At 66.2% G+C, this 230,686-nt stretch carries 175 protein-coding genes, 13 pseudogenes and 1 riboswitch (2 of these 189 only partly in view); of the genes and pseudogenes, 120 read left to right on the forward strand and 68 right to left on the reverse strand.

Annotated elements, in window-relative coordinates; all coding sequences use genetic code 11:
* The 3 genes from ACCQ13_RS00255 to ACCQ13_RS00265 all read left to right on the forward strand — a co-directional run.
* On the forward strand, window positions 1-518 hold the final stretch of the coding sequence (locus ACCQ13_RS00255; protein ID WP_159406413.1) for a DUF3375 domain-containing protein. It extends 952 nt beyond the left edge of the window; the window shows 518 of its 1,470 coding nt (coding positions 953-1,470); its start codon lies beyond the left edge, outside the window; it ends in the stop codon at window positions 516-518.
* On the forward strand, window positions 505-1,209 hold the full coding sequence (locus ACCQ13_RS00260; protein WP_159406414.1) for a DUF4194 domain-containing protein: 705 nt from the start codon (window positions 505-507) through the stop codon (window positions 1,207-1,209). The genes ACCQ13_RS00255 and ACCQ13_RS00260 overlap by 14 nt, the downstream gene beginning before the upstream one ends.
* Window positions 1,210-1,752: 543 nt before the next feature.
* A complete protein-coding gene (locus tag ACCQ13_RS00265; protein WP_159406415.1) occupies window positions 1,753-5,781 on the forward strand; it encodes an SbcC/MukB-like Walker B domain-containing protein in 4,029 nt (1,342 codons plus the stop codon).
* A gap of 78 nt (window positions 5,782-5,859) precedes the next feature.
* Here ACCQ13_RS00265 and ACCQ13_RS00270 read toward each other — a convergent pair whose 3' ends face one another.
* Complete coding sequence (locus tag ACCQ13_RS00270; RefSeq protein ID WP_104603341.1) at window positions 5,860-6,678, reverse strand: sulfite exporter TauE/SafE family protein; 819 nt, start codon at window positions 6,676-6,678, stop codon at window positions 5,860-5,862.
* Window positions 6,679-6,724: 46 nt separating this feature from the next.
* Here ACCQ13_RS00270 and ACCQ13_RS00275 point away from each other — a divergent pair, with 46 nt between their 5' ends.
* From ACCQ13_RS00275 to ACCQ13_RS00290, 4 genes are all read left to right on the forward strand, one after another.
* The gene (locus ACCQ13_RS00275; protein ID WP_159406416.1) at window positions 6,725-7,114 is read left to right on the forward strand and encodes a YchJ family protein; all 390 of its coding nucleotides are present in this window, start codon (window positions 6,725-6,727) and stop codon (window positions 7,112-7,114) included.
* A gap of 224 nt (window positions 7,115-7,338) precedes the next feature.
* Window positions 7,339-7,545, forward strand: a complete 207-nt coding sequence (locus tag ACCQ13_RS00280; protein WP_159406417.1) for a hypothetical protein — start codon at window positions 7,339-7,341, stop codon at window positions 7,543-7,545.
* 347 nt (window positions 7,546-7,892) lie between these two features.
* Window positions 7,893-9,428: a DNA recombination protein RmuC gene (locus ACCQ13_RS00285; RefSeq protein ID WP_208800555.1), complete on the forward strand. Its 1,536-nt coding sequence runs from the start codon at window positions 7,893-7,895 to the stop codon at window positions 9,426-9,428.
* Between the two features lie 580 nt (window positions 9,429-10,008).
* Window positions 10,009-10,560, forward strand: a complete 552-nt coding sequence (locus tag ACCQ13_RS00290) for a glutathione peroxidase (RefSeq protein ID WP_159406419.1) — start codon at window positions 10,009-10,011, stop codon at window positions 10,558-10,560.
* A 138-nt stretch (window positions 10,561-10,698) separates the two neighbouring features.
* Here ACCQ13_RS00290 and ACCQ13_RS00295 read toward each other — a convergent pair whose 3' ends face one another.
* From ACCQ13_RS00295 to ACCQ13_RS00320, 6 genes are read right to left on the reverse strand one after another with little or no spacing between them, the layout of a single operon-like run.
* Window positions 10,699-11,751 carry an MlaA family lipoprotein gene (locus tag ACCQ13_RS00295; RefSeq protein ID WP_104603345.1) on the reverse strand — a complete coding sequence of 351 codons (1,053 nt, stop codon included), beginning with the start codon at window positions 11,749-11,751 and terminating at the stop codon, window positions 10,699-10,701.
* Window positions 11,752-11,761: 10 nt separating this feature from the next.
* On the reverse strand, window positions 11,762-12,049 hold the full coding sequence (locus tag ACCQ13_RS00300) for an STAS domain-containing protein (RefSeq protein ID WP_104603346.1): 288 nt from the start codon (window positions 12,047-12,049) through the stop codon (window positions 11,762-11,764).
* On the reverse strand, window positions 12,039-12,701 hold the full coding sequence (locus tag ACCQ13_RS00305; RefSeq protein WP_159406420.1) for an MlaC/ttg2D family ABC transporter substrate-binding protein: 663 nt from the start codon (window positions 12,699-12,701) through the stop codon (window positions 12,039-12,041). The genes ACCQ13_RS00300 and ACCQ13_RS00305 overlap by 11 nt, the downstream gene beginning before the upstream one ends.
* Complete coding sequence (gene mlaD, locus ACCQ13_RS00310; protein WP_159406421.1) at window positions 12,698-13,231, reverse strand: outer membrane lipid asymmetry maintenance protein MlaD; 534 nt, start codon at window positions 13,229-13,231, stop codon at window positions 12,698-12,700. Before mlaD ends, ACCQ13_RS00305 begins: the two co-directional genes overlap by 4 nt.
* A gap of 8 nt (window positions 13,232-13,239) precedes the next feature.
* On the reverse strand, window positions 13,240-13,989 hold the full coding sequence (locus ACCQ13_RS00315) for an MlaE family lipid ABC transporter permease subunit (protein WP_104603349.1): 750 nt from the start codon (window positions 13,987-13,989) through the stop codon (window positions 13,240-13,242).
* The gene (locus ACCQ13_RS00320; RefSeq protein ID WP_104603350.1) at window positions 13,989-14,783 is read right to left on the reverse strand and encodes an ABC transporter ATP-binding protein; all 795 of its coding nucleotides are present in this window, start codon (window positions 14,781-14,783) and stop codon (window positions 13,989-13,991) included. The genes ACCQ13_RS00315 and ACCQ13_RS00320 overlap by 1 nt, the downstream gene beginning before the upstream one ends.
* A gap of 379 nt (window positions 14,784-15,162) precedes the next feature.
* On the opposite strand from ACCQ13_RS00320, the gene ACCQ13_RS00325 reads away from it, so the two are divergent.
* Complete coding sequence (locus ACCQ13_RS00325) at window positions 15,163-15,450, forward strand: DUF6916 family protein (RefSeq protein ID WP_104603351.1); 288 nt, start codon at window positions 15,163-15,165, stop codon at window positions 15,448-15,450.
* Here the strand turns inward: ACCQ13_RS00325 and ACCQ13_RS00330 are convergent.
* The 4 genes from ACCQ13_RS00330 to ACCQ13_RS00345 are packed head-to-tail and all read right to left on the reverse strand — an operon-like array spanning window position 15,443 to window position 17,737.
* The gene (locus ACCQ13_RS00330) at window positions 15,443-16,015 is read right to left on the reverse strand and encodes a GNAT family N-acetyltransferase (RefSeq protein WP_104603352.1); all 573 of its coding nucleotides are present in this window, start codon (window positions 16,013-16,015) and stop codon (window positions 15,443-15,445) included. The two genes, ACCQ13_RS00325 and ACCQ13_RS00330, sit on opposite strands and share 8 nt — an antisense overlap.
* A 3-nt stretch (window positions 16,016-16,018) precedes the next feature.
* Window positions 16,019-16,555, reverse strand: a complete 537-nt coding sequence (locus ACCQ13_RS00335; protein WP_104603353.1) for a phage tail protein — start codon at window positions 16,553-16,555, stop codon at window positions 16,019-16,021.
* Window positions 16,556-16,614: 59 nt separating this feature from the next.
* Complete coding sequence (locus ACCQ13_RS00340; RefSeq protein WP_104603354.1) at window positions 16,615-17,142, reverse strand: phage tail protein; 528 nt, start codon at window positions 17,140-17,142, stop codon at window positions 16,615-16,617.
* 49 nt (window positions 17,143-17,191) lie between these two features.
* On the reverse strand, window positions 17,192-17,737 hold the full coding sequence (locus tag ACCQ13_RS00345; protein ID WP_104603363.1) for a phage tail protein: 546 nt from the start codon (window positions 17,735-17,737) through the stop codon (window positions 17,192-17,194).
* Window positions 17,738-17,988: 251 nt separating this feature from the next.
* Here ACCQ13_RS00345 and ACCQ13_RS00350 point away from each other — a divergent pair, with 251 nt between their 5' ends.
* The 12 genes and pseudogenes from ACCQ13_RS00350 to ACCQ13_RS00405 all read left to right on the forward strand — a co-directional run bounded on the left by ACCQ13_RS00350 (window position 17,989) and on the right by ACCQ13_RS00405 (window position 39,021).
* The gene (locus tag ACCQ13_RS00350; RefSeq protein WP_483887897.1) at window positions 17,989-23,370 is read left to right on the forward strand and encodes a putative Ig domain-containing protein; all 5,382 of its coding nucleotides are present in this window, start codon (window positions 17,989-17,991) and stop codon (window positions 23,368-23,370) included.
* Window positions 23,371-23,718: 348 nt separating this feature from the next.
* Window positions 23,719-24,147, forward strand: coding sequence for a nuclear transport factor 2 family protein (locus ACCQ13_RS00355; protein ID WP_146090321.1), 429 nt, complete (start codon window positions 23,719-23,721; stop codon window positions 24,145-24,147).
* Window positions 24,065-24,520: pseudogene (locus tag ACCQ13_RS00360) on the forward strand (IS5 family transposase); the annotation flags it as partial. The gene ACCQ13_RS00355 and the pseudogene ACCQ13_RS00360, both read left to right, overlap by 83 nt.
* Before the next feature lie 224 nt (window positions 24,521-24,744).
* A pseudogene (locus ACCQ13_RS00365) lies at window positions 24,745-25,020 on the forward strand (transposase); the annotation flags it as partial.
* Between the two features lie 92 nt (window positions 25,021-25,112).
* Window positions 25,113-26,075, forward strand: a complete 963-nt coding sequence (locus ACCQ13_RS00370; protein WP_159406422.1) for an IS1595 family transposase — start codon at window positions 25,113-25,115, stop codon at window positions 26,073-26,075.
* Window positions 26,076-26,094: 19 nt separating this feature from the next.
* A pseudogene (locus tag ACCQ13_RS00375) lies at window positions 26,095-27,210 on the forward strand (IS701 family transposase); the annotation flags it as partial.
* 67 nt (window positions 27,211-27,277) lie between these two features.
* Window positions 27,278-30,682 (forward strand): exodeoxyribonuclease V subunit gamma, encoded by a 3,405-nt coding sequence (recC, locus tag ACCQ13_RS00380; protein WP_159406424.1) that lies wholly within the window; start codon window positions 27,278-27,280, stop codon window positions 30,680-30,682.
* A complete protein-coding gene (gene recB, locus ACCQ13_RS00385) occupies window positions 30,679-34,650 on the forward strand; it encodes an exodeoxyribonuclease V subunit beta (RefSeq protein WP_159406425.1) in 3,972 nt (1,323 codons plus the stop codon). Before recC ends, recB begins: the two co-directional genes overlap by 4 nt.
* Window positions 34,647-36,833 carry an exodeoxyribonuclease V subunit alpha gene (recD, locus tag ACCQ13_RS00390; protein ID WP_159406426.1) on the forward strand — a complete coding sequence of 729 codons (2,187 nt, stop codon included), beginning with the start codon at window positions 34,647-34,649 and terminating at the stop codon, window positions 36,831-36,833. Before recB ends, recD begins: the two co-directional genes overlap by 4 nt.
* A 97-nt stretch (window positions 36,834-36,930) precedes the next feature.
* The gene (locus ACCQ13_RS00395; protein ID WP_104603499.1) at window positions 36,931-37,212 is read left to right on the forward strand and encodes a type II toxin-antitoxin system RelE/ParE family toxin; all 282 of its coding nucleotides are present in this window, start codon (window positions 36,931-36,933) and stop codon (window positions 37,210-37,212) included.
* A 17-nt stretch (window positions 37,213-37,229) separates the two neighbouring features.
* Complete coding sequence (locus ACCQ13_RS00400; protein WP_104603498.1) at window positions 37,230-37,520, forward strand: HigA family addiction module antitoxin; 291 nt, start codon at window positions 37,230-37,232, stop codon at window positions 37,518-37,520.
* A gap of 967 nt (window positions 37,521-38,487) precedes the next feature.
* Complete coding sequence (locus ACCQ13_RS00405) at window positions 38,488-39,021, forward strand: DUF3800 domain-containing protein (protein ID WP_208800435.1); 534 nt, start codon at window positions 38,488-38,490, stop codon at window positions 39,019-39,021.
* Window positions 39,022-39,225: 204 nt separating this feature from the next.
* Here ACCQ13_RS00405 and ACCQ13_RS00410 read toward each other — a convergent pair whose 3' ends face one another.
* A complete protein-coding gene (locus ACCQ13_RS00410; RefSeq protein WP_104603496.1) occupies window positions 39,226-39,558 on the reverse strand; it encodes a hypothetical protein in 333 nt (110 codons plus the stop codon).
* Between the two features lie 599 nt (window positions 39,559-40,157).
* Between ACCQ13_RS00410 and ACCQ13_RS00415 the strand changes: the two genes are divergently transcribed.
* The 7 genes and pseudogenes from ACCQ13_RS00415 (at window position 40,158) to ACCQ13_RS00445 (ending at window position 47,906) form a co-directional block, all read left to right on the forward strand.
* Window positions 40,158-40,487 (forward strand): type II toxin-antitoxin system TacA family antitoxin, encoded by a 330-nt coding sequence (locus ACCQ13_RS00415; RefSeq protein WP_159406427.1) that lies wholly within the window; start codon window positions 40,158-40,160, stop codon window positions 40,485-40,487.
* A complete protein-coding gene (locus ACCQ13_RS00420) occupies window positions 40,435-40,980 on the forward strand; it encodes a GNAT family N-acetyltransferase (RefSeq protein ID WP_159406428.1) in 546 nt (181 codons plus the stop codon). Before ACCQ13_RS00415 ends, ACCQ13_RS00420 begins: the two co-directional genes overlap by 53 nt.
* Window positions 40,981-41,046: 66 nt before the next feature.
* A pseudogene (locus ACCQ13_RS00425) lies at window positions 41,047-41,250 on the forward strand (IS4 family transposase); the annotation flags it as partial.
* 682 nt (window positions 41,251-41,932) lie between these two features.
* Window positions 41,933-43,051: an ISL3 family transposase gene (locus tag ACCQ13_RS00430; RefSeq protein WP_159406429.1), complete on the forward strand. Its 1,119-nt coding sequence runs from the start codon at window positions 41,933-41,935 to the stop codon at window positions 43,049-43,051.
* A gap of 772 nt (window positions 43,052-43,823) precedes the next feature.
* Complete coding sequence (locus tag ACCQ13_RS00435; RefSeq protein WP_159407893.1) at window positions 43,824-45,866, forward strand: TonB-dependent receptor; 2,043 nt, start codon at window positions 43,824-43,826, stop codon at window positions 45,864-45,866.
* Window positions 45,867-46,207: 341 nt separating this feature from the next.
* Window positions 46,208-46,993 (forward strand): pseudouridine synthase, encoded by a 786-nt coding sequence (locus ACCQ13_RS00440; RefSeq protein ID WP_223214377.1) that lies wholly within the window; start codon window positions 46,208-46,210, stop codon window positions 46,991-46,993.
* 433 nt (window positions 46,994-47,426) lie between these two features.
* Window positions 47,427-47,906, forward strand: a complete 480-nt coding sequence (locus ACCQ13_RS00445) for a nuclear transport factor 2 family protein (RefSeq protein WP_104603517.1) — start codon at window positions 47,427-47,429, stop codon at window positions 47,904-47,906.
* Window positions 47,907-48,142: 236 nt separating this feature from the next.
* Here ACCQ13_RS00445 and ACCQ13_RS00450 read toward each other — a convergent pair whose 3' ends face one another.
* Window positions 48,143-48,598 (reverse strand): hypothetical protein, encoded by a 456-nt coding sequence (locus ACCQ13_RS00450; RefSeq protein WP_167526790.1) that lies wholly within the window; start codon window positions 48,596-48,598, stop codon window positions 48,143-48,145.
* Window positions 48,599-48,905: 307 nt separating this feature from the next.
* Here ACCQ13_RS00450 and ACCQ13_RS00455 point away from each other — a divergent pair, with 307 nt between their 5' ends.
* Window positions 48,906-49,307 carry an antitoxin Xre/MbcA/ParS toxin-binding domain-containing protein gene (locus tag ACCQ13_RS00455; RefSeq protein ID WP_104603490.1) on the forward strand — a complete coding sequence of 134 codons (402 nt, stop codon included), beginning with the start codon at window positions 48,906-48,908 and terminating at the stop codon, window positions 49,305-49,307.
* A gap of 10 nt (window positions 49,308-49,317) precedes the next feature.
* Here ACCQ13_RS00455 and ACCQ13_RS00460 read toward each other — a convergent pair whose 3' ends face one another.
* On the reverse strand, window positions 49,318-50,934 hold the full coding sequence (locus ACCQ13_RS00460; protein ID WP_159406430.1) for an alpha/beta hydrolase: 1,617 nt from the start codon (window positions 50,932-50,934) through the stop codon (window positions 49,318-49,320).
* Window positions 50,935-51,418: 484 nt separating this feature from the next.
* Here ACCQ13_RS00460 and ACCQ13_RS00465 point away from each other — a divergent pair, with 484 nt between their 5' ends.
* The gene (locus ACCQ13_RS00465) at window positions 51,419-51,976 is read left to right on the forward strand and encodes a hypothetical protein (protein WP_167526791.1); all 558 of its coding nucleotides are present in this window, start codon (window positions 51,419-51,421) and stop codon (window positions 51,974-51,976) included.
* Window positions 51,977-52,184: 208 nt separating this feature from the next.
* Here the strand turns inward: ACCQ13_RS00465 and ACCQ13_RS00470 are convergent, their stop codons facing one another.
* On the reverse strand, window positions 52,185-53,297 hold the full coding sequence (locus ACCQ13_RS00470; protein WP_104603487.1) for a type II toxin-antitoxin system RelE/ParE family toxin: 1,113 nt from the start codon (window positions 53,295-53,297) through the stop codon (window positions 52,185-52,187).
* Complete coding sequence (locus ACCQ13_RS00475; protein ID WP_104603486.1) at window positions 53,284-53,490, reverse strand: hypothetical protein; 207 nt, start codon at window positions 53,488-53,490, stop codon at window positions 53,284-53,286. The genes ACCQ13_RS00470 and ACCQ13_RS00475 overlap by 14 nt, the downstream gene beginning before the upstream one ends.
* Before the next feature lie 231 nt (window positions 53,491-53,721).
* On the opposite strand from ACCQ13_RS00475, the gene ACCQ13_RS00480 reads away from it, so the two are divergent.
* Window positions 53,722-54,249 (forward strand): CcdC protein domain-containing protein, encoded by a 528-nt coding sequence (locus tag ACCQ13_RS00480; protein WP_159406431.1) that lies wholly within the window; start codon window positions 53,722-53,724, stop codon window positions 54,247-54,249.
* A gap of 23 nt (window positions 54,250-54,272) precedes the next feature.
* Here ACCQ13_RS00480 and ACCQ13_RS00485 read toward each other — a convergent pair whose 3' ends face one another.
* On the reverse strand, window positions 54,273-55,538 hold the full coding sequence (locus tag ACCQ13_RS00485) for a phospholipase D-like domain-containing protein (RefSeq protein WP_167526792.1): 1,266 nt from the start codon (window positions 55,536-55,538) through the stop codon (window positions 54,273-54,275).
* 200 nt (window positions 55,539-55,738) lie between these two features.
* Between ACCQ13_RS00485 and ACCQ13_RS00490 the strand changes: the two genes are divergently transcribed.
* A complete protein-coding gene (locus tag ACCQ13_RS00490; RefSeq protein ID WP_159406432.1) occupies window positions 55,739-56,290 on the forward strand; it encodes a YdeI/OmpD-associated family protein in 552 nt (183 codons plus the stop codon).
* 191 nt (window positions 56,291-56,481) lie between these two features.
* Window positions 56,482-57,843, forward strand: coding sequence for an MFS transporter (locus ACCQ13_RS00495; RefSeq protein ID WP_104603484.1), 1,362 nt, complete (start codon window positions 56,482-56,484; stop codon window positions 57,841-57,843).
* A 267-nt stretch (window positions 57,844-58,110) separates the two neighbouring features.
* Here the strand turns inward: ACCQ13_RS00495 and ACCQ13_RS00500 are convergent, their stop codons facing one another.
* Both ACCQ13_RS00500 and ACCQ13_RS00505 read right to left on the reverse strand, forming a co-directional pair.
* The gene (locus ACCQ13_RS00500) at window positions 58,111-58,896 is read right to left on the reverse strand and encodes a DUF1868 domain-containing protein (protein WP_104603483.1); all 786 of its coding nucleotides are present in this window, start codon (window positions 58,894-58,896) and stop codon (window positions 58,111-58,113) included.
* A gap of 10 nt (window positions 58,897-58,906) precedes the next feature.
* On the reverse strand, window positions 58,907-61,498 hold the full coding sequence (locus ACCQ13_RS00505; RefSeq protein WP_223214378.1) for a TonB-dependent receptor: 2,592 nt from the start codon (window positions 61,496-61,498) through the stop codon (window positions 58,907-58,909).
* A 175-nt stretch (window positions 61,499-61,673) separates the two neighbouring features.
* Here ACCQ13_RS00505 and ACCQ13_RS00510 point away from each other — a divergent pair.
* Together ACCQ13_RS00510 and avrBs2 are read left to right on the forward strand one after the other, a co-directional pair.
* Window positions 61,674-62,831: pseudogene (locus ACCQ13_RS00510) on the forward strand (ROK family protein).
* A gap of 140 nt (window positions 62,832-62,971) precedes the next feature.
* The gene (gene avrBs2 / locus ACCQ13_RS00515) at window positions 62,972-65,122 is read left to right on the forward strand and encodes a type III secretion system effector avirulence protein AvrBs2 (RefSeq protein WP_159406433.1); all 2,151 of its coding nucleotides are present in this window, start codon (window positions 62,972-62,974) and stop codon (window positions 65,120-65,122) included.
* A gap of 79 nt (window positions 65,123-65,201) precedes the next feature.
* Here the strand turns inward: avrBs2 and ACCQ13_RS00520 are convergent, their stop codons facing one another.
* The gene (locus ACCQ13_RS00520; RefSeq protein WP_159406434.1) at window positions 65,202-66,686 is read right to left on the reverse strand and encodes a ribonuclease H-like domain-containing protein; all 1,485 of its coding nucleotides are present in this window, start codon (window positions 66,684-66,686) and stop codon (window positions 65,202-65,204) included.
* Window positions 66,683-69,178, reverse strand: coding sequence for a DEAD/DEAH box helicase (locus tag ACCQ13_RS00525; RefSeq protein ID WP_167526793.1), 2,496 nt, complete (start codon window positions 69,176-69,178; stop codon window positions 66,683-66,685). The genes ACCQ13_RS00520 and ACCQ13_RS00525 overlap by 4 nt, the downstream gene beginning before the upstream one ends.
* A gap of 172 nt (window positions 69,179-69,350) precedes the next feature.
* Between ACCQ13_RS00525 and trhA the strand changes: the two genes are divergently transcribed.
* Window positions 69,351-70,013, forward strand: a complete 663-nt coding sequence (gene trhA, locus ACCQ13_RS00530; RefSeq protein WP_167526794.1) for a PAQR family membrane homeostasis protein TrhA — start codon at window positions 69,351-69,353, stop codon at window positions 70,011-70,013.
* An 81-nt stretch (window positions 70,014-70,094) separates the two neighbouring features.
* On the opposite strand, the gene ACCQ13_RS00535 is transcribed toward trhA, so the two are convergent.
* On the reverse strand, window positions 70,095-70,967 hold the full coding sequence (locus ACCQ13_RS00535; RefSeq protein ID WP_104603480.1) for a DNA adenine methylase: 873 nt from the start codon (window positions 70,965-70,967) through the stop codon (window positions 70,095-70,097).
* Between the two features lie 57 nt (window positions 70,968-71,024).
* On the opposite strand from ACCQ13_RS00535, the gene ACCQ13_RS00540 reads away from it, so the two are divergent.
* From ACCQ13_RS00540 to ACCQ13_RS00560, 5 genes are all read left to right on the forward strand, one after another.
* Window positions 71,025-71,261, forward strand: a complete 237-nt coding sequence (locus tag ACCQ13_RS00540) for a helix-turn-helix domain-containing protein (RefSeq protein WP_104603479.1) — start codon at window positions 71,025-71,027, stop codon at window positions 71,259-71,261.
* Between the two features lie 17 nt (window positions 71,262-71,278).
* Window positions 71,279-72,223, forward strand: coding sequence for a DUF7687 domain-containing protein (locus ACCQ13_RS00545; protein WP_208800436.1), 945 nt, complete (start codon window positions 71,279-71,281; stop codon window positions 72,221-72,223).
* A gap of 185 nt (window positions 72,224-72,408) precedes the next feature.
* Window positions 72,409-72,834: a hypothetical protein gene (locus ACCQ13_RS00550; protein ID WP_104603477.1), complete on the forward strand. Its 426-nt coding sequence runs from the start codon at window positions 72,409-72,411 to the stop codon at window positions 72,832-72,834.
* 10 nt (window positions 72,835-72,844) lie between these two features.
* Entirely contained in the window at window positions 72,845-73,294 is a 450-nt protein-coding gene (locus tag ACCQ13_RS00555; protein ID WP_167526795.1) for a 3-dehydroquinate dehydratase, read from the forward strand.
* Complete coding sequence (locus ACCQ13_RS00560) at window positions 73,275-73,502, forward strand: hypothetical protein (RefSeq protein WP_104603476.1); 228 nt, start codon at window positions 73,275-73,277, stop codon at window positions 73,500-73,502. The genes ACCQ13_RS00555 and ACCQ13_RS00560 overlap by 20 nt, the downstream gene beginning before the upstream one ends.
* 84 nt (window positions 73,503-73,586) lie before the next feature.
* Here ACCQ13_RS00560 and ACCQ13_RS00565 read toward each other — a convergent pair whose 3' ends face one another.
* Window positions 73,587-74,141, reverse strand: a complete 555-nt coding sequence (locus ACCQ13_RS00565) for a gluconokinase (RefSeq protein WP_104603475.1) — start codon at window positions 74,139-74,141, stop codon at window positions 73,587-73,589.
* Between the two features lie 157 nt (window positions 74,142-74,298).
* On the opposite strand from ACCQ13_RS00565, the gene ACCQ13_RS00570 reads away from it, so the two are divergent.
* The 3 genes and pseudogenes from ACCQ13_RS00570 to ACCQ13_RS00580 all read left to right on the forward strand — a co-directional run bounded on the left by ACCQ13_RS00570 (window position 74,299) and on the right by ACCQ13_RS00580 (window position 81,771).
* On the forward strand, window positions 74,299-75,681 hold the full coding sequence (locus ACCQ13_RS00570) for an MFS transporter (RefSeq protein ID WP_159406435.1): 1,383 nt from the start codon (window positions 74,299-74,301) through the stop codon (window positions 75,679-75,681).
* Between the two features lie 2 nt (window positions 75,682-75,683).
* Window positions 75,684-78,083, forward strand: a pseudogene (locus tag ACCQ13_RS00575) (GH36-type glycosyl hydrolase domain-containing protein); the annotation flags it as partial.
* Window positions 78,084-78,321: 238 nt separating this feature from the next.
* A complete protein-coding gene (locus ACCQ13_RS00580; protein ID WP_159406437.1) occupies window positions 78,322-81,771 on the forward strand; it encodes a hybrid sensor histidine kinase/response regulator in 3,450 nt (1,149 codons plus the stop codon).
* A 150-nt stretch (window positions 81,772-81,921) separates the two neighbouring features.
* Here the strand turns inward: ACCQ13_RS00580 and ACCQ13_RS00585 are convergent, their stop codons facing one another.
* Complete coding sequence (locus tag ACCQ13_RS00585) at window positions 81,922-82,497, reverse strand: manganese efflux pump MntP (protein ID WP_104603473.1); 576 nt, start codon at window positions 82,495-82,497, stop codon at window positions 81,922-81,924.
* A 12-nt stretch (window positions 82,498-82,509) separates the two neighbouring features.
* Window positions 82,510-82,672, reverse strand: a riboswitch (yybP-ykoY riboswitch).
* Window positions 82,673-82,808: 136 nt separating this feature from the next.
* Entirely contained in the window at window positions 82,809-83,585 is a 777-nt protein-coding gene (locus ACCQ13_RS00590; RefSeq protein WP_104603472.1) for an IclR family transcriptional regulator, read from the reverse strand.
* Between the two features lie 181 nt (window positions 83,586-83,766).
* On the opposite strand from ACCQ13_RS00590, the gene fucP reads away from it, so the two are divergent.
* Both fucP and ACCQ13_RS00600 read left to right on the forward strand, forming a co-directional pair.
* On the forward strand, window positions 83,767-85,068 hold the full coding sequence (gene fucP / locus ACCQ13_RS00595) for an L-fucose:H+ symporter permease (RefSeq protein ID WP_104603471.1): 1,302 nt from the start codon (window positions 83,767-83,769) through the stop codon (window positions 85,066-85,068).
* 2 nt (window positions 85,069-85,070) lie between these two features.
* Window positions 85,071-85,430 (forward strand): L-fucose mutarotase, encoded by a 360-nt coding sequence (locus ACCQ13_RS00600; protein ID WP_167526796.1) that lies wholly within the window; start codon window positions 85,071-85,073, stop codon window positions 85,428-85,430.
* A 310-nt stretch (window positions 85,431-85,740) separates the two neighbouring features.
* Here ACCQ13_RS00600 and ACCQ13_RS00605 read toward each other — a convergent pair whose 3' ends face one another.
* The 9 genes from ACCQ13_RS00605 to acs all read right to left on the reverse strand — a co-directional run bounded on the left by ACCQ13_RS00605 (window position 85,741) and on the right by acs (window position 95,438).
* Window positions 85,741-87,063, reverse strand: coding sequence for an L-fuconate dehydratase (locus ACCQ13_RS00605; RefSeq protein ID WP_104603470.1), 1,323 nt, complete (start codon window positions 87,061-87,063; stop codon window positions 85,741-85,743).
* A gap of 181 nt (window positions 87,064-87,244) precedes the next feature.
* Window positions 87,245-88,102, reverse strand: coding sequence for a fumarylacetoacetate hydrolase family protein (locus ACCQ13_RS00610; protein ID WP_159406438.1), 858 nt, complete (start codon window positions 88,100-88,102; stop codon window positions 87,245-87,247).
* 56 nt (window positions 88,103-88,158) lie between these two features.
* Complete coding sequence (locus ACCQ13_RS00615; protein ID WP_159406439.1) at window positions 88,159-88,929, reverse strand: SDR family oxidoreductase; 771 nt, start codon at window positions 88,927-88,929, stop codon at window positions 88,159-88,161.
* The gene (locus ACCQ13_RS00620; RefSeq protein WP_104603467.1) at window positions 88,926-89,798 is read right to left on the reverse strand and encodes an amidohydrolase family protein; all 873 of its coding nucleotides are present in this window, start codon (window positions 89,796-89,798) and stop codon (window positions 88,926-88,928) included. The genes ACCQ13_RS00615 and ACCQ13_RS00620 overlap by 4 nt, the downstream gene beginning before the upstream one ends.
* Window positions 89,795-90,796 (reverse strand): aldo/keto reductase, encoded by a 1,002-nt coding sequence (locus ACCQ13_RS00625; RefSeq protein WP_104603466.1) that lies wholly within the window; start codon window positions 90,794-90,796, stop codon window positions 89,795-89,797. The genes ACCQ13_RS00620 and ACCQ13_RS00625 overlap by 4 nt, the downstream gene beginning before the upstream one ends.
* 534 nt (window positions 90,797-91,330) lie before the next feature.
* Window positions 91,331-91,534: a hypothetical protein gene (locus tag ACCQ13_RS00630; RefSeq protein ID WP_104603465.1), complete on the reverse strand. Its 204-nt coding sequence runs from the start codon at window positions 91,532-91,534 to the stop codon at window positions 91,331-91,333.
* A gap of 3 nt (window positions 91,535-91,537) precedes the next feature.
* Window positions 91,538-92,101 carry a peroxiredoxin family protein gene (locus ACCQ13_RS00635; RefSeq protein ID WP_208800558.1) on the reverse strand — a complete coding sequence of 188 codons (564 nt, stop codon included), beginning with the start codon at window positions 92,099-92,101 and terminating at the stop codon, window positions 91,538-91,540.
* Window positions 92,102-92,513: 412 nt separating this feature from the next.
* The gene (locus ACCQ13_RS00640; protein WP_104603462.1) at window positions 92,514-93,182 is read right to left on the reverse strand and encodes a response regulator transcription factor; all 669 of its coding nucleotides are present in this window, start codon (window positions 93,180-93,182) and stop codon (window positions 92,514-92,516) included.
* Between the two features lie 312 nt (window positions 93,183-93,494).
* Window positions 93,495-95,438, reverse strand: a complete 1,944-nt coding sequence (gene acs / locus ACCQ13_RS00645; RefSeq protein WP_159406440.1) for an acetate--CoA ligase — start codon at window positions 95,436-95,438, stop codon at window positions 93,495-93,497.
* Window positions 95,439-95,734: 296 nt separating this feature from the next.
* Here acs and ACCQ13_RS00650 point away from each other — a divergent pair, with 296 nt between their 5' ends.
* The 6 genes from ACCQ13_RS00650 (at window position 95,735) to ACCQ13_RS00675 (ending at window position 102,501) form a co-directional block, all read left to right on the forward strand.
* The gene (locus tag ACCQ13_RS00650; RefSeq protein WP_167526797.1) at window positions 95,735-97,120 is read left to right on the forward strand and encodes a DcaP family trimeric outer membrane transporter; all 1,386 of its coding nucleotides are present in this window, start codon (window positions 95,735-95,737) and stop codon (window positions 97,118-97,120) included.
* Between the two features lie 72 nt (window positions 97,121-97,192).
* Complete coding sequence (locus tag ACCQ13_RS00655) at window positions 97,193-97,510, forward strand: DUF485 domain-containing protein (protein WP_104603460.1); 318 nt, start codon at window positions 97,193-97,195, stop codon at window positions 97,508-97,510.
* On the forward strand, window positions 97,507-99,231 hold the full coding sequence (locus ACCQ13_RS00660; protein WP_372372327.1) for a cation acetate symporter: 1,725 nt from the start codon (window positions 97,507-97,509) through the stop codon (window positions 99,229-99,231). Before ACCQ13_RS00655 ends, ACCQ13_RS00660 begins: the two co-directional genes overlap by 4 nt.
* Before the next feature lie 487 nt (window positions 99,232-99,718).
* A complete protein-coding gene (locus tag ACCQ13_RS00665; RefSeq protein WP_208800560.1) occupies window positions 99,719-100,729 on the forward strand; it encodes a glycerophosphodiester phosphodiesterase family protein in 1,011 nt (336 codons plus the stop codon).
* 95 nt (window positions 100,730-100,824) lie between these two features.
* On the forward strand, window positions 100,825-101,697 hold the full coding sequence (locus ACCQ13_RS00670; protein WP_223214379.1) for a peptidylprolyl isomerase: 873 nt from the start codon (window positions 100,825-100,827) through the stop codon (window positions 101,695-101,697).
* Window positions 101,698-101,787: 90 nt separating this feature from the next.
* Window positions 101,788-102,501 carry a hypothetical protein gene (locus ACCQ13_RS00675; RefSeq protein ID WP_372372441.1) on the forward strand — a complete coding sequence of 238 codons (714 nt, stop codon included), beginning with the start codon at window positions 101,788-101,790 and terminating at the stop codon, window positions 102,499-102,501.
* Between the two features lie 12 nt (window positions 102,502-102,513).
* Here ACCQ13_RS00675 and ACCQ13_RS00680 read toward each other — a convergent pair whose 3' ends face one another.
* Window positions 102,514-103,659: an ROK family transcriptional regulator gene (locus tag ACCQ13_RS00680; RefSeq protein ID WP_104603456.1), complete on the reverse strand. Its 1,146-nt coding sequence runs from the start codon at window positions 103,657-103,659 to the stop codon at window positions 102,514-102,516.
* Between the two features lie 113 nt (window positions 103,660-103,772).
* On the opposite strand from ACCQ13_RS00680, the gene ACCQ13_RS00685 reads away from it, so the two are divergent.
* The 4 genes from ACCQ13_RS00685 to ACCQ13_RS00700 are packed head-to-tail and all read left to right on the forward strand — an operon-like array spanning window position 103,773 to window position 108,959.
* Window positions 103,773-106,448, forward strand: a complete 2,676-nt coding sequence (locus ACCQ13_RS00685) for a TonB-dependent receptor (RefSeq protein WP_159406441.1) — start codon at window positions 103,773-103,775, stop codon at window positions 106,446-106,448.
* Window positions 106,438-107,694: a phosphodiester glycosidase family protein gene (locus ACCQ13_RS00690; RefSeq protein WP_159406442.1), complete on the forward strand. Its 1,257-nt coding sequence runs from the start codon at window positions 106,438-106,440 to the stop codon at window positions 107,692-107,694. Before ACCQ13_RS00685 ends, ACCQ13_RS00690 begins: the two co-directional genes overlap by 11 nt.
* 51 nt (window positions 107,695-107,745) lie before the next feature.
* A complete protein-coding gene (gene xth / locus ACCQ13_RS00695; protein WP_159406443.1) occupies window positions 107,746-108,525 on the forward strand; it encodes an exodeoxyribonuclease III in 780 nt (259 codons plus the stop codon).
* Complete coding sequence (locus ACCQ13_RS00700; RefSeq protein ID WP_104603452.1) at window positions 108,522-108,959, forward strand: GFA family protein; 438 nt, start codon at window positions 108,522-108,524, stop codon at window positions 108,957-108,959. Before xth ends, ACCQ13_RS00700 begins: the two co-directional genes overlap by 4 nt.
* Window positions 108,960-109,029: 70 nt before the next feature.
* Here the strand turns inward: ACCQ13_RS00700 and ACCQ13_RS00705 are convergent, their stop codons facing one another.
* Window positions 109,030-109,281: a GlsB/YeaQ/YmgE family stress response membrane protein gene (locus ACCQ13_RS00705; RefSeq protein WP_104603451.1), complete on the reverse strand. Its 252-nt coding sequence runs from the start codon at window positions 109,279-109,281 to the stop codon at window positions 109,030-109,032.
* A 132-nt stretch (window positions 109,282-109,413) separates the two neighbouring features.
* On the opposite strand from ACCQ13_RS00705, the gene ACCQ13_RS00710 reads away from it, so the two are divergent.
* Window positions 109,414-110,004, forward strand: coding sequence for a 4'-phosphopantetheinyl transferase family protein (locus tag ACCQ13_RS00710; RefSeq protein ID WP_372372328.1), 591 nt, complete (start codon window positions 109,414-109,416; stop codon window positions 110,002-110,004).
* A 96-nt stretch (window positions 110,005-110,100) separates the two neighbouring features.
* Here the strand turns inward: ACCQ13_RS00710 and ACCQ13_RS00715 are convergent, their stop codons facing one another.
* Window positions 110,101-111,729, reverse strand: a complete 1,629-nt coding sequence (locus ACCQ13_RS00715) for an alkaline phosphatase D family protein (RefSeq protein WP_104603449.1) — start codon at window positions 111,727-111,729, stop codon at window positions 110,101-110,103.
* 237 nt (window positions 111,730-111,966) lie between these two features.
* On the opposite strand from ACCQ13_RS00715, the gene rsmG reads away from it, so the two are divergent.
* From rsmG to ACCQ13_RS00755, 8 genes are all read left to right on the forward strand, one after another.
* Window positions 111,967-112,605: a 16S rRNA (guanine(527)-N(7))-methyltransferase RsmG gene (gene rsmG / locus ACCQ13_RS00720; RefSeq protein ID WP_104603448.1), complete on the forward strand. Its 639-nt coding sequence runs from the start codon at window positions 111,967-111,969 to the stop codon at window positions 112,603-112,605.
* 607 nt (window positions 112,606-113,212) lie between these two features.
* Window positions 113,213-115,012, forward strand: coding sequence for a DUF885 domain-containing protein (locus ACCQ13_RS00725; protein WP_104603447.1), 1,800 nt, complete (start codon window positions 113,213-113,215; stop codon window positions 115,010-115,012).
* 201 nt (window positions 115,013-115,213) lie between these two features.
* Complete coding sequence (rpmB, locus tag ACCQ13_RS00730) at window positions 115,214-115,450, forward strand: 50S ribosomal protein L28 (RefSeq protein WP_002809459.1); 237 nt, start codon at window positions 115,214-115,216, stop codon at window positions 115,448-115,450.
* A gap of 13 nt (window positions 115,451-115,463) precedes the next feature.
* Window positions 115,464-115,631: a 50S ribosomal protein L33 gene (gene rpmG, locus ACCQ13_RS00735; protein WP_002809462.1), complete on the forward strand. Its 168-nt coding sequence runs from the start codon at window positions 115,464-115,466 to the stop codon at window positions 115,629-115,631.
* 279 nt (window positions 115,632-115,910) lie between these two features.
* Window positions 115,911-117,329, forward strand: a complete 1,419-nt coding sequence (cls, locus tag ACCQ13_RS00740) for a cardiolipin synthase (RefSeq protein ID WP_104603446.1) — start codon at window positions 115,911-115,913, stop codon at window positions 117,327-117,329.
* 89 nt (window positions 117,330-117,418) lie between these two features.
* Window positions 117,419-118,831, forward strand: a complete 1,413-nt coding sequence (locus ACCQ13_RS00745) for an FAD/NAD(P)-binding protein (RefSeq protein ID WP_104603445.1) — start codon at window positions 117,419-117,421, stop codon at window positions 118,829-118,831.
* A 91-nt stretch (window positions 118,832-118,922) separates the two neighbouring features.
* Window positions 118,923-121,109 carry a DNA helicase II gene (gene uvrD / locus ACCQ13_RS00750; protein WP_159406445.1) on the forward strand — a complete coding sequence of 729 codons (2,187 nt, stop codon included), beginning with the start codon at window positions 118,923-118,925 and terminating at the stop codon, window positions 121,107-121,109.
* A 572-nt stretch (window positions 121,110-121,681) separates the two neighbouring features.
* Window positions 121,682-122,128 carry a universal stress protein gene (locus tag ACCQ13_RS00755; RefSeq protein WP_104603505.1) on the forward strand — a complete coding sequence of 149 codons (447 nt, stop codon included), beginning with the start codon at window positions 121,682-121,684 and terminating at the stop codon, window positions 122,126-122,128.
* 101 nt (window positions 122,129-122,229) lie between these two features.
* Here ACCQ13_RS00755 and tagK read toward each other — a convergent pair.
* Window positions 122,230-122,888: pseudogene (gene tagK / locus ACCQ13_RS00760) on the reverse strand (transcriptional regulator TagK).
* A gap of 293 nt (window positions 122,889-123,181) precedes the next feature.
* Here tagK and tssB point away from each other — a divergent pair.
* The 10 genes and pseudogenes from tssB (at window position 123,182) to ACCQ13_RS00810 (ending at window position 134,445) form a co-directional block, all read left to right on the forward strand.
* Window positions 123,182-123,691, forward strand: a complete 510-nt coding sequence (tssB, locus tag ACCQ13_RS00765; RefSeq protein WP_159406446.1) for a type VI secretion system contractile sheath small subunit — start codon at window positions 123,182-123,184, stop codon at window positions 123,689-123,691.
* 4 nt (window positions 123,692-123,695) lie between these two features.
* A complete protein-coding gene (gene tssC / locus ACCQ13_RS00770; protein ID WP_104603442.1) occupies window positions 123,696-125,189 on the forward strand; it encodes a type VI secretion system contractile sheath large subunit in 1,494 nt (497 codons plus the stop codon).
* A 68-nt stretch (window positions 125,190-125,257) separates the two neighbouring features.
* Complete coding sequence (locus ACCQ13_RS00775; protein WP_104603441.1) at window positions 125,258-125,764, forward strand: Hcp family type VI secretion system effector; 507 nt, start codon at window positions 125,258-125,260, stop codon at window positions 125,762-125,764.
* A 111-nt stretch (window positions 125,765-125,875) separates the two neighbouring features.
* Window positions 125,876-126,670 (forward strand): type VI secretion system accessory protein TagJ, encoded by a 795-nt coding sequence (locus tag ACCQ13_RS00780; RefSeq protein WP_159406447.1) that lies wholly within the window; start codon window positions 125,876-125,878, stop codon window positions 126,668-126,670.
* Between the two features lie 6 nt (window positions 126,671-126,676).
* Window positions 126,677-127,180 (forward strand): type VI secretion system baseplate subunit TssE, encoded by a 504-nt coding sequence (gene tssE / locus ACCQ13_RS00785; protein ID WP_159406448.1) that lies wholly within the window; start codon window positions 126,677-126,679, stop codon window positions 127,178-127,180.
* Window position 127,181: 1 nt separating this feature from the next.
* A pseudogene (gene tssF / locus ACCQ13_RS00790) lies at window positions 127,182-129,065 on the forward strand (type VI secretion system baseplate subunit TssF).
* On the forward strand, window positions 129,029-130,069 hold the full coding sequence (tssG, locus tag ACCQ13_RS00795; protein ID WP_159406449.1) for a type VI secretion system baseplate subunit TssG: 1,041 nt from the start codon (window positions 129,029-129,031) through the stop codon (window positions 130,067-130,069). Before tssF ends, tssG begins: the two are co-directional and overlap by 37 nt.
* 56 nt (window positions 130,070-130,125) lie before the next feature.
* Window positions 130,126-132,876: a type VI secretion system ATPase TssH gene (tssH, locus tag ACCQ13_RS00800; protein ID WP_159406450.1), complete on the forward strand. Its 2,751-nt coding sequence runs from the start codon at window positions 130,126-130,128 to the stop codon at window positions 132,874-132,876.
* Between the two features lie 42 nt (window positions 132,877-132,918).
* Window positions 132,919-133,800 (forward strand): LirA/MavJ family T4SS effector, encoded by an 882-nt coding sequence (locus tag ACCQ13_RS00805; RefSeq protein ID WP_104604614.1) that lies wholly within the window; start codon window positions 132,919-132,921, stop codon window positions 133,798-133,800.
* A gap of 141 nt (window positions 133,801-133,941) precedes the next feature.
* A complete protein-coding gene (locus ACCQ13_RS00810) occupies window positions 133,942-134,445 on the forward strand; it encodes a putative adhesin (protein WP_146090344.1) in 504 nt (167 codons plus the stop codon).
* Between the two features lie 190 nt (window positions 134,446-134,635).
* Here ACCQ13_RS00810 and ACCQ13_RS00815 read toward each other — a convergent pair whose 3' ends face one another.
* On the reverse strand, window positions 134,636-135,328 hold the full coding sequence (locus ACCQ13_RS00815) for a transposase (protein ID WP_159406451.1): 693 nt from the start codon (window positions 135,326-135,328) through the stop codon (window positions 134,636-134,638).
* 604 nt (window positions 135,329-135,932) lie between these two features.
* Here ACCQ13_RS00815 and ACCQ13_RS00820 point away from each other — a divergent pair.
* Complete coding sequence (locus tag ACCQ13_RS00820; RefSeq protein WP_159406452.1) at window positions 135,933-136,457, forward strand: hypothetical protein; 525 nt, start codon at window positions 135,933-135,935, stop codon at window positions 136,455-136,457.
* 262 nt (window positions 136,458-136,719) lie between these two features.
* Here ACCQ13_RS00820 and ACCQ13_RS00825 read toward each other — a convergent pair whose 3' ends face one another.
* Entirely contained in the window at window positions 136,720-138,798 is a 2,079-nt protein-coding gene (locus ACCQ13_RS00825; protein WP_159406453.1) for a M13 family metallopeptidase, read from the reverse strand.
* Window positions 138,799-139,430: 632 nt separating this feature from the next.
* Here ACCQ13_RS00825 and ACCQ13_RS00830 point away from each other — a divergent pair.
* Complete coding sequence (locus ACCQ13_RS00830; RefSeq protein WP_167526990.1) at window positions 139,431-141,626, forward strand: ATP-binding protein; 2,196 nt, start codon at window positions 139,431-139,433, stop codon at window positions 141,624-141,626.
* A gap of 138 nt (window positions 141,627-141,764) precedes the next feature.
* On the opposite strand, the gene ACCQ13_RS00835 is transcribed toward ACCQ13_RS00830, so the two are convergent.
* Entirely contained in the window at window positions 141,765-142,985 is a 1,221-nt protein-coding gene (locus ACCQ13_RS00835) for an HDOD domain-containing protein (protein WP_249027664.1), read from the reverse strand.
* 479 nt (window positions 142,986-143,464) lie between these two features.
* Complete coding sequence (locus ACCQ13_RS00840; RefSeq protein WP_104604631.1) at window positions 143,465-144,121, reverse strand: SDR family oxidoreductase; 657 nt, start codon at window positions 144,119-144,121, stop codon at window positions 143,465-143,467.
* Window positions 144,122-144,282: 161 nt separating this feature from the next.
* Between ACCQ13_RS00840 and ACCQ13_RS00845 the strand changes: the two genes are divergently transcribed.
* The 5 genes from ACCQ13_RS00845 to proP all read left to right on the forward strand — a co-directional run bounded on the left by ACCQ13_RS00845 (window position 144,283) and on the right by proP (window position 147,595).
* On the forward strand, window positions 144,283-144,720 hold the full coding sequence (locus tag ACCQ13_RS00845) for an NUDIX hydrolase (protein ID WP_104604629.1): 438 nt from the start codon (window positions 144,283-144,285) through the stop codon (window positions 144,718-144,720).
* A gap of 142 nt (window positions 144,721-144,862) precedes the next feature.
* Complete coding sequence (locus ACCQ13_RS00850) at window positions 144,863-145,261, forward strand: host attachment family protein (protein WP_104604605.1); 399 nt, start codon at window positions 144,863-144,865, stop codon at window positions 145,259-145,261.
* A gap of 17 nt (window positions 145,262-145,278) precedes the next feature.
* Window positions 145,279-145,620: a thioredoxin family protein gene (locus ACCQ13_RS00855; protein ID WP_159406454.1), complete on the forward strand. Its 342-nt coding sequence runs from the start codon at window positions 145,279-145,281 to the stop codon at window positions 145,618-145,620.
* 10 nt (window positions 145,621-145,630) lie between these two features.
* Entirely contained in the window at window positions 145,631-145,768 is a 138-nt protein-coding gene (locus tag ACCQ13_RS00860) for a hypothetical protein (protein ID WP_159406455.1), read from the forward strand.
* Window positions 145,769-146,104: 336 nt separating this feature from the next.
* Window positions 146,105-147,595, forward strand: a complete 1,491-nt coding sequence (gene proP / locus ACCQ13_RS00865; RefSeq protein WP_159406456.1) for a glycine betaine/L-proline transporter ProP — start codon at window positions 146,105-146,107, stop codon at window positions 147,593-147,595.
* A gap of 15 nt (window positions 147,596-147,610) precedes the next feature.
* Here proP and ACCQ13_RS00870 read toward each other — a convergent pair whose 3' ends face one another.
* A complete protein-coding gene (locus ACCQ13_RS00870; protein ID WP_167526798.1) occupies window positions 147,611-148,069 on the reverse strand; it encodes an SRPBCC family protein in 459 nt (152 codons plus the stop codon).
* A gap of 144 nt (window positions 148,070-148,213) precedes the next feature.
* On the opposite strand from ACCQ13_RS00870, the gene ACCQ13_RS00875 reads away from it, so the two are divergent.
* Complete coding sequence (locus ACCQ13_RS00875; RefSeq protein WP_159406457.1) at window positions 148,214-149,032, forward strand: EcsC family protein; 819 nt, start codon at window positions 148,214-148,216, stop codon at window positions 149,030-149,032.
* Window positions 149,033-149,067: 35 nt separating this feature from the next.
* A complete protein-coding gene (locus ACCQ13_RS00880; RefSeq protein ID WP_104604591.1) occupies window positions 149,068-149,703 on the forward strand; it encodes a DUF938 domain-containing protein in 636 nt (211 codons plus the stop codon).
* A gap of 126 nt (window positions 149,704-149,829) precedes the next feature.
* Here the strand turns inward: ACCQ13_RS00880 and ACCQ13_RS00885 are convergent, their stop codons facing one another.
* From ACCQ13_RS00885 to ACCQ13_RS00925, 9 genes are all read right to left on the reverse strand, one after another.
* The gene (locus tag ACCQ13_RS00885) at window positions 149,830-151,626 is read right to left on the reverse strand and encodes an amino acid adenylation domain-containing protein (protein WP_159406458.1); all 1,797 of its coding nucleotides are present in this window, start codon (window positions 151,624-151,626) and stop codon (window positions 149,830-149,832) included.
* Complete coding sequence (locus tag ACCQ13_RS00890) at window positions 151,626-153,893, reverse strand: DUF4175 domain-containing protein (RefSeq protein WP_167526799.1); 2,268 nt, start codon at window positions 153,891-153,893, stop codon at window positions 151,626-151,628. The genes ACCQ13_RS00885 and ACCQ13_RS00890 overlap by 1 nt, the downstream gene beginning before the upstream one ends.
* The gene (locus ACCQ13_RS00895) at window positions 153,890-155,074 is read right to left on the reverse strand and encodes a BatA domain-containing protein (RefSeq protein WP_159406459.1); all 1,185 of its coding nucleotides are present in this window, start codon (window positions 155,072-155,074) and stop codon (window positions 153,890-153,892) included. The genes ACCQ13_RS00890 and ACCQ13_RS00895 overlap by 4 nt, the downstream gene beginning before the upstream one ends.
* Before the next feature lie 319 nt (window positions 155,075-155,393).
* Window positions 155,394-156,284, reverse strand: a complete 891-nt coding sequence (locus tag ACCQ13_RS00900) for a DUF58 domain-containing protein (protein ID WP_104604623.1) — start codon at window positions 156,282-156,284, stop codon at window positions 155,394-155,396.
* Window positions 156,285-156,300: 16 nt separating this feature from the next.
* On the reverse strand, window positions 156,301-157,293 hold the full coding sequence (locus ACCQ13_RS00905) for an AAA family ATPase (RefSeq protein ID WP_104604585.1): 993 nt from the start codon (window positions 157,291-157,293) through the stop codon (window positions 156,301-156,303).
* 64 nt (window positions 157,294-157,357) lie between these two features.
* Entirely contained in the window at window positions 157,358-158,170 is an 813-nt protein-coding gene (locus tag ACCQ13_RS00910) for a DUF4159 domain-containing protein (protein ID WP_159406460.1), read from the reverse strand.
* The gene (locus ACCQ13_RS00915) at window positions 158,167-159,501 is read right to left on the reverse strand and encodes a TldD/PmbA family protein (protein WP_159406461.1); all 1,335 of its coding nucleotides are present in this window, start codon (window positions 159,499-159,501) and stop codon (window positions 158,167-158,169) included. Before ACCQ13_RS00915 ends, ACCQ13_RS00910 begins: the two co-directional genes overlap by 4 nt.
* A 14-nt stretch (window positions 159,502-159,515) precedes the next feature.
* Window positions 159,516-161,150 carry a TldD/PmbA family protein gene (locus tag ACCQ13_RS00920; protein ID WP_167526800.1) on the reverse strand — a complete coding sequence of 545 codons (1,635 nt, stop codon included), beginning with the start codon at window positions 161,148-161,150 and terminating at the stop codon, window positions 159,516-159,518.
* A gap of 282 nt (window positions 161,151-161,432) precedes the next feature.
* Window positions 161,433-163,061, reverse strand: a complete 1,629-nt coding sequence (locus ACCQ13_RS00925; RefSeq protein ID WP_167526801.1) for a TldD/PmbA family protein — start codon at window positions 163,059-163,061, stop codon at window positions 161,433-161,435.
* A 274-nt stretch (window positions 163,062-163,335) separates the two neighbouring features.
* Here ACCQ13_RS00925 and ACCQ13_RS00930 point away from each other — a divergent pair, with 274 nt between their 5' ends.
* Window positions 163,336-164,661 (forward strand): right-handed parallel beta-helix repeat-containing protein, encoded by a 1,326-nt coding sequence (locus ACCQ13_RS00930; protein ID WP_104604580.1) that lies wholly within the window; start codon window positions 163,336-163,338, stop codon window positions 164,659-164,661.
* A gap of 15 nt (window positions 164,662-164,676) precedes the next feature.
* On the opposite strand, the gene ACCQ13_RS00935 is transcribed toward ACCQ13_RS00930, so the two are convergent.
* The 3 genes from ACCQ13_RS00935 to ACCQ13_RS00945 all read right to left on the reverse strand — a co-directional run bounded on the left by ACCQ13_RS00935 (window position 164,677) and on the right by ACCQ13_RS00945 (window position 167,800).
* A complete protein-coding gene (locus ACCQ13_RS00935; protein WP_223214383.1) occupies window positions 164,677-166,290 on the reverse strand; it encodes a hypothetical protein in 1,614 nt (537 codons plus the stop codon).
* 2 nt (window positions 166,291-166,292) lie between these two features.
* Window positions 166,293-167,189, reverse strand: coding sequence for an RDD family protein (locus ACCQ13_RS00940; RefSeq protein WP_159406462.1), 897 nt, complete (start codon window positions 167,187-167,189; stop codon window positions 166,293-166,295).
* Window positions 167,190-167,332: 143 nt separating this feature from the next.
* A complete protein-coding gene (locus ACCQ13_RS00945) occupies window positions 167,333-167,800 on the reverse strand; it encodes a DUF4410 domain-containing protein (RefSeq protein ID WP_104604576.1) in 468 nt (155 codons plus the stop codon).
* A 468-nt stretch (window positions 167,801-168,268) separates the two neighbouring features.
* Between ACCQ13_RS00945 and ACCQ13_RS00950 the strand changes: the two genes are divergently transcribed.
* From ACCQ13_RS00950 to ACCQ13_RS00960, 3 genes are all read left to right on the forward strand, one after another.
* Complete coding sequence (locus ACCQ13_RS00950) at window positions 168,269-169,252, forward strand: IS5 family transposase (RefSeq protein ID WP_159406463.1); 984 nt, start codon at window positions 168,269-168,271, stop codon at window positions 169,250-169,252.
* Window positions 169,253-169,467: 215 nt separating this feature from the next.
* A complete protein-coding gene (locus tag ACCQ13_RS00955) occupies window positions 169,468-170,475 on the forward strand; it encodes a patatin-like phospholipase family protein (protein ID WP_104605010.1) in 1,008 nt (335 codons plus the stop codon).
* Window positions 170,476-170,582: 107 nt separating this feature from the next.
* Window positions 170,583-171,005: a hypothetical protein gene (locus ACCQ13_RS00960; protein ID WP_146090347.1), complete on the forward strand. Its 423-nt coding sequence runs from the start codon at window positions 170,583-170,585 to the stop codon at window positions 171,003-171,005.
* Window positions 171,006-171,389: 384 nt separating this feature from the next.
* Here ACCQ13_RS00960 and ACCQ13_RS00965 read toward each other — a convergent pair whose 3' ends face one another.
* Together ACCQ13_RS00965 and ACCQ13_RS00970 are read right to left on the reverse strand one after the other, a co-directional pair.
* A complete protein-coding gene (locus ACCQ13_RS00965; RefSeq protein ID WP_104605006.1) occupies window positions 171,390-172,430 on the reverse strand; it encodes a class 1 fructose-bisphosphatase in 1,041 nt (346 codons plus the stop codon).
* 316 nt (window positions 172,431-172,746) lie between these two features.
* Window positions 172,747-173,949, reverse strand: a complete 1,203-nt coding sequence (locus ACCQ13_RS00970) for an amino acid aminotransferase (protein ID WP_104605004.1) — start codon at window positions 173,947-173,949, stop codon at window positions 172,747-172,749.
* Window positions 173,950-174,105: 156 nt separating this feature from the next.
* On the opposite strand from ACCQ13_RS00970, the gene ACCQ13_RS00975 reads away from it, so the two are divergent.
* Window positions 174,106-176,229 carry a TonB-dependent receptor family protein gene (locus tag ACCQ13_RS00975; protein ID WP_170067019.1) on the forward strand — a complete coding sequence of 708 codons (2,124 nt, stop codon included), beginning with the start codon at window positions 174,106-174,108 and terminating at the stop codon, window positions 176,227-176,229.
* A gap of 122 nt (window positions 176,230-176,351) precedes the next feature.
* Here ACCQ13_RS00975 and ACCQ13_RS00980 read toward each other — a convergent pair whose 3' ends face one another.
* Both ACCQ13_RS00980 and lldD read right to left on the reverse strand, forming a co-directional pair.
* On the reverse strand, window positions 176,352-176,900 hold the full coding sequence (locus ACCQ13_RS00980) for a hypothetical protein (protein WP_372372330.1): 549 nt from the start codon (window positions 176,898-176,900) through the stop codon (window positions 176,352-176,354).
* A gap of 119 nt (window positions 176,901-177,019) precedes the next feature.
* Window positions 177,020-178,180: an FMN-dependent L-lactate dehydrogenase LldD gene (gene lldD, locus ACCQ13_RS00985; RefSeq protein ID WP_372372331.1), complete on the reverse strand. Its 1,161-nt coding sequence runs from the start codon at window positions 178,178-178,180 to the stop codon at window positions 177,020-177,022.
* Window positions 178,181-178,663: 483 nt separating this feature from the next.
* On the opposite strand from lldD, the gene ACCQ13_RS00990 reads away from it, so the two are divergent.
* Window positions 178,664-179,071, forward strand: a complete 408-nt coding sequence (locus ACCQ13_RS00990) for a hypothetical protein (RefSeq protein ID WP_104604996.1) — start codon at window positions 178,664-178,666, stop codon at window positions 179,069-179,071.
* A gap of 246 nt (window positions 179,072-179,317) precedes the next feature.
* On the opposite strand, the gene ACCQ13_RS00995 is transcribed toward ACCQ13_RS00990, so the two are convergent.
* Together ACCQ13_RS00995 and ACCQ13_RS01000 are read right to left on the reverse strand one after the other, a co-directional pair.
* The gene (locus ACCQ13_RS00995) at window positions 179,318-179,704 is read right to left on the reverse strand and encodes a hypothetical protein (protein WP_104604994.1); all 387 of its coding nucleotides are present in this window, start codon (window positions 179,702-179,704) and stop codon (window positions 179,318-179,320) included.
* Complete coding sequence (locus tag ACCQ13_RS01000) at window positions 179,701-183,051, reverse strand: nSTAND1 domain-containing NTPase (RefSeq protein ID WP_104604992.1); 3,351 nt, start codon at window positions 183,049-183,051, stop codon at window positions 179,701-179,703. Before ACCQ13_RS01000 ends, ACCQ13_RS00995 begins: the two co-directional genes overlap by 4 nt.
* A 259-nt stretch (window positions 183,052-183,310) precedes the next feature.
* Between ACCQ13_RS01000 and fabV the strand changes: the two genes are divergently transcribed.
* Entirely contained in the window at window positions 183,311-184,519 is a 1,209-nt protein-coding gene (fabV, locus tag ACCQ13_RS01005) for an enoyl-ACP reductase FabV (RefSeq protein WP_104604990.1), read from the forward strand.
* 440 nt (window positions 184,520-184,959) lie between these two features.
* On the opposite strand, the gene ACCQ13_RS01010 is transcribed toward fabV, so the two are convergent.
* On the reverse strand, window positions 184,960-185,982 hold the full coding sequence (locus ACCQ13_RS01010) for a sugar kinase (RefSeq protein WP_159406465.1): 1,023 nt from the start codon (window positions 185,980-185,982) through the stop codon (window positions 184,960-184,962).
* 72 nt (window positions 185,983-186,054) lie between these two features.
* A complete protein-coding gene (locus tag ACCQ13_RS01015; RefSeq protein WP_158251461.1) occupies window positions 186,055-186,213 on the reverse strand; it encodes a hypothetical protein in 159 nt (52 codons plus the stop codon).
* A gap of 55 nt (window positions 186,214-186,268) precedes the next feature.
* Here ACCQ13_RS01015 and ACCQ13_RS01020 point away from each other — a divergent pair.
* The 5 genes and pseudogenes from ACCQ13_RS01020 to ACCQ13_RS01040 all read left to right on the forward strand — a co-directional run.
* Window positions 186,269-186,871, forward strand: a pseudogene (locus tag ACCQ13_RS01020) (TonB-dependent receptor plug domain-containing protein); the annotation flags it as partial.
* Window positions 186,872-186,926: 55 nt separating this feature from the next.
* A complete protein-coding gene (locus tag ACCQ13_RS01025; RefSeq protein ID WP_223214363.1) occupies window positions 186,927-188,312 on the forward strand; it encodes an IS701 family transposase in 1,386 nt (461 codons plus the stop codon).
* 3 nt (window positions 188,313-188,315) lie between these two features.
* Window positions 188,316-190,499, forward strand: a pseudogene (locus ACCQ13_RS01030) (TonB-dependent receptor); the annotation flags it as partial.
* A 112-nt stretch (window positions 190,500-190,611) separates the two neighbouring features.
* Window positions 190,612-190,806, forward strand: coding sequence for a pectate lyase (locus ACCQ13_RS01035; protein ID WP_223214385.1), 195 nt, complete (start codon window positions 190,612-190,614; stop codon window positions 190,804-190,806).
* Window positions 190,807-190,877: 71 nt separating this feature from the next.
* Window positions 190,878-194,738 (forward strand): LamG-like jellyroll fold domain-containing protein, encoded by a 3,861-nt coding sequence (locus tag ACCQ13_RS01040; protein ID WP_159407901.1) that lies wholly within the window; start codon window positions 190,878-190,880, stop codon window positions 194,736-194,738.
* 565 nt (window positions 194,739-195,303) lie between these two features.
* On the opposite strand, the gene ACCQ13_RS01045 is transcribed toward ACCQ13_RS01040, so the two are convergent.
* Window positions 195,304-196,422 (reverse strand): ISL3 family transposase, encoded by a 1,119-nt coding sequence (locus ACCQ13_RS01045; protein ID WP_159407655.1) that lies wholly within the window; start codon window positions 196,420-196,422, stop codon window positions 195,304-195,306.
* 435 nt (window positions 196,423-196,857) lie between these two features.
* On the opposite strand from ACCQ13_RS01045, the gene ACCQ13_RS01050 reads away from it, so the two are divergent.
* On the forward strand, window positions 196,858-197,127 hold the full coding sequence (locus tag ACCQ13_RS01050; protein WP_159406468.1) for a hypothetical protein: 270 nt from the start codon (window positions 196,858-196,860) through the stop codon (window positions 197,125-197,127).
* A gap of 918 nt (window positions 197,128-198,045) precedes the next feature.
* Here the strand turns inward: ACCQ13_RS01050 and ACCQ13_RS01055 are convergent.
* The 3 genes and pseudogenes from ACCQ13_RS01055 to ACCQ13_RS01065 form a co-directional block, all read right to left on the reverse strand.
* Window positions 198,046-198,444 (reverse strand): annotated as a pseudogene (locus ACCQ13_RS01055) (XVIPCD domain-containing protein); the annotation flags it as partial.
* Between the two features lie 125 nt (window positions 198,445-198,569).
* On the reverse strand, window positions 198,570-200,021 hold the full coding sequence (locus ACCQ13_RS01060; protein WP_104605620.1) for an XVIPCD domain-containing protein: 1,452 nt from the start codon (window positions 200,019-200,021) through the stop codon (window positions 198,570-198,572).
* Window positions 200,018-200,707, reverse strand: a complete 690-nt coding sequence (locus ACCQ13_RS01065) for a hypothetical protein (RefSeq protein WP_104605622.1) — start codon at window positions 200,705-200,707, stop codon at window positions 200,018-200,020. The genes ACCQ13_RS01060 and ACCQ13_RS01065 overlap by 4 nt, the downstream gene beginning before the upstream one ends.
* 516 nt (window positions 200,708-201,223) lie before the next feature.
* On the opposite strand from ACCQ13_RS01065, the gene ACCQ13_RS01070 reads away from it, so the two are divergent.
* Both ACCQ13_RS01070 and ACCQ13_RS01075 read left to right on the forward strand, forming a co-directional pair.
* Window positions 201,224-201,589 (forward strand): SymE family type I addiction module toxin, encoded by a 366-nt coding sequence (locus ACCQ13_RS01070; RefSeq protein ID WP_104605624.1) that lies wholly within the window; start codon window positions 201,224-201,226, stop codon window positions 201,587-201,589.
* A gap of 237 nt (window positions 201,590-201,826) precedes the next feature.
* Complete coding sequence (locus ACCQ13_RS01075) at window positions 201,827-202,303, forward strand: hypothetical protein (RefSeq protein ID WP_146090362.1); 477 nt, start codon at window positions 201,827-201,829, stop codon at window positions 202,301-202,303.
* Window positions 202,304-202,345: 42 nt separating this feature from the next.
* On the opposite strand, the gene ACCQ13_RS01080 is transcribed toward ACCQ13_RS01075, so the two are convergent.
* Window positions 202,346-202,966, reverse strand: coding sequence for a helix-turn-helix domain-containing protein (locus ACCQ13_RS01080; RefSeq protein WP_104605626.1), 621 nt, complete (start codon window positions 202,964-202,966; stop codon window positions 202,346-202,348).
* A 293-nt stretch (window positions 202,967-203,259) separates the two neighbouring features.
* On the opposite strand from ACCQ13_RS01080, the gene ACCQ13_RS01085 reads away from it, so the two are divergent.
* From ACCQ13_RS01085 to ACCQ13_RS01190, 22 genes and pseudogenes are all read left to right on the forward strand, one after another.
* Entirely contained in the window at window positions 203,260-203,907 is a 648-nt protein-coding gene (locus tag ACCQ13_RS01085; protein ID WP_159406469.1) for a response regulator transcription factor, read from the forward strand.
* 5 nt (window positions 203,908-203,912) lie between these two features.
* A complete protein-coding gene (locus tag ACCQ13_RS01090; protein ID WP_159406470.1) occupies window positions 203,913-204,725 on the forward strand; it encodes a hypothetical protein in 813 nt (270 codons plus the stop codon).
* A gap of 25 nt (window positions 204,726-204,750) precedes the next feature.
* Window positions 204,751-205,734, forward strand: a complete 984-nt coding sequence (locus tag ACCQ13_RS01095; protein WP_159406471.1) for an IS5 family transposase — start codon at window positions 204,751-204,753, stop codon at window positions 205,732-205,734.
* Window positions 205,735-206,053: 319 nt separating this feature from the next.
* Window positions 206,054-206,845: a sensor histidine kinase gene (locus ACCQ13_RS01100; protein WP_159406472.1), complete on the forward strand. Its 792-nt coding sequence runs from the start codon at window positions 206,054-206,056 to the stop codon at window positions 206,843-206,845.
* A gap of 179 nt (window positions 206,846-207,024) precedes the next feature.
* A complete protein-coding gene (locus tag ACCQ13_RS01105; RefSeq protein WP_146090360.1) occupies window positions 207,025-207,564 on the forward strand; it encodes a hypothetical protein in 540 nt (179 codons plus the stop codon).
* A 228-nt stretch (window positions 207,565-207,792) separates the two neighbouring features.
* Window positions 207,793-208,332 carry an ECF-type sigma factor EcfK gene (gene ecfK, locus ACCQ13_RS01110; protein ID WP_104605507.1) on the forward strand — a complete coding sequence of 180 codons (540 nt, stop codon included), beginning with the start codon at window positions 207,793-207,795 and terminating at the stop codon, window positions 208,330-208,332.
* Window positions 208,311-210,833: a serine/threonine-protein kinase gene (locus tag ACCQ13_RS01115; protein ID WP_159406473.1), complete on the forward strand. Its 2,523-nt coding sequence runs from the start codon at window positions 208,311-208,313 to the stop codon at window positions 210,831-210,833. Before ecfK ends, ACCQ13_RS01115 begins: the two co-directional genes overlap by 22 nt.
* 70 nt (window positions 210,834-210,903) lie before the next feature.
* Window positions 210,904-211,191, forward strand: coding sequence for a PAAR domain-containing protein (locus tag ACCQ13_RS01120; RefSeq protein ID WP_104605511.1), 288 nt, complete (start codon window positions 210,904-210,906; stop codon window positions 211,189-211,191).
* 140 nt (window positions 211,192-211,331) lie between these two features.
* Complete coding sequence (locus tag ACCQ13_RS01125) at window positions 211,332-212,663, forward strand: tetratricopeptide repeat protein (RefSeq protein ID WP_159406474.1); 1,332 nt, start codon at window positions 211,332-211,334, stop codon at window positions 212,661-212,663.
* A gap of 139 nt (window positions 212,664-212,802) precedes the next feature.
* Window positions 212,803-214,767 carry a type VI secretion system tip protein TssI/VgrG gene (gene tssI, locus ACCQ13_RS01130; RefSeq protein ID WP_159406475.1) on the forward strand — a complete coding sequence of 655 codons (1,965 nt, stop codon included), beginning with the start codon at window positions 212,803-212,805 and terminating at the stop codon, window positions 214,765-214,767.
* A complete protein-coding gene (locus ACCQ13_RS01135) occupies window positions 214,764-215,312 on the forward strand; it encodes a DUF6931 family protein (RefSeq protein WP_104605515.1) in 549 nt (182 codons plus the stop codon). Before tssI ends, ACCQ13_RS01135 begins: the two co-directional genes overlap by 4 nt.
* Window positions 215,313-215,571: 259 nt before the next feature.
* A complete protein-coding gene (gene tagH, locus ACCQ13_RS01140) occupies window positions 215,572-216,894 on the forward strand; it encodes a type VI secretion system-associated FHA domain protein TagH (protein WP_104605517.1) in 1,323 nt (440 codons plus the stop codon).
* A gap of 54 nt (window positions 216,895-216,948) precedes the next feature.
* Window positions 216,949-217,101 (forward strand): hypothetical protein, encoded by a 153-nt coding sequence (locus ACCQ13_RS01145; RefSeq protein WP_158251466.1) that lies wholly within the window; start codon window positions 216,949-216,951, stop codon window positions 217,099-217,101.
* 11 nt (window positions 217,102-217,112) lie between these two features.
* Entirely contained in the window at window positions 217,113-218,447 is a 1,335-nt protein-coding gene (tssK, locus tag ACCQ13_RS01150; RefSeq protein ID WP_159406476.1) for a type VI secretion system baseplate subunit TssK, read from the forward strand.
* Window positions 218,429-219,702, forward strand: a pseudogene (gene icmH, locus ACCQ13_RS01155) (type IVB secretion system protein IcmH/DotU). The gene tssK and the pseudogene icmH overlap by 19 nt, the downstream one beginning before the upstream one ends.
* The gene (gene tssM, locus ACCQ13_RS01160; protein ID WP_159406478.1) at window positions 219,699-223,226 is read left to right on the forward strand and encodes a type VI secretion system membrane subunit TssM; all 3,528 of its coding nucleotides are present in this window, start codon (window positions 219,699-219,701) and stop codon (window positions 223,224-223,226) included. The pseudogene icmH and the gene tssM overlap by 4 nt, the downstream one beginning before the upstream one ends.
* A complete protein-coding gene (tagF, locus tag ACCQ13_RS01165) occupies window positions 223,223-223,798 on the forward strand; it encodes a type VI secretion system-associated protein TagF (protein ID WP_159406479.1) in 576 nt (191 codons plus the stop codon). Before tssM ends, tagF begins: the two co-directional genes overlap by 4 nt.
* On the forward strand, window positions 223,795-224,511 hold the full coding sequence (locus ACCQ13_RS01170; protein ID WP_104604213.1) for a PP2C family protein-serine/threonine phosphatase: 717 nt from the start codon (window positions 223,795-223,797) through the stop codon (window positions 224,509-224,511). The genes tagF and ACCQ13_RS01170 overlap by 4 nt, the downstream gene beginning before the upstream one ends.
* 4 nt (window positions 224,512-224,515) lie before the next feature.
* Window positions 224,516-228,193, forward strand: a pseudogene (locus ACCQ13_RS01175) (protein kinase domain-containing protein).
* Entirely contained in the window at window positions 228,190-228,633 is a 444-nt protein-coding gene (locus ACCQ13_RS01180; protein ID WP_104604200.1) for a hypothetical protein, read from the forward strand. Before ACCQ13_RS01175 ends, ACCQ13_RS01180 begins: the two are co-directional and overlap by 4 nt.
* On the forward strand, window positions 228,630-230,312 hold the full coding sequence (locus tag ACCQ13_RS01185) for a ShlB/FhaC/HecB family hemolysin secretion/activation protein (protein ID WP_159406480.1): 1,683 nt from the start codon (window positions 228,630-228,632) through the stop codon (window positions 230,310-230,312). The genes ACCQ13_RS01180 and ACCQ13_RS01185 overlap by 4 nt, the downstream gene beginning before the upstream one ends.
* 11 nt (window positions 230,313-230,323) lie before the next feature.
* Window positions 230,324-230,686, forward strand: the 5' portion of a protein-coding gene (locus tag ACCQ13_RS01190; protein WP_223214387.1) for a beta strand repeat-containing protein. 5,925 nt of this gene lie beyond the right edge of the window; 363 of the gene's 6,288 nt are visible here — the first part of the coding sequence; it begins with the start codon at window positions 230,324-230,326; its stop codon lies beyond the right edge, outside the window.

Here is a 230,686-nt window from a genome sequence, read left to right on the forward strand (position 1 = left end):
GCGGCTATCTGGAACAGCGCAGGCTCAACCAGTTGCTCAAGCAGGCCCAGGGCGAAGCCCTGCAGCTGCGCGACAGCCTGCACGCCACCGCCGCCACCGGCTACACCCAGGCGCTGAGCAGCAGCCGGCTGCGCTCGCTGTCGCAATGGCGGCTGCACGACCCGCGGCTGACCCAGGTCGATGGCCGCGTGCACGCCGCCGATGCGGCGGACATCTCGCTGGACAGCGTGGGCGACCTGGTCGCGCAATCGGAGATCGATGTGCGCACCTTGCGCAACGATCTGTATGTGCTGCTTGGGCAACAGCTGCGGCTCACCATTGGCGATGCGCTGCAGCGGCGCCCTGCGGTACAGGGGCTGGGTAGCGTGATCGGTTATCTGTCGCTGGGCACGCGCCACGGCATGGTGATCGACGGCCAGATGGAGACGGTGCAATGGGAAGGCGGCGACGGCGCGGTACGCCGTGCGCGCATTCCCTTGGTGTGGTTTACCCGGGAGAAACGCAATGAACTGGTCTGAGCAGGCGCGGTCCGACATGCACAAGGACGACGAGGGCGCCGCCGACAGAGCCACGCCGCTGCGCGCCAGCGATGCCGCCGGCGACGTACCGGGCGGTGCGCTGTTCCTGGGCGACACCGGCACGCTGCCGTTCGAGGCGCGCCGCGCGCTGTGCCAGTTGCTGGCCGGGCCCAGCATCGATGCGCAGCGGCATGGCGCGTTATGGCCGGCGCTGCTGCGCAATGAAGCGGCCATCCGCCAGGTGTTGTGCGAGCTGTTCCTGGAGCTGGTGCTGGACCGCGAGGGCGGGGTGGCGTTCACCCGCCAGGCCGACACCGCCGAGCTGGAATCGCCCAGCTTGCTGCGCAGCGCGCCGCTGACCTTCATCGAGTCGGTGCTGTTGTTGTTTCTGCGCCAGCAGCTGGCCGAGGCGGATACGCGCGGCGAGCGCGCGGTGGTGGACGAGGCGCAGTTGGTGGAGGCGTTGTCGGTGTACGAGAAGAACGTCTCCACCGACAAGGCTGGGTTCACGCGGCGGGTGATGACGGCCATCGGCAAGATGCGCGACAACCAGTTGCTGTCGCGGCTACGCGGCAGCGAGGAGCGTTACGAGGTGTCGCCGGTGTTAAAGCTGTTGTTCTCGGCGGAGGATGTGCAGGCGTTGGTGCTGGCGTATCGGGAGTTGCGAGAGGGGGAGGTTGCGTTGGAGTGATGCCTCTTGCATCTTCCTTCTCCCTCCGGGAGAAGGTGCCCGAAGGGCGGATGAGGGTGCGGTGTCAGGCGGTGCGTGAAGTGTTACGGGTTGTGTTTGGTAGGGCAGAGCTTTCACGCCCTTTCGGGCGCGAGTCACTTTTCTTTAGCTTGTGCAAAGAAAAAGTAACCAAAAAGAAAGCACACCCCGTCCTCGCGCCCTCCGCGCCTGCGGCGCTGCGGGTGCGCAAGTCCGGCAGAAATTTTTGTAAGGGACATCTCTGTCCCTTACAAAAACCTCGCCCATCCATGCGCGCCGCCCTACGGGTTGTATCTGCCGGCCTTGCCGCTGCGGTATGGGGCCCGAAATGCAGACTGCAACAGTAAACCTGCTCTTGTAGGAGCGACCCTGGTCGCGAAGCCGTCCACCCACGCCATCCGCTACCCTGACCAAACTCTTCCCGCACCACCGCACCACCGCACCACCGCACCACAAAAAAATGCGTCACCGTTCGTGATGGTCTGTCCCTGGCACCTCTGTCGTTCCGTTATTGGTGAGTGAGCAATGAATTTCCAGTCCAACCTGTCGCCGGCACAGCCGGGTGCTTCCTTGTTCACCGAAACGCTGGCCGAGCAACGCGCGCAGCAGTTCCGCATGCGACGCCTGCAGGTGCACAACTGGGGCACGTTCAACGGCTTGACCGAGGTGCCGATCGCCGAGAAGGGCTTTTTGTTCGTCGGGCGCTCGGGTTCGGGCAAGTCCACCTTACTGGATGCGATGTCGGCACTGCTGACGCCACCGAGCATCGTCGACTTCAACGCCGCCGCGCGCGAGGCCGAGCGTAGCGGTCGCGATCGCAATCTGGTGTCGTACGTGCGTGGGGCCTGGGCCGATCAGCAGGACAGCGCGTCTGGCGAGATCGCCACGCAATACCTGCGCAAGGGTGCCACCTGGACGGCGCTGGTGCTGGAATACCGCAACGCGCAGGGCGAGGCGGTGAGCCTGATCCGGTTGTTCTGGATTGCCGGCAGCGGCAATGCGGCCGCCGATGTACGCCGCCACTACATGGTGGCGCCGCGCCGCTTCGACGTGGCCAGCGAGCTGGATGGCTTCGACCTGGACCTGCGCAAGCTCAAGGCGCGGCTGGGCGAGGAGGTGGCGCATTTCGATGGGTTCTCCGGTTACGCCGAACGCTTCCGGCACGCGCTGGGCATCGGCAACGAGATGGCGCTGCGCTTGCTGCACAAGACTCAGTCGGCCAAGAATCTGGGCGATCTCAATGCGTTTCTGCGCGGCTTCATGCTGGACGAGCCGCGCACCTTCGAAGCCGCCGATCGGCTGGTGGAGGATTTTGCAGAGCTCGATGGTGCGCACCATGCGGTGGTCACTGCACGCCGCCAGGTGGAGACGCTGACGCCTGCGCGCGAGCACCATGCGGCGCTGATGGCGTTGCGCCACAGCGTCGGCGAGTTGCGCGAGCTGCAGTTGGGCGTGGACAGCTACCGCGAGCAGCAGCGGCTGGCCCTGCTGGATGAGCGCTTGCAGGAGCTGGACAACCAGGACCGCGGCCTGGCCGGCGAAGAAGGCCAGCGCCGCGAATCGCTGGACAACCACGAACAGAAGCTGGTCGGGCTGGAACGCGAGCAGCGCGCCGCCGGCGGCGAGCAGATCGAAGAACTGGAACGCGAGCGCGCACGCGTGGAGCGCGAGCGCGACGAACGCCTGCGCCGCCGCGCGCAGATCGAACAGGCCTGCCGCCAGCTCGGTACCGCCCTGGCGGCCGGGGCCAGCGGCTTTGCCGCGCAGATCGCGCATGCGCAAACCGTGCTGGATAACGGCAAGCACGACGCCAGCGCACTGGACGACGCCATCGCCGAGCGCATGGGCGCGCGCCGCGACGACGAGCGCCGCTTTGCCGAGATCCGCGTCGAGCTGGATGCGCTGAAAAAAGCGCCATCGAGCATGCCCGCACCGATGCAGGCCCTGCGTGCGCGGCTGTGCGAAGACACCGGCATTGCCGAGGCCGCGCTGCCGTTCGTCGGCGAGCTGGTGCAGGTGCGTGATGACCAGATGGCCTGGCGCGGTGCGATCGAGCGTGTACTGCACGGCTTTGCACAATCGCTGCTGGTGGACGAGCGGCATTACGCGCAGGTCAGCGAATGGGTCAATCGCACCCACATCGGCACGCGCCTGGTGTATTTCCGTGTGCGTCGCAACGACGAGCTGCACTCGCGGCGGGTCGATCCCGACGCGCTGCCGGGCAAGCTGCAATTGCGCGAGCACGCCTTCACCGAGTGGCTGCGCAACGAGCTCACCCGCCGCTTCGATTACGCCTGCGTGGACAACGCCACCGCGCTGCGCAACGCCGACCGCGCCATCACCCGCGAGGGCCAGGTCAAACACCCCGGCGATCGCTATGAGAAGGACGACCGCCACGCGGTCAATGATCGCAAGCGGTGGCTGCTCGGCCACGACAACCGCGACAAGCTCAAGGTGTTCGAGCGCGAAGCGCAGGCGCTGGCGCAGCGCATTGCCAGCTGCGATGCCGATGTCGCAGCACTGCGCAAGCAGCGCGAACAGGACCAGGAACGCCAGCTCGCCGCGCACACGCTGGTGGAGCGCGACTGGGACGAGATCGACGTTGGCCCCAAGCTGCAGCGCCTGAGCGATATTGATGAGCAGCTGGTGCAGCTGCGCGAAGGCAACAGCGGTTTGCGCGCGCTCGGCCAGGCCATCGATACCGCACGCACCTTGCGCGACCAGGCCAAGCGCACCTATGACGATGTGCGGCTGGAACGCGCGCAACTGGCGCGCGAGCGCGTACGGCTTGCGCAGCAGCATGCGGCGTGCACGGGCCGCGCTGGCACTGCCACGCTCACGCCCACCCAATTGCAGGGGTTGCGGGAACGGCTTGCCGCATTGACCCCGCTGTCGCTGGACAATCTGGAAGCGCATTTCCGTGTGGTCGAGCGTGGCCTGGCCGAGCAACTCGCCGAAAGCCAGGGCCGCGACAGCCGGCTCAGCGCGCAACTGCTGGAATGCTTCCGCAAGTATTGCCAGCAGTGGCCCGAAGACAGCGGCGACTTCACCGTGAGTCTTTCCAGCGCCGACGATTTTCTCGCGCGGCTGGATCGGCTGGAAAGCGATGGCCTGCCGCGGCACGAGCATCGCTTCTTCGACCTGTTGCAGACCCAGAGCAAGAACAACCTGCTGGCCTTGCAGCGCCACACTGCCGAGGCCCAAAAGGGCATCAAGCAGCGCATGGACGAGGTCAATGCCAGCCTGGAGCAGGTGCCCTTCAACCGCGACACCATCCTGACCATCGAGGTCAGCGACCGCCGCCTGACCGAGGTGCAGGAATTCCAGCAGCAGTTGCGCGCGGTGCTGTCGCACCAGCAGACCGAAGATCGCGCCTTGGCCGAGGCGCAGTTTTCCACCTTGCGTGCGCTGGTGGCGCGGCTGGGCGCGCAGGAGCCGGAGGCGCGGCGCTGGCGCGAACAGGTGCTGGACGTGCGCCTGCATGTGGAATTCATCGGCGTGGAACTGGACGCGCAAACGCGCGTGCAGGTGGAGATCTACCGCAGCGGTGCCGGCAAGTCCGGCGGTCAGCGGCAGAAACTGGCCACCACCTGTTTGGCGGCGGCACTGCGTTACCAGCTCGGTGGCGAAGATGGCGAACTGCCGCGCTATTGTGCGGTGGTGCTGGACGAAGCCTTCGACAAGGCCGATAACGAGTTCACCGCATTGGCGATGAACATCTTCGAAAATTTCGGCTTCCAGATGGTGGTGGCCACGCCGTTGAAGTCGGTGATGACGCTGGAACCCTTCATCGGCGGGGCGTGTTTCGTGGAGATCAGTGGCCGTCATAACTCCGGCGTGCTGCTGATCGAATACGACGAACAGGCGCAGCGCTTGAAGCTGCCCGAACGCTCGCGTGGCGATGAGCCAGCGGTCGCCGATGCGACGGACGTTGCGCCATCGATCATGGCTGCGAGCGAGCCTGCAGGAGTGCAGGGTGCTGCAAACGCAGAGGGCATGGCAACTGATGGCGTTCCAGCACACCCGACATCGCCAGCGGCGGACCAGACGTTGCCCGCAGCAAAGAACGTGCGCAGCAACAAACGCAAACAGTCGGTGGCGACGGCGAACCAGCAGAACACGAAAACCAGGACCACATCGCCCACGCGCGCTGTGGCACAGGCTCAAGCAAAAAAAACGGGCACATCGTCTTTGCGCACATCGTCCGTGACCAGCAAGCCGGCATCGGACAAACACGCAAGGGGTGGGTCGCACGCGCAGGCGGTGCCGTCGTCAGGAACTGGCGCACCCAACCCGGCCAAGCCCGCACGGTCGTCAAGAACGGGCAAGCCGATCGCCGCGCCACGCACATCCAACGTCACATCGAAGAAGGCCGCCACAGCATCTGCGGCAGCGAAAGCCACCACCGCCAAGCCGCGTGCAACAACCGCGTCGACGGGGCGGCCAGCACGTGGTGCCGGCAAGACAGCCTCGGCACGCGTGGCGGCGAAACCGTTGCCAGCCAAGAAGCGCGGCGCCAAGGTAGGCACCCCGCAGACGCGCGGCAAGCGCTGACACAGTGCACGTTGACGCTACTTGCCCGGGTGGCGTCACCGGCTTCGATCACCTCGCCCTGGCAGCGGGTTTCCACGGCTAGTGCAGCAGATCCCAGCCCATCTTGCCGATCAGCACGATCACCAGCACCAGGAACAGTTTGCGGATCAATGGCGTGCCACCGCGTAACGCCATCCGCGTGCCGACTACCGCGCCGGCCACGTTCGCTGCCGCCATCGGGATGCCGATCGCCAACATCACTTGTCCGCTGGGCAGAAAGAACGACAACGCGGCAAGGTTGGTGGCCAGGTTGACCACCTTGGCTGCCGCCGAGGCGCGCAGGAAATCCAGCCCGAAAAAGCGGATGAACAGGAAGATCAGAAAGCTGCCCGTGCCTGGGCCGAAGAACCCGTCGTAGAAGCCGATTGCCGCCCCCATCGCCAATGCGGTCGCCAGTTCGCGACGGCCGATCTGGCGTGGCCGGTGCAGCGCACCGAAATCCTTCTTGATCAACGTGTAGATCAGCATCGCGACCAGTAGCACCAGGATCAGCGGCCGCACCGCGTGCTTGGGCATCAGGCTGACCGCGGTCGCGCCCAGGAACGAAAACGTGAATGCTGCCGCCGTTGCATACAGCACCGGCCGCCACGGGAAGCGCACCGTGCGCGCATACCGCCAGGCCGACGCCCCGGTGCCGAACATTGCGCTGAACTTGTTGGTCCCCAGGATCAACGATGGCGCTTGCTGCGGCAGTGTTGCGAACAGGCCTGGCAACTGGATCAATCCACCGCCGCCGACCGCCGCATCCACCAGCCCGGCGACAAACGCAATGCACAGCAGCCACGGCAATTCGGTGGGAATCAATTCCAGCAAGGCCACGCTCCGCAGGACGAGGGCGACAGCATAGCCGCCGCTCATCCCTCCCCGCTCCCCAATTCCCAGTCCCATCCCGCACAATCCCCGCATGCCGACCTCCACGCCTACCGACCCCTGTCCCTGCGGTCGTCCTGCCGGGTACGCGCGCTGCTGCGGCCAGTACCACGCCGACGCGGCCGCCCCCGATGCCGAAACCCTGATGCGTGCGCGCTACAGCGCCTACGTGCGCCGTGATGTCGCGTACCTGCTGTCCAGCTGGCACCCGTCCACCCGCCCGGCCGAACTGCCCTTGGACGAAGGTGGCCGTACCACCTGGCTCGGCCTCACCGTCCAGCGTGCCCTTTCCACCAGCGAGGACAGCGCCGAGGTGGTGTTCCTGGCGCGCTACCGCATTGGCGGCGGCAGCGCGGTCCGCATGACCGAGCACAGCCGCTTCGTCCGCGAAGATGGCCGCTGGTTCTACCTTGACGCTTGCTGATCGGCTGGCGCAGTGGGTTCAGTCCCACGACCACCGTCGCCATGGTCGAGGACTGAGGGCCGGGGGCCTGCTTCTGCGGCACCCTGCACCCGGCGCCATGTCACCATCGTCCGCCATTCATCCGACCAATGGCATCAGGCGCGGGGATTTGTCGACATGGCGTTCGCAGCCGATCCGCCAAGCTTGCCGCGCTGGCGGGACTCGCCGTGGGGGTGCACGCGATCATGGGAACCTTCAATTTCTGGCTGTGGGCACTACTGGCCATCGTGGTCTTCGCGGTCGTGCTGCCGGCGGTGCTGGCCACCGTTATGGTGCGCTTCGGGCCGCGCCACGACGCACCGCCACCTGCACGCCTGCGCCGGACCGTCGATGGCAGTCCGGCGGCAGCAACGCTTTCGCTGCTGACCGGCATCGCCGGCGACGGCCATTGACGCGGTCACGCGACTAATCGCAGCACCAGGCAGGCCGTCGGCATCGAGACGATGGCGCCACCGGCAAACGCCTTCGCCACCGCGCCGGCTGGTCATGGTCAGGCGGTAGCGCTGCACGACGCGCGCGTCGTGCGACGTCATCCAGGCGGCCATCGCCGAGGCGCTTCAGCGCGGGTGTCGCCGTACTATTCTGCCGATCCACGACATGGCTGCCGCAGGCTGCGGCACGGCGATCACCTACGGCACGCTCCGCACCGCACCGACGCAGCTCCTGCGACCGGCGCCGTTACACTGCACGCATGTCATCCGAATCCCTGATCCTTCTCGGGCTGCTCTGTGCAGTCTTCGTGCTGCAACTGGCCCTGCTGCTGCGGCGTTCCTCCACCGGCGGGCTGGAGCAGGCGCTGCGCGCCGAGCAGCGCGAAGGCCGCGGCGAATTGCGCGACCAACTCGAAGGCCTGTCCCGGCAGCAGGACGCGCGCCTGGAAACCTTCGCGCGTCATCTCAGCGAGCTATCCACCCGCACCGACCAACGCCTGGACCTGCTGCGCGAGGCGCTGGGCGAAGACGCACGCAAGGCCCGCGAAGAGGGCACGCTGGCGCAGCAACGCACCGGCGAGCTGTTGACGGCCCGCCTGACCGAACTGCGCACCCAGCTGGAAGGATTCGGCCAGCAGCAGGAAACCCGCATCCACGTGTTCGGCCAGCAATTGAGCGAACTGATCGCGCGCACCGACACGCACATGGCCGCCTTGCGCGAGGCGCTGGCCGAGGATGCGCGCAAGAGCCGCGCCGAAGCGGGGCAGTCGCAACAGCGCTTCACCGAGGCATTGGGCCTGCGCCTGAGCGAACTCACCCAGCGCAACGAGCTGCGCATCGGCGAAATGCGCGCCACGCTGGAACAGCAGCTGGCCAGTCTGCAAAGCGACAACGCCAGCAAGCTGGAACTGATGCGCGCCACCGTCGACGAAAAACTGCAGACCACGCTCAATACGCGGCTGGATGCCTCTTTCCAGCTGGTCTCCGAGCGGCTGGAGCAGGTGCAGCGCGGCCTGGGCGAGATGCAGCAACTGGCCACCGGGGTGGGCGACCTCAAACGCGTGCTGACCAACGTCAAGAATCGCGGCGGCTGGGGCGAGGTGCAGCTGGACAACATTCTCGAACAGACGCTCACTGCCGAGCAGTACGCGCGCAGCGTACGGGTACGCCCGGAGACCAACGAGGCGGTGGATTTCGCGGTGCGCCTGCCCGGGCGCGGCGATACCGACACGCCGGTGTGGCTGCCGATCGATTCCAAGTTCCCGCGCGAGGATTACGAGCGCTTGCTCGACGCGCAGGAAACCGGCGACGGCGAGCAGATCCGCCTGCTCGGCAATCAACTCGAGCGCGCCATCCGCATCCAGGCCCGGTCGATCAGCGACAAGTACATCTGCCCGCCGCACACCACCGATTTCGCGGTGATGTTCCTGCCCACCGAAGGGTTGTACGCCGAAACCATCCGCCGGCCCGGTCTGGTCGATGTGTTGCAGCGCGAACACCGGGTGGTGATCGCCGGCCCCACCACCGTCACCGCCTTGCTCAACAGCCTGCAGATGGGATTCCGCACGTTGGCGATCGAAAAGCGTTCCAGCGAAGTGTGGGGTCTGCTGGGTGCGGTCAAGAGCGAGTTCGGCAAGTTCGCCGGCATCCTGGAAAAAGCGGAGAAGCAGATCAGCACGGTGGGCCGCAGCCTGGGCGAGGCCAGCCGCAAGACCCGCACCATCGAACGCCGCCTGCGCGGCGTGGAGACCTTGTCCACCGATCAATCGCAGGCGCTGCTCGACGACGCCGGCAACGACGACACCGGTAGCACGGACGACCAAGCCGGCGACGAGCAGGAATAAGGGATGTCACGGATCACCGCGTCCGTACCCCAACCGACGTGATGTAGGAGCGCCCCCGGGCGCGATGAAGCGTTCCCGGTGGTGCCCCATCGCGCCCAGGTGCGCTCCTACAGGGCGGAAGGCATCGCAGCGCCCCCGGATACCCACCGACGTGACGTAGGAGCGCCCCCGGGCGCGATGAAGCGTTCCCGGTAGTGCCCCATCGCGCCCAGGTGCGCTCCTACAGGGCGGAAGGCATCGCAGCGCCCCCGGATACCCACCGACGTGATGTAGGAGCGCCCCCGGGCGCGATGAAGCGTTCCCGGTGGTGCCCCATCGCGCCCAGGTGCGCTCCTACAGGGCGGAAGGCATCGCAGCGCCCCCGGATACCCACCGACGTGATGTAGGAGCGTCCCCGGGCGCGATGAAGCGTTCCCGGTGGTGCCCCATCGCGCCCAGGTGCGCTCCTACACGACCAAAGGCACCCTGCCGCCCAGCGCCAGGCGGTACTGCTTCGATTCACCGGCGGGTCCGCATGCGTGCGCGCCGATGCGGGCGGGGCGGTCTATGCTCTGGGGCCCCTTGCAATCAGGCCGCGCCAATGCACCAGAGCATCCACGACATTCCCCTGACCCGCATCGATGGCGCTTCCGCCACCCTTGCCGACTACCGCGGCAAGGTGCTGCTGGTGGTCAACGTCGCCTCCAAATGTGGATTGACCCCGCAATACACAGGCCTGGAAGCGCTGTATCGCGACAAACAGGCCGCCGGTCTGGAGGTGCTGGCGTTTCCGGCCAACGATTTCAACGGCCAGGAGCCCGGCAGCAACGCAGACATCGCCCAGTTCTGCCAGCTGACCTACGAGGTCACCTTTCCGATGTTCTCCAAGATCGCCGTGACCGGTGCCGATATCCATCCGCTCTACCAGGCATTGACCAGCGCGCAACCGCAGGCGGTCGGCGACGGCCCGATGCGCGAGAAGCTCGCCGGCTACGGCATTGTTCCCAATCCGATGCCCGGGGTGCTGTGGAATTTCGAGAAATTCCTGGTCGGCCGCGACGGCGCCGTTATCGCTCGCTTCGCCCCCGACGTGCCGGCAGACGATGCCCGCCTGCGCGCCGCAGTGGACGCGGCACTGGCGAGCGCTGCGTAGGCGCAACCGTCCGGCATCGCGCAGTACCGACCCGTGGCAGTTCGTCACCGCCACTCACACCCCTAGCGCGTCCTGTGCGCCAACAACACTCCCGGGATCACTCCCGCGTGTGTTGTTCACAACAGCGTTATGGTGCAGTTACCGGATCCACTGCGGGATCGGCATCGCATTGCCGGGCACGGTGTTGTCCTTGTCGTCGCGCAGATAGTCCGGCAGCTCTGTGTTGTCGCGATTGCTGCGCAAGTCGCGGGTGATCTGGTAATTGCGTCGCTGCATCCATGCGTCGCGGGTCAGCGCATACTCATCCGGAGCCTGGTCGCGCAGCGCGTCCAGTGACATCAGCTGCGCACGCGTATCCACCAGCTGCAGGCCCTGCAGCGCAAAGCGCGCGCCGCTGTCGTCGACATGGCGTATCCACGACAGCGGGATGTCGCCGGCCAGGCCAAGGGTATCGCGCACGGTGCGCGGGCCGAACAGCGGCAGCTCGAAATAGCGCGAGTTACGCCAGCCCCAGGCACCCAGGGTCTGGCCGAAGTCCTCGCTGCGTCGCGGAATGCCGGCAGCCGTCGCCGGGTCGAACAGGCCCGCCACACCCACGGTGGTGTTCATCACGAAGCGGCCCAGCGACTGCGCCGCATGCACCGGATGCCCCTGCAGCAGCTGGTTGACCATGGTCAGCGGCGTGCCGAGGTTGTCGAAGAAATTGGTCACGCCCAACCGGGCCGGGCCGGGTATCACCTTGGTGTAGGCGGTCGCCAGCGGTCGCGCCACGCCACGGTCCACCGCAAGATTGAAGCGGTGCATGCCGCGGTTGTAGCGTTCCCACGGGTCGTAGGCCGGTGCCGCTCCCGGTTGCGCCGGTGCGCCATTGGCGCCGGCCTGCGGGGTGGTCGGGCCGTACAGCGCATCGAAATCGTCTTCGGCCGTGGTGGGAGCGCCTGCGGCTGCCGAGGCCCCGGCGGTCGCGGCCGTGGTGCCATCGTCGGTTTGCGGGTCAGCGGGCGTGGCGCTCGGCGTAGCCGTCACTGTGCCGGGCGTGGCCGGTTGCGCATTCGCTCCGGCCTCGTCGCGGGGAAGCGGCGAGGCACTGGCGGCAGGCGCGGCCGGCGGCGGCGCGGATTTCGGGGCATGGCTGGCGCAGGCACCGAGCAAGAGGCAGGCCAACAGGGGAATGCAACGGAACTGGGTCATGGCGTGGCGCTCAGGCCTGGAAATCGAGAGTAGGGGACAGGCGGTACGCGGCGCGCAGGTCGTCCAGCGCGGACGTCCCACCCACCAGCGCCACCGCACCGTGTGCGCGCGCGGCCAGTTCGGCCAGCATCGCCACACCGGCGCTGTCCAGACGTTGTACACCCGACAGGTCCAGCGTGCGGACGCCATCCAGCTGCGCCACCGCCTGCGGCCATGCCGCCGTCACCGCCGCACGGTCGAACACGCCGGTGAACACCAGCGTGTCGCCGTTGCGCTGCACCGGGCTGTTACTTGCCATTGGCCGGGGGGGCGCCCACCTGCAGGCCACCGTTGCGCAGATCCGCAGCGACCTTGGCGATGCCCTTTTCGCGCAGCGGGCCATCGAACTGGGTCTTGAAGGTCTGCACGTAGGAGATGCCTTCGATCATCACGTCGAAGATCTTCCACTGGCCGCCGACGTTGCGCATCAGGTAGTCGACCGGGGTCGGGTCGTTGCCGGCACGCAGCAGGTCGGTGGACACCTTGACGCCGCGGTTGCCCGGCAGCGCGCTCTCGGACTTGCCACGGAAGCTTGGCTTGCCTTCGAAGTTGAGCAGGGCGGTGCCATAACGCTGCATCAGGTTGTCGGCCATGGCATCGGCAAACAGCTTGATGTCCGCATCGGACGCGCCGCGGCCATGCACGCCCAGCACCAGGCGTGCGGCGTAGTCGCGGTCGAAGGCCTTGTTCAATTCGCCGTCGATGTACTGGCGCAGCGCCGCCGGGTTGCTGCGGAATTCGGCGCGGCGCTGTTCCAGCGTGCCCAGGATACGGGTGCTGCTGTCGATGACGGTCTTGGTGGCCGCCCCTTGCGCAGGCGCGCTGGCGGCGGCCGGCTGTGCCAGCACGGTGGCCGGTGCGCACACCAGCAGGGTGGAGGCCAGGACGGCGGAGAACAGGGTGGTCTTCATTGATGCGGTTCCGTTGAGGAAGAAGCGGGCTGGGCAGGCGGGGCGGCCTGGCCGTTCGCAGCGGATTTATCACCGCCGCCACTGAACATGTACTTGCCGACCAGCTGCAGCAGATCCACCGCCGGCTGGGTGAAGCCAATCTCTTCGCCCGGCTTGAGCGTTTCCGGGTCGCCGCCCGGCTGCAACCCGATATAACTCTCGCCCAACAGTCCGCTGGTGAAGATGCCGGCCGAGGTGTCGGCAGGCAGGTCCTTGTACTTGGTGTCCAGCGACAGGGTCACCACCGAATCGAACCTGGTGGGGTCCAGGCTGATGTCGGCCACCTTCCCAATGGTCACGCCACCGATCTTCACCGGCGCCTGTGCGCGCAGCTGGCCGATCTGGCTGAAGCGCGCAATCAAGGTGTACTGGCTGGAGCCGAAGCCCCAACGCTGGTTGGTCGAGGCCACCGCCAGCACCAGCAACGAGGCCAGGGTCAGCAGCAAAAAGGCGCCGACGGCGAATTCGAGTCGTGGTCCACGCATGGCCATGGGCTATCTCACCTGAACAACATTGCAGAAAGGACGAAGTTGAACATCAACACCAGCAACGAGGCGTTCACCACCGCGCGCGTGGTGGCGATCGAGGTGCCTTCGATGGTCGGTTCGGCATGGAAGCCCACGTAGGCGGCGACCAGCGCGGCAGTGCCGCCGAAGATCGCCGACTTGAGCAGTGCCACGCCGAAGTCGTCCCAGAAGTCCACGCTGGTGCGCAGCCCCGACCAGAACGTGCCGTTGTCGATGCCCAGCACATGCACCGCTTCGAAATAGCCGCCGGCGATGGCCAGCGAGCAGAACACCCCGGTCAGCAGCGGCACCGTCAGCACCGCCGCCCAGAAGCGCGGCGCCACCGCCTTGGCCACCGGGTCGATGGCCATCAGCTCCAGCGCCTTGATCTGGTCGGTGGCACGCATCAGGCCGAGCTCGGCGGCGATCGAGCTGCCAGCGCGGCCGATGAACAGCAGCGCGGTCAGCACCGGCGCCAGCTCGCGATACAGCGACAGCCCCAGCAGCGTGGACAACGCATCGGACGCACCGTAGGTGGAGAGCGTGCGGTAGCCCTGCAAGGTCAGCACCAGGCCGACGAAGGCACCGCCCACCGCAATGATCGGCAGCGAGCGCGCGCCGACCTTGTAGATCTCGCGCACCAATTCGGCGATGAAATCGCGCGTGGGCAGCGAGCCGCGCACCACCGTCAGCGAGAACAGGCCGGCGCGGCCAAGACTGCGGATGGATTCGACCAGGGCCATCAGGCGGCGCTCCGGTCGCGGCGCGGGGCGGCGTCGAAGGCGATCGGGCCATCCGGCTGGCCGTGCAGGAACTGCTGCACCAACGGGTCGGTACTGTCCTGCAGTTGTTCTGGCGTGCCGGCGAACACGATGCCGCCATTGGCGATCACCACCGCCTGGTCGCAGATCGGCAGGGTCTCGTGCACATGGTGGCTGACGATGATGCTGGTCAGGCCCAGGCTGTCGTTGAGGCGCTGGATCAGGCTCATGATGACTCCCGAGGCGATCGGGTCCAGCCCGGTCAGCGGCTCGTCGTAGATCATCAGCGGCGGGTCCAGCGCCAAGGCACGCGCCAGTGCCACGCGCCGGGCCATGCCGCCGGACAACTCGCGCGGCCAGGCATCGGCGGCGGCGAGCAGGCCCACCGCATGCAGCTTCATCTGCACCAGGCGCCGCAGCACCGGCGCCGGCAGGCGCGTATGCGTGCGCAGCGGCAAGGCCACGTTGTCGGCCACGCTCAGGTCGGTCAGCAGCCCATTGCCTTGCAGCAGCACGCCGACGTTGCGGCGCATCTCCAGCAGCGCACGGTTGCCGTGCGGGATGGGGTTGCCGAACAAGGTGACGGTGCCGGCCAGCGGGCGTAGTTCGCCGGTCAATGCGGCCAGCAGCGTGGATTTGCCGCTCCCCGACGGACCGAGCACGGCGGTGATGCTGCCGCGCGGCACCTGCAACGAGACGTCGCGCAGGATCGTGCGCCCGCCGCGATCGATGCGGACGGCGGACAGGTGCACCACGGGGGGAGCGGACGCTGACATCCAGGCCTTTAACAGAATTCCAACGCGATAGAGTAACCGTCACACGGCTGAACATAACCGAACCGCCGCGTGTACTATTGTCGCATCATGCGTCAACGTTGCAGTCCTTTGGTGAAGCATGCTTCATGCAACAACGTGTCCTACAACGCAGGACACGCCTCGTTCGCCAAACCTACGCGGTGAGGGAGCAGGGCCGCGGGTGCCCGGGCTTGGTCCGGCATGCCGGGGATGCGCACCCCGGACACTAGCCGGGCCACTCTCTAACGGCTGCCGGCCGACCCGGATCTGTCGAGTGCGTCGCGTTGTTGGCATCGGCGTCTTGTCGGATCGGCGCCAAGAAGCAACGATCCGCGCTACATCGTCGCCGAAGGAGGTATCCATGGAATTGCTGACGCTTGAACATTTCGCCGGTAGCGTCAACGAGACCTTCGCCGCCGCATTGAACGATGGCGAAGTGCCCTTCGTGCTGGTGGAAGCGAGGCCGCTGAAGAACGCGGTCAACCCGCAACGTGCGCCATTTTCGTTGCTGTTCCGCAATAGTTCCGCCTTCCTGTTTCCGCAGCAGACCTACCAGATGCGCCATGCACGCCTGGGCGAAGTGGGCATTTTTCTGGTGCCGATCGCGCGTGAGCGCGATGGGTTCCTGTATCAGGCGGTGTTTAACTGACCTGCTCCGACGGCTGAGCAGGCCGCCGCCAGTGCATCTGCAGATGCGTCTGATTGCTGCAGCCGGCAACGAAGCCGTGGCGGTCGTACAGGCGACGGGCGGACGGATTGGCGTGCAGCACGTGCAACGACAACACGCATCCGGCCGCACCCGCCCACGCCTGCGCACGGGCGATCAGCTGCGAGCCGATGCCTTGGCCACGCCACTCCGGCAACAGGCTGATATCGATCAGCGTATGCTGCGCCGCGCCGCGGTGCAGATACAAGCGGCCGACACGTAGGGCGTTCACCTGCACGAGCAAGAAGTCGGCATCTGCAAAATGCTGCCGATAATGCGCGCGCTGCAGGGTGAATTGTTGCCCGGTGAACGCGCGCTTGACCGCGTCCGGCCAGGGCACGCTGGCGAGTTCGTCGCTGCGCGTGCTGGCGTAAAGCTGTTCCAGCCAGGCCAGGTCATCGGGTTGTTCGGGCCGCAATACCAACGCCGCCGCCGTCGGTGCACAGGCCACCTTCGTCCCGGATTGCAGGCGCGCGGACGCCTGCGCAACGTGCTTGGGGGCCGGCATCGCTCAGGGAAACACCGGGTAGTCGCCCTGTAGCGCGATGCAGAAGTTCAATGCCAGGTAGGGCTGCCGGTTCTCGTGTGGCAGACCGGCACCGGTGGGGAGCAGCATGACCGGAGAGAACTGCTTGTCCGGCGCGGCATTGGTGAAGGGCCGCTCGCTGTTGATGCTCAGGTTCGAAAACGCCGCGCCGCTTGCCGGGGTGCCGCTTTTCTTGGTCTGATCGGTTTGCGCGTAGGCGTTGACACCATGCTCATGCGAAGGCATCTGCGTGGTGAGCAGACTCACCGATGCCGCGCCGAAGGCGTTGCCCATCGCGTGTGCGGTCAGGCCCGGGCCCGGGCCCTGTTGGCAACCGGCACGCGCGCAGAAGTTCGGTAACTGGAAAGTACTGCTGCCATTACCGCCGTAGGCCAACGCGAGCAGTGAGAACAGCGCGGTGTTCTGCGCCACCGGCAACGTGGCACCGTTGCACAGTGCCCATCCGTACGGGTTGTAGTCGAAGCCGAATAGCTGGATTTCGCCGAGATAGGGTTCGGTCATGTTGCGTATCTCCGAGGGAGCGGATGCGCGCTGCAGCCAAGCCGGCGCAGTGCGCCGGATCAGGCCTGCTGCGGGAAGATGCCGAGGGTGGCGATGCAGTACTGCACCGTGAGCGCCGGCATCAGGTTGTCGTGCGGCTGGCCGCCGCCGGCGTACGAGGTGCTCTGCCCTGACATCGGCTGTGCGGTCGCGTTGGTCAAATCGCTCACGTAAAACGTTGTCCCGCCGACTGCGGCCGGCAGCAGGCCGGCCGGTGCGCTGGCGGTCGCGGTGGCGGTGGTGGCCTGCGCGGTATGCGTATGCGCCGGCAATTGCAGCTCGGTCAGCGTCACCGTTTCAGTGCCGCCGGATTTACCCAGGACATAGTTGTTCAGCGCCGGTCCCTGGCCTTGGTGCACCGGCAGGCGGCCGCGCAGGTCCGGAACGCCGAAGGTCGTCTGACCGTCGCCGCCGTAGGTGGTGCCCAGCAGCATGAACAGTGGTTCGTAGTCGGAAATCTTCAGCGCCGAGCCGTCGCATGCCTGCCAGCCCTGGGGCGTACGACCGAAGCCGAACATGCGGATTTCGCCGATGAATGGAGTGCCCATGAGATCCCTCTTGATCGATGACGCGCCGTATGCGCGCAGATGGAGACGGCTAGTTGCGCGACGGGAAGATGCCGGACAGCGCAATGCAGAAATTCAGCGCTGTGTAGGGCTGCAGGTTCGGGTGCGCCTGGTTGCCACCGGCGGTCGCGACCGTGGCCTGGGTCAGCGGCACCAGCGCTCCCGGCGCGGCATACAGCGAGGTGACCGCTGCGGCTGTACTGACATTGGCGGCAAACACCCGCCCGCCTGGCGCGCGGTTATTGCCGGCAGCACTGGCGCACTCCATCAGGTGGACGTGCGGGGGCAGGTTGTCGGGTGCCAGGGTTACCGTCTCCGCACCTGCGGCCTGGGCCATCGGCACCGGCGACGGTTGCCAGATCGGATCGACCGAGGGCCCATATCCGACCGGTGTGCGCCCGCGCAGGTCCGGCAAGGCGAAGGTGGTTCTGCCATCGCCGCCGAAACGCGTGCTGAGCAGGCTGAACAATGCCTGGTTCTGGTTGACGGGCAACAACTGACCATTGCATTGCGCAAAAAACTTTGGCGCGAAGGCGAAGCCGGTCAGCATGACCTGACCGATGAAGTACTCGCTCATGCGGATCTCCTTGCGTAGGTGCTGCACCGACAGCCGTCGGGGTGTGGCGTACAGATACCCGCCAAGGCCGTGTCCGGCAAGCCTCACATGTTCAAAACTGGGATGAAGTATTAATTTTTTGTTCTTTAACTGGCAGTCAGTTCCTGTTCCAATGCCTTCGCAATGCCGGAAGGGGCTTTCTTCGGGGCGGCATTGCCTTCAGGCACGAGGACCGTGCTGGCGCCGGGGTGGCGCTTCTCCAGGGGTAGAACGTGAACAAGTTGCAGGGGCGTGGGATGAGGGCTGGCGTGCCGGTGCGCCGGGTCGTGGCGTGGGTGGTGTTTGCTCTGGCGATGCTGTTGCCTGGCTTGGCCTGGTCGCAAGGCGCGTCCGCGTACTGCCCAACGCAGAACCGGACCATCAATCAGGGCCAGTCGGCCACGTTCGACGTGACCAATTGCGATGGTCCCACCGACATCGGAATGGGCGATGACCCCAGAAACCCGCTGGCCCCTTTCGGCAACGGCGGAGGTAATGGCAGCACTCCCAACGGAACCATTGTCCTCAGTGAGCTGGCCGGACCTCCCAACAACACGCAGACCGTCACCTATACGCACGGAAACAATAGCGCCACGTCCGACACGTTCTACCTGCGCGACGAGGACGAGAATGTCCTCACCTTCAACATCACCATCGTGCCGTCGCGATCCGCCAGCATTGCGGTGACGCCGGCCAGCAGTTTGGAAAACAGCGGCGGCTCGTTCGTCTACACGGTCACGCTGAGCCAGACCAACAGCATGGCCACGACGGTGAACCTGACCCGCAGCGGTAGCGCGGACAGCGCCAACGACTATTCCGGCGCGCTAAGCACCGTCGTGATTCCGGCCAACGCCACGTCGGCCAGCTTTACCATCACCCCGACCCCCGACGCGACGGTGGAAGCCGATGAGACGGTCGTCTATACCGTTGGTACCGGTACCGGGTACGTCCCCGGCAGCCCGGGCAGCGCCACTGCCATCATCGTCAACGATGACTTTCCCGTCGCGAGCATTGCGGTGTCCCCGGCCAGCGTGGCCGAAAATGGCGGGAACAACCTGCTCTATACCGTCACCCTGAGCCAGGCCCCGACCTCGCCCGTCTCGATTGGTTTCGCCACTGGCGGTTCGGCGACGTCCGGCACTGACTATACAGCTGTCAATTCGTCGCTGGTCATTGCGGCCGGCCAGACCACCGGCACCATCACCATCGTGCCCAGCCCCGACACCACCGCCGAGCCCGACGAGACCGTGACCATCACCCTGGACAATGGCAGCGGTTACCTCGTGGGTGCGCCAGCCAGCGCCACCGGCACCATCGCCAATGACGACCAGCCGGCGCTGTCGATCAACGACGTCTCCCTGAGCGAAGGCAATGCCGGCACCACCAATGCCACCTTCACGGTATCGCTCAGCCAACCGGCCGGCGCCGGCGGCGTCACCTTCGACATCGCCACCGCCAATGGCACCGCCACCGCTGGCGTGGACTACGTGGCGTCCAGCGCCACCGCGCAAACCATTCCCAACGGCAGCAGCAGCGCCACCTTCACCGTGCTGGTGAACGGTGACACCCTCAACGAGCCGAACGAAACCTTCTTGGTCAACGTCAGCAACGTCGCCGGCGCCAGCGTGACCGATGCACAGGGAGTGGGCACCATCGTCAACGACGATGCACTACCGGCGTTGTCGATCGATGACGTCAGCGTCAACGAAGGCAATAGCGGGACCGTCACGGCCACGTTCACGGTGAGCCTGAGCGCTGCCAGCGCGCAGGCGGTCACCGTCAACTACGCCACCGCCAATGGCAGTGCCACCGCCGGCAGCGACTACACCGCCGGCTCGGGGACGCTGAATTTTGCGCCCGGCGTCACCACGCAGACCGTGGTCATCACCGTCAATGGCGACCTCACGGTCGAGTCCAACGAAACATTCAGCGTCAATCTGTCCGGTGCCACCAATGCCGCCGTCGCGCGCGCGACCGGCACGGGCACCATCCTCAACGACGATGTGGTGGTCACCATCGCGCCGACGTCGTTGCCGGCGGCTACTGCCGGCACGGCGTACAGCCAGAACCTGAGTGCCGCAGGCGGCACCGCACCTTACAGTTTCGCCATCACCGGCGGCGCGTTGCCGGCCGGGCTCACCCTGAGCGCCACCGGCGTGCTGGCCGGCACGCCCACCGCCAGCGGCAGCTTTGGCTTCACTGTGACGGCTACCGACAGTGGTGTCCCGAGCTCCGGCAACCGCGTCTATACGCTGACCGTGGGCGCGCCGGCCATGACCCTGCCGGCGACCACCTTGCCCAACGGCACTGCCGGCCAGGCCTACAGCGCGCCGATCACCCCGGCTAGTGGCGGCATCGCACCGTACACCTACGCGCTCAGCACCGGCGCGTTGCCGCCGGGAATCTCGATCAATAGCGCGACCGGCGCGCTCAGTGGCGTGCCGACGGCGCCAGGCAGCGCCAGCTTCACCCTGACTGCGACCGACAGCACCGGCGGTACGCCCGCACAGGCCAGCCAGAACTATGCACTCAACATCGTTTCGCCCAGCATCGTGGTGGCACCGAGCAGCTTGCCCGCTGCCACGCGCGGCACGGCCTACAGCCAGGGCTTGAGCGCCAGTGGCGGCGCTGCGCCATACACCTATGCGATCAGCAGCGGGGTGTTGCCGGCGGGCCTGAGCTTGGCCAGCAATGGCACGTTGTCGGGCACGGCCACGGTGGAGGGCAGCTTCAGCTTCACTGTCCAGGCCACCGATGCGAATACCTTCACCGGAACGCAGGCCTACACGTTGACGGTAGCTGGCCCGAATCTGGTGCTGCCAGCTTCCACCCTGCCGGCTGGCACAGCCGGTCAGGCGTATACGGCGGCCATCACCCCGGCCACCGGCGGCACCGCGCCCTACAGCTATGCGCTGAGCGCGGGCACACTGCCGGCCGGCATCGTGGTGGATGCGGCCACGGGTGGATTGAGCGGTACGCCGACGGTGGCGGGCAGCTTCACCTTCACGCTCACCGTTTCCGACAGCACGCCCAGCCCGGCTGCGCAGGCATCGCGCAGCTATTCGCTGACCGTCGCTGCTCCGCAGGTGGTGGTGGCACCGAGCAGCTTGCCCGGCGCCACGCGCGGCACGGCCTACAGCCAGGGCTTGAGCGCCAGTGGCGGCGCTGCGCCGTACACCTATGCGATCAGCAGCGGGGTGTTGCCGGCGGGCCTGAGCTTGGCCAGCAATGGCACGTTGTCGGGCACGGCCACGGTGGAGGGCAGCTTCAGCTTCACTGTCCAGGCCACCGATGCGAATACCTTCACCGGAACGCAGGCCTACACGTTGACGGTAGCTGGCCCGAATCTGGTGCTGCCAGCTTCCACCCTGCCGGCTGGCACGGCCGGTCAGGCGTACACGGCGGCCATCACCCCGGCCACCGGCGGCACCGTGCCGTACAGCTATGCGCTGAGTGCGGGCGCACTGCCGGCCGGCATCGTGGTGGATGCGGCCACGGGTGGATTGAGCGGTACGCCGACGATAGCGGGCAGCTTCACCTTCACGCTGACCGTTTCCGACAGCACGCCCAGCCCGGCTGCGCAGGCATCGCGCAGCTATGTGCTGACCATCGGCGCTGCCACGCTGGTGATTGCGCAGGGCACGTTGCCGCCGGCCGTGAGCGGTACCGCATACACACAGACGCTGGCCTCCAGTGGAGGGGTGGCGCCTTACGGTTTCGCGGTGAGCAGCGGTACCCTACCGGCGGGCCTGACCCTGGCCAGCAACGGCACGCTGTCGGGCACGCCCAGCGCTGCGGGCACCAGCAACTTCACCATTACCGTGACCGACCGCAGTGCCGCCAGCGCCTCGCAGGCCTATACCTTCACCGTTGGCGGTGCCGCGCCGGTAGCGGTGGCAGACACCGCCGTAACCATGGATGGCACGGTCGTGACCGTGGCGGTGACCGGTAACGACACCGGGACGATCAGCGCCGTCGCCATTACCACCGCGCCTGCCAATGGCACGGCGGTCGTCGATGGGCTGCAGGTGATCTATACGCCGAACGCTGGCTTCATCGGCACCGACGTGCTGCGCTATACCGCCACCGGTAGTGGCGGCACCTCGGCCGCAACCACGCTGACCATCACCGTCAACGCGCGGCCGGTGGCGGTATCGATCACCGCAGAAGCGGTACCTGGCGAAGCGCAGCAGGTGGACCTCACCCGTAATGCCACCGGCGGGCCATTCGTGACCGCCGCAGTGGTGGCGGTGCTGCCGGCCTCGGCAGGCACGGCCAGCATCACCCGTGTTGGCGGTGCAGCCATTGCCTCGGCGGCGGGTGCCTCCGGCCCATCGACGGCGGCCACTGCCATGGCCGAGCCGCCCAGCTTCGTACTGACCTTTACACCCAACCCGGCCTTCGTTGGCCAGGCCACGGTGCAGTTCACCCTGTCCAATGCGTTCGCCACCTCCATCCCGGCCAACGTTGTCTTCAACATCGCGCCGCGCCGCGATCCGAGCCAGGATTCAGAAGTACGTGGCCTGGTAGATGCGCAGTCCGAGTCCACGCGGCGGTTTGCGCGGGCGCAGATCGACAACTTCCAGCGCCGTCTGGAAGCGACCCATCGCGGTGGTGGCGGCGTCAGCAACGCGGTGAGCTTCCAGCCCACCTCGCATTGCCGTGAGGCCGACCGCGGCACCGGTGCGCAGCACTGCCACCCGGACACGCAGGACGCCGACAACGACTTCCGCGATGCGCCTGCGGTGGCAACAGGCAGCAGCACCGGTGCGCAGGGCCAGGGCGATCTGGGCCTCTGGGTCGGCGGTGCGATCCGTTCGGGCAGCTTGAACCGGCAGGCCAACAGCAATGGCGTGGATTTCCAGACCGACGGCTTGAGCGTGGGTGCCGACTACCGGCTGGCGCAGTCGCTGGCGATCGGTGCTGGCCTGGGTTGGGGCCGCGACGACAGCGATGTTGGCACACGCGGCAGCCGCAGCAAGGGCACCGCGTACACCATGGCCCTGTATGCCAGCTTCCATCCGGGCAAGGCGTTCTTCTTCGACACCCTGGTGGGCTACCAGCTGCTGTCCTACGACTTGCGCCGTTTCGTGACCGACGACAGCTCGCTGGCCGAAGGCAACCGCGACGGCAAGCAGTGGATCGCCTCACTGTCCACGGGTGCGGACCTGCAACGAGGCGAGCTGCAGGTGACCCCGTATGCGCGCGTGGATGTGGCACGCGCCACGCTGGATGGCTATGTCGAAGACGGTGTGGCGCCGTTCGCGCTGCGCTATGCCGACATGGACGTGGCCACCAGTACCGGTAACCTGGGCCTGCGCCTGGAATGGCGCCGCGAAGTGGCCTGGGGCCGGCTGACTCCGCAGTTGCGCGTGGAGTATCAGCGCGACTTCCAGGGTCGCGGCGATGCCACGTTGAGCTATGCCGATCTCAGCGGCGGTCCGTTCTACCGCACCGGGCAGGCCGCGTTCGACCGCAATCGCCTGATGGTGGGTATCGGCGCGGCGTTGCTGACCGAGCAGGGCCTGTCCACGCGGCTGGAATACCGCGGCATCACCGATGGCGACAGCAATACCGATCAGACCTGGATGCTCAACCTGGAAAAGAAATACTGATCGCCTCGATCGTCAGGCGGGTTAGCGCAGCGGGCCGGGGAGCATCCTCCCCGGCCCGCTGCGCATTACCCATTGCCAACCATGGCTGCGGTGGCCGGCACTGGCGTACGTATTCGCGCGCAGCTGCGGCATACCGTGCGCAGGCCTGCGTTACGCCTCGCTCAAAATTGACCGTGCCATCACCGTGGACAACTTACCCTCCGAAAAGCGCTCGGACCAACGCTTGCGTCAGAGCGGCTCGCATGACCGCAGCCGGCTCGGCTGGATGTCGATACTCCCGAGTGCCATTCATGGCGCTCTCCACATGAGGCGGAATGCTGGCGTTCAATTGATCGGAGATAGGGAAGCATGACAAATGACGCCGATCTGTTCCCGAATCGGTCGTCTCTTCTGAGGCAGGCGCTGGGTGATTTGATTTCTCCTGAAGCGACCTCGTTCCTCGATATGTGCGATGACGATATCGTTTTCGAATTTCCCTATGCACCGGAGGGAACGACTGCGCGTCTTGCAGGAAAATCGACACTCGAGGCCTATCTTCCGACGGTAGCGCAATTGCTGACGATTCAATCGATGAGCCTTGGTCGAGTCATCGTTGCCGCAGGGGGGGACGCAGCCACGATCGAATTCAGCTGCAAGGGATATTCCAACGAGACAGGCGCGGGTTACGACCAGGTCTACGTGTCAGTGGTTGAAGGGCGAACGCGATCCGGTAATGCACCAGACCAAGAAGGGCAACCAGTACTACTTCGGGATGAAGGCGCACATTGGCGTGGATGATGAGTCCGGATTGGTGCACCACGTGGAATGCGCGGCGGACATCACGCAGGCGCACAAACTGCTGCACGGCAAGGAAGACACGGTGAGCGGGGACAGCGGCTACACCGGATTGGACAAGCGCGAAGAGATGGCGAGCAAGCGCAAGCTGCGCTACCTGATCGCAGAAAAGCGCTCGAAGTTGAAGCAGATCAAGAACAAACGCGCGTTGAAGCGGGCAAAGCGTTGGGAGCACACCAAGGCCAGCCTGCGGGCGAAGGTGGAGCATCCGTTCCGCGTTATCAAACGCCAGTTCGGCTACGTCAAGGTGCGCTATCGCGGTTTGGCGAAGAACACCGCGCAGGTGTTGACGCTATTTGCGCTGTCGAACCCGTAGCTGAAGCGAAAGCACTTATTGCCTGCGATGGCCGAGTTGCGTCTGTAGTCCGGGAAAACCCTCGGAAATGCGCTGAAAACGGCGAAAATCGAGGGTCTGAACGAGTTTTACGCGACCCAGGACGGCTTTTTCCGTCTCCTGGCGGCGTTGATCAGACAATCCCTAATCCTACTGTGTCATATAAATGTTATTCTGCATGCAATCCACACCGCGCTGAGATGAACATGGCCGCAGTCAGTCACCAAGCGCGTTTTTCCGCCTATCTGGATGACCTATCCGCTGCGCTTGGTCATGCTGATCGCGCGGCGGGCTTACACGGTTATTGCCGGGGATTGATGCTGCCGTTGGAGCGCAAAAGCGTAGAGCCGCTGGCGGCGCATGTGGATCCGCTGCGGACACGGGCTCGGCATCAGGCGTTGCACCATTTTGTGGCCAAGTCGGATTGGTCCGATGCGGCGGTGCTGGAGCGCGTCCGTCAGTACGTCTCATCGCATATGGATTCCTGATTAGCCCCATTCCTCAGCCGGTAGTTGCAGGATTTGCGACGGGTCGGCTGGACAATGGCCCCACTTGAAGGCAACGGAGGTGGGGCATGGGTATCAACATCGTGCAGTTTCAGCCTGGATTGTCGATGACAGAGTTCGTGGATCGTTACGGAACCGAAGCCAAGTGTTATCGGGCCTTGTATCGGTGGCGCTGGCCGAATGGATTTCGCTGCCCGCAATGCGAAGGCCGCGCGCGCTCGCGCTTTCGACGCGATGGGCAGGTGGACTACCAGTGCCGTGCGTGCCGGCATCAGACCACCTTGCGTGCTGGCACGCTGTTTCAGTCCAGCAAGCTGCCCTTGCGCTTGTGGATGCAGGCGATCTACCTGCTGACATCCAGCAAGACCAACCTGGCGGCGCTGGAGTTGAAGCGGCATCTTGGAGTGAACTACAAGGCGGCCTGGCGCATGAAGCACAAGATCATGCAGGCGATGGTCGAGCGCGAAGAACCGCGAAAACTCAGCGGATTTGTGCAAATCGATGACGCGTACCTTGGCGGCGAACGCACCGGAGGCAAGCGCGGACGAGGCTCGGAGAACAAACAGCCGTTCGTGATCGCAGTGCAAGTGGACCAGAACAATGAACATCCTACCTTTGCGGTGATCGAGCCGGTGAAGGCTTTTGACAACGCCTCGCTGAAGGACTGGATCGAACGGCGTCTGGAGCCGGAATGCGAAGTTTACAGCGACGGATTGGCTTGCTTTCGCCGTCTGGAGGAGGCTGGGCATGGCCACACCACCCTCGATACCGGCGGTGGTCGTGCCGCAACCGAAGTCCAGGGAGCACGTTGGTTGAATGTGGTGCTGGCCAACGTCAAACGTGCCATCAGCGGCACCTACCATGCGGTGCGCCAAGCCAAGTATGCGCGGCGCTACCTGGCCGAAGCAGCCTATCGATTCAACCGCAGATTTCGTCTGGAACAGATGCTGCCGCGACTGGCGACGGCGCTGATGCGCTGCAAGCCTTGCCCAGAGCGAGTTTTGCGCATGGCAAGCAACTTTCTTGGCTGAGGGATGGGGCTAATCAGGAATGGATTTGAAGGGCGAGGTGTACTGGATCGTGGACGACACGGGTTTTCGCAAGAAGGGCAAGCATTCGGTCGGTGTGGCCCGACAGTACTGCGGGGAGATCGGCAAACAGGACAATTGCCAGGTGGCGGTGAGCGTCTCGCTGGCGACGCCGGCGGCGAGCGTGCCGATGGCCTTTGGGCTGTATCTTCCTGAGGCTTGGGCGGCCGATGCGGCGAAGCGGGAGAAGGCAGGTGTTCCGGAAGAGATCGCGTTCGCCACCAAGCCAGAGATAGCGCTGGCGCAGATGCAGGCCGCGTGTGCTGCAGGTGTCGTCCGCGGCACCGTGTTGGCCGATGCAGCTTATGGCAGCAATACGGCTTGGCGTGATGCGCTGACTGCCTTGGAACTGACTTATGCAGTGGGGATTGTTTCGAGCGTCAAGGTCTGGCCGCCGGGGCAAACGCCCGAGCCGCCCGCGCCTTGGAAGGGGCAGGGCCGTCCTGCGATTCGCCATCGCCGCACGGCGGATCGCCAGCCACAGTCGGTGGAGGCACTGGCGCAGTCCCTGCCTCGGCGTGCCTTCCGGACGGTGTCATGGCGGGAAGGCAGCAACGCACCGTTGTCCGGACGCTTTGCGGCCCTGCGCGTGCGTGCCGCGCAGGGAGATCGTTTGCGTCAGGAGGAGTGGTTGTTGATCGAATGGCCCGAAAACGAAGACAAGCCAACGCGCTACTTCCTCTCCAACTTGCCGGCAAGCACGCTCCGCAAGGATCTGGTGAATACGGTCAAAGCGCGCTGGCGGGTTGAACGCGATTATCAGGACCTGAAGCAGGAGTTTGGTCTGGATCACTACGAAGGGCGCGGTTGGCGGGGGTTTCATCATCACGCCACGCTATGCATTGCTGCTTACGGGTTTCTGGTTGCTGAGCGCTTGCGCGGGGCGCATCAAAAAAAACCGTCACAACGCCCGCAACCTGCCCTACCCGAAGATTACCGCCCGCGCGGGGCGACCGATGCGGGCTCAGCGCCATGTAGTGGACTCGATCGCGACGCTTCGCTGGACAATCGCCGTAGAAATCGCAGTGATACTACTTGGAACGATGTCTCCGCACCTTCGTATTTAATGACACAGTAGGACTAGGGTCCGCCGCGGATAGGGTCAGACTGCGCCTCGCGCACGCATCCGGCACAATGCCGCACATATGCACCTTGCTTCCGCGCCCGATTTCCGTCTTTATCCTTCCAACGCGCTGGATACCCTGGCTGCCCTGCTGGCGCAGGAGCTGCGCCGGCCGGTGCCCGGGCAGCCGTTGTTGCAGCCGGAGGTCGTGCTGATTCCGCAGGTGGCGATGCGGCGCTGGCTGCAGTCCACGCTGGCGGCCGAGCACGGCGTGGCGGCGAATCTGGAGTTTCTGACCCCCGGCGAATTCGTGGCGCGCGCGCTGGAGCGCAACCTCGGCCCGGCCGACGACGATCTGGACATGGCCACCACGCAGTGGCGGCTGTACGCCGCGCTGCAGGCCGATCTGGGTAGCGATGCGGCACTGGCGCCGCTGGCCGGCTATCTGTCCGATGGCGATGTACTCAAGCCGTGGGCGCTGGCCGGCGAGCTGGGCAGCGTGTTCGAGAAGTACCAGGCCTGGCGCCGCGACTGGTTGCTGCGTTGGGAAGGCGGCGCCGATGCCGATGATCCGCAGGCGCGGCTGTGGCGTAGCATCGCCACTGGCCGGCAATACCGCGCGCGCCGCATCGGCCAGTACCTGGATCGCTATGCGCGCGCTGACGGCCCGCTGCCGCAGGGCTTGCCGGCGCGGCTGTTTGCCTTCGCCATCCTCAATATCTCGCCCGACGTGTTGCGCGTGCTGGCCACGCAAGCGCGCGTGGGCACGCTGCATTTCTATCTGCCCACGCCCACGCAAGGGTATTGGGGCGATCTGCAAACCCTGTGGCAACGCCGCCGCGAGGGCGGGGCGGCGGCATTGTTCGCCGATCAGGTGCAGGAAAACCCGCTGCTGCAGGCCTGGGGTGCAGCCGGCCGCGACTTCATGGCCTTGATCGGCGATTACGAAGTGGTGCACCCGCTGGCCGAAATCGCCGCCTATGCCGATCCGCTGGAGTCCGGCCGCCGCCTGCTCGCTGACGGCGGCCTGGGCGACAGCCTGTTGCGGCGCATGCAGAGCGACCTGTTCCATCGCCGCGCCCCGGCGGTGCCGGCCGCATTGCCGGCGGTGAATCGGCACGATCCCAGCCTGCAGGTGCACGCCTGCCATACGCGCTTGCGCGAGCTGCAGGTGCTGCACGATCAGCTGCGTGCATTGCTGGACGATGCGCGCTTCGAACCGCCGCTGCAGCCGCGCGAGATCGCGGTGCTGTCGCCGGATATCGACCCGTACGTGCCGTATCTGGACGCGGTGTTCGGCAGCCACGGCAGTGAGGATGCATTGCCTTATGCCTTGGCCGACGCCAGCCCGCTGGCGAGCGAACCGCTGGCCGAGGTGTTTCTCACCCTGCTGAAGTTGCCGATCGCACGCTTCGGCCTGCACGAAATCCTGGACCTGATTGCCAGCGCGCCGATCGCCGAAGCGGCCGGGCTGGACGAGGCCGGGCTGGAACGCCTGCGCGGCTGGCTGCATGCTGCCGGCGCGCGCTGGGGCCTGGATGCGGCGCATCGGCGCCATCACCAGGCACCGGGCGACGACGCCTACACCTGGCGCTTCGCGCTGGACCGGCTGCTGCTTGGCCACGCCAGTGGTGCCGAGGACGATATCGACGGCGTGGCGCCGTGGCCGCAGCTGGAAGGCAGCGCACTGGCCGCGCTGGACACGCTGCTGCGCCTGCTGCGCGTGCTGGAGCGGCACCAGGCCGCACTGGCCGAGGCGCTGCCGCCGGCCGCCTGGCGCGAGCGCCTGCTGGAGCTGCTGGACGCGCTGATTCCCGCCGCCCCCTCGGCCGCGCGTGCGCAGCGCGCGTTGGACCGGCTGCGCAGCCTCATCGACCAGTTCGCCCGCGATGCGCAGCGCGCGCAGTACGCCGGCAGCGTGCCGGCCGAGGTGGTGCGTGCGCACTTTGCCGCAGTGCTGGGCGAATCGGATACACGCGCGCCGCTGCTCACCGGTGGCATCAGTTTCGGGCGCATGGTGCCGATGCGCCTGCTGCCATTCCGGGTGATCTGCCTGCTGGGCATGAACGACGGCGATTTTCCGCGCCGCGACCCGGCCGCCGGGCTCAATCGCCTTACCGCCGAACTGGGCACCGAGCGCCGCCGCCACGGCGACCGCTCCACCCGCGAGGACGACCGCTTCCTGTTCCTGCAATTGTTCGCCTCCGCACAGGACGTGTTCTACCTGAGCTATCTCGGCGCCGATGCGCGCGATGGCAGTCCGCGCGAGTCCTCGGTGCTGGTCAGCGAATTGCTGGCTACCGCGGCGCACTCCCACGCCGCCGCCGATGCCGACGACACCTTGGTGGTGCACCACCCGCTGCAGCCGTTCGCCGCGGCCGCCTTCGGTGCGCAGAGCGAAGCGGGCATGGACCCGCGTCGTTTCAGCTATCGCCGGCAATGGCGTCCGGCGGTGGACAGCCTCACCGGCCAGCGCCAGCCGCTGGCGCCGTGGGTGGCCGGCGCGCTGCCGGCCGACGACAGCGGATTGCCGGGCAGCATCTCCATCGACGCGTTGCGCCGGCTGTTCGGCGACCCGGCCGGGCAGTTCCTGCGCCATCGCCTAGGGATGCGCCTGCCCGATCCGGCCAGCGAAGACAGCGACCTGGAACCGCTGCTCGCACCCACCCGCGGGCTGGATCACTACGGCTTGCAGCAACAGGTGTTCGAGGCTGCAGTGGCCGACGACGTGGACGGGCTGTACGAACGTCTGCGCGCACGCGCGTTGCTGCCGTCCGGCCCGCTGGGGCGTCGCCAGCTCGACGAGCGGCTGGCGCAATTGCGCCCGTACGCGCAGGCCTTCCAGCAATGGCGTGGCGAGGCCGACGCGCAGTCGCAGCGGCTGCAGGTGCAGATCGGCGATGTCGCGCTGCATGGCCGCGTGCCCGGCTGGTATGCGCACGGCGTGGGCCGCGTGCAGGTGGGCGCGCTCACCGGGCGCAATGCGATTGGCCACGGGCTGGAATGGTTGTTGCTGCGCGCCGCTGGCGAGCAGGTGCCATACGTGCGCTTCTTCGAGCACGACGACGGCCTGGGCCCGCATCCCATCGATGCGCAGCCGCTGGCGCCGGCGCAGGCGCAAGCCGCGCTGGGCGAACTGCTGCAGCTGTATCGACAAGGCCTGCAGGCACCGCTGCCATTTGCGCCGTACAGCAGCTGGAAATATCACCAGGCCGCGCGCAGCGACGATCTGGACAAGGCCATCAAGGAGGCGGCGGGGCAGTGGCAGTCCAGCTTCGGCTGGAGCGAATCGCACAGCCCGGAACTGCGCTTGGTCAACCGCGGACGCGACCCGTTCGCCGATGCGCAGCGGTTCAGTGCGTTTGCCAGCACCAGCCATCGGCTCTACGACCTGCTGGAACGCGCCAACACCGAGGCCGCGCTGGATCCGCAGCGCGTGATCGACAGCTGGCGGCACTGGCATGGCGCACAGGACGACGGCGAATGAGCGCGCCCACCGTCACCGACCCGTATCTGCAGCTACCGCTGGATGGCGTGCGCCTGATCGAAGCCAGCGCCGGCACCGGCAAGACCTTCACCCTGGCCACGTTGTTCACCCGTCTGGTGGTCGAGCGCGGCCTGCGCATCGGCCAGATCCTGGCGGTGACCTTTACCGAGGCCGCCACCCAGGAACTGCGCCGGCGGATCCGCGAACGCCTGGTGCTGGCCGCCACGCTGGTGCCCGACGCCTCGCGCGCCATCGTAGGAGCGCACCCGGGCGCGACCGATCCAACCACCACGCAGACGTACGATGCGCCTTCTGCATCCGTAGGAGCGGCCCAGGCCGCGACCACCCACACCGCCGACGCACCATCACCCGCAAAGGAAGCCCCCGACGCGCTCCTCACCCGCGCCATCCTCGCCACGCATCTAGCCAACGGCACCGAAACCCCGGCCGCGCTGCACCGCCGCCTGCAGCAGGCAGTGGAAGAAATCGACCTGGCCGCGGTGTTCACCATCCACGGCTTCTGTGCCCGCGTGCTGCGCGAACATGCACTGGAAAGCGGCCAGGCCTTCGCCGCTCCGCAACTGCTTGCCAACGATCGCGAACTGCTGGGCGAAGTGGCCGCCGACCTGTGGCGCCAGCGCGCCGCCGATGCGGTGATGGCCGAAGACCTGATCGCCCTGTGGTCCGGTGGCCCGCCGGCGCTGGCCACGGATCTGCGCGCCTTGTTGCGCCACACCGTGCTGCTACCGGCGGTCTGCGCCGACACCGACGATGCCGCCGCCTTGCTGCAGGCCGTGCATGCCGCCAGCCACGCCCTGGCGGTTGCCTTCCAGGCCCATGGCACGGCGTTTTTCGAAACCCTCATGGCCGCCATCGACGGCGGCGTGCTGAGCAAGGTCAGCTACAAACCCGACTGGCTCACCGCGCTGTGGCACTGGTTCGAGGATTTCGCTGCGACACCGTCGCAGGACAGCACCCCGCATCCCAAGCTGGTCAAGTTGACCGCGGCCGACCTGGCCGCAGGCACCAACAAGAAGTTCGTCGATCGCACCCCGGCCTCGCCGCTGAGTCACGCCATCGATGGCTATCTCACCGCGCTGGCCCGTGTCGAGCAATGGCGGACACGCCGCCGCATCCGCCTGCTGCACGCCCTGCGCGAAGATGCCATCGCCCGGCTGGCCCTGCTCAAGCGCCAGCGCCGCGTGCAGACCTACGACGACCTGGTCGATGGCGTGGCGCACGCGCTGGAAGGCCCGCAGGCCGACGCCCTGGTCAGGCGCCTGCGCGCGCAGTACGCCATCGCGCTGGTGGACGAATTCCAGGACACCGACGACCGCCAGTGGGCGATTTTTTCCAACGTGTTCGGCAACGGCGCGCTCGCGCTGGCGGCCGGGTTTGCGCCGTCGCTGTTTCTGATCGGTGACCCCAAGCAGGCCATCTACGGTTTCCGCGGCGGTGATGTGCGCACCTACCTGGCTGCGGCCGTCAGCGCCGAACTGGCCCCGCCGTTGAGCCACAATTTCCGCTCCCGCCCGGGCGTGCTGGCGGCGATCGATGCGCTGTACGCGCAGGCCGGCTACACCGATGCCTTCCTCACCGACGGCATCGCCTTCCACCCGGTGCAGCCGGGCACCAAGCGCCTGGACACCGACCTGCAACACGAAGGCGCCACCGCCCCGGCGCTCACACTGTGGCGCGCCCCAGAACCACCGCCGCCCACGAAAGGCAAACCCAAGCCCTGGAGCGCCGGCCGCGCCCGCGAGCTGGCCACCGCCGCCTGCGTGGCCGCGATCCGCGGCTGGCTGGCCGCTGGCCGCGATGGCACCGCCACCATCAACGCACGTCCGGTGCAGGCCGGCGACATCGCGGTGCTGGTGCGTAGCCATGGCGAGGCCACCCGCATCCAGCAGGCGCTGGGTGCGGTGGGCATTCCCGCCGTGGCCGCCGGCAAGCAGAGCCTGTTCGCCACCGACGAAGCGCTGGAACTGCTGGCGCTGCTGCAGGCCTTGCTCGACCCGGGCGACGACAGCCGCCTGCGCGCCGCACTGGCCACGGTGCTGATCGGGCAGGACGCCATCGCCATCGCCACCCTGGAACACGACGGCGAGCGTCACCGCCGCTGGCAGCAGCAGGCGCTGGACTGGCGCGAACGCTGGCAACGCGGCGGCCCGCTGGCGCTGATCGGCGAACTCGGCGCCGCGCACGGACAGCGCCTGCTGGCCCTGGTCGATGGCGAACGCCGCCTCACCAATTACCTGCAACTGGCCGAACTGCTGCAGGAAGCCGACGCGCGCGCGCTCGGCCCGCACGGCCTGGTGGACTGGCTGGCGCGCCGCATCGCCAATGCCGACGACAACGACGAGGCCCAGCAATTGCGGCTGGAATCGGACGCGCGCCGCGTGCAGATTGTCACCCTGCACAAGAGCAAGGGCCTGGAATATCCGCTGGTATTCCTGCCGTACATCGGCATCGGCCGCAGCGACAAGGGCGCTGGCCGCCATTGCGTGGTGCATGCGCCGGAGACCGGCCGCCAGCTGTACTGGAACGTGTCCAAGTGGAGCCGTGACAAGGAAGATCCCGCCTGGAGCGCGGCCGAAGCGGCCTGGAAGCAGGAACAACGCGCCGAAGACGCACGCCTGCTCTACGTCGGCCTGACCCGCGCCGAGCATGCGCTGTGGATCGCCAGCGGCAACTTCCACCAGCACGAACGCACGCCGTTGGCCGACATGCTGCGCGCGCTCGATGCGCTGCTGGGCGCGGCGGGCGAGGGTACGGTGGTGATCGACACCAGCACCCCGCCGGCCAACCTGCCGCGCCTGCTGCCACCGCCCGACGCGCAGGTGCCGCCTGCGCGCATCCCGCAGCGGCATATCGCCCCGGAATGGTGGGTCTACAGCTTCACCCAGCTGGCCAACGCCGATGCCGGCGCCGCCACCGACCCGATGGCCAGCGCCACCGTGGTGGGCAGTGGCGGCAGCGACGAACCGGCCGCCAGCGACGCCGCGGCAGCGGTGACCGAAGCCGAGCCGTTCGATGCGCGCTTTGCCGGCAATCGCTTCGGTGTGGTGATGCACGACGTGTTCGAGCGCTGCGACTTCGCCGCCTGGCAGCGCTGGCGCCCTGGCGACCCCGCCCCCGACGGCCAGGCCGCCCCCATCATCGACGCGCTGCAACGCGGCGGCTATGCGCAGGACGAACACGATGACGGCCTGCACATGCTCACCGCGCTGATCGGCAACACCCTCACCGTGACCCTGCCCGAAGGCACCGCCCTGGCCGCCGTCCCCGAGCCGCAGCGCCGCAACGAAATGGAATTCCACTTCGCCATGCAGCCCACCCGCGTGGACGCGTTGCTGGCGCTGCTGCACCGCTTCGGGGTGGCCGGCGATCGCCAGGCCTTCGGCGCACGCCAGCGCCTGGAAGGCCTGATGACCGGCCTGATCGACCTGACCTACACCGTCGACGGCCGCTGGTACGTGCTGGACTACAAATCCAACCGTCTGCCCAGCTACGCCCCCGACGCCCTGGCCCGCGCCATGGCGCATAGCGAATACACCTTGCAGGCACTGATCTACACCGTAGCCCTGCACCGCTGGCTGCGCTTCCGCCTGGGCGAGGCCTACGACTACGCCCGCGACTTCGGCGGCGTGCGTTACCTGTTCTGCCGTGGCCTGGATGCCGGACGCCAGTGCACGGACGAGGCCGCGCCCGACGCCATGGAGGTACCGGCCGCCGGGGCCGCCCCCCTGCGCGACCTGGCGCCCGCGCCCGGCGTCTACGCCTGGCGCTTCGACCCGATGCTGGTCCAGGCGCTGGACGCCCTGTTCGCCGGCAATCCGATAGACCCCGGTTCCAGCGACGCCCTAACGCCCCTCTCCCCGCAAGAGAGCGCCGCCCCAAAGCCCCTCTCCCCTCGGGAGAGGGGTTGGGGTGAGGGCCCGTCCGCCCTGGGACCCCCCACCCCATGAGTCATCCACCCCTGCTCACCGCCCTCAACCAGGCCGGCGCCCTGCGCACGCTGGACCTGGCCTTCGCACAAAGCCTGCAGCGTCTCGCCCCTGACACCGACCCACTGGTCCTGGCTGGTGCCGCGCTCGCCTCGCTGGCCGTCACCAGCGGCCATGCCGGGCTGGACCCGGCCCGCGCCGCGATGCTGCTGGACCCGCGCGATGGCCTCCCGCCCACCTTGCCGGATCCCACCGACTGGCAACGCGCACTCGCCGCCTCGCGCTGGGTCGCCCAGCCCGCGCCCGACCAGCCTGCCGCCACCGACTGCCCGCTGGTGCTCGAACATGGCCTGCTCTACCTGCGCCGCTACCGCGAGTACGAACGTCGCCTGGCCCTGGGTCTGCGCCGCATCGCCGCCCAACCCATGCCCGCGTTCGACCCCGCCGCGCTGGCGCCGCGCTTCGCCCAGCTGTTCCCCAACGCCGCCACCTCATCCCCTCTCCCCCCGGGAGAGGGTGCCCGAAGGGCGGGTGAGGGTACGGGCCTGCCCGAGCCATCCATCGACCGCCAGGCCCAGGCCGCCGCGCTGGCGCTGCGCCGCGCGCTGCTGCTGGTCACTGGCGGCCCCGGCACCGGCAAGACCACCACCATCGCCCGCCTGCTGCTGCTGCGCATCGCCCAGGCGCAGGTCGCCGGCCATCCACCGCCCCGCATCGCCCTGGCCGCCCCCACCGGCCGCGCCGCCGAGCGCATGGCCGAGAGCCTGCGCCTGGCGGTGGCCCGCGCCATGGAACAGGGCCTACCCCAGCACGCTGCCGCACAGCACTCAGACGCCTCCCCTCTCCCGCCTACCGCGCCGACCCCGGATACGTCCCCTCTCCCGCCTGCGGGAGAGGATGCCCGCAGGGCGGGTGAGGGCAACGCCCCCCCCGCCCCCCACCGCGACACCGCCCTCCCCACCGGCGCCAGCACCCTGCATCGCCTGCTCGGCGTCATCCCCGACTCCCCGCAGTTCCGCCACACCGCCGACAACCCGCTGCCATTCGACCTGATCGTGGTCGACGAGGCCTCCATGATCGACCTCCCGTTGATGTGCAAGCTGGTCGACGCCGTCGCCGACGGCACCCGGCTCATCCTGCTCGGCGATGCCGACCAGCTGCCCTCGGTGGAAGCCGGCGACGTACTCGCCGCCATCCTGCAGGCCGCCGGCCCCGGCGATGCGCTGCAGCCGGACGACGCCCACGCCCTGCAACCGCTGCTCGGCAGCCCCCCAGCCGCCTCCCCACCGGCCGCCGCCGACACCAGCCCCCTCACTGGCCACCGCGTGCACCTGCTGCGCGGCTACCGCCAGGCAGACGATTTCGCGCTGGCCCCACTGGCCGACGCCATCCGTGCAGGTGATGCCGACACCACGCTCGCCCTGCTGCGCAGCGGCGAGTTGGCCGGCGTGCACTTCCACGAAGACGGCGACGACCCGCTGGCCCTGGGTCACGACGCACTGCTCGCCCACTGGCGCGCGCTGGCCGACGCCCACGACCCGGCCGACGCCCTGCGCGCCGCCGGTCGCCTGCGCCTGCTCACCGCCGTACGTACCGGCCCGCAGGGCGCGCGTGGCCTCAATGCGCGCATCGAGCAACTGCTGGCCGACACCGGCGCCGGCACCCGCCGCCTCGGCAGCGGCTCGCCCTGGTTCCACGGCCGCCTGTTGCTGATTACCGAAAACAGCTATCGCCACGGCCTGTTCAATGGCGACGTCGGCATCTGCCTGCGCAGCGAAGCCAACCCCCTGCAAGGCCATGCCCAAGGCCCGTTGGTGGCCTGGTTCGCAGGCGATGGCGACGGCCAGGTGCGCGGCTTCCACCCCGCCGCACTGCCGGCCCACGAGAGCGCCTTCGCCATGACCGTGCACAAGGCGCAGGGCAGCGAATTCGACACCGTCTGGCTGCAGCTGCCCACCCGCGATGCCCGCGTCCTCAGCCGCGAACTGCTCTACACCGGGATCACCCGTGCCCGCCAACGCCTGCACCTGGCCGGCAGCGAGCCGGTCATCCGCGCGGCCCTCGCACGGCATGCCGCGCGCATCTCTGGCCTGGCGTGGCGCTTGGGTGCGAACGATGACAAACCGACGCCGAGTGCTGCCCCCACGCCAGCGCCAGCCCAGCCGCCGCCCGCCAGTGCGCCGGTACAAGGTGCGTTGTTCTGATCGAACCCAACTGGCGCCCGCGCCCAGCGACCCACGGCAACGGACCATTCGGTCATAACGGGTTGCGTTATATGACGTAATCCGTTATGGTGGGGTCATGATTAGAAGCTTTATCGACAAGGAAGCCGAAAGGATCTGGTTGGGTGAGCGCTCCCGCCGGCTGCCGGCCGACATCCAGCCGGTGGCGCGCCGCAAGTTGCGCATGCTCAACGCTGCCGCGCACCTTGACGATTTACGCATTCCGCCCGCCAACAGGCTGGAGGCATTGAAAGGCGCACGGCGCGGCCAGTACAGCATCCGGATCAACGACCAGTGGCGCATCTGCTTTCGATGGATGGAAGGCGATGCAGCCGAGGTCGAGATAGTCGATTACCACTGAGCACGAGGCATCTGTCCATGACAGTCCTACCCAACATTCATCCTGGCGAAATTCTGCTTGAGGAGTTTCTCGAGCCTCTGGGCATCAGCCAGAACGCATTGGCGCGGGCCACCGGCGTGCCGCCGCGCCGCATCAATGAAATCGTACTGGGCAAGCGTGGCATCACCGCCGACACCGCCGTGCGCCTGGCTGCAGCGCTGGGAACCACCGAGCGCTTCTGGCTGGGCCTGCAAGCCGACTACGAACTGGAACAAGCGCATCGCGCGCTGGGCGATCTGCCGTCACGGATCAAGCGGCTGGCGGCTTGAGTCGGGAGTCACACCATCGCGATGTGGATCGTGAGTGATAACCTGCCAGCGAAATGCACCATCAGATCCATGCGCTCATGCAAGAGCGCCATGATCGATACTGAAGCGTGCTCTTGCAGCAGGCAGCATACATAGTGGTATCCCAGGTCATTCCAGTACATGGGCAACTCTGGAACTGCCGAACTCGCAAGCCAGCACTCAGCGCCTCGCGCCTGCGCAGCGAGGTCAGGCCTGCACCTGACCTCGTTTGCCGCTTGACGGCCCGGGCAGCTTACTTGCCCTTCTTTTCCTGCTTGGCCGCACGCTTTTCCTTCAGCGTCTTGGTCGGCTCCTTCTTCTGGTTCTTCTTCTGGTCCATCCCCTTGCTCATGACACCCTCGTAGTTACTGGATTGATTGGGCTGGCAGCGCCACGACCCTGGCGTGCCTGCGCACTGTAAAGCTTGCACGCCAGGGAATGGCAGAGGACTCGCCAGGCGAGGCGACGAACGGCGCTACAGGCATCGTACTGCCGGGCCGGAACAGGCGCCCTCCGCCGGCCGCTGAGGCAGGCGATGGCAGCGTGCGAACGCCGGCCACTGCCAGGGTCGGCACGAGCGCGGCCGATGGCCTTACTGGCCGGTACGCGCCGGTACTACCCGACGGCAGTGTTACATCGGCTCCGCCCGGGACCGTACCAAGAACGTTCAAAGGAGCCGAGGTCGATCTACTACACCGCCGGCCTACTGTCCTTGACATGTCCGCTGTGCTGATCTTTCCAGGTACCGGTGCTGGACCATGGCAAGACGCAAGGACGCATCAAGTGGCCCCGATACTGCGTTGCGCGCAGGCCAGTTTGCACTTGCTTTGGAGGGGCCACAGCCCGTCGCAACGAGCCGCCCAGCGGAAGCTAAGCTGCCGGATCGCTACAGCAAGTACATCAGCACGAAATCCGCAAGGAAAAAGGTGATTTCAGGTTTGCCGACCGATTGCAAAAGCAGGGCTTCCTGGAGGAGCTGACCGAGATCATCGATCACAACAATTTCATCTTGATCAGTTGCGTGATCGACAAGGCTCGCCTACGCGAGCGATCACAGTTGGAGAACAATCCCTATCATTTGGCGCTGGGCTTTTGCCTGGAAACGCTGTTCGAATTCCTCAGGGAGAAAAGACAGGTCCATTGTCCCACCCATGTAGTGGTGGAGTGCCGGGGCAAGAAGGAAGATCGCGATCTGGAATTGGAGTTCAGGCGGATATGCGATGGAGCCAACCGCTGGGGGAGCCCGCTACCCTTCAACATCGTGTTTGCGGATAAAAAGACCAATTCGTCCGGCTTGCAACTGGCCGATCTGGTCGCGCGCCCCATCGGTCTATCTGTCATCCGTCCGCAAAGCGCGAATCGGGCGTTTGAGATTCTTCGGCAGAAGTTCTTCTGCAAAGGGGGAAGGGGGCGGCTCGGGATCGACTTTGAGGGCTGGGGCTATAAAATTTTCCCACCCCCAGACAGCGAAAAGCCCCGGTGATCGCACCGAGGCTATAACGCCGACCGGGTACTCCCAGTCCACTTGCCAACAACTCTAAAGGTTGGTCTACCCAAATTCAAGCTGTCAACCCATTGGCCGTCATGCGACCGGCGATACAAGACCGCTGCGGCAACAGCCGCCTCGCAAGCGTGTCGGTCTGATCGACACGCCCCTGGAACCCGGGGTAGCTCGTTTCTAACGCGCTTACTTGGCCGGCACGCGCCGGTACTGCTCGCCGCCGGTGTTGAGTTGGCCGTTGCTCTCGTCGATGACGAAGTTCACCGTCTCCCCATCATTGGTGACCTGCAGCGCCCCGTCCTTGTAGACCGCCGGGTAGCTCTCGGTCTGCGGCTTGCGGCTGAAGAACTTCGGCGTAGTGCTGCGGACCATGAAGGTCTCGCCATTGCGCTCGACGTCCATGGTCTCTTCCTGCGTCTGCACATTGACCCAGTGGCCGACGAACTTCTCGCCCTCCACCTTGGCGCAGCCGCTCACCAGTAATGCCGCGGCCAGCGCGGTGCCCATCCACTTCATCATCGTGCGTTCTCCAGTTGAGGCTGGAGGCAGCATGGCGTACCGGAGATGTGGGGGAAGTCAAAATCTGAAGCTGTCGAACACGCCAACTGAAGGGACTAGGCTTGGCCCTTGTACCGGCTGGCAGCGCCGCACCCAGCCGAGCAGTGATTCTGGACCGCAAAGCTCGGCAGCCGAGCGCCCGGTTGCTGCCCGCAATACGATCCAGGCCGAGGGCGGCATCACACACCATGCGATAGTCCGATAATCCGCATTGCGTGCGGCTGTGGAGGCTGGACGCTCGTAGGTCTACCCCTCCCTTTCCCCAGCCTTGTTACTTGAGAAGAAGGGCATCTCACCGCGTGGGAAGGGCATGACCAACTTCAAAGGCCAGCCAATTTGTGAACAAAAAATAAATTCAAGAAGCAATAGGGTTGCGCAAGGTGATTTTATGAGATGAATGATGGTTGCCATTTTGGCACCAGAGCAATTACAGTGCAGTCACCAGTACAGGAGACCTCAACATGAAGTAGGCACGATCAGCCCACACAGACGCCGAACTCCGACCAAGCCTACGGCTCGGCCAGCAACGGCAAATATGAAATGAATATTAGGAGTTACCTATGCACGCGACCAGTAATGACCGGGCAAGAATCACCACCCGAGTCACCGCTTACGCGCAGCAAGCAATTGAACAGGCAGCTGAGATGACGGCAACAACGACGAATCAATTCGTCGCCCAAGCCGCGCTGCGGGAAGCTGAAAGAATTATCGAAGAGCACTCGATCATTCGACTGAGCCAGAAAGATACGAAGATGTTTCTGGATGCACTCGACAACCCGAAGCCGGTCCCCGATCGCCTTGCTGTCTCCTTGAAACGTCATATGGAGACAAGAGACCATGGCACTGGAAGTAGAAGTAGTACCATTCGCTGGACACCTAAGTCGCGCTGATTTCGACTGCGGCAACAAAGATCTGAATGAATGGTTGCGCACAAAGGCGCGACAGCATCAAGAGCGCGGCATCAGCCGTACGTTCTTGGCAATCCTGAAAACGGGAACCCTGGACGCTTGGCAAGAAGTAGGATTCAAGGACGTTGTGGACACCACGGTCCTCGGATACTTCACCTTGTCCTCGGCGCAGGTAATGAATGCAGAGCTTCCGCCAGCTGGCTCAAAACTGCCGCGCAACGTCCCTGTCGTGCGATTGGGCCGCTTGGCAGTCCATCAGCAGCTCAAGGGTCGCGGTTTCGGCACGATGCTCCTCATGGAAGCCATCACGCGAGCGGCGCAAGTGAGTGACGCCATTGGTGTCACCGGATTGTTTGTGGACGCCAAAGATGAAGCTGCGCCCTTCTACGAGAAATTCGGGTTCCAGCGTGCGGAGTTGGACCCTCTCAAGCTCTGGCTACCCCTGGCAAGCATTACTGAGCTGCTGAAAGCGTAAAGACTGCTCGGCAATCGCACGTTGCACGTCGAGCGATCGTGATCGAGCGTGACGTGATCTGTCCGTTGGCTGGCAGGACCCGGCTGCGAGTCCATCGGTATCGCGCACTGGCTATCGCCCCGCAACAGCACACGCAAGCTCTACCCGACACTGCGTGTAGGCCGCGAGGCGTTGGTCAGGCGCTGGCCAATGGAACCGGTCTCACGCTGGCTAGAACGCTTACGCACACTGCCCGACGCAGTGCGCACGCAGATGACGTTGGTGCTGTAAAACGTGGGGATACCTAAGAACCTGACCCTGATGCTTACCGACTCGCGGAATCAGTTGGGTGGTGCAATCTCATAGTCAGGCTGCTCATGAAAAAACTGGGCAGTAGAGGTATACAGCAGCATATTAAAATCCGCCGAATTACCCTTTATGATTCCATGCATAACGCCTGACGCATTAACCACTGGTCCCCCGGAATCACCTGGACCTATGAGGTCGCCAAAGTCGGCCGTTGCGCCGAGCAGTCCGGCAGTAATGGTCTTTCCCGCAGGAATTCGCGCATCCGTCCAGTAGCACATCACGTCAGTCGTTCTACCGCTTGTGCAGAATCGTTCGGTCGGGGATGCGGGGGCATGCCCGCTCACTGCTATCGAAGCAAGCCCCTCTTCTCGCGAGCGGTAGAGAGCTGCTCGCGAGAGTAAAACTTTTCCGGCTCATCGCGGATTCGTGTGGGTGCCTTGAGGCCCCTGAATCTGCGTTGAGCCTTGGAAACAGGCCCTTTCCACCGTCCCAGAAGGTGGTACATCCTGTGCTGACTTCTTGACGCGGTGTTCTGCATGAAAACGGGCCGTCGGCTGAGTGAGTTGTTTTCCTTCCCTGGCTTCGCGGCGGAGTCCACGCTCAAGGGCGTGTTCGGCGCCCCGAAGGCGCGGATCGTGACCTTGCGGCGCCGAAAAAAACGGCCGTGTGTTCCAACTGTGGCCATCGGTGTCGCAGCCGCTACGACAAGCGCCTGTGCCGCGCCCGCGACTTGCGGGCGGCCGGCTGGATGCTGTTCGTGGAGTTCGAGCGCTGGCGGGTCGATTGCCCGGGGTGCGGCGGCGTGCACGTAGAGCGGCTGGACTGGCTGGCCAAGAATCCGCGCTACACCGAGCGATTCGCCCTACATGTGGGCAATCTGTGCCGAAGCATGACGCACAAGGCCGTGGCTGAGCTGGAGCGCCTGCACGACAGCACGGTCAAGGAGCTGTCCAAGCTGTACATGGCCGAGCAGGTGCGCCGGGCGGGGACGCCGGCGCCGCGCGCCATCGGCATCGACGAGATCGCGATCCACAAGGGCCATGACTACCGCGTTGTGGTCAGCGATCTGGAGCGCGGCCGACCGATCTGGTTCGGCGGCAGTGGGCGCACCGAGGCGGACATCGACCAGTTCTTCGCCGAATTGGGCCCAAAACGCAGTGCCGGCATCGACGTGGCGGTGATGGACATGTGGCGGCCGTTTCGCAACTCGGTGGGCAAGAACGCGCCCAACGCCAGCATCGTGTTCGACAAATTCCACATCATGCGCCACCTGTCCGACGCGCTCGATCAGGTGCGGCGCGACGAGTACAAGCGCCTTCAAGGCCAGGATCGCAGTTACATCAAGGGCCAGCGTTACACCCTGCTGAGCAATCGCGAAAACCTTACCCTGGACGGTCGGAAGGCGCTCGCCAAGTTGCTGGCGGCCAACAAACGTCTGAACACGGCGTACCTGCTGAAAGAGTCCTTCGGGCAGCTGTGGAGCTACCGCACCGAGCGAGGTGCACGGGAGTTCTTCGAGCGCTGGAAGCAGAGTCTGCGCTGGCAGCGGCTTGCGCCCTACCAGACGTTCGTGGGGATGATCGAGCGGCACTGGGACGGCATCGCGGCGTACTGCAGGCCGGAGAACAAGGTCAGCCTCGGCCTGGTGGAAGGGCTCAACAACAAGATCCGGGTCATCCAGCGCAGCGCCTACGGCTATCGCGACGAGGAGTTCCTGAGGCTCAAGATCATCGCCAGCTTCCTGCCCGCGCTACCCGAAAATGCTCGATTGCACCCACAGTGATCCGCGAAGACCCACTTTTCCTAATGCACGCGGCTCATACCTCGAAACAACTGAGCAGGTAAGTCCAGTTGATGGCGCAGAGCAATACCGATAACTATGGTTGACCGGCTCCACACGGATCAATTCAAGATCTGAAACATTCGACTTCCAAGAAACATAGCCAAGGTCCGATCCTCTGACCGAGACTGCGCTATTATAATCACCACAGTGTCCTGCGGTCAGAACGAATCTCACAGCTCGCCTATATGGGGTCAAGTTGGCAAGAAAACCCTTTTGCTTGAGCACAAGGCCGGCAGTACATTCGTTGCCAAGGCTCATTGTCAAAACCGTGCCGCCAACAACAGGCTGATGGAGCCGAGCTGGATCAATAGCCAGTGCAGAGCCAGATGTAAAGAACGTCAATACGCTTACGACGACCAGGGCGTAGCTGAAGAGTCTGGACATTTTTTGCTTTGCTTGTCGACGTACAAGCTGAGTAATTGGCATTTTCTGCAGAATATTGGGATCAAGCCGATCAGCATATAATAGATCTACCTTCTTGATTTACTTTGCAACGAAGATGCGCCGCATCAAACGAAGCTAGGCGCCACCAATCCGGGTACCTGCGGGCTTTGCGCAGCGGTTGCAGGGTCTGGCTTGCCATGCCAGCCCGCCTGCACTCTGCATCTTCCCCGCGCGGTGGATGCCACACTGTGTCAGCGTTGCAATAATGTTATAATATTCCATCCCTTACCCATAGATTGCAGCTGCCGTGATCCGTTCGTCCTTGTCGTTGACCCATGTTCTGGCAGCTTCCCTGGCCACCATCCTGTTCCCCTTGGAATCACGCGCGCAGTCGTCGGATTCGGCACTGACCCTGGGCAAGGTGGATGTGCACCATCACGCCGATGGTCAACTTGCTTCCCATCAGGTGTTCACGTCGGTGGACGTGCTTGGCACCGATGAGATCGAGGACAAGAACGTGTCGCAGAGTTGGGAGTTGCTTGGGCAGATGCCGGGCATCCAGCTCACCGAGACCCGGCAGGGCAACGAGTCGGGCAAGGTCAGCTTCCGCGCCTTCAACGGCGAAGGCTACATCAATGCCATCAAGACCTTGATCGACGGTATTCCCAGCAACGTCAACAGCGGCAACCAGCGCTTCATCGACATGCTGTTCCCGCTGGAGATCAGCTATATCGAAGTGGTGCGCGGGACCAACGATCCGCGTTACGGCCTGCACAACATCGGTGGCAACGTCAATTTCGGCACCCGCCAGGGCGGCAATTACACCGACGCGCGCCTGTCCTATGGCAGCTTCAACACCCGCGATGCGCAGTTCGCGCTGGGGCGCGAACGCGATGGCTTCGCACAGAACTATTTCCTGGGCGTGCAGGGGTCCGATGGCTATCGGACGCACGATAGCTCCAGCAAGTATTCGCTGGGCGGCAAGTGGTATTTCGGCAATCTGGACGATGGCATGCGCATCGGCCTGACCGCGCGCGTCTACCACAATGAGGCCGACGAGCCGGGCTTTGTGACCGCCGAGGAGCTACGCATGGACCGGCGCCAGTCGCAGCGGCGCAACTTGAACGACGGCGGCGACCGCGACATGCGCCAGGTGGGCGTGCATCTGGACATGAGGCTCAGCGATGCAGTGTTCTTCGGCACCAAGCTGTACTACAACGACTACGAAGACGGCCGCCGAGTGACCTTCAGCGGCCTGCCGACCGGCAATGCGCCACGGCAGCGGCGGATCTGGGACGAGTCGCAGGTAGGCATGCTCAACACCTTGACCTGGCATGCCAATGCACAGGTGATCGTGGAGGCTGGACTGAATTACGAGCATCAGGACAACCGCTACCAGCGCCTGCGGTTTGCCTACAGCGAGCCAACCGACTTCACTGCGCCTCCGGCGCGGATCCAGAACGACGACCAGTACACGTTCGACAATTGGGGCGCGTACGTGCAGGCGATCTACCAGCCGATCGAGGCGCTGAAGATCGTGCCCGCCTACCGCGTGGATCGCTTCGATGGCGACACCCTGCTGCCTGGTGGTGTGCGCGGGCCGCTGCAGCGCTACGGCACGATCGAGCAGCCCAAGCTCAGCGTGGTATACGCGTTCACCGAACGCACCAACGTCTACGCCAACTGGGGCCGCACCTTCCAGGTGCTCACCGGGTCCACCGCGCCGGCCTATCTGACCCCGGGGCAGGCTGCGATCGGGCCTTCCACCAACACCGGCATGGAGCTGGGCATGAAGTTCAGCCCGTTCGCCGGCAGCCAGGCGCGCCTGGCGGTCTGGCAGCAGGACGCAGCCAACGAGATTTCCAACATGCCCGCCACGGGCACCAACGTGGTGCTGGGAAAGACCCGCCGCCGGGGCGTGGATGCGCAGATCAACGCCAAGCTGGGCGAGGCGTGGACGGTGTGGGCATCGCATGCCTACCAGGAAGCGAAGATTGCGCGGGACGCACGCGATGCCAGCGTGTCGCTCGAAGGCAACGAGGTGATCGCCACGCCGCGCCGTATCAGCAACATTGGCCTGGACTACCAGGCGAGCGATGCGTTGAAGCTTGGGTTGCAAGGTCGTGCGCAAAGCGATTACTACCTGGAAGAGCGCAACGTGGCCGGCAAGTTCGGCAGCATGGCCACGCTGGATTTCACGGCGCGCTACCAGGTCAACCCGGCGTGGAGCCTGGACCTGCAGCTGCGCAACCTCACCGGTCGCCTATACGAGTATGTCTGGTACGACAGCTTTTTCCAGGCGCAGCCGCAGCCGATGTACTCCCCGGGTGCCGGGCGGCAGGTCTTCATCGGCGTGAACATGAAACTGTAACGCCACGCGCCACGGTCGATAGCCAGCGCACGCGCAAACACTTGCCGCGCGCGCTGGCGCCGCGATCTCCGCTGGCGCCAGCGTACATTGCCGGCGTGGCGGTCTGCGAGGATGCGAGCGGGCTGGCTCCGGCACGCCTGTCCGGTCCGGCAGGATGGGTGTGGCCAGGGTTGCCGAGGAAATCGGCAGGGTACGATGCGCGCTCCTTTGCCGCACTGCCCGTTCGCTGCGCCATGCCTGTTCCCCGCTCCGTCCGCGATGGCATTGCCGCCAGCCGGTTCCAGCTTCCACCCGGCCCCTGGCGCACCGTGCTGGAGGCGTTGTGTGCCGGTTTTCCGTAGGTGGATGCCGCCACATGGAGCCAGCGTTTTTCTGCGGGCTGCGTGCTGGATGCGCAGCAACAGGTGCTGGATGTCCACGCGCCGTATCGGCTTGGCGCGGAGATCTATTACTTCCGCGAGGTGGTGGACGAGCCCGTCATCGCGGCGTCGGAAACAGTGGTGCATGCCGATGCGCATGTGGTGGTGGCGTGCAAACCGCATTTCCTGCCGGTCGTTCCGGCCGGCCAGTACGTGCGGCAGACGTTGCTGGCGCGGTTGATGCGGCGCTTGGACAATCCGTTCCTGGTGCCGCTGCACCGCATCGATCGCGACACTGCCGGGCTGGTGCTGTTCTCGGCCAACCCGGCCACGCGCGGGATCTACCAGGCGCTGTTTCGCGAACGGCGCATCCGCAAGCACTATCTGGCGGTGGCACCGCCGTTGCCGACCCTGACGTTTCCGTATCGGCATCGCAGCCGGCTGGAGCCGGGCGAGCCGTTCTTCCGCATGCGCGAGTGCACAGGTGAGGCCAACAGCGACACGCGGATCGATGTCGTGGCGCGCAACGCGGACACATGGACATATCGGCTGGAACCGATCACCGGGCGCAAGCACCAGCTACGCGTGCACATGGCCGCACTGGGCGCGCCGATCCTGCACGACCGCTTCTACCCGGAGCTGCAAACGCAGAGGTCCGACGATCTGGAACACCCGCTGCAGCTGTTCGCGCACACCCTGGCCTTCGATGATCCGGTCAGCGGTGAGCCCAGGCACTTCACCGCGACGGTTGCACCCGGGAATCGGTGATGCGGCGCGCCCCTGCACGGTGCCGAGATGTTCGATGCCTGCCTGATCCTGGAGATTCGACGGCGCAGGTTGCTGCCAGGCGCCGACGGGGAAGACAGCAATGGCGCTGACCAAATCTCGACGCGGATCCGTCCCCCGATTTTGACAACCGAGAACGCGCGTTCTACAACTGCGGCCGGCGAGACCGGCGATCCAGACCATGTGGTCCGGGTGGCTGCCCGCGCGCGCGCAGCGCCTGCAAGACTCTCTGCACGGCCTGGTGGTCGCGGCCGGCAGGCCGAACCCGGACGCGCTGGCGCAGCAGCTGCTGGTGTTGATCGACGGGGCCATTGCCGTGGCCCCTGGTGTTTGGCGGTACGTCCCCTGCCACCACCGCCCGAGATGTTGCCTGGGCAGCGCGCTGTTGCGTCCTGACTTTCCGAGGAGTTCTGCCATGTCATCGCCCGTAGTGTCCCGCCCACCGTTGCCACCATTCACCCACGACACCGCGTTGCTGAAAGTGCGCCTGGCCGAAGACGGCTGGAACAGCCGCGATGCGGCCAAGGTCACCCAGGCCTACAGCACCGGCACGCGCTGGCGCAATCGTGCCGAATTCGTGAGCGGCCGCGACCAGGTGCAGGCGTTCCTGCAACGCAAGTGGGCCAGGGAACTGGACTACCGGCTCATCAAGGAGCTCTGGGCCTTCAGCGAGAACCGCATTGCGGTGCGCTATGCCTACGAATGGCACGACGACTCCGCCAACTGGTACCGCTCCTACGGGAACGAGAACTGGGAATTCGACGCCGACGGGCTGATGCGCACGCGCTTTGCGGCCATCAACGACCTGCCGATCCAGGAGGCCGAGCGCAAGTTCCATTGGCCGCTCGGGCGCAGGCCCGATGCACATCCCGGACTGTCCGAGCTGGGGCTTTGAGCAGGCGGTCGGCGGCGGCTAACGCCGACCCTGTGGATGACGCGCGCCTGACAGGCTGGATCGAGAACTTTACGGGTGAACGTGCGCAGTGGTCAGTTCATCGACTGGATGGCCCACCGCGGTTGCGGGTGAGCGCGTAGCATGAGATCACCGCTCGGCGCGAGCGCATTATCAGCCGCAGCGGCGGGCGCAGCAGTTGGATTGGCGCGCGTGGCCACTGCGCCCGGCTGTGGTGTTCAACGCAGCTTGTACAACACCGCCGCACCGGGCCGTGGTTCGAACATCGGCACGGTCTGCTGCTTGAGCGCGGTGCCCTTGGCATCCCACACCAGCGTCTCGACGGGGTAGTCCTCGTTGCGGGTCATCGTGCCGATCTGCTGGACGATCACGGTCTTGGCGGCGGGCACTTCCGGGTTCCAGGCGAACACGCCCAGGCGGCCGTAGAACACCGCCGGCGCAGCGGCGTCCAGGCGGCGATCAGGGCACATGACCAGGCCGCGTTCCAGCATTACCCGCAGCGCGCCCACGGGCACGGCCTTGACGGTGGGCGAGGTGCGGTCGGTGCTATGGCCGGGGCAGACGTTGGCCGAGCGGGTGAGCATGTCCTCGACGACCTGGCGGTCGGGTTGGGCCAGCGCCGGCAGTGCGGCGGCGGACAGGGCAAGCAGGGCGAGAGCGGATTTCCAGGGCATCTGACAACTCCTCATGTGATGACACTCCATTCGCAGCCCGGCCACGCGGTGCTGCTGCCAGTGACGCGCCTGGATCCTAGCAACTGTGTTGTTAAGCGCGGCCGATGGCAGGCACCGTGCATCGGCGAGGGGATACCAGGCAAGGCAAGTCGCACGCTGGCGCAAGGCACGATGGTCGCCCAGCGCTGCAGGCCGGATGCGGCGGCAGGTAGCCCGCTGACCGCGTCACCCGCTGTCGGGAGACTCCCGATTGAGCCGCGACGGCCGTGCAGATAGCGTGCGCGCTATAACACTGCCGGACTGTCTCATGGAACACGCCGACCTGATTGCATCACTGCTCACCGGCATGCGGCGTGCCGAAGCCTTGCGCGCCCAGGGGGCCAGCTACAGCACCGCGCACAACGATCAGATGCAGGGCGAGCAGGGCAAGGCTGCCGATGCCGAACGGGTGTTGTCGCTGTTCGCCTTCACGCCCGAGCATCTGAAGCGACTGGGCCGCGCCGGCATCGAGAACCTGGGCGAGATCGTCTGCCATGCCTGGGCCTTGAACGGCGGCAACAACGATGCGGTGATCCGTTGGTTCCGCGAACCCATGAGTGCGCTGGACGGCCAGATCCCCGCCGTCATGATCCGTGCCGGCCAGCTTCAGGTGCTGCTGCTGGTGCTCAGGCAGCGCCTGGAGTGGGAATCACCCAAGCGCTCGGCCTGAGCACCGCCCGCTATCGCGGCGATTGCTTCGGCCGCGCCACGGCGTACATCTCCCAGGCGATCTTCTTCATCAGGGCGTTGTTGTCTTCGCCCTCCTTGTACAGATCGAAGTGGGTGCGGCCTTGCAGGTAGCGGAAGTCGCTGTTGGCGCCCAGGCCGTCCAGCACGGCCTGGAATCGGCGTGCGGACCCGTCCAGATAGAACGTGTCGGCGGTGCCGACGATCAGGTGGATCTTGCCATCCAGGTCCGGCTTGAGCGCGGGCCAGTGCGCGGCCACGCGGGCGGAAATGTCGTAATGGGTGCGCCAGTAGGCCACCACGGCCGGGTCCACCTTGCCGGTGTCGCGGTCGAACATCGGCATGGGGCGGCCGTCGGCGCCGCGTGGGGAGAACACCCATTCGAACGAGGTGAGCTGCCCGCCGTACGGGCCGAGCACGCGTTCGAGCCTGGCAAAGGTTTCCAGGTCGGCCAATACCTTGCCCTGGTCGCGGATCAACGGAAACGGGCTGCCATCGGGGCGGCGGTAGACGTTGGCATTGGGCGCGTACAGATCCGGCCCGGTGAAGTCGTGGAAGTCGCTGGGATCGGGTGAGGTGGACCAGGTGCCGCCGAACAGGCTGGGGTAGCGCGTCTGCAGCCACAGCGTGGCCCAGCCGCCGGACGAATGGCCATTCAGGAACCGGCCGCTGGCCTTGCCATCCATCATGTACTGGCGCTCCAGCGCGGGGATCAGCTCTTCGGTCAACGCAGTGCCCCAGGGGCCGTTGTTGACCGAGTCGGCGAACTCGTGGGTGCCGGTGGGCGTGGCCTGGTCCAGAAACACCCAGATCATCGGTGGCATCTGTCTGTCCGCCATCGCACGCCAGGTCTCGGCGATGCTGCCGGCAAAGCGGTTGTAGTTGCCGCCGAAGCCGTGGGTGACGTACACGGTGGGATAGCGTGCACGCGCCTTGCCGTCGTAGCCCGGCGGGGTCAGCACGCGGGCGCGGATCGAGACCGGCCGGCCCCAGAATGCGCTCAGTGCCGGGCTCACCACCGAGGCGTCGGCGCTGTGCAACCTGGCCTCGGGTACGGCATCGCGCACCGCCTGTGGCGCGCGCGGCGAGACCTGCCACGGGTCGTCGGAAAGCGGGACCTGCGTGCTCAGCGTCAGCGTGGGCAGCGGCCCGGCCTTGCCCAGCGTCGCCGGCGTGACCGCGCTCAGCAGGTCGCCCCCATCGCGGCCGATGTAGCTGTAGCTGTGGTCCGGGTCCAGCACCGCCTGCAGCAGGTACGCGCCAGCCGGCAGGGTGGAAAACCCGCTGGGAAAGGCGACGGCGTCCAGGTCGATCTGCACGCTGCCACCGGGCGCAAGGCCGGTGACTTCCTGCGCGGCCACCGCCGTTGCGCTGGGACGGAATGGGCTGGTATCCACCGCGTCCACCTTGCCGTTCTTGGCCTGGCCCTGCGCGTCCTTGGCCAGGGTGGCGAACACCAGCAGCCGCCCAGAGGCAGGTTGGTCGGATGCCCCGCCCAAGGTGACACGCAACAGCCGATGGGCCGGTGCCGGATCGGCGGCATGGACGACGCAGGCGCATAACAGGCCGACGACCAGGCCAAGGCGGGGGGCGAGATGGTGCGAGAACATGCGGATCCTTGGCGGCGCAGCAGAAGGTTGGAGGAGTCAATGCTCTGCAGACTCTACCCAGTTCCCGACCAGGCCGTGCGTCAACCACGAGATTCGGTTGACGTATCCGACCTGGCAGCTGTCGCAAGGCCATGCCGGTTGCCGGCAAGTAGCGTGCACTGGGAACCTCTGGAGTGGATAGGTTGTGCCTCGGCGTTGCCGCGCGCCTGAATACCAAGCGCGTCACATAACGGCGCTGCTGAGACGAATTGCCGTGTTTGCGCTGCGCGCCGATTCAAGATCAACGCACCAGCACCACGCCAATGGCGTCTGCCTGGAGCGGATGGGGATAAGCAGGACGATGTCGAAGGCCGATAACCATTCGCTGTTGACCGATGTACGGGCGTGTAGCGCCGAATGCCGGGCAAGACACATGCCGTCGCTGGACAAACAGCTGTGTCTGGTCATCGCTGCACCACATAATCAATCCTGAGGAGAGATCACGATGATGCATCAGACAACCGGTCGCAGTGCAGCTGCGATGTGCAGTCTTTTCATGCTGATGGCGACGTTCTGCGCGCAGGCCGCGGAGGCGCCTGTCACCGGAAAGAAATCGGTCACGTTGAGCCATGTCTTTGCCACGCTGCAGACCGGGCAGCCGGATCAGAATCCGGAAAATATCGCGGCCTGTCGCAAGCAGGTGTCGGCGCCGGGCTCCAAGTATCTGGGCGTGGTGGTCACGACCAGCTACTCCATCAATGCGCAGTCCAAGATCATGACGGCCTCCTCGTCGCTTCCCTCACCTGTGGCGACACAGCCGCTGATGCTCACGGTGCCGCTGTCCCCGTTGGGTCTGTCCGGCGAGTATGCGTTCGGTGCATTTCGACCGACCGTGCTGCCCAACACCTATGTGCTGTTCTCGATCGGGCTGGACTTCAAGGGGCCGAAGTCGTCCGTCCTGGTGCTCAACAGCGACAAGAACTACAACTGCCTGGTCACCAGTGATCCGGCGCCCTTCAAGGGTGCGCTGGGGACACAGCTAGGAAAAGACCAGGGCCGCTGATCGTCGCCACGCCGCACACGATTGCCGACTGCGTTGGAGCCTGCTTCAACGCAGTCGGTCGTTGCGCTGGCCGGAAAAACATCCAGTCTCTGGTTTCCGGGCGGGTGGAGTTGCGTGGACTGACGGCAAGCGCAGGCGCGTAGCCACCCTCGGCAGCGCGCTCATCCAGCGCCGCAGCGTCTGCAAACTCCGCCCAGGCGCCGCCAACTTACCGATATGGCCCTGGGCCGCGCCACACTGGTTCGCCCTGGCGGTAGACCTCCATCATGTTGATGACCTCGCGCGCATCGCCGATGGTCTTCAATTCCGGCGAGTCCGGCGGCAGCAACCGGCACTTGCTGGAGCCGCGCTTGAGCGCGACCTCCAGCGGGCAGACCATGCGCTGCTGGGTGCCGGGCAGGATGATGGCGATCTCCTGCATGCCTTGTTCCTTCCATGCCCGCAGCTGGGTTTCGCTGCGCACGTCGTAATAGACCTGGTAGCCGCCGATATCCATGCTGGGCTGGGCGTTGCTGCGGTCGTTGCGGCGGCCCTGGCTGATGGTGGGCGTGTACGAGGTGCCCTCTTCGGCGGCATCGGCCGGTTCGTCCAGCATGCCCGGCGGGCGCCCGGTCCAGGTCTCGGGGCGGCGCTGCGGCGGCGATGAGGGGTCTGCCGGTGCCCGCAGCGGAGTGGGGCGCTGCACCGGGCGGGTCTGACGCTGCTCGGTCAGGCTGCCGCGGCGGGTGTTGCCCTGCGGTGGCACCGGGTTCCTGGCGTTCTGCACCAGCGTGGATTGCACCGGCGAGGCGGCCGGCGGCGGCTGCACCGGCGCAGGGGTCTGCGATGGCGGCGTGGGAGTGGGGGATGGCGTGGGCTGTTGCGGTTGGTCGGTATCGCCGACGAAATCCACCTTGGTGCGGCCACCACTGGCCGAGCCTTGCGGCGGGGTCACGGTGGGCGTGGAGGCCGACAGCAGGATCAGCAGCATCAGCACATGCAGCAGCGCGCTGATCAGTGCGGCGATCCACGGTTCCAGGCGTTCGAGCAGCGGTTCGCTGCGCGGCAGCCAGTCGTGGGCGTCGAGTTGGACATGCAGGATCTGCAGGGCGCCTTCTCGCACTCGGTAGACCAGCACGTACGGGGTTTGCGTCACCACCCATTCGCGGCTGCCCGGTACCCGGCCGGCACGGCCGCGCCCGGGTTGCTCGGCCAGCGTGCGGGTCGCCTCCAGCACCCTTTGCGCCATCGCGGCGGCAGCGGCCGGGTTGAGCGCGTGATAGTGATCCTGGGCGTGGGCAAGCTGCTTGGCGGCCGGGACGGTCCACTCACGCCGCAACATCGACACCCCATCCGGCGAACAGTGCGGTGAGCTGCGCCGGTGCGACGAAGGCGCCCTGATCGGCGGCGGCAATGCCGTCCAGCACCGACGCCCGGAACCGGGCAGCGTCCACGGCGCGCACCACGTCCTGCCAGCCTGCGGTGTCGGGCAGCGTGTCGATCAGCGTATGGGCGTCTTGCTTGATGGCGGACATGGCACGGCGGTGGGGGAGTACTGTCGGCAAGTCTACCGCCGTGGCATTGATTGGCGTGTGGCACGGGCCGGCGCGCACGCGTGCCATTCACCGGCGGTGGCGACGGTGGCGAGCGACGCCAGCGCAGGGCACGCGCCGGCGCATGCCGGGCCGCAGGAGGTGACACTTGGCATCTTGTCGGTGGCGTAGCCGGGTTTCATCATGCAAGGGCCACTTCGCCAGGATCGCGCCATGCCCGCCCATGCCATCGCTCCGTTCATGCCGTACCTATCGATGGCCGCCATCGGGTTGCTCTATTACCGGCGTATCCGGCGCAGCTTTGGCCGCCAGCCGTGGAAACCGCTGGCGACCGGGGTGCGGGTCGCGGCCCTGCTCATCCTGGCGGCGGCACTGGGGTTTGCGCTCTACGGCCTGCCGCAGGTGCGGTTGGGGATCGCGGTGGGGGCGCTGGCCGGCAGCGGGCTGGGCGCACTGTCGCTGCGCTATACGCATGCCGAATGGAGAGAGGGCCGCGGCTGGTACACGCCCAATCCGTGGATCGGCGCGGCGCTGATGCTGGTGCTGCTGGGCCGGCTGGCGTGGCGCTGGGCCACCAGTGCCTTCGCCACCGGCGCAGCGGCGGCTGGATCACAGGCCAGCCCGCTCACCCTGGGCATCGCGGCGGCACTGGTGCTGTATGCGTTGGTGCATATCGCCGGGCTGTGGTGGCGTCTGCGCCAGCTGCGGCTGCAGGCAGGTCCGGTGGGGGCGGCGCGCTAGCCGCCGTCACCGACACGGCGCGGTCATACCTGCGAGCGGAACGGCAACACCAGCTTCTCGCCCAGCTTCTGCCGCAGCGGCCGCGCGCGCCAGCGCTCCAGGGTGTACCGCTGCGCACGTTGCAGGTCGCGCTCGAACACCTCGGTCATGCGCGCAGCCAGGGTGCGGTCGTAGATGTTCAGGCTTGCCTCGTCGTTGAGGCGGAACGAGCGGATGTCGAAGTTGGTCGAGCCCACCGACACCAGCAGGCCGTCGATGATGAGCAGCTTGGTGTGCAGCATGGTGGGCAGGTACTCATGGATCTCGATCCCGGCCTGCAGTAGCGGCTCCCAGCTGGCCTTGGAGGCCAGCCGCACCGACACCGCGTCGATATGCTTGCCGGGCAGCAGCACACGAACCGCGACACCACGGCGGCGCGCGTCCAGCAGCGAACCGATAATCAGTGCATCGGGCACGAAGTACGCGGCGGCCAGGTCGATGCTGCTGCGCGCGGCGGCGATGGCGACCAGGTACATCAGGTGCATGCTCTCGCTGCCGCCGGCCGGCGAGGCCACGAACAATTGCGCATCGCTGTCGCCTGCCGGCTCCAACGCCGGGTAGTACTGCGCGCCGTTGACCACGCGGCCGGTGGTCTTGATCCAGTTGTCGTTGAAGGCGGTCTGCACCTGCGCCACCACCGGGCCTTCGATGCGGTAGTGGGTGTCGCGCCAATGCTCCGGGTCCTGCGCATCGCCCATCCACTGGTCGGCCACGCCCACCCCGCCGGTGAAGCCGATGCGGCCATCGATCACCAGCAGCTTGCGGTGCGTGCGGTTGTTGACGCGGTGCAGGTTGTACCAGGCCAGCGGTCGGTAGCGATGCACCTCCACCCCGGCCTCGGTCATGGTGTCCACCAGCGCATGGTCCATCTTCAGGCTGCCGCCCCAGTCGATGGTGACGCACACCGCCACGCCGGCGCGGGCGCGCTCGGAGAGCGCGTCACTGAATTCGCGGCCGATCTCGCCCGACCAGTAGATGTAGGTTTCGAAGGTGATGGTGTGTTGCGCGCTGCGGATCGCAGCCAGCATGGCCGGGAAGATCTCGTGGCCATTGTTGAGCACATCGATGCGATTGCCCGGCAGGATGGTCGGGCCCAGCAGCACCGACATCTCGCGCTTGAACTGCGGGTGGGCCACGTCGTACAGGTGCTTGGGAATGTGCTGGAGCTTCTTCTCCGGCGTGGCGAAGTTGAGCAACAGCAGCCCCACCAGCAAGGTGACGACCACGGCGGCCACGATGATCCAGATCATGCATCCCACTCCGATTTCCCCGCCATTGCGGGCACAAACGGCGGGCAGTCTGGCAGGGCGGGCGGCATGGGGGTCGTGAAGGGAAGGCGGCCGTTGGAGTGGTGCGATTGCGTGCCACCTACCGGCGGGCATCGGGATGCCAGGCGCGATCGATGTGGCTGGCGACATGGCTCCGGCAGGTGCAGTGCTATCGTCCGCAGATGCCCAAGGTCGCTGCCACCGTTCGCTGCAAGGCCACGCTGCTGGAACCTGCAGCGCCTGAGGCGGCCACGTGGCTGTTTCTGCAGCTGCCTGCGGCGGCAAGCAACAAGCTGCCCACGCGCAGCATGGTGACCGTCACCGGCACATTTGCCGGGTATCCGTTGCAGGCCACGCTTGAACCCGACGGGCGGGGCGGGCATTGGCTGAAGGTCGAGCAAGCCTTGCAACAGGCAGCCGGCGTGGCTGCCGGTGACAGGGTGGCAGTGCAGATGACGCCGGTGGACGTGGAACCCGAGCCGGCGGTGCCGGATGATCTACAGGCTGCACTGGCCGCGCAGCCGGCCGCGCGTGCGACCTGGAACGACATCACCGCGCTGGCGCGGCGCGACTGGATCTTCTGGGTCGTGTCGGGCAAGAAGGCCGACACGCGGGTCAAGCGCATCGCCACCGCCTGCGACATGCTGGCGTCCGGCAAGCGCCGTGCGTGCTGCTTCGACCGCTCCGGGATGTACAGCAAATCGCTGACCGCGCCGACGCCAAAAGCGAGCTGAAGCGTCACGTGCAAGCCTTGGAGACTGCAGTGGAATGAGGGCCGCGCAGGCTGCAGCTCGGCCGTTTTCCATTGCACGCTGCACACGGACTGGCGGCTTGCGCGGCGCCTGCCTACGCCGAAATGCTTACATGCCCCACCCAAGCGCGCACCTATACTCCCAGGCTGTCCCACCGAAGAGGTTCTGACCGCATGAGCGCATCCCCATCGTCTCCGATCGCCGCCGGTTCTGCCGCAGCGCCCGGCAGCCTTCGCCGTTCGGTGTCCAATACGCTCAAGGGGTCGGCCGGTAACCTGGTCGAGTGGTACGACGTCTATGTCTATTCGGTGTTCGCTACCTACTTCGAATCGCAGTTCTTTTCCAAGGAGGACAAGAACGCCACCATGTTCGTGTGGGCCATCTTCGCGATGACCTTCCTGATGCGGCCGATCGGCGCATGGTACTTCGGCCGTTTCGCCGACCGTTTTGGGCGCCGCCTGGCGCTGACCATCTCGGTGTCGATGATGGCGCTGTGTTCGTTCGTGATTGCGATAACGCCCACGGTGGCCACGATCGGCATCGCCGCGCCGATCATCCTGTTGCTGGCGCGGTTGCTGCAGGGCTTTGCGACCGGGGGCGAATACGGCACCAGTGCCACCTACATGTCTGAAGCGGCAATACCGGGGCGACGCGGGTTCCTGTCCTCGTTCCATTACGTCACCCTGGTGGGCGGGCATGTGCTGGCGCAGGCCACGTTGCTGGTGATGCTGCATTTCTTCGATGCCTCGCAGGTGTCGGCGTGGGGCTGGCGCGTGGCGTTCGGCCTGGGTGGTATCGGCGCATTGGTGGTGTTCTGGCTGCGCCGGACCATGGACGAGTCGCTGAGCTCGGAATCCATCGCCGATTCGCGCACCGGCAAGGCCAAGGCATCGGGTTCGCTGCACGAGCTGTTCGTCAACCAGTGGCGCCCGTTGCTGCTGTGCTTCCTGATTACCGCCGGCGGCACGATTGCGTTCTACACCTACTCGGTGACCGGCCCGAAGATGATCCAGACCGCCTTCGCCGGCGGTGACGTGATGGCCGGCACCATCATCAACCTGGTCGCCTTGACGGTATTGATGCTGATGCAGCCGGTGGGCGGCTGGTTGTCGGATATCGTCGGTCGCAAGACCTTGCTGGTGTTCTTCGGCATCGGCGGCGTGCTGTACACCTGGTTCCTGGTGACCGAGCTACCCAGGCAGACCGACTGGCTGAGCGCATTTGCGATTCTCACCGTGGGTTTCGTGATCCTGACCGGCTACACCTCGATCAATGCAGTGGTGAAGGCAGAGCTGTTCCCCACTCACGTGCGCGCGTTGGGCGTGGGGCTTGGCTACGCGCTGGCGAACTCCGCTTTCGGCGGCACGGCGCCACTGCTGTACCAGGCGTCGTTGAAGACCGGCCATGTGAGCGAATTCGTGATCTATGCAACCGCGGTCATCGCGGTGTCGTTGGTGGTCTACCTGTTCTTCCTGACCAACAAGGGCAGCAACTGGCTGGACGATGAAGCGGCGATGTCCAAGCGCGTGCGGTGAGGTTGCTCGTCAGCTGTGCGAGAGCGGCAAATTCGGCAAGGTCGTCACTGGTCGCGCCGATAGCCACATTGCTGGTCATCCCCCACGCATAGGTGCGAGATCACAGGGTCCGCTACAGCCAAGTGAGCCAGACAGCTGCTCTCGTAACGGGAGGGAGGGTGACAACCGCATCGTCACAATGCTCATGCATCTATTTCATTGCAACCGCGATCAATCAGGCACCAGCTCCGACACTCAATCCGCGCATCGATTCCCGACTCCCCAACATCACACCTCCCGCACCGTCCGAAACGCGTCCATATCCGCGAACGTGCAAAAGTGAAAACGCGGGATCGTGATCGGGCCTGCGGCCGCGAGCCGCTTGAGCCAGTCGCCCACTGCGGCGCGATAGGCCGCCCGTTCTGCGCTATCGAGCGTTTCGCACAGGTAGGCCAACGAGATATGAAACTGGAAATTGACGTAGTCCGGGCGCTGCAGGCGGGTCAGCGTCATCAGCCCCTGGCGGGTGGCTTCCAGGCGCTGTGCGGTCTGCGTATCGGCAGGGCGCAGCGGGATGAGCAGGTTGTTGTTGTTGCCGGTCTTTGCCGCAGCCGGATTCACCACAAAACTGCACGCACCCAGCGGCGCTGCCGTGCGCTGCGTCAGCCGCGCGAGAAAATCGGCATGGATCTCGCTCAATGCCACATCGCGCGTCAGATCGCCGGGCCATGGCCCGCTGGCGCGGTCGCTCTCGTTGACTCCGCCCAGCAAGGTCACGTGATAACTGCTGGGCGGCAGCAGCGCGAACTTGTTCGCGAAGCGGTGCTCGGGCAGTTCGCGGTAGATATCCAGCACGTGGTCGAAACTGTCGTAGCCGTCGCCCTGTTGTTCGAGATGACCAACGAAGGTATTGCCGGCAAATGCCATCGGCCGCCGCGAGCGCAAAAACTTGCGCCCCACATCCAGCGGCGGTGTGTTGGCCAGCGCAGGCAGACCGTTGGTCAGCAGCGCGGCGCTGGCGGTGGCGGCCATCAGATGCCGGCGGCTGATGCGTGTGTCCAGAAACGACGACATAGGGATTTTCTCAGAGTTTGACGCTGATGCCGAGCATCACGGTGGGCGCCATCTTCCAGGCCGATTGCACGTATTCTTGATTGCGGCCGATGCGGTACTGGTAGCCCTGACCGGCCAGATTGAGCACGTCCAGGCTCACTGCCAGCATGGGCGACATATCCCAGGCCAGTTTCAGGTCCAGGCGGTCCAGCGGTTGCTGGTAGCGGTTGCGATAGAACTCCTGCTGGCTGCTGTAGTTGGGGTAGCGGTCGTCCCACAGCTCGCCGGTGCGACTCCAGGCCAGCGTGCTGCGCAGCGGCCCGCTGGCGTAATTCAGGGTCAGGTTCCACAACTGCCTGGGCTGCTGCGGCAGCACGTCCAGCGTGGTGCGGATGCCATCGCCGAGCACCACCGGGTAGTCCACGTGCAGGAACGTCACATTGGCCCCGACCGACAGCCCGGCAAGCGCGGGCAGCCACGGGCCGAGTTCCTTGATCGCGCCGAGTTCGGCGCCGCGCATGCGCACCGGGTGGTCGGTGTTGCGCGGCTGGGTGACCAGCACCTGCTGGCCGTCGATTTCCTGCAACTGGCCGTAGCGGAAAATCTCGTTGTCGATGGTCTTGCGGAACAGCGCGATCGACAGCAGGCTGCCGCCGTCGTCGAAGGTCCAGTCGTGGCCAAGGTCCAGATTCTGCGAGCGGCGCGGTTGCAGGTCCGGGTTGCCCTGGTTGAGCGTCGGCGGGGTACTGCCCAGTGTGAGCACGCCGCCGTTGAGCGCCATCTGGTCCAGCCTCGGGCGCCCGATCGAGCGCGAAGCGCCAACACGCAAGGTGCCATTGGCGCTTGTCTGCCACTGGCCGGCCAGCGACGGCAGCCAGGTGCGGTAGGTGCGCTCCGCGCCGACCGGACTCCACACGCTACCGCTCAGCTGCTGGCCGGTGCTGTCGAAGCGGGTCTGCTCCAGGCGCACGCCACCGGCCAGACGCCAGCGTTCGTCTCGCCACTGCGCCTGGGCGAAGCCAGCGCGCACCTGCTCGTCGACGGCGTAACTGCCGCTATTCTGCGCGGTAGTGTCTGGCACCCCGCGCGCCTGGCCAGCAACCGCATCCCAGCGTGCGTCGGCCAATGCCGGGTCGATGGTCATCATCTGCGTGGTGCAGCCCAGGGCGCAGGTCGGGGGACCCAGCACATCGGCCAGCGAATACGGCAACCCGCTCCAGGTGGTGCGTTGGAATGCGGTCTGCATATGCGTGCGCACCTGTCGCAGGCCCCAGGCCAGGCCCAGCCCCTGGCTGTCTTCGTCCATGTTGCGACTGAACTCCAGTTGCAGGTCGTTGACCCGCTCGGCGTAGCGCGTGCGCTCCTGCTGGTGGTTGAGGTTGGCGTAGCGGGTGGGATCCTCGGTCAGGGCTGGGCTCACTGGCGCGAAGGCGGCCAGTTCGCCGCTCCAGTCGAAGCCATAGGCCAGGCGGTTTTGCTGGAAGCGATCCCAGGTCTGCGGGTTGTCCACCGTGGCACGCGAGGTGCTTGCGCGCAGCGCGCCGCGCCACTGCGCCGGCAGTTCGGCCAGCAGTTCGCCGTTGATGCCGGACAGGCCGCGCTTCCAGCGCAACTGCCCCAGCTCGACGAGCTGGTTGAGGTTGTCCAGCGTGCCGCTTTGCGGGCCGGTGCGGGTCAGGCGCGCGCTGTTCTGGACCTGCGCAGCCTGGGTGGCGCGGTTGGAGGCCTCGCGCTGGCGGAACGCATATCCGGACACATGGCCGCTGAGCGGGCCGTCGGGCTGCCAATCCACGCGCGCGGTCAGGCCGCGGCGCTCGCGGGTGTTGTCGTAGTTGTACCAGCGCCGTTCGCTCGGTACCGCGTCACCGACCCCGCCGTAAGGCACCGGCGCGCGCGTGCCGTCGGCGTTGTACCAGTTCAGGGCGCCGCCGTTTTCCTGCTGCGGCACCGAGATCTCGCGGTGCCAAACGCTGGCTGCGCCCAGGAATGCAAACGTGCCGTCACGCCCGAAGCGCCTGCCCCATTTGAGCTCGCCTTCGCCCACCGGCGTAAGGCCGCCATAGCGGCTTCCCATCAGGTTGGCGCCGCCCTTGGCCGAGGCGGTCAGCAGGCCGTCCGGGCGACCGAAGCCGGTGGCGGTGACCAGGTTGGTGACCCCGCCGATCGCGCCGCCGTCGTTTTCCGGCAGCAGCGACTTCACCACATCGATGCGGTCGACGAAGTTCGCCGGCAGCACATCCATCAGGGCCTGACGACTGCCGATGTCGTTGCTGGCGAATGCAAAGCCGTCGATCAGCATGCTGTTGTAGTTGCCGTTGAGGCCGCGCACTGTCACATAGCGCGGCTCGCCCTGGTACTCCACGGTGCTCACGCCGGTGACGCGGCGCAGCGCATCGCCGACGTTGAAATCCGGCAGTTGCCCGATGCTGTCGGCGGCGACCGAATCCACGATGGTGGGCGCGGCCTGTTTGGTGGCGATGGCGCGCGTGTTCTGCGACTGGAAAGAGGTGCGGACCTGCACCGCATCGAGGGTCTGCGCTGCGGCATCGGCGGGCGCAGCGGCGGCGGGCGCCGGCGCCTGCATCCAGCCCACCACGGCCATGCCCAGCGCGTACGACACCATGCGACGCTGTGGGATGCGGGCTGGAGCGGACCCAAGGGGACCAGAGAACGAGGAATGAAAAAGACGCAAGGCACGATCCGCACTGTCGGGCGGCCCCAACGCGGTGGCCGCAGGTCGATCAAATTGACCTGCTTAATTTAAACTTATGTGACAACACTGGTCCTTTTGCTGTCCCATGTCTTCATTCTTCGCCAGCGCGGCTATCCGTTCGCGTTACCGCCGCCGCAGCGACGGGCAGGCAGCCGGTTCCAGGGAGCGCGCGTTGCTGGGTCTGATCCGCACGCCGGCCAGGTGGCGCGTGCCGATCTGCCGCGCGCCAGCGGGCTCAGCGTTCCTGGCACCAAGGGCATCATCGACCTGCTGGTTGTACATGGGCTGCTCCAGCTCGGCCCGTTGCTGCGGCGAGGTCGCGGCCAACCCAGCGTCCAGTTGAGTTTGGTGCCCGACTACGCGTACAGCGTGGGAGTGTCGTTGATGGTCGATGGCATCGCGATGGTGCTGATCGACTTCGCCGGGCAGATGCGCGGCATGCGCCAGCTCACCGCGTTCCCGCTGACGCTGGAACGGGTCGCGGCGTGGCTGCCGGAACTGGTGGAGCAGTTGCTGCAGGCCGCCGGTGCGGACCGGCGGCCGCTATTCGGGGTGGGGGTCAGCATGACTGGCCCGCGCATCGGCGACGGCACGCGGGTCAATCCGCCGCTCACGCTGGCCGCCGATTGGATGCAGGTGGAGCTGGGCCGGTTCATCGCCGACCGCTGCAGTTGCCGGTCTGGATGGACAACGACGCCCATTGCGCCGCCCTGGCCGAAACTTTGTACGGAGTCGGCCGCCAATTGCCGGATCTGGTCTATCTGACGATCGCCGATGGGTTTGCCGCAGGTGTGATCGCCGCCGGTAAGGTGCGCTGCGGCACACACACGGCAATGTTGGCGAAATGGAGCGTATCTCGGCCATCATCGGCAGCGCGCGGCCAACGCTGGAAAGCCTGCGCCAGGCGCTGGTCGCCGATGGCCATGTGCGGCCGCACCTGCACACCATGCTGCAGCACGACGATCCGGCATGGCCGCAGGTCGACGCCTGGTTGGATGAGGTGCAACCCACAGTGACCCAGGCGGTGGCGGCGGTCATCGCGTTGATCGACCCGCGTGTCATCGTCTTCGGCGAGCGTCTGTCGGCAGATCTTGCGCAGCGGCTGGTCGCACGCATCGCCTTCGAACCCGCGCCACGGCGCGGCGTCGCATTGCCGTATCCGGCGTTGCTGGTCGGGCAGGTGCAGGCACATGCGACGGTGCTGGGCCCAGCCATGCTGCCGTTCAAGGAAACGCTGTTCTAGCGCAGGCCGTGGACCAACTGATGCGCGTGCCGGCGTTGCGGCGGGCATTGTTTCGCATCGTGGCGGCATAGTTCGCCTCGGTTGCGCATTGTCATATGCCAAGCGCTTTACTGACAGCCCGCAGTGCTCTCGAGATCGTCATGCGTATTGCTCCTTCGCAACTAGTTGCCACGCCCACCACCGCGCTGGCAACACCGACGCACACCAGCCCGACCACCCCGATGGAGGTGCCGCACGTGCCCGGCGGCAACCCGCCACTAGGTCCACGTCCGCGTCGCCGGGCGTTGATGCAACCGCCACTGGCGCCGTTGGACAACAGCGCCATGACCGGCAAGCAGGCACTGGTGGCACTGGACAGCAAGTTTTCGGAGCAACGCCTGGTTGAAGTGCAGGCAAGGCAGATCACCTTGCAGGCCGCGCAAAGCACGCTTGCCAGGCAGCTTGCAAAGGCCGGCAAGGTGACCAAGCCCGCCAGCATCGCGGCACGCTTTGCCGCCGGAGCGCTGGACCCGGTGTATCTGGATACCGCCGCGTTCGATGCAATGACAGCCGACTTGCCGGATCACTCCCGTGCAGCGGCGGGCCCGGTGCTGGTCGATGCGCATCAAGGCCGCATCATCTTCGATCTGCAGCGCGCGTTTGCGCCTGACGACACCTTCAGCGATGCAGCACGCGCTGCGTTGCGCAAGGCGCTGGATCTGTCCGGCCATGGACTGAAAACACCTGGCTGGCTGAAGTCCACCGCACCCATGCAGCCGCGTCGCAAGTTGCAGCAAGCCGCGCGCTACCACGGACACGAGGTACCGGCGCGCGACGGCGGCGCAGCCTTCTTCAAGGCCAACGACCATCGTCTGGTGGCCGGCAAGGACGCGCTTTTGCGCAAGCACCGCAAGGAGCTCGTGCACGACGCGTACTTCCAGGCGCCCAGCACGCGCGCTCTGGGCAAGGACGTGATGGTGCACCGGGGCCTGTTCGACAACCACGCCGGCATTCCGGAAAACTCGCTGGCTGCCATCGATCGCGCCTACGCACAGGGGTATCGCAACCTGGAGCTGGATGTCGAGGTCAGTGCCGACGGCGTGCCGGTCTTGATGCACGACTTCAGCATTGGGCGCATGACCGACGATCCGCAGAACAGGCTGGTCTCGCAGGTACCGTTCGCCCAGCTGCGCGAGATGCCGCTGGTGATCCGCAACCCGGTCGATGGCGACTTCATCAAGACCGATCAGACCATTGCCGCCGTGGAGCAGGCACTGGAGCATGCGCTGCAGAAGCCGGAGGCGATGTCGGTGGCGCTGGATTGCAAGGAAGATACCGCCGAGGCGGTGGCGATGCTGCTGATGCGCCGGCCGGATCTGTGCCAGGGGGCCGCGATCAAGCTCTATGCCAAGTACTACACGGGTGGATTCGATCAATTTTTGTCCAATCTTTACAAGCACTATCAGATCAATCCGCTGCACTCCCAGGATGCGCCACGCCGGGCCGCGCTCGATCGCCTGCTGGCCAAGATCAATGTGGTGCCGGTCTTCAGCCAGGGCATGCTCGCCGACGCGCAGCTGCGCGAGTTCTTCCCGGGCAAGGACGATGGCCCGGAGGGACTGGCCGATACGGCGGTGCAGTGGTTGGAAAGCTGGAACAAGATGCGCCCGGTCATCGTGGAGGCGGTGGCCACCGATCAGCAGAGCGCTGCGGGCAAGGCCATGGAGCTGACACGCACACGCCTGCGCCAGCCGGACTCGTCCTACGCGCAGGCGGCGTTTTCGTCAGGCTATCGGTATGAGGATTTCTCACTGCCGCGCGCCAACCACGACAAGGACTATTACGTCTGGCGCAACTTCGGCGAGATGCAGAAGCTGAGCGACGAAGCCTTCGGGATCCAGCGCACCACCGCCGGCGCCTTTCGCGATGCCGGCGAAAGCCTGCTGACCGACCAGCCCGACGAAGAACTACTGGCGCTGCTGGAAAACCGCACGCTGGCGCGTGGTCACACCGGCATGGAACTGGACCTGCCGCCCGAGACCCCCATCGATACCGCACGCGATGCGGCGATCGTGGAGCAGCGCACCGTCGAATTCCGCGCCTCCTCCAGGCCCGCAGACCCGGCCCATGTGGCGGCAGTGCGCGAAGGCCGCCTTCTGGATCGCTCGGCAGAACGCGCGTACGACACCGCAGCCAGGCAGGCGGTGGATGCACGCGCCGAATCCTTTGGGCGACTGACCGATCAGTACCGTGGTGCACCGGTGACCCATTACCTCAATGAGCAAGCCAGACAGACCGAGCCGGAGCTGTGACAGTGGCACGTGATCCTGCGCAGCCGCAGCCTGACACGGCGGCATGCGGGGCCACGCCGTGCCAGCGCCGCGCCCAACGTTACGGTGTCTCCATCAACGCGATCGCCTCGCGCTCCTGCGCCTCCACCGCCACCAGGCGTTGCAGCAGCAGCGATAGCGTCACCACGTCCTGGTGGTTGTGCTCGGCCACGCGGCGCAGGTTGCGCGCGCTGCCGCCGCGCAGATAGCTCAGCCAGGCGGCCGGCGCCTCGGAGCCGGGCAGGTCGTCTTCGCGCACCACGCGCAACAGTTGCCGTTCGATGGTGGACAGCTTGCAGTTCTCCCAGGTGCCGCGGTACCGGCGGCGGGTGGGGAACAACAGGTCGACATGGTCCAGTGCGGACAGCGGATCGCCGCGCCGCGCCAGCCGGTAGCGCGTCTTGAGTAGCGGGGCGTCGTAGCAGCGGCCGTTGTAGCTGGATAACACGGTCTGTGGCGACAGCCAGCTGCGGAACAGATCCAGCATCGCGCTTTCTGCCGCCATCGTGGACATCATCAGTTGCCGCACGCGCAGCCCGGTGCCTTGTACGGCATCCGTGCACCACTGCGCCACGCCGATCATGAAGGCACGCGTGCCGGTGCCACCGGCCAGCCCGGTGGTTTCGGTGTCGAAGAACAGCAGGTCCAGCGGGTCCACTGCGTCCTCGCGTTTGGCGAACGCCAGCGATAGCGCCTGGCATGGGATCGGCTGTGGCAGGAAGGCTTCGATCAGGTGCAAGCCAGGTGCGATCTCGTTGCCGGGCAGATGCCGGTCGGTCGATGGCGTGCGTACCGGCGTGTGCGCCGACACCGCGCGCTCGCGCAGGCCGATCATCTTGCGCAGGCCGGCGATGTCGGTGTGCCGCTGGTGTATCGGGATGGATGTGGGCGTAGCAGGTGTCGCGCCCACAGCCGGTCGGCTTGCTGCGGCATCGGCCGCCGCGCCGGCCGGCTTGTGGCGGACCTCGTGGTCCACCCAGGCAAACGCCGAGCTATCGCGTGCATGCGGTGCCACCACCGGCGCCTGCAAGGCGCGGCGTGTCGTGGCCGGTGTTGCGGGCTGGGTACGCGCTGCACGGACGGCATCCACACTGCCCGACGGCGCGCTTCGTACCGCAGTCTCGCGCGGCACAGCGCGCGAGACAGATGCAGCAGCACCCGACGCCGGCTGACGTTGCGCACGCGTGGGCATCACCGCAGTGTCCTTGTGCGCCGTGGGCGTCAGCCCGCCGACCTGACGGCGTAGCAGGCGCAAACGTTCTGCGCTCAGCCCAGGATCGCTGCCAGGCATCGGCGGCTGCGCCGTGGCAGGCATCTCACGTGCGGCACGCGCGCGCACATCGCCTGCAACAGCATCCGCACCCACCGCATCAGCAGAGGTTTGGCCGACCACTGCCGAGCGCATCGGGTGTGTATCGCCATCCGCATCAACCGCAGCGCACCCATCCGCACCATCCACTGCACCGCTATCTGCAACCGCCGCCGGCACATAGGCGTGCCCGGCCTGACGCCGCAACAACCGCAGGCGGTCCGCACTCACGCTCATGCACCTACATCCAGCGCCAGGTCGTCATCGGCCTGGGTGGCATGGCGTAGCGGCGCATCGGCATCGAACAACAGCGCCAGCACGGTCAACGCCAGCGACTTGGGCGATTCGCCCTTGCCTTGCTCGTGCGCGGCCAGCACCGGGCCGACGCAGGCCGGGCAGCCGGCCGTGCAGTCGCAGCGACGCACTAGCTCATCCGCGCGCTGCAGCAGCTCGGCCTGGCGCAGCCACAGCGGCTCGCTCAAGCCCACGCCGCCGGGGAAGTTGTCGTACAGGTACACCGTGGGCACGAAGGCCTGCTGCAGTTCCACCGCGCCTTGCTCGCCTTCTTCCACGCCGCGCAATTGCCCGCGCCCGGTCTGGTCGGCCACCGCAAACCAGGCGCCGTCGCCATTGCCCACCGCTTTTTGCAGGTCGCGCGCATCGGCCATCACCGCCACCGTCGCCACCACATGCAGCGCATACGCCGCCCCTAAAAATCCATCCAATGCATCCTGCCTGGAGGCGAATGCCTTGCCCAGCGTGGCCTGCGGCAACTGCCACCACACCGCCGTGGTGTGCAGCTCCTGGTCGGGCAGGTTCACCGGGCCGTAGCCGATGTTTTCGTGCGTGTAGTAGCGGATCTTCTTGTAGCCGGAGACGCGCCGCACCACATGCACTTCGCCATGATGGCAGTCGCCACGCCCGGCCAGGCTGCCTTCGAAGCGGTCCAGCACTTTCAGCTTGGTGTAGTCGATGCTGTCGGTGTAGTAGTCCACATGCGTGCGCGTGACATAGGCCTTGCGGCCTTCCCAATCCAGCCGCTCCACTTGATACGGCGTGCTTTGCACCATGTGGATGGCGCCTTCGTACAGGGTGAGCGCGGCGGCCGAATAATCCACCTCGGCGATGATCTGCTGCTTGCCGTCGCTCTTGTCCACCACCACGAAGTTGCCGTCGGCCACCGAGCGCAGGCTCACCGCGTTGGCCGGGTAGCTGTCGGCAATCCATTCCCAGCGGTCGCCTTCCTGGTGGACGACTTCGCTTTCAGCCAGCGCTTCCAGGAACACCAGCGGGTCGATCGGGCCGAATGGTTCGCTGGCAATGAACGGCAATTCGAACGCCGCGCAGCGGATGTGGTCGAACAGGATCAGCGGCTGGTCTGGCGCAATGCGCGCATGTTCGGGCGAGGCATCGGCAAAGAAATCCGGGTGCCGCACCACGTACTGGTCCAACGGTTGCGAGCTGGCCACCAACACGCCCAGCGCCGGCTGCTGGCGCCGCCCGGCGCGGCCGAAGCGCTGCCAGGTGGCCGCCACGCTGCCGGGGTAGCCATTGAGGATCACCACGTCCAGCGCGCCGATATCCACGCCCAGTTCCAGCGCAGAAGTCGAAATGATGCCGTCGATGGTGCCGGCGCGCATCGCGCGTTCCACCTCGCGGCGTTCGGTGGGCAGGTAGCCACCGCGGTAGGCGCGAATGCGTGGCGGCTTGCGCGGGTCGTGGTCGAAGATGTCTTTCAAATATTTGGTCAGCACTTCCACCATCAAGCGTGTCTGCGCGAACACCAGCGTCTTCAACCCACTCTTGATGGCGATACGTGCAATGCGGTTGCTCTGCGAACGCGCCGAAGCGCGCAGGCCGAGATCGGCATTGACCACCGGTGGGTTCCACAACAGCACATGCTTGTCGCCGGTGGGCGCGCCGGACTTGGTGATGGCATGCACGCGCTCTTCGATCAAGGCCTGCGCGTGCGCGTGCGGGTTGCCGATGGTGGCCGAGCACAGGATGAACTGCGGGCTGGCGCCGTAGAACGCGCAAATGCGCTTGAGCCGCCGCAGCACGTTGGTGACATGGCTACCGAACACCCCGCGATAGGTGTGGATCTCGTCGATCACCACATAGCGCAGGTTCTCGAAGAACTGCGCCCACTTGGTGTGATGCGGCAGGATGGCCTGGTGCAGCATGTCCGGGTTGCTCACCACGATGTCGCCATGCAGGCGGATCGCCTGCCGCGCATCGCCAGGCGTATCGCCGTCGAAGGTGAAGGCCTTCACCCCGAGCTCGCCGGCGCGGTTGAGCTCCAGCAGCTCGGCCACCTGATCCTGCGCCAGCGCCTTGGTCGGGAACAGGTACAGCGCCTTGGCGCCACTGGTCATCGCTGCGCTCACCACCGGCAGCGTGTAGCACAGCGATTTGCCAGAGGCGGTGGGCGTCACGATCGCCACATGCTCGCCACGCTGGCTTGCTGCCCAGGCGTCGGCCTGATGGCTGTAGAGCTGGCCGATACCGCGCGCACGCAGTGCATCGGCCAAGGCGGCCGGCACATCTTCCGGGATCGGTGCGTAGCTGCCTTCGCGCCCGGGGAGGGTGAAGCTGCCGGTGATGCGGTCGTGGTAGCGCCGTTCCAGGCGCTGGGTGAGCAGTGCGCCGTCGCGGCTGGGCCGACCATCGGTGGTGGCCAGGGCGCGTTCGGCGGTTTCGGTACGGGGAGCGAGGGCAAACGGAGGCATACGGCGGCTCCCAAAGAGGAGCATGAGACAGGGGAGGTGCCTCAGGGTATGAGACACGGCCCGAATGGGCGAGCCCGTGTCACTGAGCCAATTCAGCAAGCGGGTATGCTGTGGACCCCACAGCGTCATGCCCAACCTGCAGGCTGTGGGTTCCCCCTCTCCAAGACCCACCGTGCCCGTGCCCCCCAGCGCCCTCGTTCCGCATTACCAGACTCCCGCTGCCCGCCGTGCGGATGTGATCGTGCACGCTGCCGGTCTGTTCCTGGCCATCGTCGGTGGCGCCTGGATGATCTGGCGCGCGCATGCCAACCAGACCCTGCTGCTGGCCACCTGCGTCTACGCGCTGGGCCTGCTGGTGATGTTCGCCTGCTCGGCGGCGTACAACTTCGCCCCGCCATTGCGCCAGCCGATGTTGCGCAAGTTCGACCATGCCGGCATCTTCGTGATGATCGCCGGTTCGTACACCCCGTTCTTCCTGGTCGCGCTCGATGGTGCCTGGCGCTGGGCCATGATCCTGACGGTGTGGAGCGTGGCGTTGTTCGGCGTGTTCGCCAAGCTGTGCCTGCCCGGCATCGCCAAGGGCTTCTGGGTGGCGATCTACCTGCTGCTGGGCTGGGCGGGCGTCGTGGTGATCAACCAGATGATCGCCGGGCTGGACAGCGCGGTGTTGTGGCTCATCGTTGCCGGCGGTGCGTTCTACACCGTGGGCGTGGGCTTCTATGTGCGCAAGTCCATGGTCTACAACCGCGCCATCTGGCACGCCCACGTCTTGGGCGGCGCGTTGTCGCACTGGTGCGCCATCTGGCTGTGCCTGCGGCCGGTGGTGGGCGTATAGGGCGATTCCACTCCCACAGCGGCCATGCGTGCGCGTCATCGCTCAGTGGTTTGGCCCCGGCCGACCATGGCGCGCGATGGATCAGTAAGTCAGCAGTAGACGGTCGGCGACCAGTTCAGACTCCAGCGTTTGGCCGTCCATCTGGAATCTGCGCAGCATGGACCGGCCACAGTTGACCAAGGCCTCGCGCTTGAACAGACCGGCTGGCGGATCAATCTGCACGACATTGTTGCCGGACTTCTTGGTCCCATCGATGCTCAAGGCCACATAGACCCCACGCCGCTTGCACGCTGCAATGGCCTCGAACAACTCAGGCAATCGAAAGCCTTGCGCACCGTACAAGATGGACTGCGAATCCACATAGGGCGGATCGCAGTACACCAAGTCGCCCGGTTTGGCGCGCTGCATCAGTTCGCGATAGTCCGCGTGGTGGAATCGCGTACCCTTGATCCGCTGATGCCAGGTATGTGCGCGGCTCGCGAAATTAGCGGGCGGCATCGGTCGATGCGGGCCACACGGTGTGGACATGAAGCCGTCGGATTTTCTGAAGCGAATCACTCCGCCATAGCAGGTGCGCGACAGGAACAGCAGATCAGCACCATTGGCGGCGCGGTTGTACGAAGCCAGGACAGACTTGTAGGCCGGAATCTTGCCCATGTCCTCAATGAGGGCATGTCGCTCCTGGTACCAGGCGACCAACCGCTGCGGATCGTCTTTCAGCGTCGTCCAGATTTCAATCAGCGGCCCGAAGACATCGCCAGCGATCGCGCGTTCGGGGGCCAGCGTCGCCAGCACGGCGCCACTACCGATGAACGGTTCAACGAAGGTGTTGAAGTTCGCTGGAAAGTAAGAAATCAACTCTTCGGCGAATCGCTGCTTGTTACCCACCCATTTCAGGAGTTGGCCCTTGAACGCATGGCGCTCTGGCATGGGTGGGCGGGTGAGCTGATTCATGCCGGCAAGAATATCCTGAATTGGGATAGTTGGCAACTCGGCTCTAGAGTGCCGCCGATGACGACGCCCATAGACCGCTACGCGCTGCTTGCTCGACTGCTTCGCGATCTGCGGATCCAGTCCGATCTGACCCAGACCGACGTCGCCAGCGCTCTCGGCAAGCCGCAATCCTACGTCAGCAAGTACGAAAGCGGCGAACGCCGCGTGGACTTCGTTGAGTTGATGGAGCTGTGCCGCGTTCTTGGCGTCGGCCTCCATGATTTCATTGCATTGTTCGAGAAGGGAGAGCAGTGAGAGGCAATCCAGAATTCATGCGGCAGCCGCAGGCGTTCTGGGCGCTGGTTCGCACACTATCGGAACAGCTGGGATACACGAACCGCGTAGCGCGCGGAGCGCTCAAGGGTTCTGGAACGGTGAAGATCCATCGTGTCGAGCAGATGGCGACTGCGTTGACCGACCTGAGGCTCAGCCCCGCGCTGGTGCTGCGCAATGGCTGTGCAACGGAACTGGGGGAAACACTGCACCGTTATTTTGCCTATCGCGCCGATGTGCTCAACAACACGGTACGGCCCAATCTCATGAATGCAGCGGATGCCAGCGCACTCTATTGGGAAGTAAATGCGCGCGTCAATCCGCTGCGTTTCGTTCCACTTCCCATGAACAAACAGAAGGGCGCAATGGCTGCACCCGCCTTCCTGACGGGTTTGGTCAACATGCTGGTGCACGAAGTCATCGGCGATGTAGCGTGCGACTACGACCCACGTCAGCTGACGACATTCACCCGCAATGGCATCCCGCTACGCACGCTGGCACGCCGCGTCGATGGCGCGTTTCCTTCGACCGTCAATCCCATAGCGGTCTGGGAAATCAAGGAGTATTACTACACCACTACCTTCGGCAGCCGCGTGGCAGATGGTGTCTACGAGACGCTACTGGATGGCCTGGAGCTTGATGATCTGGAAAAGAACGAAGGGGTGCGCGCGGACCATATCTTGATCGTGGACTCGCACTACACCTGGTGGGTGTGTGGAAAATCCTATCTCTGTCGCATCATCGACATGCTCAACATGGGCCTGGTCTCCGAAGTGATCTTTGGTCGCGAGGTCGTGGAGCGCATACCGGCACTGGCACGGCTAATCGTCTGCCTGCAAGAATCACTCAAAAGAACATTGCCGTTTATTGATGGGAAGCTGCTCGCAGGACGCTGGCCATTGGGGTGCTTCCCACAGCGATGCCCACGTTCGAAGACGCGTTGATAGCCGGCTGCTGATTTCCCTGCGTCATGTTGCCGTGGCGTGAAGCGGACTCCACCTTCGCGATAGGGCCTGGCTGCCAGTCCTTACGAACTCTTTATGCTGGCAGGCCGTGGTGCCGATAGCTCCTTTATGCCACCCGGGCCTACCTTGGCCTCCCCGCACTACGGTGCGTTGAGCCAAACACGATGTGTATCCTGATTTTGCAAGGCCCGCAGACTGATCCGGCGCCATCGGCGCCAATGCAGGCCGACTGTGCCGGCCGTGCGTTGCGCACGCTGGCGTGCAGCGATGTGGAAACCCTGATTGCCGGCCTGCAGGCGGCCGGCGGTGATGCCGAGGTAGAGCTGGTGCTGCTGGATTCGGGCGATCTGCCCCTGTCCGAGCGTGGCTGCGCCAGGGCGCTGCGTGCGGCGGTGGATGCGCTGCCCACGCCGTATATCGAGCTGCATACCGATGCGGCGCAGGAGCTGGAGCCCTGGCTGCACCCGCAGCATGCGCCGTTGGCGGTGGTGATCGCCCCGCACGATGCCTCGCGTGCCTATGCGATGTCGCTGGGGATCGCGGCGCGTTGCCTACCGTCGTTGCACGCGCCGCTGCGCGTGGCGGCCTGAGGGCGCCGCCATGTCGATCATGATCGTGCGTGGGCCGGAGGCATCGTTGCCGTTGGTCCGTGGTCCGCAGCCGTTGCCGCGCGCGGTAATCCGGCAATTGGTGGAATGCGCCGGGGATGCGGGCAGGACGGTGGCGTTGCGTGCCTGCGGCTCGGAGCAGGAATTGCTGGATGCCTTGCGCGTGGCTGGCCAGGCGCGGATGGAGATCGCGTTGATCGATCCAGGCAGTTGCGTGGATAGCCCGCGCCTGCACCGGGTGCTGGGCGCGCTGCCGTATCCCTACGTGGAGACCCACGACGACAGTGCCGACAGGCCGGAACGCTGCCTGCCGGCCGGGTTGCCGCATTGCATCGCCACCGTACGCGGCTACTGCGCGCAGAGCTATCTGCTCGGGCTGGAGATCGCGTTGGAACACCTTGGCTGCACGGAGATCCAGGGCGATGTCCACGTCGGTACCTGAGCCGCGTCAACTGCATTACTTCGCCGATTACGAGGGGTATTGCGATGGCCGGGCCGTGCTGTGGGGGCAGCTGGCGCACAGCGTGCAAGTGCCTGCCGACGGCGAGCTGGATGCGGCGGGCCTGGTCTGCGCCCTGCGCCGCCGTGCCGCCGAGGCCCATGGACTGGAAGCCGGGCAGATCCGGCTGTGCCAGGTCACCCGGTTGTAGTGGCCATGCAGGGCTGCCGGCGGCGCCGGCACCCACACCGCCCACACGCCATTGCAGCGCGGAACGGGCGGCACGGCGGTCTGTCTAGGCCGGCTCGGTCCTTGTGCGGGCAAGCTGCGCGATTGCGTCCTGGACCACCTCCGGCACGCTGGCATCCACATCCACCGCGACCACATCGGCTTCGTCCAGTGGCAGCTCCAGTGTTTGCAGCTGGCTGTCCAGCAGGCTGGGCGGCATGAAGTGGCCGGCGCGGGCGCTCAGGCGCGCGGCGATCACCTGCGGGGCGGCATGCAGGAACACGAAACGCATCGGGATACCGCTGCCGCGCAGCAATTGCCGGTGCGAGCTGCGCAACCCGGAGAACGCCAGCACCACCGATTCGCCGGCGTGCACGCAGTCGCGCAAGGTGGCCGACAGCAGTTCCACCCATGGCACCCGCATGGCGTCGGTGAGCGGCTGGCCAGCGGCCATCTGCGCGCGCGCGGCCACGCTGTGGTAGTCGTCGGCATCCAGGAAACGGTAGCCGTAATGTGCGGCCAGGGCCTGTGCGATGGTGGTCTTGCCGCTGCCGGACACGCCCATCACCACGATGGCCAGGGGCGAAGCGGACGCGGGTATGGCGAGTGCGGCGGTGTCCATCACGTCAGGTTATATCTCCGGATCGATTCGGCATTTGAGCCGATTGCACGTTGGCGGCAGCCGATGCGTGGTGTAGCGTCGGCGCTCCTTGCCAGGTGAGCGGGCACCCAGCGTAACGGCGTGCCCGGCCGGGTACAACGCACCCGGAGGTCTGTCGATGACGTCATCACCCGCACCGTCTCCCGCATCGGCGCGCTTGCGCTGGCGCGAAAGACTCGGCTACGGCGCCGGCGATCTGGGCCTGAACCTGTACTGGGCCAACATCGGTTCGTTCCTGCTGATCTTCTACACCGACACCATGCACCTGCCGGCCGCGGCGGTGGGCACGATGATCCTGCTGACCAAAATCGCCGATGCGATTGCCGACCCGGCGATGGGTGCCCTGGCCGATCGCACGCGTAGCCGCTGGGGCAAGTTCCGTCCGTACCTGCTGTGGGGCGCGCTGCCGATGGCGCTGACCGGCGTGCTGGCGTACACCACGCCGGACCTGGATCAGCACGGGCGCATGTGGTGGGCAACGATCAGCTTCCTGCTGATGATGCTGGCCTACACCGTGGTGAGCATTCCCTACTCGGCGCTGTCGGGAGTCATCACCGCCGACAGCAACCAGCGCACCAGCCTCATCAGCCTGCGCTTCATCGCCGCCTTCGCCGGCACCACCCTGGTCAACTACTGCACGCTGGACCTGGTGGCCTGGTTCGGCGCCGGCAACGACGCGCTGGGCTGGCAGCGCACCATGATGCTGTACGGCGCGGTGGCGGTGGCCCTGTTCGTCACCGTGGCGCTGACCACCCGCGAGCGCGTGCAGCCGCCGCCGCAACAGCGCACCCCGATCGGCCGGGATATCGCCGACCTGCTGCAGAACAAGCCCTGGTGCGTGCTGTTCGTGCTCTCGCTCATCATCATGATTACCATCGTGATGCGTGGTGGTGCCGGCGTGTACTACCTCAAGTACTACGTGCAGCGACCCGATCTCACCGGCCTGTTCCTGGGCAGCTACTCGGTGTCGCTGGCGGTGGGTGCGGCGATCACCCCGCTGCTGACCCGGCACTGGGACAAGCGCCGGCTGATGGGCGTGCTGCTGGCCGTGGTCGGGGTGCTGAGCTGCCTGATGTTCTTTGTACCCGCCGATGCGGTGTGGGCGATCTTCGGTCTGAATGCCTTGATCGGCCTGGCGCTGGGGCCGAAATCGCCGCTGGCGTTTTCGATGTATGCCGACAGTGCCGACTACACCGAATGGCGCACCGGCCGGCGCGCCACCGCCATGACGTTCGCGGCGGCCACCTTCTCGCAGAAACTCGGCGGGGCGCTGGCTTCGGCGGGGATTGCCTGGGTGCTGGCGGGCATGGGCTATGTCGCCAACCGCGCGCAGTCCGACGGCTCGCTGACCGGCATCGTGCTGCTGCTGACGGTGATCCCCGGTGCAGTCGCCCTGCTGGCGGCATGGACCATGCGTTTTTATCCGCTGGACGACGGCTTGCTGCGTCGTCTCCAGCACGAACTGGCCGCGCGCAAGCGCGATGAACCGGAGCACCTTTGACCGTGTCTGCAACGCCTCTTGCTGCTTCCGACGATCTGTCCACCCTGCTGGCGCCCAGCGCCGATGGCGCGCGCTACGCGCTCTACAGCCCCACCGCCATGCCCAACGCCGGCGGGTTCCTGTGGAACCGCCGCATGATGCTGCAGCTCACCTGCCGCGGCTACGCCACCGGCCAATTCATGCAGCCAGAGCCATCGAAGTACGCGCATGCACCGATGCTGGAAGCGCGCAACTTCATGATGCCGGAGCAGCCGTATTACGCGCACCATCCCGGACGTTTCTTCTATCTCAAGGACGAGGACAGCGGAGCCCTGTACTCGGTGCCGCACGAGCCGGTACGTGCGCCGCCGCAGGCATTCGAATTCTCCGCCGGCAAGCACGATGTGCGTTGGCGCGTGCAGCATGACGACATCGTGGTGGACCTATGCGTGGCCTTGCCCACCGACGATGCGGTGGAGTTGTGGGAATGCCGGGTGCACAACCGGTCCGGACGCGCGCGCCGGTTCAGCCTGTATGCGTACTTCCCGGTCGGCTACATGTCGTGGATGCACCAGGCCGGTGGCTATGAGCCGGCGCTGGGCGGCATCGTCTGCCGCAGCGTGGCGCCGTACCAGAAGATCGACGATTACTTTCGCCAGCGCGATTTCAAGGACTGCACCTTCCTGCTGCACGAACAGCCGCCGGTGGCCTGGGAGGCGCAGCAACTGGCCTTCGAAGGCGAGGGCGGGCTGCATGCGCCGTCGGCGATACAGGCCGAACAACTGGGCAACCACGAGGCGCATTACGAAACGCCTGCGGCTGCGCTGCAATATCGCCTGCACCTGGAACCGGATGCAGCCAGCGTGTACCGCTTCGCGTTCGGGCCGGCCAAGGACGATGCGGAGATCGCCGCACTGCGCGCGCGCTATCTGTCCCAGGACGGCTTCGCCGCCGCCGCGCGCGATTACGCGCAGTATCTGCAAGGCGGGCGCGGTTGCGTGCAGGTTGCCACGCCGGATCCGGCGCTGGACAACCTGGTCAATCATTGGTTGCCACGGCAGGTGTTCTACCACGGCGACGTCAACCGCCTGACCACCGATCCGCAGACCCGCAATTATCTGCAGGACCACATGGGCATGGCCTATCTGCAGCCGGCCACCGCGCGCGCGGCGTTGCTGCATGCCTTGTCGCAGCAGGAGCCCAGCGGTGCGATGCCGGACGGCATCCTGCTGGTGGAAGGCGCCGAGCTGAAATACATCAATCAAGTGCCGCATACCGACCACTGCGTGTGGTTGCCGATGTTTCTGAGCGCGTATCTGGCCGAAACCGGCGATGCCGGCATCCTGGATGTGATCGTGCAGACCCATGACGGGCAACGCCTGAGCGTGGCCGAACGGCTGGATGCAGCGATGCAGTGGCTGCTGGATGCGCGCGATGCGCGCGGCCTGAGTTTCATCGCGCAAGGCGACTGGAACGACCCGATGAACATGGTCGGCTGGCGCGGCAAGGGGGTGTCCGGCTGGCTCACCGTGGCCACCGCCTATGCGCTGCGGCTGTGGTCGGATATCTGCGCGGCGCACGGACGCAGTGCGCAGGCAGACAGGTTCGGCAAGGCAGTGGGCATGGTCAACGCCGATGCCAACCGCGAGCTGTGGGACGGCAACTGGTATGCGCGCGGCATCACCGACGATGGTGTGCGCTTCGGCATCGCCGATGACGTGGAGGGTCGCATCTACCTCAATCCGCAGAGCTTCGCACTGCTGGCCGGCACGGCCGATGCGCAGCAACGCGCGGCGCTGCTGGAGGCGGTGCGCGAACAGCTGCACACCCCCTATGGTCCGGTGATGCTGGCGCCGGCGTACACACACATGCGCGACGACGTGGGCCGCTTGACCCAGAAGTGGCCGGGCGCGGCGGAGAACGGCGCGGTGTACAACCATGCGGCGGCGTTCTATCTGTACAGCCTCTATCAGGTTGGCGAATCCGACCGTGCCTGGGAGATCCTGCGCGCGCTGTTGCCTGGGCCAACTCGTGAGGATGTGCTGCAGCGCGGCCATCTGCCGGTGTCGCTACCCAATTACTACCGGGGTGCCTGGCATCAGTACCCGCGTACGGCCGGACGTTCGAGCCAGCTGTTCAATACCGGCACGGTGGCCTGGGTGTATCGCTGCGTGCTGGAGGGTTTGTTCGGCCTGGTCGGCGAGGGCGATGGGTTGGCGATCCGCCCGCAGCTGCCGTCGCACTGGCCGCAGGCGCAGGTGACGCGCCAGTTCCGCGGTGCGACCTTCGAGGTGCAGCTGCAGCGCGAGGCCGGACGCGTGGCGGTGGAAGTGCTGGTGGACGGTGTGGTCAGCGCGGATCAGCGCGTGCACGCGGTGACCGCCGGCCGGGTGTATCGGGTGCAGGTGCGCCTGCCGGGCTGAGCGGCCCTCACCCGCCCTTCGGGCACCCTCTCCCGCAGGCGGGAGAGGGGAGCAGGCCAACCAGATGGGCCGCCCTCACGCAGCCATGGGGCAGTCCCCTGCTAACCGCCGCTGCCCGCCTGCGGGGGAAGGTGCCCGAAGGGCGGATGGGGGGCTGTTGGCCCGACAGTCCAGCACGCTCCCCACGGCCAATCCCCTTTCCGTAAACTCCCTGCTCGCCTTGCCCTGGGAACGCCCGTTGGTTTCGAGCTGGATTCTGCTGCTGGTGTCCGTGGGCTATGCCGCGCTGCTGTTCGGGGTGGCGTGGTGGGGCGATCGCCGGCCGATGTATACACAACGGCCGTGGCTGCGGCCGGCGGTGTACAGCCTGGCGCTGGCGGTGTACTGCTCGTCGTGGACCTTTTACGGCGCGGTGGGGTCGGCGGTGCGCAACGGCATCGGCTACCTTCCGATCTACCTCGGCCCACTGCTGTTGTTGCTGTTCGGCTGGCGCATCATCGAGCGCCTGGCGCTGATCGCGCGCGCCGAGAACACCGTGTCCATCGCCGATTTCATCTCCTCGCGCTACGGCCGCTCGCGGCGACTGGCGGCGCTGGTGGCGGTGATCGCGCTGGTCGGCATCGTGCCGTACCTGGCGCTGCAGTACAAAGCGGTGGCGATGAGCCTGGAGGTGCTGACCGGGCATAGCAGCGCCGGGCGTGGCGTCCTGGCCGATCCGGCGCTGTACGTAGCGTTGCTGATGGCCTTGTTCGCCACCTTGTTCGGCACCCGTCAAGTGGATGCCACCGAACACCATCACGGCATGATGCTGGCGGTCGCGCTGGAATCGGTCATCAAGCTGGTGGCCATCGTGGCCGTGGGGTTGTTCGCGTGGCTGTGGTTGAGCGATCACCAACTGCGCATCGCCGAGTCGGCACGCACGCTGTTCGAACATACGCCGTCGGTGGGCTTCATCTCGCAGACACTGTTGAGCTTTCTGGCGGTGATCTGCCTGCCACGCCAGTTCCATGTGGCCGTGGTGGAGTGCAGCGACGTGGGCGATATCCGCCGTGCGCGCTGGTTGTTCGGTGCCTACCTGGTCGTGATTTCGGCCATGGTAGTGCCGATCGCCTCGGCCGGTGTCGCCTTGTTCGGGCAGAACAGCACGGTGGTGGACGATGCGGTGGTGCTGGCGTTGCCGCTGAGCCAGGGCAACACCGTATTGGCGCTGGTGGCCTATGTCGGCGGCTTTTCTGCGGCCACCGGCATGGTGATCGTGGCCAGCATCGCGCTGGCCACCATGGTCAGCAACGATCTGGTGGTACCGATGTTGCTGCGCCGGCGAGCCAGCGCCGATGCACGCGCGGCGGTGGCTTCGCGGGTGTTGTGGATCCGTCGCGTGGCCATCCTGCTGCTGGCGTTGGTCGCCTATGGCTATCACCGCAGCGTGGCCAACGACACCACGCTGGCGACCTACGGCTTGATGGCCTTCGCGGCGGTGGCGCAGTTCGCGCCGGGCCTGATCGGCGGGTTGTACTGGCGCGGCGCGAGCCGCAAGGGCGTGGAGGCCGGCATGGTGCTGGGCTTTGCGACCTGGATCTACACGTTGCTGCTGCCGGCGGCCACGCGCGCCGGCTGGCTGCAGCCGCAGTGGCTGGTGGACGGGCCCTTCGGCATCGCGTGGTTGCAGCCGCAGCAGCTGTTCGGCATGCGCGGCTGGGACCCGCTGGCGCATGGCACGTTCTGGTCGCTGCTGGTCAATGTCGGTGCGATGATGCTGGTGTCGGCGCGTTGGCGCCCGGGCGTGGACGAGCGGCTACGCGCTGCGCCGTTCCTGGACCCCTATGCACAACGCCCGGCGGTGGCCGGCGAATGGCCCGGGCATGTGCGGGTTGGCGACCTGCAGGCGCTGGCCGAGCGCGTGGTGGGCGAGCGGCATGCACGGCGCGCGTTCGTGGAGCAGGCGCAATTGCTGGAGCGCGAGCTGCAACCGGCAGCGGTGGCCGACCGCGCCTGGGTGCAGTTCACCGAGCGCCTGCTGGCGGCCTCTATCGGCGCGGCTTCGGCGCGGCTGGTGCTGACCAGCCTGTTGCGCGGCTCGGGTATGGAGCTGGGCGAAGTGGTGGCGGTGCTGGACGAGGCCGGCCAGGAATTGCGCTTCAATCGTGAGATTCTTTCGACCACGCTGGAAAACATCAGCGCCGCGGTCAGTGTGGTCGATCCGGACATGCGCCTGACCGCGTGGAATCGGCGCTACCAGCAGTTGTTCGGCTACCCGGACGGCATGCTGTACGTCGGCCGCCCGGTGGCCGACCTGATCCGCTACAACGCCGAGCGCGGCGAGCTGGGCGAGGGCGATGTCGAAGACCAGATCGACCGCCGTATCCGCCACATGCGCGCCGGCTCGCCGCATGTGTTCGAGCGCACCCGCAGCGACGGCAAGGTGATCGAAATGCGCGGCCAGGCGTTGCCCGGCGGTGGCTACGTCACCAGCTACAACGACATCACCGACTACAAGCGCGCCGAGCGCGCGCTGCTGGATGCCAACGAGAACCTGGAACAGCGCGTGGCCGACCGCTCGCGCGAAGCCGAGCTGGCGCAGCAGTCCAAGACGCGCTTTCTGGCGGCCATCAGCCACGACGTGTTGCAGCCGCTCAACGCCGCGCGCCTGTTCGCCTCGGCGCTGCGCGAGAGCCATCAGAACAACGAAGAACAGCGCCACCTGGCTGAACGCGTGGATGCCTCGCTGCGTGCGGCCGAAGAACTGCTCGACGGCTTGCTCGACGTCTCGCGGCTGGATGCCGGCGGGCTGCGGCCGACGGTGGAGGATTTCGATGCCAGCGCGCTGATGCACGAGCTGGCCGCGCAGTACGCGCCGGTGGCGGCCAGTCGCGGCCTGCGCCTGCAGGTGCATAGCCGCTCGATCTGGGTGCGCAGCGACCGCCGCCTGCTGCGCCGGGTGATGCAGAATTTTCTGGCCAATGCGTTGCGCTACACGCGCCAGGGCCGCATCGTGCTGGGCATGCGTGGGCGTGGCACGCATGTGGAGCTGCAGGTGTGGGACACCGGCCCTGGTATCCCCGAGCACCACATGCGGCAGATCTTCGAAGAATTCCGCCGTTACCAGCAGCCCTTCGACTGGGGTGAGCAGGGGCTGGGGCTGGGGTTATCGATCTGCCAGCGTATTTCGCGCCTGCTCGACCACGACCTGAGCGCACGCAGCCAGGTCGGCTGCGGCAGCATGTTTTCGATCCTGCTGCCACGCGTGGCGCCGGTGGCGGTGGTGCCCGCGTTAGCGGCCTCGGCAGCGCGGGCCTTGCCCAGCGGCGACTCGCTGGCCGGCCTGCGCGTGCTGTGCGTGGACAACGATCGCGAGATTCTCGACGGCATGCGTGCGTTGCTGGGGCGCTGGCAGGTGGAGGTCATCACGGCCAGCACCGTGGACCAGGCGCTGGACTGCGCACGCCTGCAACCGGACCTGATGCTGGTGGACTACCACCTACATGATCGCCTGGATGGTCTGGACACACTGGATGCGCTGCAGGCCGCCGCGCCCTCGCCGATTGCCGGCGCATTGCTCACCGCCGATGGTCGCGACGAACTCAAGCAGCTGGCACGCGAACGTGGCTATCGCTTGCTGACCAAGCCGGTCAAACCGGCCTCGTTGCGCGCGTTCCTGAGTGCGTATCACGATGCAAAGACACGCTGAGGGATGTATCGCCGGCATTACCGAACACCCATGGTGCCGATCGCGCGCAGATCGTCACGCCACGCATCGTAGGAGCGCACCCGGGCGCGGGAGGCGTTATCGATAACGCTTCTCGCGCCCAGGTGCGCTCCTACGGGAAATCGCTGTGTGCTACGCGGCGCCGCTGAGGTGTTCGTAGAGGATCACACTGCCGACGATCACCAGGATCACACCGCCCAGGATCTCGGCGCGTTTGCCGATCAGCGCGCCAAGCGCGCGGCCGAGCATGATGCCGGCGGTGACCATGCTGAAGGTGCACAGCCCCACCACCATCGCCACCAGGCCGATAGGCACATCCAGAAACGCCAGGCTCACGCCCACCGCCATCGCATCGATGCTGGTGGCCAACCCGGTGGCGGCCAGGGCCAGCAGACCGTTCTTTTTCGGGGTGTCTTCGTCGGGCGCGTCGGGGGCGGTGCGCAGGCCGGCGACGATCATGTGCACCCCCAGCACGCTCAGCAGACCGAAGGCGATCCAGTGATCGAAGGCCCGCAGGTGGCTGGACGCCGCGCGGCCCAGCAACCAGCCGATCACCGGCGTGATCGCCTCGATGCAGCCAAAGATCACGCCTGCACGCAGCGCATCGCGCCACTGCGGCTTGCGCATGGCCGCACCCTTGCCGATCGCCGCGGCAAACGCATCGGTGGACATGGCAAAACCGATCAACACGATGGAAACAGGAGACATCGACACACTCGGGTTGGGCACGGTCACAACGGCATGCGCCCGCGCCAACCATCGTCAGGCACGCATGTCGTTGGTCTCGCCAAACCACGATGGGTTGCCTGCACCACGGCGCAATGGCCGAGGATGTTGATGCAGGCGCGTCCGCCGATGCGGCCGCAGGCTACTCCCCAAGGGGCGCGCAGTGTAGCAACGCAAAAGCGGTTTTCCAGCGTTCTGCCTGCACGCGAAGGTCGGTCTGATCTTTATAGCCTTGGCTATTGCAGCGTGCGTACGTGCTCGCACGCTGGCGCGAAAGGCGTGTCATGCCCGGCTCAACTGCCCAGCGCGCGTGGTGGGTGGTACATCAAGGCATCGGAGATTTCGGCGGTGGCCGCGCACAAGGCCTGCAAGGCCGCGTGCGGATTGACCAGCTCGGGGCGACGTTCGATGAAGGGCACCGTCAACGTGTAGGTGGCGCTGCCGTGCTGCAGGATCGGGGCAGTGAGATCGACCACGCCCACCACCGCCTCGCTGGCCTGCATGGCATAGCCATCGCGGCGCGTCTGCCGGGCGTCCTGCACGAACTGCGCGCGGTCGTAGGCCACCGCGCTGGCATCCAGCGCGTCCAGCCAGCGCGCCTGCACATCCGCCTGCTGGAACGCGAACAGCACCAGGCCGGAGGTGGAATGGGCCAGCGGGCGGCGGTGGCCGGGCCGGACCACCAGGCCCAGGTCGCTGGGCACGTCCATCTGCGCGATCACCACGATCTGGTCGCCCGAAGGCGCCACCAGGTGGCAGGGCTGGCAGATGGCATCGGCCAGCCGACGCATCACCGGTAACGCCGCTTCGGTGACGTTCTGCACCTGCGGCTGCTGCATGCCGAGCATGAACAAGCGGTTGCTCAGTACATAGTCGCCATCGGTGTCGCGCATCAGGTAGCCGCGTTCTTCCAGCACCTGCAGCATGCGGAAGATTTCCCCGCGCGAGCGCCCCACGCCCTGCGAGATCGCGCCCATGCTCATCGGCCGCGCGTCGCGCGCCAGCAACTCCAGGATGTCCAGGCCCTTGTCCAGGGCCGGTGCGCGGTACTTGGCGGGTTCGGTGCTCATCCGTTTGCGGTTCCAGGGCAGGGTGCGGCGTGCCAGGGGGACCGGCAACGCGGGCAGGGGTCAATGGGAGGCTGTGCGTGCAAATATAAACAAAGATTTTATATTTGCATGGTGTGGGCGCGCGCAGTACGCTCGCTCGATTGCAACGCAAGCGCCACAGCCTTGGGAGGGGAACGGTCGCATGCATCACAGTGACATTGCCGCGTCACCGCGCGGCAACCTGGCGCGTACCGCCCTGGTGCCTCTGGTGTTGATCGTCAGCCTGTTCTTTCTATGGGGTATGGCCAACAACCTCAACGACATCCTCATCAAGCAGTTCAAGAAGGCCTTCGAACTGACCGACCTGCAGGCCGGGCTGGTGCAGAGCGCCTTCTACATGGGCTATTTCGTGTTCGCGATGCCGGCGGCGATGTTCATGCGCCGCTATAGCTACAAGGCTGCGGTGGTGCTTGGCCTGCTGCTGTATGCATGCGGGGCGTTCCTGTTCTATCCCGCCGCGCAGGTGCACACCTATTGGCTGTTCCTGCTGGCGTTGTTCGTCATCGCCAGCGGGCTTGCGTTCCTGGAGACCACCGCCAACCCGTTGGTGACCGTGCTCGGCCCGGCCGATGGCGCGGCGCGGCGGCTGAACCTGGCCCAGGCGTTCAACCCGCTGGGCTCGATCACCGGCGTGCTGGTGGGCCAGCACTTCATCTTCTCCGGCGTGGAGCACAGCCCGGCCGAGCTGGCGGCGATGGCACCGGCCGCGCGCGAAGCGTTCTTCGCCACCGAATCGGCGGCGGTACAGACGCCGTATCTGGTCATCGGCGTGGTGGTGGTGCTGTGGGGGATCCTGATTGCGCTGGTGCGTTTTCCCACCGGCGCTCCGGATGCCGTGGACGGCCAGGCACCCAGGCGCGCGCGCTTTGGCGAATTGCTGCGTAACCGCCGGTTCGTGTTGGCGGTGGTGGCGCAGTTCTTCTACGTGGGCGCGCAGGTCGGGATCTGGAGTTACCTGATCCGCTACCTGCAGGATGCGGTGCCGGGCACACCGGAAAAGACCGCAGCCACCTACCTGACCATCTCGCTGGTGCTGTTCATGGCCGGGCGCTTCATCGGTACCGCGCTGCTGCGCTACCTGGCACCGGCCAGGCTGCTGGCCAGCTTTGCCACGATCAACCTGCTGCTGTGCGCCGTCGCCATCGCCTTGCCGGGATGGACCGGGCTGTACGCCCTGGTGGCGGCCAGCGTGTTCATGTCGGTGATGTTCCCGACCATCTTTGCACTGGGCTTGGACGGCATGCATGACGATGCCCGCAAGCTGGGCTCCTCGTTGCTGGTGATGTCCATCATCGGCGGTGCGCTGCTCACCGCGCTGATGGGCGCGGTATCGGACCTGGCCGGCATCCACTGGGCCATGGCCGTGCCGGGGGCGTGCTTTGCGGTGATCCTGGTGTTTGCCGTGCGTGCGCATCGCACGGCGCCCATCGTGGCAGGAGCCTGAGCATGCCGCGTCTTTGCTATGTGCTGGACCTGCACGACGATGCGGCCTTGATCGCCGAGTACGAACGTTGGCATCAACCCACCGAGGTGTGGCCGGAAGTGGTGGCGTCGCTGCGGCAGGCCGGCATCGAGGAACTGGAGATCTTTCGCAGCGGCGACCGGTTGGTGATGCTGATGCAGGTGAGCGCGCACTACGATCCGGCCGCCAAGGCCGCGCGCGATGCGTCCGACCCGCGCATCCAGGCGTGGGAAGACTTGATGTGGCGGTTTCAGAAACCGCTTCCTGGCAGTGAGCCAGGTGAGAAGTGGCGCCAGGCCGGACGGATCTTTGCGCTGAGCGAGGCGATCGAGGCGCAGAGGTAGCGCGCCCTCATCCGCCCTGCGGGCACCTTCTCCCGCAGGCGGGAGAAGGGCGTGATCTGCGTTCGGTGCTTCGCAAGGCCGAAGACTCAGCCCCCAAAGCGCCCACCCGCATAGCTGAGCCTGCCGAAGACCGACGACTCCCTTCTCCCGCGAGCGGGAGAAGGGGGTGATCTGCGTTCGGTGCTTCGCAAGGCCGAAGACTCAGCCCCCAAAGCGCCCACCCGCATAGCTGAGCCTGCCGAAGACCGAAGACTCCCTTCTCCCGCGAGCGGGAGAAGGTGCCCGCAGGGCGGATGAGGGACGTACGTGTTCAGCCCTCGGCACTGCCCGCTTGATCCTCAACCCAGAACCGTCCATCCGGATAGCGGAATTCCGCAATCGAGGCGGCATGCATTTCGGCGGAGAAGCCCGCCGCCTCCGGAGCGAGATAGCGGCCATGGCGGATGCGCACCGGGTCCAGGAAATGCTGATGCAAGTGGTCGACGAATTCGATCGCGCGGTCTTCCATCTGGCCGGTGATGGTGACGAAGTCGGCCATGGCCAGGTGCTGCACCAGTTCGCACAGGCCCACGCCACCGGCATGCGGAAACACGCGGACGTTGAACTTGGCGGCCAGCAGCAGGATGGCGAGGTTCTCGTTGACCCCGCCCACGCGCGCGGCATCGATCTGGATCAGGTCCACCGCACCAGCCTGCAGCAGTTGCTTGAACACCACCCGGTTCTGGGTGTGTTCGCCGGTGGAGACCGGCACCGGGGCGATGCCCTGGCGGATCGCGGCGTGGCCGAGGACATCGTCCGGGCTGGTGGGTTCTTCGATCCAGGCGATGTCGAATTCGGCCAGCTGGCGCATCCAGTCGATCGCCGGGCCTACATCCCAGCGCTGGTTGGCATCCACCGCCATCGCGATGCCCGGGCCGATGGCTTCGCGTGCCAGGCGGCAGCGGCGGATATCGTCCTGCACGTTGGCGCCGACCTTGAGCTTGATGGTACGGAAGCCATCAGCGACTGCTTCCTTGGCCAGGCGCACCAGCTTTTCGTCCGAGTAGCCGAGCCAGCCGGGTGAAGTGGTGTAGGCCGGGTAGCCTTGCGCGATCAACTGCGCGATGCGTTGCGCGCGCTGCGGCTGCGCATTGCGCAGGATGGCCAGCGCTTCGTCGCGGGTGAGCGCATCGGTGAGGTAGCGGAAGTCGATGGTGTCGACCAGCTGCTCGGGCGTGAGCTCGGCGATGTAGCGCCACAACGGCTTATTTGCCGCGCGTGCAGCCAGGTCCCAGGCAGCGTTGATGACCGCGCCGATGGCCATGTGCATCACGCCCTTCTCCGGGCCCAGCCAGCGCAGTTGCGAGTCATTGGTGAGCCGGCGCGCAAAGGCACCGAGATCGGCAACGACCTCGTCGACCTGCAAGCCGATCACATGCTCGGCCAGTGCAGCCACCGCCGCAGTCTGCACGTCGTTGCCGCGGCCGATGGTGAATACCAGGCCGTAGCCGGCCAGGTCATTGCCTGCATCGGTGCGCAGCACGACATAGGCGGCCGAGTAATCCGGATCGGGATTCATCGCGTCCGACCCATCGAGCTCGCGCGAGGTGGGGAAGCGGACGTCGTGGGTTTCGAGGGCGACGATGGTGCTCATGGAAGTCCTGGGCGGTGGAAGGTGGAATAAGAACGAACGGACAGAAACGGGAATAGCCAGGCGCGCTGAAGCCCCTCTGCCGAGAGGGCAGGGGCTCCGATTGCGTCGCACCGATGCATTGCCATGCCCCCGCCGCATGCCGCTCTCATGGCGGCCGAGGTGCTGGGAAGGTCGATGGGCGTCAGGCCGCATCGCGCGGATGCGCCACCACCGGTTGACGCTGGCGGCCAAGGCCTTCGATCTCCAGTTCCATCACGTCGCCCGGCTTGAGGTAGACCGGTGGCTTCTGTCCCAGGCCCACGCCCGGCGGGGTACCGGTACTGATGACATCGCCCGGCATCAGCGTCATGTAGCGGCTGATGTGGCTGACCAGTTCGGCTACGCCGAACACCATCGTGCGGGTGCTGCCGTTCTGGTAGCGGTGGCCGTTGACCTCCAGCCACATCGACAGGTTCTGCGGGTCGGCCACCTCGTCGCGGGTGACCAGCCACGGACCGATCGGGCCGAAGGTGTCGGCACTCTTGCCCTTCACCCATTGGCCGCCGTGTTCCAGCTGGAATTCGCGCTCGGACAGGTCGTTGATGACCGCATAGCCGGCAACATGGTTGAGCGCCTGGTCCACCGCCACATCGCGCGCCACATCGCCGATCACCACGCCCAGCTCCACTTCCCAATCGCTCTTGAGCGAGCCGCGCGGAATGATGACGGTGTCGTTGGGGCCGCACACCGCGGTGGTGGCTTTCATGAACAGGATCGGCATCGTCGGGACGTCCATGCCCGATTCGGCGGCATGGTCGGCGTAGTTCAGCCCCACGCAGATGAACTTGCCGATACGGCCCACGGCCGCGCCGTAGCGCGGCTGGTCATCGATCACCGGCAGCGCGGACACATCCAGCGCGCGCAATTTATCCAGGCCGGCGTTGGTGAGATGCTCACCGGCGACATCGTCGATCACACCGCTCAGGTCGCGGATGCGACCTTGTGCATCGATCAGGCCGGGACGTTCGTGGCCTTCGGCGCCAACGCGTACGAGTTTCATGCTGTCTTCCCTTGCAGGTGAGGAATGGAGGAGGCGTTATCGGATGCCGCGCGCGCTCAGTTCGACCAGCCGCCATCGATGATGTGGGTCTGGCCGGTGGTGAACGAGGATTCGTCCGAGGCCAGGTACACCACCAGCTGCGCAATCTCGCGCGCCTCGCCCAGGCGACCCATCGGCTGGCGGTCGGTGAAGCTCTTCCAAACCGCCTGTTCGTCGCCGCCCAGTGCCTTGACGCGCTCGCCCAGCGACGGCGTCTTGATGGTACCGGGGCAGATCGCATTGCAGCGCACGCCCCGGGCCACGTAGTCGGCGGCAATCGCCTTGCTCAGGCCGATCACGGCGGCCTTGGTGACGCCATAGGCGAAGCGGTTCGGCACGCCCTTGATGCTGGAGGCCACCGAGGACATGTTGACGATGCTGCCGGCGCCGCGTTCGAGCATGCCCGGCAGCACCGCCTTGCAGGTGTAGTACATCGCATCGACGTTGATCGAAAACGAACGCTGCCACGCCGGCGCGTCGCAGTCCAGGATACTGCCCTGGTGCACGTAGCCGGCGCAGTTGAACAGCACATCGAACGGGCCGTGTGCGGCCACCAGCGCGTCGATCGCCGAGGCGTCGGTGACGTCGAGCAGTTGCGTGGTGATCGTGTCGGATTCGGCGGCCAGCGTCTGCAGCGCGGCAGCGTCGATATCGGTGGCGAGGACCTGCGCGCCAGCGCGCGCGCAGGCCAGCGCGCTTTCGCGGCCGATGCCGGCGCCGGCGGCGGTTATCAGGCAGCGCTTGCCATGCAGGCGCGTAGTGGAAGCGGTGGAAGCAGAGAGGGTCATACCGATGAGGTTCCGTAGGTGGGGGCCGCCGGCCGTGGCAGACGATAGAACGTGCGTGCGTTGTCGCCGAACACCGCATCGGTGTGCCCGGGCGCATGCTGCGTGACCAGTTGCTGTGCGAGGCCGAGCCACTGCGCGTACTCCGCGCGCTGGGTCAGCACCGGCCAGTCGCTGCCCCAGAGCAGGCGGTGCGCGCCAAAGCGTGCGAACAGATGCGCCACATACGGCTCCAGCGCATCCATGCCGGCGCCGCGTGCCGCTTCGGTGAGCAGGCCGGACAGTTTGCAATGCACATGGAGAGATTGCGCCAACGCCGCCATGCCGGCCGCCCAGGCGACGAACTCGCCCGCGGCGATCTGCGGCTTGCCGCCGTGATCGACGACCACGCGCAATCCCGGGTGGCGCTGCAGGCGCGCCTGCAATGCGGGCACATGGGCGGCACGGATCAATGCATCGAACGCCAGCTCGTGGGCGAGCATTGCATCGAAGGCGGCGTCGAGGTCGGCACTTGCCAGCCACTGCACATCGGCAATGTCCTGCACCATCGGACGCAAGCCCTTGAGCAGGCCGCCGCCGGCACGCACCAGTGCGTCGATGCGCGCGGCGGCATCGGGCGCGGCGAAATCCACCCAGCCCACCACGCCGGCAATGCGCGGCTCATCGCGCGCCAGTTCGAACAGGTAACAGGTTTCCGCCTCTGTCGCGGCCGCCTGCACGACGACCACGCTGCCAACGCCAGCCGCGTCCAGCGCCGCGCTCACATCGTGCGGGGCGAAGTCGCGGTAGAGCGGCGCCAGCGCAGGCGTCAGCCAGCCGTAGTCGCCACGGGCCAGGTGCCAGAAATGCAGATGCGCATCGACGCGGTTCATGGCGTGGGCAGGTCTGCGGCGAGCAGGCCGCCGTCGCGCAAATGCTGCCACAGCGCGGCCGGAATGGACGCCTGCAGGCGGGTGGCAGCCGAGTGCACCTCCGCCACGTTGCGCATGCCGGCCACCACCGTGGTCACCGCCGGATGGGCCAGCGGGAACTGCAGGGCTGCCGCGCCGATATCCACCTCGAACGCCGCGCACGCCGCATACAGCCGCTGTGCGTGCTGCAGCGTGGTGGTGTCCACCGGTGCGTAGTTGTAGGTAGCGCCGGGCCCGCGCGCGTCGCTGAGCAGGCCGGAGCTGTACGGGCCGGCGGACAGGATCGACACCCCGCGTTGCTGCGCTTGATCGAGCAACGCGCGCGCGCCGTGCTGTTCCAGCAGCGTGTAGCGGCCGGCCAGCATCACGCAGTCGAGCGGAAAGCGGGGCAGCACCTCCAGTGCCACGTCCTGCTCGTTGACGCCCAGCCCGATCGCCCCGCAGGCGCCGGCGGCCTTCAGCTCCGCCATCGCCGGCAAGGCCTCCTCCAAGGCCTGCCGCAGCACGCGGGCGTGGTTGTCGCCATGGGTCAGCGCACCGATGTCGTGCAACAGCAGCACGTCGATGTAGTCGGTGCCCAGGCGCTGCAGGCTGGAAGCGAACGCGCGGCGCACGCCATCGGCGCTGTAGTCGAACGCGGCGCGCCGGCCGGCCACCGCGAAACCCTCGCGGCCGGCGACGGCCTGCGCGTCGTCGTAAACGCAGCGGCCCACCTTGGTCGATAGCGTGTAGGCGTCGCGCGGCACCCCGGCCAGGCCGCGGCCCAACCGTGTCTCGCTCAGGCCGTAGCCGTAGTAGGGCGCGCTGTCGAAGTGGCGGATGCCGGCCTCGAACGCCCCCGCCACCGCCGCCAGCGCAGCGTCCTCGGCCACTTCGGCATACAGGTTGCCGATCGGCGCGGCGCCAAATCCCAGCGACGACAAATGCACCTGGGTGTTGCCTAGCTGTCGCCGCGACATGCTCACGCGCGTCTCTCCGCAGGCGCTGCCAGGGCGGCATGCGACGGTACGGAGTCCGGAGAACAAGGGCTGGGCATGGCAAGGTCCACTCGCCGGCAGGCACCCGGCTGTTCGCATATGAATATGGCAATCATGAGTGAACAGATCACGCTGCGGTGCAGCATAACGCGTCGATCAGGGCGAACGGTGCCGCTGGGGCGGGCGGCCGTCAGTTTGGGTGTGGAAGGCGCGCTGAAACCGGGATGCCGCCGTGGTCGGTGCCGCTTCCGGGCATCGGCCCACTCCACGGCTGCGCAGTCGTTGTGGGTCTCACGGGTAGGAAGATCCCCGTGCCGAAAGCGGGGGCGGCACGCTGCGCGGCACGGCAGGGGATGCTATGGACGTTCCGTCAGGGATGTTGGTGCAGGCCCGGGCGCGCTGGACGCCTTGCCGTTGGCGATACGCACCGCGCATGAGATCGGATCCGCGCGCTGGGTCACCTGTGCAGAATGACCACGGCGCGAGGGCGGGGCCTGGATGGCCCCGCCGCTGGACTCAGCCGCAGCAGTAGCAGACGTTGCCCTGGCCCAGGTCGCCGCCGAACTCGGGGCACTCGGCCTTGCAAGCCCACGCGCTACACGATTCGGCTTTCGGTTGTGCGCCATCGACCGCCATCACCTGGAACGCACCGAAACCGGTGCTGGCCAGGAAGGCCGCTGCCATCAACGCACTGCGCAAGCTTACCCAACGCTTTTTCATGCCTTACTCCCTCACTGTTGCAAAAGCCGCTGGCGCGTCCGTGCGGCGCAAGGCGGCAACCAGGTCCTGCACCCGCTCCGTGGTATCGAAGACGCCAAGATGGGAATGGCGCACGCGCCCCTGCCCATCGATGGCCAATAGCAGCGGCACGTTGCGCGCGCGAAACAGCATCAGCGCGCGACGATCGGTCAAACTGACCACCGGAAAATCCAGCCCATGCACATGCGCATAGCGCGCGGCTTGCGCCGGATCGCACTGGCAGACCCCAAGCAATTGCGGATGCCCGGGCAGGTTGGCCTGCAGCTGGTGCGCCGCGCGCAGCACCGTCGGCGCCGAGCGCTGGCAATACGGGCAGGTGGTGGTGAAGAAGAACAGCACCTGCGCCTGCGCCTGCGGTGCGCCCAGCAGGTGACGCTGACCCCGCGCATCGGTGGCCTCCACCCGTGGCACGTACATGCCCGCGTAGGGGCTGCTGACGCGCGTCTGCAACCACTGCTGCTGCAGGCGCAATTGCCGGTTCTGCCAGGCCAGCACGGCGATCAACGCGCAGGCCACCAGCAGGCCCATCCAGAGCCAGGGAAAACGTCGCGCCATGCCAGCTCCAGAGCACCCTTGAATGGCCGAGCCTTGCCCAGTGATGCGCAGATGGTCAATGGTGATAACGACAACTGCGATACGGCGCGGTCTGCGGTTGTGGATGCGATCACGCCGCTGCGCTTGGGCTTGCCAGCGAATCGATGTAGCACTGGCTGCGTTTGCGCGGCTATTGAAGTGCGCTTGGGCCGGGGGTGCGGTCGCGCCCGGGTGCGCTCCTACGGGGAGGCGTGATTGCGGTTATCGTGGCGCTGCGCTTGGGCTTGCCAGCGAATCGATGTAGCACGGGCTGTGTTTGCGCGGCTATTGAAGTGCGCTTGGGCCGGGGGTGCGGTCGCGCCCGGGTGCGCTCCTACGGGGGGCGTGATTGCGGCTGTGGTGCTTGTCAATCTTCTTCGGGTGGCGGCAATACGATGCCGTCTGCGTCGATGGCGAGCTTGCCGGCCATCAGCACGGCCTGGGTGCGGTTGGTGACGCCGAGCTTGCGCAGGATTGCGGTGACATGCGCCTTGATGGTGGCCTCGGAGACACCCAGGTCGTAGGCGATCTGCTTGTTGAGCCGTCCTGCGCCCAGCATCTGCAGCACACGGAACTGCTGCGGGGTGAGATCGCGCAGGCGCTGGCCGACTTCGCGTTCCTCGCTGTCGGTGGGCGGCAGCTGCTGCGCTTCGGTGGGAATCCAGCGCTCGCCGTCGAGCACCGTGGCCAGGGCGCGGCCGATGGTGTCCGAATCGGCGGACTTGGGGATGAAGCCAAACGCCCCATGGTCGATCGCCCGCCGCATCACCGTGGGCTCCTCGCGCGCGGACACCACCACCACCGGCAGCTGCGGATGCAGCGAGCGCATATGCACCAGCGCACTGAAGCCCTGCGCGCCGGGCATGTTGAGGTCCATCAACAGCAGGTCGGCATCCGGTTGCGCATCGGCCAGCGTGTACAACGCATCGACGTTGTCGGCCTCGAACAACTGCACTCCCGGCATCACGCGCTGCACCGCCCCGCGCAAGGCTTCGCGGAACAGCGGGTGGTCATCGGCAATGAGCAGCGTGGTCATGTTGGGGCCGGGAATGGGGAATCGGGAATGGGGAATCGCAAGAGCAGAAGCAAAGCACAAGAGCGACATCAACAACTAAGGGCAACAGCAACAGCGGTGAGAGATGGTGCGTATGGTGGCTCGGGGAAAGCCGCGAAACACCGGTTAACAGAGACGGACTGGAGACGGTCTTTACAATCCCCATGCCGCCTCTGCACCCCGTTCGCAGGGAACCGCTTCAACGATTCACCATTCCCGATTCCCTCCGGTCGCAGGGAACCGCTTCAACGATTCCCCACTCCCGATTCCCCATTCCCAACGCGCGCCAGCGCGTTACCTCGCCAGCCGCTCGTTGACCAGCGAATCCACCACCGACGGATCGGCCAGCGTGGAGGTGTCGCCCAGTTGGTCGGGTGCGTTTTCGGCGATCTTGCGCAGGATGCGGCGCATGATCTTGCCCGAGCGGGTCTTGGGCAGGCCGGGGGCCCACTGCAGGTGATCGGGCGAGGCGATCGGGCCGATCTCCTTGCGCACCCAGCTCACCAGTTCCTTGTGCAGTGCGTCGCTGGGTTCTTCGCCGGCGATCAGGGTCACGTAGGCATAGATGCCCTGGCCCTTGACGTCGTGCGGGAAGCCGACCACCGCCGCTTCGGCCACCTTGGGGTGCGAGACCAGCGCGCTTTCCACCTCGGCGGTGCCGATGCGGTGGCCGGAGACGTTGATGACATCGTCCACGCGGCCGGTGATCCAGTAATAGCCATCGGCATCGCGGCGGCAGCCGTCGCCGGTGAAGTAGCTGCCCGGATAGGTGCGGAAGTAGGTGTCGATGAAGCGCTGGTGGTCGCCGTAGACGCTGCGCATCTGGCCCGGCCAGGAATCCAGCAGTACCAGGTTGCCTTCGGTGGCGCCTTCCAGGATCTTGCCTTCGGCATCCACCAGCGCCGGCTGCACGCCGAAGAACGGCAGCGTGGCCGAGCCCGGCTTGAGGTCCACCGCGCCGGCCAGCGGCGAAATCAGGATGCCGCCGGTTTCGGTCTGCCACCAGGTATCCACGATCGGGCAGCGGCTGTCGCCGACGACCTCGTAGTACCAGCGCCAGGCTTCGGGATTGATCGGCTCGCCCACGCTGCCGAGCAGGCGCAGGCTCTTGCGCGAGGTCTGCTTGACCGGCGCCTCGCCATCGCGCATCAGCGCGCGGATGGCGGTGGGTGCGGTATAGAACAGGGTGACCTGGTGCTTGTCGATCACTTCCCAGAAGCGCGACACGCTGGGATAGTTCGGCACGCCTTCGAACATCAGCGCGGTGGCGCCATTGGCGAGCGGGCCGTAGACGATGTAGCTGTGCCCGGTGACCCAGCCCACGTCGGCGGTACACCAATAGATGTCGTCCTCGCGCAGGTCGAACACCACTTCGTGCGTGTAGCTGGCAAACAGCAGATAGCCGGCGGTGGTGTGCAGCACGCCCTTGGGCTTGCCGGTGGAGCCGGAGGTGTACAGGATGAAGAGCGGGTCTTCCGCGTTCATGCGCTCGGGCTCGCACTCGGCCGGCTGGCCGTCGACCACGTCGTGGAGCCAGCGGTCGCGCGGGGCCTGCATGTCCACCGCGCCGCCGGTATGGCGCACCACCAGCACGGTTTCCACCGTGGTGGTGCCGGGGATCTTCAGGGCGGCGTCCACGTTGGCCTTGAGCGGAATCTTCTTGCCGCCGCGCAGGCCTTCGTCGGCGGTGATGATGAGCTTGCTCTGGCAGTCGATCACGCGGTCGGCGATGGAGTTGGCGGCAAACCCGCCAAACACCACCGAATGCACCGCACCGATACGCGCGCAGGCCAGCATGGCCACGGCCGCATCGACGATCATCGGCAGGTAGATGGTGACCCGGTCGCCCTTCTGGACGCCCAGGTTGCGCAGCGCATTGCCGAGCTTGCACACGCGCTCATAGAGCTCGCGATAGGTCACCGGGTAGGAGGCGGCATCCGGGCTGTCGGGTTCGAACAGCAGCGCGGTCTTGTCGCCGCGGGTGGCCAGCTGGCGGTCCAGGCAGTTGACGCTGGCGTTGAGTTCGCCATCGGCGAACCAGCGGATGTGGAAGTCGTCCAGCGCGTAGCTGACGTCCTTGACCTGGGTGGGTTGCTTGAACCAGTCCAGCCGCTGCGCGGCCTTGCCCCAGAACTGCTCGGGGTGCTCGATCGATTCGCGGTACAGCGCTGCGTATTGCTCGCGGGTCACGCGCGCATCGGCGGCGAATGCGGGATCGACGGGATAAACATCAGCCATGGCAGCCTCACTTACGATGAACGTGTCGGGAGAGGGCACGGCAGCTGCCCTCGGAAAGCAATCAGTGTGCCGTATCCATTCTGTCCCGGCGTTCAACGCCGCCTTAGACCATGGTCGTAACCAGGCAGGTGCGCCAGCGCACATCCATTGCGCGTCCTGGTGCGGGCATTGCCATCCCGGTGGAATGCTGCGTTGCAGCTACGACCAAAGGCGAATAGGCTGCGAAGCGCGGACTGCCTCACGCTCCGCACAGCATCGCCATCAAAGCGCGAGGCCTTCATCGGGGAGAGGGGTTCATGAAACACCGTAATGCACCGCTGGTGCGTCATCCATTAGCCATGGCCGTGCTGGTCGCCAGTTTCCTGCCGGGGGTTGCGTTCGCGCAAACGGCCAAGGAAAAGGCACTGGAAGCGCGCATCGCCGAACTCGAGCGCCAAGTCCAGCTGCTGGTCAGCGCTCAGCAGCAACAGCAGGGCCAGATCGCCCAGACGCAGAGCCAGGTCAGCGAGGTGCGCACCTTGCAGGCCCAGGCACCTGCGGCGGCGCCTGCGCTGCCGGCCGGAAAGCGGCCGATCCAGCTGACCAGCATCACACCGAACGCGGTGGCGGGGACCACCTTCCGTTACGGTGGTTTCATCAAGGCCGACTTCATGACCACCCGCACCGGCGACGGCGCGTTGCCCGAGGGCGCGGTGGGCCGCTATCTGTATATCCCGACGCAGACGCCGGTCGGTGGCCGGGCGTCGAGCACCGACACCGACTTCCACGCCAAGTTCTCGCGCTTCAACCTGGGCGTGGACACCGTCACCGAGAACGGCGACAAGCTCACCGGCTTCATCGAACTGGATTTCTTCGGCAACGCGCTGGCCAACCAGGTCAACAACTTGTACGGCGGCACCTTGCGGCATGCCTACATGAGCTGGAACAACTGGCTGGCCGGCCAGACCTGGTCCAATTTCGTCGATGCCTCCATCCTGCCGGAAGCGGCCGACATCGTCGGGCCCACCGATGGCGCGTTATTCAGCCGCCAGAACCAGATCCGTTACACCCGTGGCGCCTTCAGCATCTCGGCGGAAAACCCGGAAACCCTCACCACGCCCTATCAGGGTGGCAACACCATCCTGGCCGCCGATCACGGTGCGATGCCGGACCTGACCGCGCGCTACAACTGGAAGGGGACCTGGGGCACCTTCGGCCTGTCGGCGATCGCACGGCAATACCGCACCCGCAGTGCGCTCACCAACGACACCGCCTTCGGTGGCGCCATCGCCGGCGGCGGGCGCTGGATCATCAATTCCAGCAACGACCTGCGGTACCAGCTGGCCTACGGCGAGGGTCTGGGCCGCTACCTGGGCCTGGGCAACGGCTCGGACGTGGAGCTGGACGTGGATGGCAACATCCACGCCGTGGGCACCTGGGCCGGTTGGTTGGCCTGGCGCCACGACTACACCCCCAAGCTGCGCACCACCATCATGTATTCGCGGGTGGACTACGACCACAGCCTGGCCAACACCGGCGGGCTTGCCAGCAAGTCGCAGCAGAGCATCCGTGCCAACGTGTTCTATTCGCCGTTGCCCAAGGTGGACGTGGGCGCTGAGCTGATGTACGGCCGTCGCGACGCGGAAAACGGCGACAGCGGCGACATCTCGCGCCTGCAGTTCACCACCAAGTACAGCTTCTAAGCTTCACTCATCGGTTCCCCCTGCCACCCCGGTGGCAGGGGCGGCACCGCCCTTGCAGCACTGGAGACCGACATGACCGTCTCGAATGACGCCTTGATCGCCAAGATCGATGCCAATCCGAAGTACCACGCCCTCAAGCGCCAGCGCAATGCGCTGGGCTGGACCCTCACCGTGATGATGTTGCTGGCCTATTACGGCTACATCGGGCTGATCGCCTTCGACAAGGCCTTCCTGGCCAGGCCGATCGGCGACGGCGTCACCACCATCGGGATCCCGATCGCGATCGGGGTGATGGTGTTCACCATCGTCATCACCGCTGTGTACGTGCGTCGCGCCAACAACACCTACGACCAACTGACCGCACAGATCCTGGAGGACGCGCGCAAATGAGCAAGTACTCGCGTCTTCTGCTGATCCTGGCTGGCCTGTTGCCCGCAGGCATGGCGCTGGCGGCCGGTGACATCGGCCAGGCCGACAAGCAGCCTACCAACTGGGTGGCGATCGCCATGTTCGGCTTCTTCGTGCTGGGCACCTTGTGGATCACCAAGTGGGCGGCCAAGAAAACCCGCTCGGCGGCGGACTTCTACACGGCCGGCGGCGGTATCACCGGTTTCCAGAATGGCCTGGCCATCGCCGGTGACTACATGTCGGCGGCCTCGTTCCTGGGCATCACCGCCGCGGTGATGGCCAACGGCTACGACGGCCTGATCTACGCGATCGGCTTCCTGGTCGGCTGGCCCATCCTGACCTTCCTGATGGCCGAACGGCTGCGCAACCTCGGCAAGTACACCTTTGCCGACGTGGCCGGCTACCGCTTCGCGCCGACCGCCATCCGCAGCTTTGCCGCCTCCGGCACGCTGGTGGTGGTGCTGTTCTATCTGATCGCGCAGATGGTCGGTGCCGGTGCACTCATCAAGCTGCTGTTCGGCCTGGACTACTGGGTGGCAGTGACCCTGGTTGGCCTGCTGATGATGGTCTACGTGCTGTTCGGCGGCATGACCGCCACCACCTGGGTGCAGATCATCAAGGCGGTGCTGCTGCTGACCGGCGTGACCTTCATGGCGGTGGCCATCATGTGGCACTTCAACTTCAGCTTCGAGGCGCTGTTCGCCGAGGGCGTGCGGGTGAAGACCGCGGTGGCGGCCAATGGCGGCGCCTCGCCGGAAGACGCGGCCAAGGCTGGCCTGTCGATCATGGGCCCGGGCGGTTTCGTCAAGGACCCGATCTCGGCCATCTCCTTCGGCATGGCGCTGATGTTCGGTACTGCGGGCCTGCCGCACATCCTGATGCGCTTCTTCACCGTTCCCGATGCCAAGCAGGCGCGCAAGTCGGTGCTGTGGGCCACCACCTGGATCGGCTACTTCTACATCCTGATCTTCATCATCGGCTTCGGTGCGATTGCGCTGGTGCTGACCAACCCGCAGTTCGCCGATGTCGCCACCGGCACCATCCACGGCGGCAAGGGTGCGGCCAACATGGCGGCGGTGCTGGTCGGTAATGCGGTGGGCGGCAACGTGTTCATGGGCTTCATCTCGGCGGTGGCCTTCGCCACCATCCTGGCGGTGGTGGCCGGCCTGACCCTGTCCGGTGCCTCGGCGGTGTCGCATGACCTGTATGCCACGGTCATCAAGAAGGGCAACCCGGCGCCGGGCTCGGAGCTGAAGGTCTCGCGTGTCACCACTCTGGTGCTGGGCCTGATCGCGGTGCTGCTGGGCATCGTATTCGAGAAGCAGAACGTGGCCTTCATGGTGTCGCTGGCCTTTGCCATCGCCGCCTCGGCTAACTTCCCGGTGCTGATCCTGTCGTTGCTGTGGAAGGACTGCACCACCCGTGGCGCGGTGATCGGCGGCTTCCTGGGCCTGATTTCCTCGCTGGTGCTCACGGTGCTGTCGCCGTCGGTGTGGGTGGATACGCTGGGCAACGCGGCCGGCTCGGCGCCGTTCCCGTACGCCTCGCCCGCGCTGTTCTCGGTGACCATTGGCTTTGTCGGCATCTGGCTGTTCTCGATCCTGGATCGCAGCCCGCAGGCCGCCAACGAGCGCATCGCGTTCAAGGCACAGCAGATCCGCGCCGAAACCGGCCTGGGTGCCAGTGGTGCTTCCGGTCACTGAGTGGTGCCTGGATGAGTGGATCGCAGACGCCGGCCTTGTGCCGGCGTCTTGCGTTTGGAGCGTGCAATGCCGGGTGGGTGTCTGCGCCAGCGCCCTGATGGGCGCGACTGGCATTGCGTGGGGTTGGATTGCGGCGCGTGGACACCATGGATATCGCGCTGCCCGCGCGCTGTGGGCTTCGCTAAACGCACCGGCAATTCGGGCGGTGCTCGGGCGGTGTAACAATTAAGTCACTGCGCGTGACTAAATTTCCTGACAAGCCGCCGCCGATCACGGATGGCTTGACTCACCCCGTCGCCGTGACACCGATACTGGCGCTTCTGGCAATTGCATCGATAGCGTCGACGCATCGGTGCACTCGCCTTCTCGCATTTCTCTCCTTCTTCGGATCATCAAAATGACTGCCTCATCTGTGATTCATCCGCTTGCACGCGCATGCCGGCTTATGGGTGCGCTTGTCGCCCTGGCGGCGTTACCGCAATGGGCAATGGCTTCCTGCAGTGACTCTGCGGACGCCAAGATGCGTGCCATCCTGTTCAACGGCGGCTCAAATACGGTTGTTCTCGCCCACCGTGGTTTATGGGGAAAGTATGCGGGCATTGCCGACATGCCCGAAAACTCGCGTGGTTCGTTGCAGGTCGCCAATGACCAGTGCATGGACGGCGTCGAACTGGACGTTAAGCTCACCAGCGATGGCGTGCCTGTGCTGTTGCACGACTACAACCTCGGCCGTACCACGACGGTGTGGCAGCAGCATCCGGGCGTCAAATACGACCCGATCACCAACCAGGGTGTCAATCCGTCGATCCTGGTCACACCTTGGTCCCAGGTCAGCCAGTTGTTCTTGCTGACTCCCGACCGCCGCGCCACAACCGGCTATCACGTGCCGCGCGTCGATGAGCTGTTCGCCTATTACAAGCAACACAACCTGCGCACGCCGATGGTCTTCGACATCAAGGACGCGGCAACGGTGCGGGCAGTGCGCAACGCCGCTAACGGTGCGTTCGGCGAACTCGCCGGCAGCTATGTCGCCGCCAAAGTCAAAGCAACGCTCTACGCCAGCCGTGACGCCTATCGCGCAGACGGTAACGGGATGGTGGGCATCCCGGTATTCACCACCAACATGCTTGGCAAGATCAATGTGCGCCAGACCATCGGGGCGTGGATGGATACCGGTAGGCAGACGATGGAAATCAACGTCAAGCAACTCGGCGGCTTGTTGCAGAGCGATGCCGACTTCATTCACGAGCGTGACTATCGCGTGGGCGTGTTCCAGGCCATTCCGGACGGCCCGTCGCCCGGCAAGTTCTATCAGAACAGTGGTGCCTGCTGTTACGCCTTGTCGGATCTGTATTTTTCCTATGCCGGCGGTCGCGACACGGCTGATAACCGCGGAGACCTCGACTTCATCGTCCGGCAGGAAGCCTTCGGGCTGATTACCACTGACGATCCGAAGACGGCCATGGCGTATCTGCGCGCGCGCGGCAAGCACGACTGATTGCATCGTCTGATCCGATCGGCGTCGGCCCGCTCGGCCGGCGCCCCGACGGTGGCGTTTGCCGCCGTCGGTTCTATCCAAGGGAGTTTCGCTACGTGTCTTCCATTCGTCTTGCCCTGAGTGCACTTGCGGTGGCGCTCATTTACACAGCGTGTCTGCGTGCAGATGCTGCGGCCATCACGACCTCCGGCACGGTCATGCAGATCGGTCCGCAATCGCTCAACGCGCAGGAATATCGTGCGCTTGCGCTGGCCGATCTGCCCAAGGAAATCAACCCTGCCACCGCTGCCGATCCTGCGTTCGTGCGGGAATTTGCCGATCGTCTGTTACTGGTGCAAGAAGCCCAGCGTGAGCATCTCCAGGACGATCCTGTGGTGGCAGCGCGCATTCGTCAGGCCACCGATGCCATCCTGACCAAAGCAGTACAGACCCGTGCACGTGATACTGCCAAGATCGATGCCGCACAGATCAAGGCGCAGTTCGATGCGCACCCGCATGATTATGACGAGGTGCATCTGCGGCATCTGTTCGTGGCCCTGCAACCACAGGGTGATGCGCGAGGTGGCACACCGTTGAACGATGCACAGGCACTGGCACGGGCGCAGCACCTCAAGCAGCAGCTGGACGCTGGCGTGCCATTCGCGGAACTGGCCATGCGCGAGTCCGATGATGGCAGCACGGCCGCCGAAGGCGGCGAGCTATCGCCCATCTTCCAGCGCAACCTTGCCGATGCCTTCGTCGCGCCAGTGCAGGGATTGGGCGAGGGGGAGGTCTCTGCGCCGGTGCGCGGCCCGGAGGGATACCACCTGATTCGTCTCGATGCGCGGCGACCAGCCACCTTGGACAGTGCAGCGGGGCAGATCGACGTGCAACTGCGTGACCAGGCGGCTGCAACGACGTTGGCCCAACTGCGTCAGGCCAACCCGCTGAGCGTCGATCATGTTGCGTTGGAAGCCGCGCTGCGGTAACCGGCAGAACAGATGCCAAGGGATGCACAACCGATGCGCGTGCGGGATCACTCCCCGCACAGATCAGGCGCTGGAGTGATTGCAACGATCATGCTGGTGGCGTGCAGCGCTTGCTCGTCGCCCGTGCCGCAGTCGTCTCCATCGCAGAGGGGCAAGGCCACACCCACGCAGACGTCGGCGGCGTCCTCGCCACGGACGTCGCACACCGTGCCGCAGCGGTTGTTCGATGCGGCGATACAACAACTGGCCTGCCGCGAACGTCAGCAAGAGCAGGCCGCGCAGATCGCCCGAGGGGTGGTGGCCACAGCCATGCAACCGGGGCGGGATGGGTGCACGGCAGGCACGCCATTGCAGATCGAGGCGATGTTGCGTACGGCCGCCGCGCAGGGCGACACGGACGCCAAGCGGTATCTGTTGGCGCAACGCGCAGCGCAAGTGATGCAGCGCGCCGTCGCCGAGGCGCCCGCCGGGACGCAGGCGAGGTTGTCGTCCGCCGATGAGCGCGAAGTAGACGCTCTGGTGAAAGACCTGGAGTTGCTCGCGCTGTCGGGCGACCGCGATGCCATCGAGACCCTGGCGCAGGTGGTGGAGTCACCGCTGCTGCATGCGCCCGACCCGGTCTATGCGGCCGCCTGGCGGCTGGCTTCGCGTCAGCCACCGACCCGGACGCCGGATCTGGCGGCACCGCTGGAGGCCGAAGATGAAATAGTGGAGTCGCTGCCTCCACAACAGCAGCAACAAGCGCGCAGTTTGGCAGTGGAGTTGTTCGGATATTGCTGCCGTGCACACGGCGGTGCTGGCTGAGCAGCGCCGGGCTTATCGGAAATACAGCGCTTTCAACGGCAAGGTGGCCGCGCCGATCGCGCACGCATTGGCCGGTGCTTCGGCGGGCAGTAGCGCCGGCAGCGGGCGGCCTTGGCCGCGACGCGGCTGGTTGTCGATCTGCACCGCAGCGATCAGCCGTTGCGCCAGATCCCTTGGCAGGCGCCCGCCGAAGACGATCGCTTCCGGGTCGCAGACGGCGGTGATCGCCGAAACGATCAAGGACACCCCTGGCGCGCTGCGCGCGATCCAGCGCTCGATCGCCGGCCATGTCGGGTCGTAGGCGGCCAGCAGTGCACGCACGTCCGCTAGGACGATCCCGTCCTCGGCCAGGAGTTCGCGCAGCAGTTCCAGCGTGGCGCGCTCGAGTTTTTGCGCGGGCAGCATGCCGGCGAATTCACCCGCATTGCCGCGCGCACCGCGCATCACCTGGCCATCGACGACCAGGCCACCGCCGAAGCCGTAGCTAAGGTAGAGGTAGGCGAAGTCGCGGTAGGTCCGGCCCAGCCCCAGCATGGCTTCGCCGGCCGCGGCCACGCTGCCGTCGTTGTCCATCCACACCGGCTGCGCAAGTGCGTCGGCCAGCCACGGACAGAGCGCGATCTGGCCGAGCGCACGCAGTGGCTCGGGCGGGTTGATGAAGGCATCCACGCCGGTGAAGAACCCGCTCACGGCCACCCCGACACCCAGGCGTGGGCCTGCCGCGTCGACACGCGCCAGCAGCGCGGCGTCGGCGGCCTGCAATTGCGCCAGCACACCGTGCAAGGTGGTATCGGTCAGTGCGGTCTCGCTGAGCGCCAGCACCGCGCCGGAAAAATCCACCAGCGCCAGGTTCAGCGCATCGGTGGCGATGGAGATGCCCAGCGTGTGGCCATGCCCGGGGTTCAACGACACCGCCACGCCTGGCTTGCCGCGTCCGGCCCGCACCACGCTGCTGCCCATCTGCACCATGCCACGCGCGTGCAGGCCGTCGATCAGGCGCACGGCGGTCTGCACCGTCAGCCCGGTGCCGCGGCTCAGGTCGGCGCGGGTCAGCACCCCATGCAGCCGCAGGCGCTCGAGCATGTCGCGCTCGTTGAGGCTCAGATCGGGAGGGGCGGGTGCACGGGGCGGCAAGGCGAAGGTAGCGGTGGACGGCATGGCTGAACGGGGAGGTGCACGACGGGATCGTCAAGCTTACGCAGCTGAAGATTGCAATAATTAATTCACAGTGTGTTATTAAATTAGCCTTCTCACCTCTCGCCGTCCAGCCCATGGCCCGTTTCCGCACCCGCCCGTCTCCTCGCTTCTGTCTGCTGGCGCTCGGCGTCGGTATCAGTCTGAGCGCCCATGCCACAGGGCCTGGCCCTGGCCCGAGCGGTCCCCCAGGCGACACTCCGGTGCAGCTGGATGCGGTGCAGGTGTCCGGCCAGCACCTGTCGATCCGCCAGGCCATCGGCGCCAAGCGCGAGGCGGCAGTGGTGTCCGATGGCGTGGCTGCCGACGATATCGGCTCGATCCCGGACTTCGGCCTGGGCGAGGCGCTGCAGCGCGTGCCGGGCGTATCGATGGTGGTCAACAACGGGCGGGGTGAAGCACAGTTCATGAGCCTGCGTGGCTTCAACCCCGACTACAACACGGTGCTGATCGACGGCGTGGCGCTGCCGTCCACCGAAACCAGCCGGCGCGTGCAGTCGCTGGATGTTATCCCCGCCTCGCTCGCGCAGCAGGTGGACATCTACAAGACCTTCAATGCCGACATGGACAGTAATGCCATCGGCGGCATCGCCTCGCTGCGCACGCGCAGCGCGTTCGATCACGATGGTCCCTTCGCCAGCGTGCGGGCGAACGTGGCCGATTGGGAAAACCGCCGGCATCTGCAGGGCAGTACGCCATCGGGCCAGGTGCAGGGCACTTTCAGCGACACCTTCGGCCCGGACAACCGCTTCGGGGTGGTGCTGTCGGCCGACTACTTCCGCCGCGATTCGTCGTCGTTGAACACCGCCATCGACAGCTACAGCTACTACGCCAACGGCGTTCGCCAGAACCTGACCCCGGGCCTGGACACCGACGGCATGGCGATCGCCCCGGACCGGTTTCGCCCGCTCAGCTACGACAATCTACGCCAGCGCCGCAGCGTGTTCGGCAAGCTGGAATACGACGATGGGCAGGTGATGAAACTGGCCTTGAGCGCCGGCTGGTTCGAGCACAGCAACGACGAACAACGCCGCTCGCAATGGATCAACCGGGTCGGCAATGCACAGCTGGCCGACGCCGACGACGGCCGCTATGCGCAGGGCAGTGCGCAGACCGACGCCAACCGCTTCGACCAGACCCGCACGCTGCGTTACGCACAACTGGGCGGCAGCTTCCGCCTCAACCAGGACGGCCATGTCGATGTGCTGCTCAACCGTGCCAACGGGAGCTATCGGCAGGACACGCGCGAAGATGTCTTCACCGCAGCCGCATCCACACGGCTGGGATTCGGCTATGCACTGGGCGAGGACACACGCCCGACCATCACCCTGGTCGACCCCGGTTACTACGCCAACCCGGCCAACTATCTGCAGTCCTACTTCCTGACGCGTGTGGAGAACAGCAGCACCGATACCACCACCTTCAACGTCGACTACAGCCAGAATGCCGACGCCGACGCGCAGGGCTGGGGGCTGCGCGCCGGGCTGCACTATCGCGACCTGCAGCAGCGCTACAACCTGGACGAAACACGCCTGAATCCGGCTGGCCGGGTGAGCCTGGCCACGGTGGGCACCGACGACGCACGCATCTGCCCGTATGCCGATTTCAGCTGCCTGCTGTTGGTGGACCCGGCACGGGTTGCCGCGTTCGCTGCCGCATCGCCGGGCGCCTACGTGTTGGCCACCACCAATGCGCGTAACAGCGCCATCAGCGATTTCCGTATCGACGAACGCAGCGGCGCGGCCTACGTGATGGGCACCTGGCATGGCGAGCGCACCCAGGCCACGCTGGGCCTGCGCAACGAATACCTGCAGCGGCAGGTGCGCAGCGCGGTACCGCAACCACTGAGCAGCACCACCAACTACGTGCAGCAATCCGACGACAGCGACCGCCGCTTTCTGTTGCCATCGGCCAACCTTGGCTGGGATATCACTCCTGCCTTGAAACTGCGCCTGGCCGGCAGCCGCACGGTTGGCCTGCCCACCTACGGCGATATCGGCCAGAACAGCAGCCCGGTGGTGGACACCACCGGGTTGACCATCAACCGCAGCATCGCCAATCCGCAGCTGCGCCCGCGTCGGTCGGACAATCTGGACCTGTCGCTGGAGTGGTACCCGGATCAGGACTCGCAGCTGTCGGTGGCGCTGTTCCACAAGCGCATCGACAACGAGATCGTGCGCTTGACCAGCACCGATACCGAACGCGATCCCGGCGGGCTGGTGGGCACCTACGAGGTCACCACCACCCAGGCGATCAATACCGGCGCGGCTACCGTGCAGGGTGTGGAATTCACCGCCATCGACACGCGCTTCGACTTCCTGCCTGGCGCCTGGTCGCACCTGGGTGCGATGGCCAACCTCACCCTGCTGGACCCGCGCACCGCCCAGGTGCAGATGAGCGATGGCAGCCTGCGAGCACTGCCCGGCCTGATGGAATCGCCCAAGCGCAGCGCCAATGCCTCGCTGCTGTACGACATCGGCCCGTTCAGTGCGCGCCTCAGCGCCAACTACACCGGTCTGCAATTGCTCTCCGCTGCTACCGACAACCGTGTCAACGACCGCTACTACGACGCCATCACCAGCTACGACGCGCAGCTGGCGTGGCGCTTCAACAAGCAACTGCGCCTCACCATGCAGGGCCGTAACGTGAGCAATGCGCGGCTGACCCGCGTGATCGGTGCCGACCAGCAACTGATGCGCGAGCAACTGGACAACGGCCGTGCCTATTACCTGGGAGTGGACTATGCGTTCTGATCGCCGCCGCAGCGCGGCGCGGCTGCTCCTGCTGATGCTCGTCTCCACCGCGGCTGCAAGCGCCGAGCAAGTGACGGCGCCAACAGCGGCGGCGCCGTTCACGCCGATGCAGACCCTTGTCAGCGGCGATTGCTGGGGCCGCTGGCCTGACGACGTGCTGGCGGCCGTGAGCACCTGCAAACCGGCCGAGCACAATCGCATCGCCTTGCAGGTGCCCGACGATGCCGATGGCCCGGCCCGCGTTGGCATCGATGCACAGCCCTGCAACGGCGCGCGCTGCGCCGACCTGGCGCAGGTGCTGCAGCGTGCGCCTGCGCAGCAGCTGCTGTTGCGCACGCCGCCGGCGCGCATCGAGGCGGTGCTGGCGGCCCTGGATCGCGCCAACGCGCGTGCGCGCGTGGTCATCGAGCCGTTAGTGCAAGCGGTGCCGGCGCCGGCTGCGCCGGTCACCCTGGCACCGGGCGTGCGCTACTGGCGGCAGGCCATTGCCGGCGCTGCGCCGGTGATGCTGCATATCGCCCGGATCGACCTGAGCACGCCGGGTCTGCAGCTGGTGGGCACGCCCGGCCAACGCCGTGGCGATGGCGAATTTCTCGCCACGCCCACCACCACGTTCGTGCGCGATGCCGGATTGGCGCTGGCGATCAATGCCGACTACTTTTTGCCCTTCGACGGCGGCCATCTGTTCGACCAGGCCTTCGTGCCGGTGGCAGGGCAGGGCGTCACCGCCGAAGGGCTGGCGATCGACAATGGTCATCTCGACTCGGCTGCCGCCACCACCGATGCGCGTGTCAATGCCGCCTTCTGCGTGAGCACGCACAACATCGCGCGTATCGTGCGTGGCAGCTGCGCGCAGGACACGCGCCTGGGCGTCGGTGCCGGCCCGCTGCTGCTGCTCGACGGCCAGCGCCAGCCACGCGAAGCCAGCCGCGCCGCCTACTACGACGGCCCGGAGCCACGCAGTGCGCTGGCCCTGGACCGCACCGGCAAGACGCTGTGGATGGTGGTGGCCGACGGCCGCCAACCCGGCTACAGCGCCGGCATCACGCTGGACGCGCTGACGGCGGTCCTGGAACAGCTCGGCGCAGTGGCGGCGATCAATCTCGACGGTGGCGGTTCCAGCACCCTGGCCGCGCGCGTGGACGGGCGCGTACGCACGCTCAATCGCCCCATCCACACCGGCATTCCGGGGCGCGAACGCCCGGTGGCCAACCAGCTCGGGGTGCGCATCGCCGCCCAGCGCTGAGGGGGGGCAGGGTGGCGCGGTACCATGGCGGTTTGAACCACGGCCTCCGCCATGAAGATTGCCTCCTGGAACGTCAACTCGCTCAACGTGCGCCTGCCACACCTGCAACAGTGGCTCACCGACTTCGCGCCGGACGTGGTGGGCATCCAGGAAACCAAGCTGGAAGACCACAAGTTTCCGGATGCGACACTGGCTGCGCTCGGCTACCGCAGCGTGTTCTGCGGGCAGAAGACCTACAACGGCGTGGCGATCGTGTCACGCTCGCCGGCGCTGGAGGTGCAGATGGGCATCCCCGGCTTCGACGATGTGCAGCAACGCGTCATCGCCGCCACCGTCGATGGCGTGCGCATCATCAATCTCTACGTGGTCAACGGCCAGGACGTGGGCACCGAGAAATACGCCTACAAGCTGCGCTGGCTGCAGGCCGCGCGGGAGTGGATTGCGCAGGAGCTGCAGCGGTATCCGCAGCTGGTGGTGCTGGGCGACTTCAACATCGCCCCGGATGCGCGCGACGTGCATGACCCGGCGGTGTGGAACGAACACCATATCCTGACCTCCAGCGCCGAGCGCGCTGTCCTGGAACAACTGCTGGCGCTGGGGTTGCACGATGCATTCCGGCTGCATCACGAAGACGCCGGGCAGTTCAGCTGGTGGGATTACCGCCAGGCCGGCTTTCGCCGCAACCTGGGGTTGCGGATCGATTTGACCCTGGTGTCGGAGGCGCTGCGCACGCGTGCGCTGGAATCGGGCATCGATCGCGAACCACGCACCTGGGAGCGCCCCAGCGACCACGCACCGGCGTGGGTGCGGCTGGCGGAGTCCGGTGCATGAGCGAACGGCATCTGCGTCGCAGCACCCACAAGATCGGCGAGGTCACGCTGGGACCGGTGCACCGGCTGAGCTGCCACTGCGGTGCGGTGCAGATCGATCTGGACCTGCCGCACGGCCTGCTGGATCCACGCCGCTGCGATTGCTCGATGTGCCGCCGACGCGGCGCGGTGGTCGCCTCGGTCACGCTCGATGGCCTGCACGTGTTGCAGGGCCAGGACGTGTTGCGCCTGTATCAGTTCAACACGCAGACCGCCGCGCATTATTTCTGCGGCGTGTGCGGGATCTACACCCATCATCGGCGCCGCTCCAATCCCGACGAATTCGGCTACAACGTCGGCTGCCTGGACGGGGTCAACCCGTATGCGTTGAGCATTGCGGTGCCGGTGGAAGATGGCGTGAACCATCCGGCCGATCGCATAGCGGCGCACGATTGAAGGGCTGCGCTGAAACCACAACGCCCGGGCAGGCCCGGGCGTTGCGTACAGCACGCGTGGTGCAGTCGCCTCAGCGCACCCGGCCGCGCGTGAACAGGTTGACGATGGCCAGCAGGAGCACCGCACCCACCAGCGACCAGACGAAGGTCATCAGCGTGATGGCCTGGTTGATGCCGCCGCCGAACAACCAGCCGGCGATCATCGCGCCGACGATGCCGACCACCACATTGAGAATGATGCCCTGCTGCGCATCGCGCCGCATGATGAGGCTGGCCAGCCAACCCACGATGCCGCCGATGATCAACCAGATGATGATGCCCATGGTGCCGCTCTCCTCGTTCGTTCGCACCGGACGCGGTGCATGGGCGCCATTGGACGCAGCCGGCTGTGAAGCAGCCGTCGAGCGCGCCGAAGGCGATGGCCGTGCGTTCGGTTTGGTCGGCGCCAGGTGACGATGCTGCCGACCTGGCAGCACGGCCCGGTGCAGCTGTGGCTGCGACCGCACCGCCAGGGCGAGCGAGGCGAGCCGCAGGCGCGGCAACTGCTCGGTCACGCGCTTGGCCTGGATCCGACGCAGGTGCCCGTGCTGCGCGATGCGCGCGGGCGCCCGACCCTGCAGCCGGCCTTGCCGGGTTGGGACACCGGTTGGAGCCACAGCGGCGAGCATCTGTTGGTGGGATTGGGGCAGGGCGTGCAGCTGGGCGTGGACCTGGAACGGATCCGCGCGCGGCCGCGCCTGCTGGACATCGCGCAGCGCTTCTTCCACCCCGACGAACTCGCATTGCTGCGTCACCTGGCGCCGGACGCCCAGCAGGCGTTGTTCTTTCGCCTGTGGTGCGCCAAGGAGGCCTTGCTCAAGGCGCACGGGCATGGGCTGTCGTTCGGGCTGCATCGGCTGGCGTACGCATTGGCGGTCGATGGCGCACTGCAGTTGCAGTGGTGCGACCCGGCGCTGGGCCAGGCGGCGCACTGGCAGTTGCACGAATGGTGGGCGGCACCGGACTGCCGCGCCGCGCTGGCGTTCTACCCGCACACCGCCGCGTGAAGCGGCGCGCCATCGACACAGGTGCCGACCCTCACGCCCTGGTCCAGCTCGGTCCGCTGCCCTTGCCGGACGTGCTGAACGTGTGCCGCCAGTCAATTACGCTTCCACCGCGCCCGGCCTGCCGTCCTCGACCAGGAAGCGTTTGCTGGTCGACACCGTCGCGTTGCGGTCGCGCCGGTCGGAAATGCCCTGCAGGCGCGTTTCCATCTGGCCCGCCGTCAGCGTCACCGAGACATAGCCACGGGTTTCGCCATCCACGTAATGCACATGCGGGTTGAGGGCCATGGTCTGGTGCAGTTCGGTATTGCTCTGCCCGTCGGAGGTGATCGAGGTGCCGACGAATTCGGTGGCCAGCGTCGGTGAGGCGTCGTCGGCCGGATCGGCCTTCAGGTCGGTGACCCAGTACGAATGGATGTCGCCGCCCCAGAACACCGGGTTGCGCAAGCGGGTTGTCGCCATCGCATCGAGCATGCGGGTGCGCGTGGCCGGGTAACCGTCCCAGCCATCGGTCCAGTGCCCGAGTACGCCATCGCGGCCGGTTTGCCGCATCGGTGCCACCAGCAGATCCTGCGCAATCACGTTCCAGCGCGCAGGCGACTGCGCAAAGCCGGCATGCAGCCAGCGTTCCTGTTCCTGGCCGAGCATCGTGCGGCGCGGGTCGGTGCGTTCGCGGCAGCTGTCGTCCACCACATGGCCACCGCGCCAGCCATTGGCCTGTGGGCAGGGTTGTTCGCTGCGGTACTGCCGGCCATCCAGCACGTAGAAGCGCGCCAGCTGGCCGTAATCCAGCGAGCGGTAGATGCGCATGTCCGCGCCCTGCGGGCGGTGCCGCGCGCGCAGCGGGAAATGTTCGTAGAAGGCGCGGTAGGCGGCAGCGCGCCGGGCCAGGAAGGTGTCCACCGGAATCGCTGGATCCTGCGACCAGCGGTTGGCGTAGTCGTTCTGCACCTCGTGGTCGTCCCAGGTCGCCACGCAGGCACTGCCGGCATGCAGCGCCTGCAGGTCCGGGTCGGTGCGGTAGAGCGCATAGCGGTTGCGGTAGCCGGCCAGGTCCAGGCATTCACCGCTGCCGTGCGGGCGCACGACCTTGTTCGCCGCCTCGCCGTGGTAGCTGTATTCGTAGATGTAGTCGCCCAGGAAGAACACCAGATCCGGCTGCTCGGCGGCCAGGTGGCGGTAGGCACTGAAATACCCCAGTTCCCAGTGCGAGCAGGACACGAAGCCGAAGCGCGCCGTCTCCGGCAGCTGATGCGCTGCCGGCAAGGTGCGCGCGCTGCCGATCGGGCTGCGCGCGCCCAGCGCCTGGAAGCAATACCAGTACGGACGATCGGCGGCCAGCCCAGTGAGCTCCACGTGCACCGCGTGGCCCCACACCGGGCTGGCGACGGTCTCGCCCTGGCGCACGATGCGGCGCATGCCCGGGTCGCTGGCCACCTGCCAGCGCACCGGCACTGCGGCATGCAGCCCGCCGCGGCCGTCCGGGTCCAGCGGGCGCGGGGCCAGCCGCGTCCAGAGGACGAAGCCATCGGCCAGCGGGTCGCCGGCGGCCACGCCCAGCGTAAAGGGGTCGGCATTGCCGCTGGCGCGTGCAAACGGACTGAGCAGCCCCGCGCCCGCCAGACTCGCGCCGGCGATGAGCAGGCGCCGACGGCTGCGATCCAGCGCCGCGTTGGTGGGGTCGGAATCAGGGGAGCGTAGGGCGGAAGGCGGGTCGATCAGGGGCATGGACAACGGCAGGCAGGCTAGCGGACGCGAGCATGCTGCATCGGTGACGTGTCGGTTTGGTGTCACCTGTGACACCTGTGGCCTCTGCGCTGCGGCGGCGTTCAGCAGCGCGCGCCGTGCCACAGCCCGGCAGTTGCGCGGTGGGCGAATGCCTTGCCGCAGCAACCATGTCATGCGTGGCCGCATTGCCATCCACGGCGCGCGCCTGCCCGCCTGCCCAGCTGCGATAATCGCGCCATGAACGATGCCGCACTCGCCCCCGATGTTTCCGCCGCGCTCGAACGCGGCCTGCAGGCCCAATCCCTGGATGCGGCATTTGCCGCTCCGCTGCTGCGTTACCTGGCCCTGCTGGTGCGCTGGAACAAGACCTACAACCTCACCGCCGTGCGCGACCCGCGCGAGATGGTCACCCGCCATCTGCTCGATTCGCTAGCCATGCAGTCCTACATCGTCAGCGGCACCCTGGCCGACCTGGGCACCGGGCCGGGCCTGCCCGGCATCCCGTTGGCGATCACCCGCCCGCAGCTGCAGGTGACGCTGGTGGAAAGCAACGGCAAGAAGGCGCGCTTCATGCGCGAGGCCTTGCGTCACCTGGAACTGCGCAACGCCCGCGTGGCCGAATCGCGCGCCGAAGCCCTGGACGAGCCGGCCACCTACGACCACCTCACCGCGCGCGCGCTGGACACCCTGGCCGGCATCATCGCCGTCGGCGGCCACCTGCTGCGCCCCGGCGGCAGCCTGCTGGCGATGAAGGGCGTGTACCCGCACGAGGAAATTGCCGCATTGCCCGACGGCTGGACAATGCGCGAGGTGCACCCATTACAGGTGCCCGGCCTGGAGGGCGAGCGGCATCTGGTGGTGGTGCGCAAGGGCTGAGCGGGTCGGTCTTCAGCTGCCCTCACCCCAACCCTCTCCCGCAGGCGGGAGAGGGGGCAAGCACGGCTCTCGACAACCCGCCAGGTCCCTTCCCCCGCCTGCAGGGAAAGGTGCCCGCAGGGCGGATGGGGGCCGTCGCCGATTGCAGGTGCCCGGCGTGGATGGCGAGCGGCATCTGATGGTGCGCAAGGGCTGAGCGTGGCGGTCTTCAGCTGCCCTTACCCGCAGGCGGGAGAGGGAGCAAGCACCGCTCTCGACAAGCCCGGCAACTCCTCCCCCCGCCTGCAGGGGAAGGTGCCCGCAGGGCGGATGGGGGCCGTCGCCGATTGCAGGTGCCCGGCGTGGATGGCGAGCGGCATCTGGTGGTGCGCAAGGGCTGAGCGTGGCGGTCTTCAGCTGCCCTTACCCGCAGGCGGGAGAGGGGGCAAGCACCGCTCTCGACAACTTGCCAGGTCCCTTCCCCCGCCTGCGGGGGAAGGTGCCCGCAGGGCGGATGGGGGCCGTCGCCGACACTCCATCCATCGCCCACGTTGGGACTTCCGGCCCATGGCTGCTCACGCGTGAGCTGCGATGATCGGGCGTTCGCTCCAGATCAGGCTTTCCGCACGTGACCTCTCCGCTCGCTACCGCCCTCGCGCTCGCCCTGTTGGGCAGCTCGCTCGCCGCCACGACCCAGGCTGCCACGCCGCCGGCTCCGGCCACGCTGAGCGCCGAAGCACCCGCCGATGCGCGCTTCCGTGCGATCTACGAAAAAGAATGGGCGTGGCGGCAGGCCGAGACCGGCCAGGCCGATGAAGACACCGATACCACCGGCGACAATACCCATCTGCCCGACGTCGGCCCGGCTGCGCAACAGGCGCGCCTGGCGGTGTGGGACGGCGTGCTCAAGCAGCTCGACGGCATCGACCCCAGGCAGCTCTCGCCGGCCAACCAGATCAACTTTGCCATCTACCGCCCACAAGTGGAGAACCTGGCCGCCGAAGTGCGCCTGCGCGCCTACGAGATGCCGTTCAATTCGGATAGTTCGTTCTGGTCCAACCTCGGCTTCATGGCGCAGCGGCCGATGCGCAGCGCGGCCGAGTACCGCGCCTACATCGCACGCTTGAACGATGTGCCGCGTTACTTCGACCAGCAGATCGCCAACATGCGCAACGGCCTGGCGCGCGGCTTCAGCGTGCCGCGCGCAGTGCTGGCCGGGCGCGATGTCTCCATCGCCAGCGTGGCCGAGGTCAAGGACCCCACCGCATCGCCGTTCTATGCACCGTTCAAGCAGCTGCCGGCGCAGATTCCCGCCGCCGAGCAGGCGCAGCTGCGCGCGCAGGCCAAGGCCACATTGAGTGGCGCAGTCTTGCCGGCCTACGCCAGGCTGCTGACCTTCTTTCGCAACGACTACATGCCCAGGGCGCGCACCACCCTGGCCGCCGAAGCGCTGCCCGATGGCAAGGCGTTCTATCGCCAGCAGATCCGCGAATACACCACGCTGGAATTGACGCCCGAACAGATCCACCAGATCGGCCTGGACGAGGTGGCGCGCATCCAGGCCCAGATGAACGCGATCATCAAACAGGTGGGTTTCAAGGGCACGTTCGCGCAGTTCCTGACCTTCCTGCGCACCGACCCGCAGTTCTACGTCAAGACCCCGCAGGAGTTGCTCGATCGCGCCGCGTGGATTTCCAAGCGCGTGGACGGGCAGGTGGGCAAGTTCATCGGAACGCTGCCGCGCGGGCGCTTCACCATCAAGCCGGTGCCCGACGACATCGCCCCGTTCTGGACCGCCGGCCGCGGTGGCGCGACGACCTACTGGGTCAACACCTACAACCTGCCGTCGCGGCCGCTGTACAACCTGCCGGCGCTGACCTTGCACGAGTCCTCGCCCGGCCATTCGCTACAGGGCTCGCTGGCGCTGGAGCAGGGCGAGCAGCCGGCGTTCCGCCGCGAGAACTATATCTCTGCCTATGGCGAAGGCTGGGCGCTGTACACAGAGAAGCTCGGCCAGGAGATGGGCATCTACGAGACCCCGTACGAAGAGTTCGGCCGGCTCACCTACGAAATGTGGCGCGCCTGCCGGCTGGTGATCGATACCGGCGTGCACCACGACGGCTGGACCCGCGAACAGGCGCTGGCGTATCTGCGTGATCGCACCGCGCTCAGCGAGCACGAAGTCACTACCGAAGTGGACCGCTACATCTCCTGGCCCGGCCAGGCGCTGAGCTATAAGCTGGGCGAGATCAGCATCGTCAAGCTGCGCGCCGAAGCCGAGAAGGCGCTGGGCGATCGCTTCGACATCAAGGCCTTCCACGATGTGGTGCTGCGCCAGGGCTCGGTCACGCTGCCGGTGCTGGAGCAGCAGGTGCGCGCGTTTATCGCCGAGAGCAAGGCGCGGCCGGTCAAGCCTCGGCCGCTCTAAGTGCTTGCAGCACAAGCAATTGCCACGCATAATGCGCGGCTCGCTGTGCCCGGATCGCTCCGGATGGCGGCACCCAGCGCAACGGGGTTGCCGGCTTTTCCAGCGTAAGTGATTGATTCCCAACGTTGCGTGGCAGCCCTGGCGCTGTCGGGGCCGCCGCTTCCCAGGCTATGGGTGGCTATTCATTTATCGAGGTGCGTAATGTCCCGCGTATGCCAAGTGTCCGGCAAGCGTGTGCAGACGGGTAACAACGTCTCCCACGCCAACAACAGAACCCGTCGTCGCTTCCTGCCCAACCTGCACGAGCGTCGCTTCTGGGTCGCCAGCGAAAACCGCTGGGTCAAGCTTCGTGTTTCCGCGCATGCGTTGCGCACCATCGACAAGAACGGGATCGATGCCGTTCTGAAAGAGCTGCGCGCGCGCGGCGAAAAGGTCTGAGGAGTAAGCAGTCATGGCAAAAGGCAAGCGTGACAAGATCCGTATGATTTCCTCGGCCGCTACCGGCCACTTCTACACCACGGACAAAAACAAGAAGAACACTCCGGGGAAGATGGAAATGATGAAGTACGACCCGGTCGTGCGTAAGCACGTGATGTACAAGGAAGGCAAGATCAAGTGATCGGCTGATCGCTGGATCTGCGCTTCAACAAACACCCGCCGCAAGGCGGGTGTTTGCGTTTGAGATGGTTGCACGCTGGCTGGGCGTATCAACGCGGCCGCACACAGGTGCGCCTGTCCCGGTCAGCGATGCCCCGGGCGTTGGCGTGGCAGGTCTGCACCGAGCGCGTGCAACCGGCCGATGCGTTCGGCGGCCATTGCGGCGTGCCGGATGCCGAGGCATCTTTGCCTTTACGCCCGGCCGGGTCAGAATCGGTTTCCTCATGACGATGGAGCGCCGATGCTGCCCGATTGGGTGTCCGGGACCTGGCTGTTGGCGCTGGACTGGGTGATCCGCCTGGCCGCGCTGCTGTGGATTCCCGCCCGCACCACGCCCGGGGCGGCGCGCAGCTGGCTGTTGCTGATCGGCTTCGTGCCGGTGGTGGGCCTGCCGCTGTACCTGCTGTTCGGCCACCCGTGGCTGTCGCGCCTGCGCGTGGAGCGCCAGGCCACCGCTTCGCAGGTGATCCGCGAACAACAACTGCCATTGCATGCATTGCGCTGGCAGCCGCCGACCGACACCAGCAGTGCCGAAGTGGTGCCGTTGATCGAGCGGCAGGGCGACTTCATGCCCACGCTGGGCAATGCGGTGGACCTGCTCGACGACTACGCACACTCGCTGCAGGCCTTGATCGCGGCGATCGATGCGGCCGAAAAACGCGTGCATCTGCTGTACTACCTGATGTTCGACGATGCCGTGGGCGATGCGGTGGTGGCAGCGCTGGAACGTGCGCAGGCGCGCGGCGTGCGCTGCCGCGTGCTGCTGGACGCGGTGGGCGCCAAGCGCGGCCTGCGGCGTTACCGCAAACGCCTGCTAGCTGGCGGCATCGAGGTGCTGGCGGTGTTGCCCGGTGGCCTGCGCTGGCGCCGCAGCGGGCGCATGGACCTGCGCAACCACCGCAAGATCGCGGTGATCGACAATCAGGTGGGCTTCGTCGGGTCGCAGAACCTGGCCGAAGCCGGCTTCATCCACGACGCGCCCAACCGCGAACTGGTCGCGCGCGTGCGCGGGCCGGTGGTCAATCACCTGGAGGCGGTGTTCGCCAGCGACTGGTTCACCGAAACCGGGCAGCGCCTGGATGTGTGGCCGGATGCACCGGTATGCGAGGCCAATATCGCCACCCAACTGTTGCCCAGCGGGCCGGCGTATCCGTTCGAGAACGCGCGTGATGCGATCAATGCGGTGATCCACCTGGCACGGCGCAAGGTGGTGCTGGTCACGCCCTATTTCGTGCCGGACGAGGCCTTGCTCAGCGCGTTGCGCATCGCTGCGGTATCGGGCGTGGAGGTGCAGCTGATCCTCTCGGAGCGCAATAACCAGCGGCTGGCGGCCTGGGCGCAGGAGGCTTACTTCGACGAGCTGCTGCGCTGCGGGGTGAAGATTGCGCTGTACCGCCCGCATTTCCTGCATGCCAAGCACCTGAGCATGGACGAGGACATCGCGCTGGTAGGCTCGATCAACCTGGATATCCGCTCGTTCGCGCTCAATGCCGAGATCGGCATGCTCTGCTACGACCGTGGCCTGGTGCAGCGGCTGCGCCAGATCGAGCAGGACTATCTGGCCAATGCGCGCCCGCTGGAGTTGGAGCAGTGGCGCCGCCGCCCGGCCTGGCGCCGCAGCCGTGAAGGCATCGCGCGGCTGGCCGATGCGTTGATGTGAGTCGCTGGCGTTGCAGCTGTCGCGTGGTGCCGGGGTGATGGAATCGACAGGCGCCCGGGACCGGTGCCGCCATCGCCTACACTGTGCGCATGACTGAACTGCGTGAATCCGGCGAAGCAGTGATCGCCATCGTCGGTGGTGGCGCCGCCGGCGTGCTGGTGGCGCTGCAGCTGCTGCGGCAGGCACGCACGCCGGTGCGGATTGAGCTGATCGAGCCGCATGCGGTGCTGGGCGAGGGCGTGGCGTATTCCACCGCACGCCCCGAACACCTGCTCAACGTGCCGGCGGCGCGCATGAGTGCGCTGGTCGATGCACCGCAGGATTTCGTTGCCTACCTGCGCGAGCAGGCGTGTTACCCGGAGCTGGACGATGCGCAGCTGGCGCTGCAGTTCGTAGGGCGGCGGCATTACGCACCGTACCTGCGGCAGCGCCTGCAGGCTGCCGTTGCCGCCAGCCCGGCCAGCCTGCGCGTGCGCAGCGCACGCGCGCAACGGCTGCAACCCACGGCGCAGGGTGCGCAGTTGCAACTGGACGACGGGCACACGCTGCACGCCGATGCGGTGGTGCTGGCGGTGGGCAATGCGCTGCGGCCGCTGCCGGTGCGTGGCGCCACCGGCCTGTCGGCAACGCAGCGCGTGGAAGCCTGGGAGACCGAGACGGTGGCCGCGCTGCCGCCCGAGGCGGTGGTGTGCATCGTTGGCTCCGGCCTGAGCATGGCCGATACCGTGGTGACGCTGGCGGCGCAGGCGCATCGTGGCGCGGTGCATGTGGTCTCGCGGCATGGCTTGCTGCCGTTGCCGCACGTGCATGGCGGCAGCGCCGATTTCGATCCGCAACCGCTGCTGGGCATGCCGCTGCGCGCGCGCCTGCGCTGCCTGCGCCAGCAGGCGCGGGACGCGCTGGCGCAGGGTCGGCCGTGGCAAGGCGTGATGGAACGGGTCCGCCCGCTGAGCCAGGCGCTGTGGCAGACGCTGTCGCTGGACGACCAGCGCCGCTTCCTGCGCCATGTGGTGCGCTACTGGGACGTGCACCGCCATCGCATTGCCGCGCCGGTGCATGCGCAGCTGCAGGCGATGCAGGCGCGCGGGCAACTGCAGCTGCACCGGGCCCGGCTGGATGTGGCGTTCCAGGTGGGTGCCTGCGTGCGCGTGAGTGCCGGGGCCGCCAGGGCCGGGCACGCGCTGCAGCTGGACGTGCAGACGCTGGTCAACGCCACCGGCGTGGAAATGCGCGTGCAGGCGATGCGCAACCCCCTGCTGCAGCAATTGTTGGGGCAGGGCATCGCGGTGGCCGGACCGCATGGCATCGGCGTGGACACTGCCGCCGATGGCAGCCTGATCGATGCCGATGGCCAGGCCAACCCACGGTTGCGGGTGATCGGCAGCCTGCGCATCGGCTCGCTGTGGGAGAGCCTGGCGGTGCCGGAACTGCGCGAGCAGGCTGCGGTGATTGCGCGGGAGGTGTGTTGTTCGCTTCTCCCTCCGGGAGAAGGTGCCCCGTAGGGGCGGATGAGGGTCCGTGCGAAGCCTCGCAATCCCAACCGCTTCATCGCAATCTCAGCCGCAGCGACGCCACAACCGGTAAAATACGGCGGTGGATGTCTCTCATTTGCTCGATCATTTAAACCCCGCCCAGCGCGAGGCCGTTTCCGCGCCGCCGGGGCATTACCTCGTGCTGGCCGGCGCCGGCTCCGGCAAGACGCGCGTGCTGATCCATCGCATCGCCTGGCTCAATGAAGTCCAGGGAGTGCCCAACCACGGCATCTTCGCGGTGACCTTCACCAACAAGGCCGCTGGCGAAATGCGCCACCGCACCGACCTGCAGCTGCGCAACGGCAGCCGCGGGATGTGGATCGGCACCTTCCACGGGCTGGCGCATCGCCTGCTGCGCCTGCACTGGCAGGACGCGCGGCTGCCGGAAGGCTTCCAGGTCATGGACAGCGACGATCAGCTGCGGCTGGTCAAGCGCGTGGTGCAGTCGCTGGAGCTGGACGAAGGCAAGTACCCGCCCAAGCAACTGAGCTGGTGGATCAACGAACAGAAGGACGAAGGCCGCCGTCCGCAACATATCCAGCCCGAGCCCAACGACGACTGGACCGAGGTGCGCCGGCAGGTGTACGCCGCCTACCAGGAACGCTGCGACCGCTCCGGCCTGCTGGATTTCGCCGAGTTGCTGTTGCGCGCGCACGAATTGCTGCGCGATACGCCGGCGCTGCTGGCGCACTACCGCGCGCGCTTCCGCGAAATTCTGGTGGACGAGTTCCAGGACACCAACGCCATCCAGTACGCCTTCGTGCGCGTGCTGGCCGGAGAGTCGGGCCATGTGTTCGTGGTGGGCGACGACGACCAGGCCATCTATGGCTGGCGCGGCGCCAAGGTCGAGAACGTGCAGCGCTTCCTGAAGGATTTCCCCGGCGCGCAGACCGTGCGGCTGGAGCAGAACTACCGTTCCAGCGCCACGATCCTGGGCGCGGCCAATGCGGTGATCGCGCACAACCCGGACCGGATCGGCAAGCAGCTGTGGACCGACTCGGGCGATGGCGACCCGATCGATTTGTATGCGGCCTACAACGAGGTGGACGAAGCGCGTTATGTGGTCGAGCGCGCGCGTCAGTGGGTGCGCGATGGCGGCAGCTATGGCGAAGTGGCGGTGCTGTATCGCAGTAATGCGCAGTCGCGCGCGCTGGAAGAGGCGCTGATCTCCGAGCAATTGCCGTACCGCGTGTATGGCGGCATGCGCTTTTTCGAGCGCGCGGAAATCAAGGACGCGCTGGCCTACCTGCGCCTGCTCACCAACCGCAGCGACGACGCCGCGTTCGAACGCGCGGTCAATACGCCCACCCGCGGCATCGGCGACCGCACGCTGGACGAAGTGCGCCGGCTGGCGCGCGCCAATGCGTTGTCGTTGTGGGAAGCGGCGATGCTGGCCACGCAGGAAAACAGCCTGGCCGCGCGCGCGCGCAACGCCCTGGCCGGGTTTGTGAGCCTGGTCGGCCAGCTGCATGCCGAGACCGGCGAAATGGAATTGGCCGAACGCATCGACCACGTGCTGATGCGCTCGGGCCTGCGTGACCACTGGGCCAAGGAAAGTCGCGGTGGGCTGGATTCGGAATCGCGCACCGAGAACCTGGACGAACTGGTCTCGGTGGCCTCGCGCTTCACCCGCCCGGACGATGAAGACAGCCAGGGCATGACCGAGCTGGTCGCGTTCCTCGCTTACGCCTCGCTGGAAGCGGGCGAAGGCCAAGCACAGGCCGGCGAGGAAGGCGTGCAGCTGATGACGTTGCATTCGGCCAAGGGCCTGGAATTCCCGATCGTGTTCCTGGTCGGGCTGGAAGATGGCCTGTTCCCGAGCGCGCGCTCGCTGGAAGAAACCGGCCGGCTGGAAGAAGAGCGCCGCCTGGCCTACGTGGGCATCACCCGCGCGCGGCAGAAACTGGTGCTGTGCTACGCCGAATCGCGCCGCATCCATGGCCAGGACAACTACAACGTGCCCTCGCGCTTCCTGCGCGAGATCCCGCGCGATCTGCTCAACGAAGTGCGCCCGAAGGTGCAGGTCTCGCGCACTGCATCGCTGGGCGCGGCACGCGGTGGCCCGGTGCACGGCATCGTGGAGGCGGCGCCGATCAAGCTCGGTGCCAATGTCGAGCACCCCAAATTTGGTGGTGGCGTGGTCGTGGACTACGAAGGTGCCGGCGCGCATGCGCGGGTGCAGGTGCAGTTCGACGAAGTAGGCGCCAAGTGGTTGGTGATGGCGTACGCCAATCTGACGGTGGTGTAGCCGGAGCGTGTCCAGCGGTGTTGTGCCCTCGCACTTCCTTCCCCCGCCTGCGGGGGAAGGTGCCCAAAGGGCGGATGGGGGCATTCGATCAACTCAGCCAGGGGCTCTACGCATCCGTCGCCCGCGTTGGCGGGGCAAGCAAGCAGCCCGCAAATCCCTATGCATCGATGACGTGGTTGCGACGCGACAGCAAACCCCAGCGATTGGCTGTTAGCGGACATGCCAACCTGGCGATACCCATTGGTGCATCGCGCGATGCATTCGCCGCTGCATCCATGTCACCCTGCCCACCGGCTTCATTACACCCGGGACGCGGGGCCATGCAGACGGAAAAACAGCAGATGCTGTCAGGCGAACTGTACAGCGCTACCAATACGCAGCTGCAGGCCGCCGCATGCCCTGCACGCCAGCGAACGATTCCCCGCACTGCTGCGCTTGCCGGGTAATGCCGCGCCAGCGCATTCGGCAACGATCGACGCAGTGATCCACATCAATGCGTAAGCCACCCGCACATGCCACCGTGCGTCCAGCCCCAACCATCGGCAGCAATGCCATCCCTGCAGGAGGTCACCATGTACAAACGTCTTCTCATCGCCATCGATGCATCCGAGCTGTCGCATCGGGGATTGTTCCAGGGCCTGGAACTGGCCAAGGCCACCGGCGCCAGCGTGGACATCGTGACCGTCTCCGAGCCCTGGGCCATGGGCATGTACGACGCGATGGGCTGGAGCGTGGGCTACGAAGCCAGCCCGGAATACCGCACCGAGCGCGAGGCGGCGGCGGAGAAGATCCTGCGCCCGGCGCTGGAACTGGCCGCAGCGGCCAACCTCAAGGCGCGCTCGCACCACGTGCTGGATCGCTTCGCCGCCGAGGGCATCGTGCAGACCGCCGAGCACTGCAAGAGCGATCTCATCATCATGACCTCGCACGGCCGTCGCGGCATGCGGCGCATGCTGCTCGGCAGCCAGACGGTGGAAGTGCTCACCCACAGCACGATTCCGGTGCTGGTGATCCGCTGATACATCCGCCAAGGCATCCAACCGCAGGAGCGCACCCGGGCGCGACGCGCGCTACCGACCAAGTGCTGCCCGGCTTGCGCGAAACAGCCAGCTGCAGGCGCTCAGGCGTCCATCGACTCCAGCTGGCCCAGCGTGTCGTGCGCCGGCCGAGCCAGGCGGCGTAGCGCCTCGGCGTGCACCAGTGGCGCGCCGTAGACCGATGGCACGCCAGGGCGCGAGGCGGCGGCTGCCTGTGGCGGCGTCGCCTGGGTCAGCTCGCGCATGAAGCGCCACATCGGCATGTAATGGCCGCGGCGCGGCGCCGGCGCATGCGGTTTGGCGCGGCACTGGCGGCGCCATTGCATCGGCGGCATCCCAAAGCGTTGCTGGAAGGCGCGCTGGAACTGCCGCTCCGAGGTGAAGCCCATCTCGTACAACAACCAGGTCAGGCTGCAGTCCGGGTAGGCCTGCAGATAGCGATGTGCAGTGCTCAGCCGCTGCTCGCGGATGTAGCTGGCCACCCCCCCGCGCGACTGGAACAGCCGGTACAACGACGCGCGCGACAGCGCGAACGCCTGCTGCAGCGACTCGGTGCCAAGCTCCGCCTCGCCGATGTGTTCCTGCACGTATGCCAGAAGATCGACCATCAACGGCGCTGGCGTCTCGGTAGCCGCGTACGCCTGCGAAACGATGGCGCTGTAGTAACCCATGCTCATGCGGTGCTGCCTGCGGCCCACTCCCCGGGGCCTGTCCATGGATCAACCGAAAAAAGCAGCGGCAACCCATCACGTCCTCTTCACGAAGTCGGTGATGCGTCACGCATCGGCGTGATTGAGACGATTTGTCGGGTGACAGCCCCCGGCCATTCCTAGACTCGCCGCAGCGCTGAAAAGGCGTCACCGCACGGCCTGTCGCTTCGGTCCGCGTGGTGCGCGGCAGTTGCGGGATGGCCCGCACCACCGGCGTCGCACGTAGGCCGCAGGCCATCAATCCGGCCGGCGACATCCCCAGTCACAAGGTAGCGCCCGTCCCAGACACGGTGGCGCAACGGGCAAGCTCAATCGGAGATCAGGCATGGCCAGCAGTCAGAAGTTCATCGCCCGCAACAGGGCGCCACGCGTGCAGATCGAATACGACGTGGAAGTCTACGGCGCGCAGAAGAAAGTGCAGATTCCGTTCGTGATGGGCGTGCTGTCGGACCTGTCCGGCGCCAACGCTGGCGAGCTGCCCTCGCTGGACGAGCGCAAGGCACTGGAGATCGATGTCGACAACTTCGACAGCCGGCTGCAGTCGATGCGCCCGCGTGCGCAGTTCAAGGTACCCAACACGCTCACCGGCGAAGGCGAGCTGGCGGTGGATATCACCTTCGAAAGCATGGACGACTTTTCACCGGCCGCCATTGCACGCAAGGTCGCGCCATTGGCCAAGTTGCTGGAAGCGCGCACCCAGCTGGCCAACCTGGATACCTACATGGATGGCAAGGCCGGTGCCGAGCAGCTGATTGCCAATGCCATCCGCGACCCGGCGTTGCTGCAGTCGCTGGTGTCGGCGGCCAAGCCCGCCGCCGAACCGGAAGGAGCGTAACGCCATGTCCGCCACCGAAGCCGCACTGGCCAGCAGCCGCACCGAAACAAACGAGCAAGGCGATTTTGCCGCGCTGCTCAATCGCGAGTTCCGCCCCAAGAGCGAACGCGCCAAGGAAGAAGTGGAATCGGCAGTCCGCACCTTGGCCGAGCAGGTGCTCGCGCGCAGCGATGTGGTCAGCGAAGACGTCTCGCAGACCATCAAGGCCTACATCGCCGAGATCGACCGTACCCTTACCGAACAGCTCAACCAGATCCTGCATCACGCCGATCTGCAGCAGCTGGAAGGTGCCTGGCGCGGCCTGCACTACCTGGTCAACAACACCGAGACCGACCAGCAGCTCAAGATCCGCGTGCTGAATATCAGCAAGAAGGAACTGGGCAAGGTGCTCAAGCGCTACAAGGGTACCGCCTGGGATCAGAGTCCGGTTTTCAAGAAGGTCTACGAGCAGGAGTACGGCCAGCTCGGTGGCGAGCCGTATGGCTGCCTGGTCGGCGATTACTCCTTCGACAACAGCCCGCCGGATGTGGAACTGCTCAACGGCATTGCGCAGGTCGCCGCCGCCGCGCATGCCCCCTTCATTGCCGCCGCCGCGCCCAAGCTGATGGGCATGGACAACTGGAACGAGCTGTCCAACCCGCGCGATCTGGCCAAGATCTTCTCCACGCCGGACTATGCCGCGTGGCGTTCGTTGCGCGAATCGGAAGACTCCAAGTACATCGGCCTGGCGATGCCGCGCACGCTGTCGCGCCTGCCGTATGGCGCAGCCACCAGCCCGGTGGACGAGTTCGATTTCGAAGAAGACACCGCCGGCGCCGATTCCAGCAAATACACCTGGCAGAACGCCGCCTATGCAATGGCGGTGAACATCAACCGCTCGTTCAAGCAGTACGGCTGGTGTTCGCGCATCCGCGGCATCGAATCCGGCGGCGCAGTGGAAGGCTTGCCCACGCACACCTTCCCCACCGACGACGGTGGCGTGGACATGAAGTGCCCCACCGAAGTGGCCATCACCGACCGCCGCTCGGCCGAGCTGGACAAGATGGGCCTGATGCCGCTGGTGCATCGCAAGAACTCGGACATGGCCGCCTTCATCAGCGCGCAGTCCTTGAACAAGCCCGACGAATACGATGACTCCGATGCCACCGCCAATGCCGCACTGGGCGCGCGTCTGCCATACATGTTCGCCTGCTGCCGGTTTGCGCATTACCTCAAGTGCATCGTGCGCGACAAGATCGGCAGCTTCAGTAGTCGCGAGCAAATGCAGAGTTGGCTAGGCAAATGGATCTTGAATTACGTGGACGGCGATCCAGCCAATTCGAGCGAGGAATACAAGGCTAGCCACCCATTGGCTGCGGCCGAAGTGTTGGTGGAGGAAGTGGAGGGAGCCCCGGGCTACTACACCTCCAAATTCTTCCTGAAACCGCACTACCAGCTGGAAGGTTTGACCGTCTCGCTACGGTTGGTTTCCCGGTTGCCATCTCAGGCCAAGGCCTGATTACTGACACGGTCCGTCAATTCTGTCCGGATCGTCCGATTTAGCCCGTTTTATTGAGGAGTGATTCCATGGCGTTCGATATGCATCTCAAGTTCAAGGGTGGTGGTGTCACCATCGAAGGCAGCTCTGGCCACGCCAAGCACAAGGGTGAGATTCCTGTCCTCGCTTGGTCTTGGGGCGCCAGCAATTCCGGCGACCTCCACAGCGCTGGCGGAACGTCCGGCGGTGGTAAAGCGCATGTGCAGGACATCTCGCTGACGAAATACGTGGACAAAAGCTCGAATGCGTTGCTGCAGGCCGCCTGCACCGGCGCGCGGTTGGAGGAAGCATGGCTCTATGTCACCAACGCCACCGGTGAGCAGACCGATTATGTGACGTTGCATTTATCGAACGGCGTGCTTGTCACCTCTGTATCGACCGGTGGCTCTGGCGGCGAGGATCGGCTGACCGAGAACATCACCCTGCACTTCGGCAAATTTCAATACACCTTCCAGCCGCAAAAGCCTGATGGCTCCGCTGACGGCGCTCCCAAGCCGTTTGTGTACGACATGCAGCAGGTCGCGAAAGGCGCCTAACTGACGCAGGACACAGCGAGCACGCTTGCAGCGCAGTCACACCTTGCTGCGCGCATGTTCTTGCGGTGCCGCGAGCCGGCACCGCTACCCTCTTCGATAAGGCAACGCGTGATGGATGCCACCACACACAGCCTGCTTGCCCGTGGCGAGCCGGCGCAGGCATTGCAGCAGCTGGTGCAGCAGGTACGCCGGCAACCGGCCGATGCTGCGCAGCGCGTGTTCCTGTTCCAGCTGCTGGCCGTGCTGGGCCAATGGTCGCGCGCGGCCGACCAGTTGCGTGCCTGCGGCGAGCTGGATGGCACCACGCAGCCGTTGGTGCAGACCTACCTGACGGTGCTGCAGGGTGAGCAGACCCGCGCGGATGTCTTCGCCGGTACCCGCTTGCCGCATGTGATCGGCGAACCGGCCGAGTGGCTGGCGCTGCATCTGCAGGCGCTGCGGCTATCGGCGCAAGGCCATGGCGGGCAGGCGAACGCGTTGCGTCTGCAGGCCTTCGAACTGGCACCGGCAAGCGCGGGCGTGCTCGATGGCGAACGCTTCGCATGGCTGTCCGACGCCGATACGCGCTTCGGGCCATGTCTCGAACTGATGCTCGACAGCGGCTATGCCTGGGCACCGTTGCAACAGATCCATCAGCTGCGTTTCGAAGCGCCGGTGGACCTGCGCGATACCGTGTGGGCGCCGGTAAGCGTGCTGTGGCGCAACGGCGGGCAGGCGTTTGCCTACATGCCGGTGCGGTATCCGGGCAGCGAGCACCTGGATGCCGGCGAGCTGCAGCTGGCGCGCCGTACGGAATGGACGCAAGGTGCGCAGGGCGAAATCGGCCTGGGCCAGCGCATGTGGAGCACCGAATCGCGCGAGGTCGCATTGCTGGACGTGCGCCATCTGCAGTTCGACCTGGGCTGAGCCACCATGGCCGAGCTCACCACCACCGAACGCCTGCAGCCCTCGCTGCTGGACCGGCTCACCGACACCGTGCCCGGCCAGCGCGAAGAGAGCCGCGAGCAACGCGTGATTTCGGCCACGCGCCTGCGTGAATGCGTGATCCGCGATCTGGCGTGGTTGTTGAATGCGGTGAACCTGGAGACCAGCCATCCGTTGGGCGCATATCCACAGGTGCAGCGCTCGGTGCTCAACTTCGGTATCCCGGATCTGGCCGGCGTGGCGGTTACCGGTATCGATGCGGCGGCGCTGCAGCAGCGCATCCGCGAGGCGATCCTGGCGTTCGAACCACGCCTGATTGCCGACACGCTGCGGGTGAGCGTGCACGCCGATGCCACGCGCATGGACCGGCGCTCGCTGCTGTTCACCATCGAATCGGAGATGTGGGCGCAGCCGCTGCCGTTGAATCTGTATCTGAAGACCGCGCTGGACCTGGAAACCGGGCGGCTCGATGTCGTCGAAGGGCATGGCTGAGATGGACCCGCGCCTGCTTCCGTACTACAGCCGCGAACTGCAGCATGTGCGCGACATGGGCGCCGAGTTTGCGCGCGAGTATCCCAAGATCGCCGGGCGGCTGGGGCTGGATGCGTTCGAATGCGCCGACCCGTACGTGGAGCGCCTGCTCGAAGGCTTCGCATTCCTGGCCGCGCGCGTGCAGCTCAAGCTGGACGCGCAGTATCCGGTCTTCACTCAGCACCTGCTGGACATGGTCTACCCGCATTACCTGGCGCCGCTGCCGTCGATGGCGGTGGTGCAGCTGCAGCCGGACCTGAAAGACAGCGGCCTGGCCGCCGGGGTGACGGTGCCACGCCAGAGCGCCTTGCGCAGCCTGATCGGCCCCGGCGAACGTACCGCCTGCGAGTTCCGCACCGCGCATGCAGTGACGCTGTGGCCGCTGCAGGTAGCTGAAGCCAAGTACCTGGATTCGCCGGCCGCGCTCGCCGCCGCCGGCATCGGCCTGCCGGCGGGGCGCACCGTGCGTGCGGGCATCCGCCTGCGGCTGGAGCTGGTGGGGGGCGCACAGGTGCAGGCGCTAGCGCTCGATCGCCTGCCGATCTTCCTGGCCGGTGCCGATGGCCTGCCCAAGCGGCTGTACGAACAGCTGCATGCCGACACCAGTGCGGTGGTCGTGCGCGGCAACGATGCTGGCGGCGCCAGCGTGGAAACCACACTGGCCGCGCACACGCTGCAGATGCGTGGCTTTGCCGACGAGGATGCGCTGATTCCCTAAGATGGCCGCTCGTTCAGTGGCTACCGCCTATTGCAGGAATACTTCGCCTGCCCGGAGCGCTTCCTGTTCGCCGAGTTCACCGGCCTGCGTGCGCCGCTGCGCCGCCTGCATGGCAGCAGCCTCGAGTTGGTGGTGTTGTTGGAGCGCAGCGTGCCCAGCCTGGCGGCCGCAGTGAGTGCCGAACACGTCAAGTTGTTCTGCACGCCGGCGATCAATCTGTTCGAGCGTCGCGCCGACCGTATCCATCTGCAGCCCGGCCAGCACGAGTACCACGTACTGGCCGACCGCACCCGGCCAATGGATTTCGAGATCCATCACCTGGGCGAGGTGGAAGGCTTCGGCGACCGCCAGGAGCCGGAGCAGCGCTTCACCCCGTTCTATGGCGGCGACGCACGTAGTTGGCATGCCCGGCATGGCGCGTTCTACAGCATGCGCCGCGAGCCGCGGGTGTTGTCTGCGCGGCAACGTCGCGACGGGGCGCGCTCCAGTTATGTCGGCAGCGAGGTCTTCGTCAGCCTGGTCGATGCCAATGACCAGGCGCAGGCCAGCAGCCTGCGCCAACTCGGCTTGCAGCTGTGGTGCAGCAACCGCGATCTGCCGCTGCACATGCCGGTGGGCAAGGGCGCAAGCGACTTCACCATGGACAACGGCGTGCCGGTGCGCAGCGTGCGCTGCGTGGCCGGGCCGACCAAGCCGCGTCCGGCGTTGTCCGATGGGCAGACCGCATGGCGCTTGCTCAGCCAGTTGCAGCTCAATTACCTGTCGTTGTTCGAAGACGGCCCCAACGGCGCGGCCGCGCTGCGCGAGATCCTGACGCTGTATAGCGACCCGTTCGATGCGTCCGCGCAACGCCAGATCGAAGGCATCAAGCAGGTGACCGGCACGCCGATCGTGCGGCGCATTCCGGTGCCTGGCCCGATCACCTTCGGCCGCGGCCTGGAAATCACCCTCACCTGCGAGGACGCAGCGTTCGAAGGTACCGGTGCATTCCTGCTGGCCTCAGTGCTGCGGCACTTCTTTGCGCGCTATGTCTCGGTGAATTCGTTCACCGAAACCGTCCTGCGCACCACCGAACGCAACGAGGTGGCCCGATGGCCAGCCCAGCCCGGCACGCGCCCGCGCCTGTGAGCGCGGCGGCTGCGGCGCTGGCACAAGCGCTGCAGACCCGGCCACAGGATTTCAGCCCGTTCGCAGCCCTACGCGCGATCGAACGCTGCCATCCGCAGCATCCTCGCCTGGGCGAATCCGCCCGCGCCGTGGACGATGCGGTGCGCCTGCGCCACACGCCGTCGCTGGCCTTTGCACCGCATGCACTGGACCGCTATACGCCAGCAACAGACGACCAGCCCGCTGCGCTGTATGGCCTGTTTCTGGGCCTGTTCGGTCCCAATGCGCCATTGCCCTTGCATGTGACCGAATACGCCATCGAGCGTGCGCAGCAAGCCAAGGACGGCACCTTTGCCGCGTTTGCCGATGTGTTCCATCACCGCATGCTCAGCCTGTTCTACCGCGCGTGGGCACAGGCGCAGCCCACGGTGCAGGCCGAGCGCGCAACCTGCGACCAGTTCCGCGGCTGGCTGGATGCGCTGGTCGGCATCGCCAGCCCGCACCTGCGCGAGCGCGATGCATTGCCGGACGATGCACGTCGTTACTACGCCGGTCGCCTGGGCGCAGCCACGCGCACGCCAGAGGGTCTGCGCGCCTTGCTGCAGCAGTTGTTCGAGTGGCCGGTGCAGGTGCAGGAATTCATTGCCGAATGGATGCGGCTACCTGCCGACGCCCAGTTGCGGCTGGGCCTGGGCCCGCGCAATGCGCAGCTCGGCGTGGACAGCGTGGTCGGTGTACAGGTGCGTGGTGCGCAGCAACGCGTGCGTATCCGGCTGGGGCCATTGCCACGCATCGCGTTTCAACGCTTCCTGCCGGGCGGCCAGGCGCTGCGCCAGCTGACCGCCGCGGTGCGTAGCTATCTGGGCGACGAGTTCGGCTGGGAACTGCAGCTGGTGCTCAAGGCCGACGAGGTGCCCACCCCGCAGCTGGCACGCAACAGCCGACTGGGCCTGGATACCTGGATCGGCCGCCGCGCCTGGAGCATCGCCGACGCCGACGAGGTACTGCTGCGCCCATCGGGCTGACGCGCACCGCTCTGCCTTTCGCTCACACGCAACGTACCGACTTCGAAGGACGCATCATGGCCGAGATCTCCCGCAGTGCCCTGTTCGGCAAGCTCAACCCGCTGGCGTATCGCGGTATCGAAAGCGCCACCGTGTTCTGCAAGCTGCGCGGAAACCCGTACGTGGAGCTGGTGCACTGGCTGCATCAATTGCTGCAGCTGCAGGACTCGGACCTGCACCGCATCGTCAAGCACTTCCAACTCAATCCGTCCACGCTGGCGCGCGATGTCACCACCGCGCTGGATGGCCTGCCGCGTGGCTCCACCGCCGTCACCGACCTGTCGGCCAATGTCGAAGAAGCGGTGGAGCGCGGCTGGGTGTATGCCTCGCTCAGCTTTGGGCAGGCGCAGGTGCGCACCGGTTATCTGCTGGTCGGCATCCTGAGCGTGCGCGGCCTGCGTAATGCATTGTTGGCGATCTCCAAGGAATTCGAAAAGCTAAAACCTGCGGCACTCAACGAACACTTTGCGCAGATCGTGGCCGGTTCGCCGGAAGATGGCCTGTTGCCCAGCGATGGTTTCTCACTCGGCCAGACCGCTGCACCCGGGGAGGCCAGTGGTGCCATTGCGCCGGCCGCAATGGGCAAACAGGAGGCACTGAAGAAATTCACCACCGACCTCACCGCACAAGCGCGCGAGGGCAAGCTCGACCCGATCATCGGCCGTGACGACGAGATCCGCCAGGTGGTCGACATCCTGATGCGCCGCCGCCAGAACAACCCGATCCTGGTCGGCGAGGCCGGCGTCGGCAAGACCGCGGTGGTGGAAGGCTTCGCGCAACGCATCGCACGTGGCGATGTGCCACCCGCATTGAAGGACGTACAACTGCGCACGCTGGATGTGGGCCTGCTGCAGGCCGGCGCCAGCATGAAGGGCGAGTTCGAACAGCGCCTGCGCGCGGTCATCGACGAGGTGCAGGCCAGCCCCAAGCCCATCATCCTGTTTGTGGATGAAACCCACACCCTGGTCGGCGCCGGCGGCGCGGCCGGTACCGGCGATGCCGCCAACCTGCTCAAGCCGGCACTGGCACGCGGCACGCTGCGCACCGTGGGCGCGACCACCTTTGCCGAATACAAGAAGTACATCGAGAAAGACCCCGCACTGAGCCGGCGCTTCCAGGCCGTGCAGGTGGACGAGCCGGACGAGGCCAAGGCGGTACGCATGATGCGCGGTGTCGCCTCGATGATGGAACAGCACCACAGTGTGCAGATCCTCGACGAAGCGCTGGAAGCGGCGGTCAAGCTCAGCCACCGCTATATCCCCGCCCGCCAGCTGCCGGACAAATCGGTGAGCCTGCTCGACACCGCCTGTGCCCGCGTCGCGGTCAGCCTGCATGCCACGCCTGCGGAAGTGGACGACAGCCGCCGCCGCATCGAAGCGCTGGACACCGAGCACGCCATCATCGAGCGCGAGCGTGCGATTGGCATCGTGGTGGAGGAGCGTGCTGCTGCGTGTGCTGGCCTGCTGGAACGCGAGCATGGCCGCCTGCGTGATCTTGAGCAGCGCTGGGTTGGCGAGAAAGCATTGGTGGACGAGCTGCTGTCGTTGCGTGCGCAACTGCGTAGCGGCAATGCACCGGTGGAAGGCACTGGCAGTGCATTGGAAGCGGAGGCCGATGCCGATGCCACACAGGCGGCGTTTGGCGACACTGCCGTGCTCGAAGCACCGGTGCAGGTTAATCGCGACACGCTGCTCGCGCGCCTGCAACTGGTACAGGCGGAACTGGCCGCACTGCAAGGCGAATCGCCGTTGATCCTGCCCACGGTCGACTACCAGGCGGTGGCTGCCGTGGTCGCCGACTGGACCGGCATCCCGGTTGGACGCATGGCGCGCAACGAGATCGACACCGTGCTGCGCCTGCCCGAACTACTGGCCAAGCGCGTGATCGGCCAGGACCACGCCATGGAGATGATCGCCAAGCGCATCCAGACCAGCCGTGCCGGCCTGGACAACCCGGACAAACCGATCGGCGTGTTCCTGCTCGCCGGCACCTCCGGCGTCGGTAAGACCGAAACCGCACTCGCCCTGGCCGAAACCTTGTACGGCGGCGAACAACACCTGATTACCATCAACATGAGCGAGTATCAGGAGGCACACACCGTCTCCTCGCTCAAGGGCGCACCGCCGGGCTATGTCGGCTATGGAGAGGGCGGCGTGCTCACCGAAGCAGTGCGACGCAAGCCGTACTCGGTGGTGCTGCTGGACGAAGTGGAGAAAGCCCACCCCGACGTCCACGAACTGTTCTTCCAGGTCTTCGATAAAGGCTGGATGGAAGACGGCGAAGGCCGCCGCATCGACTTCCGCAACACTTTAATCATTCTCACCAGCAACGCCGGCACCGATCTGATCGCCAGCCTGTGCAAAGACCCGGAATTGCTGCCGGATGCGGAGGGCATGGCCAAGGCTATTCGCGAGCCGTTGCTCAAAGTTTTTCCGCCGGCATTGCTCGGGCGGTTGGTGGCGATTCCGTATTACCCGCTGAGCAACGCCATGCTCGGACAGATCGTGCGGTTGCAGTTGAATCGCATCAAGAAGCGGATCGAGGAGCGCTACAAAATTCCGTTCGAGTATGACGATTCGGTGGTGGAGCTGGTGGTGAGCCGGTGCACAGAGAGCGAGTCGGGTGGGCGGATGATTGATGCGATTTTGACGAATTCGATGTTGCCGAAGATGTCGAGGGAGTTCCTGGGGCGGCTTGCACACCATGCATCCATCGGAGGCGTAGGAATGAGCACGAATCCAGACGGCTTCTCGTACCTGTTCCACTGACAGGCGCAGGCGCGCACGGACAAAACCGAAGAGAGGACTTCGATGAAGATCAGTGATGCATCGGAATTGGAAATGGTGTTGTTCCTGGATGAGAATTTCCAGGTTGTCGATGGTGTCAAGATCGAAGCGACGCAGCGGATGAGGGACATGCTCGTCTTCGCGCGCATGGCCAGTTTCCTGTCGGACAACGAAGCGCTTGCGTCGGCGGTCAAGGACCTATCTTTTGAGCTGGGCACGGAATACGTAAAGTTCCGTGAGGTACAGCGCGATGGCGTCAATTATCGCCGTCTCGGCGCCTTCTCCTGTGCGCTTGGAAAATATGCATCCTATTACGGGTTCAGTAGGCATGTGGTCATTCTCAATGGCCAGATCAGCCCTGCTGATTTCAACGATGTAGTGGGGGAGAAGATCATGTTCCGCGACCTTTTCACCCGCGCCCATGGCGAGTTCACGCACGCGATACAGTGGCTTCTGCTGGTCCAGCGATTCGGCGAGGTGGCGGCCAATTATTACGCCAAGTCAGTCCAGTACCGTTCCACCCGGACGTTTCTCGCACAAGGCGGGCCACAGCGAGCCTATATGTGGAATTTCCTGGTGGACTGCTTCGACGGTGCGGAGGACTATCGACAGAACATCTACGCTGAGACATTCAGGTGCCCGCAGATCGCTACCGAACGCCTGCAGACGCTGCTCCCGACTCAATCGTGGTTGGGAGAATTCCTCTACGCTCGCCGGCAGAAGGGCTTGAAAAATGGGGAGGAACCCTATGCAGACGGACACTACACGAATGGGCGGACCATCAACATGAAGCCACCCCATATCAACAGGACGATCTGGACAAACGACGGGGAAGAAATCCGGGCCTATACCCAGCTGCGCGAAAACATCTATTACAAGTCTGTCATTGAGGCGAGAAAGAAATGAATTTTCGGAATTATCGGGTGCGCGGTGAACAAGATTTCGATAATGCCAAATCAGAGCTAAAAGGAGCGCAGAGCATATGAATTCCGAGCTATATGTGCTTGGCGATGATTTTTATTTTATCTTATGGGCAGGAGGTGCTAGATGCCATTGATCGTACTGTGGGGGCATGGTTTGCATGAGAGCGAATGGGGCTATTTTCAGGTACCACCCCACGTCGAGATTCACTTTTTTGTGCGTGATGGCGTAGGTCTGACCAATAGTCCTGCTATTTTCCTTGCCAAAAAGATGGTTGATGGTGGTCCGGGAAGTAGAATTACGCAGAATATGCTGGATGACGCCAAGGAAATGGACCTTGACGGAGCCGAGGATCTTTTCCTTGAGGTCATTCGATACCCTCAAATTGTCAAGAACTACACCCTCGAATCCATGGTCGACCTACCGATGTCGAAACGGCAAGAGCGTAGTGTCGAAGATGTGTGCCGTTCACGGTTGGGAGAATGCTTGAGTCCGGGAATCGGGGTTGGAACAAGCTCTGTCAGGACTGGCGCGGCGCGCAGTCACTTGCAGTACGCGGTGCATCGCCATCTCCATCGGGCCAACGCAGCGGATCCGCTTGTCGTGCAATGGGCAGCGTGCAGGGAATAGAAACGTCAACAAAACAAAGGGGTCAAACAAAGGGGTCAGAGTGATTTACCAACATCACTTGTAGAAGTGAATCTGACCCCGTTTCCCCGACCAACATCACTTGTAGAAGTGAATCTGACCCCGTTTCCCCGAACAAAGGCGAGGGCGAACAAAGGGGTCCGAACAAAGGGGTCAGAGTGATTTACCAACATCACTTGGATGAACTGCTCGGCCGTCCACGCGGTCGAGTGGTGACGCAGCGGCCCAGCATCGCTTCGATCTGTGTCTGGAAGCGCGGTGTGCCAAGTGCACGTTGTTGTTCGAGGTAGCTGCGAATTTCTGCAAGGCGCTGTTGGTCAAGGACCTCAGCGAACAACGCACGATACGCAGCAAGACGCTTCATCGGCTGTATGTCCAGCGCCAGATAGGTTTCGTGTGAAGTAATCAATGCGTCGTGGATGCCCTGGGCGTTGTGGCGATGGCTTGACCAGCGGTAGGCGCCAGGGTCCGCCACCATCGCGACTCGTACTGGGTTGAGCTCGATGTATCGATAGCAGGCCAGGACATACCGTTCGGCGTCGACCAGACAGGCTTTGTAGCGGCCTTCCCAGAGTGTGCCAGTGCGTCGGTACTTGCTGTTGATGTAGCTGACATAGCGCCGGCCGAGCGTCTGCATCATGCGCGAGACGCCCCCCTTCGAGGACGGCGTCGCCATGAGATGTACATGATTGGTCATCAGCACGTAGGCATGAATCCGGCAGCTTTGCGCAGTCGCGGCTTCCTGCAGCATGGTCAGGTAATGGCGGTAGTCGACGTCTTCAAAGAAGCACGGCATACGGTCGTTGCCACGTTGCACGACATGCTGGGCAACGTTTGGGATGTCCAGGCGAGGAGGGCGTGCCATGTCGGAGAGTCCGGAGAGGAATATCCGACGATGGTTTGAAGACGGGATGACGTCTGTCGGGGACGATGCCTGCTTCTGGTCAGTAGGTGAACGATGATTTCGTCAGACATCTCTTGCACGCGCTCTGTGGTGTCGATGGGACCCGCAAGCGCAAGCGCATCGAGAGGCTGTTGCTGCTGCACGCACTCGTACGGATAGATTGATGCGTCCGGGCGTCTTGGTGTATCTGGTCCTTCCAGCATTTCCCACAAGATTGAGACGTTACGTCGGGTATGTCCACTTCGGGATTTCTAAAGTCAATCGCGTTGACGGCTGGTGGGGCGAAGAAGGTGGGCGTGTTCCAGGACGACCGCCAATAACTGGCGCATTGCGTTTAGCTCACGTGTTCCACGCAGACGCTCGTATGTGGAACCTGCTGGCGTCCCGCACCCGGCAAGGACTTGATCGGTTGGACGGAGCTGCATCCCGTGCGTCGGCGCGCGCTGGCGAAGGCGATGCGTCGTTCAAATCGCGATGTTGTGCCCGGATGCCGGCAGGTTGGCTGGTGCTGGGCAAGAGGCGAAGCGGGGCGGCCTTCCCAGTCCTGCAGCAAGGAGACGTCATCATGGCTAACACCATCATTTCTGCTGTCTATGGCACTGGCACCACAGGCATCGACGTGACGCAGGTATGTCAGCAAATCGTCGATACGGGAAACGACGATATCACCGCGAACAACGCGACATTCGGCGATCCGGATCCCGGCACCGTGAAGAAATTTGCCATCCTCTACACCAACCCGGCATTGAACGGCGGAAACCCGATTGCGTTGGGCTGCAGCGAGAACGCGACGATCGATCTGGTCCCCAATCCGCCGACGGCGACCACGCCGGTTGCTGGCCCAGGCACGCCGAGCTTCAAGATCGTGCATGCGCTCTATGGCACGGCCAGCAACGGGTTTGACGTGACTTCCATCTGTCAATGGTTGGTCGACAACGGTGGCACGACGATCGCCGTCAACAACGCGACTTTCGGTGGCGACCCAAGCCCTGGGGTGAAGAAGAATTTTGCCATCGTCTATACCGCCGTCGGCGGTGGCGCGCAGAGCTTCCGTGCCGTTGCCGAAGGCACCACGTTGACCTTGAGCTGAGACGCGAAGGCGGTGCGACGCGCCAACCTAACCTGGAACGGGGTTGGGGAATGAAGCGTGGTGCGTAGAGGAGTCCGGCACGGTGGCTGTCAAGGAAGAGCAGCCCGGCCTGATCGAGGTCTCCTCCCGCATCGCGAGGCGTACCTGCCCGCGCGATGCGGGCAGGTACGCCGTCGTGCTGCGTTGGCGTGCATGGCCTGCGATGATGGCAACCACTCGCGGCAAGGCGCGTCACTGCTGTTTCCATGCGGCATGGCCATCGTTACCAGATCATGGTCTGCGCATCCTTCGCCCGCACCATCGGGTCTGTGGGCTTGCACGCGAATGCCTCGGCAAATGCGGGCATGTTCGACGGTGCGGCGTTGGTGCGCACACTTGTGGGAGAGTGTGGGTTGCTCGACAAGCTCATGATCTGCTGCGGTTCACGCATTTCACTGCGCCACAGACGTGCCCAGGCAAAGAACAGCCGCTGGTTCGGCGTGTAGCCGTCAATCGGCGCCGATAGGCTCGGATCCTGCCGGATGGACGTTTGCAGTGCGGTGTAGGCCAGGTGGATGCCGCCGAAATCAGCGATGTTTTCGCCCAGGGTGAATCGGCCGTTGACGTGAATGTCGGGTCTGGACTTGATGGGTTTGTAGGTGTCGAACTGGGTGACCAGTCGCTGCGCCAGGGCATCGAATTTCTTGCGGTCGCCAGGCGTCCACCAGTCAACCCTGTTGCCCTTGCCGTCGAACTTGCTGCCCTGGTCATCGAATGCGTGGGTGATTTCATGCCCGATGAAGGCGCCAATGCCTCCCAGGTTGATGGCCAGGTCATTGCCGCTGTCGAACAGCGGAGGCTGCAGCATGGCTGCGGGGATATTGATGCTGTTGTCGTTGGGGTTGTAGAAGGCGTCCAGCGTCTGTGGCGTCACGAACCATTGGCTCAGGTCCTTGGGCTGTCCGATCTTGCTGAGCGCATGCCTGTAGTTGAACGCACGGGCAGCGGCCAGGTTGTGGTAGTAGCCGTCCTGGCTCAGCTGCAAGCCGCTCCAATCACGCCAGTGATCGGGGTAGCCTGCACGAACGAGAATGCTCTGCAACTTCACCAAGGCGCGTTGTCGCGTCTGTGGGCTCATCCAGCTGGACTGTTGGATGCGGTCCCTCATGGCGGCCTTGAGCTTGTCGATCAATTCGATGGACTTGGCTTTGTCCGCTGGGCTGAAGTTCTCCTGCACGTAGATCTGGCCGAGCCCTTCGCCCATCGCCGTCTCCACATCCTTCAATACTCGCCGCTCGCGAGGCTCCTGCGACGGCTGTCCACCCAGTGTCTTCTTGTAGAACGCGAAATGGTTATCGGCGAAATTCCTGCTCAACCATGGCGAGGCCTTGTCGATCAATCTGAATTTCAGATAGGCCTTCCATTGATCGACGGAGGCATCCACCAGGAGCGCGTCGAAAGAACGGAAGAATCTTTCATTGGTCAGCGACAACGTTGGAGCGGCTTGCAGGCCTTGCGCTGCAATGAATGTGTTCCATGGGAAATGAGGGGTGATCTGCTGCGCCTGCTGGAGGTTGACAGGGTTGTAGTAGATCTCAACCTTGCGACTTTCCAATGGCGACATGCTGGATGCTGCCAACTTCGTTTCCAGGTCCAACGCCTTTCGCGCCAGATCCGTGGCGTCGCCAGCGTTGGCGCCGCTCAGTGCAAAAACGTTCTTGATGTAGCCCAAGTACGCATCGCGTATTTGTTGGTGTTGCTTGTCGAAGTAGTATTCCTTGCTCGGGAGGCTGACGACATCTTCCGTCGCCGAGGCAATCACCTTTGTCGAATCCCGGTCGTCGGTGGTGGGGCCGAAGGTAAAGACCTGGCTGTCTCCTTTGGAAGACTGCTGGATGAGATAGTCCACCACGCCGTCCTGATGCTTGATGCCGTCGATCAGGGCTAGCTGTGCCGAAATGGGGCTTAGGCCGGCTTTTTCGATGGCTTGTTCGTCCATGCCGGACGCGTACAGCGTCCCCAGCATCGTTCTGATTGGCGATGCCTGTGGATGGCTTGCCGCGCTTTTCAGTATGTCGAGCAAGACCTTGCTGGTGAAATTTGAATGCACCGTCGACATTCCCCATCGGCTCACATCCTGCGGCATGGGGTTTGCGTCGAACCATTTCCTGTTGACGTGCTCGAAAAGATCCTCGCACGCGCTGACGTTCTGATTCAGATCACTGATATCGAATTTGGCGCTCAGTTTGGCAGTTGGCTTCGGTGCTTCAGCGGCATTGCCATTGTTGGCGACAGGGGGAGCGGCTGGCTTGTCGGGTGCGTCGGGATGACATGCGGCCAAAGCCAAGGGAAATAATGACATCAGGACTTTTGTGTGCGGTTGCATAAATTCATCCATTGGCGATGGCGAAACTTTAACGGAATTGGTACTGGAGTGGTCAGTGTCTGGGTCTTGTCCGGGGTGGGGCGTAATGGTTTATTTATCTTCGTATTAGGGCGCCTTGTTGCGTGTCAAGACATTGGATTTTGGTACGAAAATGGTAATTGGTCCAAAGACCAGTAGTACGCCTGGTCGCCTGCATTCGAGCCTGGACCCGACACCGCAGGATCTCCGCTGCGCCGAGCAGGGAAGGGGATGTCGGGGTGATGGCAGTCCATCGGCTCGCCGCTCACTGCGCGTAGCCGACAAGCCGGCGCGTGGCAGCCCCCGAGGCGTCCTTCCCTGGCTGCCGATCCGCCAGGCGTGGCCTGGCCGGTCCACGCGTACGCGGCAGGCCCGCCATCGCTTCCCTGGCCGGATGGCCCGCTCGCCACCTATCGCCGGCTACGCTAAATCGGTTGGTTTCAGCGGTGGCCTGCCGCCGTAGCGCCTGCATTCTGCTAGCGCCTGCATGCCACAATGCGGCCACTTCCAACAGGCGCGACCGCCACGTGAGTACAGCCCACCCCGTCATCGCGCCGAACGGCCTGGAGTTCCTGTCCGGCGGCGGTGCCATGGGCGCGACGATTCGCGCCCACGATTGGGCCGCGACCCCCTTGGGCGACCCGCAAGCCTGGCCGCAGTCGCTGCGCTCGGCGTTGTCGATGGTGCTCAATGCCAGGCTGCTGGGCGCGGTGCTGTGGGGGCCGCAGCTGCGCATGCTCTACAACGATGTGTATCTGCAGTCGCTGGGCGACCGTCACCCGCAGGCCTTGGGGCAGCCGGTGGCCGAGGTCTGGGGCGAAACCTATGCGCCGATCGCCGAAGACTTTGCGCGGGTGATGCGCACCGGCGAGGGCTATGGCCAGGGGGTGATCGCCTTGCCGATGCTGCGCAACGGGGTGCACGAAACCACTTACTGGAATGCCACCGCGTCCCCGATCCGTGGCGAGGACGGCAGCATCGTGGGGTTGCTCAATATCGCTATCGAGACCACCGCGCAGGTGGCGGCCGAGCGGCATCGCGATATCCAGAACGCGATGCTGAGCAACGAGAACACGCATCTGGTGCACGAGGTGGTCAACCGCACGACCGAGCGTGATCGCGCGCTGGAAGCGGAAATCGTCGCGCGTGGCAACGCCGAGCGGGTGCAGCTGGCGCTGGCGGCCGGGGCGATCATCGGCACCTGGGTCTGGGACCTGCGCAACGATGTGTTTTCGGTGGACGAGGCATTCGCGGAGAATTTCGGTTTCGATCCCTGCAGCCCGCGGACCGGCCTGCCGCTGGAGGTGGTGATCGCCAACGTGCATCCAGACGACCGCGCCGGCCTGCGTGCGGCGATCGGCGAAGCGGTGGCACGCGGCGGTGCGTATGCGCACCAATACCGGGTCAGGCGTCGTGACGGCAACTACTACTGGCTGGAAGCCAATGGGCGCGTGGAACATGCGCCGGACGGCACGCCGCTGCGGTTTCCCGGCGTGCTGCTGGACATCGATGCGCGGCATGCGCTGTCCGAAGAACGCGACCGCGCACTGACCGCCCTGCGCGAACTGAGCGAGACCCTGGAACAGCGCGTCACCGCGCGCACCGCCGAACTGATGGTGGTGGAAGAGGCGCTGCGGCAATCGCAGAAGATGGAAGCGGTGGGCCAGCTGACCGGCGGCCTGGCGCATGATTTCAACAATCTGCTGGCGGGCATCTCCGGTGCACTGGAATTGATGACCTTGCGGCTGGAGCAGCAGCGTTTCCAGGAGCTGCCGCGTTATCTGGGCATTGCCCAGAGCGCCGCCACGCGCGCGGCGGCGTTGACCCATCGGCTGCTGGCCTTCGCGCGCCGGCAGACCCTGTTGCCCAAGCCCACCAACGTCACTCAGCTGGTGGCCGATATCCTGGAGCTGGTGCGGCGCACGGTGGGCCCGGGCATCCGCGTGGAGAGCGTGCCCAGCGCGCTATTGTGGCCGGCGCTGGTGGATGCCTCGCAGCTGGAAAACGCACTGCTCAACCTGTGCATCAACGCGCGCGACGCGATGCCCGATGGCGGGACGCTGCGAATCGACACCGGCAATCACTGGATCGATCACGATCTGGCGCAGCAACTGGGCATGCGCGAAGGGCCGTACCTGTCGCTGTGTGTCAGCGACACCGGCACCGGCATGCCGCCGGATGTGGTGGCGCGCGCCTTCGATCCATTCTTCACCACCAAACCGTTGGGCGAGGGCACCGGGCTGGGGTTGTCGATGATCTACGGATTTGCCAAGCAGTCCGGTGGGCAGGTCCGCATCCATTCCGAAGTGGGCAAGGGGTCGCGGGTGAGCCTTTACCTGCCACGCCACCTGGGCGATGCGGGAGCTCCCGATGTGCATGCCGCGCCGCTGCAACTCACCCCCACCGACGACGGCGAGACGGTGCTGATCGTCGATGACGAGCCGGCCATTCGCCTGCTGCTGGGCGAGGTGCTGGAGGAGCTTGGCTATACCGTGATGGAAGCCGCCGACAGCGCGGCCGGGCTGGAGATCCTGCAGTCGCAGGTGCGCATCGATCTGCTCATCAGCGATGTCGGCCTGCCCGGCGGCATGAACGGTCGCCAGATGGCCGACGCCAGCCGCGCCCAGCGCCCCGATCTCAATGTGCTGTTCATCACCGGCTTCGCCGAGAACGCACTGCTGGACGACCACCACCTGGAGCCACGCATGGCGGTGCTGACCAAGCCCTTCAGCGTGAGCGTGCTGACGGCGCGGGTGAAGGAACTGATCGCCGCGGTGGAGCGTTGATCGTTGGATGCAACACCGGGTGCGGCACAGCGTGTCACCCGACAGCCGAACACGGGTCCGGCCGCTGCGTCGAGCGCGCGGCACCGGTGCCGACGATGGGCAGTCGGCAGCACCGGTCAGCCGCCGTCACCTGCAGGCTCACTCCACGCTGGCCGCCACCAGCCGCTGCCACAGGGCGGCATTGGCGGCATCGTCTGGCTGCAGCGTGGCGAGCACGCTGAGGGCGTGATCTTCCTGCTCGGCGCCGTGGCGGGCGAGCAAGGCCAGGGCGGCGGCCAGGCGGCCGTAGCGCAGCGCACGGCCCAGGGGGCTGGCCAGCAGGGTCGCGTCGTGCTCGGGGCGTTGCTCGTCCAGGGCGGTGCTCACGGCGGGCGGCAGCTCCCAGGTGGTGGCGATGGTCTTGGCCACGGCGGCGGTATGGCGTTCGACCAGGATGGCGGCCACGTCCAGTTGATAGGGCACGCCGGGGCGTTCGGCATAGGCGTCGCGCAGCGCGCGCAGGATCACCACTGCGCCCAGGCCCTGCAGCAGGCCGGCCAGTTGCGCCGACAAGCTGTCGCCCCCGTGTTCGCGCATGTAGGCGGCCGCGGCGGTGGCAGTGCGCAGGGCGTAGTCCCAGACCGCGGCCGGCAGCCGCGCGTGGAGGCCGCCATCCAGGCTCAGCACCGGCTGCATCACCGCCGCGGCCAGGATCTGGCGCACACCCTCGGTGCCGATATGCACCACCGCGCGCTCCAGGTTTTCCAGCGGCGCGCCTTGCGGGCGGTACAGCACGCTGTTGGCGATGCGCAACAGGTTGGCCGCCAGTGTCGGGTCCTGCGCGATGATCGCGGCGATCGCGCGCCCGGAGGCATCCGGGTCGTTGACCGCGCGCATCAGCTGCGGCAACAGGTGCGGGCGGCGTGGCAGCAGGTGTGGGCGCAGGTCGGCGTGGGCGAGCGCGTCGCCGACCGCGTCCAGCACGGCGGCCTGCGCGGGGGCGATGGGCAGATCGCCGTCGGCCAGCGACGGAGTGGCCATCACCACCGCATACATGCGCCGCAACAGCGGACGCATCGGCGGCGGTGCATACGGCAGGGGGCGCGCGACGTTCGCCGCTGGCGGTCGAGCGGGCAGGGTATCCGGCGGCGTGGCCACCGATTGCGGCGCGGGCGCTGTCGGATCGGCGGGGGTGTTGGAGACCGCGTCGACGCTGATCGCCGCCGCCGCGGGCTGCGATGCGGGACCCCGCAGACGCCTCCACACCAGGACACCGACGACGGTGGCGACCAAGGCCAGGCCGGTAGCGAGCAACAACACGTTGGCGAGCATGTGGGCAATCGTTCGGTCGATGTCGCGACTATCGGCGATGGCGGGCATGGCGGCAATGTGGAACCCACCCGTGCGGCTGCCTGCGCGCGGTCATCACCCGCCCACGTCCCGCGTGACGGTGGCGGATGCCGCGCATCCGGCCGACGGCGCGGCAGCGTGCGTTGCGCGTGGCGTTGTCCACCGCCGACCAGGCTGGACACTGGAAGGGCGTGGCAAGTTGCGACGCAGCATGAGCAGGCTGTCTTCATGCGCAGGCCGAAGTGCACATCACACTAACGCACCAGGCGGTAACTTGTATTACCAGCTGTGCAGTTCTAGAGCATCTAGGCAGCTTAAAGGGTGCAGGCATCCGCAGTTGGACCACCTTCCACAGGCACCGCGTTCGCACGCGGTGCCTGTTTTTGTATGGGCATGCCCTGTGCCCACCTCCGGCAGCGCCAACGCTTAGCGGTCCTGCTCGCCGGCGGCTGGATATCGTCAGGCCGTGCAGCCAGTGCCTGGCCGGCACAGGCCGCCAGGCAGGGTGCTCAGCCCAGTTGCGACAGTGCCTGCGGGATCGGGGTCTGGCCGTCGATGAAGCCCACCGTCTTGCCGATGGTGGCCGGCGTCGCCAGCGCGGTGGCGATCACCTGGGCCACGTTGGCGCGCGAGACGCCGCCGTCGGCATCGCTGCCGGGGTCGCGGGTGATGCGGCCGGTAGGCGGGTCCAGGGTCAGCCGACCGGGGCCAAGCACGGTCCAGTCCAGCGCGGTACCGCGCAGGTAGGCATCGGCGGCACCCTTGGCCTGGGCATAGGCGAAAAAGGCATCGTCCGGCCCGAGCCCGTGTTCCAGCCCGGCGCCGAGATACGACACCATGACATAGCGGCGCACGCGTGCCTGTTCGGCCGCCTGCATCGAGCGGATCGCTGCGTCGCGGTCCACCGCATAGGTGCGCGCGGCATCGCCGCCGCCGGCACCGGCCGACCACACCACCGCATCGTGGTCGGCCAGCTGCGCGGCGATGGTGGCGGTGTCGGCCTGTTCGATGTCGAACACCAGTGCGGTGGCGCCGTCGGCGACGACCTCGGCCTGGTGGTCGGGATTGCGCAACAGTGCCGTGACCTGGTGCCCGTCGCGCACCAGCAACGGCGTGAGCAGGCGCGCGACCTTGCCATGGCCGCCGATCACCAAAATACGAGACATACCCAACTCCTGCAGAAGGTGCGCTTGCGCGCACAAGATCACCATCCTCGCCAATGCGGCGCTAACTGCGCGTCATCGCCGACGTGGAATCGGCGCAGGCGCACGCTGACCGCGTCGGCAACATCTGGGACACTTGCACCAACCCGCTCGCCAGACATGCCATGTCCACTTCCGATCTGCGTCCCCGCGTTGGCTGCGGCGCCTTCATCCAGCGCACCGATGGCCGATTGCTGCTGGTGCTGCGCGGGCGGGCGCCCGAGCAGGGGCATTGGGGGCTGCCCGGCGGCAAGGTGGACTGGATGGAAACCGTGGAAGCCACGGTGGTGCGCGAGGTGCTGGAGGAAACCGGCCTGCAGGTGCATCCGCAGCGGGTACTGTGCGTGGTCAGTCACTTCGAGCCGGAGATGGATCCGCCGCAGCATTGGGTGGCGCCGGTGTATCTGGCCGGTATCGAAGGCAGCGAGCAGGCGGTGTTGTGCGAGCCGCAGGTGCTGCACGACATCGGCTGGTTCGCGCTGGATGCCTTGCCCACGCCGTTGACCCGCTCTGCGCGGCAGGCAGTGCAACAGCTGCAGGCCGAGTGCGCCGCCGCTGCATGACCGGCCCGCGCGCGCACCTCGGCCATTGCACGCTAACGCCCCGCTGACGCCGGCTAGCCGCCACGCTTACGTTTGCTGGCCTAGCCTGCAATCGATGCGGCGTGGCAGTTGCCAGGCCGCCGACAGCAACAGGAGAAATCGAATGAGTCTGCGAATTCCTCAGGGTGCCCTGGTCGTGGTGGCCGATGGTGGCGAAGCGCGCTGGTTTACCAATACCGGCAACGAAACCCGGGTGATGCTGCGCCAGCATGCACGCACCGATGTGCAGAACGTTGACGACGACGGCCCGGCCGGCAAGGCGCCGCACGACCTCACCGAAGCGGATCTGGACGAAATGACCTTCGCCAAACAATTGTCGCAGGCGTTGAACGATGGGGCGCTCAAGCAGGAATATGCCCACCTGGTGCTGGTGGCCGATCCGACCACGCTGGGCCGCGTGCGGCCATTACTGCACAAGCAGACGCAGCAGCGGCTGGTGGGCGATCTGGCCAAGGACCTGACCAATCTGCCGCTGGAAGACATCCAGCGCGCATTGTCCTGAGAGCGAGGAGACCGGCGATGGGGTTCGTTCGCGACTATGCCGCACACGCGCCCGAGCGTAGCGCCATCGATGCGCAGCCGGGGTTGCAGTTGCTGGAATTCGGCACCGGTTGGTGCGGTCATTGCCGTGCGGCGCAGCCCTTGTTGCAGCAGGTGCTGGGAGGTTACCCGGCGCTGGACTACTACAAGATCGAAGATGGCAAGGGGCGGCCGCTGGGCCGCTCCTTCAAGGTCACGTTGTGGCCCACGGTGATCCTGCTGCGCGATGGACAAGAGCTCGCACGCGCGGTGCGGCCGCAGGCCCGCGAAGACTTGCACGCGATGCTGGCGGTGCTGGACGCCACTATCGACGCACGCTGATCGTGCATGCGTGAGCGACGCGCGCGTTTTCGACCAGTTTGCGGATGCCTGCATGCGCGTTGACGGCGCATCGTCGATGCGCTTTTGCCGCATCTGTGCGGATGCGCAAACAGGCAGCGGGCAGATGCATCTTTTGGCGGCGTGCTGATTGGATGCCGCGTGTGCACGTGCGACGCCGCGACAGGCCGCCGACATGCAGTTTTTCGCGGGAAAACGCGCAATGTGGCGCGTTGCGCTCGCTCGCGTCTGCAGCGGTGTGTGGGCTGTAGTAACATGGCCGCCGATCAAGCCCTTGGGCGTACGCCCATTTCTCTGGTCATCTGTCCCGCAGCGCTGCTGAGTTGACGCGGCCGTCCGGGAATGTCTCCGGCTCCCCAATGCACGTGCAATTGCCGTGTGTGGATGTGTCGTGTCCTGTGCGTTGGCCAGGACGAGCGGGCAGCGGTGGCCGCTCCCGGAAGGACACAGTCTGGAGACTGCACCCATGCACGATACCCGCGCGATCCGTTCGCACTTTGGTTGGTTCAAACGCCGCCGTCATCTGCAGCTGGACGAGGTCACCGTGGTGGACCGCGGCATGCTGCGCAAGGCCGTTGGCGCCGCAGCGCTGGGCAATGCAATGGAATGGTTCGATTTCGGGGTGTATGGCTATCTGGCGGTGACGCTGGGCCAGGTATTCTTCCCCGCGAGCAACCCTACCGCGCAGTTGATCGCCACCTTCGCCACCTTCACCGTGGCATTCCTGGTGCGGCCTATCGGCGGCATGGTGTTCGGCCCGCTGGGTGATCGCTATGGGCGGCAGAAGGTGCTGGCGGCCACGATGATCCTGATGGCGCTGGGCACCTTCAGCATCGGGCTGATTCCGTCCTACGCCAGCATCGGCCTGTGGGCACCGGCGCTGCTGCTGATCGCGCGGCTGCTGCAGGGCTTCTCCACCGGTGGCGAATACGGCGGCGCGGCCACCTTCATTGCCGAATACGCCACCGACCGCCATCGCGGCCTGATGGGCAGCTGGCTGGAGTTCGGCACGCTGGGTGGCTACATCGCCGGCGCCGCCACCGTGACGGCATTGCACATGCGCCTCACCCCGGCGCAGATGCTGGACTGGGGCTGGCGCGTGCCGTTCCTGATCGCCGGCCCGCTCGGTCTGCTGGGCCTGTACATGCGCATGAAACTGGAAGAAACCCCGGCCTTTCGCGCCTATACCAAGCAGTCGGAGCAGCGCGAGCGGCAGACCGCCGGCCTGGGCCTGATGACGCTGCTGCGCCTGCACTGGCCGCAGCTGCTCAAGTGCGTGGGCCTGGTGCTGGTGTTCAATGTCACCGACTACATGTTGCTGACCTACATGCCCAGCTATCTCAGCGTCACCATGGGCTATGCGCAGAGCAAGGGCTTGCTGCTGATTATTCTGGTCATGTTGGTGATGATGCCGCTCAATATCGTCGGTGGCCTGTTCAGCGACAGGCTGGGCCGCCGCCCGATGATTATCGGCGCCTGTGTTGCGCTGTTTGTGCTGGCGATTCCGTGCCTGCTGCTGATTGGCAGTGGTCACGACGGCTTGATCTTCGCCGGGCTGATGCTGCTGGGTCTGGCGCTGGTGTGCTTCACCAGCTCGATGCCGTCCACGCTGCCGGCGCTGTTCTACACCCCGGTACGCTACAGCGCGTTGTCGATCGCCTTCAACGTCTCGGTGTCGTTGTTCGGCGGCACCACGCTGCTGGTCACCGCCTGGCTGGTGGAGCGCACCGGCGATGCGTTGGTGCCTGCTTATTACCTGATGGGCGCGGCGGTGATCGGCCTGGTGACGATGCTGTTCGTACGGGAAACGGCGGGTTTGCCGTTGCGCGGCTCGCCGCCGGCGGTCGCCAGCGACGCCGAAGCGCGCGCCCTGCTGCAGACCGACAGCCCGGTGACGGTGGATACGCAGTTGCCGGTGGGCCCTGCGGCCGCGCTCGGGCAGCCACGCACCGCGTAAGCACGGCGCCCGCGCTCAGCGCAGCGCCGGGTCACCACTTTGCGGCGTGTCCGGATAGGGCATGCCCTGTCCGGTCTCCACGTAGCGCTTGAGGCTGCTGCCCAGCACGAATCGCCAGCGCTGCGTGCAGGTCGCCAGGCAGGGCGAATCGCGGTAGCCGGACTGCACGAAGTCCAGCTGCGTGCCCTCGCTGACGGACAGCAGATCAAAGCGCAGCACCGTGCCCTCCCAGGCATCGGTATCGAGCATGTTGGAGCGCTCGCAGCGCCAGCACACCTGCCGATGGTCGGCGCCTGCATCGATGCGCAATGCCACCTGCCAGCCGTGCCCGCTCCAGCCCAGGCACACGCCGCCATCCACCTGATGTACCTCGCGCGTCCACCAGCAGCCCAGCTTCGCAGGCTCGGACAACGCGGCCGACACCACTTCCGGCGCGGCGGCGATCACGATGCGGTGGCGGATCTCATGGGTCATCTGTGGGTATTGGCGGCGTGGATGCCGGTGATCGCGCATTTTACCAGATGATTGCAGCACGCCCTGCGTCATCGGGACCGCTTGTCCGATACTCACATCGGGCTGGGTACCATCTAGAGAGGTCCTTCGATGACGAGAGCAGGCATGACGACGCTTCCGATCCCGGTGATGGATGTTGCAGCGCAACGCGATCTGGCCACAGCCCACGCGTTGCTGGAAAACCCCGGCGTGGCCGCACAGCTGGCCAATGCGCTGGGCGCACCGCTGGAGGGCCTCATCAGCAAGCGCTTGCCCAAGCGGGTGACCCGTGGCATCGACGGCCTGACCCGCCGCGCGTTGCAGGTGGCGATGAAATCGGCGCTGTTGAGCCTGCGTGGCACTGCCCCGGCAGCGCAGCCGGCCGCCACCACGCGCCACACCTTGGCGGTGGCGTTGGCCGGGGGCGCGGGCGGCTTCTTCGGGCTGCCCGGATTGCTGGTGGAATTGCCGCTGACCACCACGGTGATGCTGCGCTCGATCGCCGACATCGCCCGCGCCGAGGGCGAATCGCTGCACGATCCCGACACCGCGCTGGCGTGTCTGGAAGTGCTGGCGCATGGCGGCCGCAGTGCAGTGGACGATGGCGCCGAATCGGGCTATTTCGCAGTGCGTGCGGCCATGGCGCAGCAACTCAGCGCCGCTGCCCGGCATGTCGCGGCGCACGGTTTCGCCAGCAAGGGCGCGCCGGCATTGGTGTCGCTGGTGTCACGCATCGCCGCCAAGTTTTCGGTCAACGTGGGCGAAAAGCTCGCCGTGCAGGCGGTGCCGCTGGTGGGCGCGGTCAGTGGTGCAACGCTCAACACCGTATTCATGCGGCACTTCCAGGCGATGGCGCGCGGGCATTTCATCGTGCGCCGGCTGGAGCGGCGTTTTGGCGAGGAGGCGGTGCGGCGGGCGTACGACGCCTTGCCTGCAACCCGTTGACCGCAACCCACATCTTCAGGACACGCGCTGTCGTCATGACCAAGCCTTTCTCCCCTGCCTGCGCGCGCAACCGCGACCCGATTCTTGCGGTGCTGCAGCGGCACTTCGCCAACCGGCAGCATGTGCTGGAAATCGGTGCAGGCACCGGGCAGCACGCGGTGCACTTCGCCCAGGCCATGCCGTGGCTGCAGTGGCAGGCCAGCGACCACGCCGATCATCTGCCGGGCATGCAGCAATGGCTGGACGAGGCGGCGTTGCCGAATACGCCAACGCCAGTGCCACTGCAGGCCGTGCTGACGCCTGCGCCCGGCTTGGCGCCGCCACCGCCAGTGCCGGCGCTGGCCGACCGGCGGCCGGGTTACGACGCGGTCTACAGCGCCAACACCCTGCACATCATGGGCTGGCCGCAGGTGCAGGCGCTGTTTGCCGGGTTGCCAGCGGTGATGGCGCCAGCGGCGGTGCTGGCGATCTATGGACCCTTCAATCGCGACGGCCAGTTCACCAGCGACAGCAACCGCGCTTTCGATGCGATGCTGCGCGCGCGCGATCCCGCATCGGGCATCCGTGATGCCGAAGCGGTGGATGCGCTGGCGGCATCGGTTGGATTAAGCCTGATCGAAGATGTCGCGTTGCCGGCCAACAATCAGTGCCGGGTGTGGCGGCGCGGGTAGGCTGCACTGCGCGGCGAGAAACCGCGTAGCCGCTCCACAAGGGGCTGACGCAGATGCCTTGCTTTTTCGCAGTTGCTGCACCCGCACGCCCCGCCGTGCGGCGCGTTGGCCGTGCATGTCCAGCGCCTAGCCGGCCTGCTGCGCTGTTGCGCTGCGCCACCGCTCCAACCACCACAGCAACGTGGCAGCGAGCACGAACCCCAGCCACCATGGCCAGCGCGGACCAGGCTGCGGTGTGGCGTGTGCTGCGTGTGGCGCTGCGCCGGTGTTGACCAGCGCCAGCGTGGCGTGGCGTTGCGTGTTGGCGAACAGGGCGGGTGCATCGGTGGGCGTGCGGATGTACAGCGCGCCGCGGCGCTGGCCGTCCTGCCAGCGATACCAGCCGGCCTGCGCGGGCCACAGGCCGGCGCAGGCGGCGGCACCGGTGTCGGGCGCTGGCAGCAGCGGCTGGGTGTGGCCGTCCGGTGCCTGCAGCCGCGCTGCCGTGCCCAGTGCGCAGATGGCGATGCGTTGGTCGCGCCACCCTGTGCGCAGCGGAGCGTGCGCGCGTGGCTTGGCGCGGGCCAGCGTGGCCAGCGTCTGGCTCCAGAGCGCGGCGTGCAGGGCGGGGCGAGCGCCCAGCACCAGCCGATAACTGTCGGTAACCGCGATCAGGCCGATGCGCCCGCGCCCCAGTGCGCGCCACCAGGCGTAGGGCGTGCCATCGGCGGCGCGCTGCAGGGCGACGGCATCGGCATCGGCCGGTGCCAGGGCGCGGCGTTCCAGTGCGGGCACGGCCGGTGCGGTGGTATCGGCGGGCGTGGCTGGCGGCCGGCCCGCATCCGCAGCGGTAGGCGGCTGGGTTGGCACAGATGCAGCACCGACCCGCATCGGTGCGGCGGCGCCATCGCCACGCACGGGCAGGCCGAGTTCGGCCATTGCGTTGAGCTGCGCGGCGTCGGGCGGGCCGCCCAGGCGCAGCAGCAGGCCAAGCCCGCGTTCCACTGCTGCGCGCAGGGCACCGCGTTGCGTGCGCGATAGCGCGGCCAGCGCGCGTTCGTCGACGATCAGCAGGTCGCTGCGGTCCAGCGTGGTGGGGTCGAGCGGGCGGGGGGCATCGCCCAGTTGCATGCCGCCGCCGGTGGCGATCTGGGTGTGCAGTTGCAGCCCGGCGTCATGCGCCCAGCGGCGCAGGTACTTGAGTTCGGGCTGTGGCGCGCCGGCCAGGATCCAGAGGTTGGCCGGTGGGCTTTCCACCACCGACACCGGCAGCGTGGCCTGGTCGCGCACACGCCCCTCGGGGCCAAGCACGCGCACCACGAACACGCTGTCGCCGGCGGCACGCACGTTGCCGGTGAGCCGGAAGCGGCCATCGGCGCCGGGGGCGACCAGGTCGACGCGGCGACCGGCCGGGTCCAGCAGCTCCAGCCTGGCAGCGCGCAGCCCGCTGATGCGGCCCTGGATCGTCACGTCGCTGCCGGGCGCGGCGAGCGCGGGCGTGTCCAGTGCGCTCAACCCGGGGACGGGCGGCGGTGCGGCGTAGCGCAGCGGCCAGCCACGCGCGGCGTCGCGGTCGCGCGCGGGCAGGCCGGCACCGACGATGCGCAGCCCGGTAGTGCCGGGGTGACGGCGCAGGGCGGTGGCCAGATCGGGCATGCGCTCGGCCGCACGCAGCGCTGTGGGGGCCTCGGGCAGGGCGATGACGGTGTCGCCAGCCGCCGCCTGCAAGGCCGGGGCGCCGGCGCCGGCGGTGGCCACCACCAGGGTGCCGGCGGTGCCAGGTTGCGCCGGCGGCAGCAGGGCGCAATACAGCAGCGCCGCGCACACCGGTTGCAGCGCCAGCAGCGTGGCCTTGCGCCAGACCGGCAGGCGCGCGCGGCGCAGCCGCCACCAGGCCAGCAAGGTGATCGCGAGCAGGGCTACCAGCACACCCCAGGCCGGCATCACGGGCGCTCCTGTGCATGCAGCGCATCGAGATAGCGCTGGCCGCCGGCATCGGCGGCCTGGCGCGGTTGCACGGCGGCCGGCGGGCGGACCAGCAGCGGCCAGAGCAGCGCGCGCAGGCGTTGCCGGCACGCGGCGCAGGCGGGGGTGGCACGCAGGGTCTCGACCGCAGCGGCCAGATCCAGCGGGCCGTCGAGGGCGGCCTGGTGTGCGGGTAGCCAGCGCGCAAAGGCGTCCAGCGCGGCGCGATCGCCGGCCGCCGTGGGGTCGTCCAGCGCCTGCCACAACGCCACCGGCTGTGGGTCGGCAATGCTGCGCTCGACCAGCGCATCGGCGCCGCGCACCAGCCCGTCGCGCTTGCCGCGCATGCGCCGGCCGGGGTCGATCGGCGGCAGTTGCGTGCCCACCCGCGGCAGGTAGATGCGTTCGGCTTGTTGCACCTGTTTGATGAAGCCCAGCGCCTTGTTGGCATAGGGCAGCGCGCGCTCGGGGTGGCCCTGGCGCAGTTCGCCTTCGGACTGCCACATCTGGTCCAGCGCGGCGCGCAGCAGGGCGCGGGTCTTGGGGTCGAGCAAGGTGGCGGCCTCGGCGTGGTCATGGGTGTGGCCGAATTCGGACAGCACGTCCTGCGCCTGGCCAAAGCCGCTGCGCGTGGTGGGCGCGCCGCCGTGGTCGTGGCCATGGTGATCGTGATCGTCGAGCGCGGCGGCGCCGGCCGGATGTGCGTCGTGATCGTGGTCGTGATCGGCACTGGCAGGTGGGTGGGCCGGCGGTGCGGGAGCATCGGCGGTTGGCAGATCGTCGGCCGGGGCATCGCTGGTGGGCATGGTGTCGGCCGTGGTTGGGCCCTGGGGCGCGCCCTCGCTCTCTTCGCCCAGGAACTGGCCGTAGCGCAGCCGCAGCAGGCGCTGGTCCACGCCGATGGCGTCGGAGCGCTTGAGGTAACTGGCTGCATCCAGGCGCGGTTGTTCCTTCAGCAGCGCCTGCGCGTCGATGATGATCTGGCGCTGGCTGCGGAAGTAGGCCGGCAGGGTGCGTTTGACGCTGGCCTCCAGGCCGGTCGAGGTGCTCGCTTCGGGCGGCGGCCAGCGCAGGATCACGCTGGCGCTGCGGCCTTCCTGCGGGCCGGGCTGGCGGGTGTCGTGGACGATGAGCTGGGCGATCAGGTCCTCACCGGCTTCCATGCCCAGCGCCTGCGGCTGCAGGGTGGTGGCGAAGCGGCGGCGGTTGACCGGGCCGCTGCCGGTGAGGCTGCGACGCTCGGTCGTGAAGGTGATGTTCTCGCCGCTGCCCTGGGCCAGGGTCAGCCGCAGTTCGGCGCTGGCGGCCACCGCGTAGTCGTCGCTGGCTTCGAACTGCAGCGCCCAGCCGCGATTGCCGGTCTGGGCCGGCGTCCACAGCACCAGGCTCTGCTCGGGCGCCAGCACGCGGACCTGCGGCGGGCGGTCCGGCTGCACGTCCAGCCGGTGCAGCCGGCCGTCGGCGGGGGCGCCGTCGATCAGGATGCGATACAGCGCCGGCAGTTCGGCCAGCCAGTGGCCTTGCCACTGGTCGCTGCTGCCTTGCCGGGTCAGCGCGACCAGGCGGCCGTCGCCAAGCCGCAGCGCCACCGTGCGCGGGGCGGGGCTGACCTGCAGCTGCCAGTCCAGCCGGGTGCCGGCCGGCACCCGGGCGTCCAGGCCGGGCAGGCGTGCGGCCGGCAGGCCGGTGTAGGCCGGTGGTGCACTGTGCAGCCGCGCCTGCCGCAGCATGGGGGCGCCGCGCTCGGCACGCGCTGTGGCGAGGCGATCGCCGTTGGCGGCCGATGGTGGCAGTGCGCGCGGCGGCCACAGCAGCAATGCCGCGCAGGCGAATACGCCCAGCAGGCTCCAGGGCCCGGTGCGCCGCCACGGCCAGGCCGGACGTAGATCGCGCGGGCTGCTGCGCAGGCGTTGTTCCAGCCGCTGCCGTTGCAGCGCCTGCAGCGGGCCGAGGCGTTCGCGCGGGAGCAACAGCAGGTCGCTGCTGTCTTCCAGCTCCGGCGCACGGTCCAGCCGGCGGATCAGCCAGGCCTGGTCCAGTCGGCGTGCGGCCCGCAGCGCCACCGCTGCCAGCACCAGCAGGCCCGCAAGCAGGGCGCCTGCAAGCCACCACGGTGCGGGCGCCGCCTGCAGGCGCCAGGCCAGCACCGCCGGCAACAGCGCCAGCGGCAGCCCGAACAGCAGCACGCCGGCCGCCGCTCGCCGGCGTGCGGCCTGCCACGCGCGCTGCAGCTGCGGGGTGCTCATGCCGCCGCGTTCCGGCGTGGGGCGGTGGCCAGCCAGCGCTCCAGGGCGAACAGCAGCAGCACCAGGCCGACCAGCCAGGGCGCCAGCGACTGCGGCGGCAGGTTGAGCCGGATCGCGGCGCCACGCTGCGGTTGCTGGGTCTGCGCCGGTGCGGCGTGCGGGGTGGGCGGTGGCTGCACTGCGGTGCGCAGGCGGGCGGGGAAGTCGGCATCCAGCAGCGCGGGCAATTGCTGCGGTTGCAGCGAGGCGGTCCAGCGCAGCACCCGGCCACGGCCCAGCGCTGCGGCTTCCAGCAGCGGTTCGCCATCGGTCTCGGGGACTGCTTGCAGCGGGGCGGCGAGCGCGGCGGGAACCGACGCCTGCGCCTGCAACACCAGCTGCCCACCTGCCGCGACCCAGGCGATGACCGATTCCGGCGGAGCGCTGGGCGACAGCCAGACCACGACCGTGCCGGGCGCCCAGCGCGGCGGCTGCGCGGCCGCCGGCGTGACCACCGGCAGGCGGTCCGGCAGCGCCCAGGCCGCCTGCACGGCGCGCAGATAGCGCAGCGCCGGCATCGCGGTGTCGTCGGTCACCACCTGCAGGTGCAGCGGGGCGGGCGGTGTGGGTGCTGCCAGCGGCGAGTGGCCGGGCAGCACCTGCCATTGCACGGCACGCGCGAGCTGGATGCGCTGCGCATCCAATGCGCCCCATTGCGCGGGCACGATCACGCGGAGCGCCGCCCCGGCCGGCAGACGGGCGTCGAGTTCGCGCAACAGGCTGCCGACCGGCTGCGCGGTGCCCAAGGTCGCGGGGCTGCGGTCAGCGGTATCGGTATTGATCGGCGCAAAGCCCGGCGCCAGCCAGAGCCATTGCGCGTCATCGGCGTGGGGCAGCGCACGCGCGGCGGCCAGATCCACGCCCGGGCTGACGGCGATGCGTGGGCGGCTGTCCTGCCGCTCGCGCAATGCCGGTTCGGCCAGCAGCAGGGCCAGGGCGGCCAGCAGCAGCAAACGCAGCAACAGCAGCGGCCATTCGTCCAAGCGCACCCGGTGGCGCGGGCGCGGCATCGCCCGCAGCCAGCGCAATGCGGCGAAGTCGGTGGGGCGGTGCTCGCTGCGCCGTGCCAGGTGGATCAGCAAGGGCATCAGCAGCGCGGCCAGCGCAGCCAGGCCGGCGGGCAGGAGCAGCAGCAGATTCACCGCACGCTGCCTGCGTGGGCGGAGACGGCAACGGCCACGCGCATGCAACCGCGCGGCGCAGGTAACGGCCGCGGCGTGCCGCGATGTTGCGCAGCCAGCGAGCAGTGGCAAGCCGTCATCGCGCAGACACCGGCGCCGCCAGGCAATCGCGATGCGCGCGTGATGCATGCCTGTGCCGATGCCGATCCCGATGCGGGGCAGCGGCTGTGCAGCGGCTGCCTGCCCACGGCAACGACCGTCGTGGGTTTCCCGGTTGCCGCATCGCCTGCGCCTCTGCGCGCGCGCCGCGGTGGCAGCAAGATCGGGCCTGCACGACTGCTCACCGGGCCGTGCCCTGACCAAACAGTTGGCGCAACGCGGCATCGGCCGGCGCATCCAGGTAATGCACGGCGTGGCGGATGCCAGCCGCCTGCCAGCGTGCCTGGCGCGCGCGCTGGGCATCGGCAAAGCGCTGCAGGTAGTCGGCACGCATGGCCGCACCGTCGCCAAGCAGTTCCTGCCCGGTTTCCGGATCGCGAAAGCGATGGCCGCCGGCGAACGGGAAATCGCGCTCGTCGCAGGTCAGCACCTGCAGCTGCAGCACTTCGCGGCGCGCGGCGGCGAATTTTTCCAGCGCGGCGGCCAGTTCCTCGTCGAATCCGTCGCCGATGGACAGCAGCAAATCATGCGCGGCGATGCGTTCCCACAACGGCCGCAGTGCGTCCAGTCCGGGCCAGCGGCCACCGGCGCGCAAGTTCTGCAAGGCCAGCCACAGCCGGTCGCGTTGGCGGCTGCCGACACCGGCCGGCACCGCGACCAGGCCGCCGCCATGCAAGGCGTAGAGCCCGACACGGTCGCCCTGCTGAAGCGCCACCTCTGCTGCGCAGGCGGCCAGCGTGGCCATCGTGTGCAGGCGGGTGTGCTGCGGCCGTGCGCTGTCGGCCTGGCCGGCCGATGCGGTGGCGTCGAGCAATAGCCATAGCGTCAGCGGGCTTTCGCGCTCGGCTTCGCGGACGAAGAAGCGGTCCGAGCGTGCGTAGAGTTTCCAGTCGATCTGGCGCAGCGCATCGCCCGGTTCGTAGGCGCGGTATTGCGCAAATTCCAGCCCGGCACCGCGGCTGCGGCTGGCGTGCTGGCCAATGCCGTGCGCGCCCTGCGCCTGGCGTGCACGCAGCTGCAGGCCGCGCAGGCGGGTGCGCACATCGGCGGGAATCAGCGACGGCAACGGCATCTGCGCCACGGCCCGATCAGGACGGGAACGGCACGGCGTGCAGCAGCGCGGCGACCACCTCGTCGGCGCTGCGTTGTTCGGCTTCGGCGGCGAAGGACAGCAGCAGGCGATGCCGCATCACCGGCGCGGCCAGCGCCAGCACATCCTCGCGGGTGGCGGCGAGCCGGCCATGCAACAGCGCTCGTGCCTTGGAAGCGAGCACCAGCGACTGGCCCGCGCGCGGGCCGGCGCCCCATTTGATCCACTGGCGCACTGCGTCACTGGCCTGTGGGCCAGGCCGGCTGGCGCGCACCAGGCGGTTGATCCAGGTCAGCAACTCTGCGCCCACATGCACGTGCCGCACATGCTGCTGCAGTGCCTGCACGCTGGCCGCATCCATCACCTTGGGCACCTGCGCGCTGGCCGTGCCGGTGGTCTGGCTGAGGATGTCGCGCTCTTCCTGCTCGCTGGGGTAGTCCACGCGCACATGCAACAGAAAGCGATCCAGCTGCGCCTCCGGCAGCGGGTAGGTGCCGGCCTGCTCGATCGGGTTCTGCGTGGCCAGCACGAAGAACGGCGCCGGCAGCGCATACGTGGTGCCGGCGTAGCTGACGGTGCGCTCGCTCATCGCTTCCAGCAGCGCGGCCTGGGTCTTGGGCGGGGTGCGATTGAGTTCGTCGGCCAGCAGCAGGTTGGTGAAGATCGGCCCTTGCTGGAAGCGGAAATGCCGGTGGCCGGTGCCGTGGTCTTCTTCCAGCAACTCGGTACCCAGGATGTCGCTGGGCATCAGGTCCGGGGTGAATTGCACGCGGCGGAACTGCAGCTCCAACGCCTGGCCAAGCGAGCGCACCAGTAGCGTCTTTCCCAGTCCGGGCGCGCCTTCCAGCAGGCAGTGGCCACCGGCCAGCAAGCCGATCAGCAGCTGCTCCACCACTGCCTCTTGGCCGACCACGGCCTGCGCCAAGGCAGCACGCAGCGCGCCCAGTTGCGAGAGCTGGGCAGTGAGGATGTCGTTGCTGGGGGACGTCATGGGGGAAGTCTCGTTCTGTGGCTGCTGGCGTAGGCGCGCGCTGGCGCGCTCCTGCGTGCTGGAGTCAGTTGGTCAAGGCATACATCACGATGTTCACGCCGAACCGGGTGTTGTCTTCGGCCAGAAAGCGCTTGTTGCGCCAGTCGTAATCCCATTCGCAGCCGTAGTCCTTGTTGCTGTAGAGCACCCCCAGCCTGCCGTCGATGTGGATGCCCTTGAGATAATCGTGCACCAGGTCGTCGCCCCAGCCATTGAGTTCGAAGCTGGTGGCTGGCGGGCCACCGGGAAACTTGAAGAACGCGCTGTACAGGCGGTGATCGTTCGGCAGCTTCTGTAAGGCGCTCTTGCCGAAGATGGTGCGCATCTGCGCCTCGAACGAAGTGGCGAACAGGCCGTCGATATCGTGGTTGCAATCGTCCACGAAGACGAAGCCGCCGTTGCGCACGTATTGTTCGAAGTTACGTCGCTCGGCCGGGTTGAACTCCACCACTTTGTGCCCGGACAGATAGCAGAACGGCGCCTGCAACATGCGCGGATCGGCCAGGTCGATGACATGCTCCTGCGGGTCGACCCGCAGCTGCGTGTAGTCGATCAACGAGGTCAGCAGGTTGGACGGCATGCGCGCATCCACATCCCAATCGCCGGAGTCGTAGCGCAGCCGCGTAAACCAGAAGTCGTAGTTGCCGGCCGCATGCACTCGCCGCGGCAGCGCCAGTGCCCCGGCGCTGCCGAGCAGCAGGCCGAGGACGTGACGACGTGATGTAGCAGCCGGGAGGGAATCGGCAACCGGCAGCGCTGGCGAACAGTCAGGTCGAGCGGAGCGGCTCTTGCTCCCCCATTCCCGATTCCCCGCTCCCGATTCCCGGTTCTCGGTCACACTGCATCCGACAACGAGGTAAACGTGAAATCGCGCAGCCGCATCGGCGGAATCATCATCACGTAGCTGGATTCGTCGCCGGCCACGCGCACCGGCTTGCCCAGCTCGTCGATATTGTTGAGCATGATGATGGGCGATTCGTTGAAGCGGAAATTCTTCACCGGGTGCTTGATCTGCCCGTTCTCGATGTAGAACGTGCCATCGCGGGTCAGCCCGGTGAGCAGCACGGTCTGCGGGTCGACCATGCGGATGTACCAGGTGCGCGTGACCAGGATGCCCTTGTCGGTGCCGCGCACCAGTTCGGCGATGTTCTTCTCGCCGCCGGCCATCAGCAGGTTGCCCGGCTCGCCCACCGCACGCTTGCCGTTCTTCTGCGCCCAGTAGCGCGAATACTGCAGGTTGGCGATCTTGCCGTTCTCCACGATGGACATCTTCTCGCGCGGCAGGCCTTCCTCGTCCCACGGCAGCACCGCTGCGCGTGCATCCCATGGGTCGGCGGTGATGTTCACGCGCGGATCGTAGACCTGTTCGCCCAGCTTGTTGCCGCCTCCCTTTTTGGACAGGAAGCTGCGGCCTTCGTCGGCCATGCGCGCATCGAAGTAGCGCATCATGAAAGAGATCAATCCCGCCGCTGCCGCCGGCTCCAGGATCACCGTGTACTTGCCCGGCTCCAATGCCTTGGCCTCGGCCGAATCGCTGGCCTTGCGCATGGCGATGCGGATGTCCTGCTCGGCCTTGAAGTCGGCTGCATCTTTGAGATTGCGGCCCACCCAGCCCGAGCCACGGCCGTCTTCGGTGCGCACGGTGCAGGTGTAGTCGAAGCGTGCGCCGCGCTGATAGCCGAAGTTGCCCTTGCTGTTGGCAAACGCGGTGAAGCTCTGCCCATCTTCCAGAAAACCGGCCGCGATCAGGCCCTTGCCCTTGCACGGGGCAATCGAATCGGCGGCCACCTGCGCGCGGAACGCCGGGTCCACTGCAGCGGTGGACTCGCTGAAGGTGGGGCTGGGTGCATAGGTCTGCTTGTCGACCGCCGGCATGAACTCCGGATTCTCCGGTGCCAGCCTGGCCAGGTCTTCGGCGCGGCGCACCACGCGCTCCAGCGAGGCGTCATCGAACGCATTGATGGTGGCCACGCCGACGCGCTTGCCGAACGCCACCTGCACCTGCAGGTCGGTGTTGTCCACGATGCCGCTGGTGGAGACATTGTTGAGCGCAAAACGGATATTGCCGTCGATCGCGCCGCTGAGCGTGGCGGTGCATTCGTCGGCCTTGGACAGCTTGATGACCTTGTCCAGGATGGCCTTGGCCTGCGCTTCGGTAAGGATGCTCATATGGGTTTCTCCTGTCAGCCGAGCGAGCGGGCGGTGCTGATGACGTTGATGCCATCGAAGCGGGCGGTGGACGAACCATGCGAGACCGCCGAGACCTGGCTCGGCTGGCCCTTGCCATCGAAGAACGAACCGCCGAGGCGGTAATCGCGTTGATCGGCCACGGCGCTGCAGGCATTCCAGAATTCCGGGGTACGGATCTGGTAGGCCACGTCTTCGAGCATGCGGGTGATGGCACCGTTCTTGATTTCATAGAACAGCTGACCACCGAACTGCGCGTTGTAGCGCTGCTGGTCGATGGAGAACGAGCCATCGCCGATGATGTAGATGCCGTTCTCCACGTCCTTGATGACATCGCTCACGCTGAGCTGCGTCTTGCCGGCGGCCAGTGAGACGTTGGGCATGCGCTGGAACTGCACGCTGGACCAGGAGTCGGCGTAGCAGCAGCCATCGGAGGCCGTCTTGCCCAGGATATGCGCCTGATCGCGGATGGCCTGGTAATCCACCAGCTTGCCGTCGCGGATCAGGTCCCATTGCTTGGTCTTCACGCCTTCATCGTCGTAACCCACCGCGCCCAGGCTGCCTGCCTGCGTCTTGTCGGCGAGGATGTGCACCTTGTCGCTGCCGTACTGGAAGCCGGACTTGAGCTTGTCCAGCGTGGCGAAGCTGGTGCCGGCGTAATTGGCCTCGTAGCCGAGCACGCGGTCCAGTTCCAGCGGATGGCCGATCGACTCGTGGATGGTCAGCCAGGTATGCGAAGGGTCCAACACCAGGTCGTACTTGCCGGGCTTCACTGAAGGCGCCTTGAGCTTTTCCTGCGCCTGCTTGGCTGCGGCGATGGCGTCTTCCTTCATATCGTAGGACAGGCCGTAGTTCACCACGCCATTGGGCGAGACGAACTTGCCGGCGGCAGCGCCGTCCAGATACTCGTAGCCCATGCCCATCGGTGCGGACAGCCCCTCGCGGGTACGGAACTTGCCGCTGGCCTTGTCGATGGCGGTCACGCTCATCGGTGCCCAGATGCGGTGCACATCCTGGTCGATGTAGGAGCCGTCGGTGCTGGCGAAATACTTCTGCTCGTTGACCACGAACAGCATCGAGTTGACGAAGTTGGCGCCGGCGGCGGCCGCAGCGGCATTGACGCCCAGCAGCAGGTCCACCTTGTCCTTGATCGGCACTTCCATCGCGTTCTTCTTGATCGGCGTCTTCCAGCTGACCTCGCCCACGCCGGGTGCGGGCGCCAGCTGCACCGGCGTGCCCTGCACCCTGGCGTTGGCCTTGGCGATGGCCACTGCCTGCGCCGCTGCCTTGGCCACGCCCTGTTCGGTGAGCTCGTTGGTGGCGGCAAAGCCCCACGCGCCGCCCACGATCACGCGGATGCCCGTGCCGATGGACTCGGCGTTGACCACGTTCTGCACCTTGTCTTCGCGGGTAATCACGAACTGCCGCAGATAGCGCCCGATGCGCACGTCGCAGTAACTGGCGCCGGCCTGCCGCGCGGCGTTGAGGCCGGCGTCGGCCAGGCGCTTCTTGCGGCTCACATCGAAGGGTGTCAACAACTGCTCGGCGGCAATCGCGTTGCCGAAGTAGGCGGGCAGGACGAGCCCGCCCATGGTCAGCCCGCTCAGGGCCAGGAAATCACGTCGCTGCACGGGCAACTCCCAATCGTCGCGCACGCTGCGCGGGTGGTGTAGTGACGCGCGGATGGCACCCGCACGGTGTCGCCGATTCTTGCCGGGCGATGAATGCCGCGTCAAATGACTTTCGGCAGGGGTGTGGGCGAGTGCCCCTGCCTGGTGCCACGGCACTGTGCGAGGGCGTGTCGGGTGGCAGTCGTGCCGCTCACTGCGCACGGCCCGTGTCGGCAGGCCGGCATGGGCTGGTGGGTGTGGACACCCGTGGCGGCGCGACCGGCACCCGCGTGCGGCGTGCGCTCACCACAATGCGCGCGCGGTGTTGATGACGTTGATGCCGTCAAAGCGCGTGGTGGAGGCACCGTGCGACACCGCCGACACCTGGCTGGGCTGACCCTTGCCATCGAAGAACGAGCCACCCAGGCGGAAGTCGCCTTCGTCGCATACCGCGCTGCAGGCGTTCCAGAATTCCGGCGTGCGGATCTGGTAGGCGCCGTCTTCCACCAGCCGCGTGACCTGGCCGTTCTTGATCGCGTAGAACAGTTGCCCGCCGAACTGTGCGTTGTAGCGCTGCTGGTCGATCGAATACGAGCCGCGCCCGTGGATATACAGCCCGCGCTCGACGTTGCGGATCATCTCGGCCACTGCCAGCGGCGTCTTGCCTGGCGCCAGCGAGACGTTGGGCATGCGCTGGAATTGCACGTTCGACCAGGAATCGGCGTAGCTGCAGCCATCCGAAGCGGTCTTGCCCAGCAGGTGCGCCTGGTCGCGGGTGCATTGGTAATCGACCAGGATGCCGTCCTTCACCAACTCCCATTGTTTGGTCTGCACGCCCTCGTCGTCGTAGCCCACCGCGCCCAGGCTGCCCGGCTGCGTCTTGTCGGCGACAAAGGTCACCGCATCGCTGCCCCAGCGGAACTTCGCATCGCGCTTGTCCAGCGTGGCAAAACTGGTGCCGGCGTAGTTGGCTTCGTATCCCAGCACGCGATCGAGTTCGAGCGGATGGCCCACCGACTCATGGATGGTGAGGAACAGGTTGCTCGGGTCGATCACCAGATCGTACTTGCCCGCTTTCACCGATGGCGCGGTGAGCTTGGCGCGTGCCTGCTTGGCGGCGGCGATGGCGTCTTCGCGGGCATCGTAGCTGTTCCCATAACCGACAAGCCCGCCCGGCAGCGCATGCTTCTCGCGCGGATCGCCATCCAGGTATTCGTAGCCCATGCCCATCGGCGAAGACAGCCCGTCGCGGGTGCGGAACGTGCCGCTGGCCTTGTCCACCGCGGTCACGGTGAACGGTAGCCACAGCCGATGCACGTCCTGGTCGATGTAGGACCCATCGCTGCTGGCGAAATACTTCTGCTCGTTGATGGCGAACAGGCGCGACGCCACGAAGGTGGCGCCGGCATTGAGCGCGGCCGCATTGACGTCCATCAACAGCGCCACCTTCTCCTGCAATGTCACCTCCATCGCGTTCTTCTTGATCGGCGTGCGCCAGCGCACCTCGCCTGACGGCGTCACCGGTGCCAGCTGCACCGGCGTACCGCCCAGCCGCGCATTGGCCTTGGCAATCGCCACCGCCTGCCGCGTGGCCGCAGCCACCCCATCGCTGGTCAGCGTGTGGGTGGCCGCGAAGCCCCAGGCGCCATCGGCCAGCACGCGCACGCCCACGCCGCTGGATTCCGCGTTGACCACGTTGTCCACCTGCGCCTCGCGGGTCATCACGAATTGGCGCAGGTAGCGGCCAACGCGCACATCGCAATAGCTGGCGCCAGCGGCCTTGGCGGTGGTGAGCGCGGTATCGGACAGGCGTCGGTTGCGCGCCGCATCCACCGGCGCGAGCAGGTGGTCGGCCGCGATCAGCCGCGTGTTCGGCAGCAGCATGCCGGCGGCCCCGATGCTGGACAGGGTGAGGAAGGTACGACGGTCCACGTGCGGTCTCTCCAATCAGTGCGCGCAATGCAGCAGATGCACGCTAGCAGCCGAGCCTTACCGCCCATGCCGGTTTGGTCAAGTGCCGCCGCCCGACCGGCCCAGCGTACAGCCCCCCATGCAGAGGGGAATTGCCGTTGCAGTAAGCGAACCCGAGCGCTTGTGGCCGCACGCGTGCGCCGTTAGTTTTGCCGTCCATAGCCGCCTTGCTGCGCTGCGTTTGGTGCCGCCGTTGCAGCGCGTGCGCCGTCCATATCACTTTGGGGGAAACGTGATGAAAACCACCGCTCGCTGCGTCGTGGCGGCGCTTATTGTCCTTTCCGGCATGTTGCCGCTGGTGAGCGCCGCTGCCGACTGGTATGTATCGCCGACCGGCTCGGACAGCAACACCGGCACGCGTGCGCGGCCGTTCGCCACCGTGATGGCCGCGCAGGCCGCAGCGGCCAGCGGCGATACCGTCTACCTGCGTGGCGGCACCTATCGCCTGACCACGGCCAACATCACTGCGGTTCGGCAGCCCTACGCGATCGTCAACGACATCACCAAGGACGGCATCGCCTACGTCAGCGCCGATGCCGAGCGGCCGGTGTTCGACTTCACTGCGGTGACTCCGGCGGACCAGCGCGTGGCAGCATTCCGGATCAAGGCCAGCCACTGCACCTTCCGCGGCTTCGAGGTGACTGGCGTGCGTATCACCATCGCCGACCGCCTGACCCAGTCGGAGGCGTTCCGGGTGGAAGGCGGCAACGGCAATCTGTTCGAACGTCTGGCCATCCACGACGGCCAGGCGATCGGCTGGTATCTGGTGGCCGGCAGCAATAACCGCGTGCGCAATGTCGATGCATACAACAACAAGGGGTTGAACAGCTTTTCCTACGGCAATATCGATGGCTTCGGCGTGCACCCCGCAGCGGCCGGCAGCACCGGCAACAGCATCGAAGGCAGCCGAGCCTGGAATAACAGCGATGACGGGTTCGACCTCATCAATGCCTGGGAAGCGGTGACGCTGCAGCACAACTGGTCGTTCCGCAACGGGTTCGACGTGGACGGCACGCTGCTGGGCGATGGCAATGGCTTCAAGGCAGGCGGCTACGGCCGCAACGGCAGCGCCTATCCGCAACCGGTGCCGCAGCACCGCATTGCCTTCAACCTGGCGGTGGACAACCGCAGCAACGGGTTCTATGCCAACCATCAGATCGGCGGGCAGACCTGGATCAGCAACACCGCCATCAACAACGGCCGCGCCAACTTCGACATGCTTTCCACGCTGGCGGACAACCGCACCGACGTGCCTGGTTACGCGCACACCCTGGCCAACAATCTCGGCTATGGCGCAAAGGTCGAAATCGCCAACCTGGGTGCGGCCAGCGCCAACACCATCGGGCGCAACTCCTTCACCCTACCGCTCAACGCCACTGCGCGCGACTTCGTCAGCCTGGACGAGCGCCAGCTCACCCGCCCGCGCCAAGCCAACGGCAATCTGCCGGTCGTCAGTTTCGCAACACTGGCCCCGGGTAGCGCGCTGATCGATGCCGGCGCCGATGCCGGCGAAGCCTTCAACGGGCGCGCACCAGACCTGGGCGCGTTCGAAACGCAGTAGTCCGCGCGCCAGCGCTCATTCGAAATACAGTGAGCGCAGTGCGCGCAGCGATGCGGCCGCTTGTGGAGCTGGCCGGGACAACGTTTCCTGATAAAGCTGCGCTGTCGCTCCACAGCGCCATAGCGGCGACGACGCTGCCCAGTTGAACGTTGCCTTCTGCGAGGCCACCCGTTCCCAGAACAGCGCGTTGTAGCGGACCTGGACGGCATTTCTGGCTGTTTCTGGCACATCCTGCTGCGGCTGCTTGAGCGATGCTGCTTCGACCAGATCGGCAAGTAGTTCGCGCACGCGTGCGTGGGTTCTCTGGTCTTGTAAGCGGGCGTCGTTATTGAGCAATGCGTTACATTGCGCCTTGTTGCGCGTGCGTGCGGCGTGCTCCCAGAGTGCGGCGGTGCCTTGCCCCCAACGCACCAGGTCGGCGTCGGACGATCGCCCAAATGCAAAGGCATTCAGTTCGATGTAGAGCCTGCGCAGCCAGGCAATTGCAATCTCCTTGTCTTTAGCGAGCAAGGCCTGCCGGATCGCGGGCGCACGCTGCAGAACCGGGTCCGGCTGCTTGTCCGCGTAGGCCAGGTAGGCACGCCAGGTTGCATCGCTTGCGTTCATCTGATGAAGCGCGCCAGCCATGGCAAGGGCCGCTGGTGTCGCTTGTCTGCCCTGGGCATCCACCACCCGCAGACTTACGCCGCTGTCGATGAGTTCGATGGCATCGACCCACGCGACCGACGTCGGAGGGGTATGACTGCGCTTGGAGAGCAGATCCGGCCCAAATCCGGCCCGCAGCAAAATCTCGCGCGACTGCGTCTCTACGTGTTGCAGCGCAGACTCCCGCCACTCTTTGGGCGATCTGCTCGGTGTCGAGGTCTGATGCAGGCCGATGGACCCATGCAGGCCCAACTCCGGTGCCGGTGACGCAGCCCATAGCAGGGTGCAGGCGCTGGCGCAACGGTCATCGACGCGCACCACCAGTTCACGGGCACGCACGATCTTCGCCACTTCCAGCGCATCTTCGACCAGGCCACCACCGCTAAGAATGTCGATCCGCTGCAGGTGTGGCGCCTGCGCAATGGCTGCCTTGAAGTCCGGGACGAAATTCGCCGAGATGAACCCATCGATACGTAGCACGCGCTTGTCTGCGCTGAGTCGCATGCGGGCATCGGTCTCCTCGTGGCGGATACGATCATTTTCGATCTGCTGAAACAGCAGTGTGGCGATCAATGGCAGTGCCGATATCAGCAACCAGACCGACGTCCAGGCAGGGGAGGTGCCGTAGCCGGGGTCGCGCTTGACCGCAACGCCGAGCACGGCCGCTGTCAGCAGCAGCGAGACGGCAAACAGGCCCAGGTGCCACGCAAGCGGCAGTGGGGGTGGCCCGGGCGCGTGCATCCCCCACAGCGGCAATGCAACGCCCAGTGCCAGGCAGCCGATCAACGCGGCGATGCCGCATACACGCAGCCACGGTGTGCGGCGCGGACTCCAACGACGGCCGAGCGATGTCCAACTCGGCTCGCCAGGGCACCAGGACATCGTGTCCGGCCGATACTGGCCATGCTCGAATTCCGCCTTGACCCGGCTGATTTCCCTTGCGCCCAGATAGCCGCGCCGGTCGCGTAAATGGAGTGATTGCATGTCTATTTCAGCCAGCGTAATAGGGCTACCAGCGCCAGTGCAGTGATCCCTGCCACAACGTACAGGCCTGTTTGCCACCGGCCGGTAGGCCGATGCGTGACGACCCAGCCTGGCTTGCTGTCCCAGGAGGTGCTTCCCGCATTGATGAGATGTACCAGTGCAAATAGCTGTACAACCATGTTGATCGGCGGTAACCCCAGCCCCATGCCGAAGACGAATATCCGCCCCTCGCGGCAAAAGGCATCCGCCACGCCCAGCGCATAGCCGTCAGGACGCAGGACCCTGATCCCGAACAACCACTTGCCGGGACTACTGCCGCAAAGCCCGATCCAGATTGCGAGCATCGCCACCAACAAGAGTGTCGTCAGCATGCCTGACACCAGTGGCCTGCTTATCAACGGATAGACCAGTGACGAATACAGCGGCGGGCTCACGGTACCCACCACCATGCCGATGGCAAACCACAGCAGCATCCCCAGCGCGAGCGAATCGAAACTACGCGCAAAATATCGGCGCCACGGGTGCGGCCGCACGTCCTGCCAGCCATCGGCATACACATGCAGCGGCGGTGCATCGGCGGGTAACACCTGTGGCACACGGCTCATCGGGGCGAGGAAGTCGCCGGAACCGAAATGGGGGTTCGCCCGGCGATCCTTGGTGACCAGCCTTTCCGGCAAGGGCGGCGGTTCTGGGCCGGTGACTGGAAGTTCAGGCGGCGCGGAGTGGAACAGGGAGCAGGTTGCGTACGCTTTCCAGTCGGCCATGCCTGCTGTCCACATCAATGTGTCCGGGCGCAGGCGCCCTTCTGCAAACCATGCCTGTATCTCCAACCGTGTTCCGCCCACCGCGCCGCCATTTTCCTGGGCGTACCAGTACTGCTCCATCCCGATGGGTGACATGACGGCCTTCTGTTGGTGGAATGGTGACGGCACGTGTCCGTCGCACGAGTGCTGCAAACACCAGCGGGATGCAGCGACAGCACCGCGCGTCAGTGCATGCGGTGACGGCTTGCACGCAGCCCTGCCGTTCTCACCCGTGGGCGCTATCGCATATGCGCCAGGCGTTCGACGATCTCTTCTGCATGGGTTTCGATCAGGCCTTCCGACGTGCCCCAGGCGGTGCTATTGGTCGACTCCACATCGAAGGCAGCCACGGTCTTGCCAGCATCCTTGACCTCGATCGAGGTCTTGACCTTGTCGCGTCCGGCCATGATGCCAGCCCAGAACCGTGCGCCATTGCTGCGCATGTAGTAATGGGTCACGCGGATGTCCAGTTGGCGTGCCCCCGGCGCTCCCTGCGTGCCACGGAGTTTGGCTTCGACCAACTTGGCATCGAGCTGTCGCCGAAACATGGCCAGGCTGGCTGCATCGGTATCGTCGTTACCAGTGATCTGATACCAGTATGTGGTGGCAGCGTCGGCCTTGTATGACTGACGTACCACGCTGTTGGTAGAGCAAGCGCACAGCAAGGAGGCGCCCATCAGCGTGAGTGCGCAGGCCATCTTCTTCATGTCGTCCCCTGTGGAATCCATTCGAACCAGCCGATTGCCAGCTGGCTGCGAAGCGTAACAAGTCCCGGCGCCAGTGAATGTCGGGAGAATTCCGACAATGCGAAGCGCGGGGATATAACCAACGCGGTCAAGGGCGTCGCCGATGCGGTCACTCAGCACCTTCGCATACAACCCGAAGGCCGTAGTCGATCACAGTTCAGTACAAGCGAGACGATTTGTCGGGTGCCAATACGGCTGCTGCATTATTTCTGTTGCGCAAGATGAAGCACAGATCGTTATTCGCCATTGCTGCATGGTTGAATCCATTGCGAAAGTGACAGAACGTCAAGTGCTGTACGCGGATGCGACAGCATGGCGAGCTGCGCCGGCCGGAAGGCGGATCGGGATTCGAAATGCGGCTTTAAGGACGCTCTGAACAAAGCAGCCTGATCTGCGACAATTAACCGACGACCCAAGCGGACGATTTCGATGCAACTGAGCTTTGGCGACGCGGAGTACAACGGCAAGCGCAAGCGAACACGGCGGGAGGTGTTCCTGGCCGAGATGGATCAGGTGGTGCCTTGGAAGGCCTTGCTGGCGCTGATCGAACCGCACTATCCCAAGTCGGGCCAGCCTGGTCGACAGCCGTATCGACTGGAAACGATGCTGCGGATTCACTTTCTGCAGCAGTGGTATGCGCTGAGCGACCCTGGGGCAGAAGAGGCGTTGTACGACACGTTGTCGATGCGGCGTTTTGCGAAGATCGGCGGCCTGGATGGGGTGCCCGATGAGACCACGATTCTCAACTTTCGGCATCTGCTGGAACAGCACGACTTGGCACGCAAGCTGTTTGATCGAGTGAACGCGCATCTGTCACGCAAGGGCCAGAGCTTGCGTGGTGGCACGATCGTGGATGCCACGATCATTGCTGCGCCCAGTTCGACCAAGAACAAGCAGGGCGAACGCGATCCGGAAATGCACCAGACCAAGAAGGGCAACCAGTACTACTTCGGGATGAAAGCGCACATTGGCGTGGATGATGAGTCCGGGTTGGTGCACCACGTGGAATGCACGGCGGCCAACGCGGCGGACGTCACGCAGGCGCACAAACTGCTGCACGGCAAGGAAGACACGGTGAGCGGGGACAGCGGCTACACCGGACTGGACAAGCGCGAGGAAATGGCAGGCAAGGGCAAGCTGCGCTACCTGATCGCAGAAAAGCGCTCGAAGTTGAAGCAGATCAAGAACAAACGCGCGTTGAAGCGGGCAAAGCGTTGGGAGCACACCAAGGCCAGCTTGCGGGCGAAGGTGGAGCATCCGTTCCGCGTGATAAAACGCCAGTTCGGCTACGTCAAGGTGCGCTATCGCGGTTTGGCGAAGAACACCGCGCAGGTGTTGACGCTGTTTGCGCTGTCGAACCTGTGGCAGAAGCGAAAGCACTTATTGCCTGCGATGGCCGAGTTGCGTCTGTAATCCGGGGAAACCCTCGGAAATGCGCTGAAAACGGCGAAAATCGAAGGTTTGAACGAGTTTTACGCGACCCAGGACGGCTTTTTCCGTCTCCTGGCTGCGTTGATCAGACAATCCTTAAAAGCACTGGCTTCTCGTCACCCGCATCAGACAGCTGAAATTTCCGTCACAGCCGTGTGGTTTGAACAAAAAATTCCCTTCGTTATCAGGAGATACCGATGTCGTTCAAGATCATCAGCTGCGATGGCGGCGGTATTCGAGGCTTGATTACCGCTTTGTTTATCCAGGACCTCGATCAGCACAGTCAGATACTCGAGAACGTTGACGGTTTTGCCGGAACCTCTACCGGAGGGCTACTTGCGCTGGCTCTGGTCAACGGTGTTCCTATCGAACAAATCATTAAAATGTACATGACGCAAGGTGCCACCATTTTTGAGTCGAACGGTTGGCTACTCGCTCAAGAGGCTGCGAGCCAGCAGCCCCCACTCGATTCCGCATTGGGCAGCGGCCCTGGCTTCTTGAGCAGCCAGTACAAGAACGATGGATTGCTCACGGTGGCCAAGCACTTGCTTGGAAGCACACCGCTGTCGGCAGCCAAGCGGTTCGTCGCGATCAATTCTGCGCGGCTATGGGATGGCAATAGCTGGATGCCCGCCACCTTTTCCAATACCTCTTCCAGCGCGTATCCAGGGATCAGTATGGTAGATGCGGCGCTCGCCACTTCGGCAGCCCCTACCTACTTTCCGCCCTACCGGGTTGCCGGGGCAAACTACGATTATGGATTTTTTGCCGATGGTGGGGTATTCGCCAACAACCCGGCGATGACGGCCATCGCTGAAGCAGTCGCGAGTGGTCTGGTGAGCAGCGTTGGCGACATCAAACTGCTTTCGTTGGGTACCGGAAGCAGCCCGCAAGGCATTCCGCCTGCAGTGATCGGCAATCCGCTCAAGTGGGGCGTCTCTTCCTGGTTGCACCCATGGGCAAGTGGGACGGTGCCGGCCATGCCCCTGCTCAACTTGACGATGGACACCACCGCTGAACTGGTGCGGATACAGACTGAGCAGATCCTGGGCGGCAATGCCATGCGTGCGAATCTGCCACTTGGCAGGCCGTATGCACTGGACGACTGGAAACACGTCGCCGATCTGGCCGCCGAAGCAACCAGCTACATGAAGACCGATGCGTGGCAGGGAGTGCGTGACTGGGTTTCAAGTAACTGGAGCTAGCGTCCCATCAGTCACCAAAAATTCGACCGACGCGATGCATGACGATTTCGCGCTGTATGCCGCATTCCATCCGGAGTGCGTTCCTGTGTCTCGATTAGGAGAAGACAATGAGTAAGCAATCACCACTGCCGCATGATGATGCAAGTATCCAATGGACCGATGCTGTCAGCGAGAAAGGTGTGCCATTCCAGGTTGGATTCAGCAACGCGAGTGCCAGCGGGGCCGACGATACAGCAGTACAGGGCAAGAGGGATTTCGGGATCGACGTCAATTGGCCGCTGACCGATAATGCCTGGACCGATACTAACCAGGACGTCAAGTCCACTGCGGCCATCTCCCGTTATGCATTGGGCCCCAATGGGGGCGGCACATGGGCTTACATCCTGCATTTCAGCAACACGGAACACTACAACTACTACTTCTCCGACAAGACCGGCGATGGATACCAGGTGAATACGTTTCGCAACGGCGATCACTATGTGAGATACAACTCCAGTGACCCCGCCATCACCTTCATCAAAGGTAGCTGAGACCGGGAGACCACGGAAGCCGGCGATTTCCGGCGCGTGTGGCTTGCTACCAGTGGAGTGCGTCGTTTGGTGGCGTCCTTGCACCCATGGCTTCGCCGCCGCCGCTCTTGCAGTGTGCTTGCCATCTTGATGGCGATGCCAGGTGCGGCTGCACGATCGAGCCGGTCATCGTGCGGCGTCGTGCCTGCATGCTGCGCAGCGCGAGCGGTATCGTCGGATGCGTCGATGGTGACCTGCCAGGGGTTCTTGATCTGCTGCGTGCAACCGTTCGGCAATCAGGATCCTGTCATGGCTGCTGCCTAGAGAGCGGTTCTGGCAGGCGTCATCCCGCAAGCAATGCCGGGTGACGCCATGCCAGGATTCGTCTCGCTTGGTCGAGACGGTTCAGCGCGTTGCATCTCCAGCCTGGGCTGTATTGATTGCATCGTTTTCCAGGTGATACCGCGTCGCCTCGGCCACTTCGTTCTTCGACCCCAGGAACACTGGCACGCGCTGGTGCAGTTGGGTGGGTTGGATGTCGAGAATGCGTTCGCGCCCGGTGGTGGCGGCGCCGCCGGCCTGTTCCACCAGCATGCCCATCGGATTGGCTTCGTACATCAGGCGTAGCTTGCCGGGCTTGGCGGCGTCCTTGTTGTCCCACGGGTAGATGAAGATACCGCCGCGGGTAAGGATGCGGTGCACGTCGGCCACCATGCTGGCGATCCAGCGCATGTTGAAGTTCTTGCCGCGTGTGCCTTCCGTGCCGGCCAGCAGATCGCCCACGTAGGCCTGCATCGCCGGTTCCCAGTGGCGCTGGTTGGACATGTTGATGGCAAATTCGGCAGTGTCTTCGGGCACGCGCATGTCACGCTGGGTCAGCAGGAAGCTGCCTTCCTCGCGCTCCAGGGTGAAGGCGTGGGTGCCGTGGCCGAGCGTGAGCACCAGCATGGTGCTGGGGCCGTAGATGCAGTAGCCGGCGGCCACCTGCTGGGTGCCCGGTTGCAGGAAGTGTTCGTCGCCAGGCTTTTCCGTGCCCTTGGGGGCGCGTAGCACCGAGAAGATGGTGCCCACCGAGACGTTGACGTCGATGTTGGAGCTGCCGTCGAGCGGGTCGAACAGCAGCAGGAAGTCGCCGCTGGGGTACTGGTCGGGCACCGGCTGGCTGTGGTCCATCTCTTCGGAGGCGCATGCGGCCAGATGGCCGCCCCAGGCATTGGCTTCGAGCAGGATGTCGTTGCTCAGCACATCGAGTTTCTTCTGCGCCTCGCCCTGTACGTTGCCGGTGCCGGCATCGCCCAGCACGCCGCCCAGGGCGCCCTTGCTCACGGCGATGGAGATGCGCTTGCAGGCGCGCGAGACGATGGTGATGAGCTGGCGCAGTTCCGCATCGATCCGGCCGGCATGTTGTTCTTCGATCAGGAAGCGGGTCAGCGAGGGACGCGACATGGAGCGGGCAGCCTGTTTGTAGGAAGTGAGCCGCCATTGTCGCCATTGCGCCGTTAGATTTCGATCACTGCTGCGCGTTTGGCTGCGGGGATGATCGAATATGTGCGAATGGGCGGTTTGGGTGGAAATTGCAGCGGGTGCCCTCATCCGCCCTTCGGTCACCTTCTCCCGCAGGCGGGAGAAGGGAGCTGGCAGGAGTGGCTGCCTGGTCGGGACCGATCCATCAGCGGCTTGGAGCACGGGCAAAAAGAAACCGGGAGGCTTGCGCGCTCCCGGTGTGCAGGGCATCACGGCGGCTGCGTGCAGCAGCGGCCGGCTACATCCGGCTGACCGTCGCTATGGCCTGGGCCACGTAGTCCAGGTTGCGCTGGCTCAGCGCGGCCACGCAGATGCGGCCGGTGCCTACGGCGTAAATGGCGAACTCGTCGCGCAGGCGGTCCACCTGGGTCCGGGTCAGGCCCGAGTACGAGAACATGCCGGCCTGGCGCTGGATGAACTCGAATTCCGGGGCGCCCAGCGTCGCCAGCTTTTCGACCAGGCCGGCACGCAGGGCGTGGATGCGCTCGCGCATCTCGGTGAGTTCCTGCTCCCACACATCGCGCAGTTCCGGGCTGGTCAGCACGGCGGCGACCAGTGCGGCGCCGTGCGTGGACGGGCTGGAATAGATGGTGCGGATGATGCGCTTGACCTGCGACTGCACGGCCTTGGCTTCGGCCGCAGTGGCCGAGACCACCGACAGCGCACCCACGCGCTCGCCATACAGCGAGAACGACTTGGAGTACGAGCTGGCAACCACGTAGCTGTCGATGCCTTCGGCGGCCAGCAGGCGTACCGCATAGGCGTCGGCTTCGATGCCCTTGTCGAAGCCCTGGTAGGCGATGTCCACGAACGGGAACAGGTTGCGCTCCTTCAACAGCCCGGCCACCTGCTTCCACTGCTCGCGGGTCAGGTCCGCGCCGGTGGGGTTGTGGCAGCAGGCGTGCAACAGCACCACGGTGCCTGGTTCCAGCTTGGCCAGGTCGGCCAGCATGCCGTCGAAGTTCAGGCCATGGCTGGCGGCGTCGAAATAGGTGTAATCCACCACCTCGAAGCCGGCCGCGCCGAACACCGCGCGGTGGTTTTCCCAGCTGGGATTGCTGATGGCGATGGTGGCAGTGGGCAGCAGCTTCTTGAGCAGGTCCGCGCCCACGCGCAGCGCACCGCTGCCGCCGACGGTCTGCGAGGTCGCCACGCGGCCAGAGGCCACCAGCGCCGACTCGGCGCCGAACAACAGCTCCTGGGTGGCCTTGTCGTAGGCGGCCAGGCCGTCGATGGGCAGGTAACCGCGCGGTTTGGCCTCCTGCGCGAGCTGCTGCTCGATCCTGTGCACGGCGCGCAACAGCGGGATGCGGCCGTTTTCGTCGTAATAGATGCCCACGCCCAGATTGACCTTGTTGGGGCGGCTGTCGGTGTTGTAGGCCTCGGTCAGGCCCAGAATGGGGTCGCCTGGAACCTGTTCCACGTTTGCAAAGAAGGACACGGCATGACTCGCTGAAGGACGAAAGAGTGGGGTGCTTCCGGATGGTTGACCGCTGCGGGGCCAAACCAGCGCATCGTAGCAGGGCATGGCAGGCGTGGCATGCTTCGTTCCGTACGCAACGATGTGGCCAGCGTACGGATGGGCGACACTGGCGCGATGCCCAGATCCTGCTTGTTGGCCGCTGCCTGCGGCCTGTGCGTTGCCAGTTTCGCCAGTGTGGCCGCACCCAGTCCCGCGCTCCCCCCGCCGCAGCTGCCCGCCGTGCAAGTGGAGGCGGCCCGTGTGCATGCGGTGGACGATTTCGACCTGCCGGCCGCGTTGACCGTGGTGGTGGCCGCCGATGACAACCGCCGTGGCGCGCAAGTAGCCGAGTTGCTGGACGGCATCCCCGGGCTGCTGGCGCGCGACCGCCAGAACTACGCGCAGGACACCCAGTTGTCGATCCGCGGCTTCGGCGCGCGCTCCACCTTCGGCGTGCGCGGCGTGCGGCTGCTGGTGGACGGCATTCCGGCCAGCATGCCGGACGGCCAGGGCCAGCTCTCGCATTTCAACGTGCTGGGGGCGCAGCGGGTGGAGGTGTTGCGGGGGCCGTTCTCGGCGCTGTACGGCAATTCCTCCGGCGGCGTGCTGCAGCTGTGGAGCGCCGATGGCAAGCCGGACGACCCGTGGCGGCTGCGCGCCACCTACGGCAGCAACGCCACGGTCAACGTGGGCGCGCAATTGCTGGGACAGCAAGGCGCGCTGCACTACAACCTGGCCGCCAACCATTTCGAGACCGACGGCTTCCGCGACCATAGCCGCGCCAGGCGCGGTTCGGTCAACGCCAAGCTGGGGTTCGACCTGGCCCCCGGCCGTCGGCTGGATCTGGTCCTGAACACCCTCGATGCGCCCGATGCGCAGGACCCGCTGGGCCTGAGCCGGGATCAGTTCAACGCCGATCCGCGCCAGGCCACGGCGGTAGCGAGCCAGTTCAACACCCGCAAGTCGGTACGCCAGCGCCAGGCTGGGGCAATTTTCACCCAACAGTTCGACCGCCAGACGCTGCGGCTGATGGCCTATGGCGGCACGCGCAGCGTGGAGCAGTTCCTGGCGGTGCCGGTGGCGGTGCAGCGCAACCCGTTGCATGCCGGCGGGGTGATCGATCTGGACAGCCATTACGAAGGCGCCGACGCGCGCTGGGCCTGGCAGGGCGAGGCACTCGGCCGGCCGCTGCGGCTCACCGTGGGCGCCAACGTCGACCGCCAACGCCAGCATCGCACCGGCTACGAAAATTTCGTCGGCGATACGTTGGGCGTGCAGGGCGCGCTACGCCGCAACCAGCGCGACCGGGTGGAGAATGTGGACCAGTTCGTGCAGGCCTGGTGGCAGTGGAGCGCGCGCTGGTCGGCCCTGCTGGGCGTGCGCCATAGCCAGGTGCGCTTTGCCTCGGACGACCATTACATCTTAGGCCGCAATCCCGACGACAGCGGCCGGCGCGACTATTCGGCCACCACGCCGGTGGCCGGCATCGTACTCCGTGTCAGTGACGAACTGCGCCTCTACGCCTCGGCCGGCCGCGGCTTCGAAACGCCCACCTTCAACGAGCTGGGCTATCGCAACGATGGCGCGGCCGGGTTGGCGCTGGACCTGGGCGCGGCCACCAGCCGCAATTACGAGGTCGGCAGCAAGTGGCGCGCGCAAAGCGGCGCGGCGCTGCAGGTGGCACTGTTTCGCGCCGACACCGACGATGAATTGGCGGTGGCCAGCAATACCAACGGCCGCAGCACCTTCCGCACCATCGGCGCCACCCGCCGCCAGGGCGCGGAGCTGAGCTGGCAGCAGCCGGTGGGCGCCACCCAGCAGGTGCAACTGGCCTATACCCTTGTCGATGCCAGCGTGCGCGATGGCTACCTCACCTGCGCCAGCAGCGGCTGCGCGGTGCCTACCGCGCCGGTGGCCAGTGGGGCGCGCCTGCCCGGCGTGCCGCGGCAGCAGCTGTTCGCGCGCTGGCAGTGGCAGCCGGCGCATTGGCAGTTCGCGGCCGAATCGGTGGCGTCTGCCGCGACCGTGGTCAACGACCTGGCCACCGAACGTGCGCCCGGCTACGCGGTGGTCAATCTGGAAGCGTCGCGCCGCTGGAACACCGCCGTTGGTGTGCTGCGCGCCTTTGCGCGGATCGACAATGCGCTGGATCGCCACTATGTGGGTTCGGTGATCGTCAACGATGGCAATGGGCGCTACTACGAGCCCGGCCCGGAGCGCACCTACATGGTGGGCCTGCAGTGGGATGTCGGTGGCTGAGCGCGGCATGGCGGTGTGCGTGACACCCACGCCAAACCGCACGATGCCATTGGCCGGATCGGTGCCTCCCGAGGTCGCCGCTGGCGATCGCCGCGCCCGTCAGCGGGCCGGCAACCCGCCAATCACCGCAGATGCTGGGTCAACTGCCAGCACCGGTGGGTGTACGCGAACACATACGCCTCCGGTGCGCCGAAGGTCCTGATGACCTCGTCGTCGGCGGAGAACTCGGCCTTGACGAAGTCCGCGCGCATGCGCTCGCCATCGCGCCGGAGGTCCAGCTTCACGTGCGCCATTTCGCCCGGCTCCTTGCCGGGCTCGTCGTAGGTCCAGCGGTAGTCGATCAGGGTCAGCCGGAAGGGCTCGGCGGGCCGGTCCACGCGTTTGGACGGGTCGCGCAGATCGCGCTCTTCCACCGTGGCGGCGCTGTAGGCCGCCCGCACGGCGGCATCGCTCACGATGGTCTCGAAGAAGGCGGCAAACCCGTCCGCCGTGCGCGCGCAGGCTTCCAGCGGAAGCGGTGGGCGGTTGACCGGCGGCATGGCCGTTGCGGCCGGGGTGTTTGCGGTCGGCTTGGCCGGTGGGGCGAGCTGCGCCGGGGCGGCAGGCGGCGAGGCATTGCAGCACTGCGCCAGCAGGGCGAGCACGGTGGCGGTCAACAGGCGTTGCAACATGGATGGCATCCCTTTCCGGTAGGCGTACACGCCAGTAGGCGTGCAAGCGTACTGCACCGGCCTGACGCCGTCGTGTAAACCGAACGCGACCAGGCGACAGCGCGATCAGTCAGGTGTCCTCACGGCGACACCGTGTTCTCCCGCGTCACCCGGCTCAGCGCATCGCTGCTGATCTCGGCAATCGAATGGGTGCCGGTCAAGGTCATCGCCACGCGCATTTCGCGCTCGATCAATCCCAGCAGGTTGTCCACGCCGGCCTGGCCGCCGGCCGCCAGCGCGTAGACGAAGGCACGCCCCAGCAAGACCGCATCGGCGCCGAGCGCCAGCATGCGCACCACGTCCAGGCCGCTGCGGATGCCCGAATCGGCCAGGATCTTCAGCTGGCCCTTCACCGCATCGGCAATCGCCGGCAGCGCGCGCGCACTGGACAGCACGCCGTCGAGCTGGCGCCCGCCATGGTTGGAGACCACGATGCCATCGGCGCCGAAACGCACCGCATCGCGTGCATCGTCCGGGTCCAGGATGCCCTTGATGACCATCGGCCCGGTCCAGAATTCGCGGATCCACTCCAGGTCCTTCCAGGCAATGGAGGGGTCGAAGTTGGCCGCCAGCCAGCCGATGTAGTCCTGCAGCCCGGTGGGGCTGCCGCGATAGGCGGAGATGTTGCCCAGATCGTGCGGCTTGCCGAGCAGGCCCACGTCCCAGGCCCAGCGCGGGTGGGTCACCGCCTGTAGCAGGCGCCGCAGCGACGCGTTGGGCCCGCTCATGCCCGAATGCGCATCGCGGTAGCGCGCGCCCGGCGTAGGCATGTCCACCGTGAACACCAGCGTGGTCACCCCGGCGGCCCTGGCGCGCTCCAGCGCATTGCGCATGAAGCCGCGGTCCTTGAGCACGTAGAGCTGGAACCACATCGGCCGGTCGATGGCCGGCGCCACTTCCTCGATCGGGCACACCGACACCGTGGACAGGGTGAACGGAATACCGCGCGCGGCTGCCGCGCGTGCGGCCTGCACCTCGCCGCGCCGTGCGTACATGCCGGTCAGCCCTACCGGCGCCAGCGCCACCGGCATCGCCAGCGTCTCGCCGAACAGCTCGGTGCCCAGGCTCAGGTCGGACATGTTGCGCAGTACCCGCTGGCGCAGCGCGATATCGGCCAGGTCGGCGACGTTGCGCCGCAAGGTGTGCTCTGCATAGGCGCCGCCATCGATGTAATGGAACAGGAAGGACGGCAGGCGCGCCTGCGCGGCGGCATGGTAATCGGAAGCGGCGGAGATAATCATCGACGGCGACGGCGTGGGGGAGCCACGGAGTGTAAGGCGATCGGCCGGATGCCGGAGGGCGCCGGAACGGTCGGCGCGCGCTGCGGCTCCGCCAGCGGGGGACCTGGGCCGGATGCCGCCAGCGCCTGGACCTTCGTCAGCCCGCCTAACCACGAGCACGCCAGCCCTCCGGACGCGGCGCAGGCCGTGTCTGCGGCCCCGCACTGCGCGGTTTTCCGCAGGCCGACGCAAGGCAGGGCTTGCATTGGCCCGCGCAAACGGGCCACGTCCGGCTTGCCGGATAGGCTGCGCGTGCTCGTTGGCGATACGCCGGAGAAACAGCGCAAGAGGCTGTTGCAAAAAAGATTTTCCTGGCGTCGGAAAGTGTGCCCGGCAACCGTCAGGTTGCCGTCAGGTCTGGCGCGCGACAGCCGACGAAGGTCGTTCGGCGGCCACAGGGTCGCCCGGAAACGCACCGCGCTCCGGTCTGCTGCGGAGCCTGTGATGCCCTTGGTCCAACCCTTGCTGGTGTTGTTCGTCGTGCTGTCCAGTAGTGCCTGGGCGGCGCCCACCCAGGCCGAACTGCCGGGTAGCTGGACCGCCGCCGCGCTCACCGCCGGGTGGCCGGCGCCGCTGCATCAGGGCCGCTGCGCGTCATCGACGCAGGGCAGGGTGGTCATGGATTGCGACCCCGTCGGCACCGCCCCTGGTGGCGGCTGCCTGCCGGTGCAGCGCTGCCAGCGCCTGGCGGTGCCGAGCCTGGCCGAGCAGATCAACGTGGCCTTCAGCAATGCACCCGCCGACAGTCACGATGCCCCGGCGCGCAAGTGCGCCAGGGGCGCGGCGACTGCCTTGACCACTGCCTCGGCCAGCGGCCCGGCTCGCCCGCGTGGCTGCACCGAACGCGCGTGACGGCTCCGGTGCGATAGGCAGGCTGGGCGCCGATACCGGTGCGCGGCACGGCCGGGTGACTGTTCCGCGGCGGCCGGAGACCCGCCGCCATGCCGGCGCGTGGGCACCAGCGCCCGCACCGTGTATGGCCAGTGCACTGGAGCGTGCGGACACGGCCTGTCTGCCGGCGGTGGGGAGTACACGGCATCGCCTGTCAGCGAGCCGTGCCTGCCCGGCACCAGGGCGCCGGGCAGGCCGGAGCTCCGCTTACCGCGGCGAAATCTTCGGGTCGTTGCCCACCTGCGGATCGCAGCTGAAAAGGATCATCTTGTCGGTGTCTTCGACGACGAAGGACAGGAAGATCAGGGTGGCGGCGTTGTTGCGATTGATGACCGTCACGCCCCGCCCATCCTCGTCGGCCATGATGGGCTGCACGATCTGGTCCTTCGAATCGCTGGTCAGCACGCTCCTGATCTTGAAGTTCGGCCGGACCTCCTTGGCGAAGGTGTAGCGCATGGCCAGTGGGCTTTGCCCCTTGCAGGCCAGCGCCAGGTCGGGCGAGAAGCTGTAGAAATACTTGCCTGCGCCGGTATTGCCGCCGAAGCCGACGTCGGCAACGGTGAGCGAAATGCAGAGATGGTGTTCTTCGGTCATGACCTGTCCTGTTTCTTGAAGAGCGGGGCATAGAGGGAGATGAACTGTGGGTGGCGGTAGCCCGCCCGATACAGCCACCCAAGCTGTTGCGCGACGGCGGCGCGCTGGCCCAGGTGGATCTGGGCGCGAATCCAGGGGTCCAGCAGGTCCTTGTCGCGGCTGTTGGCCACATCCTTGCCCAGCACGCCAACCGCGTGCTGCCAGGCCTGGCGTGCGTCCTCGGTGCGCCCGGCGGCGGCCAGCCGCTCGCCCTGCCAGATCAGCGCCTGCGCCAGGGTCGAGGCGCCCAGCGTGTCGGCGGGATTGGCGCGATGCAGTGCCTCCAGGCGGGCGACCAGCGCGGCCTGCTGCGCGCTGTCGGCCGGCGTGCTGCCCCCGCGCAGGTGGCTGGTCTTCAGCGCGATGATGGCGTCCAGCCACTGCCACTCCGGCAGCGGTTGGGTCTGTTGCAGTAGGGTGGTCATCAGCTGTTGCGCCTGGCCGAGTTGCTGCTGGGCGCTGCCACGGTGCCCGTCCAGGCCGGCGACCCAGCCCACCTGTGCGTAGGCATGCGCCAGGTCGCGGCGCCACCCAGGGTTGCCCGGTTGCAGCGCCACCAGCGTGCGCAGCATGGCCACGCTGTGCTGCGCATCCTGTTGCGCCTGTGCCAGATGCCCTTGCGCCAGCGCCAGGCTGGAAGTGCGCAGCAGTGCGCCGGCCAGCCGGCGCTGCCAGGCCAGGGCCTCGGGCTGTTCCTGCACCAGGGTGCGCAATAGGGCGATCTCTTCGCGGTAGCCCTGCTCGGCAGGTGCCAGCAGGCCCTGGGTTTCCTGCGCAAGGCTGAGCCAGGACAGGCTGTCGATCAGCTCGTAGCGCACCGACGCCTGCTGCGGCCGGTGGGCCAGCACCTGGCGCTTGAGCGCGATGGAACGCGCGAAGAAGCCGATCGCCGTGTTCGGCTGGCCTTGCGCATTGGCCAGGGTGCCGAAGTTGTTCAGCGCGTAGGACACTTCCAGTTGCCAGCGCGGGTCTTGTGGCGCCGCACGCGCCAGCCACTGCGACTCGGCCAGGTAGCGCGCCCAGTGGCTGCGCGCCAGCGGCAGCTGATTGCGCTGGTAGGCCAGATACCCTAGCCAGTACGCCGCCTGCGCGGCCTCTGCACGCGCATTGACGGTGGCCGGTGCGCCTGCCTGCGCCTGGCCGGCGGTGGCGGCCGCACGCGTGAATGCCACCTGCGCCTCATCCAGCTTGCCTTGGTTCATCAGCACCTCGCCGGCGGTGCGCAAGGCGCCGGCGTGATTGACCAGGTCGCCAAGATGCATGCCGGTGCTGGGCAGGTCTTCCAGATACCGCAAGGCGCGGCTGCCCACGCTTTCGAGCAGTTTGAGGTTGCCGCCGGCGCGCAGTTGCTCGGCCAGCTCGCCCAGCATGTAGCCCACCAGTTGCTGCGCCTGGTCGCGGCGGGCTTCGGCCACCTGCTGCGCCTGGCGGGCCTGCCAACCGAGCAACATCGACGCGCTCGCCAGTAGCACCAGCACCGTCGCTGCGGCCGCATACAGGCCGCGACGCCGGCGTTGCGAGCGCTCGCAGGCATGCAGGAAGGCCCGCTCGGAGGCGTCCAGGTCCTGCGGCATGCGCCGCGCCGCTTCGCGCGCTTCGCTCAGCGGGCGTCCGCTGTTGAGCAGATGATCGCTGCGCCGGTCTTCGGCGGCCCAGCGGTGCGCGGCCAGTTGCAGCCGCTTGCGTGCCTGCAGCAGGCGGCGGTTTTCGTGGATCCATTCGGCTGCACGCGGCCACTGCCGCAGCAGGGCTTCATGCGCCACCGCGAAGCCTGGCTCACCGGCCACCAGCTCGCTGACGCACAGGCGCGCCTGCACCAGGGCATCCACCAACGTGCGCGCGGCGCTGGCATCGGGCAGCGCCGACCACGGTGCACGCCGCGCGGTCACCGCATCGCTGTCGGGGTGGATCACGCTCAGCAGTGCCAGCACCTGGCCCAAGGCGGCCTGCGCATTGGCCGGCAATGCGCCGAAGCTGCGTTCGGCGTGGTGCGCCAGCGCCCCTTCCAGCCCACCCAGGGCGCAATAGGCGGCGAAGGTCAGCAAGCCGTCGTCGCTGCGTTGCGCGTGCAGCGCATGCAACAGGTGCTGCAGCAACGGCAGCGCATCGGGCTGGCGCGCGGTGGCATCGCGCAGCACATCGTCCAGGTGGCTGGCGCTGTCGCGGTCCTGTTCGAAGCGCAGCCCGGCCATGGCCGCGGGCACGCGGATGATCTGGCCGATCTCGCCATCGCGCGGCGGCAGCAGGTCCACATGCCCATCGCCGCGCTTGAGCTCCACGATCTCCGGCACGGCGTCGATCAGGCGCGGGTAGAAGTCGCTGCGCGCCAGCATCAGTACCGCCACCTGCGTGCTGCCGCACAAGGCCTGCAATGCCGCCGCCAGCGCGGCGCGGTCGGCATCGGTGATGCCGGGCGTGGCCACCATCGCTTCGGCATGGTCGATCACCAGCAGCAGATGCCGCTGCGCCGCTGCGCCCTCGCGCGGCGGGGTGGCGTGGCGCATCGCTTCGGCAATGGCTGCATGCAGCGGCGCGGGGCGCTGCAACCAGTCCGGCAGCAGCGCCATCTGCGCCGGCGAGAACACCGCGCGCTGGCCCGGTTCCCATCCGGCGAGCGAGCGCGCCAGGGTGTCCAGCACATCGCCGCCACGGCATTGCGCCAGGTTGCAATACGCCACCGCCAGCGCTTCCAGCCCGTCCAGCCCGCCCGGTTGAGTCAGCAACGGCACCACGCCGGCGCGCAGCAACGAGGTCTTGCCGCAACCGCTGGCGCCACTGATGAGCACCAGCCCGCGCCGGCTGTGCAACTGTGCACGCAGCGCCGCCGCCACCTGCGCAATGGCATGGCTGCGGCCGAAGAACACCTGCGCATGCGCCGGGTCGAAGGCCTGCAGGCCTACATATGGGCTGCCGTGGCTCCAGGTCTGCGTGCCCGGCACCGCGCCACGGTAATCCTGGGGAAACACCACCTTGGGCAGCAGCCGGTACCCGCGCTTGCGGATGGTTTCGATAACGCGTGGCTGCCGGCTGTCGTCGCCGAGCTTGCGGCGCAGCTGGGCGATGGTCTTGTGCACCGGGTTGTCGCCGTAGAAGCTGCCGTGCCAGACCTCGATCAGCAACTGCTCGGCACTGACCACCTCGCCGGCGCGCTCGGCCAGCGCGACCAGCACCTCCATCATGCGCGGCTCCAGCGCAATGGTCTGGCCGTCGTCGATCACCACCAGCCGTTCCGGCTCCACCTGCAGGGCGCCCAGGCGGAAGCGCGGCACCGAGCCAAGTTGCGTGACGCGCTCGCTACGAAGGGGCATTCGGACACCGGTCGTACAACTGGAAGGGGCCTCGACGATCGCCAACAGGCGCAGCCAGGCACGGCACGGCAGGGACGGCAACGTAGCATAGCCGGCGCTGCCGGACTTCGATTGGATTCGCTGTTCGTGGCGGCGTGGGCGGGCGATGGTGTCAGCTGTCACGCGCGTCCATACAGCAGCGTGTGTTGCGCCTCAGGCTGTTTCGCATGCGCCACACGCTCTAAGATGCCGCCAGCATCTTGCTGACCAGGAGTCCACGTTGATTATCCATCCCAAAGTGCGCGGCTTCATCTGCACCACCACGCATCCGCTCGGTTGCGAGCGCAATGTGCTCGAACAGATCGCCGCCACCCGCGCGCGCGGCGTGCGTACCGACGGCCCGAAGAAGGTACTGGTGATCGGCGCCTCCAGCGGCTACGGCCTGGCCTCGCGCATCACCGCCGCGTCCGGCTTCGGCGCCGACACGCTGGGCGTGTTCTTCGAAAAACCCGGCAGCCCCAGCAAGGCCGGCACGGCCGGCTGGTACAACTCGGCCGCCTTCGACAAACATGCCAAGGCCGCAGGCCTGTACAGCAAGTCGATCAACGGCGATGCGTTCTCCGATGCGGCGCGCGCGAAGGTGATCGAGCTAATCAAGACCGAGATGGGCGGCCAGGTGGACCTGGTGGTGTATTCGCTGGCCTCGCCGGTGCGCAAGCTGCCGGGCAGCGGTGAAGTGAAGCGTTCGGCGCTCAAGCCGATCGGCGACACCTATACCGCCACCGCCATCGACACCAACAAGGACACCATCATCCAGGCCTCGATCGAGCCGGCCAGCGCGCAGGAGATCGAAGACACCATCACCGTGATGGGCGGGCAGGATTGGGAACTGTGGATTGACGCGCTGGACGGCGCCGGCGTGCTCGCCGACGGCGCGCGCAGCGTGGCCTTCAGCTATATCGGTACCGAGATCACCTGGCCGATCTACTGGCATGGCGCGCTCGGCAAGGCCAAGGTGGACCTGGACCACACCGCGCAGCGCTTGCACGCGCGCCTGGCCACCCATGGTGGCGGCGCCAACGTGGCGGTGCTCAAGTCGGTGGTGACCCAGGCCAGCGCGGCCATCCCGGTGATGCCGCTGTACATCTCCATGGTCTACAAGATCATGAAAGAGAAGAACTTGCACGAAGGCACCATCGAGCAGCTGGACCGCCTGTTCCGCGAGCGCCTGTACCGCGAAGACGGCCAGCCGGCCGAGGTGGACGACGAAAACCGCCTGCGCCTGGACGACTGGGAACTACGCGACGACGTGCAGGACGCCTGCAAGGCACTGTGGCCGCAGGTCACCACCGAGAACCTGTTCCAGCTCACCGACTACGCCGGCTACAAGCACGAGTTCCTCAAGCTGTTCGGCTTCGAGCGCAGCGATGTGGATTACGACGCCGATGTGGAGACGGACGTGAGGTTCGATTGCATCGAGCTGGGGTGAATCGGGAGTCGGGAATGGGGAATCGGGAATCGGGAATCGCAACAGCGGTTGCTGCGTGCTTTGAGTTCCCGACCCGATGCGGTTGAGAGCGGCCGGCAGAGCATGCCGGCCGTTGTGGATGGCGCAATGTCGGGAATGGGGAATGGGGAATGGGGAATGGGGAATGGGGAATCGCAACAGCGGTTGCTGCGCGCTTTGAGTTCCCGGACCCAATGCGGTTGAGAGCGGCCGGCAGAGCATGCCGGCCGTTGTGGATGGCGCAACGTCGCGCGGACGTGCCCTCATCCGCCCCTCGGGCACCTTCTCACGAGGGGAGAAGGCAGTAGCCTGCAGTTGCTTGCCATCACGCAACCAACCAACGCCCCCGGCATTCGCCGCTTTTACGATTCCCGATTCCCGATTCCCGATTCCCGATTCCCGATTCCCGATTCCCAAGCGCGTCAGCGCTTCACATCGAACCGCGCATCGCCCACGCAGGCCTGCACATCGGCCACCGACAGCGGGTTGAAATCGCCGGGAATCGAGTGCTTCAGGCATCCGGCCGCCAGGCCGAAGCGCACCGTGTCCTGCAGCGGCCAGCCTTCGATCAGGCCGTGCAGCACGCCGGCGGCAAAGGCGTCGCCACCGCCGATACGGTCGATGATGCGGGTGAGTTCCTCGCTGGGCGCACGCGCCACCGCGCCTTCGCGCGGCACCAGCATCGCGCCCAGGCTGTGGTGGTCCACGGTATGCGCCACGCGCTGCGTGCAGGCCATCAATTGCAGCTGCGGGAATGCGGCAAACGCCTGTTGCGCGGCCGCTTCCACGCGCGCTTCCAGCGTGTCCTGCGGGAACTCGCCGCCCAGCACCACGCCAATGTCGCGGTAGTCGGCAAACACCACATCCGCACAGGCAAACAGCTGGTGCAGGATGCCGCGCGCATCGCCCTGCCAGCGCTGCCACAGTTTGGGCCGGTAGTTGCCGTCGAAGGACACCTTGACCCCGGCCGTACGCGCGGCGCGCGCGGCCGCCAGCGTGGCTTGCGCCACCTCCGCACCCAGGGCCGGGCTTACCCCGGAGAGGTGCAGCCATTGCACGCCTTCCAGCAGCGCCGGCCAGTCGTAGGCGTCGGCGGGCGCCAGCGCAAAGGCCGAATCGGCGCGGTCGTAGACCACTTCGCTGGGGCGATGGATCGCCCCGGTGGTCAGGAAGTACAGGCCCATGCGGCCCTCCACCCGCCGCACATGGCGGGTATCGACAGCATGGCGGCGCAGTTCGCCAAGCACCGCCGCGCCCAGCGGGTTGTCGGCCACCGTGCTCACCATGGCCACCTCATGGCCGAAGTGCGCCAGCGACACGCCGACGTTGGCCTCGGCACCACCGCAGTGCACGTCCAGTCGCGGCTGCTGCAAGAGCAGCGCGTGACCAGGCGCCCCCAGGCGCAACAACAACTCACCAAAACACAGGATGCGGGCACGATTCATGCGGGAATTACCTCGGCTGTGTGGTGCGTCACGGGGTGGGGAAACCGCAGCGCGTTACGATGACCATCGGTGTCATTCTAGCCCTCCCTGAAGACCGCCGGACAGGCCCAGCATGCAACGTGACGTGGCCGCCTGCGCGCCATCTTGGCGAAATCCGGACGCTTTTGTGCTGCGCTGCAAGATGTTGAACAGCGGTTCAGCTGGTAACGTCTTTTTGACCAGCGGTGTCATTGCCGCTCACATGCCCATATTTCACATTGTTCATGGACCCTTGGGAGGGGAGGACATGCAATTTCGGACCACCAGCCGGAAGACACCGGTTACCTTGCTGGCTTTGTCGATCGGCCTGGCGCTGAGCGGCCACGCACTCGCACAAGATGCCGCCTCGCCACCTGCCGAGCCTGCCGTGAACCTGGACACCGTCACGGTGACCGGTTACCGCGCCAGCGTGGAGAAGGCGCTGGACATCAAGCGCGGCGAAGCCGGCGTCGTGGATGCCATCGTCGCCGAAGACATAGGCAAGTTCCCGGATCTCAACCTGGCCGAGTCGCTGCAGCGCATTCCCGGCGTGGTGATTACCCGTGAAGCGGGCGAAGGCCGCGCCATCTCGGTGCGCGGCTTGGGCCCGGAGTTCACCCGCGTGCGCATCAATGGCATGGAAGCGCTCACCACCGTGGGCGCCGGCGACCAGAGCGGCGGTACCAACCGCGGCCGTGGTTTCGACTTCAACGTGTTCGCCTCGGACCTGTTCTCGCAACTGATCGCGCGCAAGACCGCCTCGGCCGACGTGGAAGAAGGCTCGCTCGGCGCCACGGTGGACCTGCGCACCGCGCGCCCGTTCGACTACAACGGTTTCACCTTCGCCGCCAGCGGCCAGGCCGCCTATTCCTACTGTGTCATAAAAATGTTATTCTGCAGGCAATCCACACCGTGCTGAGATGAACATGGCCGCAGTCAGTCACCAAGCGCGTTTTTCCGCCTATTTGGATGACCTATCCGCTGCGCTTGGTCATGCTGATCGCGCGGCGAGCTTACACGGTTATTGCCGAGGATTGATGCTGCCGTTGGAGCGCAAAAGCGTAGAGCCGCTGGCGGCGCATGTGGATCCGCTGCGGACACGGGCTCGGCATCAGGCGTTGCACCATTTCGTGGCCAAGTCGGACTGGTCCGATGCGGCGGTGCTGGAGCGCGTCCGTCAGTACGTCTCATCGCATATGGATTTGAAGGGCGAGGTGTACTGGATCGTGGACGACACGGGTTTTCGCAAGAAGGGCAAGCATTCGGTCGGTGTGACCCGACAGTACTGCGGGGAGATCGGCAAACAGGACAACTGCCAGGTGGCGGTGAGCGTCTCGCTGGCGACGCCTGCGGCGAGCGTGCCGATGGCCTTTGGGCTGTATCTTCCTGAGGCTTGGGCGGCCGATGCGGCGAAGCGGGAGAAGGCAGGTGTTCCGGAAGAGATCGCGTTCGCCACCAAGCCAGAGATAGCGCTGGCGCAGATGCAGGCCGCGTGTGCTGCAGGTGTCGTCCGCGGCACCGTGTTGGCCGATGCAGCTTATGGCAGCAATACGGCTTGGCGTGATGCGCTGACTGCCTTGGAACTGACTTATGCAGTGGGGATTGTTTCGAGCGTCAAGGTCTGGCCGCCGGGGCAAACGCCCGAGCCGCCCGCGCCTTGGAAGGGGCAGGGCCGTCCTGCGATTCGCCATCGCCGCACGGCGGATCGCCAGCCACAGTCGGTGGAGGCACTGGCGCAGTCCCTGCCTCGGCGTGCCTTCCGGACGGTGTCATGGCGGGAAGGCAGCAACGCACCGTTGTCCGGACGCTTTGCGGCCCTGCGCGTGCGTGCCGCGCAGGGAGATCGTTTGCGTCAGGAGGAGTGGTTGTTGATCGAATGGCCCGAAAACGAAGACAAGCCAACGCGCTACTTCCTCTCCAACTTGCCGGCAAGCACGCTCCGCAAGGATCTGGTGAATACGGTCAAAGCGCGCTGGCGGGTTGAACGCGATTATCAGGACCTGAAGCAGGAGTTTGGTCTGGATCACTACGAAGGGCGCGGTTGGCGGGGGTTTCATCATCACGCCACGCTATGCATTGCTGCTTACGGGTTTCTGGTTGCTGAGCGCTTGCGCGGGGCGCATCAAAAAAAACCGTCACAACGCCCGCAACCTGCCCTACCCGAAGATTACAGCCCGCGCGGGGCGACCGATGCGGGCTCAGCGCCATGTAGTGGACTCGATCGCGACGCTGCGCTGGACAATCGCCGTAGAAATCGCAGTGACACTACTTGGAACGATGTCTCCGCACCTTCGCATTTAATGACACAGTAGGACTATAACGCCATGGCCGAAAAGGCCAACCCGCGCGTGGCCGCATTGATCGCCAACACCTGGGCCGACAACACCTTCGGCGCCCTGCTGTCGGTGGCCTTCACCGAACGCGAAGTGCTGGAAGAAGGCGCTAACACCGGCCGCTGGGCCAACGGCACCAGCAACGGTGGCTTCAATGCCGCTTCACCGTTCGCTGCCGCGCGTTCGGCCGATGTCTACCACCCGCGCTTCCCGCGCTACACCCAGCAGATCCACGACCAGCAGCGCCTGGGCGTGACCGGCGCGCTGCAGTGGAAGCCCACCGATCGCACCACGCTGTCGCTGGACATGCTGTACTCCAAGATCGATGCCAAGCGCGACGAGCACTACATCGAAGCGATCTCCTTCAGCCGCAACCGCGACGGGCTGACCCCGCGCCGTGCAGTGCGCGACGGCAAGCCGGGCACCATCGTGCGCAACGGCGAGATCCGCAACAACGCGCTGGTCTATGGCGAATTCGACAACGTCGATATCCGCTCGGAAAACCGCCACGACGAGTGGAACACCGAGTTCAAGCAGATCAGCTTCGATGTGGAGCATCGCTTCAACGATGCCTTCAGCATGAACGCCCGTGTCGGTACCTCGCGCTCGGCGCACGAGAACCCGGTGCAGACCACCATCATCATGGACAAGTACGACGTCGACGGGTACAGCTACGACTACCGTGGCAACAGCCGCGCGCCGGTGCTGAACTATGGCATCAATCCCACCGATCCCACCGGTTGGGAACTGGCGGAAATCCGCCTGCGTCCGCAGTCGGTGGACAACGATTTCGACACCGGCCAGATCGACTTCAACTGGAACATCAGTCCCGGCTTCCGCCTCAAGGGCGGCGTATTGGCCAAGAACTACAGCTTCAGCACGGTCGAGTTGCGCCGCGCCAACGAGCTGGCCGTGCCCAACTTCGCCAACGGCAGCACCATCGTGCCGGTGGGCCTGACCGAACAGGCCGGCCTCAAGGGCATCAGCGGCAATCCCGCCAACTGGGTGGTGCCCAATCTGGACGCGGTGGCCAACCAGTTCGGCATCTACAGCAACAGCGGCACCTTTGCCGTCGCCCCGCGCGTCAACAACAGCCGCAGCGTCGAAGAGAAGGATCGCGGCGTATGGTTGATGGGCGAGTTCTCCACCGACCTGGGGCCCATCCCGCTGTCGGGTAATTTCGGCGTGCGCTATGTGGAGACCGAGCAGGCATCCACCGGCTTTGCGTTGATCAACAACCTTCCCACGCTGACCACGGTGGGGCGCAAGTACGACAACACGCTGCCCTCGTTCAACCTGGTCGCCGAGCTGGCGCCAGACCTGCTGCTGCGCCTGGGCGCGGCCAAGGTCATGAGCCGTCCTGGGCTGGGCAGCCTGACCCCGGGCGTCACCGTGGCCGTGGCCGGCGGTGCGCGCACCGTGGCCGGCGGCAACCCGGACCTGGACCCCATCGAAGCCACCAACGTCGATCTCGGCCTGGAGTGGTACTTCGACGAAGGCGCCATGCTGGGCGTTGGCGTGTTCTACAAGGACATCGAAAGCTTCATCCAGACCGCGCGCGAAGTGCGCCCGTACTCCAGCAGCGGCCTGCCGGCCGCGTTGCTGGACGGCACCGGCGCCAGCGTCAACGACGACTTCGCCTTCAGTATTCCGCTCAACACCCCGGGCGGCGAGTTGAAGGGCGTGGAAGCCAACTACACCCAGCCCTTCACCTTCCTGCCGGGCAAGTGGGCCAACCTGGGCGTGCAGCTCAACTACACCTGGGTGGATTCGCAGATCCAGTACCTGGCCAGCAGTGGCGCGCCGGTGATGAAGAACGACCTGCTCGGCCTGTCGCGTTCGTCGTGGAACGCCACGCTGTTCTACGAAGGCGACACCTTCGCAGGTCGCGTGTCGGCCACCAATCGCGACGACTACCTCACCCAGGCACCGGGTGCGGAAGCCGGCTTCAACGTCGATGGCGTGCATGGCATGACCGGCACCACCATGATCGACGCCTCGCTGCGCTACAAGATCAGCAAGCAGCTGGAGCTGAGCCTGGAAGGCATCAACCTCACCAACGAAGCCCAGGACGAGTGGGTGTCCTCGCCGCGCGCCGGCCAGCTGCCGCTGCAGTACGGCGAAACCGGACGGCAATACCTGCTGGGCCTGCGTTACAAGTACTAAACCGCTGTCTGCCCGCTGCGCGCACGCGCAGCGGGCACTCTTCGCGGCGGCCGCTTCCACGCACTATCCACCCAGGAAATCGGCAAGGACGTGATCCTCATCGCGCAACCAGGTGTCTCCTTGTGCGCACGCTGCCCACGGCCTGCAGAATCAACGGCCGCTGTATGCCAACCGCGACGGCAAGGTCTTGACCGAGGACATGCAGGTGCGCGACGAATGCTGCGTTGGCTACGCCTGGCACGGTACTTGGCCGGACAAGCTGTTGAAGGAAGACATCCCGAAGTGGCGTACTGCCAACTGTCTGTGAGGAAATCCCGCCGCGCGGCGCCCCCGCGCGGCGACGTCTTTTGAAGTGAGGTAAGCGTGCTGAAGCGTTTGATGGGTGTGGTGTGTCTGATCGCGTTGCCGGCAAGCGCGGCGTCTGTGGCTGCACAGGAACTGCTGTTCCGCGTGTCCGCCGATCGCAGCCTGCAGGCCGATGTGGCCCGCGGCGACGGCGTGCCCAACTTCCGCGACAAGATCACCCTGGTGCCCACCGGCAAACGCGGCAACGCCATCGAATGGGCCGACGACGGCGTGCTGTCGTGGAATGCGCCCGGCAACCTCTACACCCAGCGCGGCACGCTCGGCTTCTTCTGGCGTTCGCGCTACCCGGTGGGCGAAGCGCCGTTCGTGATCTTCCGCGTCGGCTACGCCGACCACACCAGCTGGGACATGGCCTGGCTGCGCATCGACTGGAATGGCCACGGCTTCGATGCCTTCGTCACCGACGCCAACCTTGCGCGCACCCGCGTCTCGTTCAAGCTGGATAAAAATCCCGCTGCCAGTGACTGGACGCATATCGCCTTCGCCTGGGATGAAACCCGCGGCGTGCGCCTGTATGTGGACGGCAAGGAGGCCGCACGCGTGGACTGCGGTGCGCCCTGCGCCAACGGTGGCGCGCTCGACTTCGATGCCGCACTCGACCAGTTCGGCCTGGCCGGCCGGGTGATGTCGCCGCACCAGGTGCAGAGCCGCTACAACTTCCTGCGCGGCAGCGACTTCGACGAACTCCGCATCTACGACCGCATGCTCGATGGGGCAGGTGCCAGCGCGCTCGCCCGCCTGCAGGAGCCCACCAGCGCTGAAGCACCCACTGGCGACGCGCAACACGCCGCCTTCCTGCACCGCTACGGCTGGGACAACGGCCACGCACCGCCCGCACTTACCGCACCGGTCACCCGCATCCGCAAGGTGGAGTTCACCGACGCGCGCGACCTCAAGCAATGGATGTGGAAGGCCACCGATGGCATCGCCGAAACCACCTGGCCCGGCGTCTACAACCGCTCGCGCCTGCCGGGCCGCGACGACTACTTCCAGCTGCCCGACTGGAACACCTACGTCGAAGGCGGCAAGGCGCTGGACCTCACACTGCCGGACGAACCCTTCAACCGTATCGAACTACGCGGCGCCGCCTATGGCCAGGCCAGCTACACCGCGCCGACTGCCGCAGGTACAACCGCGCAGGCGCAGCCATTGTTCGCACGCAGCCAGGGCGTGGTGCGCAGCGTGGACCAGTTCCCCGAGCGGCGCGGCGGCACGCTGCGCTTTGCCAACACCGCGCAGGAAACCCCCATCCAGGAAATCTGGGCCTACAACGTGCAGCCGGGCGCCGTGCCCAAAGGCAGTGCGCAACTCAGCTACACCGTGCGCAGCGACATCCAGCCCGACTACGACAACCTCGCACCGCTGCGCGATGTCATCGCCGGCCGCTACCCGCCGGGCGAGCGCCAGACCGTGATCGCGCTGCCCACCAAGGCGCCGGCCCGCAAGCGCCCCAGCGACAAAACCGCAGCAAGCGCGCAGCAGCCCATCGTGCATATCCTGGTGCCGTCCAGCCTGGGCAACCCGCCGCCGGATCAAGCGCTGATGCGCAGCTGGTCCTACGGCTGGGAAAACATGCACGACGGCCTGGATGGCATCGCCATCACCCTGCCGGCGCTCAACTTGCCGGCCACCCACAACGGCAGCATCCCGCTCAACATCCGCATCAAGGACCCCATCTGGCCCGCGCGCGACATGATCGACGTCTCGGTCGCCGTCGCCCCCGGCCAGGCCCGCACCCTGTGGCTGGACCTGCGCGACAGAATCCTCAGCAACGACAGCCTGATGCTCAGCATCGCCGCCGCCGCGCCCGGCTTTGACGCCAACGCGCTCGACGGCACCCAGCTGCAGTTGGTGTTCAAGCCGCGCAATGAGGCCATCAAAGAGCACGTCGCCGACCGCTTCAACCAGGTCAAGGACAACTGGGGCTTTCTGGTGGAAGAACACACCACCTCCAAGCGCCAGCTGCTCTACAAGCGCCTGGATGCCGACATTACCGACCTGCTGCGCGTGGACCCCGATCACGCACTCGGCCGCCAGTACTGGAACGACATCAGCTACGCCAACCAGGGCACGTTGCCTGTCGAACTGCCCACCGTGCCCAAGGGCGTGCCCGCCTGGGCGTTCTGGCAGCTGCAAGACCTCAGCGCCACCCGCCGCTACATCCGCTGGTGGATCGAGCAGCGCCAGGTGGCCTACGGCGATTTCGGCGGCGGCATCTCCGATGATTCGGACCTGGTGCAGCAATGGCCCGGCGTCGCCCTGATGGGTGTGGACCCGGACATGCTCAACGCCTCGATGCTGGCGCTGTCCGATGCCAACTACCGCAACGGCATGTTCACTAACGGCCTATCCACCATCGAAACCGACGAGCTACATTCCTACGAAGAGGGCATCAACCTCAACAGCGCTCTGCTGTATCTCAACTGGGGCGACCCGCGCACCGTCGAGCGCCTGATGGAAACCGTCAAAGCCTTCGACACCATCATCCAGGTCAACCCGCAAGGCCACCTGCTGTTCGCCAGCAACTGGTTCGGCGGTCGCACCGTCTACCGCGAGCCTAACTGGCAATGGCAAAAACCGTACTCGTTCCCCATCGTGCACCCGGCCATCCTGCTGGGCGGCTATAACGCCGACCCCAACAGCCGCCGCATCGTCACGGGATTAGCCGACGGCTACCTCGCCCACGCCTACACCAACGCCAAGGGCAACTGGGCTCTGCCCAACGAGATCAACTGGCAAACTGGCAAGACCCGCGGCGGCGAACTGTTCGAAGGCAGCGGCGGCGCTGACACCTTGCACACCTTCTGGGCCGCCTACCGCTTCACTGGCGATGCGCGTTATCTCAAGCCGATCGACTACCGCGTCGCCAACAGCGGCCCCAACGGTCTCTCCCTGCTCAACGAAAACTTCCTCGACGTCATGGGCAAGCGCAGCGACTGGAGCGGCAAGCTCATCGACGCCGCCAACAAGGACGACGGCAGCGCTCCGGACTTCCCACACCACGTGGCCTGGGAACAAACCGGCAACCTCGAGTATCTCGCCGCCATCTACCGCAGCGAGGCACGCGAGAAACTGCAGAACTTCTACATGAACACCGAAGGCCACTGGTGGAGCGACCGCGTGGAATCCCCCACGGTCAACCTGCAGCGCGCGCGCCTAGGCGGCGTGGCCCTCAAGCGCAATCAAACCTACCCCGGCCACACCGTGAGCTGGCGCTTCAATGACCCGGAGGCCGCCACCCAAGTGGCCATCGCCATCCCCGCACCCCGGCAAGACCGCTTCACCGTCATCGCCTACAACACCTCCAACAAGGCGCAGCGCGCCAGCATGACCGGCTGGAACGTCGCCCCCGGCCAATGGCGCATCACCCAGGGCGTGAGCAAAGCCAATGACGGCAAGCTCGACAGTATGGGTAAAACACAAGAGCTCGCTTTCGAAAAAAGCGCGGCCATCGACATCGACTTCCCGGCCGGCCGCACCACCGTCCTGCAGCTTGAACGCATTACCGAAGCTACACCGGTAGAACTACGCCCGGACCTGGGCATCGGGCATGGCGATGTGCGCGTGACCGCAGACGCTATCGAGGCAACCGTGCATAGCCTCGGCCACGCAGACGCACCGGCTGGGTTTGTGGTGTTGGAGGATGGGCGTGGGAAGGAGCTGGCAAGAGCCGCGTTCCCGGCACTCGCGGCACCACGCAATCTGCAGCCAATCACCACCCAGGTACGCCTGCCGCTAACCAACGCAGCAAATCTAAAAACCGCGCAGGTGCGTGTGATGACCGAAAGTAACGCGCCAGAGATTACCGACCTCAACAATAATCTCGCTCTACCCACCCCAGCCAAGCCGGCAACCGCAAAAAACAGCCAATAACCCAGCACACCAATCCCTTCTCCCGCGCGCGGGAGAAGGTGCCCGAAGGGCGGATGAGGGCAAAGCCGACAAAACCAGCGATCAGCCGCGCAAGCGCATTGACGCAACCCAGAAACTCGGCGAGGATAGAAAAATTCAGCAGATAACGCAGCCGCAAAGCCACACATTTCTTCAGGGGGAAGAAACAATGTTGAGCAAGGCATGGAGCATCGTGGCACTTAAGTTTGGCCGCAGTAGGGATGCGGCGTAACACTTGGCGTCTGAGGGACATAGCTGAAAAGCGATGAGCTTCCGACGCTTGTAGGGTTGACCACGGTCAGCGAGGGCCGTGTTAAGCCTTACTTAGGCGGTCCAGTAGTAGTTAGGCGCTTTGGGAGATAGTCATGGGACGCAAGAAAAAGGGGATTTCTGGTTTATCTTTTTCGTGGAAGCGTGCTATCGGTATTTCAAATGCAAAGTCCAAGCTGTCACGGCAACTTGGTGTACCGCTCTCCAAATCGGGACGGCAACGTAAGGTAGGCAAAGCCATGGGCTGTTGCGTCCCTGTTTTTTGGGTCTTCGCGGATCACTGTGGGTGCAATCGAGCATTTTCGGGTAGCGCGGGCAGGAAGCTGGCGATGATCTTGAGCCTCAGGAACTCCTCGTCGCGATAGCCGTAGGCGCTGCGCTGGATGACCCGGATCTTGTTGTTGAGCCCTTCCACCAGGCCGAGGCTGACCTTGTTCTCCGGCCTGCAGTACGCCGCGATGCCGTCCCAGTGCCGCTCGATCATCCCCACGAACGTCTGGTAGGGCGCAAGCCGCTGCCAGCGCAGACTCTGCTTCCAGCGTTCGAAGAACTCCCGTGCACCACGCTCGGTGCGGTAGCTCCACAGCTGTCCGAAGGACTCTTTCAGCAGGTACGCCGTGTTCAGACGTTTGTTGGCCGCCAGCAACTTGGCGAGCGCCTTTCGACCGTCCAGGGTGAGGTTTTCGCGATTGCTCAGCAGGGTGTAACGCTGGCCCTTGATGTAACTGCGATCCTGGCCTTGAAGGCGCTTGTACTCGTCGCGCCGCACCTGATCGAGCGCGTCGGACAGGTGGCGCATGATGTGGAATTTGTCGAACACGATGCTGGCGTTGGGCACGTTCTTGCCCACCGAGTTGCGAAACGGCCGCCACATGTCCATCACCGCCACGTCGATGCCGGCGCTACGTTTTGGGCCCAATTCGGCGAAGAACTGGTCGATGTCCGCCTCGGTGCGCCCACTGCCGCCGAACCAGATCGGTCGGCCGCGCTCCAGATCGCTGACCACAACGCGGTAGTCATGGCCCTTGTGGATCGCGATCTCGTCGATGCCGATGGCGCGCGGCGCCGGCGTCCCCGCCCGGCGCACCTGCTCGGCCATGTACAGCTTGGACAGCTCCTTGACCGTGCTGTCGTGCAGGCGCTCCAGCTCAGCCACGGCCTTGTGCGTCATGCTTCGGCACAGATTGCCCACATGCAGGGCGAATCGCTCGGTGTAGCGCGGATTCTTGGCCAGCCAGTCCAGCCGCTCTACGTGCACGCCGCCGCACCCCGGGCAATCGACCCGCCAGCGCTCGAACTCCACGAACAGCATCCAGCCGGCCGCCCGCAAGTCGCGGGCGCGGCACAGGCGCTTGTCGTAGCGGCTGCGACACCGATGGCCACAGTTGGAACACACGGCCGTTTTTTTCGGCGCCGCAAGGTCACGATCCGCGCCTTCGGGGCGCCGAACACGCCCTTGAGCGTGGACTCCGCCGCAAAGCCGGGGAAGGAAAACAACTCACTCAGCCGACGGCCCGTTTTCATGCAGAACACCGCGTCAAGAAGTCAGCACAGGATGTACCACCTTCTGGGACGGTGGAAAGGGCCTGTTTCCAAGGCTCAACGCAGATTCAGGGGCCTCAAGGCACCCACACGAATCCGCGATGAGCCTGTTTTTTTAATTTTTGCTGGCGGTTGCTTTGCAATCTTTGGCATTACAAAGTCTGTATCTTCGTTGATTGCGTAGCCATCGCCTCGGGAGCGCGTTCAACAAATCATTCAAGTCCAACCCGCTTTGCGGGTCGGCTTAATTCACGCGTTAGGCCTTACATCAACCATAAAGGGATTTCCCATGACAGACTTCACCAACATCGATGCCGACCGCGCTAGATTAATTTCATCAACTGTTCCTGCTTCTCGCGAAGAAACGCTAGCGTTCTTCGAGAACATCATTGGCTTTGCCGCCGAGCAACAACGTTCAAATGGAGCTACGGTCGCGCTGGCAAAGAATGCGCATACTAACCAAGGTATCGAGTATGCAATTCTCACTCTCAGCACTCGCGGATTTGATGTCAAACCAGCCGGAGATCCAGAAGCACGTACGTATTTGGTCAAGTGGTAAGGCCTAACAATTCATTCAAACCGACGCCGCTTCTCGGCGCGGTTTACTTAGAAATTAGGCCTCAGGAGAAGAAAATGTCGGTAGAGCGGTGCGAAAGATCAGAATGCAGGCGCCCATTTTTCGTGTCTGAGTATGGCCTTCAGATGCCAGGCACCAAAGAACGTGAAAATATTACGTGTCCAAATTGCGGGTATACGTACACGCAGGTTAGTAACGGCTTCTTCCAAACTAAAGCATTATCTCCTCAGGAAGAGGCTGAATTCAATGCAAACAACCCACCCCAAGAACAGGGTCAAGTTCACTTAATAAGTCAACCTGACCCCGTTTCCTGACCCCGTTTCCTGCTGGTGAGGGTCGCAAACAACAGATTCAGTTCACCACTGGTTCCCCAAAATAAATGGTTTCGGCGGAAAACGGGGTCAGGTTCACTTCTTGAGGTACGTGTGCCATATAAAAGCGAAAAAATCGGCCCATGAGAAATTAATAAGTCAGCCTGAAACCGTTCCTCGATCCAACCTTGTCACGAATCTTTTTGCAGTTCGTCACCTTTGTTCGTCGGTTAATTACTAGGAGCTTTAGTCATGAGCACTGCTCTCGTCGTCATTGCAATCCTTGCTGTTACAATAGGCGTTCTTTCGCTTAGTCAGGCGACAATGGGCGTGGGGATCATTGCTATAGGTTGCTTTATAGGAATTCTTGCAAGGCTTGCGCAAGCCTCCGAGCATAATAGGGCTGCAATCTTACGCGGAAACTCCTAATAATTCATTCAAGCCGACACCGCTTCCCTGGACGACTTGATTCAGACGTTAGACTGCACATCGAGTACGGAGTCAGATTCATTTAGGCATCAGCCCCCGTTCCTTGTCGAAAGCGAGGAGCTGCCGACCGTTTTGATGGTAGGTGCGACACGTCATCGCCTCAAAGCGACGGAACGGGGCCTCGCTGTTGTTGCTCCTGCGAGCGCTGCTGCTCCAACGATTGTTCCCGTGCGCGATCTTGTTCCAGGCGTTGGTTGGCGGATTCCAGTTGCGAAAAGCTCTCCTGCACCGGACGCTGGGCCGCTTCGACAGTGGGCATCTGTGCACGCAACATTGCTTGGTCATCCGGTCTGCCCTGTACCAGGAATATATTCTGTGCAGCTGGAAGATCCTCGGTCTTTTCACTGAGCAGCACGTGGTCCACCCGGGTTAGCCCGTTGTCTTTGGCTAGCGTTAGCAGACTGGCTGTCATCCGCTCGCTGGTGGCGTCAAACGTGCGGCCATTTGCGGCGTCCAGCTGCTCCACCTTGCTGCGGATCTGTTGATACATGGCATGGTCAGAACCAGGAATAGGGTCAGGAATAGGGTCAGGAATCAGGAATAGGGTCAGAGTCAAATAATTCTCCACTTATAAAAGATGAAGTGCACCCTGGCATTAATCCAATTGCGGTCGTATTGGAATTCTCACAGCGGCGGAGTCGGCCCGCGCTGCTGTTGCTCCTGCGAGCGCTGCTGCTCCAACGATTGTTCCCGCACGCGATCTTGTTCCAGGCGTTGGTTGACGGATTCCAGTTGCGAAAAGCTCTCCTGCACCGGACGTTGGGCCGCTTCGACAGTGGGCATCTGTGCACGCAACATTGCTTGGTCATCCGGTCTGCCCTGTACCAGGAATATATTCTGTGCAGCTGGAAGATCCTCGGTTTTTTCGCTGAGCAGCACATGGTCCACCCGGGTTAGCTCGTTGTCTTTGGCTAGCGTCAGCAGACTGGCTGTCATCCTTTCACTGGTCGCGTCAAACGTGCGGCCATTTGCGGCGTCCAGCTGCTCCACCTTGCTGCGGATCTGCTGATACATGGCATGGTCAGGGTGCCCCGCTTCTGCAGGGGTAAGCCTGCGGTTTGGCTCGTTCGGTGCCGCAAGATTGGGAGAGCTAACGCCGCGTGCGCCCGTGTCCTTGAGCTGGACCATGCCATAGCCGTCCTTGCCAAGGTCAACGATGTTGAAGGTCTTTGCAGGCCCGAGGTCCAGCCCGTTGCGCTCTAGCTGTCTTGGGTCCAGGCCTAACAATTTGAGATCGATGCGGACTTCCGGAGGCTGGCGGTCATGCGCCAGATGCGCGTAGTTCTGCGCGATGTGACTGATCGGATTGACGCCATAGTAGTTCCGATAGTCGGAATCGCCATGTGGGCCTAGCGTGCCACTGCTGTCATAAAAGCACTGCTCAACCGACTTGGTCAGCGCATCGTCGCGCGAAAAGGGCTGCTTGGTGAGTGCATCGTAAGTCAGCCCGTCCGCGAATTGCGGAGCACCGTTCGGTTGCCTCACGACACACCGGCTGCTGGACCGGTCGAGCAATTCCCGCTTAACCATGCCGTCGGACATCTGAGGATTCAGATGTTTGATTCGATCATGCAAGGCACGCATTCCTGAGATCTCCGACAGCGCTTCGTCTGCGCGCGTGGAATCCAGGTAAACACGCGTAGTGCCAGTCAGGTCGACCTGATTCTCCCGATTGTCATAGGCGTCCTGCATCCGGTTGCCCATGCTTTTGCCGAAATCGGCAAGGGCGTCGGCACGATGCTGGGCCAACACGCCGTGCATCGTTTCATGGCCCATGATCTCGGTGAGGTAGTCGATGCGCTCTGATCCTGCGAAGTCTTTGAACGCTACTTCACTGACATTGAGTGAGCCCGCCTTTCCGTCTTTACCGTCCTGGAAGTGACCTCCGTTGTTCTGTCCATGCGACACAGCAATCGCATCAATTCGGCCTTTCTCAATGGCATCACCCAGCAGGTTTGAAAGGTAGGGTGACTCAGCAATTGTCTGCCGGATGCTCGCCTCGGCACCAGCAGGAAGTGCAGGATCCTTTGCCATCTGGGCAAGTAGAGGCTCGATACGTGGGTCAACTCGGTTCATGGCTTGCCTCCATCGATCTTTACGCTGTAAGCGCACTCTTGTGGACTGCCTTGTTCATTGGTTCGATAAAGAAGCAATGAGACCGAAAAAATCTGACTTCCGTCGTTGATCGCGCGCCAATGCTGGCGGAGCCATCCACCCTGAAAAGGCCGCTGCCCGCCGCGCGTGTATCCCATCCCTTCAAGCGCTTTGGAGAGTGCTTCTGCTTGCCAGATGCAAGTAGACGTAGGTATGCGCGTGGGGTTGCTATGGTCAGGTAGAGTCACTGCAACCTCTATCCGCGAGAATCCATCTTTCGTTGGGCGATGCGTCGCGTAGAGCCCATAGCCTTCGGCCAGAGGAACTTCCTTTACTTCACGCCACGGGTATGCCGGATCAGACGGCGGTCCAAGCTTGATGCCAAGTGCCGACTCCATCTTCGGGTAGTTCAGATCCGCGGGCGCTGTTAGTCCATCGATGAAGCGCAACAGCCGGCGTTCCAATTCTTGCAGAGTAGTGTTGGAAGAGACGACATCGGCGCTGTTTTCGTTGCTTTTGCCTTTATCTGAAGAGGTTGGCGTCTGTGTTATAGCAGATGGCGTGCCTGCATCCCGTCTCGCTTCACCAGGCGTGCGAGCGCATGCACTTGGTAGCGCTAGTGAAAGCAGCAGCAAGGGAAGCAGGTTTCGGAAGCTGATTTTTATCATTGGAATCCTACTCACGCGACATCGCGATGCTGGTCAGTTGTTTTTCGCACCGTTGGTGTCCTGCAGTACCGAGCCCGAACCTAAGTGGTGCGATGGTGGTGGATAGCGAGGGGACGGAAAGCTATTTGCGGGAGGGTGAGGTGCGCTTGGAGTAGCAATCTCTCTAGGTTTAATCCAACTCTGACCTTGCTGCTTCAAACGTTGATGCAAGGGATCTTCTATCAACGCTTTCCAGATTGCCAGCATCAGCCAGTTGACATGTCACGCAGCACGTAGCAGTCTTTTCGCCAAGGAGCGTAGAAACTCCTCACACAGCGGTACCCACCTCCGTCAAACCGGTGGGTTTTTTGTGCCTGCAGCATCTTGCTGGCACAACCGACGCGTTGCCTGCGTCGGGAGGGCGGCTAATACAACACCCTTCGGGGAAATACGCCCGCCGACTGTGTGCGGTTTCTAACCTCCCGACATCCCGTCGCCACCCGGCGGCGGGGCCTGTTCGTCAAGGAGGGCTCTGCCATGCGTCGATCCACGTCCAGTCCCACGTCAGCACGCAAGCGCGCCACGCTGCCGCCGCCCACCGAGATCGGCTGGCACTCGCTCGACCCCTCGATCCCGCCGCGGCCTTACCTCGAGCGCACCCCCATCCCCGAGCCCCACCCCGATCCCAGCAAGCCGCGCCGCCCAGGCCACCCGCGTGCCCCGCACCACTGCACCGTCGGCTACGGCTACTACCCCGTCAGCGACCAACGCATCCCCACGCTGCGTCTACGCGGCCGCTGGCTGGAACAACTCGGCTTCACCATCGGCAGCAAACTCAACATCCGCATGCGCAACGGCGAGCTGGTCGTCAGCGTGGCGCATTCGGAATCGAGCTGCGCGTGAAGCAACACCATGGATTGCTGCTGACAATTCCAACACTTGTGATGCACTGGTGTCTATGCCTTTTTCTCATTCATTCGAGAAGTGGAGCAGTAATCAGTCTGGTGATGAAGCGCAGCCGCTGACGCTACTACAGCGTGATTCACAGGTCTGCGAGAAAATCAGCTGCGGTGACTTGATGTGAAGAGTGCAGCTGTGATATAGAAATTTCGCAGGGGGGTGGCACAAGGAGATGCGTGTATGAAACGGGTAGTCTTGAGTGTGGTGTTGATGGTGGCTTTGCTTGCTACCGCCGGAATCAGTCCGGCCAGTACCAAGGAGACGAACGTCACCACGGTGTTGACTACGCAAAAGGTCTACGGCGCCGGTGCACCTGAAATCGGTGCAATACGCGATTGGATCACCAAGCGCTCGCCTGAATATCAACCGCTTCTGCAGGGTGGCACCATGACGGTGAAGCACTCAGGACCAGTCAGCTCACCGTCAATGGCGACAGCGTCTCAAGGTCCTGGCGGTCCGCCAGTTCCGCTCCCTGCGTCAGGCATTCCAGGTGAAACAATCGAAGTGACGCAGACCTATCCCAATGGCGGGTACGAGTCCTGGATTTATGTCTGGGGTCTCCAAGATCTTCCATCGGGCCTTGGGGAGTGGCGGTTGCAAAGCTACAAATTCGACAGGGGCAAAGGGGAAGTCCCCGATAACCTCCCGGATCCTTGAATCCTGCTTCAAGATCCGTTCCCCGCAGGGTGTCGTGCCGGTTCACGACAACGCGCTGGAGGTAGGCGGCAATGGTGATCCGTACGCGGGATCGAACGCCGAGCAGGCGAGGTCTTGTGCATGCTGACCGTCGGCGTGGCGTCTTGCATACGGGGCGCTGCAATAGCCAGTGGACCCATCGGAGCCGGTGCGATCTTTTGCCGGTGGCGTTCCAGGCCCGGGGGCAGCAGGGTTCGCGGGGCTGTGGTTGCACTGGCCAACAGCACGCGGACCCCACTGCAGGCGCCTGCGCTGCGGCGCCAGCCGTGCGCTGCTCTGGCACTGCCGCTTCCATTCCGACGGTGCCATGCCGAAACGGGCCAGGAATGCGCGCTGGAACTGCCGTTCGGAGTTGAAGCCCAGTTCGTAGAGCAGCCAGGTCAGGCTGCAGTCGGGAGCGCTGACAAGGTGCGCGTGGGCTGCGTCCAGGCGGCGGTCGCGGATGTAGCCATGCAGGCCGCCCAGCTGCTGGAAGATGCGGTAAAGGGTGGCGCGCGAAAGCCCGAAGTCTGTCTGCAGCGAGGTCATGCCCCGCGCGGGGTCGTGCAGATGCCGCTCTACGTGCGTCAGCAGACGCGCGTGCAACGGGTGTGGTGGCGCAGGTTGGGCGATGAACTGGCACATGGGTTCCCCTGGAGCGGTGCACGCGTGGCCGTCTGGCACACGGTGGTCGGCCCATGCCACGGGTGGTGGTGCGGGCGGTGGCGCACAGCTTAGGAACCGGGTCTTGCGCGCGCGTACCGTGTTTGCGGTATTGGCACGGTGGCCTGCGGCCTACCGCGAACGCGGTAGGTCGATCATGCGGATCGCGGCCTAGAATAGGCCTTCACTGCTGCGCGTGGCCGTGGTGCCGGGGAGGCTGCCGCGGCCGGGTTTCTCCGTTGCCGCCATTGGGCGGTTCCTGCCAAGGTCTTGCGATGTCCGATCCGATTTCCCTCGTCGTCGTCGAAGACGATGCCCATCTACGTGCCGAGTTCGAGCGCATGGCGTGCGAACACGCGGGGTTGCGTTGGCTGGGCGGGGCCGGGTCGCTGGTGGATGCGCGTGCGCTGCTGGCGCGCACGCAACCGGACGTGGTGGTGGTGGACCTGGGCCTGCCCGACGGCGACGGCAGTGCGTTGATCGCCGAGTGCGCGCAGCGGCATCCGCCGATGCCTACGCTGGTGGCGACCATCTTCGGCGACGAGGCGCATGTCATTCGCGCCATCGAGGCCGGTGCGCGCGGCTACCTGCTCAAGGACAGCGCGGCCGATGAGTTCGTCCGTGCGATTGCGCTGGTACACGAGGGCGGTGCGCCGCTGTCCCCGCACATCGCCAAGCATCTGCTGGCGCGGTTGGCGCCGGTGTCGGCCGCGCCGGCGCATCCTGCCGATGCGTTGACACCCCGCGAGATCGAGATCCTCACCCGCATTGCGCAGGGTTTCACGGTGAGCGAAACCGCCGAGCATCTGCAGATTTCCGCGCATACCGCTTCCACCCACATCAAGCACATCTACAACAAGCTGGCGGTGAACAACCGCGTGCAGGCAGTGAATCAGGCGCGGTTGCGTGGGCTGATCCGATGATGCGCGTGGCGTTGCTGGCAGTGCTGTTGCTGTCGGCGACCCTGGCGCTGGTGTGGTTCGATCCGGCGCGTCCGCCGGCCCATATCGCGGGCACGCAGACGCTGACGCATGCACAGTTCGTCCTCAGTGCCCAACCGTTGCCGCCCACGCATGGGTGGCACCCCGTCACCCTGCCCGACAGTTGGCGTGCGCGCCGACCCACGACCAGCGGGATGGCGTGGTACCGCATTGCCTTCACGCTGCAGCGGTTGCCCGCGGCACCGCAGGCGCTCTACCTGCCCCGGCTGGCGATGGCCGGCGAGCTCTGGCTCAACGGTGCGCTGCTGAGCCCCTACACGCCGCTGGCGTTGCCCCGTGGCGCTTCCAGCCAGGGGCGCGACGCGCCGATGTACGTGGTGCTGCCCTCCAGTGCCTTCCGCGTGGGCGGCAACACGCTGACCATCCGGCTGCGCGGCGATGCGCAGGTCCGCAGTGGGCTGTCGGCGGTGCGCTTGGGGCCGGTGGAGCGGATTGCACCGGTCTGGCAGCGCCAGCATCTGCTGCAGGTGGTCCTGCCGCTGGTGCAGGTGCTGTTGCTGGGCGCGGCCGTCTGCCTGGCCTATGCGTATGCGCAGCGGCGGCGCAACTACCTGATGATGGTGATCGGCCTGGGGCTGGGCGTGATGTCCTTGGTGCTGGATCTGCTGCCACCGCTGTCGTTGTCGCCGGGCGACCGCCACGCGGTGCGGATCCTGGTGTTCACCTCCGTGGTCTGGTTGTTGTGCCGGGGAGGGCTCTACGGACGCTCTGAACAAAGCAGCCTGATCTGCGACAATTGACCGACGATCCAAGCGGACGATTTCGATGCAACTGAGCTTTGGCGACGCGGAGTACAACGGCAAGCGCAAGCGAACACGGCGGGAGGTGTTCCTGGCCGAGATGGATCAGGTGGTGCCTTGGAAGGCCTTGCTGGCGCTGATCGAACCGCACTATCCCAAGTCGGGCCAGCCTGGTCGACAGCCGTATCGACTGGAGACGATGCTGCGGATTCACTTTCTGCAGCAGTGGTATGCGCTGAGCGACCCTGGGGCAGAAGAGGCGTTGTACGACACGTTGTCGATGCGGCGTTTTGCGAAGATCGGCGGCCTGGATGGGGTGCCGGATGAGACCACGATTCTCAACTTTCGGCATCTGCTGGAACAGCACGACTTGGCACGCAAGCTGTTTGATCGAGTGAACGCGCATCTGTCACGCAAGGGCCAGAGCTTGCGTGGTGGCACGATCGTGGATGCCACGATCATTGCTGCGCCCAGTTCGACCAAGAACAAGCAGGGCGAACGCGATCCGGAAATGCACCAGACCAAGAAGGGCAACCAGTACTACTTCGGGATGAAAGCGCACATTGGCGTGGATGATGAGTCCGGGTTGGTGCACCACGTGGAATGCACGGCAGCCAACGCGGCGGACATCACGCAGGCGCACAAACTGCTGCACGGCAAGGAAGACACGGTGAGCGGGGACAGCGGCTACACCGGACTGGACAAGCGCGAAGAGATGGCGAGCAAGCGCAAGCTGCGCTACCTGATCGCAGAAAAGCGCTCGAAGTTGAAGCAGATCAAGAACAAACGCGCGTTGAAGCGGGCAAAGCGTTGGGAGCACACCAAGGCCAGCCTGCGGGCGAAGGTGGAGCATCCGTTCCGCGTTATCAAACGCCAGTTCGGCTACGTCAAGGTGCGCTATCGCGGTTTGGCGAAGAACACCGCGCAGGTGTTGACGCTGTTTGCGCTGTCGAACCTGTGGCAGAAGCGAAAGCACTTATTGCCTGCGATGGCCGAGTTGCGTCTGTAATCCGGGGAAACCCTCGGAAATGCGCTGAAAACGGCGAAAATCGAGGGTCTGAACGAGTTTTACGCGACCCAGGACGGCTTTTTCCGTCTCCTGGCTGCGTTGATCAGACAATCCCTACCTCACCGGGGTCCAGCGCGGCAGCGCCGTCCGCCTGCGCGATGCGCTGTGGGGCGGCACGATGCTGGTGGTGGGCGTGTTGGCGGTGCTGCGCCAGATCGACGATCGCGGCTGGATCGCGCTGGTGCCGCTGGTAGGGGCGTTGGTGATGATCTGCGCGTGGATCCTGCAACACGCCTAACGTCTGCGGTCGCTGGGTCAGGTGCTGCTCGGGATCTCGGGGATCGTCTGGGCCGCGACGGTCCTGCAGTCGGTGGTGCTGCCGTGGGACTGGCTGCCGTGGGACAGCTTCCGCTACAGTTCGGCCGGTTCCATCCCGTGCAGCGTGATGCTGCTGCTGTTCTTCGGCGAGCGTTTCGTGGTGGACCGGGAAGAAGCCGTGCGCCTGCAGCGCGATGCGATCGGCCTGGAGCGCGTGCGCATCCTGCAGGACATGCACGACGGCATGGGCGCACAGCTCATCACCGCCAAGCGGCTTGCGTTGCGTCCGGAGGTGGCGCGCAGCGAACTGGCACGGGTCATCGACGAATCGCTGCAGGACCTGCGGCTGATTATCGACTCCCTGGATGTGGCTCAAGGCGACGTGCTGCCGTTGCTGGGCAACCTGCGCTTCCGTCTGCAGCCACGCCTGGCGGCATTGGGCATCGTGCTGCGCTGGGAGGTGCAGCCAATTCCCGCAGTGGAGGCGCTGGGTCCGGCAGGAGCCTTGGCAATCCTGCGCATCGTGCAGGAATCGATCAACAACGCTCTCCACCATGCGCATCCCACCGAGCTGTGCCTGGCGGTGCTGGCCGATCACCGCGAGGTGGTCATCCGGGTCGGCGACGACGGCTGCGGTTTCGATCCGGCGCAGGCATCGCGTGCCGGGCGCGGAATGAGCGGCATGCGGCTGCGGGCCGCAAAGATCGGTGCAGTGCTCGCCGTCGAAAGCGCACCTGGCCAGGGGACGCGGGTGACGCTGCGGATCCCGCTGACGCCTGCCGATTCGCGGTGATCTGAGACGTTCTGACGGGTTGGCATCCTGGCGTAATCGCACGATGCGCCGTCGCCCGGCCTGCAGTGACGCACGCGCCGATGATGTCATCTTCAGCGGAGTGGACCATGTCAGCCGTCTTTACCAAGCGCAGTGCGCCGCGACCGGCCCGATACAGCAACGGTGCCAGCGAATCGGAATTGCTGCTGACCGATCCCGACATCAACAGCATGGCCGACGCCGTGGTCGATGCCGATGCCGACGATTTCGATTGGGTTGGCAGCGTTCCAGGGCGGCCCAGTCCGTACCGCACCACCTGGAATCTGGTCTATGCAGCCAGAAAACCCGACGGCAAGGGCGGCTTCGAGGTCGCCTGTGGCGAGGGCGGCGACGGGACGATCAAGTTGAATGGCCAGTTCCAGGAAATCGGCGCCGCATCCACGCCCCATGGGCAACTCCGCAAGCCTCCGGTCTGCCACGTCATCCCCTGGGTGCTATTGTCCGTTGCACTGGACGAGCATGCGCAGCTCGCCAAGAAAGTGCTCAAGAGCGAGTTCAAGCGCTTCGTGTGCTGGGGCGAGGTGGGCAATCTGCGCACCGGGCACAACGGTTGCAACGCGGGTGGCAGCAAAGTCACCGTGCTGACCGCCACGTCGTCGCAAAAAGGCCAGGCGTCGTTGTTCGTTACCGGCTGTGTCACGAGCTACGAGGGGTTGTACGGTTCCAGGTTCGAGACGTGAGTGCATCCTGGGTGAAGCTCGCCAGTACCGCCTGCCCGATGCCGGCGCCGGCGTAGCAACCGGCGTTGCAGGCCGCCATCGCCCCCCACGCGGCTGCGGCACACGCCATCGGCGCGTTGTCGCCGAGAAGGGCCGGGCACGCCCGGCGCATCAACCGGTCATCTTTCGCCTGTCCGGCCTGCTCGCCAATGCGGGATACTGCCCCTTCACGCAGGCGGGATGGGGCCGATGGCCGAGCTGCAGATCACCGAGTTGTTGCAGGCCTGGCAGCGCGCCGAGCCCGGCGCGGGCGACGCCCTGGCGCGCCAGGTCTACGAAGTGCTGCGCACCACGGCGTTGCGCGAGTTGCGACGCGACGGGCGCACCGGTCTGCAGGCGACCGAGTTGGTGCACGAGGCGTGGATGCGGTTGGAACAGGGCCAGCAGGCGTTTCGGTCGCGCCGCCATTTCTATGCGGTGGCGGCCTTGCAGATGCGCCACCTGCTGGTTGACCTGGCGCGCCAGCAGGCCAGTGCAAAACGGCTTGGGCAGGCGGTGACGCTGACCATCAGCCTGTCCGATGGCGCACCGCGGCCGGAGGCGCTGATGCTGGTAGCCGATGCGTTCGACAAGCTGGCGCAGGTGGACGAGCGCAAGGCCAGGGCGTTTGCACTCACCGAGCTGGTAGGGTTCAGCGTGGCCGAGGCGGCCGAGCAACTGGAGGTGTCGGTGCCCACGTTGGAACGCGACCTGCGCTTTGCACGGGTATGGCTGGCGGCGCAGTTGTGAGCGTGCCTGCCACCGCCTGGCAGCGGCTGGAGACATTGTTCCACCAGGCCTGCCGGTTGCCGGCCGATGAGCGCGAGGCCTTCGCGCGGACCCAGGCCGGCCCCGATGGGGTGTTACGAGACCAGTTGCTGGCAATGCTGGCGGTGGAAGCGCATGCCACCTTGCGCCTGCGCGCACCGCTGAGACAGGCCGCCGCGGCGTTGCAGGCACCGCTGCCGGAGCTGCCGGTGGGCACGCGCTTTGGCGCATGGGCGATCGACCGCCTGCTCGGTGCCGGCGGCATGGGCCAGGTGTACCTGGGGCACCGCGCCGATGGCGCCTACGAGCGCGAGGTGGCGATCAAGCTGGTGGCCGCCGATGCGCTGGATGCGCAGGGCCGGGCCTTGTTCGAATTCGAATGCCGGCTGCTGGCGCAGATGGTGCACCCGGCCATCGCGCAGATCCACGACGTGGGCAGCGATGACCAGGGGCGGCCGTACCTGGTGATGGAATACCTGCGCGGCGAGCCGATCACCTGGTGGTGCGATGCGCATCGGTTGTCGTTGCAGGCGCGCGTGCTGCTGATGCTGCGGGTGGGCGAAGCGGTGCAGCATGCGCATCAGAAAGGCGTGATCCACCGCGATCTCAAGCCCAGCAATGTGCTGGTGAGCGAGATCGATGGCCGCCCGATGCCGGGGGTGATCGATTTCGGCATCGCCATCGATGCCGCCAACCCGGGCGCGACCACCGCGCAGGCGCGCGGCACCCCCGGCTACATGAGCCCGGAACAGGCACGCGGCGCGCAGGACGTGGATGCGCGCAGCGACATCTATGCGCTGGGCGCGATGCTCCATGAGTTGAGTTGCGGGCTGGCGCCGGTGGCCGGCAGCGACGGCCTGCCGCAGCCGCCATCGCAACGGGTGGCGGCGGTACCGGCCGATGCGCGCGCACGCATCGTCGCCGCGCGCGCCACCTCCGCCACGCGTCTGCAACGGCAGCTGCGCGATGGGCTGGATGCCATCGTGCTGCGCGCAATGGCGCCGCAGCCGGTGGCGCGCTATGCGTCGGTCTCGGCGCTGATGGACGATCTGCATCGCTGGCGCGATGGCCACCCGCCACGCGCCTTGCAGGCCGGCGGCTGGTTGCGGTTGCGCAAGTTCACCCAACGTCACCGCAATGGCGTGCTGGCCGGCGCGCTGGTGGCGATCGCCTCGATGGTTGGTCTGGGCGCCACGGTGTGGTCGCTGCAACAGGCCGCGCGGGATGCGCAACGCGCGCAGGTCACCGGGGAGTTCATGGGTTCGGTGCTGTCCAGCGTGGACCCGGCGGTGGCGCAGGCACTGGACAAGACGCTGATGCGGCGCGTGCTGCAGCAGGCATCCTGGCGTGCCGCAGGCGAGCTGGCCGACCAGCCGCAGGCGCGGACGCAGATCGAACTCACCCTGGGCCGCAGCCTGATCGCGCTGGCCGACTATGCGCAGGCAGTGGCACACCTGCGTACCGCGCAGGTGCTGGCACGGCAGAGCGACGGGGCCGACAGCCTGCCTGCGTTGAGGGCCAGTGCCATGCTTGGCCAGGCGTTGGCCGGCGCTGGCCAACCCGACCAGGCCGAGCGGGTGCTGCGCCAGGGCATTGCCCAGGCCGCACGCGGCGATGCCCTGCAACAGGCGCTGGGCAACGAACTGCGTGCGCGGCTGGCATGGGTGCTGCGCGAGCAAGGACGCATGGGCGAGGCCATGACGCAGAGCCGGCAGGCGTATGTCGCCGGCCTGGCCAATCCGGCCAGCACCGCCGATCAGCGCATCGATGCCGGGACCGTGTATGCCGGCATGCTGGCCGAAAGCGGGCAGTTGCCGCCAGCGATCGCCCTGCAGCGCAGCCTGTTGCGCGAGCGCATGGCCTTGCACGGGGCGGCGCATCCACTGGCATTGTCGATGCGCAACACTCTGGCGCAGTGGCTGTTGATGCAGCACGACTTTGCCGGCGCCGAGACCGAACTCACCGCGCTGCTGCAGATCACCGACACGCTGTATGGCGACACGGCCGCCGACACCTTGATGGCGCAAGCCAACCTGGCCGGGGCATTGCGCCAGCAGGGCAAGCTGGCGCAAGCCGGGCCGCATTACCGTGCCGCGCTGGAGCGTGCGCGCGTGGCCTTCGGCGAGGACGCCCCGGCCACCATCACCTATCGCAGCCATCATGCCGACTGGCTGCACGCGGTTGGTAGGGTGGCAGAGGCGCTGGCCGAGCAGCGTGTGGCGCTGGCGTCTTCGCTGCGCGTGCTGGGCCGTGCGCATCCGCAGACGGCCGAGATCCTGCGCGGCATGGCCGACGCCGAACAGGCGCTTGGCCGCAGCGCCGATGCCCGCGCACATGCCTTGCAGGCCGCGCAGATCCTGGCCGGCATGCACGGCGCTGGCGCCGCGTCGCTGCCGGCCGCGCGGCCGGTGCTGGCACTGTCCGCGTCGGCCGAGCCCGTCCCGCCCGGTACCGCCAGCGAGCGCGTGGCCGCGCCACGCTGAGACGGATTGTCGGGTGGCCGGCAGCCGAACCCGGCACAGTGCCTGCCACCGATCGCCTTCCTGCAGTGCCATGCAACCTGCCGCACGCCTGACCGACCTGCATGTCTGCCCGATGGTGACCGGCGTGGTGCCGCATGTCGGCGGCCCGATTCTAGGGCCAGGGGCACCAGCGGTGTTGATCGGTGGCCTGCCCGCCGCGCGCCTTGGCGATACCGCGCTCTGCGTCGGTCCGCCGGACAGCATCGTGGCCGGCGCGCCCACCGTGCTGATCGCCGGGCAACCGGCCGCGCGCCTGGGCGACAGCACCGCGCATGGCGGGGTCATCACCCTGGGGTGTTTCACCGTACTGATCGGTTGAAGCGTCGCGGTCATGACGCGATGCGCGGCACGGCATCGCGCAATGTGCGCGTCACCGGTCGGTACCCCGCATGCGCTGCCTCGCCCAGCGCCGCCCTGCAAGGGCGCACCACCTTCATGACCATGCCCAGGACAGCCCCGATGCACACCGCCGTCAGCCCGCCTCCGGACACCTTGCAGCAGGCCATCGCCGCGCATCGCGGCGGCCAGCTCGCACACGCCGCGCAGTTGTACGCACAGGTGCTGGACGCACATCCCGCCGATGCCGACGCGCTGCATTTCCAGGGCGTGCTGTTGCACCAGCGCGGCGACAGTGCCGCAGCGGTGACAGCGATCACCCAGGCGCTGACGCTGGCCCCGCACCAACCCGATGCCTGCAACAACCTGGGTAACGTGCACCGCGAGTGCGGGCGGTTGCCCGATGCCGAGCAGTGCTATCGCCGCGCGCTGGCGCTGGCACCTGCGCATGCCGATGCGCTGGCCAACCTGGCTGCCGTGCTGGAGGCGCAGCGACAGCCGGAACAGGCCTTCGTCACCTATGCGGCGCTGCTGCACACCTACCCGGCCTCGGCGCAGGCGCATTATCTGCTCGGGTTGTTCCTGCGCAACAACGCGCAGGCAACCGAGCACCTGCAGCAATCGGTGGCGTGTCTGCAGCAGGCCTGCACGCTGGCGCCGGAGCATCTGCCCGCACGCGAAGCGCTGGGCACCGGGCTGTACCTGCTTGGCGAGCATGCCCAGGCCCAGGCGGTGTACCGCGCATGGCTGGCATGCGACCCGGGCAACGCGGTGGCCGTGCATATGCTGGCGTCCTGCGGCGGAGCGGCTGCGCCACCGCGTGCGGGCGACACCTACGTGCGTGCCCTGTTCGATGGCTTTGCCGACAGTTTCGACGAACAGTTGCTGCACAACCTGGACTACCGTGCGCCGCAGCGCTTGATGGAGGCGTTGGCCGCCTGCCTGCCTGCACCTGTCGCCGCATTGGCCATCCTGGACGCCGGCTGCGGCACCGGGCTGTGCGCACCGCTGCTGCGGCCCTACGCGCAGCGGTTGGTTGGCGTGGATCTGTCGCCTGCGATGGTGGACAAGGCGCGCCAGCGCGGTGGCTACGACGTGCTGGAGGTGGCCGAACTCACCGCCTATCTCCAGGCTGCGCCTGCGTGTTGGGACGTGCTGGCATCGGCGGACACGCTGGTGTATTTCGGCGCCTTGCACACGGTGCTGGCCGCCGCTGCCGGTGCGTTGCGCGCGGGTGGCGTGCTGGGGTTCACGGTGGAGGCATCGGAGTCGCCGCATGACCTGGTCGAACTCGATGCCAGCGGCCGTTATCGGCACAGCCAGGCGCATGTGCTGGCGGCCCTGTACGGCGCCGGGCTGCAGCCGGTTGCGATCGACCCTGCGGTATTGCGCAGCGAGCGCGGCCAGCCCGTGCACGGGTGGGTGGTGACCGCGCGGGCGCCGGCGGTGGGTTGAGACGAAATGTCGGCTTTGCCGACGGCAGGCATGTGAGCATGCTGCCGGCGGCCGACCCGGCCGGCGGACAGGCATCGGTGCAAGCGCACGCTGCATGCCGGCCACCGCGCGCGCCGCTCACTCACCTGTGGATGCTTCGATGCCACGCACCATCACGCTGCACTCGGACCTTGGCGCGCGCCTGCGGCTGTCGCGCCTGCAGGCGCACGAGGCATTGGGGCAGCTGTTCGACTACCGCATCGAGGCCTTGTGCACGCAACCGCAACCGGACCTGCGCGCGCTACTGGGCACTCCGGTGGCGGTGGAGCTGGCCGACGACACCGGCGCGCAACGCTGGTATCACGGGATGGTGGCCAGCTGTGCGCAAGCCGGCGTCAGCGTGGTCGATGCAATCGCCTACACCGTGCTGGAGCTGCAGTTGGTGCCGCGGCCGTGGCTACTCACCCAGCGCCGCGACTGCCGCATCTACCAGGACCAGAGCGTGCCGGAAATCGTCGCCAGCGTGCTGGGCGAGATCGGCTACAGCGATGTGCAGCAGCAACTGAGCGCGCAGTATCCCAAACGCAGCTACTGCGTGCAGTACCGCGAGGACGATTTCAGCTTCATCAGCCGCCTGCTGGAGCAGGAAGGCATCTACTACTACTTCACGCACGGCCGCACGGCGCACACCCTGGTGCTGTGCGATGCGCTGGGCGCACACGCGATGCGCAATGGTGTCGACCGGCTGGCGTACGTGCCGCCGGGCATGGAGGACCGGCAACTGCTGGGCGCGGTGGTCAGCCACTGGCGCGGTGCACGCGCGCTGCACACCACCCAGCACGGCGTGACCGACTACGACCCGCAGCAACCGCGTGCGTCGCTCGCCGCCGATGCCCAGGCCGGTGGAGCCGACCTGCACGGCGTGGACGGGCTGGTCGCCTTCGACTATCCGGGCACGCATGCGGTGCAGGGCGATGGCAGCCGCTACGCGCAGGTGCGCGGCGAGGCGCACAACGTGCAGCGCGCCAGCCATCAGGCCACCACCAATGCCTGTGGCCTGATGGTGGGTGCCCTGTTCGGCTTGCACGGCCATCCGCGCAGCGCGTTCAATCAGGAGTATCTGGTGCTGTCGGCGCAGACCACGTTGGCGGCGTCCGGACAGGGCAGCGAGGCGACGTTTTCCAGCACCGTGCAGGTGATGGAGAGCCGCCTGCCGTTCCGTAGCCTGCAACGCACGCCCACGCCCAGCATCGCCGGCCTGCAGACGGCAGTGGTGACCGGCGAGACCGACGAAGACATCGCGGTGGACGCGCAGGGCCGCGTGCGGGTGACGTTTCACTGGGCCAGCGCGGCGCGCCCGCATGGCGCGCCTTCGTGCTGGGTGCGCGTGGCGTCGATGTGGGCCGGCAAGGGCTGGGGCGCGATGAGCCTGCCGCGGGTGGGGCAGGAGGTGGTGGTGAGCTTTCTGGACGGCAACCCGGACCGCCCGCTGATCGTGGGCAGCGTCTACAACGCCGATCATACGCCACCGTTCGCCCTGCCCGACAACAAGACCCAGAGCGGCGTGCGCAGCCGCAGCCTGCTCGGTGGTGCGGCCGACTTCAACGAGCTGCGGTTCGACGACAAGGCCGGCGCCGAAGAAGTCTACCTGCGTGCACAGCGCGACCTGCGCCAGGACGTGCAGCACGATCACACCGCCACCGTGGACAACGATCAGCTAATCACGGTCAAGCACGATCGCAAAGCGCGCATCGACAACAATGACAGCGTGGATGTCGGCAAGAAACTGCTGCTGCAGGCCGGCGAAGAGATCGAGCTGGTGACCGGCAGCGCACGGCTGGTGATGAAGCGCAACGGCGAGATCGTGCTCAGCGGCGTCAAGATCCTGATCGATGCGAGCTCGGAGGCCAAGACCACCGCCACTGCCATCAAGCTGATCGCCAATGCGCAGCTGCAGGCCAAATCCCCTGCCACCGAAGTGGCCGGCGATGGCACGCTGAAGTTGTCTTCCGGCGGCATGCTCAGCGCCGAAGCCGGCGCGTCGGCCACGCTCAAGGGGCCGCTGGTCAGCATCAAGGCCGATGCCCTGGTGCAGGTCGGTGGCGGCCTCATCATGATCGGATGAGCGCGCCCATGCTTTCATTGGCGCAGGCATGTGCGCAGATGCAGCTGTCGGCGCCGGCGCGCGCGCGGCTGGCAGCGCCGCTCGCGCCGCAAGCGGCGGTGCGCGCGTTGCTGGCCGATGGCCACGACGAGGATGCGATCAAGCTGCTTTCGCGCCTGCTGCCCAAGCGCTATGCGGTGGCCTGGCTGTGCCAGTGCGTGCGCGGCGAAGCACTGGAGGACGAAGACCGCGCCGGCGCGGCGCTTGCGGAAAAATGGGTGCGAGACCCCAGCGAGGCGCATCGCCGCGCGGCGCAGGCGTTCGCGCATGCCGGCGAGTATGTCTCGCTGGGCGCCTGGCTGGCGGCGGCGGTGGCCTGGTCCGGCGGCAGCCTGGCACCGCCGCAGCAGGCCACTGCGGTGCCGCCGGCCGAGTACCTGACCGCACGCGCGGTGGCCGCCGCCATCACCTTGCTCGCGGCGCGCCAACCCGCCGAGTTGGCGACGCGCCGCAGCGGCTATGCCATGCATGCGCTGGAGCTGCTGGCCAATGTGCAGGCGCCATGAGCGCGCTGCCGCCAGGTCCGGCGTTGTGCACGCGGCGCGCGCTGGGGCGCGCTGCGGGGTGGCTGGTCGGCGCGATGCGCGGCGCGTGGCCATCCATCACAGCACGGGTGCATCAAGCCCTTGTGCATCAGTTCTCGCGCCTCGGGCGTCGCCATGCGGCGGCGCGGTGGGCCGCCGCTGACCCGTTCCATCGGCGCGCCGCCGTCGATGGCCTGACGCCTGCACATGGCGTCCATCCTTGTTTGCAGGAGCCCGTGTCGTGTCCAGTTCGCAGTTGATCCTCACCGTCAGCGGCGCGCCTGCCGCGCAGTTCGGCGCCAACGCGCAGAAGCGGTTTGCCGGCAGCGGCGGCAGCATCGGCCGCTCCGACGAAAGCGATTGGGTACTGGCAGCGCCGGGCATCTCGCGCCTGCACGCGGTGGTGCGTTTCCTCAACGGCATGTACTTCATCGAAGACCGCAGCACCAACGGCATGTCGCTCAACGGGACGCCGTTGACACGCGCCGACCCCTGCGCGCTGAGCGATGGCGACCGCCTGCAGCTGGACAGCTTCGAGATCCAGGTGCAGGTACAAATGCAAGCATCGTCCACCCCGGCGGGCACACGGCCGGCCTTGGACCCCTTGCTGGAGGCGATGGACGACCGCACCCAGGTCGCGCCGCCGCCAGCGCCGGTGCGTGCTGCCGCAGCGGCCAGTCCGTTCGATCTGCTGGACTTCGGCGCGCCGGTGGCCAAGCATCCTGCCATCGACGATTCCCTGGAGGGGATGCTGTCCGGTGCCACGCCGCGCGAACTGGATCCCTTGCGCCTGCTCGACCCCGTCGCGGCCCCGGCGCCCAACGTGGCGCCGGTGGCGTGGAATCACAGCAGCGCCGGCCACGACCATTTCCGCCCGCCGGCCAGCGGGCAGGTGCGCGCCACCTTGCCGGAGAACTGGGACATGACGCTGGGCGACTTCGCACTGGTCACGCCCACGGCATCGCAGGCTTCGCACGCCACACCCGCACCGGCGTTCGCGGCGCCGCCACCGGGCAGCACGGCCGCCCCCACGTTGCAGGTGCCGCCGGAGCTGGATCGCCTCTTCGCCATCGTGGTGGATGGAGTGATGGACGTGCTGCGTGCACGCGCGGAGATCAAGAACACCTTCCGCCTGCCGGTCACGGTGATCCAGCGTTCGGAGAACAACCCGCTCAAGTTCGCCGCCACCGCCGAGGACGCCCTGCAGAAACTGCTGGCCCCGCCCAGCCCCGCGTTCCTGTCCGGGGTGCCGGCCTTCGAAGACGCCTTCGACGATATCCGCTGCCACCAGATGGCGATGCTGGCCGGCATGCGTGCGGCCTTCGACGCGATGCTGTTCCACTTCAGCCCGGACCGCCTGGAGCAGGAGGCCGACGCCGGCGGCAAGCGCCTGGGGTTTGGCGGCAAGGGGCGTTACTGGGAGCGCTATCGCGACCACTTCGACCAGCTGCGCGGCGACCCGGACGACTGTTTCCGCAGGTTGTTCGGCGACGAGTTCGCCCGCGCCTACGAGGCCCAGCTGGCACGCCTGAAGTCGGCACGGCGCCAGCCGGCGCCGCGCTAAGCCGGCAGTGCCGCGCTGCGCATCCGGCCCGTAGTGCCTGAGACATTTTGACGGGTGCATCTGGCCGATGCGCCGCACAATCGCATCATCGACGCGATCCATCGGGGCCTGGCCAGTGCAGCCATCGCGATCGCCAGCGGCGTGCAGCCGACCAACAACATGACGAGCGCGCATGCACGCGGTGCGGTGGCGCGCGACGTTTCCTGAGCGAGTGGATCATGCGCAACAACAAGGTCGTGTGGAGCGAGGGCTTGTTTCTGCGCCCGCAGCATCTGCAGCAGCAGGAACGCTACCTGGAGCGCTATGTCGATCTGCGTGCGGCGCGGCTGCGGCCGCATGCCTGGGGCGTAAGCGAACTGGAATGGGAAACCGATCTGCTGGCAGTGGGCAAACTGGGGCTGCGCCGGGCACGCGGGGTGTTTGCCGATGGCACGCCGTTCGCGATGCCGGGCGACGATCCGTTGCCGGTGGCCATGGAGGTGGAGCCTAACTGCCGCGACCAGATCGTCTATCTCACCCTGCCGCTGAAGGTGCCGGCGCAGCCGGAGCTGGGGCGCCCGGAATCGCCGGCCGATCAGTTGTTCCGCTACCGCGTGCGCGAAACCGAAAGCGGCGATGCGTCCGGTAGCACCGCCGAGGCCGTGCTGATGGAAGTGGGCGGCCTGAGCACGCGGCTGCTACCGCAATCGCAGCCACTGGAAGGGCTGGACCGCATTGCGGTGGCGCGTATCATCGAAACGCGCGCCGATCGCCAGGTAGTGCTGGACCCGCACTTCATTCCCAGCGCGATGGTGTGCCAGGCCGCGCCACGGCTGACCACCTTCCTGACCGAACTACTCGGGCTGCTGCACCAGCGTGGCGAAGCCCTGGCCGCGCGGATGACGCTCACCGATCGCGGTGGCGCGGCCGATATCGCCGATTTCCTGCTGCTGCAGCTGGTCAACCGTTGGCAACCGCAGATCGCGCACTGGGCCGCCGCACCGCTGGCGCATCCGGAAGAATTGTTCCGCGCCTTGCTGGCGCTGGCCGGCGAGCTGAGCACCTTCACCGCGCCGGGCAAGCGCCCGCCGGCATCGCCGGTGTACCGGCATGAGACGCAGCAAGAGAGCTTCGAGCCGCTGATCGGCGCGTTGCGCAGCAGCCTGAGCGCGGTGCTCGAACAGACCGCCACGCCGTTGCCGATGCAGGCGCGCAAGTTCGGCGTGTGGGTGGCGATGGTGCCGGACCCCACGCTGCTGGACAGCGCCGCCTTCGTGCTGGCTGCCAAGGCCGAGATGCCCAGCGAAGAGTTACGCCGCCTGCTGCCGGCGCACGCCAAGATCGGCCCGGTGGAGCAGATCCGCGACCTGGTCAACCTGCAGTTGCCGGGCATCGCGGCCAACCCGATGCCGGTGGCGCCGCGGCAGATTCCTTATCACGCCGGCTACCTGTACTTCGAGTTCGACAAGAGCGCCGCGCTGTGGCGCACCTTGAAGACCTCCGGCGGCATTGCCTTCCACTTCGGCAGCGAATTCGCCGGGCTGGACTTGCAATTGTGGGCGATCCGGAGCTGAGCGCATGAGCCATCCGCTTGCCGAACGCGACCTGATCGCTGCCGCGCCGTTGCCGGCAGAAGCCATCGCCGCCGAAGACACCGACATCAGCGAATTGCTGGGGCGCAGCGTCAACCCGCTGGTGCAGGCGGCCACGCCCTTGCTGCTGCTAGCGGTGCAGCTGCGCCACAGCGCGCAGTTGCCCGACGTGGCGCGCCTGCGCGAGCAGGTGATGGCGCAGATCCGCCGCTTCGAACAGCGTGCCCGCCAGGGTGGCGCGCCGGTGGAGGCGATCACCGCCGCACGCTACGTGTTGTGCGCCCTGCTCGATGAGGCGGTGCTCAATGCACCCTGGGGCGAGCGCAGCGGTTGGTCGCAGAAAACGCTGCTGGTGGTCTTCCACAGCGAGTCGTATGGCGGGGCCAAGTTCTTCCAGATCCTGGAGCGGTTGTGCGCCGATGTGCGGCGGCATCTGGATCTGATCGAGCTGATGTACCTGTGCCTGGCGTTGGGCTTTGCGGGCCGTTACCAGATCGAGGCCGGTGGCCTGGCCCGGCTGGGCGAGATCCAGGACGATCTGTACCGCCGCATCCGCGCCGAGCGCGGCCCCGCCCCGGACAGCCTGGCGCCGCGCTGGCGCGGCGTGGAAGACCGCCGGCGGCTGGGCCGCTTGCTGCCGCTGTGGGCCGCCGCGCTGTTGGGGCTGAGCGTGCTGGTGGTGGCCTTCGTGTGGTTCCAGACACGCCTGAGTACCCTGGCTGCGCCGATCAGCGCGCAGGCGGCGCAGTGGGGGCTTGCGCCGGCCACGCCGCCGGACGCCAGTCTGTTGCCGCCACCACCGCTGCGGCTCAAGCAGCTGCTGGCCGCGCCCGAAGGCGAGGGCTTGTTGCAGGTGGACGAGCAGCCCGATGGCCAGACCCGCGTGCGCCTGAGCAGCGCGGCGATGTTCGCCTCCGGCGATGTGGACGTGGAGCCGGATCAGCGCGGCCTGATCGCGCAGGTTGCCGCGGCGATCGATCAATTGCCGGGGCGGGTGATCGTGGTCGGGCACACCGACGACGTGCCGGTGCGCTCGCTGCGGTTTGCCGACAACTACGCCTTGTCGGCGGCGCGTGCGCAGGCGGTGGCGCAATTGCTGCGCGCGCAGCTGGCCACGCCGGGGCGGGTGGAAGCGCTGGGCGCGGGTGATTCGCAACCGCTGGTACGACCGCCGCACTTGCCGGCCAATCGCGCGCGCAACCGCCGCGTGGACATCCTGTTTCAGCCGGGGGAATGACGATGAAGACGCTGTTGTCCACGCTGAGCGCCACCGTGGTGGTGAGCGTGCTGGCACTGAGCCTGCTCGCGGTGCTGTTGTGGGTGGGCGGTCCCTACGTGGCGATCGCTGGCTGGAACCCGTTGGCCGGGGTGGCTGCGCGCGCGTTGGCGATCGTGCTGGTGATCGCGCTGTGGATTGGCGTGCTGGCGTTGCGCCGCTGGCAGGCGCAGCGGCGTGCGGCGCGGTTGTCCAGCGCCTTGGCCGCGCCCGGTCGCGACGACGACCGCGAACTGCGCAGCGGCCAGGAACGCGCACACCTGCAGGCGCGCTTCCAGCAGGCCATTGCGCTGCTGCGCAAGCGCCGCGGCGGCGATCTGTACAGCTTGCCGTGGTATGCGCTGATCGGCCCGCCCGGCTCGGGCAAGAGCACCTTGCTGCAGCATTCCGGTCTGCAGTTTCCGTTGGCCGCGCGCATGGGCGATGCCGCGCTGCGCGGGGTGGGCGGCACCCGCGATTGCGAATGGTGGTTCACCGACGAAGCGGTGTTCCTGGACACCGCCGGCCGGTACACCACGCAGGATTCCGATCAGGCGGTGGATGCCGGTGCCTGGCGCGACTTTCTGCGCCTGCTGCGCCGGCATCGCCCGCGCCGGCCGCTCAATGGCGTGCTGGTGACCATGAGCATGTCCGACCTGCTGCTGCTCGACGATGGTGAGCGCGACACCCACATGCAGGCGATCCGCCGCCGCCTGGACGAACTGGCCGACCACCTGCAGGCCAGCGTGCCGGTGTATCTGATCTTCACCAAGTGCGATCTGGTCGGCGGCTTTGGCGAGTTCTTCGACGATCTGAGCCCTGCCCAGCGCAGCCAGGTATGGGGCATGACGTTCGCGCTGGCGCAGACCCTGGAAGGCCAGGCGGCGCGCCGTTTCGCCGACGAATTCAATCTGCTGCAGCAGCAGCTGAGCGCACGCCTGTTCGAGCGCCTGAACCTGGAACGCGACCGGCTGCGGCGCGCGGCGATCCTGGCGTTTCCGCAGCAGCTGGCCGCCTTGGGCGAGCGCGCGCGGCAGTTTGTCGAAGGCAGTTTCGCCGGTAATGCCTACGGGCCGGCGCCGTTGTTGCGCGGGGTGTACTTCACCTCCGGCACCCAGGAAGGCACGCCGATCGATCGCATGATGGGCGCGGTGGCACGCACCTTCGGCGTGGACGACGCGCGCGTGCATGCGCCAGGCGCGCAGCGCCGCACCTTCTTCGTCGAACGGCTGTTGCGCGAGGTGGTATTGCGCGAATCCGGGTTGGCCAACACGCCGCCATCGCGGCAACGCCGCATGGCCTGGCTGCAGGCCGCCGCCTATGCCAGCGTGGGCGTGCTGACGGCGGCGCTATTGGCCGGATTGAGCGCCAGTTACCTCGGCAACCGCGCCTATCTGGCGCAGGTGCAGCAGGCGCTGGATGCACGCCCGGCGGTGCCCGACCCCAATGCCGCCACCCGCATGCCCGAGTACGTGACGCGCACGCTGCAGCAGGCGGCCGCCACGCACGCGGTGGTGCAGGTGGCGCAGCAGTACCGGCAGGGTGCGCCGTGGGCGCTGCGCATGGGCCTGTTCCAGGGCGGCGCGCTCGGCGATGCGCTGCAGGCCGGCTATCTGCGCCAGCTCAATGCCACGCTGCTGCCGGCGCTGGCGGTGCGCTTGCGCGATGGGCTGGTCGACAACGCGCAGGCGCCGCAGGCGCTGTACTACACGCTCAAGGGCTATCTGATGCTGGGCCAGCCGCAGCACCTGGATCCGGCCCAGCTCAGCGCGCTGGCAGCGATCGAGGCCGGCAAGCTGTTCCCGCGCGATCCGGCGCAGCAGCAGGCACTGGTCGCACAACTGCAGGCCTTGCTGGACACGCCCACGCGCGTACGCGCGCTGTCGCTGGATGGGCAGCGCATTGCGCAGGCGCAAGCCAGCCTGCAGGCGGCCGATCTGTCCACGCTGATCTACGGCAACCTGCTGCTCACCCCGCCGCCCGGTACGCCGCTGCGGCTGGACACGTCACTGGGCCTGCTCGCCGATACCTTCGAGCGCCGCAGCGGCACGCCGTTGTCCACGCCGGTGCCGGCGCTGTATACCCAACCGGTGTTCGCGGCCCTGCAGCGCGACGGCATCGGCCAGGCGGTGGAACGCTTCGGGCGCGACGATTGGGTGTTCGGCGGCGCGCCGCTGGATGCGGACGCCCGCGCCGCGCTGACGCGCCAGGTCGGCCAGCGCTACGAGGCCGACTACCTCCGCTACTGGGATGGATTGCTGGCCGATCTGCAATTGCGCCCGGCCGCCGATCTGGCCGCCGCCAGCGCCACCGCCGCCAAGCTGGCCGGCCCCAGTTCACCGCTGCGGCTGCTGCTGGGCGTGGTCGGCGACCACACCCAGGCGATGGACCGCGCCCCACCGCCGGATGCGGCCCAGCGCGCTGCCTCTGCGGTGGCCGGCAAGGCCGCCGCCGCCGCCGGCAGCGCAGCGGCCAAGCTGCCGGGTGGGGCAGCGATGCGCGCCGCGCTGGCGACCCCGCCCGATCCTGCGGCCGCCACCGCATCCGTGCCTGGGGCAGCGATCAGCGAGCATTTCCTGGCCCTCAATGCACTGGCGGCCGGTGCGTCCGGCAGCACGCCGCTGGACCAGCTGCTGCGCGTGCTCGATCAACTCGGCAAGCAGTTGCTGGTGGTCTCGCAAGGCGGTGGCGATGCTGCGGCGGCCAATGCGCAACTGGCACTGGCGCGGCAGGAAATGGCGCAGCTGCCGCCGCCGGTGACCGGCTGGCTGCAGAGCCTGGCCGGCAGCAGCGCCACCTTGATGACCCAGGGCGCGCGTGCGGCGCTGGATGCACAGGTGCGCCAGTCGGTGGGCGAGGTGTGCAGCGAGTTCGTGCGCGGCCGCTACCCGTTCGACCCGGCCGCGCAGGTGGAGATTCCGCTGCAGAATTTTGGCGAACTGTTCGGCAGCGGCGGGCGCCTGGATGCGCTGTACACCGGCACCGTACAGGCCCTGCTGGACACCCAGGCGGCGCATTGGCGCTGGAAGGACGGCCCCGATGCGGTGGTCGGCGCTCCCGGTTTGCCGGCGCAACTGCAACTGGCGCAGCGTATCCGGCAGAAGTATTTCCGCGGCGGGCCGGCCCCGCAGGTGGGCTTCACCGTGCTGGCGCCCACGCTGGGCGAGGGCGTCGCCCGGCTCACGCTGGAGATCGACGGCCAGCGCTACGACTACCAGCCCGGTGCCGCGCAGAGCATGCCGATGACCTGGCCCGGCCCGGTGCCGGGGCATGTCTCGATCACGGCCTTCGGTGCCGACGGCGTGGCGCTGGGCAAGCTCGATTACCAGGGCGACTGGGCGCTGTTTCGCGCGCTACAGGACGCGCATCTGGAAAATTCCTCCGACCTGCGCTTCGTCGCCCGTTTCGCGCTCGGCGGCCACGACGTGCAGGTGCCGCTGCGCGCAGGCAACCTGCGGCACCCGTTCCTGGACAGCGACGTCCAGCAGTTTGCGTGCGGCGGTTGAGCATGTCGGCCACCGACCAGATCGGCTTCTACGGCAAGTTGCCCGGCGTGGGCGACTTCGTGCAGCGGCGCCTGCCGCCCGGCTTCGTGCAGCCCTGGGACGCGCATTTGGCCGCCTGCCTGGAGGCGGTTCGCCAGCCGCTGGGCGAGCGTTGGCCCGCCGCCTACCGCAGCAGTGGCGTGCGTGCGTTCGCGCTGGGGCCGGGCGTATGCGGGCCGCAGGCCTGGGCCGGCGTGCTCGGCCCGGGCGAAGACCGGGTGGGGCGGTGCTTCCCGCTGACCCTGGCGATGCCGTGGGCGCACGCGTGCCTGCCGGCGCCGGCGTGGTTCGGCGCGTTGGCCGCCTGCCTGGGCCGCGCCTTGCGCGCACGCACCAACGCGGCCGGTTTCGAGACCGCCGTGTGCGCGCTCGCGCTACCGGCCACGCCCTCCACCGCACCGGCGCCTGCGCCGGGTCACGCGCTGTGGTGGCGTCCAGGCGAGACCGCCCAGTCGCTGCACGGGCTGCCCGCCGCCGAACGCTATCTGGACTGGCTGCTGGCCGAACAGGACATCACCGAGGTGACCCGATGAGCGCGCCCTACCGCTCGGCCGGACATACCGAAACGGGCAAGGTGCGCCGCCTCAACGAAGACGCGCTGCTGGTGCGCGAGGAGGCCGGGCTGTGGGTGGTGGCCGATGGCCTGGGCGGCCACAGCGCCGGCGATTACGCCAGCCAGTTGCTGGTGCAGCGGCTGGGCGCCCTGGTGCGCCCGCCGGACCTGTGCGACTTCCTGGACGCCATCGACGACACCCTGGCGCAGATCAACGCCGAGTTGCTGCACGCCGCGCGGCAGCGCCGCGTGGACATGATCGCCACCACCGTGGTGGTGCTGGTGCACGACCCGGATTTCATGCTGTGCGGCTGGGTCGGCGACAGCCGCATCTACGCCCGCCACGCCGGCCCGCTGCGCCAGCTCACCCGCGACCACGTGCACGGTGTGCGCGAGGACGTGACCCAGTTCGGCAGCGCCCAGGCCGCCGCCGCCGCAGCCGGTGTGCTCACCCGTGCGGTGGGCGCGCAGGAACCGTTGTTTGTCGATTGGGTGCTCACCCCCAGCCTGCCCGGCACGCAGTTCGTGTTGTGCAGCGACGGCATCAACAAGGAAATCCCCGACCCGGAGCTGGATGCCGAATGCCACCGCTTCGGCGATCCACGCGCGCTGCTGGCGCGCTTGTTCGAACTGGCGATGGGCAGGGCGGCGCGCGACAACGTCACCGCCGTCGTCGTCAGCCTGCAGGAGTGACCGCATGCACCAAGACACCGCCACCGTGACCGAACTGGTCACCGCCATGCGCCGCGGCGCGCTGGACCTGGAGGCCGTGCTGGCCGCGCTGGGCAGGCGCGCGGCGATGCTGGACGCCGAATACCGCGATGGCGTGGAAACGCTGTGGCAGCTGCAGCGCCAGCAGCTGCTGGACGATGCCACCGTCACCACCCTGGTGCGCCGGCTGGATGCCTTGCGCGCCGCCGCCGCTCCCATCGCCGCAGCGCCGCCGTCCCCAGCCACGCCGATCGACGACGACGCCACCGTGGTGATGCCGCGCCGCGATGCCGTGCGCGTGCTCGACGAGGACATCACCCGCGTGCAACCGGCGCAGCCGCTGCCCGGCGATGCGCCCAGCCTCACCAGCCTGGGGCTGGGCACGCAGACCGGTCTGGGTACCCAGACCGGCACTGGGACTGGCACCGGCACGGCCGGCACCGCCAGCCTGTCCAGCTGGCAGCAACTGGCCGACGCGGCCGGCGGCGATCACGCCAGCGTCGGCAGCCTGCTCAAGGGCCGCTTCCTGCTGGAACGCGAACTCGGGCGTGGCGGCATGGGCGTGGTGTATCTGGCACGCGACGAACGCAAGGTGGAAGCGCGCGACCGCGACCCGTGGCTGGCGGTGAAGGTGCTCAGCGACGAATTCCGCCGCCATCCCGATGCGCTGGTGGCGCTGCAACGCGAAGCGCGCCGCTCGCAGAAGCTGGCGCACGACCACATCGTGCGCGTGTACGACTTCGACAAGGACCGCACCCTGGTCTTCATGACCATGGAGTACATCGACGGCTGCGACCTGAAGACCCTGATCCGCGAGCAGGCCTACAGCGGCATGCCGCTCAAGCAGGCCTGGCCGCTGATCGAGGGCATGGGCCGCGCGCTGATCCGCGCGCATGCGGCCGGTGTGGTGCATTCGGACTTCAAGCCCGGCAACGTGATGGTCACCCGCGAGAACGTGGCCAAGGTGTTCGACTTCGGCATCGCACGCGCCGGCAAACACGCCGCCGACGTGGCCGGCGAGCAGACCGTGTTCGACGCCGCCACGCTCGGCGCGCTGACCCCGGCCTATGCCAGCCTGGAGATGATCCGCGGCCAGGCGCCGACACCGGCCGACGATCTGTACGCGCTGGGCTGCGTGTGTTTCGAGCTGCTCACCGGTAAGCACCCGTTCGACAAGCTCAGTGCCGAGGTAGCCCTGCGCGAAGGCCGCCGCCCGCTGCCGGTGCCTGGCCTGACCCGGCGCCAGTACGCCACGCTGTGCGCGGCGGTGGCGTTTCCGGCCACGCATCGCCTGAAGCGGGTGGAGCAGTTGCTCGATGGCCTGCGCCAGGTCCCACTGCGCGAACGCGCGCTGCCGTTGCTCGGCTACGGCGCCGCCGCACTGGCGGTGGTGGGCACGGGCGGCTGGGGCATCCACCGCTATCTGCATCAGCAACATTTGGCCGAGGTGATCGCCCGCTTCGGCGCGCAGGATCCGCAGCGCTATCGCGACGAAACCCAGGCCATGCAGGCGCTGTCCAGCCTGGAGCCGGACGACCGCCGCCGCCTGCTCACCGACCGCAGCGACCTGATCGAGGATTTCCTGCTGCGTCGCCTGGATGCGCTATGGAATCCGGGCAACGGCCGCGACGACTATCGCGGCGCATTGCAGGTCTTTGCGCTGCGCGACCGGCTGCGGCTGTACTCGCCGTCGCTGGATGCGCGCCGCCAGACCATGGAACGCGAGAAGAACGAACGGCTCAACGCGCTCGACACCGCGCTCAATCGCCAGCTCGACGCCGGGCTGCTGTTCCGCAGCCAACCCGACAACGCGCTGGCCACGCTGGACCAGGTGCGCCGCATCGATCCGCAGAGCAGCCTGCTGCGCCATTCGGCGCTGGAAGTGCGGCTGGACGAGGCCATCGCGCAGGCGGTGGCTGCCGGGCAACTGGCCACCGCGCGCAACCAGATCGACCAGGCCCGCGCCGCCTTCCCGGACGCGCTGCGCCTGCAGTTGCGCAGCGCCGAGGTGCAGGTGGCCGAACAGCAGGCGCGCCGCCCACGCGCCACCGCGCCGCTCGATGCCGCAGGCGCACGCCAGGCGCTGGCAGCCGCCCTGGCACAGCCGGCAACCGACCCGGCCTGGCGCGATCGCGTGGCCGCCGCGCTGGCCGCGTTGCCGCCGGCCGAGCGCAGCACGCAGCGCAGCGCCGTGGCCGAGGCCATCGCCGGCGTGGTGGCCGCGCAGGCCGATCCGGCGCAACTGGCCGGCGCGCAGGCGCTGGTGGCGTTCGGCCTGGACCTGGTCCCGCAGTCGGGCGCCTTGCTGGCCCAGCGCACGCGCCTGCAGACCCTGCAGCAGCAACTGCAACAGGCACTGGCCCGCGAAAGCGCCGAGGCCGAACTGGCCGGGCGGGTGGAATCGCTGCGGCGTGCCGCGGCCGCCAACGATCTGGGCAAGACCGCCGATGCGCTGGCGCGCATCCGCAGCCTGCAGCCGGACCACCCGCTGCTGCGCAGCGAAGGCCCGCAGTTGCTGGCGCAGGTGTACCGCAACACCGCCGACGACGCCTTCGCCAAGGGCCGCTATGCCCAGGCCGCCGACTTGCTGGCCCAGGCCCAGCAGCGGGTGGGCCAGCGCGCCGAGCTGCGCCAGGCGCAGGAACGCTATGCGGTGGTGGCCGCCGTGATGGCGGCCGGCGACCTGCCGGCCGCCGAGCGTCGGCCACTGGGCCAGCGCCTGCAGGCGCTGTATCGCAGCGATGCCACGGCCATGGCGCAGCTGGAAGCGCAGATGAAGGCCGCCGGGCAACTGCCCGAGGGCACGCTGTCCGCCCGTTTGCAAGGCGCGCCCGCCAGCGACGCACCCGTGCCGGACAGCGTGCCGACCGGCAGTGCCAGCGACCCGGCGGCGGCTGCCCCGGCCAGGCCGGCGCGTGGCAAACCCGGCGCCCAACCGGGCGTCGCCGCGCCCATCCCGCGCGCGCCTGGCACGGCTGCGGCGCCGGCCGGCCTGGACGACGAAGCCAGCCTGCCGCCGGTGCCCACCGGGCCGGACCCCTGCGGCGGCGCCGGCCTGCCAGGCCGTGGCGCGGCCTGTTTCGACACCCTGGGCGACACCTGCGGGCCGATGCTGGTGGTGGTGCCCGGCCGCGATGGCGGCAAGCCGTATGCGCTATCGCGCGGCGAGGTGGCGGTGGCCGACTTCAACCTGTTCTGCCAGGCCACCGGCCGCTGTACCGCGCAGGCCGCCAGCACCCCCGAGCTGGCCCGCGCGCCGGTGCGCAACATCAGCCTGAGCCAGGCCCGCGCCTACCTGCGCTGGCTGACCATCGGCAGCGGCGGCTGGCGCTACCGCCTGCCCAGCGATGCCGAATGGCTGCATGCCGCGCAGGCCGGGGCCAACTGGCGGCAGGCCGAAGACAGCAACTGCGTGCCGCCCACCGCCAGCGCCAGCGACACCGTGCGCGCGCCGGTCTCCGCACGCGGGCGCGACGCCAACCCCTGGGGCCTCATCAACCTCACCGGCAATGTCTGGGAATGGGTCTCCACTGGCGCCGGGGTGCAGGCGCGCGGCGGCAGCTTTGCCAGCTACTGATCCGACTGCACCGTGCAGGCCAGCCGTAGCGACAACGGCTCGGCGCAGCCGGATGTGGGCTTTCGCGTGCTGCGGGAATTGCCATGAGCCACGACGGCACCACGCAGCACGCGGCCAACGCGCAACTGCAGGCCCTGGCGCAGGCGCATCAGCACGGCCAGCTCGACCGCGCGCAGTACCGCGCACGCCGCCGCAGCGTGCTGGAGGCCGCGCGGCAGGCGCAGGGCGCTACCTTGCGCAACCCGCCGCTGCGGCCGGCCGACCCCTACGCCCGCCCACCCCGGCAAGCGAACCGGTTCAGCCAGCGCCGTCGTCGTAACGTGGCAATCGTCGTAACAGTGACCGTCGTTGCATTAATATTGCTAATATTCCGTGAAGGTGCGTTGGGGTTCGACCGACGTTCAGTCAGGAGTGAGTGCCCGCCCGCCGAACATCACCCGGGTCTCGAGACTGCCGCATGCGCAGCCGACGCCGTCGGGCATGCGCGACAACGGATGTTTTCAGGGGTAAGTGACGAATGCGTATGACGTGTCTGGCCGCGGCGGTGTCTGCGTGCCTGCTGCTGCCCGGTCCCAGCTGGGCGCATGGACAGCAGGATTCCGTAGCACCGGTTGCCGGCAGCGGTGCCGCACTGCCGGCCATGAAGGATCGCGGCGATGCCGCAGCAACCCTGCCGGTACGCGGCTTCCGCGTGCGCGAGGTCGGCAACTACCCCGACGCCGGTATCGACCCGGCGCGCATCCAGGCCGTGGCCGATGCCGCCTTCGCCGCGCTGGCGCAGGGCCAGCCGGAAGTGGCGTTGCGCTTCGACCAGCTGCAGGCGGTGGCCGACACCGTGACCCAGGCCTATCGCAGCGCCGGCTTCATCGTCAGCACCGCCTACCTGCCGGCGCAAACCCCGGGCGCGGACCGCCTCATCGAGATCCGCATGCTCGAAGGACGGATCGGCCAGATCACCGTGCAGGGCGCGGCGCGTTATCGTGGCACCGCGTTGTCGGCGCCCTTGCGCCAGCTGCAGGGCCGCCCGCTGCGCAAGCAGGACGTGGACACCGCCTTGCTGTACACGCGCGACCTGCCCGGCGTGTCGTTGTCCTCGGTGCTGCAGCCTGGCCAGAACGCTGGCGAGACCGACGTGGTGCTGGTCGCCAGCGAAGCCGCGCGCCCGTACACGATCAGCCTGGGCGGCAACAACTACGGTACCGAACTCACCGGCCGTTATCGCGCCCAGGTGGGCATCACCTGGAACAGCCCGCTCGGCCTGGGCGATGTGTTCGCGGCCAATTACGCCTATTCGCTGTCGCCGCGGCAAAGCCAGATCGGCGCGTTGTCATACGCCTTGCCGATCAGCCAGGTGTCCGGCCTGAGTGCGGTGGTCGGCGCCAGCCGCAGCGAGCTGGAAGTGCGCAACGGCCTGTTCGCCCGGCTTGGCCTCAGGGGACCGACAGCCGTGGTGTATGCCGGCGCCGACTGGAAATTCATCAACCAGGATCTGCTGCAGCTGCAGGCATCGGCGCGCTACCTGCGCGAAACCTCGCGGCTCGAAGCGGCCGGCACCCGGCTCTCGGACCAGTCCTTCGACGTGGCCGAACTCGGCGCCTCGCTGCGCCGCACCGACCTGCGCTGGCGCGGGGTGGACCTGTTGCAGCTCAGCGTGCGCCAGGCCTTGCGCGACGACTCGGCCGACCCGGACCTGGTCACCCCCGATCGCGACAGCCATTTCACCCTGGCGCGGCTGTCCTACACCCGCCTGCAGTACCTCACCCGCACCCAGCGCCTGTATTTCAAGGTCAGCGGCCAATACAGCGACAACACCCTGGCGCCGCTGGAGCAATTCGCCGTCGGTGGCCCGGACAGCATGCGGTCCTATCCGGTCTCCGATGCGTTGGGCGACCGTGGTTATTACACCGGGTTGGAATACCACGTCGATGCGCCGGGTTTTGCCGATGTCGCCTCGCCGTTCAACGGCCGCCCGTGGCGCGAGCTGCTGGAGCTGGACGTGTTCGCCGACCACGCCCGCGTGTACGCGTCCAACGGGATAGCCGCGCCGGCGACCTTCGACGCCGCCGGTGTGGGTTTCACCTTCCGCCTGCCGCAGTACGCCAATTTCGAATGGCGCCTCACCGCCGCCCTGCCGACCGGACGCCGCAACGCCTCCGATGGTCGCGACGACGCCCGTATCTACACGCGTTTCGGCTTCACTTTCTGAGGGATCTGCGCATGCACGCCAACCACACCGCCGCGACCGCTGCCGCCCGTTCCCCTGGTGCGCTGCCGCCGCGCTCCCCGCTGGCGCTGGCGCTGGCCGCCGCGCTCACACTCAGTGCGCCTGCCGCCGCGCAGGTTGCCAGTACTCAGCTGCCGACCAACGGCAGCATTGTCGGTGGCACCGGCGCCCTCCCGGTACCTACCGGCGCCAGCCAGGTCATCACCCAGACCTCGGACCGGATGGCATTGACCTGGTCCTCCTTCAACCTCGGCGCGGATGCCACGCTGCGGTTCGACCAGCCCTCCAGCGCTGCGGTGGTGCTCAATTTGATTGGCGGCAGTTCGGCCAGCCAGATCTTTGGCAAACTCAACGCC

The organism is Xanthomonas sp. NCPPB 1638 (assembly GCF_041475635.2).
Classification (GTDB): domain Bacteria; phylum Pseudomonadota; class Gammaproteobacteria; order Xanthomonadales; family Xanthomonadaceae; genus Xanthomonas; species Xanthomonas cucurbitae.

Bases quoted from the DNA above. Each gene is read 5' to 3' on its own strand.
- ACCQ13_RS00990 (WP_104604996.1), top strand. From the start codon at position 178,664: ATGCCCTTGGTCCAACCCTTGCTGGTGTTGTTCGTCGTGCTGTCCAGT.
- ACCQ13_RS00450 (WP_167526790.1), bottom strand. From the start codon at position 48,598: ATGCCCTGGAAATCCGCTCTCGCCCTGCTTGCCCTGTCCGCCGCCGCA.
- ACCQ13_RS00540 (WP_104603479.1), top strand. From the start codon at position 71,025: ATGACGACGCCCATAGACCGCTACGCGCTGCTTGCTCGACTGCTTCGC.
- ACCQ13_RS00320 (WP_104603350.1), bottom strand. From the start codon at position 14,783: ATGTCAGCGTCCGCTCCCCCCGTGGTGCACCTGTCCGCCGTCCGCATC.
- recD (WP_159406426.1), top strand. From the start codon at position 34,647: ATGAGTCATCCACCCCTGCTCACCGCCCTCAACCAGGCCGGCGCCCTG.
- recB (WP_159406425.1), top strand. From the start codon at position 30,679: ATGAGCGCGCCCACCGTCACCGACCCGTATCTGCAGCTACCGCTGGAT.
- ACCQ13_RS00870 (WP_167526798.1), bottom strand. From the start codon at position 148,069: ATGACCCATGAGATCCGCCACCGCATCGTGATCGCCGCCGCGCCGGAA.
- ACCQ13_RS00280 (WP_159406417.1), top strand. From the start codon at position 7,339: ATGGGAACCTTCAATTTCTGGCTGTGGGCACTACTGGCCATCGTGGTC.
- tssC (WP_104603442.1), top strand. From the start codon at position 123,696: ATGTCCGCCACCGAAGCCGCACTGGCCAGCAGCCGCACCGAAACAAAC.
- ACCQ13_RS00810 (WP_146090344.1), top strand. From the start codon at position 133,942: ATGCCATTGATCGTACTGTGGGGGCATGGTTTGCATGAGAGCGAATGG.
- lldD (WP_372372331.1), bottom strand. From the start codon at position 178,180: ATGATTATCTCCGCCGCTTCCGATTACCATGCCGCCGCGCAGGCGCGC.
- ACCQ13_RS00705 (WP_104603451.1), bottom strand. From the start codon at position 109,281: ATGGGCATCATCATCTGGTTGATCATCGGCGGCATCGTGGGTTGGCTG.
- ACCQ13_RS00930 (WP_104604580.1), top strand. From the start codon at position 163,336: ATGAAAACCACCGCTCGCTGCGTCGTGGCGGCGCTTATTGTCCTTTCC.
- ACCQ13_RS00880 (WP_104604591.1), top strand. From the start codon at position 149,068: ATGACCAAGCCTTTCTCCCCTGCCTGCGCGCGCAACCGCGACCCGATT.
- ACCQ13_RS00490 (WP_159406432.1), top strand. From the start codon at position 55,739: ATGCCCAAGGTCGCTGCCACCGTTCGCTGCAAGGCCACGCTGCTGGAA.
- xth (WP_159406443.1), top strand. From the start codon at position 107,746: ATGAAGATTGCCTCCTGGAACGTCAACTCGCTCAACGTGCGCCTGCCA.
- ACCQ13_RS00520 (WP_159406434.1), bottom strand. From the start codon at position 66,686: ATGAGCGTGAGTGCGGACCGCCTGCGGTTGTTGCGGCGTCAGGCCGGG.
- ACCQ13_RS00270 (WP_104603341.1), bottom strand. From the start codon at position 6,678: ATGAGCGGCGGCTATGCTGTCGCCCTCGTCCTGCGGAGCGTGGCCTTG.
- ACCQ13_RS00620 (WP_104603467.1), bottom strand. From the start codon at position 89,798: ATGAACCGCGTCGATGCGCATCTGCATTTCTGGCACCTGGCCCGTGGC.
- tssI (WP_159406475.1), top strand. From the start codon at position 212,803: ATGCCACGCACCATCACGCTGCACTCGGACCTTGGCGCGCGCCTGCGG.
- ACCQ13_RS00340 (WP_104603354.1), bottom strand. From the start codon at position 17,142: ATGGGCACTCCATTCATCGGCGAAATCCGCATGTTCGGCTTCGGTCGT.
- ACCQ13_RS00780 (WP_159406447.1), top strand. From the start codon at position 125,876: ATGGATGCCACCACACACAGCCTGCTTGCCCGTGGCGAGCCGGCGCAG.
- ACCQ13_RS01120 (WP_104605511.1), top strand. From the start codon at position 210,904: ATGCAACCTGCCGCACGCCTGACCGACCTGCATGTCTGCCCGATGGTG.
- ACCQ13_RS00335 (WP_104603353.1), bottom strand. From the start codon at position 16,555: ATGACCGAACCCTATCTCGGCGAAATCCAGCTATTCGGCTTCGACTAC.
- ACCQ13_RS00945 (WP_104604576.1), bottom strand. From the start codon at position 167,800: ATGAAGAAGATGGCCTGCGCACTCACGCTGATGGGCGCCTCCTTGCTG.
- ACCQ13_RS00675 (WP_372372441.1), top strand. From the start codon at position 101,788: ATGCTGGTGGCGTGCAGCGCTTGCTCGTCGCCCGTGCCGCAGTCGTCT.
- ACCQ13_RS00395 (WP_104603499.1), top strand. From the start codon at position 36,931: ATGATTAGAAGCTTTATCGACAAGGAAGCCGAAAGGATCTGGTTGGGT.
- ACCQ13_RS01095 (WP_159406471.1), top strand. From the start codon at position 204,751: ATGCAACTGAGCTTTGGCGACGCGGAGTACAACGGCAAGCGCAAGCGA.
- ACCQ13_RS00315 (WP_104603349.1), bottom strand. From the start codon at position 13,989: ATGGCCCTGGTCGAATCCATCCGCAGTCTTGGCCGCGCCGGCCTGTTC.
- ACCQ13_RS00850 (WP_104604605.1), top strand. From the start codon at position 144,863: ATGAGTCTGCGAATTCCTCAGGGTGCCCTGGTCGTGGTGGCCGATGGT.
- ACCQ13_RS00460 (WP_159406430.1), bottom strand. From the start codon at position 50,934: ATGTTCTCGCACCATCTCGCCCCCCGCCTTGGCCTGGTCGTCGGCCTG.
- ACCQ13_RS00905 (WP_104604585.1), bottom strand. From the start codon at position 157,293: ATGACGTCCCCCAGCAACGACATCCTCACTGCCCAGCTCTCGCAACTG.
- ACCQ13_RS00625 (WP_104603466.1), bottom strand. From the start codon at position 90,796: ATGTCGCGGCGACAGCTAGGCAACACCCAGGTGCATTTGTCGTCGCTG.
- ACCQ13_RS00445 (WP_104603517.1), top strand. From the start codon at position 47,427: ATGTCATCGCCCGTAGTGTCCCGCCCACCGTTGCCACCATTCACCCAC.
- ACCQ13_RS00265 (WP_159406415.1), top strand. From the start codon at position 1,753: ATGAATTTCCAGTCCAACCTGTCGCCGGCACAGCCGGGTGCTTCCTTG.
- tssG (WP_159406449.1), top strand. From the start codon at position 129,029: ATGGCCAGCCCAGCCCGGCACGCGCCCGCGCCTGTGAGCGCGGCGGCT.
- ACCQ13_RS00960 (WP_146090347.1), top strand. From the start codon at position 170,583: ATGAGTAAGCAATCACCACTGCCGCATGATGATGCAAGTATCCAATGG.
- cls (WP_104603446.1), top strand. From the start codon at position 115,911: ATGCTGCCCGATTGGGTGTCCGGGACCTGGCTGTTGGCGCTGGACTGG.
- tssM (WP_159406478.1), top strand. From the start codon at position 219,699: ATGACGATGAAGACGCTGTTGTCCACGCTGAGCGCCACCGTGGTGGTG.
- ACCQ13_RS00260 (WP_159406414.1), top strand. From the start codon at position 505: ATGAACTGGTCTGAGCAGGCGCGGTCCGACATGCACAAGGACGACGAG.
- ACCQ13_RS00830 (WP_167526990.1), top strand. From the start codon at position 139,431: ATGGGCGCGACGATTCGCGCCCACGATTGGGCCGCGACCCCCTTGGGC.
- ACCQ13_RS00560 (WP_104603476.1), top strand. From the start codon at position 73,275: ATGTCCACGTCGGTACCTGAGCCGCGTCAACTGCATTACTTCGCCGAT.
- ACCQ13_RS00935 (WP_223214383.1), bottom strand. From the start codon at position 166,290: ATGCAATCACTCCATTTACGCGACCGGCGCGGCTATCTGGGCGCAAGG.
- ACCQ13_RS00685 (WP_159406441.1), top strand. From the start codon at position 103,773: ATGGCCCGTTTCCGCACCCGCCCGTCTCCTCGCTTCTGTCTGCTGGCG.
- ACCQ13_RS00590 (WP_104603472.1), bottom strand. From the start codon at position 83,585: ATGAGCACCGAACCCGCCAAGTACCGCGCACCGGCCCTGGACAAGGGC.
- avrBs2 (WP_159406433.1), top strand. From the start codon at position 62,972: ATGCGTATTGCTCCTTCGCAACTAGTTGCCACGCCCACCACCGCGCTG.
- ACCQ13_RS00550 (WP_104603477.1), top strand. From the start codon at position 72,409: ATGTGTATCCTGATTTTGCAAGGCCCGCAGACTGATCCGGCGCCATCG.
- ACCQ13_RS00610 (WP_159406438.1), bottom strand. From the start codon at position 88,102: ATGAAACTCGTACGCGTTGGCGCCGAAGGCCACGAACGTCCCGGCCTG.
- ACCQ13_RS00355 (WP_146090321.1), top strand. From the start codon at position 23,719: ATGACAAATGACGCCGATCTGTTCCCGAATCGGTCGTCTCTTCTGAGG.
- ACCQ13_RS00840 (WP_104604631.1), bottom strand. From the start codon at position 144,121: ATGTCTCGTATTTTGGTGATCGGCGGCCATGGCAAGGTCGCGCGCCTG.
- ACCQ13_RS01070 (WP_104605624.1), top strand. From the start codon at position 201,224: ATGCGTCGATCCACGTCCAGTCCCACGTCAGCACGCAAGCGCGCCACG.
- ACCQ13_RS01065 (WP_104605622.1), bottom strand. From the start codon at position 200,707: ATGATAAAAATCAGCTTCCGAAACCTGCTTCCCTTGCTGCTGCTTTCA.
- ecfK (WP_104605507.1), top strand. From the start codon at position 207,793: ATGGCCGAGCTGCAGATCACCGAGTTGTTGCAGGCCTGGCAGCGCGCC.
- ACCQ13_RS00300 (WP_104603346.1), bottom strand. From the start codon at position 12,049: ATGGCAAGTAACAGCCCGGTGCAGCGCAACGGCGACACGCTGGTGTTC.
- ACCQ13_RS00535 (WP_104603480.1), bottom strand. From the start codon at position 70,967: ATGAATCAGCTCACCCGCCCACCCATGCCAGAGCGCCATGCGTTCAAG.
- ACCQ13_RS00845 (WP_104604629.1), top strand. From the start codon at position 144,283: ATGTCCACTTCCGATCTGCGTCCCCGCGTTGGCTGCGGCGCCTTCATC.
- ACCQ13_RS00275 (WP_159406416.1), top strand. From the start codon at position 6,725: ATGCCGACCTCCACGCCTACCGACCCCTGTCCCTGCGGTCGTCCTGCC.
- ACCQ13_RS01135 (WP_104605515.1), top strand. From the start codon at position 214,764: ATGAGCGCGCCCATGCTTTCATTGGCGCAGGCATGTGCGCAGATGCAG.
- ACCQ13_RS00980 (WP_372372330.1), bottom strand. From the start codon at position 176,900: ATGTTGCAACGCCTGTTGACCGCCACCGTGCTCGCCCTGCTGGCGCAG.
- ACCQ13_RS00650 (WP_167526797.1), top strand. From the start codon at position 95,735: ATGAAACACCGTAATGCACCGCTGGTGCGTCATCCATTAGCCATGGCC.
- ACCQ13_RS00825 (WP_159406453.1), bottom strand. From the start codon at position 138,798: ATGTCATTATTTCCCTTGGCTTTGGCCGCATGTCATCCCGACGCACCC.
- ACCQ13_RS00635 (WP_208800558.1), bottom strand. From the start codon at position 92,101: ATGGGCCTGCTGGTGGCCTGCGCGTTGATCGCCGTGCTGGCCTGGCAG.
- ACCQ13_RS00505 (WP_223214378.1), bottom strand. From the start codon at position 61,498: ATGGTGTCGTACGCGCTGGGCATGGCCGTGGTGGGCTGGATGCAGGCG.
- ACCQ13_RS00400 (WP_104603498.1), top strand. From the start codon at position 37,230: ATGACAGTCCTACCCAACATTCATCCTGGCGAAATTCTGCTTGAGGAG.
- tssK (WP_159406476.1), top strand. From the start codon at position 217,113: ATGCGCAACAACAAGGTCGTGTGGAGCGAGGGCTTGTTTCTGCGCCCG.
- ACCQ13_RS00890 (WP_167526799.1), bottom strand. From the start codon at position 153,893: ATGAGCACCCCGCAGCTGCAGCGCGCGTGGCAGGCCGCACGCCGGCGA.
- ACCQ13_RS01015 (WP_158251461.1), bottom strand. From the start codon at position 186,213: ATGACACCGCTGGTCAAAAAGACGTTACCAGCTGAACCGCTGTTCAAC.
- ACCQ13_RS00290 (WP_159406419.1), top strand. From the start codon at position 10,009: ATGCACCAGAGCATCCACGACATTCCCCTGACCCGCATCGATGGCGCT.
- ACCQ13_RS01040 (WP_159407901.1), top strand. From the start codon at position 190,878: ATGGGTGTGGTGTGTCTGATCGCGTTGCCGGCAAGCGCGGCGTCTGTG.
- ACCQ13_RS00325 (WP_104603351.1), top strand. From the start codon at position 15,163: ATGGAATTGCTGACGCTTGAACATTTCGCCGGTAGCGTCAACGAGACC.
- ACCQ13_RS01115 (WP_159406473.1), top strand. From the start codon at position 208,311: ATGGCTGGCGGCGCAGTTGTGAGCGTGCCTGCCACCGCCTGGCAGCGG.
- ACCQ13_RS00555 (WP_167526795.1), top strand. From the start codon at position 72,845: ATGTCGATCATGATCGTGCGTGGGCCGGAGGCATCGTTGCCGTTGGTC.
- ACCQ13_RS00875 (WP_159406457.1), top strand. From the start codon at position 148,214: ATGACGACGCTTCCGATCCCGGTGATGGATGTTGCAGCGCAACGCGAT.
- tssB (WP_159406446.1), top strand. From the start codon at position 123,182: ATGGCCAGCAGTCAGAAGTTCATCGCCCGCAACAGGGCGCCACGCGTG.
- ACCQ13_RS00630 (WP_104603465.1), bottom strand. From the start codon at position 91,534: ATGAAAAAGCGTTGGGTAAGCTTGCGCAGTGCGTTGATGGCAGCGGCC.
- ACCQ13_RS00470 (WP_104603487.1), bottom strand. From the start codon at position 53,297: ATGTTGCGGCGTGAGTGGACCGTCCCGGCCGCCAAGCAGCTTGCCCAC.
- ACCQ13_RS00965 (WP_104605006.1), bottom strand. From the start codon at position 172,430: ATGTCGCGTCCCTCGCTGACCCGCTTCCTGATCGAAGAACAACATGCC.
- ACCQ13_RS00975 (WP_170067019.1), top strand. From the start codon at position 174,106: ATGCCCAGATCCTGCTTGTTGGCCGCTGCCTGCGGCCTGTGCGTTGCC.
- ACCQ13_RS00525 (WP_167526793.1), bottom strand. From the start codon at position 69,178: ATGCCTCCGTTTGCCCTCGCTCCCCGTACCGAAACCGCCGAACGCGCC.
- ACCQ13_RS00295 (WP_104603345.1), bottom strand. From the start codon at position 11,751: ATGACCCAGTTCCGTTGCATTCCCCTGTTGGCCTGCCTCTTGCTCGGT.
- ACCQ13_RS00835 (WP_249027664.1), bottom strand. From the start codon at position 142,985: ATGCCCGCCATCGCCGATAGTCGCGACATCGACCGAACGATTGCCCAC.
- ACCQ13_RS00950 (WP_159406463.1), top strand. From the start codon at position 168,269: ATGCAACTGAGCTTTGGCGACGCGGAGTACAACGGCAAGCGCAAGCGA.
- ACCQ13_RS00680 (WP_104603456.1), bottom strand. From the start codon at position 103,659: ATGCCGTCCACCGCTACCTTCGCCTTGCCGCCCCGTGCACCCGCCCCT.
- rpmG (WP_002809462.1), top strand. From the start codon at position 115,464: ATGGCAAAAGGCAAGCGTGACAAGATCCGTATGATTTCCTCGGCCGCT.
- rpmB (WP_002809459.1), top strand. From the start codon at position 115,214: ATGTCCCGCGTATGCCAAGTGTCCGGCAAGCGTGTGCAGACGGGTAAC.
- ACCQ13_RS00600 (WP_167526796.1), top strand. From the start codon at position 85,071: ATGCCGCGTCTTTGCTATGTGCTGGACCTGCACGACGATGCGGCCTTG.
- ACCQ13_RS01185 (WP_159406480.1), top strand. From the start codon at position 228,630: ATGACGTGTCTGGCCGCGGCGGTGTCTGCGTGCCTGCTGCTGCCCGGT.
- ACCQ13_RS00745 (WP_104603445.1), top strand. From the start codon at position 117,419: ATGACTGAACTGCGTGAATCCGGCGAAGCAGTGATCGCCATCGTCGGT.
- ACCQ13_RS01010 (WP_159406465.1), bottom strand. From the start codon at position 185,982: ATGAATCGTGCCCGCATCCTGTGTTTTGGTGAGTTGTTGTTGCGCCTG.
- ACCQ13_RS00455 (WP_104603490.1), top strand. From the start codon at position 48,906: ATGGAACACGCCGACCTGATTGCATCACTGCTCACCGGCATGCGGCGT.
- proP (WP_159406456.1), top strand. From the start codon at position 146,105: ATGCACGATACCCGCGCGATCCGTTCGCACTTTGGTTGGTTCAAACGC.
- ACCQ13_RS01170 (WP_104604213.1), top strand. From the start codon at position 223,795: ATGAGCGCGCCCTACCGCTCGGCCGGACATACCGAAACGGGCAAGGTG.
- ACCQ13_RS00955 (WP_104605010.1), top strand. From the start codon at position 169,468: ATGTCGTTCAAGATCATCAGCTGCGATGGCGGCGGTATTCGAGGCTTG.
- ACCQ13_RS01075 (WP_146090362.1), top strand. From the start codon at position 201,827: ATGAAACGGGTAGTCTTGAGTGTGGTGTTGATGGTGGCTTTGCTTGCT.
- ACCQ13_RS01080 (WP_104605626.1), bottom strand. From the start codon at position 202,966: ATGTGCCAGTTCATCGCCCAACCTGCGCCACCACACCCGTTGCACGCG.
- ACCQ13_RS00855 (WP_159406454.1), top strand. From the start codon at position 145,279: ATGGGGTTCGTTCGCGACTATGCCGCACACGCGCCCGAGCGTAGCGCC.
- ACCQ13_RS00700 (WP_104603452.1), top strand. From the start codon at position 108,522: ATGAGCGAACGGCATCTGCGTCGCAGCACCCACAAGATCGGCGAGGTC.
- ACCQ13_RS00690 (WP_159406442.1), top strand. From the start codon at position 106,438: ATGCGTTCTGATCGCCGCCGCAGCGCGGCGCGGCTGCTCCTGCTGATG.
- ACCQ13_RS00415 (WP_159406427.1), top strand. From the start codon at position 40,158: ATGCACGCGACCAGTAATGACCGGGCAAGAATCACCACCCGAGTCACC.
- ACCQ13_RS00485 (WP_167526792.1), bottom strand. From the start codon at position 55,538: ATGATCTGGATCATCGTGGCCGCCGTGGTCGTCACCTTGCTGGTGGGG.
- ACCQ13_RS00480 (WP_159406431.1), top strand. From the start codon at position 53,722: ATGCCCGCCCATGCCATCGCTCCGTTCATGCCGTACCTATCGATGGCC.
- ACCQ13_RS00660 (WP_372372327.1), top strand. From the start codon at position 97,507: ATGAGCAAGTACTCGCGTCTTCTGCTGATCCTGGCTGGCCTGTTGCCC.
- ACCQ13_RS00605 (WP_104603470.1), bottom strand. From the start codon at position 87,063: ATGAGCACCATCGTCGCCCTCGAAACCCACGACGTCCGCTTCCCCACC.
- ACCQ13_RS00940 (WP_159406462.1), bottom strand. From the start codon at position 167,189: ATGTCACCCATCGGGATGGAGCAGTACTGGTACGCCCAGGAAAATGGC.
- ACCQ13_RS00820 (WP_159406452.1), top strand. From the start codon at position 135,933: ATGGCTAACACCATCATTTCTGCTGTCTATGGCACTGGCACCACAGGC.
- ACCQ13_RS00885 (WP_159406458.1), bottom strand. From the start codon at position 151,626: ATGCCGGCCTGGGGTGTGCTGGTAGCCCTGCTCGCGATCACCTTGCTG.
- ACCQ13_RS00710 (WP_372372328.1), top strand. From the start codon at position 109,414: ATGCTGCCGACCTGGCAGCACGGCCCGGTGCAGCTGTGGCTGCGACCG.
- ACCQ13_RS00805 (WP_104604614.1), top strand. From the start codon at position 132,919: ATGAAGATCAGTGATGCATCGGAATTGGAAATGGTGTTGTTCCTGGAT.
- ACCQ13_RS00815 (WP_159406451.1), bottom strand. From the start codon at position 135,328: ATGGCACGCCCTCCTCGCCTGGACATCCCAAACGTTGCCCAGCATGTC.
- mlaD (WP_159406421.1), bottom strand. From the start codon at position 13,231: ATGGCCATGCGTGGACCACGACTCGAATTCGCCGTCGGCGCCTTTTTG.
- ACCQ13_RS00640 (WP_104603462.1), bottom strand. From the start codon at position 93,182: ATGACCACGCTGCTCATTGCCGATGACCACCCGCTGTTCCGCGAAGCC.
- ACCQ13_RS00495 (WP_104603484.1), top strand. From the start codon at position 56,482: ATGAGCGCATCCCCATCGTCTCCGATCGCCGCCGGTTCTGCCGCAGCG.
- ACCQ13_RS01180 (WP_104604200.1), top strand. From the start codon at position 228,190: ATGAGCCACGACGGCACCACGCAGCACGCGGCCAACGCGCAACTGCAG.
- ACCQ13_RS00570 (WP_159406435.1), top strand. From the start codon at position 74,299: ATGACGTCATCACCCGCACCGTCTCCCGCATCGGCGCGCTTGCGCTGG.
- ACCQ13_RS00565 (WP_104603475.1), bottom strand. From the start codon at position 74,141: ATGGACACCGCCGCACTCGCCATACCCGCGTCCGCTTCGCCCCTGGCC.
- ACCQ13_RS01125 (WP_159406474.1), top strand. From the start codon at position 211,332: ATGCACACCGCCGTCAGCCCGCCTCCGGACACCTTGCAGCAGGCCATC.
- tssH (WP_159406450.1), top strand. From the start codon at position 130,126: ATGGCCGAGATCTCCCGCAGTGCCCTGTTCGGCAAGCTCAACCCGCTG.
- ACCQ13_RS00410 (WP_104603496.1), bottom strand. From the start codon at position 39,558: ATGATGAAGTGGATGGGCACCGCGCTGGCCGCGGCATTACTGGTGAGC.
- ACCQ13_RS00545 (WP_208800436.1), top strand. From the start codon at position 71,279: ATGCGGCAGCCGCAGGCGTTCTGGGCGCTGGTTCGCACACTATCGGAA.
- ACCQ13_RS00900 (WP_104604623.1), bottom strand. From the start codon at position 156,284: ATGCCGTTGCCGTCGCTGATTCCCGCCGATGTGCGCACCCGCCTGCGC.
- ACCQ13_RS00585 (WP_104603473.1), bottom strand. From the start codon at position 82,497: ATGTCTCCTGTTTCCATCGTGTTGATCGGTTTTGCCATGTCCACCGAT.
- ACCQ13_RS00715 (WP_104603449.1), bottom strand. From the start codon at position 111,729: ATGCCCCTGATCGACCCGCCTTCCGCCCTACGCTCCCCTGATTCCGAC.
- ACCQ13_RS00500 (WP_104603483.1), bottom strand. From the start codon at position 58,896: ATGTCGTCGTTTCTGGACACACGCATCAGCCGCCGGCATCTGATGGCC.
- ACCQ13_RS01085 (WP_159406469.1), top strand. From the start codon at position 203,260: ATGTCCGATCCGATTTCCCTCGTCGTCGTCGAAGACGATGCCCATCTA.
- ACCQ13_RS00915 (WP_159406461.1), bottom strand. From the start codon at position 159,501: ATGAGCATCCTTACCGAAGCGCAGGCCAAGGCCATCCTGGACAAGGTC.
- ACCQ13_RS00665 (WP_208800560.1), top strand. From the start codon at position 99,719: ATGGCTTCCTGCAGTGACTCTGCGGACGCCAAGATGCGTGCCATCCTG.
- ACCQ13_RS00370 (WP_159406422.1), top strand. From the start codon at position 25,113: ATGGGTATCAACATCGTGCAGTTTCAGCCTGGATTGTCGATGACAGAG.
- ACCQ13_RS00475 (WP_104603486.1), bottom strand. From the start codon at position 53,490: ATGTCCGCCATCAAGCAAGACGCCCATACGCTGATCGACACGCTGCCC.
- ACCQ13_RS01050 (WP_159406468.1), top strand. From the start codon at position 196,858: ATGACAGACTTCACCAACATCGATGCCGACCGCGCTAGATTAATTTCA.
- rsmG (WP_104603448.1), top strand. From the start codon at position 111,967: ATGAACGATGCCGCACTCGCCCCCGATGTTTCCGCCGCGCTCGAACGC.
- ACCQ13_RS00345 (WP_104603363.1), bottom strand. From the start codon at position 17,737: ATGAGCGAGTACTTCATCGGTCAGGTCATGCTGACCGGCTTCGCCTTC.
- acs (WP_159406440.1), bottom strand. From the start codon at position 95,438: ATGGCTGATGTTTATCCCGTCGATCCCGCATTCGCCGCCGATGCGCGC.
- ACCQ13_RS00755 (WP_104603505.1), top strand. From the start codon at position 121,682: ATGTACAAACGTCTTCTCATCGCCATCGATGCATCCGAGCTGTCGCAT.
- ACCQ13_RS01060 (WP_104605620.1), bottom strand. From the start codon at position 200,021: ATGAACCGAGTTGACCCACGTATCGAGCCTCTACTTGCCCAGATGGCA.
- ACCQ13_RS00305 (WP_159406420.1), bottom strand. From the start codon at position 12,701: ATGAAGACCACCCTGTTCTCCGCCGTCCTGGCCTCCACCCTGCTGGTG.
- ACCQ13_RS00465 (WP_167526791.1), top strand. From the start codon at position 51,419: ATGATGCATCAGACAACCGGTCGCAGTGCAGCTGCGATGTGCAGTCTT.
- ACCQ13_RS00330 (WP_104603352.1), bottom strand. From the start codon at position 16,015: ATGCCGGCCCCCAAGCACGTTGCGCAGGCGTCCGCGCGCCTGCAATCC.
- ACCQ13_RS00615 (WP_159406439.1), bottom strand. From the start codon at position 88,929: ATGACCCTCTCTGCTTCCACCGCTTCCACTACGCGCCTGCATGGCAAG.
- ACCQ13_RS00420 (WP_159406428.1), top strand. From the start codon at position 40,435: ATGGCACTGGAAGTAGAAGTAGTACCATTCGCTGGACACCTAAGTCGC.
- tssE (WP_159406448.1), top strand. From the start codon at position 126,677: ATGGCCGAGCTCACCACCACCGAACGCCTGCAGCCCTCGCTGCTGGAC.
- fucP (WP_104603471.1), top strand. From the start codon at position 83,767: ATGCATCACAGTGACATTGCCGCGTCACCGCGCGGCAACCTGGCGCGT.
- ACCQ13_RS00655 (WP_104603460.1), top strand. From the start codon at position 97,193: ATGACCGTCTCGAATGACGCCTTGATCGCCAAGATCGATGCCAATCCG.
- recC (WP_159406424.1), top strand. From the start codon at position 27,278: ATGCACCTTGCTTCCGCGCCCGATTTCCGTCTTTATCCTTCCAACGCG.
- ACCQ13_RS01025 (WP_223214363.1), top strand. From the start codon at position 186,927: ATGGCCGCAGTCAGTCACCAAGCGCGTTTTTCCGCCTATTTGGATGAC.
- ACCQ13_RS00995 (WP_104604994.1), bottom strand. From the start codon at position 179,704: ATGACCGAAGAACACCATCTCTGCATTTCGCTCACCGTTGCCGACGTC.
- ACCQ13_RS00775 (WP_104603441.1), top strand. From the start codon at position 125,258: ATGGCGTTCGATATGCATCTCAAGTTCAAGGGTGGTGGTGTCACCATC.
- ACCQ13_RS01000 (WP_104604992.1), bottom strand. From the start codon at position 183,051: ATGCCCCTTCGTAGCGAGCGCGTCACGCAACTTGGCTCGGTGCCGCGC.